The organism is Nitrospira sp. Kam-Ns4a (genome assembly GCF_965152595.1).
The window spans coordinates 1,075,716-1,298,895 of sequence record NZ_OZ224218.1; the positions used below are offsets into that span (position 1 = coordinate 1,075,716).

A 223,180-nucleotide genomic window follows, 5' to 3' on the forward strand; every position below is an offset into this window, starting at 1 on the left:
GGCACCCATCCCTTCGCGCTCAGCGCCACACTGACCTTCGAGCAGACCTATTCCGAAGTCGAGGGGGACAGCGCCGCCCTGGCCGAGCTCGTCGCGATCCTCTCCAGCCTGGCGGAGGTCCCGGTGCGCCAGGCGCTGGCCGTCACGGGCTCGGTCAACCAGCTCGGCGAGGTCCAGCCGATCGGCGGCGTGAACGAGAAGATCGAGGGGTTCTTCGCATCCTGCCGGACGCGCGGGTTCACGGGCACCCAGGGCGTCATCATCCCGGCCCGCAACGTCAAGCACCTCGCGCTGCGCCGCGACGTCGTCGCGGCGGTCGAGACGGGCAACTTCTCGGTGTACGCCGTCAACACGGTGGAGGAAGCCGTCGAGCTGCTCACCGGGGTGCCAGCCGGCGAGCGGGGGCCGGACGGGCGCTACCCAGAGGCGAGCGTGTTCGGCAAAGCGGCCAGGCGCCTCGCGGCGATGGCGGAGGCCGTGCAGGCCTGGGGTGAGAAGAAGCTGGCCGTCCTCAGCCATCAGCCAACAGCTTCCAAAGCTGACAGCTGACGCCTCCCGAGGTGCCCATGCCGATGTCCGAGTATCAGTGCCTGGACTGCGGGAAAGCGTTCCTGCTCGTCCTGACGTTGAAGGAGCACGAGCGCGGAGACGCCGTCTGCCCGGCCTGCGGGAGCAAGCGCGTGAAGCAGCTCCGCACCGACTTCATCGCCCGCACGGCAAAGAAGAGCTAGCTCGCCACCAAGGAGCCGGGCTAATCATCCAGAATCGTCGATGCGTGTGACGGAGGATGGTACCGGGCCCGAAACTCGCACCCGCATCGCTCGCAATAAAACGGAAAGAGACCGAACAGGACGCTGAGGACCCGCCCCCACAGCGTCCGGTGCCGGCGTGACAGGTGCGCGCTGGAGCACCGCGGGCATTGAATCCGCATCATGGAGACCCCGTTCGTGTCGCGTCCTCAGAGACTCGGTGACAGGCCGTAATTGAGGTAGCCGCGCAGGATGTCGCGCCGCGCGACGATCCCGACCAGCGTGCCGGTCACGTCCACCACCGGCACCCGGATCAATTTGCTGGCCCGGAGCACGTGGACCAGTGTGCTCAGGTCGGTCTCCGGCCAGATCGAATAGGGATTGACCGACATGATCTCCTCGGCGGTGATCTCGCTCCACCGGCGGCCCTGCTCGAGCGCCCCCAGGAGATCGAACTCGCTGACGATCCCCACCAGACGCTGCTGCTCGTCCACGATCGGGACGGCGCCGAATCCCTCAATCATCTGTGAGGCCAGCACGTCGGCCTTCGTCCGTCGGTGGCCGACCTGCACGTCCCGTTCCATGAACCGCTCCACGGTCAGTCGGGTGAAATCGGCCAGTTGGCGATCGGACATCGCCGCCTTCTGTTTCGCCATCTCTTCCTCCCGGAGCCCTCGGGCTCGCCCCTGACTGGACATCCAGGATACGTGAGCACGCCTTCCTGCAAGTCGTTAGTTAAGCAAAGGCCCGGCCAGATTGCCCCACGAAGAAAAGCCTTGGAGATCAGGCAGGTTGCGATAGGATACCGGGATCGGACCGGACGACCGGACCGAGCGTCGTGGAGAATCGCCACAGACTGGCGCGGATCGGGGCGTCAAGATGCGACAGCCCGCCCAACACGGGACAGCCCGCAACGCGCATCGGTCCTTGGCCAGCACGCTAGAGGGGTTGGGCCTGAGGCGGGTGCGCTCCCTGCAGACGGTGGCCCGCGCACACGGCGTGGACCTGCGGCTGTTGCGGATCCCCGCCGGGACCATCCGGGTCGGGGCGCTGGGGCCGGTGGCCTTCGCCGGGGGGCTCTTACGGCTACGTCGGCTCGGCCCGTGGTGGCTCGGCCCCCCTCGGGCATCGGCTCGCCCGGCACCTGCGGTGCCGGAAGGTCCGCCGTTGGCACCTTGACTACCTCACCGGCCATCCGCGCGTCCAGCCTGTGGCCGTCTTCGTCGGCGACAGCACCCGGCTTACTGAGCCGGCGCTCGCTCGACTGTGCGTGGCCCAGTTCCCCGTCATCCCGCGCTTCGGCAACAGCGATCTTCGCAGCCGGTCCCGGGACATCTGTACCTGTTGCAGGAAGAGCCGCCCCGCCCGCCACTCAGGGGCCGCGCGACTGACACACCCGGCGACCCGGGAGGCCAGGCTGAACCGGCTCACGCCTAAGCTGTGGCGCCGCCGTCCGCCGCCGCGCGCGGCCGGAGGCGCGTCTCAGCGGACGATCAGCACCGAACAGGCCGCGTACACCAGGACTTTCTGCGAGACGCTCCCCAGCAGCAAGCGCTTGATGGCGGTCGCGCCGCGCGAGCCGACGACGATCATCTGGGCCTCGTGGCGGACGGCGGAATCCAACACGGCCAGGGCCGGATCGCCGTGCAGCAGCTCCGTAGCGATCTCGTAGGGCCCCCGTCTCAGCTGCTCGGCAACGCGGTCCAGCAGCTCCTCGCCCTTCTTTTCCACAAACGCTCCGAAGTCGGAAGAGCCGGCCGCGCCCGCGCGCACGCCGATGGCTTCCAACGGCCGCTGGGGCCACACGGTCACGACCGTCACGTGCACACGCCCGCGGAACGGGCCCGGAGCCAGCAACGCGATCGTCCTCAGCGAGGGTCCCGATCCGTCGATCGCGACGACGAGGCGGTCCAGCGTCGCAGGCGTCTCCTTCACGACGAGCACCGAACACGGCGCGTAGGTGGCCACCTTCTGCGAGACGCCGCCGAGCAGAAACGACGGCGTGGCCGTCATCCCCCGCTGCCCCACGATGATCAGGTCCGACCGCGCCTCTTCGGCGGTCGCGATGATGCTCTCCGCCGCATCCCCGACGTCCGCGATGAGCCGGAGCTGCCGACACCGCCCTTCCAGGTCTCGCCCCATTTCATGCAGGACGCGCTCGGCCGCCTCGGACACTTCCTTGCGATAGGCCTCCAGACAAGCGGCCGGCATGTCCGGGGAAATGTAGGCATGTCTGAGCGCGTCCTCGTCCACGACGTTTAGAACGTCAAGCGTCGGGGGCTCGCTGAAGTGCCGGATCATGCCGGCGGCGTTCCGCGAGTCCGGCGACGCATCCACGGCGAGGAGAATGCGCACGGCTAACGAGTTCCCTGCGCCGCAGCCAGCAACTCACCGGCCAAGTCAATCGGCACCGCGAGGTGCAGCCCGCTGAGCCGCTGTAAGGTGGCGTGGTTGACGGCGACGACCCATCCGTCCCGGTTGAAGATCGGGGCCCCACTGCTCCCGGTGGCAGCGGCGGCCTCATAGGCGACGTGGGTTGCGGTCACGCTGGCCACAGACCCCCGTGTGACCAAGGGGCGAATGAGCCCCCGCTTCGACACTTCCTCGGCGAGCCTTCTGGGATCTCCGTGCGTCGCGTTCAGGATCTCCTCGCTCGTCGTCTTGGACGCCCTGGCCAGCAGGGTATCGAAGCTCCCGGGATAGCTGAGCATGACGATCGGCTCGCCGGCATGGACGATGGCGCCGCTGGGCGCCAGGACGAGCGGCGGCATGCCCTGGGGGGGCCGATCCGTCTGGAGCACGGCGAGATCGGTCCGCTCTGACAGGGCCGCGACTGTCGCGTGGTAGGGCGCCGGCTGATCGGGAAAGAAGAGCCGCAGCACGAATAGCTCGGGCTCGAAACCGGCCTCGATGGCCTGCCGAGCTGGCTCATACGCTTCCCACATGCGGACGAGGTGGCGATTCGTGACGACGGTCCCGTGGCGGTCCACGAGAAAGGCCGTGCCGGCGAAATAGATCACGACCGGCGGCGCGGTGCCTTCCACCGTCACCAGCGTATTGCCGTCCTTGTCCAGGAGCGGATTCCCCTGCGCATCGAACCCCTGATAGCGCAGGGGCCGTCCGGTGCCGTGCTCCCGAAACCCATAGCCCCCCTGCAGCAAGGCGACCCCGCCTTCAAACCGTCGAACGATCTCTTCCGCAAGCGTCCGTTCCTGCTGCAGCGCCGCCAGTTGCCGACGCAGGGCGCGAAGGGCCCGCTCGGATTTCCTGGCCGCTTCCTGGTGGGCGAGCGCCGCCTGGAGACTTGCAAGCAGCGCTTCCTGCCGGCGTTCGAGCTCCGCGGCCGCCTCCCGCTCGTGCTCGATGCGCCGCTCCATCTCCACCTGCGAGAGGCGCCCCCGCTCCAACTGGCCAATCAACTCCGCCATACGCCTTTCCGTGGCAACGACCGCCTGATGCTCGCGGTACGCCAGGACGCCCAAACCGACGACGACCGCCACGGGAACCATGAGCAGGACGGCGGCGCCGACCTTCACCGCCGGGGACGCGTACCGGACGATGTCGCGCAGGATGTGCGTGGCCAGATACAGGCAAGACAGGTATCGCGCATGCGGCATGCGGACGACGATGTCGCGGGAGTCCGCGACGATGGTCTTCAGCGGCTTGGTGAGCGGCGCGCCGTTGGGCGAACAGTGAAACCGGACCTGCGGACCGCCTTCCCCGAACTGGATTAGGTCACCGTCCCTCAACGCCGACTCGCTTACCCGTTGCCCGTTGACGAACAGGGCGTTCTGGCCACTCCGGTCGCGAATGATCGGCGTGTGGTCTTCAACCGACAGCTCGGCATGGACCGGGCACACGGCGGCATCAATCACCGGGTCGAAGGCGACCCCGCAGGCGTCCCCGATCCCGAACGACACGGACTCCGTGTTAAGGAACAGGGTCCGGCCGCGCAAGCTGCCGGTGAGCGGGTACAGCATCATCCGCATGGCGTCTCGAGTGGCCAGGCCCCGTAGCATACGCGGATGGCTGGGGGCCACCTTCCCTGTTGTGCAGAGACCATGCCAGGCACAGACAAGGCCGTCGCCCGCCAGGCGCGCCCCCGAGGCCAGGCTGGGCGCTGGCGTGATTTGCCACAGGCCTTGCCCAGTCCTTGTCCCAATCTGCGACAGCGATCGCGGGAACGGCTATCCGGAGCCGCAAGTTGTCCGCGGGCATAGCATGTGCAATGTCTGGTTGCGATGAAGCACGTCATTGCCATGCTGGCCCGAGCGGCCGACGGCGCCTTCCTGGTGGATGACCAGGGGACGATCCGGTTCTGGAATCGCGCCGCCGAGCGGCTGACCGGCTATCGCGCCGCCGAGGCCATCGGCCGGTCCTGTCACGAGGTGCTCCGCGGCGAGACCCCGGCCGGCCAGCCGCTCTGCAGCCCGGCCTGCGCGATCGCGGCCAATGTGCGCCGCGGCGCCGGCGTCCGGAACTTCGACCTGCGGACTCGCACCCGGGCCGGCCGGCCGATCTGGCTGAACGTCAGCTCGCTCCCGGTGCCGTCAGCCAGGCGCAACCGGTTCTGGGCCGTCCACCTGTTCCGTGATGTGTCCCGGCAGGCCCGCGTCCGTCACCTCGTGGACGAGCTCCAAGCCGCCCTCTGCTGTGCCGCCCCGATGCCGCCCGCCTCGCAGCCCGACCCCGCGCCCGTGCCGCCTGCCACCCTGCCGCTGAGCAAACGGGAGCGCGAGATCCTCGCGCAACTCGCCTTGGGCAAAACCACCAAAGGCATTGCCGACGCCCTCTGCGTGAGCCCGGCGACCGTCCGCAACCACATCCAGCACATCCTCGAAAAGCTCAGCGTCCACAGCCGGCTCGAGGCGCTTGCCGTCGCGTTCCACCCAGGCCAAGCCGCGCAGTGAATCCCCCGTTCTTCGGTGGTCGTCCCTCGTGATTCGGCCGGAGACGCAGTCCGGCGCCCCGCTGCCACGACCGACGAACGAGGAGGCACCGCCCCCGCCTGATACGTTCGGCCCGCCCGAAAAATGACGCGACCGGCTCATTGGCAATCCACGGGGCCGGGACTACCCTGTCTCCATGAGACACTCACCCCTGATCCACAAGATGGTCGTGGCGGCCGGCGCCGTGGCGTTCGCCGCCCTGCTGCTCCTGGCACCGCACCAAGTCGCCGTGGACAGGGCGGACGAAACGTGGATTGACCGGCTCGTCACGTTCGTGACCGTCCAGCAACTCAGCGCGGGCACGACGCCGGCCGCCCGCTTCGACCTCTACTTCGAGCAACTGGCTCGTGTCCGGGCCGCCGTGCGCGCGGGGGACCATCCACGGGCCTATGCCGCGATGAACCGCCTGATGGACATGCTGGAGGCCCGGGAAGGCGGCATCGCCCCCGCGGCCGCGGAAGCGATCTGGGACTACTGCTACCAGGTCACGCCTGCAGCCTACCATGACGTGAGCCGGCACCTGCGGGGCCGGCACCGGGCCGAGGCAGGGGCCTTGGCGTTCCGGGAGCCGACGCGGAGGTGAGGCCGGTCTGCGGGAAGGGAGGTGAGGTCAGTCGCCAAGGAGGCCGTCAGGGTTTCAGACTCGTCTCAGACTCGGCGGACCGATTTAAGCAAAGGAGGATGCAAGATGATCGGGTTCTCACATAAGAGGTTCTGCCTGACGGCGTTCGTCGGCGGAGTGGTGCTGATGCTGGTGCCGATGACGGCGGCGGCGTTCGGGCCGGACTACGAAGGCTATCACGGCTGGATTGACCGGCTGACCAACGAGGTGCTGATCGCCCAGGCGTCGGCCCCCGACGCCCAGGCCGCGGCGTTCGAGCCGTACCTCGGCCAGCTCATGGTCGTCCGGACTGCGCTCGGCCGCGGGGACGAGGCGGCGGTGTATCGGGGCGTCAACCGGTTCATGGACATGCTGGAGAACGGAGAGAGCGGCATTCCGGCCGCGGACGCCCGCCGGCTCTTCGATTACTGCTTCGAGGTCACCCCGGCCAAGTACCACGACATCAGCCGCCATATCGGGAAGTATGATCCGATGCGGTGGTGGGACGAAATGATCTACGTGAGCGAGTAGCGTGCCACGCGACCGCAGTGAGGCCAAGATGGCCTAGCATGAAGGGGGCTACCATGAAGTGTCTCGACCACATAGACCTGGCGGCCATCGCGGGCGCGATCGCCTCGGTGGCCAGTGCCGGCTTTCTGTTCGCCTGGCTAGGCGTCGAGCGAGGTCCAGCGACCGAACCGGCGCCCGCCGAGCCGCGGGCGATGCTCGTGGAGCACATTGACCGCACACTCGCCGAGGCGATGGTCGCGCCCGCGCGGGTCGAGGAGGAGCGGGCCCGCACCCAGGAGGCGCTCGGGCGCGCGATCGTCAGGTTGCAACAGGCCCAGGCACACCTTTCCACCTGGCTGCCTGACTTAACCGCGGCAGCCCGTGCAGCGGCTGCCCACCGTCGAGACTTTCTCGAAGGGCGGTTTAAGTTACCCGCAGACTGGGACGGGCCGGAGTTCGCGAGGATGGAGCGGGAAGCCGAGACCCTGGCCCAGCCGCGGCTTGGCCGCCGGATCGTGACCGAGAGCTTGGCGATCGCAGCGAGGCATGGGGCGGCGGAGGAGCAGTACGGCCGCGCGCTCCTGGCGGCGACGCAGGCGCTGGAGCGGTGGGAGCGCGAGCCAGCCGCCTCGCAGCAGACGATCGCCGCGGCGGCGATGACCGCCATGGCGCTGGGCGAGCGGATGGGAGGACCGATGACGGCCGGCACGCAAGCGATCTGGCCCGGCGAGGGCCCCATCCTGCCGATCGGGCTCCTCGGAGCCGGCGCGCTCCTGCTCGCGGTCGGCGGGGGGCTGTTCGCCGCCGGGTCGGGGCCGTCCAGCCGGCGGTTCGCGGCCCACTGCGAGACCGCGGGCAAGGACGTCGAGGTGACTGTCCTGCTCAGTGACGACACGCCTTACGAGGTCACCCGGTGCTCGGCCTTCGACGGCGGACCGGTGACCTGCGGGAAGCACTGCCTCACATGGCCTGTGGCCCACGCGGCTTGACCGGGCCCGCGCACGGGAGAGCGACCACGCTCGAACCCACCGATCGGCCGCTCTCCCGCGTCGCCTCTGGCGACTCGTGACAGCGGTTCCCTCGGCATAAGCCCGGTGGAAGGCCGAGCCGTTGCTGCAAAATGCGCCAGGGCCCGGGCCCCGGCTGTAGCGGAACTCCCCCGTTCCTCCGGCCAGGCTCCGCAGATTTCTCGCAGATCCGCCCAATCTCCCGAGCCTGGCGCGCCGGCCTCCAGCCCGGACCGAGCCTATGTTCTGTCCACTTACGCGCTCGTGGCGCCCAGGCAGAATCCGAGCCAGACCGAGCCGCCGCCGCGGGGTTCTTCTGTGGCCAACGTTGGCATGCCACTTGCGGGAGTGCACAGCATGGAAGGCCCTGGGCATGGTGCCGCACCACGTGTTGATTGACGAGGCCGCCATCCAGGCCAGGGTGGAGGGCCTGGCAAAGTCCATCGCCCGGGACCTCGAGGGCCGGCCGGTTCTGTTGCTGGGCTTGCTGACGGGTAGCTTCATCTTCATGGCCGACCTGGCCCGCGCGCTTACGCGCCAGGGTAACGAGTCGCGGGCGACGTTCCTCCGAGCCTCCCACTACGGACTCGGGACGGACGCGAGCGGACGATGCGGGTGGAGGAACCCCCTCCCGCCGACCTCGCCGGGCAGGCGGTCTTGATCGTGGATGACACCCTGGACTCCGGGGAAACCCTCGCGAGGGCCGTCGCCCGGCTTCGGGGGAGTGGGCCGGCCTGGCTCCGCACCTGCGTCCTGCTGGATAAGCCGAGCCAGCGGACCGCCGCCTTCAGCGTGGACTACGTCGGGTTCACGGTACCCGATCTGTAGCTCATCGGCTACGGGCTGGACCTCGACGGCGAGGGCCGCGCTCTGCCCTATGTCGGCGCCGTCGGACCGGCACCCGCGAGCGCCACGCCTTGAAGGCCGAGCCCGGAAGCGCAAGGTCTGGTTCCCATGCCGGATGAGACAGCCACCCCCGCACCAGAAATCCTGCAGGCAATCCGGGGCGCCGAGCGCAAAGTGGAGCGGATGGTGCGCGCGGCCGAGCAGGAAGCGGCGACGCTTCTAGAACGCGCGCGAGCCCAGGCCGCAACGCTCCTCGCCGAGAAGCGCCGGAGCCTCGAGGCAACCACACAGCACCGGCTGGCCCACGGCACGAAAGACGCAGACCGCGAGGCGGAGCGGCTCGTGCTGGAGGCGAAGGTGGAGGCCAATGAGCTGAAAGCCCGCGGCCTGCGCCGGCTGGACGAAGCGGTGGAGTTGGTGTTGCGGCGCCTTCTGCCGAATTGGTAGCTCATGGCGAACAGCGACTGGCTGTCGCCTGCAGGCGACCGGCTATGTGCCGGAAGCCGTGAGCTCAGACGATGATCGAACCGATGGCAAAAGTCCGGCTGGTCTTCCCACGGCACCGCCTGGACAGGGTGACCGCCCTCCTGCAGGAGGCGGGCGTGGTGCACATCGAGTCCGCACCAGCCGAGGCCGCGCAAATTCCCTTGCGCCCTCAGGTGATGGACGAGTCCACCCGTCAATGCCAGGCCGAATTGGACCGCCTGCACGAAGAGCTGCGCCGGCTCCTCCTGCTTTTGCCCGAAGCGCCACCGGCCGCGGCCAAACGGGAGGCCGCAGGCAGGCTGCAGAACCTGGAAGACTGGCGACGGATCAGCCAGATCGTCCGACAGGTGGGAACCCGGGTGGACTACCTCACGAGCCGCCTGAAGCTGTGCGAAGACGAGTTGGCCCTGCTGTCCAAATATGAGCGCGCGGTCACGGCGCTGGCGCCATTCCTCCGATTGATCAAAGACAGCGACGAGCTCGATCACCTCGGAGTCACGATCGAGGAGGAAGAAGGGCGCGAACGTGTGCTGCCGCTTCTGCATGAGTTGGTGGCCAAGGTGACCGACAACCGGTATGAGCTGTTCCACAGCCGGCTCGACGCGCGCAGCATGGCGGTGCTGCTGGTCTTTCCGAAGACCTCTACCGCCCGCATCCGCAGTCTCCTCTGGGAGGAGGGGATCAACGAACTGCGCCTGCCTGCATCGGTCTCGGATAAACCGCTGGGCCAGGCGCTCCGCATCATTCTCAAGAAAAAGGTGGACCTACCCCTTCGCGCCGCCCGCTATCGAGAGGACCTCCTCGAGGTGGCCAGGACTTGGCGGCAGGAGCTGCTGCGGCTCCGCGACGCCGTGGCCCAACGCCTGCAGCAGATCGAGGTCGCCTCGTCCTTCTACCAGACCGAGTTGGCCTCCTTCATTTACGGGTGGGTTCCACGCCGCGCGCTGGGCGCCCTGCGCGCCGGAATTGCAAAGGAATTCGGCGGGCAGGTGGTGCTGGAAACCTGTCCGATCCAACAGGCAGAATGGGAAACGGTCCCCGTAGTGCTGCACAACCCCCGGTGGCTCCGGCCCTTCGAGTCCCTCACGCGACTGATCGCCCTGCCGCGGTACGGCAGCATCGATCCTACTCCCTACCTCGCGGTCTTCTTCCCGCTCTTCTACGGAATGATCCTCGGCGACGTGGGGTACGGGCTGTTGCTGCTGATCGCCGCGACCGTGGTCCGGCATCGCTTTGGTCAGCACCCGCTCCTTCGCGACCTGTCGCTCGTCTTCCTTGTCGCTTCGGGGGCAGCCGTGCTGTTCGGGTGTCTGTTCGGAGAGCTGTTTGGGGAACTCGGCGAGTCCATCGGCCTGCGTCCCGTCCTCAACCGCATGCAGGCGTTCATTCCGCTCCTGTACCTCTCAATCGGCGTTGGAGCTGGTCACGTCTCCCTGGGGATTCTCCTGGGCGCGTTCTGGGCCTGGCGGCAAGGCCACCGGCACGAGTGTCTCGCCAAGCTGGGAGGGTTGGTGCTGGTGCTGAGCTTTGTCACGCTGATCGGCGGGCTGTCCGGCCTCTTCCCGCCCCTCTGGGCGAGGGTGGCCTCGGCGAGCCTGCTCGGAGCGCTCGCCTTGACCTTCATCTTCGGCGGGCCGCGGGGGGCCATGGAGCTGCATAACCTGGTCAACGTGCTCTCCTATCTCCGTCTGATGGGGATTGGCGTGGCCTCAGCGGCGCTGGCGTTCGCGGCCAACAAGCTCGGCGGGGCGGTCGGCAATGTGCTCCTGGCCATGGTGATCGGGGGGACCCTCCACACGATCAACTTGGTCTTCGGCCTCCTCTCCCCGACCATCCAGTCCCTGCGGCTCCATTACGTGGAGTTTTTCGAAAACTTCTTTGCGCCGGGAGGCAAGCCGTATCGGCCGTTCAAGAGAGGAGCGGACAGCTGACAGCGATCAGCCCAAGAGGGGAAACGCTGTGGCTGCGCTGGATCCTGACCGTCGGCTATCCGCGAGTTGCGTAGGAGGTATGCGATGACGGACCTCGGACTGATCGCCATCGGGGCCGGGCTGGCCATCGGGCTGGCGGCACTGGCCACAGGGCTCGCGCAGGCCAAGATCGGCTCAGCGGCCGTGGGGGCCATTCTGGAGAAACCGGAATCCTTGGGCACCGTCCTGATTCTCCTGGTCATCCCCGAGACGCTGGTGATCTTCGGCTTCACGGTGGCAATCCTGATTCTGTTCACGCTGAAGTGAGCCGGCAGCCAACGGCGAGCGACTCGCTGAGAAGCCATGGCGTACGAACACCTCATCGCGGCGCTGCTGGAAGAGGGGGACGCCAAGTGCAAGGGGATCCTGCGCAAGGCCCGAGCCGAGGCCGAACGGCTGATCGCCGAAGCCGCCGCTGCCGCCGCGACCTTGGAGCGCGAGGCCGACCAGTCCACACAAAGCGAACTGGCTCGACAGCGCGCAGAGGCGCTGAGCCGGGCGTCGCTCTCGCGACGCCACCTTCTCTTGCAGGCGAAGCATGAGGTGCTGGATGCGGTCTGGCGGCGGGTGACCGAGACCGCGGCGGCGCTCACTGGCCCGGATCGGGCTCGCGTCTTGCGTGGACTGCTCGACGAACTGTTGGCAGCGGCGCCGCCCGGACCACTCACCGTGATCATTGATCCCCGGGAACGGGCCTCTCTGGCGCCGTATCTCCGAGCGCGCAACCTGACGATGGAAGAACGGTCGCAGGACGATCTCCTCTTGGGCGCGGCGGTCGTCGCGGACGGCGAAATTCTCCGGACGAGCTTGGCCACTCGGCTCGCCAAGGCAAGGCCGCAGCTCCTCCTCGAGCTGAACCGGCTGTTGTTTAGCGAGCAGCAGGCAAGCGGCGAGGGGCAAGAAGCGCGAGGCAACCGCAGCCCCTAGCCCCCAGCCGCAGCCCCCACGGACTATGGACGACTACGCGTATTTCAACGCCCGGGTCAGGGCCATGCAGGGCCGGCTGTTGACCCGAGAACAGTACGAGGCGCTGCTCGCGCAGGACACGACCGGGGGCATCGTAGAGCGCCTGCGGGACTCAGCCTATGCGGAGGCGCTGGAGCGAGTCGTTGAGGCGCCAGGGTCGCAAGCCGGCCCGGACCCAACCGTTCGGCTCGACGAAGCGCTCAGGCGGGATTTGGCTGGGACGTTGGCGAAGCTCAGACGTCTCGCGTCGGATCGCATGCTGGAAGTGCTGGAGGCGATTCTGCTTCGCTGGGATGCGTATAATCTGAAGACCATCCTGAGAGGGAAACGGGCCGCCGCCCCGATCGAAGAGATCTTAGCTGCAACGGTTCCCGCGGGAATCCTCGACGAACTCGCGTTGGCCGAATTGTCCAGAGCCCCGACGGTCGGGGTGGTGGTGGACACGCTCGCCACCTGGCGCATGCCGCTCGCCCGTCCGCTCCGCAAAGGACTCACACGGCTCGGCGAATCCGCATCCCTGCAGCCAGTGGAGTTCGAGCTCGACGGTTTCGCCTTCGCGCACGCCCTGGACGTGGTAGCGGATGGGGACGACAACGACGCTGTCGTCAGGAGTTACCTGCGCCTGCTGGTGGATCGGACGAATCTGTTGACTGCGCTGCGCTATCTGGAGGAACGGAGCGCTCGGTCTCCCCTTGAGGCGGCCCACCACTTCCTCGAAGCGGGGGGTCGGTTCACCCGCTCTCAGTACGAGGCCGTGGTCAGCGCCCGTGATCTCCGGCACGGGCTGTCCTTGCTGGCCGGCGGCCCGTTTCACTGGCTGGCGGCCGCGGGTGCAGAGGGCCCCCCCCTGTCGCTTCCAGCCCTGGAACGACGGCTTGATCGGGCGCTCCTCCGGGAAACACTGAGGCTCTCACGAGGCGATCCGCTCGGCATGGGGGTAGGACTGGCTTATCTGGAGCGAAAGCTCAACGAGACGCGGAACCTCCGCATGATCGCGCGCGGAAAGACCCTGGGCATGAGTCGCGAGCAGATCGCGGAGTGGCTGATCATCGAGACCGGCGATCGGTGAGGCGTGCTGGGCGACGGAGTTGACCAGGCGAAACTTAGGCGATCACCGCGTCACCCATCGCCCATCGCGCGGCGCGCATCGCTAATGGTATGGCTCGGCTGAGGGTGCTCACGGATTCCGAGACCGCGCTCGGGTTTCGGCTGGCCGGAGTGGAGGTCACCGAAGTGGCCACGCCGGCCGAGGCGGGCGAGCGACTCCTTGCCCTGCTCCGGGCCAGAGAGACCGGGATCGTGATCTACAACGAAGACTTTGTGTCCGCCGTTCCGGAGCCCACCCGGACTGCTCTGGAGGAGAGCCTGACTCCAGTCTTCTTCGCGCTCCCGGTGGCGCGGACCGCCCCGCTCGGCGAGCCCCGGGAGGACTACCTGGCCCGGCTGCTCCGCCGGGCGATCGGCTATCAGTTGAAGCTCAAGCGATGAGCGAGCGGCAACCAGCTACCGGCCAGCGGCAGGTGGCTCAACGCGCCGGGCGGCGCGCGACTGGCCACCGGCTTTTTACCACGCGATGAGCGGCACAATCGTTCAAATCTCCGGACCGACCGTGGTCGCGCGAGGGATGACACAGACCCGGATGTTCAACCGCGTCGCGGTCGGCCGGATGGGCTTGCTCGGGGAAGTGATCCGCATCCGGCAGGACGAAGCCACGATCCAGGTGTACGAGGAGACGACGGGGCTGTCGCTCGGCGAAGAGGTCGTGGACGCCGGTGAGCCACTCTTGGTGGAACTGGGACCGGGGCTTCTGGGCTCCGTCTTCGATGGGGTGCAACGTCCGCTGGACGTGATCGCAGCCCAACGGGGCGACTGGATCACCCCGGGAGTCACCGTTCCGGCCCTGCCTCGGGACCGACAATGGGCCTTCACACCGGTGGTCCCCCCCGGGACTCCGGTGACCGGCGGGGTCTGCGTGGGAGTGGTCCAGGAGACTGAGAGGATCCAGCACCGCGTGCTGGTCCCGCCAGGCGTGTCCGGCACCGTCCGCGAAATTCGAGAAGGGGCCTTCACCGTCGCCGAGCCCATCGCGCTGCTGGACGGCGACCGCCCGATCACGATGTTGCAACGGTGGCCGGTGAGAACGCCCCGCCCGGTCACCGAGCGGCTCCCTCCAATCGTGCCGTTCGTAACCGGGCAACGGGTCTTGGACATGCTCTATCCCGTCGCTTTGGGTGGAACCGTGATCGTGCCCGGCGGGTTTGGAACCGGCAAGACGGTCGTCGAACAGACCTTGGCAAAATACGCGCAAGCGGACATCATCGTCTACATCGGCTGTGGAGAGCGGGGCAACGAAATGACGGAGGTGCTGGCCGACTTTCCTCGTCTGAAGGATCCGGGCACCGGCTTGCCGCTCATGCAACGGACCATCCTCGTCATCAATACCTCCAACATGCCGGTGGCGGCCCGCGAAACTTCAATCTACACGGGCATCACGCTGGCCGAGTATTACCGGGATATGGGTTACGCGGTCGCCTTGATGGCCGACAGCACCTCGCGCTGGGCCGAGGCCACGCGTGAAATTTCCGCGCGGCTCGAAGAGATGCCCGGGGAAGAAGGGTATCCCACCTACCTGTCCACCAAGCTGGCCGGCTTCTACGAACGCGGAGGCCGGGTTCGCTGCCTCGGAGACCCCACCCGGCAGGGATCCGTCACCATTGTGTCGGCCATCTCCCCGCCCGGCGGCGATTTTTCGGAGCCAGTGACCCAGAGCTCGATGCAGGTGGCTGGAGCCCTCTGGGCGTTGGACCCGGATCTGGCCCACCGTCGCCATTTTCCCGCCATCAACTGGAAGCGCAGTTTCTCCCTCTACACCGCCCCCCTCGACCCCTGGTTCCGGACGGAGGTGGCACCGGACTGGCCGCAGCTCCGAGCTGACCTCGCGGCCCTGCTCCAGAAGGAGGAGGAACTCAAGGAGATCGTTCAGCTCGTCGGGCTCGACGCGCTCCAAGATCAAGAGCGCCTGGTCCTTGAATCGAGCCGCCTCATCCGGGAGGAGTATCTCCGGCAGAACGCCTATTCGGAGATCGACGCCGCCTGTCCGCTTGAGAAGCAGTACTGGATGCTTAAAGCGCTGCTGAAGTTTTTGGCCTACGGCCAGACACTCCTCAAACAGGGGCGCCCGATCGAACAACTGCTGAGCTCGCCGTTCCGCGCAGAGCTGGCGCGTCTGAAGGACATCCCGCCCGACGCCTGCCTCCAGCGGGCTCGCGCCCTGATCGAGAAGATGGAACAGGAACTGCAGAACCCGCGGCACGCGACAGGTGACAAGTGACGGGTACGCCGCGGATTACACCGAGGCCTACAAGCAGTCTCCGACGCGTCACCCGCCACGCGTCACGGTCATACGATGGACGACCTGATCACCCGAGAATACGAGACGGTCAGCGGCCTCGCCGGCCCGCTCCTGTTCGTTGACCGCGTCAGGGCCGCCTCGCTCGGCGAGTTGGTCGAACTCCTGCTGCCGAGCGGAGAGCCCAGGCGAGGCCAGGTCATCGAGCTGTCTGCGCGCCATGCTGTGATCCAAGTGCTGGAGGAAACGACCGGTATTGGGATCGCCGGGACGCGCGTGCGCCTGACGGAATCGGTGGCGATGATGGATCTCTCGCCGGATCTCCTGGGCCGCCGCTTCAACGGCGGGGGACGCCCGATTGACGGCCTCCCGCCGGTCATCCCGGACACCCGCAAGGCGATCGTCGGGCAGCCCATCAATCCGGTCGCCCGCGACAAACCGGCGCACTTCATCCAAACGGGTATTTCGACGATCGACGGGCTCAACACGCTGGTCCGCGGACAAAAGCTCCCGATCTTCTCGGGAGCCGGCCTGCCGGCCAAGGAACTGGCCGCCCAGATCCTCAGACAAGCCACGGTGAGGGTGCTGTCCCCCTCGCCCGGGATCGAGATCGGCACCAGCCAAGAAGCCGGAGCCGGTCCCTTTGCGCTCGTGTTCGCCGCCATGGGGGTGACGTTTCGTGATGCCTCCTTCTTCCTGCAGGAGTTCGAGCGCGAAGGGGTGATGGAGCATACCGTCGTCTTCCTGAACAGGGCCGACGACCCCGCCATCGAGCGGCTGCTCACCCCTCGCTTCGCTCTGACCGCGGCCGAATATTTCGCCTTCGAGTTGGGCTGGCACGTGCTGGTCATCTTGACCGACATGGCGGCCTATTGTGAGGCGCTGCGGCAGATCGCCACCGCCCGGGAAGAGATTCCGGGCCGGCGCGGCTACCCGGGCTACATGTATTCCGATCTTGCCTCGATCTATGAACGGGCTGGGCGGATCAAGGGCAAGCCGGGCTCGATCACCCAGCTCCCGATTCTGACTATGCCAGACGACGACATGACGCATCCGATTCCGGATCTGACAGGGTACATCACTGAGGGCCAACTCGTGCTCTCGCGGGAGTTGCACCGCAGGGGGATCGTTCCCCCGATCGACGTGCTGCCCAGCCTGTCGCGGCTCATGAACCTCGGGATCGGGACGGGGAAGACCCGCGAGGACCACCGCGCGGTGGCCGATCAGCTCTACACCCTCTACGCGCAGGGACGAGAGGTGCGGCGGCTGGCTGCCATTGTGGGAGAGGATGGGCTCACCGAGCCGGACCGACGGCTCCTGAAGCTCGCCCAGGATTTCGAGCAGGAGTTCGTGAACCAGGGCGATCGCAACCGCTCACTCGAGGAGACACTGGAACTGGGCTGGAAATTCCTGCGGTACTTGCCGATGGACCAGCTCACGCGCGTCAAGCCGGAGCTGATTGACCGTTATTACGGGGCGCGGCCGACGTAAGGGGGGAATCATGGAGCCGGTCGCCCGGACGCGGATGCAGCTCCTGTCGCTCAAGCGCCAGATCGAGGCGGCGGAGCGGGGGCTCGAGCTGCTTCGGAGCAAGCGCGAGGCCCTCGTCCGCGAATTCTTCACGGTAATGGGCCAGGTGGCGGAACATCGCGGGGAACTGGAGGCTGCGACGGCGCAGGCCCGCTCGTCCCTGGCGCTGGCGCTCGGTATGGAAGGACATGCACCGCTCCGGTCCGCCGGGTTTGCCACGAAGCGGGACGTGCTGATCGAGCTCACCGAACGCAACGTCTGGGGCGTGCGATTTCCGGACCTCCGGCACGCACCAGTGGCCCGGGCCGCCGATGCCCGCGGGTACGCGCTCTCGGGCGTGTCAACCTATCTCGACCAGGCCGCGCGCCGGTTCGAAGCCGTGCTCGAGCTGATCCTGCGCAGCGTGTCGGTGGAGCTCCGCCTCAAAAAACTGGGGGCCGAGATCAAAAAGGCGACACGCCGGATCAACGCGCTCGATGAGATTCTGGTGCCGTCCCTGAAACGACAGGTGCGCGAGATTCGCCAGACGCTCGAAGAACGCGAACGGGAAGATCTTTTTCGAATGAAACGGTTCAAAGAGGACGTCGGAGGCGAGGAGTGAGGGGGTGAGAGGACCGACATGGATTTCAACCCGACCGACGAGCAGAAGATGGTGCGAGGGCTGGTCCGGCACTTCGTGGACGAGGCAATCGCGCCCGGTGCGGCCGAGCAGGACCGAGCTGGCCGGTTTCCGCGCGAGCTGATCCACAAAATGCCGAGCTGGGCCTGCTCGGCGGACCCGTCCCGAAGGACTACGGGGGCACCGGGCTCGACTCTATCGGCCACGCCCTCATCACCGAGGAGATCGGGCGCGTGGACTCCTCCCTCCGCACCCCGCTCTCCGTCCAGGTCTCGCTCGTCGCGCTGACGCTCCTCCGCTGGGGGACCGAGGCGCAGAAGCGCCGGCACCTGCCGGAGCTGTGCGAGGGCCGCCGGCTCGGCTGCTTGGGGTTGACGGAACCCAATGCGGGGAGCGACCCGGCGGCCATGGAGACGAGGGCCATCAAACGCGGGGACCAGTGGGTCCTCAACGGCACGAAGACCTGGATTTCAAACGCGACGGTCGCGGATCTGGCGCCGATCTTCGCTCAGACGGACCCGACGAAACGCCACCCCGGGATCGCCGCGTTCCTGGTCGAAGCTGAGACGCCGGGGTCCTCCCAGCGCCCGATCGTCGGCAAGCTCGGACTCCGCGCCTCCAACACCGGGGAGTTGCTGTTCGAGGACTGCGCGGTGCCGGAGACGGCGCTCCTCGGAGCGGTTGGGGACGGCTTCACGGTCGCCATGTCGGCCTTGGACAACGACCGATACAGCGTTCCCCGGCCGAGTCACTCCCTGATCCGGAGAGCCGCCTCCGTGGGCGAACTCCTTGTAGGGATTGAGCACCAAGCTGAGCTGGTCCTTCCGGATATCCTGTCCCTGTTCCGCGATCTCGAGCCCGGACTCCGTAGCCGAAACCTGCTTCACGCAAACCACGAGGTGCGCCCGGCTTCCCGTTACAAGCCCTCGTACCGCGGCCCGCCTTCGGATGGGGCACGCCAGACGATGTTCTGCACCCCGTCCCCCTCCCGCACGTCGAGGGGATCCTTGACGACGCAGGTGCGGCAGTGGAGGCAGTGTGCAACGTTCGCCTTCAACACCCCCAGCGCAGCTCCCCACCCGCGCCCACCGCGGAAACACAACGAGCGGAGGGCCGGAACGAGCAGCTCAGATACGGTGGGAGTCTCGGAGGGGCTTAAGGCTTCCCGGACCTGCCTTCCAAGGAAAGCTGCCGGGCTTGCGCACCACCCCTGCACCCGACTCCCTGTCGCTGTGGTGTTTCTCCGTGCCGACCCTCCGCTCACTTTAACAATATGCGAGCCTAGGCTTCTGCGCAATGAGTCGAGCATACCTCTCGCCGCCTGATCCGCCTGCATCAGACAGAAGGCCTCGGCGCACTGAGGCGTTTCGCAACAACGGTCGGCTCCGGCTTGGCCCGAATCTCCCCAGGGAGCCCATGGATCGCTCGTTCGCCAACGCCCCGAGCCCGCGAAGTTCCCGGGGTTTCACCGCGCCGACGCGTGACCCCTCGTCGGATGCCCGGGCACGGGGCGTGCATCCACAGGGAAGCCGGGGAGAGCCGAACAATGGCGGCGGAGCGGACCGAGAGCCGAGCCGAGGCGGCGGTGGCGTTCGTGGGGAGCGGCGGCACCGGCGTCATGACGGCCGGCGAGCTCCTGCTCTCGACTGCGGCGTCCTGTGGGCTATACGGAATCTTAACCAAGAGCTTTGGCCCGCAAATCCGCGGTGGCGAGAGCGCCTGCTTCGTTCGCCTCGGATCGGTGCCGTTTCAGAAGCAGGCGGACGACCTCGACGTCGTGATCGCCTTCGATTGGCGCAACGTGGAGCGGTTCCAAGAGGAGCTCCGCCTCCGCCCCGGAGCCTGGATCTTGTACGAGGAGACCCAAGGCGAGCCTCCGGCCGCGTTGGCTGCGCAAGCCGCGCGCTGTCTGCCGATGGCCTGGAACGCCCTGACGGCGAGCGCCGGGAGAGGAACAGGGCACCCGAATATCCTGGTCCTGGGGATGGTGGGCTTTCTCTTGGGCCTCCACCAAACGGCGGCCCTCGACGCGATCACGAAACGGTTGGGCATCAGAGGAGCCGGTCTTGAGGGCGAGGCGCCGGCGGCCGCGATGGAGCTGTTGCACACAGGCCGGCGATGGGCGGAGCAGACCTGGGCAACCCCGCCCTTTCCCCTGTCGGCGCCGCCGCAGGCCTCGCGACGCTGGGTCATCACCGGCAACCAGGCTGTGGTGATCGGCAGTCTCCGGGCGGGCTGTGAGTTCTATGCCGGATACCCGATCACGCCGGCGACCGACATCATGGAGGAGCTGAGCGAACAGCTTCCTGCCCGAGGCGGCATCGTGATCCAGGCGGAGGATGAGCTGGCCGCCATCGCCATGGCGATCGGCGCGTCATTCGCGGGCAAGAAGGCCATGACGGGCACCTCGGGGCCCGGCTTCTCCCTGATGGCCGAAGGGTTGGGCCTGGCCGTGATGGCCGAAATCCCGCTGGTCGTCGTCAATGTGCAGCGAGGCGGCCCCAGTACTGGCCTGCCAACCTGGACCGAACAGGGCGACCTTTGGGCGGCCCTGGCATCGAGCCATGGAGACAATCCGCGGATCGTGCTCGCTCCCTCCTCGATACGAAGCTGCATCGAGTTGACCGTGAGCGCCTTCAACCTGGCCGAACGTTACCAGGTGCCGGTGATCCTGCTGAGCGATCAATACCTGGGAGGACGCACCGAGATCGTGGACCCGGTCGCGCTCGAGGCCCTCCCGGTCGAGCACCGGCGATGGGCCCAAGCGGCCGAAGCCGGCGGCTTCCGGCGGTTCGGGGCTCCCCCCGCAGAGCCGGTCGCCCCGATCCCCCTGCCGGGCACGCCCGGGACCGAGTATACGGCCGACGGGCTGGAGCATGACGAGCGCGGCGCGCCCGACACCTCTCCGCTGACGCATCGGAGCCAGGCGGAACGGCGCGTGCGGAAACTCGCCCCGCTGGAGAGGGAAGAGGGCTGGATCGAACAGTGCGGGGATCCCGGCGCCCGCGTGGGCCTGATCGGATGGGGCTCGACCGGGGGCGTGGTTCGCGAGGCGGTCCAGATCGCGCAGAGACGAGGCCTGTCCCTCAAGGGATTCATCCCGCACTTGCTGTTCCCGGTCCAGCCGGCCCGCCTGAACCCGTTGCTCCGGCCGCTGCGCACCCTGTACGTGGTCGAGCTGTCCTCGCTTCGCCAGTTCTACCGCTATCTACGCACCTGGTACGACCTGCCCGGCCACGTGGTGCCGATCGCGCGCCCCGGGGGCCTTCCTTTCCGAACCTCGGAAGTCCTGGCGGCGCTCGCGCTGCCCGAGCGGCGCTCGGCAGTCGCCGCGCCCCCGGGGCAGCCGCCGCCGCTGGACGCCGGCTAGGGAGGGCCGTGCCTTGGCTCCGCGCGACGCCAAATCGTATCACTCGGAGCTGCGCCCCGTCTGGTGCCCCGGCTGTGGCGACTACGGGGTCTTGGCCGCCCTGTGCCAAGCCTTGGCCGCCCTGGCCATCCCGCAGGAACGGCTGGTCGTCGTGTCGGGCATCGGGTGCTCGAGCCGGATGCCGGGCTACATCCGCGGTTACGGGTTCCACGGGATCCACGGGCGGGCGATCCCGCTGGCTACCGGGATCGCGCTGGCCAGGCCGGACCTCACCGTGCTCGTCACAATGGGGGACGGCGATGCCTACGGGATCGGCGGTAATCATCTCCTGCACGCCGCGCGCCGCAACCTGGACCTGACCTGTATCATCATGAACAACCAAGTTTACGGGATGACCAAGGGGCAGGTGTCGCCGACGACCCCGCGCGGCGACCGGACCAGCACGACGCCTTACGGCTCCCCGGAACCGCCCTTGCACCCGTTGTTGCTGGCGCTCGCGGCGGGCGCCACCTTTGTGGCCCGCGGAGCGAGTTGGGAGGCCACGCGCTTGGCGGCGATGATCGCCGAGGGGATCCGGCACCGGGGCTGTGCGGTGATCGATGTCTTGGCCCCCTGTGTCGTTTTCCGGCCCGAAGATCGGGCGTCCTGGAAACAGCACATCCTGCCGGACGAGGCAGAGCCTCCCTCGACTGATCGTCTGGACGTGATGCGCCGCGTCCTTGCCGACGACGGGCTGCGCCTCGGAATCTTCTTCCAGATCGCCCAGCCGACCTATTGGGACGCATGGCAGGCAATAGCGGAGGCGGCGACGGCGCGGCCCAGCGGCACCATGGGCCTGAGCGCGATCGTCGCCGGGCTCCCCCGGAGCTTACTGTCACCCCGCTTCCACGAACGAGAGCAGGAGCGAGCGCAGGGCGAAGCCGGCGCAGGAGTCCGCCCTTCTACCGGATCTCCAGGTGATTGACCACCCGGTCCACGCCGAAGACGTACCAGGCGTCGAATTCCGCCATCTCCCGTTGCGTGTCGTTGGGGACGGAACCCTCGAGTGTGACAACCGACCGGGCCACGGCCACACGGATACCCTCCGACACAATCAGCCGATCCTTCTTGAGGACCAGCTGCACGGCCTTGGCCAGCTCTTCGTCTGAATCCGGCTGGTCGGACACGACCTCGAGGCCATTGATCACGCCGCAGCTTCCCGGCACCCACCAGGCCAGCACGCCCGCGAGGCGCTTCTGGAGATGGGTCAGCACGCGGTTGTCCAGCAGCACGACCTCGTCGGTCACCGAGACCACGATGGCCCCGTGGGGCTCCGACGTGACCACCTGCCGGGGCTCGCGCTGGCCCTTGCGGAGGGGCCAGATCGTGCCGTTCTGCAAGGACGGCTCCTGCAGCCGCGTGTCGCACACCGCATCGAGGATAACGCCGTCTCCCATCCGTGGGGCCGGGACGACCCGGAGCCGGTCCACGATGCCACTGACGCCGGGGACGGCGATCGCCAGATCCTTGGCCAGCTTCTTGGCGGCCACGTGCTCCGCCTCGCCTTCCAGCGTCAGGACGCCCTGGGTGAAGTCCAGGTGGACCAAATAGCGGTGGAGATTGATGCGTGGCTCTCGCTTGAACGCCGCCCGCACCACGTGGACCGGCACGATGACCTGGCCATCCGAGTCGCGAGACAGCGCCCCCGGCAGCGGCTGCGGCGGAGGCCAGAACTTCGCTTCCTGCAACAGGTTCAGGGACTCCCCCCAAGGCCCGCTGTTCCTGTCTGTCCAGCACGATCATATCGGTCGGGGCATCACTCGATCTTGACGGTGATGGCCTTCTTCTTCGCCGCCTCCGTCTTGGGCAGCCGGACTTCCAACACACCATCCTTGAAAGAGGCCTTGACCGCCTCGGGCTTGATCTCGCAGGGCAGCGCCACCGTGCGGGCGAAGGCCCCATAGGCCCGCTCGCAGCGCAGGTAGTCCTCGTCCTTCACCTCGCTCTCGCGCTTCTTTTCGCCTTTGATCGTAATCGTGTGGTCGGTCAAGCTGACCTCGATGTCCTCCTTCTTGAGGCCGGGCAGCTCTGCCTTGATGACGACGTCGTCCTTGTCCTCATATACGTCCAGGGGCGGCATCCGCAGCCCGAGCCCGCGGAACGGCAGCCACTGCTCCGGCCGCCACGCGACGGGAAAAGGCCGCCAGAACTCCTCTGTGAGCCGGTCGAACCACCGATCGAACTCCTCCCAGCGCGAGAACCCCGCTGCGGGCTTCTTCTCGACCGGGACCAGTGTCTCCTTCGTCTTTTCAGCTTCCTTCGCCATGGCCGTGCCCTCCTTTCCATGCGTGCCTGGGCCGCCGCCCCTCGCCGCGCGACCGGCCGTTTCCGATTTGTGCGGCCAGTTCGTCCCGTCGCGGCTTCATCTTTGCCGCCGCGCGGCAGAGAGGTACCGTCAGCGTTTCCCTTCTCCGCCCCCAGCTCATGCTAGCCCGATCCGCTCGCCTCGGGGTCCCCATTGCTCTCCTTCGTGCAATGGCTCGACAGCGGTGGGGCATCCGCTCACGTGTGCTGCGGCCAAGCTCGCAAGGGATGTCCTATGCAAGCAAGGTGCCATGAGGCGGACAGATCGGACCTGCAGAAACCTCAACCGTGAACCGAGCCACGACGTGGCTCAGATCCGACGGGACGCCCACGATCCTGGCGAGAATCGCCCCAGGCCCCCGTCGGCCGCTGTCCAAATTGGGGCAGCCCGACTGGCAGGCCGCAGAGGCGGAGACGGGAGGCGCGCGGGGAGGACTACCGGCGATTGCACAGCGGGCGGCAGCCGGTGCCAGAGCTTAGCCCTTCATCTTCTCGAGCTTGGCGAACTCCTCGAGCAGGGTCCGCTGATGAGGCGTGAGGTGCGTCGGCGTGCGGACGTCCACGATGACGTAGAGGTCGCCCCGGCCCGTACCATCCAGCCGGGGCATCCCGCGACCGCTGACCCGAAGGCGCGTGCCGCTCTGTGTCCCGGCCGGAACCTTGACCGTGACTTCCTTGCCGTCCAGGCATCGGACCGGCCGCACGACGCCGAGCGCGGCTTCGGGGAAAGAAATCGGCACGACCGCGTAGAGATCGTCGCCCTGCCGCTGAAACGACGGGTGCGGGAGCACATGCAGCCGGATGAGGAGATCCCCAGCGGGACGCCCATCGGCCGGCGTCTCCCCCTGGCCAGCCAGTCGCACGATCATCCCATCGTCCACGCCGGCCGGAATCCGGACCTTGAAACTGTGGGCGGCGAATTCATAGCCGGCACCGTGGCACCGCTCGCACGGTGACTCGATCAGGGTGCCCCGACCGCGGCAACGCGGACAGGTCGTGAGCGTCACGATCCGCATGCCCTCGCCGGTCTGGACTTGCTGTTTCTGGCCGGTGCCCCCGCACTCCGGGCAGGGTCTGGGTGTCGTGCCGGCCTTCGCACCCGTTCCCTGGCAGCGCCCGCATCGGACGGAGCGGGTGACCGGAATCACCCGCTCGCCACCGACTGCAGCCTCCTCCAATGTCAGGTCGAGATCGTAGCGGAGGTCCGGCCCCCGGGAAGCCGTGCGCCTTTCGGTAGCGCGCTGACCGAAGACGTCGCCGAACAGGCCGGCAAGATCGTCGAAGCGGCCGCCGAAGAAGTCCCCGAATTGGAAGTCCCGAAACAGATCCTCCGTCGTCCACCGCTCACTGACGCCCGCGTGGCCGGTCGCGTCGTACTCGCGCCGCTTGGTTTCGTCAGACAGCACCGCGTAGGCTTCGGCGATCTCCTTGAACTTCTCGGCGGCGTCGGGCGCCGGGTTCCGGTCAGGATGGTATCGGAGGGCAAGCTTGCGATAGGCCAGTTTGATCTGGTCCCGCGTCGCGCCGCGGTCCACGCCGAGGACCTCGTAGTAGTCGCGTTTCTGGTGCGTGGTCGTCACGTCCATATGCCCGGGATCGCCTGCCGGCAAGCCGGGCAGGCGCCGCTTTTCAGCCGGTTGTCGACCAGGCTGAGCCCGGTGCGGCGGAGCACGACCGTCCCACACTCCGGGCATCGTGTATCCTCACCGCCTTCCTCCTCGGGCACATTGCCCAAGTAGACGTACTGGAGGCCCGCCTCGCGCCCGATGAGGGCCGCGCGCCGCAGCGTGTCGATCGGCGTCTCCGCGCCGTCCGACAGTCGGAAGGCCGGAAAGAACCGGCTGACGTGCCAGGGCACCTCCGGTCCCAGGTCCGTGGCGATGAAGTCGGCCAGCTCCCGCAGCTCCGCATCGCTGTCGTTCAACCCGGGGATCACCAGCGTGGTCAGCTCGATCCAGACGCCGAGGGCTTTGTACAGGCGGATCGCGTCCAGCACAGGTGCCAGTCGTGCGCCACAGACCCGCTTGTAGAAGCTTTCACGGAAGCTCTTGAGGTCAATGTTCGCCGCGGCCAGGTACGGCGCGATCATCCGGATCGCGGCCGGCGCGGTGAACCCATTGGTGACGAAGACGTTCCTGAGCCCAGCCTGCCTGGCCAGGATCGCCGTGTCGAGCGCCAGCTCGAAGAAGACCGTCGGCTCGGTATAGGTATAGGCTACGGACAAGCACCCACGGGCGAGCGCCCGGTGCACCACTGCCGCCGGCGTCACGCGCACGCCCGGTACCCGATCGTCCGGCTCCGCCGCGGAACCCTTCGGTCTCTGGGACAGCTGCCAGTTCTGGCAGAACGAGCACCGCAGGTTGCACCCGACCGTTGCGATCGAATAGGCGGTGGAGCCGGGAAGAACATGGAAGAGCGGCTTCTTCTCGATCGGGTCCACCTCCTGCGAGACGACGCGGTCGGCCACCAGGGTGTAGAGCACGCCCGCCTCGTTGACGCGCACCCCGCAGGCTCCGCGGTGGCCAGGCGCGATCCGGCAATAGAGCGGACAGAGCGTGCACCGGACGCCGAGGTCCCTGTCCTCCTCGTAGAACAGCGCCTTCCGTCGCATCGCGGCCGGCACGGGCTCACCACAGGGGATAGCGGCCCGCTTCAAGGGCTCCGCAGAAGGCTTCGATATCCGCCAGCCCCTCTCGGGCAATCCGCAGGATCGCCGGGCGCACCTGCCGAAGCGACCGACTGGCGGCCACGTTCACCTGCACCATCGCGAGGGCCGGCCGGTCGATCCGCTCGCCGATCCGGCTCACCAGCCACACCGTGACGTCCCGGATCCCCGGCACCCTGGCATAGATGCGCGCCGCCAGCTCATGGGCGAGGACGTTGTAGATCTTGCCGACATGGCTGACGGGGTTCTTGCCAGCCGCTGCCTCCCCGCTCATCGGCCGGTTCAGCGCGATCACACCGCACACGCGGTTGCCCCGGCCGGTCTGCCCCGAGTCGCCCTGCTCGGCCGAGGTGCCCAGCAGCGAGAGGTACAGCCCCTCCAGCCCGTGCCCCCGGCGATCGAGGGCGTTCAGCGCCACCCGCACCCGCGGGCACGCGAGCGGGTGGCGCCGCACATAGGCCTCAATGGCCGCGAGGACCCGGGCCTTCGCCTGGAAATAGGCAGCTTCGGACCGGATCGCGCCCGCCAGCAAGGGCATTGCCACCGTGAGGGCCAGCTCCTGCTCCCGCCGGATGGCGAGCACCTTCACGTCCTCACCCGTTTCGGGAAACGTCCGTTTGAACAGCGGCCCGTTGAGATACCGCTCCAGGTCCACGACCAGACGTTCGGTCGGGGTCAGCGGCGCATAGCCCACCCCGGCCGACGTGTCGTTCGCTGGGAGCGGGCCGCCCGGCGCCCGGAAGATCGCATCGAGCTCGGTCGCCCCGGGCTTCAGTTCGACCTGATAGCGGACGTGCCGCAGGGGGTCCACACGGGGGAGATTGGCCCTGATCCACTCGCGGGCGGCACCCACGGCGATCTCCTCCACAGGGACGGTCCGCCGCCCCACGCCCCGCGCCGCCCGATCTCCGATGACTAGGCACATCGGCTCGATCACGCGGCCGCCCCCGAAGCGGCATTCCACCCGGCCGGCGACGAGCAGCCCCTTGTCCACGTTGTGGTGCAGGACGCGGCCGAAGGCCCTGCGGTAGGCAGCCCCGAGCGCGAGCGACACCTGCTCCGACACCGCGTCGCAGATCGTGTCCGGATGGCCCGTGCCCTTCCGCTCCACGATCTCCACCGGCTGCTCCTGGATCGGCCGGGTTGGCGACGGCAGGACCGAAATGTCCGAGGGCTGAGAGCGCATTGCTGATGGTCCCTGGGAGCGGCCGACCGCTCGCTATGCGCTGCCAGCTTTTCAAGAAGCAAGGGCCCGGCCAAATCCAGGGACGCAAAAACTCTTTGCGATCTGGATGGTTGCGATGATCCTGCCGCATCACACCGCCGGGCGGGGCCAGCCCTGGGGAGAATCGCTACACAGTTGCGCCGGGCGCGGCGTCAGGATGCCACAGCCCCCTGACCCCGCCACCGGCTCTCAGGGTGCCGGGCGCTGATTTCTCCAGTCCAAACGCAAGTCGCATCGCCTGGCATGCTCCTTGTACTGCCAGCCGTCGTCATGATCCGGATTCGCTTCCACGGGCGCGGTGGCCAGGGCGCCAAGACGGCAGCTCGGATCCTCGGAACGGCCGCTTTCCTGCAGGGTTTCACCGCCCAGGATTCGCCCTTGTATGGAGCGGAGCGCCGCGGCGCGCCGGTCGCGGCCTTTACCCGCATCGCGCGCGGCTCGATCCACGAACGCGGACTGATTGTAAGACCCGACGTTGTTCTGGTGGCTGACGAGACATTGCTGGATGATCCGGCCGCCCACGTCCTCGACGGCGTCACGGCCGACACCGCCGTCTTTGTGAATAGCGCCGACCGCCCGGACCAGTTGGCCAGGCGGACGCCCTGCCGCGGCCGCCTGACGACCTCCGATCTGACAGGGATGATCCTCGGCCGGTTCGGCAAGCCCGCGGCGCTGAGCGCGCCGCTGGGGGCCGCGGCCGCCCGGCTCGTCGGGCTGCGGGCGGAGAGCCTGCGGCAGGCGGTCGCGCAGGAGCTGGCCGGGCTAGGGATGGACGAGGCGTTGATCGCCTGGAATCAGGAGCTGGCCGAGGCCTGCTTCGCTGCGCTCGCCCCGGCGTCCGTGGCCGCAGCGCGCTGCACCGAAGCGGCGCGGGGCCTCCTGCGGACACCGACCTACGACCCGCCCGAGCGGGGCACGCCGCGGATTCCCGCCCGCGGCAACAGCCTGCTGCGGCACACCGGCGACTGGCGCATCTTCCGGCCGGTCCTCGTACCGGAGCGGTGCAACGGCTGCACGCTCTGCTTCGTCTATTGCCCCGAGGCCGCGATCGCGCTGACCGCCGAGGAGCGGCCGCTCATCGCCTACGACTATTGCAAGGGCTGCCTGCTCTGTGTCGAGGCATTCCCGACCAAGGCCCTGATCGCCGAACGCGAGACCGCCGCAGCGGGTGACCCGACGAGCGGCCGATCGCTGACGCCTGATCGCCGAAGGCTTGTTCCCGATGGCTGACGCGGCCGAGATGATGACCGGCAATTTGGCCGCCGCCTGGGGCGCGCGGCTGGCGGACGTGGACTACGTGCCCGCGTTTCCCATCACTCCGCAGACGGAGATCATCGAGGCGCTGGCCGGCTGGTGCGAGCGCGGCGAGCTGGCCGCCCGGTTCGTCATGCTGGACTCCGAGCACTCGATGCTCACCGCCGCCGGCGCCGCGGCCGCGACCGGCGTCCGGGTCTTCACCGCGACCTCCAGCCAGGGGCTTCTCTATGGCTTCGAGCTGCTCTACACCGTCGCCGGCTGGCGGGCGCCGCTCGTGCTCGTCAACGTCTCCCGCGCCCTGGCCGCGCCGATCACGCTCGAGGCCGACCACAACGACGTGCTCGCCGCCCGCGACTCCGGGTTCGTCCAGATCCATGCGGAGACCTGCCAGGAGGTGCTGGATTCGATCCTGATAGGCTACCGGATCGCGGAGGACCCGCGCGTCTGCCTGCCCGTCCTCGTCAACCTGGACGGCTTCACGCTCTCCTTCACCCGGGAACCGGTCGTCCGACCGGACCTCGAGTCGGCGCGGGCCTTCCTCCCGCCCTACCAGCCAGCACACCTGGGCTTCCGCGCCTCGGCGCCGCAGGCGCTGGGCATGGCCGTGCTGGGCGGAACGGGCTATTCCTACTTCCGGTACCAGATGCAGCTCGCCGCGACTAACGCGCTTGCGGTCCACGAGGAGGTGGCGGAAGACTTCGCGCGGCGGTTCGGCCGGCGCTACGGCCTCGTCGAGGCGTACCGGCTGGAGGACGCCGAGGACGTGCTCGTGATGAGCAACGCCTTTGCCACCAAGGGCAAGGCCGCCGTGGATGCCGCGCGGGCGCGCGGGCGCCGCGTCGGTCTGCTGCGCCTGCGTGTCGTGCGCCCCTGGCCAGCCGCGACGATCGCCGCGGTGCTCCGCGGGCGGCGCGCCGTGGCGGTGCTGGATCAGAACCTCGCGCCGGGGCTTGGGGGCATCCTGTTCCAGGAAGTCGCGGCCGCCCTCTACCACGAGCCGGCTCGCCCGCGGGCGCTTTGCTCGTTCATCGGCGGGCTCGGTGGGAAGGACCTCGACGAGGGCGAGTTCGCCGAGCTCCTTGCACAGACGGCCGAGGCAGGCCAGCGGGGTCTGGGGATCGGACCGGTCCTCCTCTATACCGAGGACGATCAGCGGGAGCTGGAGCGGTGGCAGGCCATCGCGCTCGACACCCTGCCCCCGTCGTCGCCATTTTCTACACCGGAGGAGAACCAATGAGGCAAAACGCACCATGGGACCTCGAGAACGTCCACGAGCCGAACAGCAAGACGGTGTGATGCAATAAGGCATGGCTCTTGCTCCGTCGGTTGCAACAGGGGCGGCGGAGTGGTGAACATGATCGCACGCGGGTCGTGGGGGGCTGTGGGGACTTCCAAAAGCAGGATGCCTCCGTTCACGGGCAGTGACCGGGAGCTGGAGGCCTTGCTCGCCTATCTTGGCTCTTTGAAGTGAACGGCCCGGTCTGGTGGCCCTAAAAGAGGGGGCACGCATGAGGCGACGAATCGCCATCACGTTCGTACTCGCAGCGGCCCTAGCCAGTCTCGTCAGTTTCCTGGACGGGCGACCAGATGCCGCGTCCAGCCGGCCGGGTTGGGGAGCCCAAGAGGGACAGATCTGCATCCAGTGCCATAGCGCGCTCAACCCCGCGCTGGTCGAGGAGTGGCGTCTCGGCGCCCACGGACAGAACGGCGTCAACTGCGCGGATTGCCACCGTGCCGAACGATCGGACCCGGACGCGATGGAGCACAACGGCTATCTGATTTCGACCTTGGTGACACCGAAGGATTGCAGCCGATGTCATCAGAAGGAAGTCAGCGAGCAGCAAGGCAGTCATCATGCCACCGCGGGCCAGATCCTCGCTTCGACCGACAACTATCTGGGTGAAGTGGTCGGAGGACCACCGGCGGTGGCGACGGGATGCTGGCAATGCCATGGCTCAACGGTCCAAGTGCTCCCCGGGGGAAAACTCGACCCGGCCACGTGGCCCAACACCGGCATCGGGCGGATTAATCCGGATGGAAGCTGGGGCAGCTGCAGCGCCTGCCACACGCGCCACGCTTTCTCCAAGGCGCAGGCGCGTGAGCCCCAAACCTGCGGGAAATGCCACCTCGGCCCTGATCATCCTCAGATCGAGGTCTACCAGGAGTCGAAACACGGGATCCTGTACGAGTCCAATAAGGCTCGACTCAATCTCCATCGAGACAACTGGATCGTTGGGGTGGACTATACCGCCGCCCCCACCTGCGCGACCTGCCACATGAGCGCAACCCCCAACCAAGCCGTCACGCACGACGTGGGCGACCGCATCAGTTGGACGCTGCGCCCGGCGATTTCCGTCAAGCTGAACATGGTGATTTTCGAGGACCTGACGAAACAGGATGTTCCCGAAGGGCACCCCCTGCCGAACGTAGGGGAGCTGGTCAAAGCCCCGGACGGAACCATGAAAAAGGTGAAGACCCTGCTCCCGTGGCAAGACCGACGGGGCAAAATGAAAGACGTGTGCCGACAGTGCCACGCCGACCCCTTCGTGACCGGGTTTTACAAACAGTTCGACGACCTGGTGGATCTGTACAACGACAAGTTCGCCAGACCGGCCACCGCAATCATGACCGCCTTGAAGCAGGCGGGCAAACTTACGCCGGCCCCCTTTGACGAGAAGCTCGACTGGATCTATTGGGAGCTGTGGCATCACCAGGGACGGCGGGCCCGTCACGGCGCCTCCATGTCGGGGCCGGACTATGCCTGGTGGCACGGGATGTACGACGTGGCCCAGACCTTCTATCAACAATTCCTCCCTGAGGTGAAAGCGGTCGCCGGCGAACCTCTCGCGACGCAGGTGATCGAGAAGCACGTGTATGCCCACCCGGGGCACAAATGGCTCAAGGAAGGGATGACGAAAGAGCAGTTGCAGAAGACCCAAGAGTTCTATCGCCAGCGCTACGGGGAGCCGGCGAAATAACCTCACGGTCGGAGATCGCGCGGGGAAAAGATGCTGGAACGGCGGCGGTTCGCGGCGGGACTCACGGCTGCCATCATGGCAGTGATCGGCGCCGTGGTGGGCATCCCGCTGGCGGGGTACACGATCTGGCCCGCCTTGAAGAAGCGATCGGAGGTCTGGCTCGATGCCGGAGCGGCGGCGGACCTGGTCCCGGGACAGCCCCGGGAACTCAAGGTGTTTCAGACGATCACCGACGGATGGTCGAAGACAACCCTGCCAAAGTCTGTATGGGCGGTCAAGCAGGCTTCCGGGGAGGTTGTGGTCTATTCGGGGCTTTGCACGCATCTTGGCTGCGGGGTTCGCTGGAACCCCCGGCAACGGCAGTTCCAGTGTCCCTGCCACACCGGCGTCTTTGCTCCGGACGGAAGCGTGCTCAGCGGTCCGCCCCCCCGACCGCTCGATCGGCTCCCAGCCAAAGTGGAGAGAGGACGGCTGCTCGTGGTCTACAAGGAATTCAAGGCCGGGTCCGCGCTGAAAATCGAATTGTGACGGATGACGCGTCGCCGCCCCGCGTCCCCCCGTCCCACGGTACGGTATCCGATGGTTTCGCGACTGTACGAGTGGCTTGACAGCCGGCTGCGGCTCAAGCCGATCGAGAAGACGCTGCTCGACGAGCCCATCCCCGGCGGGGCGAGTTGGATTTACGTCTTCGGCAGCGTCACCCTCTTTGCGTTCCTCCTCCAAATGCTCACCGGCATGTTCCTCATGCTCTCCTATGCACCGACCGCCGACCATGCGTACGAGAGCGTCCGGTACATCCAGGAGGAAGTCCCGTTCGGCGCCTTCATCAGAGGCCTCCACCATTGGGGAGCCTCATTGATGATGGTGGCCATCGGCCTGCACATGCTTCAGGTCTTTCTGTACGGAGCGTACAAGCGGCCGCGGGAGCTCCTGTGGATGGTGGGTGTGGCCCTGTTTCTGATCACCCTCATGTTCGGCTTCAGCGGGTACCTGCTTCCCTGGGACCAGCGGGCCTACTGGGCCACGCAGGTAGGCGTGAACATCGTGGGCACGATTCCGCTGATCGGCGACACCTTGGTCCGCATCATTCGGGGAGGGCCGACGTTGGGCACGATGACTCTGAGCCGGTTTTTTGCCCTCCACACCGCCTTCCTTCCGTGGCTCTTGATGGCACTCGTGGTCTTGCACCTGATCATCCTCCGCCGGGTTGGACCCGCCGGGCCCTGGGATCCCACGCGGGCAGCGGCGATTCGGGAGCCGTTCTGGCCCAGGCAGGTGGCGATGGATGCCATCGCCATGTTCGTGGCCTTCGCCTTGCTTGTGGGATTGGCCCTGGGCCTGCCGCCCACGTTGGCCGATCGGGCGAATCCGGCCGATACGAGCTTCACACCCGTGCCCGAGTGGTACTTCCTCTTCTATTACGAGCTGCTCAAGTACTTCCGAGGGCGGTGGGAGATCCTGGGCACCGTGATCCTCCCGGTCCTGTTCTACACGCTCTTATTCCTCGTGCCGTTTTGGGATCGCGGGTCGGAGCGCCGCCCCTTCTCGAGACCGGTGGTCCTCGGGGCGGGCGGACTCTTTCTGGCAGTCGTCTTGACGCTTCTCGCGATCTCGCTGGCCTCGGTGCGCTCGATTCCGGAGACCGCTCCGTCCGTGACGCACGGTAAGCAGCTCTATCAAAGTCTGGGCTGCGCTGCCTGTCACCGTATCCACGGCGAGGGAGAAGCCGTCGGGCCTGATCTCTCGACCGTCGGCGCGCAGCGGGACGCCGACTGGTTGATGCGCCACTGGAGAGATCCCCAGGCTGTGGTCCCGGGGTCCCTCATGCCCGCCTACGCCGGCTTGAGCGACGCAGACCTGAAAGACTTGACCGACTACATGCTGAGCCTGAAATGAAAAGCCGACGCCGGCGACGCCCGGAAGGATACCCGCCAGTGACGCAGTCGTCTGAAGGCTGACCGCTGCTGGGCTGAATTATGTGGCAACGCGAGACCTTCAAAAAGATCAAGCAGCTCCCGCGGGAGGAGCCCATCCTCCCCGGCACGCCCCTGTGCGCGGGCTGCGGCGGACTGGAGGCGCTGCGCCTCGCCGCCAAGGTGCTGGGCGACAAGGTCGTGTATGTGAACGCCGCCGGCTGTTTCACGCTCCTGTGCGTCTATCCGTTCACCCCCTTCCGCGGCTCCTGGCTCTACACCACGATGGGCTCGGCCCCGGCAGGCGCACAGGGCATCCGCGACGCGCTGGATGTGCTGATCGCCAAGGGCCGCCTGCCAGCCGAGGAGGACCTCAAGGTCGTCGTGCTCGCCGGGGATGGGGCTTCCTACGAGATGGCACTCGCTGCCACCTCGGCGGCGATCGCGCGCAACCTCGACTTTTACTACTTCTGTTACGACAACGAGGCCTACGCGAATACGGGCGTGCAGCGCTCGGCTGCGACGCCGTGCGGCGCGGAGACAACTACGGGCCCCTCCCCCGCCAAGAAGGACCTCTTTGAAATCTGGCGGGCCCACTGGCCGCCGTATCTGGCGACGGTCTCCCCTCGGCACCCGCTGGACCTCGTCGAGAAATTCGCGCGGGCCGCGCGGGTCGAGGGCCCGAAGCTGTTCCTGGCACTCGCCGCCTGTCCGACCGGTTGGGGCTACGACCCGGCCCAGACCAACGACGTGGCGCGGCTGGCCGTCGAGACGGGCCTCTGGCCGCTCAAAGAAGCGATCAACGGGCAGGTCGTGCACACCTATGTCCCGAAACGACGGCCGGTGGAGGAATACCTCCGGCTCCAGCAGCGCTTCCGGCACCTCTTCGAGCCGGAGCGGCAGGAGGCGACCATCCAACACATTCAGGAAGTCGTGGACGCTTACTGGCAACGTGTCACCACGGGCTTTTCCTGATCGAATCAGCCAGTCAAGAGGACACGCCTAGCACCTGCGGAGGGAGGCATGGCTGTTGCCAACACCATCGCTGGGACGATTCTGGGAGCTGCGCTGCTGTTCGGGCTGAGCTCCGCCTGGGCCCAGGCCGATCCTGTACAGATTGTCAAGGGTGAGCAGGTCTATCGGGAGAAGACGTGTGCGCTCTGCCACATGATCAGGGGGCAGGGCGGCAAGACTGGCCCCGAGCTGAGCGAGGTCGGCGCGAAGCGTGATGCCCAGTGGCTGAAGGGGTTTCTGAAGGAGCCGAAGGCCATGATGCCCAAGGCCAAAATGCTGCCGTTCAAGGGAAGCGACGAGGAGCTGGAGGCCTTGGTGGCTTACCTGGCCTCCTTGAAATGAGGGCAGACGATTCGGAGCCGTAAGGACCGGCGGCCGGTGGGAGAGAATCATGGAAAAATACCGAACACCGCGAGGCAGGCACCTGGCCATGATCGCCGCGCTCTTGCTGGTGTCCATCATCGGCGTGGTGCTGGCTACCGTGCGAGAATCTGAGGCGATTCCAGCGTGGGCGCGGAAATACAACGCCGACTGCTCGATGTGCCACTATCCCGTGATCCCCCGGCTGAACTCATTTGGACAGCAGTTCCGGCGAGCGGGCTATCGGATGCCCGAGGAGTTCAACAAGGAGCAGGACGTGACGAAGGTGGGCGATTTCTTGTCCGTCCGCCTGCGGACTCGCTTCGGTTATGAGAACAAACTCGACCGGGTCGAGCGGACCGAGTTCACGCTGAACGATGCCACCTTCTTTTACGCGGGAGCCTTCACGCGGAACTTTTCTGGGTTTGTCGAATCCGAGATCGAAAGCACCGGAGAGATCGGGCTGGTTGGCCAGCTCCTGGGAGTCTTCGGAAAGTCGGACCGCTACGTCAGTTTCCGCATGGGGCAGATGCACACGCTCCCGCGCGTGGGCTTGAGCGGGTTCGATCGCCCCACAGGGATCAGCACCAACCCGCTTCTATCAACCACGCTGACGCGAGCCGGCTCGATCCAAGGCGCGAACTTCGCGCTGAATACCGATCAGAAAGGACTGGAGATCGCGTACGTGGAAGGGCGGGGGCGACTCTTGGCCCAGGTGTTGAACGGAGTGAATCAGAATGGAAGCGGCACTGCGAACAAAACCGACGTCGACGCAGACAAGGATTTCCAAGTCGCCTACGAATACATCCTGGATGATATTGCGTCCGGACTCACGGCCTTCTATTACAAGGGGACGCAGCCCGGAGTGGCCAGCGCCTCGGCCGTCAGCCAGCGGTTTAATTTCTACCGACTTGGGCTCATAGCCAACAAAATCTTCCCGGTCGGGTTCGGCTATTTTGAACTCCAAGGCGGATACATCCGAAGCTCCGATAACGTGCCCGCGCAGGTTGGACCAAATGTGCTCGGCCACGCGGCCTACATCGAGTCCCAGCAGTACCTGACAGGGCCGGAGATCACGTTTCTAGAGCGATTCTCCATCATCGATATGGAGACGGCCAGCACAATCGTTTCGCGAAAAGACTACATGGTTGGCGTGGTCGCACCGGTGCAGACATGGCTGCGGGCGGCAGCCGAGTATACGTATACCACGGATATCCGCGTGGCCGGCGTGCCCGGGCACACCGCGCTGTTTGAATTGCAGGCGAACTGGTAGCCCGGAGAGAACCGTGATCGGAGACGGAGATCTGGTCCACGCTGCACGGGCAATGGGAGACCGGAAGCGGAGCCTCAGGCTTCAGGTGAGCCGACCGCCGATGGGATGGTGGCTCACTGGTGTAGCGACCCTGCTGGTGATCCACGGTTGTGGCGGCCCGGTCCGCTACAGCCGGGAGGTGCAGGAGGAGGCGCACCGCTACGTCCGGCTCGAGGCGCGTTATGGCTATGGCCCTCAGTACGGGTATGACAGCGCAGCCCTGCGCTTCGCCCATCCAGTCTCCTTGAGTGAGGCAGAGTGGCTCCGGCTCCTTCAAGCCATCCAGGTCCGTCCCCGCAAGGGGGTCCTGACGATCGGCATGGAGCCGGCGGGGCCGTCGGCAGCGTTTCTTGAGGATGACAGGCGCTTCCTCGCCCGCTTCCTCGCCGTGGCCTTCGCGAAAGCCAGGGCCGATGAGTGGGTCGTCTTCTATCTGAGCCATCCGCGAGACGGCGGGGGAGCCCCTGGCGTCGTGGAGGTGAGCTCAGGAGGGTTCTTCGCAGAGAGCGGGCACCTCCATCTCGTTTTGGCGAATTATCGGTACGCGGCCTCGTTGCCGTTTATTCAAGAACAGACCAGAGACGATCCTCTGCGTCCGGCCGGTGAAGCCTTCTACGAGCCGGTGCCGGGCAAGTACCAATCGGTGCGACCAGTGAAGATTTGGGATAGGACGCAACCGGTTCGGGCAGAGAGCGTCGACCTCATCACTGATTATCAGACCTTGCTCGGATCTCATCAGGAACCTGTCCTGAAGCCGGCCGGAGGCATCCCGCTGAATGAGCGATTGCGGATGCTCGACCAGCTTTACAAGGAAGGGCTGATCACCGAGGAGGAGTACCAGCTCAAGCGGCAACGGCTGCTGGACGAGCTCTAGCTCGGTCCACTGAGTCAGACTTCACTGCGGAGAGCACAGTGCCGGCGCCCGCGAAGCGAGTCGGATAGAAGCGGCCGTTACTGATACCATTCCCGCGGCAACCAAAGAGGTGGACTATGGGCGACAAGAGCATAGGGCGGATCGTGACGGAGGCATTCGCGCAGGCGATTCCCTGGGCTATCGTGTTCACGGCGGCGGCCGCCTTCACCGCCCAGGTCGTCATGAACATGGCCCGGCAGGAGGTCAAGGAGGCCATCGAGTTCACGGCCACGACCGCGGTGCGGGAAACAGTGCAGCTCGTCCTGAACGACCCGGTCATCGGCGAACACCTCTGGCCGCTCGTCAAGCAGAACGTTAAGGAAGCCATCGAGTACACGGCAACAGTGGCGGCCCAACAGATGGCCTCCGCCCAAACGGCGCAGGGTCCCAAGAAGAAATAGCGAGCGGCGCAGTACCGATCGGGCTTGCGTCACCGGGACTCGTCTTGGCCATCTCATGGATGTGCGGGAGTTCACATCCCTCTCCCCCGCCGACGCGCTGGGGAAGCTGGGGAGCGGGCCCGCCGGGCTGACTTCCGAGGAGGCGCGCCGGTGCCTCGCACGCGACGGCCCCAACAGCTTGCCGGTGCCGCAGGGGCCTTCGCTCGCCCGAAAGCTGCTCCGGCAGTTCACCCACCTCCTGGCCATCCTGCTGTGGTTCGCCGCCGGGCTTGCCTTCATCGCCGACGCGCTCCGACCGGGCGAGGGCATGGCCACGATCGGGTGGGCCATCCTGGGCGTCATCCTGGTCAACGCGCTCTTCACCTTCGTCCAGGAATACAAGGCCGAGCGGGCCGTCGAGGCCTTGCGCGCACTCCTGCCGGCGACGGCGTGGGTGCTGCGCGCCGGACAGCCTCAGGAGGTCCTGCGCGAGGAGCTGGTCGTCGGTGACGTGCTCCTCCTGGAGGAGGGCGAGCAGGTGCCCGCCGACGCGCGAGTGATTGAGGCGATCCGGCTGCGCGCGGACACCTCGTCGCTCACCGGCGAATCGCATCCCCGGACGCTCAAGGCCGAACCCGTCCCGCGGGGGGCGCTGACGGACCCCCTGCACGCGCCCAACCTCGTGTATGCTGGCACGACGATCCTGTCCGGGCGCGGCCGGGCAGTCGTGTTCGCCACCGGCAGCCGGACGGAGTTCGGACGCATCGCCCACCTCGCGGGTGCGGTCGAGCCCGGCCCCAGCCCGCTCCAGAAGGAAATCACCTGGCTCACGCACATCGTGGCCCTGGCGGCCACGAGCGTCGGCGCCGCCTGCTTCCTCATCGGGGTCCTGCTCGGCTGGGGATTCTGGGTGAGCTTCGTCTTCGGCATCGGCATCCTGGTCGCGAACGTGCCCGAGGGGCTGCTGCCCACGGTGACGCTTGCGCTGGCGATGGGCGGACAGCGGATGGCCCGGCGCAAGGCCCTGATCAAGCACCTCGCCTCGGTGGAGACACTCGGCTGCACGACCGTGATCTGCACGGACAAGACCGGGACGCTGACGGAGAACCGGATGCGGGTGGCGCGGCTGTATGCCGAGGGCACGACATACGAGGTGCGGGAGGGGCACCTGCTCCGCGAGGGCCGCCTCGTCACCGCGCTCGACGGGGCCCCGTTGGCACGTCTGATCGAGGCCCTGGCCCTGTGCAACGACGCGCGGCGCGTGCGCGGCCCGGACGGCCACGTCATCCTGGCAGGCGATCCGACGGAGGTCGCGCTGCGGGAGTTTGCGGACCGGCGGGGCGGGCCGGACCGGAACCACCACGGACGGATGGGTGAGCTGCCCTTCGATGCCGACCGGAAGCGGATGACCACGTTGCACTGGGTGCGGGGGCGGCTCCTCGCGTCGGTGAAAGGCGCCCCGGAACTGCTCCTGCCGCTCTGCACAAGCCGGAGCGACGGCAGCACGGTCCGGCCGATGACCGCAGTGGACCGGGAGGCCGTGCTCGCGCAGGGCCGCCGGTTCGCCGGGGAGGCCTACCGCGTGTTGGCCTTTGCCTCCCGGGACATCGATCCGGGCATGGCGACGCACCTGACTCCGGAGACCGTGGAGCGTGACCTCACGTTCCTGGGCCTGGTCGCGTTGCTGGACCCGCCACGCCCCGAGGTCCCTGACACCGTCGCACGCTGCAAGCAGGCGGGAATTCGGGTCATCATGATCACGGGCGACCATCCGCTCACCGCGCTGGCGATCGCGCGCCAGGTCGGACTCGCGCCGCCCGGCGCCGGCCTCGTCGTCGAAGGGGCGCAGCTCGACGTGATGGACGACGCGGCGCTCAGCCGGCTGGTGGACCCGGGCCGGGCCGGGGGCCCGCCAGTCTTCGCCCGCATGGCGCCCCGCCATAAGTTGCGCGTGGTGGCGGCGCTTAAGGCGAAAGGCGAGGTCGTCGCCGTGACGGGCGACGGGGTCAACGACGCGCCCGCGCTCAAACAGGCCGACATTGGAATCGCGATGGGGCGCGCCGGGACGGACGTGGCGAAGGAGACCGCCGACATGATCCTGCTCGACGACCACTTCGCGACCATCGTCAACGCCGTCGAGGAAGGGCGGGCCGTCTACGCCAACATCCGTAAGTTCGTGACATACGTCCTGTCCCATTTGACCCCGGAGCTTGTTCCCTACGTCGCCTACGGGCTCTTCGCGATCCCGCTGCCCCTCACCGTCCCGCAGATCCTGGCGGTGGACCTCGGCACCGACATCCTGCCGGCTCTGGGCCTGGGCGCCGAAGCCCCGCACCCGGGCATCATGCAGGTCCCGCCGCGGCCGCGCACCGAGCGGCTGTTGAGCTTCCCACGGCTGCTACGGGCCTATGCGTTCCTCGGGCTGATCGAGGCGGCCGCCGCCATGGGTGCCTTCTTCTGGTTCCTGCACACGATGGGTTGGCGCTGGGGGCAGCCACTCGACTGGGCGGACCCCCTCTACCGGCAGGCGACCACCGTCACGCTGGCCGCGATCGTCGTCGCTCAGATCGCCAACGTCTTCGCCTGCCGCTCGGAGCGGCTGTCCGTGTTCCGCCTGGGGTTCCTCAGCAACCGCTTCATTCTCTGGGGCATCCTGGCGGAGCTTGCCTTGCTGGCCGCGATCGTGTACACGGACTTCGGACAGGCGGTCTTCGGCACCGGCGCTCTCCCGCCGTGGGCGTGGGGACCGCTGCTCTTCGGCGCCGCGCTCCTGTTGTGCGCCGAGGAACTCCGGAAAGCCGTCGTGAGGCGTCTGCCATGCACGCGATGTCGCTGACACAGAGCGCGGACGTGGCCACCAACCCGCTCGCGCTCCTCGACCTGCCGGCACCAGAGCCCGGCCCGGACCAGGTGCGGGTGCGGGTGCGGGCCTGCGGGGTCTGCCGGACGGACCTCCACATCGTCGAGGGGGAGCTGCCCCCGGCCAAGCGGCCCGTCATCCCCGGCCACGAGGTCGTCGGGCTCGTGGACCGAGTGGGGCGCGACGTGCGGGACCTCAAGGAAGGCGACCGGGTCGGCATCGCTTGGCTACAGGCGACCTGCGGGCGCTGCGCCTTCTGCACGAGCGGCCGCGAGAACCTGTGCCGCGAGGCCACCTTCACGGGGTACCACACGGACGGGGGCTATGCGGAGTATGCGCTGGTGCCAGCCTCGTTCGCCTACCCGCTTCCCGCCAACCTGGGCGACGAAGAAGTCGCCCCGCTCCTCTGCGCAGGCATCATCGGCTACCGCGCCCTGCGGCTGAGCGGCGTGAAGCCGGGCGAGCGGTTGGGGCTCTACGGCTTCGGCGCCTCCGCCCACATCGTGATCCAGGTCGCGCGCCACTGGGGCTGTTCCGTCTACGTCTGCTCGCTCCGCGCAGAGCACCGGGCGCTCGCGCGCGAACTGGGCGCGGTCTGGGTCGGGGACGCGGCGGACCCGCCGCCGGAGCCGCTGCACGGCGCGATCCTCTTCGCACCCGCCGGCGAGCTGGTCCTGCCAGCCTTGCGGGCCCTGGAGCGGGGCGGGACGGTCGCCTGCGCGGGCATCCACATGACGCCGATCCCTACAATAGATTACGACCGCGAGCTGTTCGGCGAGCGCGTCCTCCGGAGCGTCACGGCCAACACCAAGCAGGACGCCCTCGACCTGCTCCGCGAGGCCGCGGCCATCCCCCTTCGTCCCCACACACAGCGGTTCCGCCTGGAAGAAGCCAACCTGGCCCTGCAGCAACTCAAGGCCGGCACGATCCGGGGCGCGGGCGTGCTCGTGCCGGGCGACGGCTCGTGAGAAAAGCGCGCCCCGGGCGACGGAAGCCCGTGTCGCTTCACCTCTGTTGCTCTGTCCCGAATTTCCCGCTGGACCCGCCCCGGGCTGAGGACAAATGCTACAGCGCCCCGGCGCGTACCTGACGGCTCCGCGCGCCCCGGTGCGAAACCTTGCGGATTTCCATGGCGTTGTCGCTTCTGAGTCGCGCGGCCCCATCCTTGCACAAGGGGTAAGTCGGGAGAGCCGCCATGGCCTGGGAGCGGATCGTCAAATCGCGACGGGATTGGGCGGTGAGTCCCCACCTCTACGACTATGAGGCGGTGCGCAACAGCTTCACCTGGGAGAAGGCACGGCGGGAGCTGGACGGACTCCCGGGCGGGCGAGGCCTCAATCTTGCGCACGAGGCCGTGGACCGCCACGCCGCCGGGCCGCTCCGGGATCGCGTCGCCCTCCGCTGGCTCGGCACGAACGGGACGGTCCGGGACCACACCTACGGCTGGCTGAGCGTCGAGACCAACCGGTTCGCCAACGTCCTGCGAGGGCTTGGGGTGCAGGCGGGTGAGCGTGTCTTCGTCCTCGCCGGGCGCATCCCCGAGCTGTACATCACGGCGCTGGGCGCCTTGAAGCATCGCTGCGTGGTGGCCCCGCTCTTCTCGGCCTTGGGGCCCGAGCCCGTCCGCGCGCGCCTGGCCATCGGCGAGGCGACGGTCCTCGTCACCACCGAATCGTTGTACCGCAAGAAGGTGGCGCCGATCCGGGACCGACTCCCGCATCTCAAGCACGTCCTACTCGTCGGCGACGGCCCGCTGTTTACCTCGGTGCCCGGCACGCTCGACTACTACCAGCTCATGGCCACGGCGGGCGATCGCTACGACATCGCGCCGACCGATCCCGAGGATGCGGCCCTCCTGCATTTCACGAGCGGGACAACCGGCACGCCCAAGGGTGCGATCCACGTCCACGCCGCGGTCGTCGCGCACCACATCACCGGCAAGCTGGCGCTGGACCTGCACCGGGACGACGTCTTCTGGTGCACGGCCGACCCCGGCTGGGTAACCGGCACCTCCTACGGGATCATCGCCCCCCTCACCAACGGCGTCACCAGCATCGTGGACGAGGCGGACTTCGATGCGGAACGCTGGTACCGAATCCTGCAGGACCACCGGGTCACGGTCTGGTACACCGCCCCGACCGCGATCCGGATGCTGATGAAGGCCGGCCCCGACCTGCCCCGCAAGTTCGATCTGCGCGCGCTCCGCTTCCTCGCAAGCGTTGGCGAGCCGCTCAATCCTGAGGCCGTCCTGTGGGGCCAGCGGGTCCTCGGACTGCCGTTCCACGACAACTGGTGGCAGACCGAGACAGGGGGCATCATGATCGCCAACTACGCCGCGATGGACATCCGCCCCGGCTCGATGGGGCGTCCGCTGCCTGGCATCGAGGCGGCCATCGTGCGGCGCACGGAGGACGACCAGGTCGAGATCGTGGACGAGCCCGACGTCCAGGGCGAGCTGGCCCTGCGGCCGGGCTGGCCCTCCATGTTCCGCGCCTATTGGAACGAGCCCGAGCAGTACAAGAAGTGCTTCGCGGGCGGGTTCTACCTGACTGGCGACCTGGCCAGGCGGGACAAGGACGGGTACTTCTGGTTTGTGGGCCGGGCGGACGACGTCATCAAGACCTCCGGCCACCTGATCGGCCCCTTCGAGGTGGAGAGCCTGCTGCTGGAGCATCCGGCCGTGGCGGAGGCGGGCGTGATCGGCAAGCCGGACCCGCTCGCGATGGAGCTGGTCAAGGCGTTCGTGTCGCTCAAGAATGGCTACGAGCCGTCCGAGCCGCTCCGGCGGGAGTTGCTCGGCTTCACGCGGGCGCGGTTGGGCGCCGTGGCGGCGCCCAAGGAGATCGAGTTTCTCCCGACCCTGCCGAAGACGCGCAGCGGGAAGATCATGCGCCGGCTGCTCAAAGCCCGCGAGCTGGGGCTGCCGGAGGGGGACACCTCGACCTTGGAGCACGGATGATGGTCAATGGGCAACGGTTGACGGCGAGAGCAGGAAGCTGAACGGCATGACGTCTGTTTCCAGGGATCATGCGCTGGCGCTGCTACGCCAGATGCTCCGCATCCGCCGCTTTGAGGAGAAGGCGGCGGAGCTCTACAGCCTCGGGAAGATCCGCAGCTTGCTCAACCTGTACATCGGCGAAGAAGCGGTGGCAGCCGGTGCCCTCCACGTGCTCACGCCGGAGGACGCCATCGTCGCGACCTACCGGGAGCACGGGCACGCGCTCGTCCGCGGCACGCCGATGACCGCGCTCATGGCCGAGCTATACGGCAAGGCGACCGGGGGCGCGCGCGGGCGGGGTGGCTCCATGCATTGCTTCGACGCGGCCCGCCGGTTCTACGGCGGGCTCGCGATCGGCGGCGGCCTGCCGGTTGCGGTCGGGCTGGCACTGGCGGACAAGCTGCAGGGCCGATCGAGGATCACCGCTTGCTTCTTCGGCGACGGCGCCGTCGCCGAGGGCGAGTTCCACGAGTCGCTTAACCTCGCAGCGCTCTGGAAGCTGCCTGTCCTGTTCTGTTCTGCTGCGAGCACAATCTCTACGCGATAGGCACGGCCCTGGCACGCCACCAGTCCCAGACCGACATCGCACGCAAGGCGGACGCCTACGCGATTCGCGCCGAGGCGTGGACGGCATGGACGTCGTGGCCTGCGAGGAAGCGACGCGCCGCGAGGCGCCAGCCCGGCCGCGACGTCTCCATCGTCACCTACGGCGGCTGTCTGTGGAAGGCGCTGGCGGCCGACGGGATCGAGGCGGAGGTCATTGACTTGCGCGTGCTTCGGCCGCTCGACCTGGAGCCGGTGCTCGCGTCGGTCGGGAAGACGCACCGCGCCTTGATCGTGGACGAGGGCTGGCGGACCGGGAGCCTCGCCGCGGAGGTCAGCGCTCGGATCATGGAAGATGGCTTCTATGACCTCGATCGTCCCATCGCGCGGCTCTGCAGCGCGGAGGTGCCGATCCCCTATCCGAAGCACCTGGAAGACGCCGCGCTGCCGCAGGTCGCGACGATTGTTCAAGCTGCTCGCACGCTGGTAGGACCGTGACGAGGACAGCCGTTTCACGCAGGTTCAGTCATGGCTGACTTCGTGATGCCTTCCCTCGGCGCTGACATGGAGGCCGGCACGCTGGCCGCCTGGAAGAAGCAGCCCGGCGACCGCGTCACCAAGGGCGAGATCATTGCGGAGGTGGAGACCGACAAGGCGGCGATCGAGGTCGAGGTGTTCACGACCGGAGTCATCGAGCGGCTCCTCGTCCAGCCCGGCGAGAAGGTGCCGGTCGGCACTGTGCTAGCGATCATCAGGGAAGAAGAGCCGGCAGGCAGCGTGCGGCCCGAGCCGCAGGGTGAAGGAGCCGGCGAAGCCGATGACAGGGCGCTTCGTATACGCCAGGCCATCGCGGCCGCGATGGCCCGGTCCAAGCGGGAGATCCCGCACTACTACCTGAGCACGACGATCGAGCTGGGTCGCCTGATGGCGTGGTTGGTGCAGGAGAACCGCACGCGCGGCCTCGGAGCGGCTGCTCCCGGCAGTCTTGTTCGTCAAAGCCGTGGCGCTCGCCCTGCGCGAGGTGCCAGAGCTGAATGGCTTCGGGCGAGATGACCGGGCGGTCCGCAGCGCGGCGATCCACGTCGGCGTGGCGATCTCGCTCTAGCAAGGCGGCCTCGTCGCGCCGGCGCTCCATGACGCCGACCGCCAGACCCTCGACGGGCTGATGCGGAACCTGCGCGATCTCGTCGCACGGGCGCGCGCCGGGTCGCTGCGCAGCTCCGAGCTGGCCGACCCGACGATCACCCTCACCAGCCTGGGGGACATGGGCGTGGAAACCGTGTCGGCGTCATCTACCCGCTCCAGGTGGCGCTCGTGGGGTTCGGCAAGGTGGTGGACGCCCCTGGGTCACGGACGCCGACATCGTGGCACAGCCGGTCGTCACGGCCCCCCTCTCCGCTGATCACCGGGTGAGCGACGGGCACCGCGGCGGCGTCTTTCTCGGCACCCTCGCCCGGCTGCTGCAGGAGCCTGAACGGCTATGACGAGGCCGCCGACCGCGGACACGATCAGGGAGACCGTGCTGCGCATCCTCGCTGGGATCGCGCCCGAGGCGCGACCTCGCCTCGCTCGATCCCGCGGCAAGCCTCCGAGACCAGCTCGACCTGGATTCTATGGATTTCTTGAATTTCGTGATCGCGTTACACAAGACGCTCGGGGTGGAGATTCCGGAAGAAGATTACCCGAAGCTGGCGAGCCTCAACGGCTGCCTGGCCTACCTAACTCGAGCCGATGCCAGCCGCGTTGACCCGCCAGGAGACTCGCAAAGGAGGGGAGAAGAGATCATGAAGACCGTGATCAGCCGCAGCGCGCAACCCATCTCGTTGAAGCCCATGTTTGACGCGAAGGGGCTCATCCTGACGATTCATGGCAGCACACCTGAGGCGAATACCGTCACGTACCTTTCGCTCCAGGAGGCGCGGTTGCTCGCCTACGAGCTGCTGGCCGAAGCGGAACGACAACAGTAGCCCGCAACGAAAAAGCCGGAACTACTCCGGCTCTCGATCCACCCGCCCTTGTGTGGGCTCCGGGCCTGCGGCGCCATCGGGATCGGTTCCGGCAACCCGACAGGTCCTTGACTGGCCGGTTGCCTCGCGCCTCCGCAACACTCGCTCCCTCAGGGGAGCCCTGCCTCTTCTGGCATCGAGGGGAGGGCGCGTTTCCTGGACCACGATCCCGCCGCCGACCAGGGCCGGTGCCCTCTGCACGCTGGCGGCACAAGGGCGGGCCCCGAATGCTAGGCTGCGAACCTCACTGAGCCTCACTCACCTCCTTTCGGTTGTTAGATAATCCCCTGTGGTCGTCGATTCAAGGTGCCGGCCTCCATGGCGAAAGACTCGTAGCCGGCCACAGGAACCTGGGGCATTTGGCGACAGCCGTCCCAGGCGACCTTGACCTGAAATTCCACACATCCGACGGCAAGCCGCCGGCGCCAACCGTCCCCCGAAGCCAACGGCGCCGCAATTCAATCGCTTCCGGACCGGAGTCCGCATGACTCGCCTGGCATCGTCCGTGCAGACGACTGAGGTGTCCCTTCCCGGAATGGAGGAGCGCCATGCAAAAGCAATCGGCCGTCGCGGACCGGATCATCGAGGCGGTGTCGCAGAACCCCGGGTGCCTGATCGAGGAGCTGGTGCTGGCCTGCCCGGAGCTCACGTGGAATCAGGTTTTCTTTCAGGTGGATCACCTGAGCCGTACCGGTCGGCTGATCTTGGCCCGCCGCGCCGCCGGCGTCTATACCCTACAGATTCCGGACGCTGGCGGACCGGTTGCAGCGGGTAAGGAGCGAACGCGATGACCGAAGAGCGCCAGACGACGTGTCGGCGGCGCCGCCCGCCGCCGCGAATCGGTTGGCCCCGACAGAACCGAGCGGGGGACCGCCCCGCGAGCGCGGGGAGCGCCCCGCGCCGGCGCTCCCTAGGTAGGGCACAGACCGTCTCGCGACGGCCGAAGCGATGGCACCCGACCACCAACCACACAAAGGAGGAGCTGCCATGAACGCATTAGTCCGATGGGATCCCTTTAAGGAGTTGGAGGAGATGGAGAAGCGGATCGCCACCCTGTTTGGCCGGGCCCCGCTCCGCAAGAACGGCGACCGGGAGGAATCGCTGACGGTGGCGGAGTGGGCCCCGCTCGTGGACATCGTCGAGGACGACAAGGAATACCTCATCAAGGCCGAGCTGCCGGAGGTGAAAAAGGAAGAGATCAAGGTGTGCGTCCAGGACGACGTCCTCAGCATCTCGGGCGAGCGGAAGTACGAAAAGGAGGAGAAGGGCAAGAAATACCACCGGGTCGAGCGCGCCTACGGGAGCTTCATGCGGAGCTTCACGCTCCCGGACGATGCGGACGGCAGCAAGGTCTCCGCGGAGTTCAAGGACGGCGTGCTCAAGGTCCACCTGCCCAAGTCCGAGAAGGCGAAGCCCAAGAGCATCGAGGTCAAGGTCGGCTGAGCAGCGGTGATCGGTGAGGGGCGACGGGTGATGCGCGAAGGGGCTGCTCGGAGATTCGGCCGCGGGCCTCCACCGATCCCCGATCGCCCGTCACGCCGTCACAGTCTAACGACTGGAGGGCCAACGATGAAGGTCAGGGACATCATGACTAGCCCGGTGCAATACTGTACGGCCGACACCAACCTGGCCGCGGCCGCGGGGCAAATGTGGGACAGTGACTGCGGGTTTCTCCCGGTTATAGATCATACGGGCAAGGTGATCGGCGCGATCACCGACCGTGACATCTGCATCGCGGTGGCGACCAAGGGGCGGGCCGCCCGCGATATCTCGGTTTGGGAAACCATCTCGGGCAAGCTGTACGCCTGCTCGCCCGAGGACGACGTGCACGAGGCGCTCAAGACCATGGCGGCGCACCGGGTGCGTCGCCTGGCGGTCGTGGACGAGGACGGGATGCTGCTCGGCGTCCTGGCCCTCAATGACCTGATTCTGGCGGCCCAGCCTGGCAAGAAGGACGGGACCTCGGAGCTGTCGTTCGACGACGTAATGAACACGCTCCGGGCGATCAGCGCCCACCGCGTGCTGATGGCAGCCTGAACGATAGGGACACGTGACGAGTGACGCGGGACGAACAAGGCCGGGCCACCGGCGACTTGGGCGTTCACGTGTCACCCATCGCGCGTCGCCTGTCGCGGTAGTTCGATGTACCGCCGCGTGATGGCCTTCGACTTCGACGGCACCCTCGCCGAGGAAGAGCAGGTGCCGCCGGAACTTGAGCGGGCCTTGGAGCAATGCCGCGCGTCCCGCCACGCGCTCTTCCTCGTCACGGGCCGCCGCTTCGAAACCGTGGCCTTGGGCCGGCTGGGGAACCTGTTCACCGGCGTGGTCTGGGAGAACGGCGCAGTCCTGGCCCATGGGGCGAGCGGAGAGCTGTACCTCCCCTTCGGCCAGCTCGACGCGGGGTTGCTGAAAGGACTGGAGGAAGCCGGCGTCCCCTTCGAGCCGGGTCTCGCCATCGCGGCGACCTGGACGCCCCACGACAAGACCGTCTGGGAGGTGCTCGGGCGGCTGGGCGGCGGTGCCACCGTCGAGTACAACAAGGGGGCGGTGATGCTCACCCCGCCGGGCGCGGCGAAGGGAGCGGGGCTCGAGCGGCTGCTAACGCTCTGCGGGTTTTCGCCCAGAAACCTCGCCGCGTTCGGCGACGCCGAGAACGATCTGTCCATGCTGCGGCTGGCCGAGGTCGCGGTTGCCGTCGGCGACGCGGTCCCCGCCGTCATCGAGCTGGCCGACGTCGTGGCGGCGCAACCGGGTCCGGCCGGCGTGCTGGAGATCCTGACCCAGTACCCCCTGGCCGGGCAATTTCTGGATCGGCCGCTCCGGCGCGAGCGCCGGATTCCCCTGGGCCGCACGGAGGCGGGGGCCGAAGTCGGCCTTCCCGCCTCGCGGTTGGCCGGCCGCAACCTCGGCGTGTTCGGCGACTCCGGCACCGGCAAGTCCTGGATGGTGGGGCTCCTGGCCGAGGGCCTGCATCATGAGCATTATCAGGTCCTGCTGATTGATCCGGAGGGCGACTTTCGCGGCCTGCGAGCCTTGCCGCGCTTCGTGGCGCTGGGCGGCGAGCCGGACACCATGCCCGCCCCGGCGGCGGTGGCGGCGCTCCTGGACACCGGCGGCGTGTCGGCCGTGGTTGATCTCAGCAGCTACCCGCTGGCACTGCGCGGTCCCTACGTGGCGGACCTGCTCCGGGCGATCCGGCCGCTGCGGGAGCGCAAGTTCCGGCCACACTGGATCGTGATCGAGGAGGCGCAACAGTTCCTGCCCCTCGCGGGCGGGAGCGTCGCGGAGACGGTGATCCCGATGCTCCCCGAGGGCGGCTGGACCGTCGTCTCCTACCGGCCGGACCGGCTCGCCGCCGACGTGCTCCGCGGTCTCCACCATTGCGTACTGACGCGCCTGACGGAGCCTGAAGCGACAGCCAGCCTCTCGGAATATTGCCCGGGCGGCGCCGCCCATGAGGTGAACCTCGCGGCGATCCCCACCGGCTGCGCCTGGCTGTCCGGAGGCCCGCTCGTCCGGCTGCGCTCCGCCATCCGGCGCGTGCCGCACATCCGGCACCTGTACAAGTATCTGGACGTGCCGCTGCCGCCGGGGAAGCGCTTCTGGTTCCGCGACGAGCGGGGCGGTGTCGGCAAGGAGGCGGCGAGCCTGTCGGAGTTCCTGCACCTGATCCCGCTCCTCCCCATCGAGTCCCTGGAGTACCACGACGCCCGCCAGGACTTCGCCGCGTGGGCGGAAGGCACCCTGGGAGATGCCGACCTGGCGGCGCGCCTGCGCAAGCTGTCGAATCGGGGGCTCAAGGGACAGGATCTGCGCGAGGCGCTCCGGCAGACCCTGGCGACCCATTGCGCCGAACTGGAGGCGCTCCGGTAGCCCCCTCGGAAGACCGGACGATGAGCATGCCCCCACGAAAGCGGCGCGATCGCCTGGCCGACGAGCCGATGCGCGATGTGCTAAGCTACATCCGGACACGCGCCCCCTTCATCCCATTGGCCTGACCGGAGGCATCGTGCCGAAGACCGCCGAGCAGTTCCTGCCCTCCACAGTCTGCACTGTCACCCCGGAGACCACCGTCGCGGAGGCCGCGGCCATGATGGCCGAGCGGAACGTGGGCGACTTAGTCGTCGTCAAGGACATGCGCCCCGTCGGCATCCTCACGGACCGGGACATCGCCGTCCGCGCGGTCGCGGCCGGCAGAAGCCCGGGGCGCACGCCCGTCCATACGATCATGTCCTGGCCGCTGATCACGATCACCTGGGACCAGGACATCGGCTCGGCGGTCGCCCTCATGACCCAGCACGGCATCCGCCGGTTGCCGATCGCGGACGAGCAGGGCCGGCTCGTCCCGATTCTGACGCTGGACGACCTGCTGCTCCTGGGGCTCGACGGGATGCCGGTCCTGACCGAGGTGCTGCGCACACAGTTGCGCTGCGGAACGGGCGCGGCGGCAAGGCCGATAGGTTGCCCCGGCGAGCGCGAGCTCGAGGGCAACTGGCTCTCATAGGCTGATGACCACGACGATCCGATTCCTCGGCGCCGCGCGGATGGTGACCGGCTCCTGCTTTCTCGTGGAGCGGGGCGCGGATCGGATTCTGGTGGACTGCGGCCTCGTCCAGGGGCCTGACGAGCTGGTCGCGCGCAACCAGGCGCCGTTCCCCTTCGACCCGGCGACGCTGGACGCCGTGGTCCTGACTCACGCGCACCTGGACCACACGGGGCTCGCGCCGCGGCTCGTCGCGGAGGGGTTCCGGGGTCGCCTCCTCACGACGACCATCACGAAGGAGCTGCTCCCGGTCCTCTGGGAGGACTTCATCCGGCTCCAGCACCCGCCGCCGGCGGGCCACCGGCGACGGACACGTGACGGGAAGGGCCCCGCCCTCTACACGCTGGACGAGGTGGACCGGACCCTCTTGCGCTGCGAGGGCCATCCCTACGGGCGGACGGTCGCGCTCTCCGGCTCTTGCCGCCTCCGCTTCGCCGACGCGGGGCACATCCTCGGTTCCGCGATCGTCGAGCTGTGGATGGGTGACCGCAAGCTGGTCTTTTCCGGCGACCTGGGGCACCGCAACAAGCCGATCGTCCGCGACCCGACGCCGATCGAGGAGGCCGACGTGCTGCTCCTGGAATCCACCTACGGCGACCGCGACCACAAGACCCTTGCGGAGACGCGGGCGGAGCTGGGCCGCGTGATCGGCGAGACCATCGCGGCCGGCGGGACGGTCCTGATGCCGGTGTACGCGATCGGCCGCAGCCAGGACGTGCTCTACATGATCAACCAGCTCACCCTGGAAGGCGTCCTCGATCGCCCGCGCGTCTTCCTCGACAGCCCCATGGCCATCCGAGCCGCTGAGGTGTACAGCCGCCACCTGGAGGCCTTCGATGAGGAGGCGCGCCAGCTCGTCCAGCAGCCGCCGAAGAACCCTCGGGCCCCGCAGGTCACGTTTACCGAGTCCGCGGCGGCCTCGCGGGCGCTGGCGCGCCAGCGCGGCGCGATCATCCTGGCTGGCAGCGGGATGTGCGAGGGCGGCCGCATCCAGGAGCACCTCGCGCGGCACCTGGCGGACCCTCGGTCCTGCGTGGTGATCACGGGCTACCAGGCCGCAGGCACGCTGGGTCGCCGCCTGGTGGACGGGGCGACCACCGTCCCGCTGCTGGGCCACTCGACCGCGGTCCGGGCGCGCATCCACACGATTAACGGGCTCTCGGCCCATGCCGACCAGAGCGGTCTCCTGGACTGGGTCGGCGGGTTCCGCGACCCGAAGCCCCGGACGTTCTTGGTCCACGGCGAGCCGGAGAAGATGGCGGTCTTCGCCCAGGTGCTGGACCGGCGGTACGGCCTCAAACCGCACCTGCCGGCGCTGGGAGAGACGGCGGCGCTATGAGCACCGGCTAGAGACCCGTGGCGAGGGATGCACGGTCCGAACCGCTCGCCTCGTGCCGCGAGCCGCGCGCCAGTGGAGGAGCCATGACCGCGACCCGTGTGCGTCCGTTGTACATTCCGCTGCTCTCGCCGGCCGAGGCGGAGCGCGGGCACCTGGTGCTGCGCGACGGGACGACCGCGCTGATCCGGCCCGCGCGCCCGGAGGATCAGCCGGCGCTCCAAGCCTTCGTGGACCGCCTCTCGCCGCAGTCGCGCTCGCAGCGGTTTTTTTCCGAGTCCCAGCCCCCCGCCGAACTGCTCGCGGCGCTCTGCCGGAACGACGACCCCCGGGCGAGCCTCACCCTGCTCGTCACGCGCGTCCTCGACGGCGAGCCGGCCGTCATCGCCGCCGGCTCGTATCTGGCTCGGAGCGAGACGACGGCCGAGGTCGCGCTGGCGGTGGACGACGCCTTCCACGGCAAGGGGCTCGGGACGTTGCTGCTGGAGCGCCTCGCGGTGCTCGCCGCCCGCCACGGGTTCCAGCGCCTCTGGGCGGTCACCCACGCGGAGAACCTGGCCATGCGCGAGGTCTTCCGCCAATCTGGGTTCGAGATTCGCGAGACGATTGAGGGCGGCGAGATGGAAGTGGAGCTGTCCGCGATCCCCAGCGCCGAGAGCGTGGGCCGCTCGGAGACGCGGGAGCGGGTGGCCACCACCGCCTCGCTCCGGCCGTTCTTCAAGCCGCGGGCTGTCGCGGTGATCGGGGCCTCGCGCGAGCCCCGGAGCCTCGGCGGCCGGTTGCTCCGCGCGCTGCTCGCGGAGCCGTTCCAGGGCCCGGTCTATCCGGTGAACCCGAAGGCAACCGAGATCGCCGGCCTGCGCGCCTATCCCTCGGCCCGCGCGCTGCCCGAGCCGGTGGACCTGGCCGTCGTCGCGGTCCCGCGGGACGCGGTGGCGGCCGCCGTCGCGGACTGTGCCGCGCGGGGCGTACGGGCGCTGGTCGTCATCACCGCCGGCTTCGCCGAGACCGGCCCGGAGGGCCGCGCGCGCCAGGACCGGCTCGTCGAGCAGGTGCGCGGCGCCGGCATGCGGCTGATCGGCCCCAACTGCATGGGGATCCTCAATACGGACCCCGCCGTGCGGCTGAACGCCACCTTCTCCCCGGTCTTTCCGCCGCCCGGCCGCGTCGCGATGCTCACGCAGAGCGGCGCGCTGGGCCTCGCGATCCTCGCCGCCGCCCGCCGCCTGCGCCTCGGCCTCTCGACCTTCGTCAGCGTCGGGAACAAGGCCGACGTGTCCGGGAACGACCTGCTCCAGTACTGGGAGGAGGACCCTGCCACCGACGTCATCCTGCTCTACCTGGAGTCCTTCGGCAACCCACGGCGCTTCGCCCGGATCGCCCGCCGGGTGAGCCGGCGCAAGCCGATCGTGGCCGTCAAAGGGGGCCGCTCCCAGGTTGGAAGCCGGGCCGCAGGCTCGCATACGGCAGCCCTGGCCGCGAGCGACGCGGCGGTGGACGCGCTGTTCCGGCAGACCGGCGTCATCCGCGCGGACACCCTGGAAGACATGTTCGGGCTCGCGGCGGCGCTGGCGAGCCAGCCGCTTCCGACCGGCCGCCGTGCGGCGATCGTCACGAACGCGGGCGGCCCCGGCATCCTCTGCGCGGACGCCTGCGAGGCGGGCGGCCTCACGCTGCCCAGGCTCTCAGACCAGACGCGGGCGGCGCTCGCAGCGTTTCTCCCGCCGACGGCGAGCGTGACGAACCCCGTGGACCTCATCGCCTCCGCGGGCCCGGCGGACTACCAGCGCGCCATCGAGATCCTGCTCGCCTCGGACGAGGCGGACGCGCTCATCGTGATCTATATCCCGCTGGACCCGGGCGACGTCCAAGCAGTGGCGCGCGCCATCCGAGATGGGGTGGCGGCCGGCCGGGCCGCCCGGCCGGCCGCCACCGCACCGGCGCCGGTGCTCCTGTGCTGGATGGGCGAGGTCCCCGATTGGGACAGCCGAGAGCGAGCACCGGATGCCCTGGCGGAGGCGCACCTCCCCTGCTATGCCTTTCCCGAGGCCCCGGCGCGGGTCCTCGGTCGGATGGCGGCCTACGCCGAGTGGCAGGCGCAGCCGCTCGGGATGATGCCGGATTTCGACGACCTGGACTGGGCGGCCGCGCGCGAGACGTGCCGCCGGGCGCTTGAGCAACGCGGCGCTGGCTGGCTCGCCGCCGAGGAGACCCGGACGGTGCTTGCCGCGGTGCGGGCCCCGTTGCCGCCGGGTGGGGTCGCGACGACCGCCGACGAGGCGGCGGCGCTGGCCCGCCGGATCGGTTTCCCCGTCGCGCTCAAGCTGGCCTCGCGCATGCTCGTCCACAAGACCGAGATCGGCGGGGTGCGGCTGCATCTCACCGACGAGGCGGCAGTCCGCCGCGCGTTCGAAGACCTCCGCGACCGGCTGGCCCGCGACGGGCGGCTGGACGTCATGGACGGCGTGCTCGTCCAGCCGATGGTCTCGGGCGGCGTCGAGGTCATGATGGGCGTCGTCCAGGATCCGCTGTTCGGACCGCTCATCGCCTTCGGCCTGGGCGGCATCCACGTCGAGATCCTCGGCGATGTGGCCTTTCGCGTCACGCCGCTCACCGACCGCGACGCGAGCGAGATGGTGCGGAGCATCAAGGGCTTCCGCCTGCTCGAGGGCTACCGCGGCCATCCTCCCGCGGACGTGGCGGCCATCGAGGAGCTGCTGCTGCGCCTTTCGCGCCTCGTCGAGGAGCTGCCCGAGATCGTCGAGCTGGACCTGAACCCAGTCTTCGCGCTTCCGCCCGGCCGGGGCTGCTGCATCGCTGACGCGCGGATCAAGGTAGCCCCGCCGGGCGGAACCCGCTAGCCCGCTGCAACGATCCGATACCGGCCGAGCCCGAAGCTCGTCCCCTTGCCGACGTGGGTGACTTCCCCCAGCCGCAGCAGAGGCAGGAAGGGGCCGAGCGGCCCGTCGTAGGTGATCGCGCCCAGCAGGCCGCCCAGCGTCATCGTCGTTTGCTGCCGGGAAGAGTAGCGCGCCCAATCATGCCACCGCAACGAGTGCTCGACGACCCGCACCGCGCCGGCTAACCCGATCCACTCGCGGAACGGCACCGGCCGCGGATCCCCGCCGCAGTGAAAGTACGAGAGGTGGGCCACCCGCCGCAGCAGGCTTCGCACGAGCAGGGAAAACGGCACGTCGTCGGCCAGACGTTCCGCGGAGATGAGCCGCAGGGGCGTGAGGAGCTCGAGCGTCACGCGGCCGTCCGGCAGGCCGTCGGCCGCGGGCACAGCGAGCACGAGTCGCACCGACTCCTCGAAAGGATCGGACGCCCGCAGGACAGGGTCCTCAGCCGAGTACAGCACCCACCGCTGCCCCTCCCGCTCGGCCTCCAGCGCGGAAACCCTGCACGGCACCCGGCGCCCGCCCAAGCCGACCCGCCCCATCCGCTCGAAGGCGAAGAGAAAGTACGGCAAGGACCGGAGGGCTCGGCCGAAGAGGGTCAACCCGATGCCAAAGGGCGCGCCGGCCGGCTGGACCGTCCCGCCCGGACCGGGCGGCTCGAGCACGAAGGGACGGGGCGCCGTGGGGTACTTCCGCATAATGCGAGTGTCCGGGGGCGGCGCGGTCTCGAAGACATAGGGATAGAGACACCGGTCCTTCAACAGACAGGGAGGGCAGTCGTAGGTACGGGTGACACAGACGACCCGCTGGAGCGCCACCCCGAAGGCGCCACGGAACATGCCGCCGGCGTACGGCGGCAGGCGCAGGGGCGCCTCCGGCACCAAGCGCACCGTGAACCGTCCAAACGACAGCGGCAGCGCCGCTTGCTCCTGGGGCACGGGCTCCTCCCGCTCGTTTTCCAGCACGCAGCCGGCGCCGTTAGCCGGCTAGCTCCAGCCAGGCTCCTTCTGGCAGACGATCCCCGCACCCCAGCGCCGTCACCGCGTCACCGCTCGGGACCGGGTAGATCCGGACATCGTCCACACGCGGGTCTATCCGTGCCGCGAGCGACTCTTTCAGCGCCGCAAGCTCAGGCCAGGTCAGCGAGCACAGGAACACCGAGTATTGGAGATGCACTCCCTCGCCCTTCATGAGCCGCAGCACGCGGGCGAGCCGCGCGGGATCGGCAATGTCATAGCACACGAGATACCGGGTTCGCACGAGTCAGACCTCGCAGAGGAGCCGGGCGTACTGGTCGAGCAGCAAGCGGATCAAGCCTTCCAGGCGTCCCCGCCTGGCTTCGAAGAACGCAGCCGCCGCCGCGTCCATCGCGGTCCCTTCGAACTCCACCCACAGACGGTCGGCATCGGGCCGGAGCGCCGCCACGCAATCCTGGACGAAGCCGAGCGGCTGGCCCCGGTGGCGGACCCCGAGATGGGGATCCCAGCCGCCGGCGGCCACCTCGGCCGCCACCGTCTCCTGCAACACGCCCCGGAAGAACCGGCGCAGGCCGTCGGTGCGCTGCCGGGCCGCGGCGGCGGCGCGGACGACCTCTTCGTAGTCGCACTCCCGGAACCCGGTCTTCCGCCAGTCCGCCGCGCGGGCAGGGTCCACGCGGGACACGAGCACCAGTTGTCGCCCCCGCTCCCAGGCCGCCAACCAGGCCAGCACGCGCTGGCGCCGCACGCGGTCCTCGAGCAGCGCCTCCTGCCGGGCACGGCGCTGGGCATCGCCCTCCTCCTGTCCCCAGACTGTCGCCACCGGCTGGCCATCCCGGCGCAACAGGGTGACGGGGCATCCCCGCGTAGCGAACAGGCCCAAGGTCCCGCTGTCCAGCGCGACGTTCCCCACGATGACCACCCGGCGGATCAGCCGCGCCGGGACCCGGCGCGATGCCTGCCCCCGCTGTTCCACCAGCAGAGACGGCCCATCACACCGGACCCGCAGGCTCCGGCTCTCCGACAGGTACAGCGTCCGTTCCATCCAGCAGTCTCCTGGCCAAGGCCTCCACCTCGGCCCGCATGAGGGCGCGGCGCGGTGCTGCCCAGGCCTCATAGGCCGCATAGTACCGGCCGCGCGCCGTCTTCTTCAGATAGCAGCCCGGCCGTTCGGTGTCCGCGGCGAAATCCCGCGCCTGGAATGTCCGCGCCCGGAACAGCTCCCATACCCAGCGGTCCACCGCCGGCCGGCCGGGCTCGGCCAGGTCGCAAGCCAGGGACTCCCGACCGTAGTCCACCTCATGATAGAACCCGAGAAACGGATCGAGCCCGATCAGCTCGCACTCGCGCACCCACTCCCAATGGACCAGCGTGTAGGTGAGCGAAAGCAGCGCGTTCACCGGATCGCGCGGGGGCCGGCGCGTGCGGCCGGTGAAGGCCATGCTGTCAGGAAAGAGCGCCGGCAGCGCCTGGAAGTACGCGGCAGCCGCCGCCCCCTCCAACCCCCGCAGGGTCTCCAGCGAGACCGCCTGCGCGACCTTGGCCAAGGCCCCCTCCACGATCTCCACGCCCCGCCACAGCCCCGCCCGCGCCTCCGGCCGCGCTCGGCGGCCTCGTGCAGGAAGCGGGCCTGCCCCTCCAGCTTGGCGGCCACCCACCCCCGCGCCAGCCCGTCGCGAGGGGACCGCGGCTGGCGTCGTACTGGCGCAGGCGCAGGCGCACGTGGGCGTGCAGCCGCCCGGCCAACCGGCCCCGGTAGCTCTGCCGCTTGCCCGACAGCAGGAGGACGGCGATCCCCTCCTCGCACAGGCGGTGCAAGACGTTCGCGTGCACGGTCGCGTTGCCGATCAGCACCAGGCGGTCCACCGGCGCCAACGGCACCGTGCCCTGCCGCTCCCCGTGCACATAGACCGCGAGCGCCCCGCCGTCCAGCCGGAGCTCCGCGTCCTTGCGATCCAGATAAACCGTCCCGCCCATCTTCATTCTTCATTCCGCATTCCGCATTCCGCATTCCGCACTGGACTCAGCCGAAATAGAAGAACGCCGGGTCGGCCGGCGGCACCGCGATCCCGAGGAGGTGGGGCCGGCTGCGTCCGTCGAGCGCGATGACGTGCACGCGGTCCTCCTCCGGCTCGATCAGCCGGCGCAACGTCTCGAGGACCTCCGTCACCTCGGCGCCCGACAGCCAGCACTCGTACACCGACTTCTGCCCGCCGGTGCTGTAGCCCTTCAGGAACTCGCGCACGCGGTTCAAGCGCCCCGGCTCGCACACGTCATAGGCGACGAGATACAACCGCCGCATGGTTGATTCCCCCTCACCGGAGTGGTAGCCTGTCGCCCGTCATGCGCCTCACGACAACTGCCGATACGCAGCCATCAACATCGGTCCGCGCGAGAATCCGGGCGTACTGCGCGCGCCGGCCCGAGATCGTCGCCGCCTACCTGTTCGGATCGGCCGCGCGCGGCCAAGCCGGCCCCCTGAGCGACCTCGACGTCGCGTTTCTGCTCGACAGACGCCGGGCGCACCTGTGCGGCTCGTTGGCCTACCAGGCCGCGCGGCTCAGCGACTTGATGGCCGTGCTGCGAACCACCAAGGTGGACCTTACGTTGTTGCCCTGCGAATCGCCGATCCTGGCGCACCGAGTCCTCCGTGATGGCACGCTCCTGTTCTCTCGGGATGCCCGCCAGCGTCGAGTCTTCGAAGAGCACGTGATCCGAACCTTCCTGGACCTGAAGCCGTTCTACGACCTCCAGACGCGACGGTTCTTCGCAAAGCTCATGGCTTCCGGCGCGCCTCGCCGAGCGCGCCATGGTTGACCGCGAGGTCATTCGCCGCCACCTGCAGTCGCTCGACGAGGCGCTCGGCGTCCTAGAGCGGCACCGCACCATCTCCGCGAACAGACTGCGCACGGACGTGGAGACTCGCTACATCGTGGAGCGCGGCCTCCAAGTCGCCATCCAAAATGTCCTCGACCTCGGGACCCACGTGCTCACCGGCATGGGGTATAACCGGCTCGAAACATATACGGCCGTCATCACCGGCTTGGCGGACGCCAAGGTTATCCCGCGAGCCTTCGCGCGGCGCATCAGCAAAATGCCCGGGTTGCGGAACATCCTCGTGCACGAATACGCCCGGGTCCAGCCCGCCAAACTGCAGGCCGTGCTCAGGACCCATCTGGACGACTTCCGGCGGTTCGTGCGCTACTTCGGCCGGTGGCTAGCCACGCACGCTCCCTGACACGTAGCACGCCTCACTCATCGAGCGTCGGGAACTGCACTCGGTCCTGCACTTCCAACGAATCCGCGACCAGTCTGGCCAGCGACTCAAAACCCGCTTGGTCGCACGGCACCATGCCGTGAGCCAGCCAAGAGTGATTGCGCGCCGCCTGAATCTTCCGGAACTCGCCGGCCCGGACCGCATACCGGCGCCCTTCAGGTTCGCCCAACGCCTCCAAGAGGCGGTACGCCGCCTGCAACGGAAGTTCCAGGCAACCCGGGCGGCGCTCGTAGCGGGGGACGAACTCTTCCCTGAGCGACTCCGGCACCATGTCCACGGGAACGGCGTCTGTCCCGCAACCGAGCCGCCGCTGGATCGCCGCCTGGGCCCCCAGCTCCAGCGCCCGGTACAGGCGGACAGTCGCGTCGTCGTAGCTGCCCTCCTGCGCCCGGCGTTCCGCGTTGGCTAGGAGATCCGGGATCAACGCCGCGTCAGGCCGGGTAAAGCCCGCCGTGCGCTGCGCGATCCGCTGGAGCCAACGGACGTTGGTTTCCAGCACGGGCAACACGGTGGCGTAGCGGATGGAGGGATTGGCCCTCACCGCGAGCGCCCAGGTCCTCGCGCAGCGCCCCAGCACCTCGAGCGCTCGCAGATAGTCGAACCGCTCCCACAGCTCATAGCCCTGCGCCAGGTCGCGAACCATCTGGAAGGCGACGCGGTCCGGCTCGCTCAATGGGCGCGCGAGCAGCCCCTCGACCACCGCGCGCGCCGCCTTGAACTGATAGGTCCGAAAGAAGCCCGCCAGGCGCTTGCGCTCCTCCACGGCGAACAGCAGGAAGGGGTCGCCACGCCGGATGATCGTCTCGGCTCCGGACTCGACCACCCCACGCCCGTTCTTGGTCCGCGCCGTCCCGCCCACGTAGGAGAAGCCGAACCCGCGCCCGATCGTCGCCAGAACCAGCGCCGCCGTCATCGCCTTGGTGCCGCCGGTAAAATCCACCAGGACCGCGCTCGGGCTCCCCCCGTCGGCGAGGGCCAGGTCCGCGCACAGCAACGCGCGCTCGTAGCAATGCACGAGATCCTGCGGGTCCTCCACCAGAACCTTGTGTTCCTGGACAGTGACGCCGTGCCGCCCGAGCTGCTCTCTGATCGGTCCGACCGTCTCGACGGTGTCCTGCGAGCAGAAAAACACGACCCTGACCGGCCGGTGCTCCCGGATACTCGCCACGACAGGTTCGGGGGAGCCGCCGACGGAGATAACAAGGGTGACCCCGGTATTCATCCTTTCCCTCCCGACCGGCGTTCGGGCTGCGCGGCCGTCACGCCGGCCCTTTGTCCGCGCCGGAGTCGGATTCCGGCCTCCGGCACCACCCCATCCCGTTCGCGAGCCGCGATTGCGTCGCACGCCGCGCAGAGGTCGCCGAGCGCGTCATGCCACCGCGTGACCGTCCACTCGCCACACTGCATGCAGAGGCTCATCCTGCCGACCCCCAGCCGATCCGCGACCGGCGTGTCTCCGTGCTGCGCACGGAGACACCGTCGCACCTGGGTTGTCATACAAGAGTGCGCGGGCGGGCTCAAGCGGAGAAACGTTGCCGGCGGATCGGCTTGACGGGCTCGAGCACACCTCGTAGGCTGGCGTCCATGGCGGAATGGACGAAAACACGTGGGGGCAGGGGCGTGGCCGCCCCGAATTCGGCTTCCAACCCCTACGAGCTTTTTCGACGCTGTACGCCAAATGTTCCGGCGACGGCATCCGGCGGCCGCACGGGGTGTTCCGATCGCACCTTTCAGGAGGCAGAGGCATGGTCGGACCTGACTCGGACCCCCTACCGACGCGTCCCCCCACGTCTGGGGACCTCCGACGAGTCTGTCAAACCCTTAACACCGAAGGCGCCCGTTACCTGATCATCGGCAGAATCGCCGTCTTGTATCACGGGCTGGCCAGAGCAACGGCGAGGGTGTCGTTGTCCCGCTTCCAACCGTTCGCTCGCTTCTGGCCACCAAACAGGCCGCCGACTCTTCATTCCACATTCCGCATTCCGCACTGGGCCCCTCCCTTCTTCTTCAGGTCTCCCCATCGTGGAGTGCGGATCGTGCACTGCGAAATGGAACAAGGGGATTGCGGGTGCGAATCGGGAAAAGCGAATTAGCGACCTCTGCCCCGCGCAGTGGTGATGGATGCCACGGTCATGGCCAGCAGCTCGTCAATCTCCTTCAAGAGAGGTTCGACCGCTTCGGGGGGGCAGATAGCCGACCTCGCCGAGCAACTCCAGCCAGTACCGGGTCTCATCGGCCTCTTCCTCCACAATCCCGAGTTTGGCAACGAAGTCGGCCCGGGATCGCGCACGGCAAGCCGCGCGGTAATTGGCGCCCACAGAGGTCCCGGCGCGTACGAGTTGTTTGGCCACGACGGCGGCAGCGCGCCCTCGCGACAGACGCTCCGTCAGCCGAATAATCGCGAGCGCAAGCTCCTTCGTGCGGCGTTGCAGCTCATCCTTCTTCGGCATCAGACCTGCCTCGTGAGGAATGCGAGATAAGGGACGAGAGGCCACGTTGTATCCACATTGCACGCCTCGTTCGCCATTCCGCAGTCCAATATCCGCCATACAGCGATTCCGCATTCGGCACTCCGCACTCCCCAATCCGCACCCGGCATTCCGCACTGGACTCAGGTTCCTTCATTCCGCATTCCGCATTCCGCATTCCGCACTCGGCAGATCTCATCCTCATAGGCCACCGGCTCACCACTCCGCAATCCGCACTCGCCACTCCGCACTGGGTACCCCCAAGTCCGCACTCCGCAATCCGCACTCCGCAATCCGCATTCGGCACTCCGCACTGGGATATTCCCTTCTTCTTCAGGTCAAGGTTCCCACAAAAAGACACAAAAGAAATTCTTGAAGCGCTGAGCGGTCTTAATCCCTTCTTCTTCAGGTCAAGGTTCCCACCAAAGCCCGTCGAGGCGAAGTTTGGCGCCGCAGACGGTCTTAATCCCTTCTTCTTCAGGTCAAGGTTCCCACACAACCTGATTGATCGAGTACGGACCCGCTATCCCCAGTCTTAATCCCTTCTTCTTCAGGTCAAGGTTCCCACACGCGGACTGGAAGATTGACCGGTAGAAAGGAGTCTTAATCCCTTCTTCTTCAGGGGTGATGCTCTATACTTCCTGTAAAAGTGAGTTGAGCAGAAACAAAAATGGCGTAAGATGCCTCCGGCGTTTACCAACCCGGGGCCGAGGCCCCAAGCTGAAAGGAGGACTTACGCCATGCGAAAGAGGGTACCACCGAGCGAGCACCTGAAGCAAGCACTCACGACCGTGTTGGAGCAAGGCAGCGAGAGCGCGGAGCATCCGTTGGATGAGCTCATCAAATTGGGCGCCCGGTACGTGTTGCAAGTGGCCTATGAACAAGAAGTGACCGAGTGGCTGGGCCGCGCCCATTATCAGCGGGGCGCCCGGCGGCGGCGCGGCTGGCGGAATGGCTACGAGCCCAAGGGGCTCAAGACCCCGCTGGGGCTGCTGCCGGTGGCGGTGCCGCAGGTGCGGGGGACCGACGAGCCGTTTCCGGCCCGGGTGGCGCAGGCGGTGGGCACACGCTCGAAGGCGTTGGAACGCTTGGCCACGCGGATGTGGGTGCGCGGGCTCTCGCAGGCCGATGTCGAAGCCCTGTTTCTGGAGACGGTGGGGGACCGGGTGATTTCCCGCACCGGCGTCAGCGAGGTCTGTCGCCAGCTGCAGGCGGACTTCGAGGCGTGGCAGCGCCGGGATCTCAGTGCCCTGAAGGTCGTCTATCTGTTCCTGGACGCGATCTATCTGGCCGTGCGGCAAGGGACGGACGAGCAGGAAGGGGTGCTCTGCGCCTACGGGATTCTGGAGTCGGGCCAGAAGGTCCTGCTGTCTCTGGCCCTGGGCAGCCGCGAGTCCTACGACGCCTGGTTGAGCTTCCTGCACGACCTGACCGCGCGCGGCCTGGAGGCGCCGTTGCTGGTGGTCTCGGATGGCCAGCCCGGCCTGCGCAAGGCGCTGCGGGAGGTGTTCCCCCGCGCCTTCCATCAGCGGTGTCAGGTGCATAAGATGCGGAACATCCTGGCCAAGTTGCCGCAGGCCGCGCGGGCGCTGCTCAAGCCGCTGATCCGCCAGGTCTTCTGTGCCGCCACCTATGAGCAGGGGCTGACGCGGGGCCGTGCGCTCATCGCCCGGTGGCGCGCCCGCTATCCGGCGGCGATGGCCTGTCTGGAACAGGATCTGGAGGCGTGCCTGGTCTATCTGAAGTTTCCCAAGGAGCATCACAAGAGTATTCGGACGACGAATCTCCTCGAACGGACGTTCGGGGAAGGGCGGCGCCGCACGAAGGTGATTCCGCGGTTCCCGACCGAGACCGCCTGTCTGACGCTGGTGTTCGCCACCTTGCTCACCGCCGCGCAACGCTGGCGTGGGTTGCGCATGACGCCGCGCATCCTGCGCGAGTTGGATGCCATCCGCCAGGAGCGGTATCCCGTGCAGAGTCAGGTGGCCTGAGGGAGACAGCCGGAGGGATCAGCGCCATGGCCACTTTTACAGGAAAAAAAGAGCTTGACCTCTTCAGGTCAAGGTTCCCACGTTGACCGTCCCTTCGGCCAAGTGCGGAAGGAGCGGGTCTTATTAATAGGAGCATGAAATACTTGACATTTGACGGGCGATGGTTATCACGTGGCCATGCGTGCTCGAACCCGGGATGCGCGGCACCTGTCGCCCGAAGCTCAAGAAGTCTTGCGCGAGAAGGCCGTGGCCGCTGTCAAGCAGCAGGGGCGCTCCAAGGCCGAAGTCTGTCGGCTCTTGGGCATCAGTCGGCAAGCCCTGTACACCTGGTTGAAGCGCCATGCGCGGGGGGGCCGGCACCCGCTGAAAGCGCGACCCCGGGGCCGACCGCGCGGCGGCCAGCTCAAGGGCTGGCAAGCGGCCCAGGTCGTCCGCACCTTGACCCACTGCTGTCCGGAGCAGATGCACTTGCCGTTCTACTTGTGGACCCGCGAAGCGGTCGGCGAGCTGATCGCGCGCCGGTACGGGCTTCGGCTGTCGGTCTGGACCGTCGGTCGCTACCTGCGGGCCTGGGGCTTCACCCCGCAGAAGCCGCTGCGACGGGCCTACGAGCGGGACCCGAAGGCGGTGCGACGCTGGCTGGAGGTCGAGTACCCCCGAATTCGGGCAGCGGCCAAGCGCGCGGGGGCCCAGATCTACTGGGGTGATGAGATGGGGCTGCGCTCGGATCATCAGGCGGGGACCAGTTGGGGCAAGCGCGGCCAGACCCCGGTGATCCGTGGCCCCGGTCGGCGCTTTCGCTGCAACATGATCTCGGCCATCACCAATCGCGGCCGGTTGTACTTTATGGTGTTCCGGCATCGCTTCACCGCACGAGTCTTCCTCCGATTCTGCCACCGCTTGCTCCGGCACGTGAGGCATCCGGTCTTTCTGATTGTGGATGGGCATCCCGTGCATACCGCGGCTGTCACCCAGCGGTGGCTCCACCGTCACCGCGATCGGCTGCGTCTGTTCTTCCTGCCACCCTACAGCCCGGAACTGAATCCCGACGAATATCTGAACCAAGACGTCAAGACCAACGCGCTGGGCCGTCGGCCGCCCCAGGACGCAGATGAGCTGGCGGTCAACGTCCGTCGCTATCTTCGCAGCACCCAGCGCATGCCGGCCGTGGTGCAATCCTTCTTCCATCACCCTGCGGTCCGCTATGCGGCTGAGTGAAAGGCGTCAAGTATTTTGCGCTCCCGGTAATAATCCCTTCTTCTTCAGGTCAAGGTTCCCACAATGACGACGAAGCCGAGACGGTCGCTCGCAGGAACGTCTTAATCCCTTCTTCTTCAGGTCAAGGTTCCCACAGCTGCCGTGGGAGATAGCTAGGCTATACGCCTACGTCTTAATCCCTTCTTCTTCAGGTCAAGGTTCCCACCACTAACAGGGAGACTATGTTAACGGCAAACCAGTCTTAATCCCTTCTTCTTCAGGTCAAGGTTCCCACCGTGCAGCGTTCCCTACTCCAGTTGAGGCCCGATAGTCTTAATCCCTTCTTCTTCAGGTCAAGGTTCCCACTTGCGTGCTAGGAGCCCTAGCATTGCACTTGAACTGTCTTAATCCCTTCTTCTTCAGGTCAAGGTTCCCACCTTTGAATGAGGCACTAAACTACGGACCGGAAGCCCAGTGTCTTAATCCCTTCTTCTTCAGGTCAAGGTTCCCACCAACCGAAGGAGGATTAACATGACAATTACTATGGAGGAGGTCTTAATCCCTTCTTCTTCAGGTCAAGGTTCCCACCATCTTGCTTGCCAATGATCGAGGCCAGTTTAAGTCTTAATCCCTTCTTCTTCAGGTCAAGGTTCCCACAAACCGTCCGGTATCAAACTGGATGGGTGGTCAACAGTCTTAATCCCTTCTTCTTCAGGTCAAGGTTCCCACTCCGACATTGTGTAAACAAGACCTTGTCATCTAGTCTTAATCCCTTCTTCTTCAGGTCAAGGTTCCCACAGTGGTATCCGCCGCAACAGTTTTTGGTACTTGGTCTTAATCCCTTCTTCTTCAGGTCAAGGTTCCCACCCTGAGCAGGTCGAGACCCTGCTGATCGTCACCGAGTCTTAATCCCTTCTTCTTCAGGTCAAGGTTCCCACCCGGCGGGGGCCTATCGGTATCATGCGCGCGCGGCCCGTCTTAATCCCTTCTTCTTCAGGTCAAGGTTCCCACGGGTGAGTCGTTTCTCGGGTCAACACTGGCCCGCAGGTCTTAATCCCTTCTTCTTCAGGTCAAGGTTCCCACAGCCCCCCTTGGAAAACCGCCGCTGTTCCGAGCAGTTCGAAGCTCGGTTGCACAGGGCATGGCGCCTCCTCCGAGGAACATTCCTTGCTCACCTCCCTTCTCGCTCTTTTCTCATCCGGATCTCCCGCCTTTCCATGCCTGAAGCCGGTCCCGCAGGTCACGCAGCTCGTGCGGCTCGATCAGCCGAAATTTCGCCTGTCGGGCTCGCGCCTCCAACACCGGCGTGGGCCTGCGCGCGGTGACGAGCCAACTCGCCCCGAACAGCCCCCGCACGTCCTTGCCCAGACTCTCGATTTTGTAGGCTAGCTCGTTGTCGTTCCTCCTCTCGTCCTCGTTCCACCGCAACGTCTTGCACTCGATGAACAACAGTCGGTTGCGGTCGCAGGCTAGGACGTCGAACTCGTTGCGTGCGTGCTCCGCGCCTTCCCACGTGCCCTGGACATTGAACCGCACATCGTACATCCCCACGTCCTTCGCGATGGCGTAGGCATATTCTTCCAGCCAGCCGCCTCCGCAAAACCTGGCGGCCTCCGCATCAGGGAACGCAATCTGCGCTTGTCCCGACCACTGGAGCACCTTGGCGTGCTGGAGCGTCCGCAGCGCTTCCACCCACCGGCCGGGCGGCACGTCATTGAAACGCTGGACTGGTCGAGCCAAGACGTCTTGCTCCAAAGCCTGGCTGGACAGCCCGTTGAGCGCCCCGATGAACCTTCCCAACTGCGCCGCATGCTCCGCGAGGTACTGCGCCGCCGGCCGCCGCACCGCCAGGCGATCCCGCAGGGCCTCATCCCGGGACCCATCGCCCTCGTACCGGAACCCCTGCACGGCCAGATAGCGCGGCACATCCAGCACGTCTCGCATCGGTTCCGGCGGGGGGCAGCGGCGTGCCGATCGTGAAGGACCTCGATGCGTCCATGCGCGGTGTCGGTATAGATGATCCGGTCGGCCCGTTCGCGGAAGACCTCGACAAAGCCGAGCGTCATCAGCTTGTTCCCGCCCGTCGCGTTGAAGACCAGCTCGTCGCCGCCTGACCCGGCCGCGAGCGCCTCGGCCAGCTCGGTGGCATACTCGCGGATGCGGGTCAGCCCCGCATCCGGGGCAGCCTCGCGAATGTCCACTGCGAGCCCCTCCCCGCGCAAGAGTGCGCGGAGGCGCTGCGCCTGTTTGGCCATCTGCCGCGAGGCGACCAGTATGACACGCGCCGGCCGGTACATGAGGCACGGAATCACCGTCGGCAGCAACTGATCCGAGACGATAGCGACGTGCATGAGCATGACGGGTTACCCTGCGGACAGACGAGCCGACAGGCTCCTGGTTACCAACGCCTCACCGTGCGATTGCTGCCTGAATCTCCAGACCTTCGCGTTCGATCACGGCCCTCAGACTCGGTGGGGCGTCCCGCCACGCCACCAGATCCACGCGAAACGGGAGGTCGCTCTCCTCGAAATCGGCCAGCAGCTCGGCCTGAATCAGATCGGGAATCCGTTCCTCGCCCATGACCGCCAGATCAAGATCGGCCCTCGGCTTCGCGCAGCCTCGCACGCGCGACCCGAAGGCCACCACCGCTCGCCCGGGCAGCCGCGCGGCGAGCAGGCGCTGAATCAGCGCCAGATGCTCGGGCGCGAGGTCAAGCATCGGATTGTCCCCGTTGCGTGAGTCTCTGGAGTAACGCGCGCGCATCCCGGGCAAAGTCGGGCAGTACGGCAAACACTTCCTTGGCCTTGGCCGCATCGTAGCTGTGGGACGTGAGGTTGCGTTTATCCCGGTACACAAACCAGGCCGGCACATTCTCGATCAGGCCCTGTTCGGCCCCGGCACGGATGATCGCGCGATAGCTCATGGTGTCCAGGTCCTGCGGGTTGGGCAGATCCAGCTCCAATCGGCGCTTGAGCATTTTCCAGGCCAGTTCGAAGCTGAGCTCGAACCGCTGGATGCAGGCATCGCGCAGTTCCTCATCGCCCGGCGCGCCCGCGGCCCGCACGAGTGCCCGATCCAAAGCCGCCAGCGCCTGTTCGAAGGAAGTGAGATCGAGTTCCACGTCATGGACTCCCGTTCTCGCCTGCTGCGTCACCCGCCTCTGCTGACACTGCTTGACGTCCTTACGCAAGGACAGTCGCTCCCCGCACCGAAGACGGACCTCGGCCTGCACGCACAGCACGGACGACCGCTGCGCAGGAGTTGTTCACCATCGCATTGCCACAGCCCGCTTTCACAGAGAGGGGTCACGTCGAACGGGTTCATGGCGTCGGCTTCAGCAGCTCCTCGTAGATCGCCTTGGCTTTCTTCGCGGCCCCGCCGGTGGTCTGGTCCCACCAGCCTTTCTCCTGCCAGCGGGCTTTGATGTCTGCGCCCGCCTGCGCGCGCAGGACCGGATCCTCGATGGCACGGACGGCTTCGGCGAACGTCTCATCGGCACACCGATCTGTGATCACGACGACCAGTTGGATCCGGCCTATGTTTTTCGCCATTGCCGTAGCGTATCCCCCAGTTTGCCCTTGCGCAGATCCTTCGTCAGCGCCTGCTCCAACTGCTGCGCGACATACTCGCGTTCTCCTGGCGTGAGGCGCTTTGCCTCCTGCCTCTGCGGATGATTTCGAGTTTCGCCTTGTCCGGCGTCCCTTCATTGCGCTGACGCCGCACGTGAGGATAGTGTGTCAGGCGCAGGCCGTTGGTGCCGTGGATCAGGGCGACAGGGAGCAGGATTCTTGTTTCCGGCAGTCGGATGACCGGCCAATTGGTGGGCTGCTCCCGTTGAATTGGCAGATCGATCACCCCCGTGCTCGACCCTACCCCGCGTAGCAGGGGGTGAGAGCGAACAAGGCGATCCAACACGCGTGCTGACGTGAGAACATGGTGGCGTTCCTTCAGGCTGAGACTTGAAATGATTGACCCATCGGCCGGAACTCGGCCGTCTCTTGTCGCTCCAACTTGGCACGAACCTCCTCGAAACGGCGGACAGTGTCTTGCGAGTACAACCGCTCCCCGCAATGGAGACAGACCTCGGCGCGGACTCGGAGACTGGCCGTGTGCGCCCCTCCTCGCACCAGCTTTTCGACCTCTTTCTCAACAAGCTCTCCTCCACAAACTGGACATTGTTCAAACGGCTTCATAGACTGGTCCTCCTCTGGCGCCACTCAATCCACCGTGCAGGATCCGGTCGATAGACCATGATCAGCACGGCCCAGCTCGTTTCGCGATTGTACGACCATACACTGTGAATCGGATCTCCCTGGAATGACCGGCCATGGTGGTGTCCCCCTTTCCGTGGAAATTTAGGCTCTTCAGGCTTTCGTGTGGGTTGGATAGAGATCCAATCCTCCACAATGGAAGTAGATCGCGGTCTTGAAGTGCTCGACGTTGCGGAAGCCGCGGGCGGTCTTCTTGACCCACTGGATCGTGGCCTTGACCGCTTCCAGCCCCGCGTTGGTGAGCCGATGCCTCAGATACGTCAACACATTCGGAAGATGGCGCCGGATCAGGTGGGCGACGGCGGCCATTGGGCGCAGCCGACTGTGCGTGGCGCGCCAGAACCAGCGGGCAAAGAAGTTCTGCGCGGCACCGGGGGAGGCATAGTCCCAGAACGGGCGGAAGCGCTCCTTGAGGGTCCAGGCCCGGGCCACCTTCAGCTCACTGCGCTGCAGCGTCCGGAAGGTGGCCTGCTGCTCGGCGGTCATGTCCTTGGGGCGCATGAGCCAGAGGTACTTGGTGCCGGTCAGGCGCGCATCCCCGTCCTGCTTGAGCGTCCGATGCTCGACCCGGCGCACGCGGTCCACGGCGTCATGGAGGTGCTTGGCGATATGGAACTTGTCGAAGACGCTCGTCGTCTCGGCCTCGGGGAGATGGGCGTGGGTGGCCTGGACGTAGGGCTCCCACCTGTCCATCGCGATGGCCTCAATCCCCGCGCGCTGCTCGGGCGTCAGCGTCGCCCAGAAGCCATCGAGGCTCTCTTGCTTCCGGTCCTCCGCCAGATCGAGCACGCGGCTGCGGTCCAGATCGGCCACCACCGTCAGGTCGCGATGCCCCTTCGCGATGGCCTTCTCCTCGACACCGAGGTGCGCGACGACGTCCCGGGTGCGACGGCTGAGCCCCCGCGCGACGGCCCGCTCCTTGATCCCCCAGGCCTCATCCCAGGTGATGCGCAGCAGCCCGGCCGCACCTGTGACCGAGCACTCGCGGAGCAGGTCGATGGCCAGGCGTTCGAACCAGGCGGTGAATTGGCTCCCCGGCTCGGCCCAGGGCACCGCGATCTGCTTGACCCCATGGGTCGGACAGCTCACGCGGGGCAGGTCCGCCTGGATCCATGTGGTGAACTGGCATGTATCCAGATGCCGCCACCGCCGGCGCTTGCGATCATAGCCTGGGACCGGCGCCTGGCACTCAGGACAGGGATACGGCCCCGGTCCGGCCTCCACGGTGACGGTCACCTGCTGTCCCTTCACGTCCAGTTCCACGTTGGCCACGGTCCACGGGGCCTGCAGCCCCAGCACAGCTTGATAGAGTTCAAAGTCGCGCATCGCTCGGGTCCTCCTTTCGAGGAACCGAGCATAGCGCAAGAGGGATCAGTTACCCACACAATTTCCTGAAGAGCCGAAATTTAAAAGGCGTATCCTCCCGGCACTACCACAACCGACCCTGGAGAGGGCCGAAACCACAGGAGGAAGACGCCGCTGAGCACGCAGGCTCCTCCAGTTCGGAGCACAGGGGAAGCCCGTTTTGGACCGGACCGGTTGACGGAGGTGTTGCGAGCACGGATCCGGGAGGTGATCGTCACGCTGGTGGAGGGCGAGCTGACAGAGCCCCTGGCGGCCCTGCCGTCTCCACGCACGGAGGGGCGGCGCGGGGATCGGCACGGGAGCGAGCCGCGGACCATCACGACGGGGGTGGGTGCGGCCACGGTCGAGCGGCCGCGGGGGCGTCGGCGGCAAGACGGCCGGTGGGGCGAAGGGCAGCGTCCCCGGCTGCCGCGGGATGAGCGCCGGGCGCGGGCCGTGGACGAGGCGGGGCTGGGGGCCTCTCGGACGGGCGCGACCCAGCGACGGATCAAAGGCGCGCTGGCCCCGTTGCTGCGCGGGGCACCGCTGTCGAAGCGCGCCCTCTCGCGGCTGGTGGGTCGGGTGAAGAGCCTGGTTGAGCCATGGCGCCAGCGACCGCTGACGGCAGCGCGGTGCGTCGCTCTGGATCTGGACGCCGTGGCGCGGCGCGTGCGCCTGGCGCAGCAGGGCGTGACCGCGTCGGTGTTGGTCGCGCTGGGCATCCGGGCCGATGGGCAGCAGGGGGGCCTTGACCTGGAGCGGCTCACGAGCGAAGCGACCCCCGCCTGGCAAGGCCTCCTGGAAGGGCTGAGTGCCCGGGGGCTGCGCCGGCCGCGGCGGTGTGTGATCGACGGGCACCCCGGCTTGCGCGCGGCGGGGGAGGCGACCTGGCCCGGCGTGGCCGGGCCGCGCGGTCCGGTCCACAAGCTGCGCAATCTGGAACGGCATGCCCCGACGCAGGCCGTCGAGGAGATCCGCACGGACGATCACGCGATCGTCTCCGCCGAGACCCTCCACGCCGCCCGGCACGCGTCCCGGGCGTTGCTCAGCCAATGGCGCGCGCGAGCGCCCAAGGTGGCCGCAAGCCTCGAGGAAGCCGGCGAGGACCTGCTGACCTGTTCCCGCTTCCCGAGGAGTCAGGGGACGTCGCGGCGGACCACCCACGCCATGGAGCGGTTCCATGGGGAGTTCCGCCGGCGGGTGAAGACGCAAGGGGCGTGGCCCACCGCGCAGGCGGCGGAACTCTTGCTGTTTGGGTTGATCCTGAGCGGGCAGATTCGGATGCGCCGGATCGATGGCTGGCGCGACCTGGTGCCAGACGCGGCCGAGGAGGCTCCGCAGGCCGCCTGAGCGCCGAGGCCAGGGGATGGACCGAGAGGAGATCGTTGATCCTGGGGCAAATGCGGAGGTCATTGCTCAAGCCAGATGCCGGGAGAAGCCAATTTCCACGGAAATTGGGACACGACCCCGGCCATAGACCAAACAACTCGGGTACGGTTTGCTTTCCGATAGTCCTCGATAATTTCCCCGTGAAGAACGGACACATAAATCGCGTCGAACGTCAGCCGATCCGCTTGCGCCTCCTCATCGGCGTGATCACTAATCCGAACACGACCGGCTTCAATGGCCTCGATCAGAGCCCTCAACTCCATGATGCCCTTATATCCACAGGAGCCCTCGCCGCTCGGCACGCTGTATGAGTCGCGCATCCGGCCGCTGCGCCGGATAGAACACCGACCTAGCCGGAGACCAGGACATGAACGGCTTGTGCGCTTTCCTCGCCAGATGCCAGCCGCGACTTTTTAATAGGCGCTCTTTACTGTCATGCCCGTCTCCTTTCGTAACGCCATCGTGACCGGAGCGTGGCGGCGAGTCAATGCCGTCGATGAGCCGATGAGACCGGTTATCCGCTCCTGCCGAGCAACTCGTCATAGATCGCCTTGGCTTTCTTGGCGGCCCCACCGAGGTGTCCCTCCCACCAGCCCTTCTCCTGCCACCGGGCCTTGATGTCCGCGACCGCCTGCGCGCGCAGGACCGGATCATCGATGGCACGGACGGCTTCGGCCAACGCTGGCCCGCGCAGCGCATCGTCGGGCTTGATGCCGGGCTTGCTACAGAGCTCGGCGAGCTTCTGATCCACCCAGGGGGAGCGGGGAAGCCGGCTGGCCGGAGAGGGAGCGAGGCGCCGGGCAGACTCCAGATGAAGCGGCACGCCCGCCTTTCGCCGCCATTCGAAGACCTTGCCGTGAAGGCGATTGGCCCACGAGCGGGCGTGCTCCGTCCGCTGTCGGCTCAGACCCTGGAGCCGCGGCCACTCATCGGGCCCCTCACTGCCCAGGGAAGCATATTCGACCAACAGCCAGCCGAACGGGAGGAGACCGGATTGCTGGTCGCGCTCTCGTGCGGCCAACCAGATTGTTGTAGCCTCATCCCGGTACTCCAGCGGCCTCCCTTGACCTTTCATGATTTTGATATGCCGCACCCCTCGCAAGGTCACCGATTCCGCGCCGCAATGTCGACCCACTCGGAGGAGAAACGCCGGACGCTCGCCCTTCTGGAGTTCCTCAACGAGCTCTCGCATGACTCCGCCCCACGGCGCGTCGAGCCACCCGCGCTGCGAGAGCAAGGCAAGTTCGTTCTGCAGGATCGGGACATAGAACCGGTTGCAGGCTTGGGCAATCTGGGTGATGTCGAACCGCAGGTGCGCTGCCGGCACCCGGCCGGGCCTGTTCACATCTCCCAGCACGTGCACAGTGAGCTGGCTGGCAAAGGCCCGGTAGCGAAACGGCGGCAGACTTTCGAGAATCTGCGGAGGGCCGCTGTCGGTTCTGGTGCTCCGCTGCTGGCTGGCCGGCCCTCCGGTGGTGGTCTTCTTCTTATGGACCGCGAAGACGATTTCCGACGCGGGCATGCCCGGGTCGCCCTGCCACGTGGCGTCGGCCAGGTGCACAAGGCGCATGGGGTCCCGTTCGGGGAACAATCGGTTCTGGTAATAGTCAAATAAATCGGCTTTCCCCTGGAACGGATGCAAGCCTTGCCGCTCCGAAGTTGATCTTCCATTATTGACTTGGTCGAGCAACGCCGTGCGGATGGCTCCTTTCACCGATGACCCGGGCATGATCGGCTCACGGGTGATGGGCGTGTAGGCCGTGCGGCTGATCTCCAATTGGTTGATGACACGCTGCCCACGCCCTTCTTGCTGCGCGACCTGCCCCACGCGGTCTCGATAGAGTTCCACCACGCCTGCTTGGGTGGGCACGCGATGGATCGCCCGTGCGGCGAGGGCGAGCCGCCGGTCGTAAAAAAACTTTTGCACCGCCCGCAACATCCTGTCGTCAGGTCGCCGGTCCACCAGTGCACCGAAGGCCTGGCGATCGGTCGGCGAGAGGGCCTCCATAACCGCCTCGGTGTCGAATTCGTGGAGGGCATCCTCCTCGATCACATAATTCGTCGGCTCATAGGTCTGCCCGGTGCCAAGATGAATCGGCGAGAGCGGCGTGAACCACAGCCGGTAAGCGTGAAACGGCGTCATGCGGCACCTCCTGGGTCAGCCAGACGAACGCCGATCACCGGCGCGTAGCCCTGATGCACGGTCTGGGGGACTGCCTTCGAGAGGCTTCCATCCCCGCCCAGTCCTTGACCGATGAACAGGCGAGGCTCGAAGGTCGTGGGGGTCAACACCGCACCAGCGGCAGCCAACAGCACGGGTGTCTTGAATGGCTGGCCGTGAAGCACGGCTACATCGCCATGTCGTCCGAACCGGGTGAACACGGTGTAAAAGCATCGGTCCGCCTGCCACGACTGGCCCTGCGGGGCACAGGGCGCGAGGGTCATCCAGGCGTTGGCTTGCGGCTGAGCCGGCAGTGAGCAGGGCTCGATCGCTTCCACGGCGAACCGCCCCAACCCGATGCTGGCATCGCGGCCAAATCCCAAGGCCCCCACATCGGCCAGCGCCGTCCGGACCTCATCGAGCCCGATCCGCTCCTCGTCCAGCACAACATAGAGGTCCAGGGCTCCGACCACGAGTGTCTCGCGCCCGTTGCGTTGCTCGCGTCGCCCAATCCAGGCTTGGGGCATGGTGTAGGGGGCGAAGGCCTCCGGACCGGTCGTGCCGGTGCGGCGGTCGATGCTGTTGTGCGGCTGCAAGTGCGCCTCGAACCAGCCGCCCGGCAGCTCCGCGGTCGTGACACAGTGGCGCAGCCAGTCCGTGAGTGGATGCCCGATCTGCTCGACCGGCATCCACTGCCGCTTTTTGACCTGTTTGCGGTCCAGTCCTTCAACCGGCGCGAACCAATGGCCAGGCACGGAGGGCTGCGGCACATAGCCGCTCGGAAACGCATCGGATACGACCAGAAACGGTCGGCCCTGCGTGTAGCCCGCAAGCAGCTCAGTGAGCCGCTGCTCGCCGAATCGATTTCTGATCGCCCAGCAGAGTTGGCCGAAGAGGGTATCGCCCAAGGGCGGGGTCCCAAAGGCGGATTGGGGCATCACTCGTGCGCGCAGAGTTTGCATGTGTGGCTCCCGCGTTTCCATCTCAGCCCACGCGCACGCTCAGCCCACGGGCACGAGATCCGCCATCCGAAGCCGCTCGATTACGTCTTGCCCATCGAGGCTGAGGTTCGTGAACCGCACCTTGCCGTAGCCGCGCGACCCCGACCCACCGAGCCCTGTGAGTTCTAAGAGCTTGAGCCCCTCGAACACCATGGGTGTGAGGTCTTCGTGATCATGCACCCGGATCGTGAGCGCAAAGTCGAACGTGGCCCCGGCCGGCACGCGCTCGGTGTTGCGTGGATGCTCCGCCACGCCCCGGATGCGGTCGATCATGTTTTCCATTTTGGTTTCCGTGAGCAGCAAGTTGCGGCGATTCATTTCCTCCACCCACTCGCGGGTGAGGGGGCAATCCCAGAACGCCAAGCGGGTTGGCCCAATCCGTTCGACCAGCTCCTGATGAGCCCCGGCGCCTTCGGGCGCCCCGCCGAAAAGTTTCAAGAGGGTTTCGGCATCGGCGCGCACAGCACCCGGAACACGGGCCAGATGGGCAAAGCCCAAGGGTTTTCCCTCCGTGAGATTGACCACGCCTAATCGCCACTCCAAGAGGCTTCGGATCTTCCCTTTGATCGACGAGCCGGGAATGTATGGCTCTTGGGTCTTAGGATGTTTGATGACCGGGTTGTCCGTCCCGCCAATGTGCATCTCGGTGTTGCCGGACCCGATGTGCAAGCCGGTGACGAGTTCGAGCACGCCGGTCAGTTTGCGAATGGCTGTCAATTGCATCGCCGTGCCTCCTGTCAGTCGTTTGGTCTCCGTTGCTTGTAAAAGCCCATGAAGGCTTCCCAAAACAGTTTGCAGGTCGTGAGCGACTCGGCGTCGGTGACCTCCTTCAGGGTGTGCTGCATCAAGGTGACGAAGCGATCGTCGACCAGTTTCCGGCCTTTGGCGTATGCCACCTTGGCATTGATCATCCGAATGAAAGGCACATAGTCCGCAAACTTGTCCGGTTGGCGCGCGACCCGCGATTCCCAGAGCATGAGCTCGTCATAAAAGCGACGAAGCTGGGTCGGCTTGTTGACACTCTTGTCCTCCGCCACGTCGTACGCGGCTTCCTTGGCAATCCCACTGAACAACTCCGGATCCAGGGGCTTTCCAAACCGAATGCGTGTCAGATCAATCGGAGGCCTTGATCGGGATGGCTCAGGCCTGTCCCGACGGCCTTGCTGTGCTTGCGGTGCAGGTTGCGGCATACGTCCCTCCGTTAGTCGCGTTGTTGATACAAGTGGAGAAACAGGGCGATCTTGTATGCCCCCCCGTGTTTTCCGATCCCGTTGCCGACGATTTCATTCGCCAAGGCTTCCTGCCACTCGCGGCGCCGGCGCTCGATGTCCGTACGGTCCTGCCCTCGCCGAATCTTGGTCTCGACCAAGCGCCGCGTGCGATAGGCAAAGTGCGAATGCCAGAGCGCCATCTCGGGCCGGTCGTGAACCTTGCCGGCCATGTCCGTAAAGCGGAGGAGATCGTAGAGGTACCCGCTCGTGAGCCCATACTGCTGAACCAGTTGGGTCAATTCGACTTCCCGCTTGAGCAGGTCTTCGAACTCGTCCCAAAAGACGGCCTGGTCGAAGCAGGTCACGGCGTTCTTGCGCCGGACTGTTCCATTGACTGTCTTCTCGACTCCTTTGGCCCGGTCCAACGCCTCTTCCGCCAGCCGGCTCAGTTCCCTGATGGGAAGGCCCGGCTTGGTCATGGAGAGCCCGGCTGAAAAGTGCAGGTCGGGGTTGCGGGCCGCATAGTCACGAAACGCCTTGCGCATGCGCTGGGCCAGCTTGATCGTGGAATGCCAAGGGCCGATCATGAAAAAGTCGTCGCCGCCGGCAAAGACCGTGTAGGTATTGGGAAACTCCTGTTGGCAGCACCACGGCAGCCAGATCGCAAAGAACGCGTTCATCTGGCGGGACAAGGCCGCCATCTTGGCGAAGGTGGGCTCCTCTACCCCCTTCTGGAAAATGAGGCCTAAGTTATCGACGTCGCCTTTCAAGGTTATCAAGGCTTCCACGCCGACCCAGCGCGTGTGGCCGTGCTCGTCGGTGATCCGCAAGCGATCATCCAAGGCCAAGTGGTTGAGGGTCTTGGGCTCTTCCGCACGCTCCGGTTTTTCGAGCCCCTGGTACCGATCGTGGTCATATTGCGTGAGATCGCCAAAGCGCGGGACATAGGCATTGATGTGGCGGCGCGCGTAGCCGTTCCACAGCGGTTGATTGCCCGACCCTGGCAACGAGAAATCCCACGCGCGCACGAGGTTGCCCGATGCTGCGTCTTGGCCGAACCGTCCAGTGACATCTTCGCTCGCGGTAAAGTTGACCCAATAGCCGAATATCGGCACCTGCAGCGTGCGGTGGTCGAGGCTTTCACGCGTGATCAGAATGCGATCGAAACCGGCGAGCCATTGGCCGGTTTCGATTTGATCTTTGGCCAGTTTGCTTACCCACACATCCCGGTCTCCCGCGAGCCGCTCCTTCGCCGGTGAGCGGCCATCAATGGCGCAGACGCCTTTGGTGTTCTCGAATTGATGGAGGAAGCCTGTGAAGGCGGCAGGAACCGCGTTTGGACGGCAGAGGTCGAATCGCTGTAACTTCACTGCTTCCAACTGCTCGAACAACCGTTTTATGAGCTCGCGGAACGAACTCTCGCCTTGCTCGCCCCGGCGAAAATCCACTGCGGCCCCCGGAAGCCATGCCAACCCGATACCCGACTGTCCGAACGTGCGTTCAAGGAACCATTGGTTGAGCTCGCGTTGGACGGCTCGAAGCCGGTCGGAGACCGATTCGGAGTTCGGCGCGACGATGAGAAACTTGCCCGCGGCATTGACCACTTGACTGGTCGAGGGGAGCTCTAGCGCTTCCAAGACCTTCAGGGCTGCACACTCCGTGAGCAGCGACACATAGAACGATCGGCCACGGAGGAGTTTGGCGGCCTGGCGTTGGGTTTCCCCGCCGGTGGCAAAGATGAACTCCTGAATGCCCCAGAAGTCGCCCTGAATCAGCAGAAATTTGGGCTCGTTCCACACCGCCTCGGCTTCTGGTGTCCCCTTCCGGTCCTTGTCCCACATCAGCCGCAACTGCTCACGGGCATGGTCGGCGGTATCGTCGCGGTCCCGGTGCCAGCGCCACAAGGCCACCGCCAAGGCTGCCACCGCCTTGGAATGGTCATACAGGGAAACATCGGGTTTCACGCCGAAGGCCGTCGCGGACGGGATCGCATGGGCGAACGTGAGCCAGCAGCTTTCGAAATGGTCGAGCCAGAGTGGGAGTGACCGGCGGTGCGAGGGCGGGATCCGTTGGAGACCCTTCAGAAAGGCGTTCCAGAGCTCTTGGTATTCCCGTTGCGCTGCCTCTGTGTCATCCTGCTCGCAGTGCGCGGCTTCGACCGGAAAGATCGCCTGTGGCGAAAGCGGCTGAAGCGGATAGCGCCAATGGAGCGGCCCGCTCGGCCTGTCGTCGAGCCGAATTTGCTCCAGCAAGGTGAGCTGTCTGGCTGTGTAGTGGTTCTTGTGTGTCGCCGTCTGCTCGCCGGCCTCGTTGTAGGCTGTGAATTGTTCTCGTTCGAAGCCAGAAGCGAGACGATCGGCCGTGGCGATGACCCATTGCAGGAAGGTCTCCGGGCGGTGGTGCTTGGCCGCGGCGTTGATCGGCGAATCGTCGGCGTTCTTGTCTTTCCACGGCGCGAAGGGCGTCATGTCCTCGCCCACGAGGTCCGGGACATGCCGCTCCAGCAGATCTATCGCGATCGCGGTGTAGGCAGCATGGAGATGCGTGTGCCGCTCGTGAAACTTGGGACAGTAGAGCGGCACATTCCGATCAAGCAGGGAAAGGCCGTCGCGGTCTCGCTGGTCCGCCTCGGGGATCCGAGCCCGTTCGGCAAATTTCCCCAGATCGTGTAACAGCGCAGCGAGCGCCACGCGGCAGCTCTGGTCCAGCACCGTGGTCATGGTCCGTGTCCGTTTATCCCCAGCCCCTCCCGTCCTGGCCGATTGCGGGTAACCATCTACGGCGTTTGTCCGTTGATGTCAACTCAAGAAATGTTGCCATGACGGTCCTCCCGGTGATGGGACGTCATGGCCGGCCTTCCACGTTCGCCGCTTGGCTTCGCCGGGCGTGTTACCCCAGCCGGAGCAGCACCCGCCGGTTGCCCTCGACCAGAACGACAACGGAGACTCCGGCGAGTTGCCCTTTCTTGTCCAACCGCGTCCGCTGTTCTTCGCTCAGCGTCTTCAGGAATGCCTGGGCTGCGGGGCCTCGCGCCTCCGCTTTTCCCTGCGCGCCCTGGGCGGTGACCACTCCCCCGCCGCCCTTCTGATACGTCAGCGTGACCTGTGACCACACGGTTTCGGAAGGCCGCGCTGTGGGGGCAGATCCTGTCCCAGACTGGTTCGAAAGCGCGCGAGCAGCCGAGGGCCCGCTTGTCGTTCCCTGCTAGAAGTCGGAGTGTGGTGGGTCTGCATCGTCATTGCTCCGTACCCCACAGCCGTCTTCGCACCGAAGCCGAGCCACTGGAAGGCGTGCCGGAAGGCTGTTTCGAGGAGTGCCTTCCAGTGGGTCTCACCCTCGGCGAGCAGATTGGGAGCGGCCGGCGCCTTTTCGGCGGTCAATCGCGCCAGGTGGGCCTCATTGCAGACGACGTGGAACGTGAAGCGGGAACCCGGCGGGACCGTAAGGAAGGCAATCGGATTGGGCTGGCCGGAGTCGTGGGGGGTGGTGCTGCCGGCCTGGACCTTTTGTTGATAATAGTGGCTCTGATGCGGCGTCATGATCTCGACCATGAGGCTCTCGCCAGCGATCTGCGGGATCACGTCCCAGAAGGAGAGTGCCCCGCGGACGTGGTCTGTGTCGCCGGATGCGGTCTCGCGGCCGAACAAGACATCCAGCATGGACAGGTTCAGCCACCTCGGGTCATTCTTCGTCCCCACGTTGATCCGATAGTGCTTCTCGTTGCTCCAGCCGTGTGTCTTCCCCCATTTCCCGCTCGCCAATTCTCGCGCCGCCTGCCGCAGCACGCCCTTGACGCCGCTCCCGGGCAGATAGGGCAGCCCGTAGGGATTGAGAAAGGCAAAGCCGTTCTCCAGCGGGTGTTCGTTGCCGAGGCCGGTGGTGAAGGGGGCGATGGCTTGGGCCTCCAAGCGCAGAAGTTGCGTCGGGAGCAGAGTGACGGCAACGCAGGATTGACGCAACGCAAGTGATGCTTTGGCTGCCTTGTCCATGTCCATCAATCGCGAGGACTGCTTCAGGGCATCGGTCTTATTCTCATAACGGACTTCTCGTTCTCGTCTATCTTGCCCGCGCACTTCGTAGCCAATATCGTGTGTGGTCCAAAGCAGGGCGTTGCTGCGACGATTGATGCCCCACAGCTTGAGGTACATGCCGAACCGCAAGGCCGGCGAAGCGTCTTGGAACTCGTTCCCCAGATAGGCAGGTACCGCGGCGATCGGCATAGCGTGCTCCCTCAATGATGTGCTACAGTAACCCACCGTGATGACAGAGGTGCATCATGGCAACAACCCTGACCATCCGACTCGACGACGAACTCAATGCCGAATTGAACCGGCTGGCGCGCCGGACCAAGCGCAGCAAGAGTGATCTGGCGCGGGAGATGGTGCGGCGCGAGATCGCACTTGCCGCCTTCCAACGCGTGCGCAAGCGGCTCGTTCCGCGGGCTAAGCGAGCCGGATACGTAACCGACGAGGATGTCTTCCAGGACATCTCTTGACCTGCCTGCTGGACAGCAATGTTTGGATCGCTGCGTTCACCACAGAGGGGTTGTGCGCCGACTTGGTTCGCCTGGCCCTGCGGCTCCACGGCCGGGGCGCCTTCGAACTCTTGCTCTGCCCGATGATCCGTAAGGAGATCGTTCGCATCCTGCGCAACAAGTTCGGCGCCACCGCCGACGACCTGACGGCCGTCCGGACGGCGCTGAGCTGGACCACGGTCGTTCCCGACGGCAACTGGACGCCGCCGCCCGGGTTTTCCGACCCCGAAGATGCGACGATCGTCGGCGCCGGGCTTGCTGTCGACGCCGAGCTGCTGGTGACAGGAGACAAAGCCCTGCTGGCCTTACGCAAGATCGAAGCTATGGAAGTCGTGACCCCTCGGGAAGCTTTCACACGCCTCCGCAGCCTGTCCAGCTAACACATGGCCATCGGTCATGGCTGTCTCGCTGCGGCCATCTGCTTGAGCCACTTGAGCCAGGCGAAAGCCTCGGCGGTGATGGCTTGATATTCTTGCGGTGACGCCTTCATCAGCGCCTGCATGAAGGCTTCGAAGTCGCTCGGCGTACCGCATTGCCGATGGAGCCAATCGCGCAGGTGCTGGACGAGCGTTTCGTGCCTTCCACCTTTGTCGTGCAGGAAGGCCATGACTTGCATCAGTCCCGAGTTCATGATGAGCGCCGGCAACCCCTTGGCGTCATTGACGTAATCCTTGTTGTGCTGCTGGATGCCCTGGTGGGCTTTCTCCCACGCATGCTGCGCGCGCAATTGTTCCAACGTCGGACGGGTCGCCTGTGTCGTTTCGGTTGCCGTCGCCATCAGTTGCCCTCCACGAGCTTGGCCACCACGAGCCCTCGGCCGGTGGTGGCGTCACCGCCGATCTGCAAGAGCTTTCCGTTGATCGCATTGCTGACTTTCGCCAGCACCTCACCCGCCGGCATCTCGCCGTTTGCGCCATTGCCCGTTCGAGTCGCACTGGCAAGGACCGGCGCGATCAAGATGGATTCCGGCGGCAGATTTTCGGTGTAGAACAACCCGCCGTCGGCTGCGGTGCCGGTCGCATACTCGATGCGCACATGCGGCTCGACGAGGGTCGCGTGTTGGACGAAATAAGCGAAGTCGGTGTCGGAGAGCACCACGAGGTCGGTCTCGAACTTCTTGCGGAAGAAGTCGTAGCCGTTGCCGTCGGGGATGGCTCGTTGCGCCAGGTCCGCTGCGATCTGTTGCAAAGGTTGGTTCTGCTTGTCCCTCGCGGTGTACTCGAAGGCCTCCAGGTGCAACACATCCGTCTGCTGGCCGTTGATCTGGCGCTGGGAGAGCAGTTCAGGATTGGCCACGAGACAGTCGCCGTCGTTAACGGGTGGGAGATCCGGCCATGAGACTGAGAGGCCCACAGCCTCCATGAGGCGTCGGGCCCGGGCTAGGGCCTGCGGGCAGGTGGCGTAGACATAGCCACATTTCAGGCTTCGTACGGGAAACGCGACCAACTGCGCATCGCCAAAGCTCACAGCGCCGGCATGCAAGTTGTCGCGGCCAGACTCCGGACCAAAGAGGACCTCGATGAGACGGCCGTCGCCCCCGATGGTCTCGAACCCGTGCCGCACGGCTCCCTTGATGCCGCTCCCCGCAAAGCACGGATGCCCGGTGTGGCGCTCGCGCTGAATGGGATTGTCGATCATGCCGATGGCTTGGCCAGCGCCCATGTGGACGGGGCTGACGGCGTAGAGGAAGAGAACAGCACGTTTTTCAAACATAATTCGCGCTCCTTGACTTGACCAAGTTGATGACCTATTCTTTGACCATGTCCAATGTCGTCAATCTCCATGAGGCAAAAGCTCATCTCTCCGAACTGCTCGATCGGGTCGAGGCCGGAGAAACTGTCGTGATCTGCCGCCGCAACAAGCCAGTGGCCGAGCTGAAGCCGATTCCCATATCGAGCGTGACGGAACCGCGTCCGATCGGATTGGCCAAGGGTATGGGCCATGTCCTGCCCTCGTTCTTCGAGCCTCTTGACGAGGAGTTGCTCGCGCTGTTCGAGGGCCGTGGAGCCTCGTGAGGCTGCTGCTCGATAGCTGCACCTTCTTGTGGCTGATCTGGGACGAGCCGGAGTTGTCGCAGGAGGCCCGCGCCCATATCGCCGATCCCCGCAACGAGGTGTACCTGAGTTCGATCTCTCTCTGGGAAATCCTGGTCAAACACCGGGCTGGTCGTCTGGCCCTGTCCAAACCAGTTGATCCCGAGCGGTATTATGTCGAACAACGAGAGGCTCATCGCATCGCGCCCTTGCCGTTGACCGAGGAGGCTGTTGCGCAGATGGTCAAGCTGCCGGCCCTGCACCGAGACCCCTTCGACCGTATGCTGGTCTGTCAAGCCATCGCCCATGGCTTGGTCGTCTGCACTCCCGATCGCGCGATCCAGCAGTATCCGGTTCGCACGGTGTGGTAGCTGCCTCATGGCCAGAGACCCCAGGTGAACCGGTTGAAGCCCTCGGCTCGCCGAGCGGTATCCTCCGGCGGATCGCTCCAGAGGCCCTGATTGACCAACTCGCGAAGCCGCTCCGGCGTCGCATTGAGCTGATCCAGCCAATAGACCGATCCGGTCGGCGCCGCCCGCTGCGCGGGCTTCGGTTGCCACTTCGCGAGGTCCCAGCCCGAGATGACCTCCGCCCGCGGGACGGCCGCGCAGACCAGACGGGCCCTGACCCCGTGCAAGTCGAAGTGGATGGTGCCGTCGTCTTCCCGCCGACAGCCGGTCGGCAACCACCCTCCGGGGAAGATCCCCGGACTCGTGAGGGTGAGACGACATCGGCGGCTCTTCACAATGTCCTCCACAAGATCGGGCTTGCCCGGAATCGATGAGACCCGATGCGCGCGGGCCGCACGCCCGTCGCCGCCAAACCGCAGCATGAGCCCGTTCGGAATGGTTGCTCCTTCGACCTCGGCGAGAAACCCGACATCGTAGTTGCACCCGTTGTCCCCGGCCTGATGTCGTTTTTTCATCGCGACAGCCTGGACGGTGAAGAGTTTACCTTCAGCCGCGCTGCGCTTGGCTGGATCGAGCCCCACGCCGACGCGGGTGTCGAATACCCAGAGGTCCGAAGTCTTCACGAGATGCCGCTTTGGACCGAGTGCCTTGCCCTGGAGATAGGTCAACCAGCCCTCGTGCGTCAGCCAGTAGCCGCTTTCCGGCTTGGAGCGCTCCCGCTCCGGGAGCACGGCGTGTCGCGGGGTTGCCACCGAGGACTTGAGACCGTTCGGCAGTTCCTGGGGCCTCATAGGTACACATTCGAGCTTGCCGCCCCCCTCGCGCCGGATGACAAGATCGGCCGGTGGGGCATAGAGTGGCTCGACTCGCCCGTCGGCAAAGCGGCGGGCGAGACGGAACTCTGTCATCCGAAATGGACCGGGAGTGGCCGGCGTGCCCAGTTCGGGGTCGGAAACCTGACCCGCCGCGAACTGCTGAAGGTCCACACCCTTGTGTGCCAGCAGCGCCGAGCGGATCGCACCCGCCGCGACCGAGGGCCAGGGCGGCACGAGCGATTCACCGAAACTGCCCGGATCGCCGAAGAGCTTGTTGCCGCGCAGGACCAACACATCGAGCGGCTCGATGAAGACGGTCTGTCTGGTTGCCGTTGCGATCATCGCCCCTCCTCGGTTCCCCTTGAGCGGCCTGCTGTTGCCGTGACTGGTGCCGCCTCGTCGGGCCAGCCCCGCGCCTCGCGTGCGAGAAACTCCGCCACACCCATGAAGCGCGTGAGCCAGTCGAGGCGATCCTTCTCGCTCTTTGCACAAGCCAGCGCCGCAATCCGCTGGCACAATTGAGGTCCTTTATGTTGTTGCCACGTTGCCTCGCGGGAGGTCTGCCGTTTGAACTGATAGGCCAGCAGGCTCCCCAGCATCTCTGGCGAGGCGTCGCGGGGGAGGTCCTTGAGCCACACGAGGCTGTTGTACACCGCGCGGCGCGACACCGCCGGATCAGCGAGGAATTTGCGCAGAGCCAGCAGCGCCTCCAGCGGTTCCCCCCACTTGGCGGTGAAGGTAAGCATCCCACCCGAGCGTTTGATGACGGTGATCGAGAAGGCATCGCGGTCACCGTCTTGCTTCGCCCGCTTCTCGGCCGCTCGCAACTCCCGCAGCACCATGGCGAGTGGCGCCTGATAATGGGCGATGACCGCCCCGCAGGAAGCGGTGGCTTGCGTGCCCATGACTTGGTACAACCGATTCTCCAATTGGACAAACCCGCGCTTGAAGTTCATCTTCGAGGTGAGGCTTGATTGCTGTCGTCCGTCCAGGAACCCTCCTGAGTACGCGAGGCGCAACAAGCCCATCGCCTTGACCAAGTCGCGTACGCAGACCATGGCCATGACGTCATCACCGCCGGCATAGAGCACCTTCCCGAGACATTCGTCTTCCACCACATGCCGCACCAGATCGAGGGCAAAGCCGTTCAGCGCGGCGGATATGGCCATGTGGCGGGCCGGTGATATAGGACGTGGAACCTCAAGGTACTTGCGGAGGCCTTCGTGGTTGTACGCCCGTAGCCCTTCAACCACCCGAGAGTGAAATACCTTCTCGTACGACAAAGCCTGCTTACCTGAAAGCCATTCACCCAGGCGGTCACCATCCATGAGGAGGAGACCGTAGTAGCGTTCGGTCGGCTGGCCGATGGCTGTCTCGATCTGGGTCACGACCTTGGCAATCGAGGCTTCTTCCTGTTCATCCTCCACCCGCTCGCGCTCCTGCTCGATCAGAGCAGGCAGACGCGTGGCGACCTCCCACCACTCGCGCTCGCGCAACGCCCTGCGCATGAGCCGCCGCGGCAGAGCCGGACGCTTGAGTGTCCTGGTTTGCTCTGCCAGCCTCTGGTAGGCCTCGCGAGCCTTCAGATCCGCTGGCCCGTATGTCATGAACCGTTCGAGCGAGGGGGCCAAGGCCATGACATGCGTCGAGACGACGTAGCGGCTCAGATCGGGTTGGTCGGCAAGGCCCTGGTACCATCGGCTGTCCTTGATCCAGTCGGTGAATCGTTCCGGCCACAGCCGCTTGATCAGGCCAAAGGCCGACAGGTGTTCCCCCTTCTTCGCCCAGGAGGGCTTTGCGTTCGACACTCGGGCCCACAGGATATCGGTCCGTCTTCGCGGAGAGCCTTGATCGAGTTGCGCTTCATCGAGGGTCAACCATTCATGTTCCCCCGTGAGAGAATCCCGGTAGCCTCGCTGGGTGAGTTGCGAGAAACAGCGGGCGCTCTTGGCTGCGGCCAAGGTCCGTTCCCCGAGCTCGTGGATGGCCGGATAGAGGATGCCGTCATTGGGCTCCCAAAACCGCCAGCCTTGCTCTGGCTGGATGGGATTCGTGAGGATTGTCCAGGCCTCGCTCGCGAAGAAGGCTGGTCTCTCACCAGCGGGACCAAACGCTTGCAGAGATGATTCGGCTTACGCTGCATCGACCCACGGCACGACCGACCAGTGGACTTCTGGGAAATCTTTGAGCTGTTCTTCGATCTGTCGGTAGCAGTATTGACCCTGCGGTTGTTCGCCGATGGCTTGGAGCACTCGGTTTAGCATGCCCCGCGCTTCATCGAGGACCCGCTGGCGGAGCCGGTCTCGAATCTTGCTCGCGAGTTGCGCGGCCTCACGCTCCGGGACGATCGCGACGAACTTGTTGGGCAGCGCCGCCACGAACAGCGGGTTGTAATCCGTCTTCGTGTCGTTCCACGCCGTGGTCTTGAAGAGATCCGCCCGGACACCCTGCTCGATCAACCAGAGGTCCACCACTGGCACGCCGCGAAGCTGTGGGAAGAGGATGGCATCCGGCCCGTAGGCTTCGGCGACCTTCTGCATGGCCTGCCAGGCCAGCGTCGAGAGGAAATGCGAGCCGGCCCACAGGTCCGAGGTCGAGCGAGCCGCCGCAATGAAATCTTGGACGGGGCCGATGGAGAGCGTGAGCAGCGCCGGCCGATTGTCGCCAGCCATCGCACCGGCCAGAGCGGATGCCAAATCGAGATGCTGCCAGATGGTGTGGTCCGGTGTTCTGGTGTCAGCGGGAAGAAGATTCCACAAAGGGCCAATGCCTTCGAGTTCTTTTCCCAGTTCCGGACCGAATCGCCAAAAGGCGAGCGCGGTGAGCCGATAATCTGGTGAGTCGTCCGGCTTGTGGTGAATCAGTTGCTTCAAGTGGTCCCTGCTGACTGCCTTGATATGCTCGGCCAGGATCTGCTGGCCGATGTTTCGGACCTCATAGCGCTCGTCCGACGAAAGCGGATGCACCAGCTCGCCCTCGTCAGCAAAGCGCACTTGCGCCCACGGGACGAACCGCTCGGTGGTATCTTTGGGGAACTGCGCTCGGTCGGCTGCTGCGGCCCAATGGTCGGCTCGTTCGACGATCGTTTCTATGTCGGCGCCGAGGTCCAATTTGTCCACGGTCGAGCCGTCCCGGCGCGTCACAGTCCGCGTAGCAAAGCCGAGCGCCTTGCCGACCTCGACAATACTGCCGCCTTTGTGGCCTGCTGGATCGCGGAGCAACACCAACGCCTTTTCGGCCGGGTCGTGGAGGCGAGCAGCCAGTTTGGTTTGCCAGAGGAGGTCGTTGCTCATGGGTTACTCCGAGATTCGTTCGAGAACCACCCTATCCAACTCTGGCTTAAGCTTCCCTCGTCTCGTCTCATCCTCAATCAGGCGATAGGTCCGACTGTTCTTCGGCTGGCACAGCTCATCGAGCAAGGCGTGCACGGTCTGCCAGGTGCGCTCGATCGCCGATCGGTTCGGCCCGAACTCTTGCGGCGGGAGGCACGGCAGATGCACGATCACCCCGACGAGCTTCTTGGGATCGTTAGGCGCGGGGCGCACCTTGAAGCGGAGGGTGTTGGGCAACCGCAGGTTGCGTTTCTGCCACTCACGAACCATATGCGTGGTGATTGGATAACTGAGCCAATGCCGTTCCAACGGGCGAGAATGAGGTGGCTTCACAGACGGTGGAAACACAAACTGCGTCCGCAGCCCGATCTTGGTAACGGCCAGTGTCTTCATCAACGACTTCCAATCTTCATGGGGTTTTGTCTGCCAGATGAGCGGGCCCTTGTCGTCTCTACCGATGGCGTGGGGCCAGTCGAGGTTCAACGCGTCTTGCCACTTGCGCGCAGTGACCGTGTCGCTTAGAGCCGGCGTGCCGTTGGTTGGGGTCAGGGTGAACGACCCCCAGCCGTTTCGGCTTCGCCCGCCCACCGTACCATAGCGGTCCATGAGCCAGAGCGCGCGTTGCAGACGAGCAGCGTGCTCATCAGGTGTCGCGAGGGAGAGGGTCGCGGACTCGCCGACATTGACGACGGTCTTGATTTTGTCGCTTAGTTTGGTACCGCCTCGCCCATCGAGCGGCCCGTAGCCCAGATAGGCATGGGGACCAACCTTGTAGTTTGTCCGTTGCACTTCGGGGTGCATGACAGGAGATTGCTCCAGACCTTCCCAGCTCTTCAGATTACCTGGCTCCCATCGGTCCAATCGTAGCCGCACGAGACTTTTCCGATAGTCATTCTCCAGCCACGCATTGCCGAACAGGAGCCCCTCTTCTCGGCGCATGTCCTCGACCTTCACGGTGAAGCCGTGCTCGGCGGCGTACACCATCCGCCACCATTCCCGCAGGAGATGTTTGAATGGCGGCGTCCGCCAGCGGCCATTTTGCTCGGCATCGCCCAGGAAGGCCGGGGTGAGGAATCGGACGGTGTAGTCGAGTGTGATCATTGTGTGCCCCTGTCGCGCGTCCGCGCTACCGAGTGGCTTGATAGATCGCCGGCCGGTAGCGGGGCTCCGGAATCGGCTTGCCTGTCGCGCGTGCTGCGTCCAACCACGCTGCCTTGGCCTGCTCGACCTGAGCCAAAGCTTCTTCGGGTGTGCGCCCGAAGGCGGAGCAGGATTCCAGATCCGGAATATCTGCGATGTATCCGCCGTCTTCCTCGCTATAGAAAATGTTGATGTGGTAATCGCTCATGGCTCGTCCTCCAGCCGAAGATTGTATCGTTCCACCAGTCGCAAGAATTGGCGAATCTGATAGGGTTTGGCTTCTCCGTCAACCTCCTGAAGATTGACCAGTTCCGTGATCGCAGGATGTTCGAAGATGTGATGGCTCCCGCTGACCCGCTTGAGTTCGAATCCGAAGCCTTCAACCAACCGTTGCATGTCGCGAAACGAGACATTGTCGAGATGACCGCTTGCGATTCGTCCGAGTAGTTTCCGAAGATTCATGTGCGCGGCGTCACCGTCGTCTGTGCGCCACGCCACCGGTCGCTCTGCTCGGCATCGCCGAGAAAGGCTGGGGTGAGGAATCGGACGGTGTACTCCATCTTCGTCATTGCGCCCATGGTTCGCTGTCCTGCTCTCTGCCTACGGGGCCGTCTCTCTACCGATTTCCATCGAGCCTGTCCAGCACGGAAACGTTGCCCACGGATGATTGGTGCGTTGGCGTCTTCGACTGAACGCAGAGCCGGTCATTGACCGCTCCCCCTTCCCTGGCTTATGGTAGTGATGTTTGCCGCTTTATCAGGGAGCCATTGCGTACGATGACTTCTCGCGTCAGCGTCGTGATCGAGCGCGACGAGCACGGGTATTTCGCCTACAGTCCGGAACTGAAAGGGTGCCATACGCAAGGGGAGACCCTCGACGAGGTGATGGCCAATATCCGTGAGGCGATCGAGTTGTATGTGGACACGCTCTCGCCTGACGAACGAGCTGCACTCCTCAGCCGTGAAATCCTGACGACCGCATCGAGGTCCGCAGTGCCTAAACCGCCACGGTTAACGGCACCGAAGGCGGAAACGATGTTGTTGCAAGCCGGATTTACCTAGCTCCGCACGAAAGGGAATCACCGGATTTATTCCAAGGGCTCGGAGCGCATCGTTCTGCCTTTTCATCCCGGCCGGACCCTGCACCCCAAGATCGTCAAACAGGTTCTTGAAGCGGTGGCCAGCCAACACGATCCGCTTGATCCTTCCCACTGCCGGCAACCGCAGCAGCGCCTTCAACGGCGGGGTGCGCCACCGGCCATGCTGCTCAGCATCCCTTAGCAAGGCCGGAGTGAGAAAGCGCACGGTATAGGTAAACCTCGACATTGGTACCATCGTTCGTGCCAGCCTATAGTTTCACTAGGTGTTAGCTTTTGCAGATTTCCGTCTCTCTTGTCCAGCGCGGAAACGTTGCCGCCTGCCCGAGGCCTCGTCGTCTGGCCGTCGCCCGGCCAGACGCCTTTTACGCACCCACTTCCATCAAGACCGTCGCATGCGCCTTGGCGTGCTCGGCGAAGAACCGCGTGACTGTCTCCCTGGCGACCGGGTTCAGGAGCCGGGGATCGGGGTCTTGCTCCGCATCCTCGAAATAGACCAGTGACTTGGCGATGTGTGCCGGGTTGGGCGTAGGATCCGTATACATAGCCCGCAGCCGTTCGACGAGCTGGCGCAGGGGCCGTTCCTGCAGGATCGCATACAAGTCGTAGAAATCCTTCTTGGCGCCGCGTTGGCTCACCGCGACGAGCTTCATGGCGCCGATGTCCTCGATCGGCGCGATGGGCCTCCCGTGCAATCGCTCGATGGGAGGCCCAAAGGCGGGCCGGAAGGCCATGAACGTGCAGCGCATGTTTGCCAGCAGACATTCCACGGTATCTGTTCGCTCCTGCAGCATGGTGATGGGGCGTCCGAGCGCACTCAATCGGCCGGCCAGTCCGGGGGGAACGCGTCGGGCCGACAGAACCAGTCGAAATCCACCGAAATCCGATGCCCGAGTTGTAGCGCCAGTCCGGTCTCGCCGGCGAGGACGAAGTCTGTCCCCGCCAAGCTCGCACAGAGGGCCGGTGCCAGGTCCCTGGCCTCTGGGGTCAGCGCCTCAAGCCTGAGCAAGGTAGAGTCTCCAGAAGTTCCGGTCACGGGCCGGCAGTCGCCGGCTGTGTTGCGCAATGTCACGAAGCGCCTCTATTGGGTACTGGGCCAGCAGCCACCGGAAGGTCTCCGGTGTGGTCTTCTCCATGAGCCGCTCGGCGATGAAGCACTCGTGCTCGACGAGATCCAACCGGTCGAAGTCGGTATCCCAGAAATACGGCCGCAGGAACTCGGGCAGGCGCGCCTCACTCACGTCGCCTCCTCCGGTGAAGGCAGTGCCCCAAGGTCGAGCGCGGGGATTTCCGGCCACTGGCCCCCGATCGCCCCGCGGATGGCGCCATACATGCCGGCGGTGTTCGTCATGAGCCGCTCGATCTGCTTGGCGCGCTCGGCCCAGAGTTTCTCCATCGCCCGGCGCTCCTTCGCGAGTTGGTCTTCCATCGCCTTGAAGGTTTCCACCAGCGCCTCGACCCGGTGGCGGAACTCGTCGCCGGCAAGGTACCGATACAGGGCCGCCATTTTCTCCTGCATCCCTTCGGCGGCCTGCCTGGCGAAGGCGGTCCGGATGAGTTGCTCGCGCAGCGCGACGGCGAGGGGGAGGTAGCAGGCGAGGCTCGTGACCCACACGCCGTCCACCAGGCCGAAGGTCGTGACCTCCTCCGGCAGGGCCACCGACACCAGCACGGCGACGCCGGCCCCTGCCGCCCGCTGATCGTCCTTGAGCTTGGCGAGCCAGGCCGGGCTCCAGCCTTTGGTGTTCTTGGTCTCCCAGATGATGGTCCCACAGGGCCGCAGGCTCCCGTCGCGCACTTCCTGGATGACATCGGCGCCGCGCATGCCCTTGGGCACCGGCTTGATGTGATCTTGCGGAAACGCTCGCGAGAGGCTTGCCTCGAGGTCCAACTCCAATACTTCGCCCTGTCGCTCCTGGGATCCCTGCTCGCTTTTGCGGCGGGCTTCTTCGAGCAGGGCCTTGAGGTCTTCGATCTGCTTGTCCTTCTCCTTGAGCTTGAGCGCCTGCTCGTCGGCGGCGAGCTTGCGGAGCTGCTCTTCGAGCTTCTGTTTTTCGGCATCCACCCGGCGCGCGACCTCCAAGTCCAGCTCGCGGGCTCGCGCTTCGAGCGCGGCCTTCTCCTTGCGCAGGGCCAGCTCGGCCTCCTGGGCTTCCCGGGTCTTGCGCTCCTGTTCGGCCAGTTGCTCGCGCAGGAGCTTGAGGTCTTGCGCACTCTGCTCCTTGGCTCGGCTCTCAGCCTGCTTGACGGCCGACTGGATCTGAGCCTCGTAGGCGCGCTTGAGATCCGTTTCGACCGCCGCGCGCACTTGGGCCACCAAGGCCTCCGTTAGGGGGATCGCGGCCCCACAGGCGGGGCAGTGAATCGTGGACATCGTCATCGGAGCCTCTCCGCCAGGTCCGCCGCCGCCGCCTGGGCTTTCCTTGCGTCATCTTCGGACAGAAACACGTAGGCCTTGGTGGTCGCATCATGGGTTGCGTAGATGGCGATCACGCGGTCGCCATGGGCTGGATCGGGCTCGATGGTCGAGCGGCCCGGCCGGCTCGGGTTGTAGTGAAAGGTCTGAATCCTCGTGACATACGGCACGGCACGAATGCGCTCCAGCCATTCGGCCAAGCGGCGGTGCTTGCCGGCGTTCCCGTCCTCGTAGTGAATTTTCTTGGCCTCCGGTACCAGACCCGAGGCTTTGGGCAGCAGCAAGTCGGCCTGCGCGCGGAACCGGTCGCGAAAGCCTTCGTGGTACAGGGTGCCCAGCGCGCTCAAGGTTGCCAAGCCCTGGCTGGTGTCCACCAAGACCTTGAGGCGGTCGGGCAGCGCCCTGAGCCGCGTATCATCGGCCCGCAGGAACTCGCCCTGTTCGCCTTCGTCAAGCGCCTCGAGGATGGGGCGATAGGCGAGCCATTCCGTCATGTCGAACGAGATGGGCAGCGGCGGCAGGGGAATGGCGGTCGGGAAGGACTCGAATTGGTAGTAGACCGGCACGCCGAACACCTGGCCGATGAGGCCAGCGAAGGAGATTTGCGCCTTGTAGCCGCCGGTGGCGTTGATGGCGACCGGCTGGCCGTTCATGCTCGCGTTGCGATAGACCGTGGCAATGTGCTTGACGAGATTCCGCAAGCCCTGGGCAAAGGCCTTGGGATCATTGCCCTGCAACTTCTCGACGACATGCGAGTTGGCACGGAATCCCCAGTGCTGGCTCATGGCCACCAGGACATCCCCGACGAAGGCTCCCTCCCGCGTGTCCGACACGAGGAACAGGAGGCGATCGCCTGGCGTCACCGCACGCTGATCCCTCAACGAGCGGATGGAGGTCAATTCGGCACCGAGCTTCCGGTCGGTCTCGGGCAGGTTCCGCAGGGCGTCTAGCAAACGGGCGCGGTGGGTCTCGTCATAGCGATCGCCGAACTCCTTCCAGGTTGTCAGGATCGACGTGCCGACGGTGTTGATGAGGATCATGGCTGTGGCCCGCTCCTGTTGCTGGTCACCGTTTTAACAAGCATCTGGCACCCAGTCCATGACGGAAACGTTGCCGGATGCGGGGGTTTGTGCTAGGTTTCCGCTGGATTTTGGAGAGTCCACTCCACGCGATGGCACAGGCAACTCCTCTTGAGGCCAGCGACCGCCGTACACGGTTGCGTCAGGAACTCGAACGTATTCGGCAGGTGTTGGCCAACGAGCCCACCGTGCTTCAACTCCGTGTGTTTGGCTCCGTGGCGACGGAGCGTGTTCATGAGTGGAGCGACCTCGATCTGTTCGTCGTCATGCGCTCGTCGGAGCCGTTTGTGTCTCGATCGGCCAGATTAGCCACCCTGACTCATCCCCGGGTCGGCGTCCAGTTCCTGGCGTATACCCCTGAAGAGGCGGCCGCCTGCCTGCACCGCCCGTTCTTCCGGGAAGAAATCCTGAAGAAGGGAGCTGTTATGCCCTTACATCCACAGGAGGATGCGACTCGTTGGTTGACGTTTGCCGCCGAGGATCTCCGCATGGCGGAACTCGCCCTCGAGGACGGGTTGTTCAATCAAGCCTGTTTCCATGCACAACAGTGCGCCGAGAAAGCCTTGAAGGCGCTGTGTGCGCGGCGAGGTGAGGCGATTCTACGGACGCATGCGCTCATGGACTTGTGTGACCGGCTTCCTGACGAGGACCATCGGCACATGGTTGCCGTGATGGATGCGCTCCCAGGTCTCCTCCCCTCCGGCATGCCGCAGCGGGTTCATGCCGACACGTCCCTCGCCACCGCTCGATCGGTCTTGGACGTCGTGACTCCTCTGTGCCGGTGAGGGCTCTTCACCCGATCCTGATCCAGTCACCCCATCGAGATCTTTGTCTTGTCGAGCGCCAGGCCGTAGGCGGTCTCACCTTTGGGGCCGGCCGAGCGCACTCGGTAGGGATTCTCGGTCCCGACAAGCCCGACGGCGCTGTCCAGCTTGTTGTTCAGCTTACTGACGAGCGAGCGGAATTGGTTGGCGATATCTTTCTCGTCGCTACTCTCCTCCAGCACCGGACAACCGGCTCGTTCGGCCAGCAGGTGCCGTGTGGCTTCCCAGGTGCTTTTCGTAAACGTCACATAACAGTCGGTACAGTCGCCGCACGTGCGGAGATCGTGGCGCGTGCAATGTTGGAGCTTGGTGCGGGCCAGCGCCCGATAGAGCGCCATCTGTGTCGGAGTGAGCGTCACGATCCGGTCACCGATGCGTATACCGGCATCCCGCGCGGTGAGCCGGACCGGTTCGGGATCCTGTAACAAGCGGAGCCGCCGGTTGGCAGTCTCGACGATCGCGCTGAACGGGCCGATCGTCCGATGCGGTTGGGCCGGCAGGAGTCCGCGCAGGCGCACATAGGGAAGTTCTGCCAGCTCGATGCGGGCCTGGTTGGTGTGGAGACGCCGCCCGTCCCGCGCGGTCACCCATCCCGGACGTGTCGGGGGAAAGAAGAAGCGATCGAGCGACTCGAATTCCGGCGGCACCAGGACATGGTAGAGCCGATCGTGCTCCCGCCCGAACAACTGCAGCGCGCTCGCCAACAGCACGCCCATCGTCTTGCGGCCGCCCGCCACCGAGCAGTGCAGCCGGGCGTCCGGTCGCTCGGTCTGCCGGCGGATGAACGCCGCGATCTGATCGGCCATCGCTGCATTGTCCTGCTCGGTCCGGACGTCCTCCAGCGGGCGTCCGCCCGCCCCGGTGAGCACGACGATGTGCGACGCCGGGCAGCGCGGCGCCGGTCTCGGCCGGTACTCGCGGACAAACTGCGTCAGCGCGCGATTCGCTCCCAGCAGTTTGTCGAGGCACGCCGTGCGGCCGGCTTGCGTGGTCAGGATCCAGACTTCGGCGGGGTGGATCGGCGGGGTACGGTGATGCAGCGCCCAGAGGGTTTCGGTCACGACTTGCGGCGTGAGCCCGCACAAGGCGACCAGCACATCCCGCATAGCGGCCCTCCGGCTCCCCGGCCGGAACGAGGATGCCGGAAGTCGCGTCTGTAGTCAAGCCGTTCCCCGACGGCTTCCGGTCCGCACGCCGGCAGGGGGCTTCCCCGTGCCGTTTCGCTTTCGCTGGCGGCCGGCGGGCGTTCTGCGTATACTACGGCGCTCTTGCGCCGGCGTCCAGATGCGGGCGCCAACTCCCACCCTATATTTAAGGCGAGGTTGTCCATGCGATTCGTTGGCGTCATGGTCGCGGTCCTCCTGCTCGCCGGCGGCTGCGCGAGCCAGATGGAGCCCGGGGTCCGGGGTCCCTACCAGACCTGGGACGACGTGATCAACCGGTGGATCGGGAAGAACAAGCAGGACCTCTACTACGAGCTGGGCCCGCCGAACCTGCACCCGAAGGAGTCCGCCGACGGCATGGTCGAGATGGTCTGGGATTTCACGATTGACCGGATGCCGGGCCAGGCCGATGAGTATCACCTGCTCCCGCTCTATGGGCAGGGCGAAAACTGCCAGCTCATCTTCTTCGCCGACGCGAACGGCGTGATCCGCTCGGGGCACCGCAAGGGCTGCGACTGACGCGAAGGCCTACGTGCGGGCCAGTGTCACCGCGAGCAGCAGCACCAGGAGCGAGACGACCAGCGCGGCCCGGCCGAGCCAGGGGGAGAAGCGTACCAACGCCGCGGCGAGCGGCGACTCGGGGGCCAGGGCGCCGCGCCGCAACGCGGCCGCCTTGGGACCGAGCCAGAAGTCGTGGGCGGCGGAGAGCGCGATCAGGAGCGCGACGAGCAGCAGCTTCGCCTTGAGCACCAGCGGCCAGCCGGCCGGATCGGCGAGCGAGTCGCCCCGCAGGACCAGCAGCACCGGCCCGGTCGTGAGGAGCACCAGCACCGCCGTCCAGACCAGAAACCGAAACCGGAGCCCGACGGCCTGGAAGAGCTGGCCGCACTGGGCGGCGAAGGCCTCCCGCTTGAGGACGGGGACGAGCGCAAGAGTCAGGAATAGCATCCCGCCGATCCAGACGAACGCCGCCAGCATGTGAATCCAGGTCAGAAAGATCAGCATGGGACGAACCCCGACGGCCTGCGCCCAGATTGTCACGCTTCGGCGCGACCGGTCCCGCCGTCATCCACGACCTCCTTGACCAAATCCCACGGCGCGATGACGCCGACGAGCCGCCGGGCTTCGTCCACCACGGGCAGCAGAAAGCTGGTCCGTGCCTTGTGCAGCAGCAAGGCGCCGCATTCCAGCAGCGGCGTCTCGGGGCCGACGGTGGGCGGCTCCGGATCGAGCAGCTTGGAGACGGGCTCGGCGCGGAGCCGGGCCAGCCGCTCGCGCACCTGGTTCAGGTCCGGCGCGAACCCCACATCCCGGAGGTCCCCCGAGACGATGTAGGGTGGCAGCGCGCGCTGGAGAATGCTCAGCACCGACAGGGTGCCGAGCAGCCGGCCCGTCGCGTCCAGGACGGGGAACGCTTGCAGCTTCGTGTCGGCGAAGCGGCGGAGCGCGTCGCCGACCGGGCAGCCGGGCGCCAGCGTCTGCACGTCGGTCGTCATCACGTCCCGAGCCTTCATAGGTACCTCCACCAGACATAGAGCGCACCGAGCCCGACCTGGAGCAGCATGAGCGGGAACGCGACCTTGGAGAACGGCAGGAATCGCACCGGGACGCCGTTCCGCTCGGCGATGCCTGCCACGACCAGGTTGGCCGAGGCCCCGACGAGCGTCCCGTTCCCGCCTAGGCAGGCCCCGAGCGCCAGGGCCCACCAGATCCCCTCGAACCGCTCGCCGGTCACCCCGGCCTGCTCGAAGACCGGCCGCATCGCCTCGATCATCGGGATCATCGTCGCGACGAACGGGATGTTGTCCACGAGGGCGGACAGCAGCGCCGAGCCCCAAAGAACGGCCATGGTCGTCGCCGCGAAGTCCCCCGCCGTGAGCGAGAGCAGCCAGTCGGCCAGCCACGCGAGCAGGCCCGCCTCCTCGACCCCGGCCACGATCACGAAGAGGCCGCAGAAGAAGAAGATCGTCACCCACTCGACCTGAGCGAAGCACTCCTGGATCTGATGCGCCGCCTGCTCCCGGTCCAGCCGCCGCGTCACCAGCAGGAGCAGCAGGGCCGCGCCGCCCAGCGCGATCGTGGCCGGCTCCAGCCGCAGCGGGTGCGCCAGCACGAACCCCAGGAGCACCAAGCCGAAGACGGCGAGGCAGGACCGGAGCAAGCGCCCGTCCCGGATCGCCTCGTACTCGTTGAAGGCCAGGAGCCGCTCGCGCGCTTCCGGCGTCCCGCCGAGGGCCCGGCCGTAGAGCAGCCAGAGGGGCACCAGGGTCGCGGCGAAGACGATCGCGGAAAGCGGCGCGAGATGCAGGAGAAACTGGTTGAAGGTCAGCCCGGTCGCCGAGCCGATCATGATGTTGGGCGGGTCGCCGATCAGCGTCGCCGTCCCGCCCGTGTTGGAGGCGTTGATCTCGGCGAAGAGCAGGGGATAGGGCCGGAGCTTCAGCTCGTCCGCGATCAGCAGCGTGACCGGCGCCACCAGCAGCACCGTGGTGACGTTGTCCAGCAGCGCCGAGAGTCCTGCCGTGACCGCCGACAGCATGACGAGAATCCCCCACGGGTGGCCCTTCGCCGCCTTGGCCGCCCGGATCGCGAGGAATTGGAACACCCCGGTCTTCTGCGTGATCCCCACGAGGACCATCATGCCAGTGAGCAGCCCGATGGTGTTGAAGTCCATGCCGCGGACGGCCTGCTCCTGATCCAGCACGCCCAGGCCCACGACGAGCGCGGCGCCGAGCAGCGCGACGACGGCCCGGTTCCAGCGGTCCAGAATGATGACGAGATAGGTGAGGAGAAAGATGGCTGTGGCGAGCACGAGCGGCGGCCAGTCGAACAGGGTCGCGTGGGAGGTCGTCGGTGCCATGAGATCCCGGAGGAGGGGCGCGCGGAGGCGCGCCGATCCGTCGCGGTCTTATACTCGCCGGCCGCCGCCCAGTCAATGACCGCGGCCCCGTGGGGGCCGATCCTGCTTGTGCATGCTGGTTGGGAAGGACAGAGGCGAGAAAGGGAACGGCGCGGGGGGAGGAGGCGACCGCCCGCGCCATCCTTAGGCGGCGCACCTGAGCGGTCGGCGAGGCGGACGGGGCGACCCGCTCAGAACAGCTTCAGCAGGAGCCACATCACGAATCCCAGGAACAGGAGAAGCAGGACTTCCATGGCCACCCCACCTGGGCCGAGTCGGTGGCAAGAGACGTTCCCGCCGGCCCCCCTCTCTTCGGTTGACTCGGGCGAGCCGCCATCCTCGTTGACTTTTCAAGAGATTCTGGGACTTCACCTGGCCGCGGTCATCCCGGCAGACCATCCGGAACCCCCGGAGTGGCTCCCGGACGGTGTAAATTCGCTCACCCGCACCTGTGCGATTCTTCACGCGATCGAGGCGGCGACAGAGGGCTGGGCCGCGTCCCTCGGAAGCGACACAGCCGGCGGCCAGGCCCTGCGGCGCGCCCTGGTGAAGGCCTCGCTTCGCTTCGAGATGGCTGTGATCCCCCGGGCGCGCCTGTTCTCCCTGCATGACGGGACGGAGACAGAGACGCTCAACGTCAATCGCTCTGAGGCGGCCGCCGGCGCGGGCGCAGATCAGCAAGCGCGCGGAGGATCTCGGCCGGGCGGGGCGGGCAGCCGGGAATGCGGAGGTCCACCGGAATGTGCCGGTCCACCGGTCCGGTGACCGCATAGCTCCCCTTGAAGACCCCGCAGGTGATGGCACAGTCGCCCAGCGCGATGACGAGCTTGGGGTCTGGGGTCTGCTTGTAGGCGTCTTTCAACGCCCGCGCCATGTTCACCGTGACCGGGCCGGTGACGACGAGCACGTCGGCGTGCCGCGGCGAGGCGGCGAGCTGGACGCCGAACCGCTCGGCGTCGTAGACCGGGTTCATCAAGGCGTTCAGCTCCATCTCGCAGGCGTTGCAGGAGCCGGTGTCCACCTCGCGGATCGTCAACGACCGCTGGAACGGCCTGGCTTTCCTGATCGTCTCGGGCGCCGGCTCCGCCGTTGCCTCGCCCGGGGGATACTGTCCGGTCACGACGCCGGTCTTCAGACTCTTCTTGAGGATACGGAACATCTTCACTCCTTCAGCGATCAGCCAGCAGCTTCGGGCCATTCGCTATGCGCTACATGCTGCTCGCTCACAAGTCGTTTCCTGCATACGATAAATTGAAGCTCTTGTTGATCAGCGGGAAGTCGGGAATGATGTTCCCGAGCACCGCCCACTGGATCGCCGGCCAGTTCACGAACGACGGGTCGCGGACCTTACACCGGTCGATCCGGCCTCCTTCGCCCGCCCGGACCATATAGAGAATTTCTCCCCGCCAGCCCTCGACGGCGGAGAGCGCCCGCGCGCCGGGCGGGGGCAGACCGGCCGGTTCGACCGCGACCGGCCCGGCCGGCATCTGCCGGTGGATGAGCCGGATCAACCGGATGGATTCACGGATCTCGTCCAGGCGCACGCGCAGGCGGGCCCGGACATCGCCGTAGTGATAGACCGCGACCGCGACCGGCAGTTCGTCGTAGGCGGCGAAGGGGCGGTCGCGGCGCAGGTCACGATCCAGCCCCGAGGCCCGCCCGACCACGCCGACCACCCCGTGGTCCCAGGCGATCCGTTCGGTCAGGACGCCAGTGGTCTCCAACCGGTCCGTGAGCGACGCATTGGCGAAGATGATAGTGGCCAGTTCGCGAAAATCCGCTTCGAGGGCATCCAGCTCCCGGACCACCTCCGCGAGTTGCCCGTCCGTGAGGTTGACCCCTACCCCACCGACGCGACAGACGCCGCGCAGGAAGCGCGAGCCCGTGAGCCGGTCGTTCCACTGCAGAAGCCGCTCCTTCATCCGGCCGCAATGAGCGTGCGGCAGGGCGTAGGCGGTGTCGTTGCAGATGGCCCCGACGTCGCCCAGGTGGTTGTGCAACCGCTCCAGCTCGAGGAACAGACTGCGCAGGTAGCGCGCCCGCCTGGGCACCTCCAGGCCCAGCAAGGCTTCGACCGCCTGGCAATAGGCGAGGCTGTGCCCCACCGTCGTGTCGCCCGAGACCCGCTCGGCCAAGGGCACCGCCTCGGTCAGGCTCTGCTGCTCGAAGAGCTTTTCCACCCCACGATGTTTCCAGAAATGCTGGACCTCCAACTGCAGGATCGGCTCGCCAGCGACGGAAAACCGGAAGTGGCCGGGCTCGATGATCCCGGCGTGGATCGGCCCGACCGGCACTTCGAAGACCCCTTCGCCTTCGATCTGCCGGTAGGCATGCTGCCCATCCCGGCGGCCCAGGACCGTATTCCATCGGAAGTCCTTCCTGAGCGGGTGGACGCCCTTCGGCCAGTGGGCGTGGCGGACCAACCGGCGCAGGTCCGGATGTCCCTGGGCGATGAGCCCGAACAGGTCCCGGATCTCCCGTTCGTACCATTTGGCCGCGTGGATGTGCGGGGTAATGGAGCGGAACAGGCGATCGGCACCTTCGAGCTCCGTGCACAGGAGCAGCCAGTCCTTCTGCCGCTCCAGCGTGAAGAGGTACCAGAGCTCGTGGCGCGCGCGAGCGGGCCGGTGGTCCTCCGCCCAGAGCAGCGAGAGGGTCCCCCGCAGCTCCGGATGGGTATGCACGTAGTGGGCCACCAACGGCAGGTCATCCTTGCCCAGCCGAAGCACGGGAATGCCCTGCACCTCCTCGACGGCGCGGACCGCCTTCCCGAAGGCGTCCTGCAGCCGGGTCACCGGGGGCACCGTCACGGGCATCGGCTCACCGTCCTTCGTCCTCGTCTCGCTCATCCCGGCACCAGCACCGCGGCCGCGCGCTCGAGGAGCATCCGGATCGGCTCCGGGAGCGCCAGGCCGAAGAGCACCAAGGCCGCCATCGTCACCAGGAGCGGCACGTGGCCGATCTCCCACGATTCCCCGCCCGTCACGTGGGCCGGCGGCTTTCCCCAGACCATCGAGGTCACGCGCGCAAGCATCCCGCCGAACAGCGCCACTGCCAGCGTCAACACCAGGGCCACGGTCAGGAGACTCCGGACTTCATGCGCGACCGTGAGCGTAACGAACCGGCCCAGGTGCAGGGTGTCCGAAGGAAAGCTCTGGGTCGCCAAGGCGGCCAGCACGAGCGCTTCGCTCGCGAACGAGGCGAACGGCGGCAGACCGACCAGGGTGAGCCCGGCAACCAGCCAAGCCACCGCCGTCAGCGGTTGCGCCCGCGCCAGCCCGTGCACATCCGCGATCTCCCGGGTCCCAAACCGCCGGCGGATGTTCCCGGCGGCGAAGAACGCCAACGACTTCGCCAGCGCATGGTTGAGCAGGTGGAACAGCCCACCCAGAGTCCCCACCGCCCCGCCGGCGCCAAAGCCGGTGAGGGCCAAGCCCATGTGTTCGATGCTGGAATAGGCGAGCAGCCGTTTGTAGTCCCGTTGGACGAGGATCACGAGCGCGGCCACCCCGAAGGAGACCAGCCCGAACAGGAGCAACAGGGTGCCCGTATAGTCGGCGGACAGGGCGGGATCCATCACAGACTTGCTCCGCAGCACCGCGTACACCGCCACTGTCTCCAGCACACCCGCCAGCATCGCGGTCACCGGCGCCGGGGCTTCGCTGTAGGCCTCCGGGAGCCAGGTGTGCATGGGGACCAGGCCGATCTTCGTCCCGTAGCCGACCAGGACGAAGAGGAAGGCCAGCTTGAGCACCTGCGGATCCAGCCGGTCCGCCACGTCCAGAAGCTGCGTGACGTTGAGCGCCAGGCTCACGTCGCCGAGCACCCGCACGGACGAGGAGTACGTCAAGACGGTCCCGAAGAGGGCCAGCGCGATGCCGACCGAACACAGGATGAGGTATTTCCAGCCCGCTTCGAGCCCTTCCCGCTTCCGGAAAAAGGCGATCAAGAAGGTCGTGGCGAGCGTCGTCCCCTCAATCGCCACCCACTGCACCCCCAGGCTGTTCGCCAGGGTGGCCGCGATCATCGCGAACAAGAACAGGTGGAACAGCGCGAAGAAGCGGCTGAGCCGCCGCGGCGCGATCGTCCCGCGCGCCACGTAGTCATCCAGGTAGGACCAGGTGTACAGCGAACAGGCCAAGCCGACCGCCGCGATGACGAGCAGGACAAAGACGCTCAGGCCGTCGGCATAGACCAGCTCCCAGAGGGCGGTGACCGGCCCCTGCCTGGGGAGCCGGCCGATCAGCGCGGCTTCGGCCACGACAAGGGCGGCCATCGTGGCGAGGTTCACCCCGTGCAGGATCCGGGGCGCGCGCACCGCCAGGCTTACTAGCGCCGCCACGAGCGGGGCACCCAACAGAATCACGACCGCGGCGTTCACGGACGGGGTCACGGGCCCTCCACGGTCACGCCGAAGATCTGGACGATGGAGCGGAGCAGGCTGCGGCACCAGGGGGGCACCTGCAGCCCAACCGCCGCTAGCAGGACGAGGTTGAGCCACACCGCGGCGGAGAGCAGTGCCCGGTTTCGCCGTCCGATCGCCAGCTCCGGCGCCGTGGCCTGCCCTAAGACCATCCGGAAGAGATGGCCCAGGAGCGTGACGAAGGCCAGCGCCAGCAGCGCGACGAAGAGGACGGCCAGGGCCGGGCGGGCCCGGTAGGCGTCCGCGCTGATCAACAGCTCGCTCGCAAAGAGGCCGAAGGGCGGCAGGCCGGCCAAGGCCAGGCCGCCGGCCAGCAGGCCGATCCCGACGAGCGGCATCTGCCTGAGCAGACCGGGCACCCGGTCGATCCGCTTGTGGTCGTGGCTCAGCAGGACGACCCCCGCGGCATAGAAGGCCAGCGACTTCGCCAGCGCATGGTTCAACAGGTGCCAGAGGCCGGCGAAGACGCCCGCCCCGCCGACGCCGAAGCCGACCAAGGTGATGCCGATATGCTCGACACTCGAGTAGGCAAACAGCCGCTTGTAATCGCGCTGCAGGAACAGGAAGACGGCGGCGACGGCCACGGAGAGCAGGCCCAGCGCAATGACCAACTGGCCGGTAAACAGGGGGCCGAGGGCGCGGTCGGCCACGGCCTTGAACCGCAGGATCGCATACACCGCGATCGCCAGCATGTTTGCGGAGAGCATGGCGCTAACGGGGGTGGGCGCCTCCGCGTGCGCGTCCGGCAGCCAGGTGTGCATGGGCGCGACGCCCGCCTTCGTGCCGTACCCGACCAGGACGAAGACGAAGGCCAGTTTGAGCGCCGTGGGGTCCAAGCGCCCCGCCACCTGGTAGAGGTCCGGCCAGCGGAGCGCCTCGCTGGCCACCCCCAGCACGTGCTCGGAGGAATAGTAGAGCAGGATGGTCCCGAACAGGGCCAGCGCGATCCCGACCGAGCTGAGGATCACATACTTCCAGCCCGCTTCAAGCGCGGCCCGGCTCCGTTCGAACCCGATCAGCAGCGCCGCCGACAGCGTCGAGGCCTCGATCGCGATCCACATGATCGCCACGTTCTCCACGTTGAGCGCGAGCAGCATCGCCGCGAGGTAGAGATCGAACAGCGCGAAGAACCGCCGGAACCGCTCCGCCGGCAGCCGCCCGCGCTCCAGTTCTTCGCCGAGGTAACCGACGGCGTAGAGCGTCCCGGTGCCGCCGACCAGCCCAAGGATCAGATCGAACCAGGCGCTCATCGCGTCGGCCTGGAGGAGCCAATCCACCGCGGCCGGCCCCTCCGTGACGACGTGCTCGACGACCAGGGCGGCGGCGGTCGCTAGCACGCCCGCCTGGCCGAACTGCAACGCCTCGACCGCCTGCCGCCCACGCACGAGCAGGCACCCCAGGCCGGCCGCGAGCGGCGCCGTGACCAACAGGGCGAGAGGCCACTCCACGTCGCTTACTCCTTGAGCGCGGTCAGCTTGCTCACGTCCACGCTGTCGAAGGCGTCCTGGAGGCGGTGCGTGTAGATCCCGACGATCAGTCCGGCCACCAGGACATCGAAGAACACGCCCAGCTCGACGATCAGTGGCATCCCGTACGCGGCTGCGGTCGCGCCGAGGAACAGCCCGTTCTCCATGACGAGGAACCCGACGACCTGGGTCACCGCCTTCTTCCGCGCGATCATCGTGAAGAAGCCGATGAGCACGATGGCGAGCGCGATCGCGAGCGAATCCCGCGTCAGCAGAAACCCGAGCGGGATGATCGGCTGGGTGATCACGAAGGCCAGAATCACCAAGGCCCCGCAGACGAGCAGCCCGGCCGGCACGTTGACGTACATCTGGAGTTCGCGCGTCACGTTCAGCCGCTCGATGATCTTCTTCAGAATCCGCGGCAGGACGACCGCCTTGATGAGGACGGTCAGGGCGGCCGCCACGTAGATGTGACGGATCCCGGTCAGAAACGCGACCAGCGCGGCGGTCACGGCCAGGAAGACCGACTGCAGCGCGAACAGGTCCACGCAGGCCGACAGCCGGCGCTGCGCGACGATGGCGAAGCACGTCAGCAACAGGAGCGCCGAGCACAGGTCCACGAGCTGCGAGCCGATCTGCGGGGGAATCGTCATGCCTCAGCTCCGCAGGATATAGAAAAAGATCAGCGCCAAGAGGGCCAGGATGAACGCCACGCCCAGGAGGTCCGGCACCCGGAACAGCCGTAGCTTGGCGAACATGCACTCCACCACGCCGATCAGCACCGCCAGGCCGGAGACCTTCACCAGATAGGTCGCCACCCCAAGGCCCAGCGCCACCGGCGTCATCGTGGTCGCGATGCCCCAGGGCGCGAACAGGTTCCCGAGCAGGCTCAGGAAAACCAGCAACTTAAGCGCCGCCGCCCATTCCACCAGGGCCAGGTACCGCCCGGAATATTCGAGCACCATGGCCTCGTGAATCATCGTGAGCTCCAGATGGGTCGCGGGATTGTCCACCGGCACCCGCCCGGTTTCGGCGAGCGTCACGAGGAAGAGCGCCGCCAGGGCCATGAGGTGCGGGGACGGGTCCGTGACGATCCCTTCCAGCAGGGCGGTCTTGTGGACGATCGTGCTCAGGTTCGTCGAGCCCGCCGTGAGCGCGACCGCGAAGATCGAGACGATCATGGCCGGTTCGGTCAACGACGCGACGAGCGCCTCGCGGCTGCTCCCCATCCCCCCGAAGGCCGAGCCGGCATCCAGCCCGGCCAGGATAAGGAAGAACGTGCCCAGCGCGAGCAGGTACACCAACGCGATGATGTTGCCCGCGAAGTTGAGCGGCATGCGCGCCGCGAAGGTCGGCACGAGCAGGCCCGCCGCCAGCGTGGACGCGAACACCACATAGGGCGTCGCCGTGAAGATCCACGAGGTCGTGGTGGAGACCACCGGCTGCTTGCGGAACAGCTTCGCGAGGTCCGCGTAGGGCTGGACCAGGCTGGCCCCGCGCCGGCACTGGAGCCGGGCCTTGACCTTGCGGATCAGCCCCACGACGAACGGCGAGACGGCCAGCAGGACGACCGCCTGCACAAGGACCCAGGCGATAGCTTGGAGCATCGGTGTCATCGGTCAAGGGACTCCCACGCCCGCGTGCTTCCCCCTAGCCGCGAGCGTCTCACACGCGCCTCACACCGCCACCAGTAAGAGCACGACCACCGTCACGAAGATATAGGCGAGGTACAGATGGAGGCTGCCGGCCTGGACCAACCGCAAGCGATCCGCCGCGGCGGAGAACCAAGTGACCACCGGATCATAGAGATACTTTTGGAAGAGCGGCTCGATAGAGGCCTCAAACCGCCGCCGCTTGGCGAAGTACCGGGACTCTTCGAGGAACTCGGTCTCCAGTTTGACCGTGGGCCGGTAGATCAGGCTGAAGACCTGCTTGATCGGCTGCGCAAAGCCGGTCGCGGTGTACTCCATCCGCGCGGTGAGATTCAGCCCGCAAGCCCAGGTGCGGTGGTACCGCTTCGTGAGCCGGCCCCCCGCGAGCACGGCGAGGGCCAGGCCGAGCGCCGCCAGCAGCCCCAGCAGCAACGCCAGCGCCGGGGTGGACAGGCTGGAGAACTCGACGTTCACCGGGGCCAGGGCCCAGCCGTCCAGCGCCAGCACCTGGTCGGCGATCGCCGCGCCGGTGTAGGGAGCCGTTACCCGGTCCAGCAGCGGGACCACGACCATCGGCGCCAGCCCCAGGACCGCGCACAGGGCGGCGAGGATTCCCATCCCGGTCCGCATCGCCACCGGCACCTCTTGCGCCCGCCGGGCCTGGGCGCTCCGCGGCAGGGCCAAGAAGGAGATCCCGAACGCCTTGGCAAAACAGGCCAGCGCCAAGACGCTCGTCAGGGCCAGCATGGCGGCGGCCAGCGGGAGCACCAGCTTGAGGATCACCGCCGGGAGGTGGAAGCTCAAGAACAGGCTCTGAAAGACCAGCCATTCGCTGACGAATCCGTTGGTCGGCGGGAGCGCCGCGATGGACACCGCGCCGACCAGAAAGAAGAAGCCCGTCCAGGGCATCCGCCGGAGGAGGCCGCCATACTCCTCCATGTTCCGGGTGTGGGTGGCCTGGAGGAGCGCCCCCGCACCCAGGAACAGCAACGCCTTGAACACGGCGTGGTTAAGCGTGTGGTACAGCCCGGCGAGCAGGCCCAGCGCGGCGAACTCCCTGAGCCCGTAGGCTTGGAAGGTCATGCCGGCGCCGATCCCCAGGAGGATGATCCCAATGTTCTCGACGCTGTGGAAGGCCAGCAGGCTCTTAAGGTCGTGCTCCATCAGCGCGTACATCACGCCCAGCAGGGCCGACACCGCGCCGGCCAGCAGCATCAGGACGCCCCACCAGGCCGGAAAGTCCCCGCCCAAAAAATCGAAGCAGACCCGGACCAGTCCGTAGATCGCGGTTTTGATCATCACCCCCGACATGAGCGCCGAGACGTGCGACGGCGCGGCCGGATGGGCGTAGGGGAGCCACACGTGCAGCGGGACGATCCCGGCCTTCGCCCCGAAGCCGACGACGGCGGCCAGGAACGCAAGCGTGCGTAGCCCCTGCGGAAGCGGCTCATCCGGATGCCGAAACGCCTCGAACGCGAACGAGCCTGTCTCCTGGAAGAAGATCAGGAACGCGAGCAGGATGAAGGCGGTCCCCACGTGCGCCATGATCAGATAGAAGAGCCCCGCGTAGCGGACCTCCGCTCGCTCGTGCTCGGTCACGACCAGAAAGTAGGAGACCAGCGACATCAGCTCCCAAGCAATCAGGAAGAAGAAGCCATTGTCGGCGAGGATCACCAGCGTCATCGAGAAAAGGAAGGCGTTGTAGAGGGCGCCCAGGACTCCAAGTGGCTGCTGGCCCTCGTCCTTCCGAAGATACCCGAAGGCGTAGATCGAGACCGCGAGCCCGACCAGCGAGATCGTCCCGACAAAGAACGCCGCGAGCGGGTCGAGCCGAATCGCGAAGACGAGCAACGGCAGCGTGGAGGGGATCGCGATCGTGAGGGGGTGCGGCGCGACGAGCCCCGCGACACCCAGGACCAGCCCGAAGGCCGCCGCGATCGTGGCCAAGCTGCACCCCAGGATCGTTTGCATCCGGGGACGTCCCGGGACGCAGAGCGGCAGAACGATCCCGGCAACAGAACAGACGGACCACGCGATCAGGACAGTCGTCATGACGATCCGTTCCACAAGTTGCACACCGGCCAGGCAAAGCTCTCGCGTCCCAGGAAGACCGGCACGTGGAGCGACGATTGGAGCCTACCCGAGGAACGTCCAGTTGGCCACAGAAGGTCCGGTGTGGCTGCTCCGTCCTTCCAACTTCAGCCGGCTGAGGGCGCAACAGCCCCTGCGCGCCGCACGAGCGGCTGGCCTCCTATGGACCCCATCTCACCATCACGACCGCCGTGGCCGTGTACAGGGGGGACCAGCGGACAGGCGGAAAGCGATGGCCGAGGCGCGGGCTCGCGCCGACGTGTTCCTTCCGAGCTTCCAACATGGTGCTACGGCCCGTGATGATAGAACTGATCGGTGATCGTCAGCGAGAAGTGCACGCTGCGATTTTGGGCCCAGCAAGCCTCGCTGTGCTCGACGCACAACGGCCGGTCCTTGCCATAGCTGATGGTCTTGATGAGCCCGACATCGAGCCCCAGAGACTCCAGATACCCCTGGACAGTTCGAGCCCGGCGCTCCCCCAGCACCAGGTTGTAGGCCGCCGTGCCGCGTTCGTCGCCGCGGCCCTCGAGCAGCAGCGTCCACCCATCCTTGCCTCTGAGTCGGCTGGCATTGATCTCAACCCGATCGCGGCTGTCCTCTCGGAGGTCAAACCGGTCAAAATCAAACCAGACATCGAACATGAAGGGCGAGGGGGGCTCCACCACCGCTGACGCCGTCGGGGCAGCCGGCCTGACGGCGGGTTCCTCCTGGACAGCGCCCGCCTCCGGAGGGCGGGCGGCCGGAGCGACCACCGGTGGTTCTTCGACCCGTTCTTCTTTCACCGTGCTGGGGTGGCCGGGGCCGGCGGATGCAGCCGGGGCCTCGGTCAGGATGCTCTGGTGGGTCGTCGTACACGCCGCCAGCAGAACCGCGACCCCGAACGTATTCAGGGCCATCCGGACTCGACTCATGACGCGATCACAACTGATGCCTGCACCCAATGACGTCCACCGCGGTTAGACGAGCCGAATCCGCCCATTCTCCACCTTGGTGTTCGCGAGGAACTTGCCGAGGCTCTCGGTCAGCACCGTGTTGAGGAGGTCCTGGACGTCCTCGGGCTCGAACCAGAACACCGTCTCCGAGCCGTCGCCGTGCAACGTCATCCGGACAAGGCTGCCGTCCGCAGCGTTCTTCGCCTCCACGACCACCTTGGATGTGACCTTGATCTCCGTGCGCAGGAACCGGCTGGTGGCCTCGACCGACAGGGCGAGGAGCTTGCCGGACAGGGCCACATCCCCCGTCGCGCCGTCCGGGGCCACCTGGGCGTGCCAGCCCTTCCCCTTCAAGTACGCGGCCACCACGCCGGCGACCGCGTCCCCCGCCTTCCCCGCCGGCACGTCAAACGCCGTCTCGCTGCCCCAGAAATGATGGCGCACCCCCAGGCGCCCCTTGTCCGGCCGCGCGTCCTCGAACGCCGTCACGACCACAGCGAGCGAGGTCCCCTTCGCCCCCGCACCACCCGCCTCGGTCGGCTTGAGCTCCAGCGTGATCACCCCCGGACTCCCGCAGCCCCCGAACGCCAGGAGGCCCACGCAGCCCATCACCAGCAGTCTGTGCGCTCTCACAGGCTCCTCCCTTCCCTGTCCGCTTCGCCGATCCTCACTTCTCCATCACAAAATGCGCCCGCCGGTTCTGCTGCCAGCAGGCGTGGCTGTGCTCCGTGCAGAAGGGTTTCTCCTTCCCAAAGCTCGTCACGGTCATGTGCGCCGCCGGCAGGCCCAGGTTCGCCAGATAGTCCCGCACCGTCTGCGCCCGGCGCTCCCCCAGCACCAGGTTGTAGGCCGCCGTGCCGCGTTCGTCGCAATGGCCCTCGATCAGCAGCTTCCACCCGTCCTGCTTCTTGAGCCGCTCGGCGTTCTGCTCCAGCGTCGGCCGCGCGTCATCGCGCAGGACGAACTGGTCGAAATCGAAAAAGACATCGGACAGGCTCAGGGGCTCGACTGTGGGCGGGGGTGCGGCTGGGGCGACCGCGGCGACCTCCGACGGCGGCGCCTTCGGTGACTCCGCGGGCAGCGGCGCGACGGCCGACTCGGTCACCCGCGCCTCTTCAGGCACCGGCGGCGGCACCGGGGCTTCCGCCTGTTTTTCGCGAGGCTGTGCGGGCGGCGGCGGGGGAGCCGGTGGGGCGACGGCAGCAACCTCGGGCGGCTTCTCCGCCGGTGGGGGAGCCGGCTCCTCGGACTTAACCGCCGGTGGCGCAGCAGGGGGCTGTTCGGCTTCCCGGGCGCTCGGCAGCGGCGCTTCCGAAACCGGCGGCGCCGGCGCCGACGCGGCTTTCGGCGGCGGGCCGGGCACCAGCGCCAGGTCCTGCGCGGAGGACGAGACGCTGCGACCCGCGCATCCGGCCACAAGCCACGCGAGAGCGAGCACAACGAACAGACCGGGCAGCCCCCGGCAGATGAACGGCGTCATGGCAGCTCCTTCGCTTCCTTCACCCGGATGGATTGGGCCCGCAGGCCTTGCTCGTGCTTGACGTAGGTCAGCTCGACCGTCTGGCCGACCTTGATGTCGCTCAGAGGGAGGCGCTCGGTGCCGCGGGTGATCTGGGCGCCGGACTCCACCGACGCACCGACGATCAGCTCCTCCTGCATCTTCCCGACCTTCACCGCGACGACGATCACCGGCGGCGTGTCCGAGAGGTTGACCGCCACGACTTCCCCGCGGACCACGCGCGCGGGGCCCGTTCCTGCAACGGAAACCCCGGCAGACAAGGCCATGGGGTGCAGCAGCCCGACGCCCAACGCCACGACAAGCGTCCATGTCCTGCATCTTCTCATCGTCTTATCCTGCATCCATACCCCGGCGATCAGGGGTCTCCCCGGCACCACGCGGCACTCGGGCTTCGCATCAGGGCCTTTGCAGCTCCAGCGTCGGGACAATTGTGGACTGGACGTCGGCGGCAACCCCATACCGGACATAGGGGTTGTCCACCATCTGGTTGGCGTAGAGCCGGCCTCTCGGAGCTGGAATCTTCACATCCAGGGTCACCCGCCCCTTCGGCTTGATCTCGACCTCATATTCCCTGGCCCCGCCGATATAGGGATGCCAGACAATCATCTGATAGGTGCCCGGGGGAATATCGGTGATCTCGAAGCGCCCCTCCTGATCGGTCACCGCGTAGTAGGGGTGCTCCACCGCCAGCCCCCAGCTCTCCATGTAAGCATGGAACCCGCACTGCATGACGAAGACGTGGCGCCCCTTCGTTATGCGGACTTCCTGCCGCATCGGTTGGCCCGCGAGGTGCCGGTGATACTGGGCGTCCACCCCCTCCCTGGGATGGTGGGGATTCATCGGCAACGGCACGTTGAACAGCACGCGGGGTCCGAGCTCCGAGGTCTCGTACGCCTGGATGTCGTGCATCGCCGGGTCCATATTGACGACTTCGACAGGATGGCGATCCCGGACCACGGTGACGAACGGCAGGAACCGACAGTCCCTGGCCTCGATGCGCGGCGTGGCACGCTCGAAGGCCTTCCCGCGCGCGATGCCCTGGAGGACGACGACCACGTTGCGGAACCCGCCGTCCGGGGCGACGCCGAACGGCTGGAGCAGGCGCCACCCGCGCCCATCGGAGATCCGTCCGCAGTACACGGGATCGGGCAGCGTCGTGAGGTTGTAGCCCTTCGGTTTCGGGACCGGACCAGCCAAGACGACCTGGCCCGTCACTGTCCCGCCGTCCGTCACCATGATTTCCTCGTAGGCCCACGCGGGAGCTGCCAGCAGCCCGAAGAGTAAGCCCATCAGTTTCCACCCCAGCATCGAAGCACCTCCGGTTTCCTGCGTTCCTCCGCACACCGCCTAGTCGCGCGGGCGCGAGAACCGCCGGACGGATCGGGTCGCCTCCCGATCCGTCCGGTTCTGACGGCGCACCGCGTCGACGAGCCGCTGAATGGTGTCGGCGGTCAGATCCCGAATCGTGATGTGCGCCTCGTCGTCCCCGCTGAACGTGCAGAGGGCGATCGTCAGGCAGCTCGTCCCGCCTCGGATGATCTTCAAGGCGATGTTCGCCTGGTGGCAATGGACGCCCACAAACAGGCAGACATCAATTTGGTTTTTCCAGATCGTCAGGTTCGGGTGGTTGGGGTTGATCTCCCGCTCGGGAATGATCTTGGGGTACTTGGGCCGATAGTCCGCCATCGGGATGATCGCCGCAGGGATGGCCGCGGCGAGCGCCTTCACCACTTTGGCCTCCTGGCGGGCCCGTTCGTTCCACGCCCACAGCACCAATGGGCCGGGGAAGATCGTCGGGTGCTTTGCCTGCACGAGCGCGCGCGCCGCCGCCTCGATGGCCTGCGGCTCCGGGACCACCTTCCCCATCACCAACCCCTCCCCCGTCGAGGGTCCGACCACTCCCTTCGAAGACACGGCCGGCGGGAGATACCCCTCCGGCCCCACGACCATCTCATAGGGCTTCATGCCGTCGCTCCTTGGTTCCTGCCGATCGTCGTTAGACGCCCAAATCCTCGCGAAGGAACAGATCCAGAGGCGTCAGTTCCTCTCCTGGCGCCGGCGCCACGCTGGAGACCGGGATCGCGGTCCACTGCCGGATCAGGCGCGTATAGCGCCCCGCCCGGTCCGGCTCGACCACGACCAGGCGGGCCACTCGTCCAGCGAACGCGGTCAGCGCCCGCTCCGGCACGGGCCAGAGCACCTTGGGGTACAGGGCCGCGACCTTGAGGCCGAAGCTTCGGCACAGGGTAACGGCTTCCCGGACCACCCCCTGGGCCGCTCCCCAGGTTACGTAGCCAACCTCCGCACCGGGCTCCCAGTCTTCGTCTCCCTCGAGCACCCGGTCCTCCACCGGGTCGCCCGACGCGTGGGGATCCGTGCGTGACGCCTCCTCCACCAGGGCGAGGAGCTGTTGGACCGGCAGGCTCTCCTGCCGGTCGGTCAAAAGCCGGTCGGCGACGACCCAGACCGCCTCGCCCCTGGCCCGACTCGCGCGACGCGCCGCCGCTGTCAGCCCGAGCACATCCTTTAGCGAGCCCGCCACCACCACGAGTGACGGCCGACCGGTCCCGCCGACAACCACGCTTGTGGGATCCGTGACTCCGAGCACCACCCCGACGTCGCGGTCCATCTCTCCCCAGCCTCGCAGGACGGACACGCCACACCACGGGGCAGCCGGGGGCGCTGCCCAGAGCTGCTTGAGGTGCCGCTCCAGCCAGACTGCCGGCGAGCGGTCCAGGGCCTCCTGGCACGTGTTCCCGCATTCGCAGCGCCCAAGCCCAAGAGCCAGTCGTTGCGCCTGACGCGCGGTGAGGAGGACCTGCCGGACCGGTTCGGCCAGAGCAGGGAGCCCCAGGATATCCCGCTTCTCTAAGTGCGCCGCCGCAAAGCGCAGCCCGGCGGCAAAGTAGCGGAGGCCGACGCGGGGCCGGACTCGATCCCAGGCCGACGCCTCGGGGATGCCCAGCAGATGAGTCAGGACTCCCGCCGCGATGAGCCCCCTGCCGTCGAAGGCGAAGCCGCATTGTCGGCGTAGCTTGCGAAACGGGACCCCATACGCCACGACGCCTGGCGGCGGCCCCGCCGTGGGTGACCAGGTGTCTGGCTCGCACACGAGCACGCCGCCGGGCTGCACGGCGCGCCCCGCCGCCTGCAGCCCATGCCGATCCACACAGACCACCACATCGCACCCGGCTCCCAGGGAACTGATCGGCTCCGTCGAGACCCGCAGCCGCACCGAGGCCGTGCGGCCCCGGTCGGGACCGCGCCCGCCCATCACCCGATATCCCTGCCCGCTGAGGATTTCCTCGAGGGTCGTCGCCCCGGCTGCCAGCCCTGCCGGCCCCGCGCCCGCCAGCGTGACGACGAGGTCCGGAATCCGCTCGGATCGGACAGGAAGCCATGCTGTCAAGGGGGCCATTGGGCGAGACGCTCACTCCGGACGCTTGGCTCGGCGAGAGGAGGCCGCGCCACCCTTCAGCCACTGGACGCGGTAGCCGTGCAAGAAGAGGTGATCGTACAGCGCAGAGAGGAAGGCCCGTCCGTCAGAGGGCCGCCGGTGCGTCCCGTCGAAATCCGTGACGCCCTGTTGAAAGGCGGTCGCGTAGAGGCCCGCATGGTTCGTGGTGACGCGGCCGGTTCGCGGGTCGAATTGGACGAGGGCGTGCCGGCCGCGCGGCAGAGGAATGAGAATCACTTCCATCACGCGCGTGCTCCCTTCGGCCATGTCGTTACCGCTTTCGCTTTTTCCCGGATGCCCGCCCTTTGCTCGCCTTCTTTGTCGCCGCCTTTTTCTTGGTCGCCATGGTCGTCCCTCCTCTGATCCTGGCTCGTGGCGGTGGTCGCGCCGACCCCGGTTAGGCCACCGGGGCGACTCGTTCCGCCCCGTGGTTGGCCCGGCGCTGCGCACCGGTCAGCCGAATCGTTTTGCCGTCCGCCGGCATGGGGACCCCAAGCTCGGTGCGGACGGCGCGGAAGATCTCGATGATCTGGTCGAGCTTGCGAACGTCGAGGTCCTGGACGCTGAGCATGGCATCCTCATGGATGTCGTGACAGAACGCGATCGTGAGACAGTTCGTGCCGGCGCGCACCATCCGCAGGGCCAGGTTCGCATAGTGACAATGGATCCCGATGAACAGCGCGACCTCGATCTTGTTGTGCCAGATCGTGAGATTCGGGTGATTCGGGTTGATGCCTTCTTCGGGGTCAATCTTCGGGTATTTCGGCCGGTAGTCCGGCATCGGGATGATCATGACCCCGGGGATTTCCGCCGCCAGCCGGAGCAGGGCCTGCCCCTTGGCGATCCAGTCCGGATGCCAGGCCCAGAGGTAGAGTGGGCCGGGGAACATCGTGGGATTGGCGCGCGTGAACATCTGGCGGGCCGCCTCTCTGATCACCCGGTCTTCCGGGGCCTCGCGCCCGTAGAGCAGGCCCGCCCCGGAATCGGGAATGGTCACGCCCAACTCCATGGCCGAGGGCGGGTGAAACCCGATGGGCCCGACGTCAATGAGGCGTTCCGTGCGGCTGGGACTGTCTGCGATCATCCGTTCTCCTTTTGACCAGCAACGCCAGCTGATCCTTCCGCAGTTCGATCAGGGCCTGGTGGCACCGGCCACACACCATCCCGTTCGTGGCCGAGTCAAACCAGAGCGCCAGCACCCGCCGGCGACAGTGAGGGCACCGGACCGGTGGCGCATGTCGAAATTCAGGACCGTCCCCCGCGAGAGCCACGAGCGTACCTCCTGAGCGGAGGCGCCTGTCGCTTGGCCCGCTCGACGGCGAGCAGGACGTTACCGGTGACGGCCTCCACGGTCGCCGTGATCGCCTGGGCTCGGCGCTCCGCGTCCAGATAGCGGCCTTGGCTGATCAGGCCCTCGATGGCATGGACGCTGGCCGTCACTCCGTCAAGGTCGGCCTTGACCTCACCCAACTGATCGGCCATGCCCACGGCGGCCGCGGCGGCCAGCCGGTCCTGGGCCGACTCCAGGAATGCATGGAGCGCCTGCACCTGCTTCCTGGCCCGGTCCCGAGCCTCCTCCTTCTTGGCACCGGCCTTGTCAATGACGTGGAGGGCGTCCCGCCTGACCTGGCTCAACAGGCGGTCGGCCTTTCTGTAGGACCGGAAGACGGGAAAGACCCGTTCTTGATCGGCCAACTCCTCCTTGGCCCGGTTGAACGACTCCTCGAGCCTGGCAAACTCCTCTTTCGCGTATTCGGGCGCGCCAGCCGCCCGGGCGATCTCGATCGCTTTCTGCGTCGCCTCAAACGCCTCCACCGGCGGTTGCGCGCAACCGGCAACGAGCATCACGAGCCCGAAGACGCTCAGTCGGAACCCGGCATGCCCATGGATGTCCACCGCCGCTGCTCCGTCAACAGCCCTCGGCCTCGTCATCCGGCTTCGCAATGGGGAGATGTCTCTAGCACAGGCGATGCCAAGGTCGGCGTCAATTCGGAACTTCGAAATGATGCGTGAAGAATGAAGAGGTTAGGCGGATGACGGAAGGGACCGCCGCGGAGCAGGCCTCGCTGGAACCTGTCCGGCACGTCGTGTTCTGCAAAGATTGCAGCACGAGGCCAGGCACCTCGTGGCAGAGCTGTCCGACTTTCGCCGAGCGTCAAAGAGGATAGCCGCCGCGATTGGAAGGAGAGAAGCCTGCAATTCTTGCGGGTGGCGGGCCAAAGGGCCGATCTGGCAGGGCGTCACAGGGAGCACCAGACGCTCAGCGGGCTCCTGGGAGGGTCAGTTGCGGATGCCATATTCCTTGATCTTGTACTGGAGGGTTCTCGGACTGATCCCCAGCAGTTTCGCCGCCTGTTCTCGGTGGGCGGTCACCTCGGCCAACGTCCGGCGGATGACTTCCCGTTCGATGTCCTCGAGCGGAGTCCCCAACCGAATCACCATCGTGCGGACGTCCTCGCGGCTGTTCTGGATTTCCTCCGGAAGATGGTGTGGCCGGATCGTGGGCTCAGGGACGGTCACCACGAGCCGCTCGATGACATTCCGGAGCTGGCGGATATTGCCTGGCCAGGCATAGAGCCGGAACAGGCGCATCGCTTCCGGGGAGACCTCTTGGCGCGGGCGCTGGTGCTGCGCGGCGAATTCCGTGAGGAAGCGCTCGACCATCAGCGGAATGTCATCCGCCCGGTCCCGGAGCGGCGGGAGCTTGATCGGAATGACGTTGAGCCGGTAGTAGAGGTCCTCCCGGAAAGTGCCCTCCTTGACGGCGGCTTCCAGATTCCGGTTGGTGGCGGCGATGATGCGCGCGTCCACCTTCACGACCTTCGTGCCGCCCAAGCGCCGGAATTCTTTGGTCTCCAACACCCGGAGGAAATCCACCTGGGACTTCAACGACAGCTCTCCGATCTCGTCGAGGAACAGTGTCCCGCCGTCGGCCAGTTCAAACCGGCCGGCTTTCGTCATGACCGCCCCCGTGAACGCCCCCTTCTCGTAGCCGAACAACTCGCTCTCGAGCAGGTTCTCCGGCAGCGCCCCGCAGTTGACGGTGATGAACGGGCCCCCGGACCGGGCGCTTTTATGGTGGATCGCGCGGGCCACCAACTCCTTGCCGGTGCCGCTCTCGCCGACGATGAGCACGGTGACGTGGCTGTCCGCCACCATCTCCACGAGGTTCAGGACCTGCTGCATCGGCTCGCTGTCGCCGACCATCTCGTCAAAGCGGGCCCGCGTCGCCAACCGGTCCCGCAGGTGCCGGTTTTCCAGCGCCAGGAAATGGCGTTCCAGCGCCTTCTCCACGATCACGGGAAAGCGCACCCGGTCAATGGGCTTGCAGAGGTAGTCGTAGGCGCCGAGCCGCATCGCCTCGACGGCCGACTCGACCGAGCCATACGCCGTCATGACGACCACTTCGGTTTCGGGATGGGCCGCCTTCACGTGGCGGATCAACTCCAGGCCACCCATGCCGGGCATCTTGAGGTCCGTGATGACCATGTCCACGCGGGTCTCTTCCATGAGCCGGACGGCTTCGTCGCCGGTGCCTACCGCCCGCGCCTCATACCCCATCTTCTCCAGCATGGTCACCAGCGCGTTGCGGATATTGACCTCGTCCTCAACGACCAGCAGGGTCGCCCGGGGCGTCATGGGTTCACCGCCTCAACGGGAGCCGCCATGCAGGCCGGCAGCCGCACCACCACCGTGGTGCCGGTTCCCGGTTGGCTCTCCACCTCGATGGTGCCGCCGTGATCGTGGACGATCCGATAGGCGATCGCGAGGCCCAGGCCGGTCCCGGTCGCCTTGGTGGTATAGAACGGTTCGAAGAGCCGGGCTAGCTCCTCCGGCTTGATGCCAACCCCCGTATCCCGTACCACGATCTCGACCCAGTCCCGGCCGCCGGCCTGCCGGCCCGTCACAGTGATCGTGCAGGTGCCGCCATTCGGCATCGCGTGCAGCGCGTTCACCACGATGTTGACCAGGACTTGGCTAATTTGCGTGTCATCCCCCAGCACCGCGGCCGGCTCGCCAGCCGGCGCAATCTGAAGCTCGACGCCGTGTTCCTTCGCCTCATACTGGAGCAGCGACGCCACGTGTGCCACCAGGGCCCGCACGTCCACCCGTTCGAGCCGAATCGTCCCGGGCCGGGCAAACTTGAGGAAATTATCCAGAATCCCGGTCAGCCGGCGGGTCTCCGCGCTGAGCACGTCCAGGTAGGTCGCGGTCCGCGGCGACAACTGGCCCTGGCTGGCGAGTTCCTCCTCAAGAAGATGGAGGTTCAGGTCCAGCGCGCTCAACGGATTCCGGAGTTCGTGCGCGACGCCGGCGGAGAGCGTGTGCAGGGCGGCGAGCTTTTCCGCCACCCGGACGCGCCGCTCCAGCGCCAGCCAATCGGTCACATCTTGCGCTTGCAGAATCACGCCGGTGGGGGCCCCTTGGTCGCCCGTCAATTCGACGCTGCTCACCCGAATCATGCGCGGCGTCCCATTCGTTCCCTCGTAGGGCAGGTCCTGGTGCTGGACATGGTGGTGCCCGCGGAGGGCGGCCTCCAGGACCGTGCGAATCGCATCCCCTTCCGGGAAGACCGCCTCGTACGTGTGGCCCAGGAGTCTGTCTGCTGGCCGCCCCACGATCCCCTCGGCCGTGGGATTGACGGCGGTGATGAGCCCGTGCTGGTTGACGGTGAGGATCCCCGTCGGAATCCGCTCCAGAATGTTACGGGCCAGTCCCTTAACCTCTTCGAGGGTGCGCCGGGTGTTGCCGTAATGCAGGAAGGTGATGACCGCGGCGATGCCGACGGCGCTCACCAGGAACAACAGGATGGCGATCGCGATGAGGTCGCGCCGAGATTGCCAGAGGGCCGGGAAGAGTCCGGTCGGGATGGCCTTGCCTTCCGTCAGCCCGTGGACCACGAAGTTCTCGTGCTCGAGGCTGAACAGCAGCAGCACGGACACGGCGACCGCGAGGATCACCAGCACCGACGCGATCAGCCGCACCGGGACTAGTTGAAACCACGTCGGTTCTGGGACTGGGCGGAACATCGGTCGAATCAGCCCTCCTTGGGCGCCGGACCCACGCCGGCTCATCATACACCGGCGTGCCCGGAAAAACACGGGGCCGCCCGGGCCGGGTCGCCGGCGGTCAGCGACGGGTCAGCCCTCCGTCGGGCTCGACCGTTCGAGTGCGCGCCGCCGGGTCTCCAGAGCCAGCCGGCACTCGCGACAGAGGTTCCGGAAGCTGAGGTCATCGAAGAACAGCTCCCGTGCGCGCCGCCCGCAGCGGTCGCAGCAGCGGGGCCCGTTCCCTTCGTCTGGTGATCCGTTCCTCATGCTCGTGGCCCTTTCCGTTCGCTCATTCCCGCTCTCATCCCGACCCGCCATCGGACAGCCACCCCAGGGCCTCGTCGAACCGCTCGGCCTTGATCAAGATCGCAGCCACTTGGCGCCGGAGCATGGCCTCGTAGCGCCGCATGTGCGCTGCGCGCACGGACAGGCGGTGCTGGATGATCCGGTGCTCCGGTCCGCCGAGAGCGGCTTCGCACAGTTGGGCCATGAGGAGCCGCAAGACGGTTCGGCACACCCGCAGGCCCGCCTGAAGCGTCTCCACCGCCTGGTCCGTCGCCTCGGCCTCCTGGTAGATCTCGGCCGCCAGGAGGTACCCCGGTAACCACAGGGGATTACGGCGCGACGCCGAGACCAGCGCCCGCACGACCTCCGGGATCCGGCCCTGTTCCATCTGGTCCAGCACGACGGCCTTCTCCACGTCCGCCCGGACCTCCCCTTGATCGAGCATCAGCCCATCCAGGATGTCCCAGAGCCGGCGGACGCGCCGGGCCAGGCTGTCCCCCCGCGTATCGGCGATCAGGAAGGCCATTGACGAGCTCGCTTGCTCCGGTAGACACCCTCCGCACCAGCCGCAAGGCTCCCACAGCAATTCTGATGCCGCTCCGTTCCCGCAAAGCCTTTCGTCGCAAAGCCGGCGAGTCCGCGCCAGAGGACTCTCACGCAGGCTGGCGGCTCCGCAAAGATTGCAGGCTCGAGCCGAACCGGCGGTGCGGCGAGCCCTCCAGCGGCTGGTATCCGGGGACTGCTGCCGGTCCGGGCTTCGCCGCGTGCAGGCGCAAACCAGGCAGGGATGAGCGTCTCGGGGAGCTTCTGGACGCCCGGCCCGAGCGTCCGGCTGACCGGCATAGCCTTTGCTTGAGGCATAGGGTGTGATGCCCGTTTGCCCCGGAGGTTCCCCCGTGATCGGCGAAGCGGACCAGCCCAGTTCCTTGCCGAGAGTTTATAAGCTGCAGGGCACCCTGGTCTCCCTTGACCTTGTTCACAAGCTGGTCGCCATTCAGCCGTCCGGCCATCGCCGCAAGCGAACCCGTCAATTCAGCCTCACCGCCGACACCGAGATTCTGGCCGGAGGGGAACGTCTCACCATCTCCGACCTCGTCATCGGGGATTGGGTCCACGTCCAGTTCATCAAGCAAGGGGGCGGCGCGATCCTGCGGACCCTGCATCTCCCTCGGCCGGGTGGTCTCGCCCCTCCTGCCGACCGCGGCTCGCACGGGCCATCCGGCCGGCGCCCCGCACCCGATCACCACGGAGGGCTCCCATGACTTGCCAGCGGTGCGGAGGATTGATGGTGCTCGAACGGGACGTCTGGTGCGAGCCCGCCTTTCATCCCGCTCGGCTTCACTGGTGGCGCTGCCTGATTTGCGGCAACCGGCTGCTCGTGGGCCCGAATCCGGACAAACCTCCCGGGTCTCCCGAACGACGAAGCGGGAGCGCCTCCCACCGCGAGACCCCTCGCTAGCCCGAGTCTGGGAGCACCTCCCGGCGGCTGAGGGTCCCGGCTCGCTACCACGGTTCCCGGCACGAACCCCGCCACCGGCGGATCGGGTTCGGCCTGCGCCTCTTCCGGCGCCGCGCGCCCGCGACCCGCTGGACCAACCGGCAGGACCAGGTGAGGGCCATGTGGTCATCCGGGCGCAGGGCAAGAATCTCCCGGCACATCCGGAGCGCCTTCGCATAGCGATGGTTCGCGATGAGCAGGAAGAGCAGGTAATAGCGAATCTCGAGGCTGGCGGTCCGGCGCTCGATCAGCCAGCGCAGCTCCCGTTCCTTCTCATCGAGCCAAGCCTGGTACTGCTCGTGGGCATCCATGGACCGGACGCTCCTGGCTGGTCTGGGAAGACCGGGGACGGCGCCGGGGGCAGCTCGTGATCGCTCCCGCCAGGCCGGCTGCACGACGGACAGACGAGCAACTGGATCGCCGCGTCGAACCAGAGCCGCGGCGAGAGCCGGCCGCACCATTCGCACGGCCGATCCGGCGGCTCCAACGAGACCTCGCCGCCCTCATCCATCATCCGACCCTCCTTCGTCCGGAGCGGCCAGGCGCCGCTGGCGCGTCCCAAGCCCATTGCCGAGCCTCACACCTCTCGCCGATGCGGCGGGATCCAAGGAAGGGGCGCAGCCGACGCAGAACAGGCGCTCGCTCCGCTTATCCCACACGGCCATGGTGACCGATTTCCCGCAGCTCGCGCAGACGATCGGCTTCACAGCTCCAGCGCCCTCCTTCCGCGCCTCCCACTCCGGCCCTTTGCGAGAATGAAGAAGCAAGAGTCGTGCTTGCCGTGACTCAGAGGGAGCGGAGCCAACGGATCAACACGTTACGCGAGGTGCCCGTAAGGGACCCGACAGGACTGCAGATGTGCCGCAGCAGACAACCGCAAGAATTGCAGCCGGGGGCGGGGGAGGAAGAAGCTGGGCCTGGAGGCCCTTGAGCTTGTTAATAGAGGCCCGCTGGCTGATCTTGAGCTGACGGGCTCCCCTCACGGCTCCGGGAGCACGGGCTCATCCGGAACAGGGAGCGGGCCCCCGGTCAGGGTGGGAGGGGCAGCTCGGCCCGAGTTACGGCTGCGCCAGCAGTCGTCTGATGGTCGCCTTCAGCTCGCCGATCCGCACGGGCTTGTCGAAGTAGGCGGCGACCCCGGCTTGGAGCGCGGCTGACTTGGTCGTCGCATCGCCGAAGGCGGTCATCAGAATGATCGGGCAGGTCGGTGCGAGCACCCTCAGCCGATGCACGTAGTCGAGGCCACCGGCCGGCATCCGCAGATCCGTGATGATCAGGTCGGGGGGAGAATCCGTAAGCCGTTGCAGCGCCGCATGCCCATCGGCCGCCTCCACGATCCGGCACCCCATGTCCCACAGCTCGTCGCAGAGCAGGCTGCGCATCGCCTGGTCGTCCTCCACGAGCAGGATCACGGCCGGCTTGGCTTGCGTTCCCGCTTGCCCTGGCACGTTCACCGAAGTGTTCACCGCGACAGTCTCCTTCTGTGAACCGAATCGCGGATTAAACTTGTGCTACTGTGCTGTGAGCAAATCACATGCCCGCTGCAGATGGGGAATGCGGAGAGTTGCCTTTCATTATCAACAGGTTCCGACCTAGTCGCAATCGCCGCCCACGGTCGGGGCTCTCGGGACTGGCGAGAAAGACCCCACTGGCCACCCGGACCTGGCGCAAGATGCTACAGTCTCCCTGCGAGCGACGCGGGGACACGGAGACAAGGTGCCGGGGCGAACTCAACGATCACCGTGTCGCCCCTCACCGCGTCGCCGCGTCGGCGCCGCCGCTCAGCGGGAGCGAAATAGTGAACGTCGTGCCGCGACCCGGCTCGCTGTCCACCGCAATGGTTCCGCCGTGCTCCTGGATGATCCCGTGCACGACAGTGAGGCCGAGGCCCGTGCCCTTCCCTGTTTCCTTGGTCGTGAAGAAGGGAATGAAGATCTTCGGCAGGTCTTCCTTCGGGATGCCGTGGCCCGTGTCGGCCACCGTGACCGTGACCGCGTCACCGGTCCGCGCCAGCGCGATCCGGAGCGTGCCCCCCTCGGGCATGGCGTGGATGGCATTGATCACCAGATTCAACAGCACCTGGCTCATCTGGTCGCTGTCAGCCGCGACGGCGGGCAGGTCCTCCTGGAAGCTGGTCTCGACCTGGATGGCGTGCCGCCGGAATCGCTCCTGGACCACCTCCAGACAGTCGGCGACCGTCTTCCGCAAGTCCAGCGGCCGCCGCTCGGCCGGCCGCCGCCGGGCGAAGGCCAGGAGTTGGTTCATGATCTTCGTGATCCGCTCCACTTGGGCAATGATCGTCTCGAGTCCCCGCTTCGTGGCTTCTTCCTGGGTGCGGTTCATCAAATACTCGGCACGGCCGAGAATCACGTTCATCGGTGTCCCGATCTCGTGGGCCATGCCGGAGGCCAGGGTGCCCAGCTCGGCGAGCCGCTCGGTTTGGCGGAGCTGGCGCTCAATCTGCTTCATGTCGGTGATGTCCAGGCCCGTCGCGATGACGTATTCGACCTCAGCCCGATCGTTCAGGAGGTGCGTGTTGGCCCAGGCGATCCGCCGCCGACGCCCGTCTTTGGTCACCCAGTCGCTCTCGAACTGATTCGTCGCAGTCTCCCCCTTGAGCGCCTCGAAGACGGCCAGGGCCGGTTCGACCCCATCCGGAGGCAGGAGAACCTCCCAGAACGGCCGGCCCTTGACCTCATCGAAGGTGTAGCCGGTGACCCGCTCGCAGGCCCGGTTGAAGCGCAGGATCCGCCCCTCCAGGTCCAGCACGACGACGAGCGCCCCAGCCGTGTCCAGCACTGCCGCGATGAAGTCCCGCTCGCGCTGCAGCGCCTGCTCGGCCTGGACCCGCCGGGTGATGTCCCGGAGGACGACGGTGTAGAATTTCTCGCCGTTCGCCACGAGCTGCGAGATCGCCGCCTCGACGGGAAACTCCTCCCCGTTCGCGCGCAGGCCGACGACCTGCCCCAGCGCCCCCATGCGGCGGTTGGTGACGTTCGTTTCGCCGAACCGCCGGATGTGCTCCCGATGCGCCTCGCGAAACCGCGCCGGGATGAAGCGGTCGAGCGGCTGGCCGAGCGCCTCGGCGGCCGGCCAGCCGAACATCTGCTCGGCGGCTGGATTGAACAGCGTCACGCGCTGCTCCTCGTCCACTGTGATGATCGCATCCATCGCCGAGTTGAGAATCCCGCCGAGCTGATCTTCCGAAAACCGACGTCCCTGCTCGGACCGGTACCGCCGGAGGCAGAGGGCGGCGGTCGTCCAGAACACGGCAAGCGTCAGGAAGCGGTTGGCCGCGAACACCGCCGCTGGCACCCCGCTCGGCTTCACGACCGCCCCAACCAGGATCAGGCCCGTGCAGAGCCCGGCCAACACCAGGAACGACCGGCGCTCGGCCCACCAGGCGCAGGCCAGCAGGAGCGGAATGACGTAGAGGCTGCCGATGGCGACGCCGGCCGGGATGAAGGCGTCGAGCGCGAAGATCGCGGCGGCGAGCGCCCAGGGAACCTGTCTCATGCGGGAGTTCGCTCTGTAGGGGACCGGCACGGACGCGCGCCTCCCGGACGACACCAATCGCGCGGCTCCGGCCAGCCGGTTCTTTAAACAAGAGGGCAGGGCCCCGCCAAGGCAGCTAGGGCCCCGGCTTCCCTTCGATCTCCGCCAGTTTGCGGTAGAGAGTCTTACGGTCAATGCCGAGAATCTGGGCTGCCTGGTGCTTGTTCCCGCCGGTCTTGTCCAGGATACGGAGAATGTATTCGCGCTCCACCTCCTGGAGGGGTAGCGTCCGCTCCGCGGCCTCGTCAATCACCTGACGCTCCCCGCGCGAGCCCTGGACCGCCGGCGGCAGGTCCTCGGCGACGACCTTCTCGCCGCGGGCGAGGGTGACCGCGCGCTCGATCACGTTCTCCAGCTCGCGGACGTTACCCGGCCAGGCGTAGTCCACGAGCAGCGCGAGGGCCGACTCGCTGATCCCCTGCACGGGCTTCTGGCTCGACTCGGCGCACTTGCGGAGGAAGGCCTCGACCAGAAGCGGGATGTCTTCCCGACGCTCCCGGAGTGGGGGAAGGCGGATCTCGATCACGTTCAGCCGATAGTAGAGATCCTCGCGGAAACGCTTCTGCTTCACCTCGTCGGCCAGCGAGAGGTTGGTCGCGGCGATGATCCGGAGGTCCACAGGGACGGACTTGGTGGCCCCCACCCGCCGGATCTCGCGCTCCTGGATCGCGCGCAACAGCTTCGCCTGGAGCATGAGCGGCAGCTCGCTGATCTCATCGAGGAACAGGGTGCCACCGTTCGCCTCCTCGAAGAGGCCCCGCTTGTCGGTCTTGGCGTCGGTGAACGCACCCTTGATGTGCCCGAACAGTTCGCTCTCGAGCAGCGCCTCCGGAATCGCCGCGCAGTTCACCGGCACGAAGGGCGCGTCCCGCCGGCCGCTGTTGTAATGGATCGCCTTGGCCACCAGCTCCTTGCCGGTCCCGCTCTCCCCGGTGATGAGCACGTTGGTCGCGCTGTCGGCCACTCGCCGGATGAGGTCGAAGACCTCCCGCATCGGCTTGCTCTTGCCCAGGATCTGGTGGAAGCTGTATTCACGGGAGACCTCCTTCCGCAGGCGCGCGACCTCCCGGCGGAGCGCCGCTTCGCGCACGGCCCGCTCTACGACCAGCAGCAGCTCCTCGGTCTTGATCGGCTTGGTCACGTAGTCATAGGCGCCCTGCTTCATGGCCTCGACCGCGCTCTCGACCGAGCCGAACGCGGTCATGATGATCACGTTGGTGTCGGGGAAGACACGTTTGATCTCGGCCAGCAGCTCGATCCCCTGCAGGTCCCGCATGCGGAGGTCCGTCAGCACCACCTCGTAGTCCTGCTCCTGAAGCTGTTTGAGCGCCTCCCGGCCGCCCTCGGCGACCGCCACCTGATGGCCGCGGTCCGCGAGGACATCCTTCAGCAGCGCGCGCATCGCCGCGTCGTCGTCCACGACGAGAACCGTGCCAAGCGCGTCCGATTGAGGCGGCACAGGGGGCCCTCCAGGTCGGGTTCCGGCGAACGCCCGCCGGGAAACGGCCCAAGCCTAGAGGGTTCGGCTCCGCCGGTCAAGGGGCAAGGCCATCCCAGTCGCGGAGAGTCGGGTGCCTTTCGAAGGAGGTCGCCAGAACGTCACCGGCGCAGTGACGGCGGAGCCGCGCGCGGATGCAGAGGCCGCCAGCCAGGTCATGGTTCCGCACCCTCTCACCTCGGAGCCGCCTCGCGCCCTACCTTTTGTCGGGGTGGGCCCTTCTAACGTGAATCTGGAGGGCGCGTCTTCAGGAAGACGCGGCGCACCAGCACGATTCCCGCCCCTTGCCACCCTCATTGAGGGAGGAGGCGTTCCGCCGGGCAATGCGGTAGAATAGCGCGGTTCCGACCAGCACGAGGTGCTGCGTGACGCTTGGGGTGAGACAGGTGCTGGCCTTGAGGCTCATAATCTGGCTCTCCGTCGGCCTGTCCGCAAGTCCGGCTTGGCCCGCCACCTACTATTGTGTGGACGCCTCCGGCCGGCCGATCTTCACCGACACCCCCTCGCAGTTGGATGAGTGCGTCCTTCTCGACGGCGAGCGGGCCACACCCCCGCCCAGTCCGCCGCGCTTGCCCGAGGACGTCCCCCGCCGCGTCCCCCCCCCCTGAGCCCGCGGCGCAGCCCCCACGCCAAGGCGACGCCTCCGAAGACCGCGCGGACGGCCGCGCCTCCGAGCCCGGCCTGGCCCGCGTGCCGATCGCCCGCTCGGGGAAGTCCCTGATCGTGCAGGTCCGGCTGAACGGGACGCGGGAGGCAACGCTCATTCTGGACACCGGCGCGGATATCACCATCCTCTCGCACGCCATCGCGCTGGATCTCGGGCTATTCCCGTCCTCCGCCAACCCGACCGTGACGCTGAACACGGTCGGGGGGCAGGTCCGAGCGGACGTGGTACGGATCGGCTCCGTGTTGGTCGGCGAGGCGGAGGCTCGGGACGTGTTGGCTGTGATCCATGATCTCCCCGACGCTCCGACCGGCATTGACGGCCTGCTCGGGCTGACCTTCCTTGACAAGTTCGTCGTCACGCTGGACGTCCAGAAGGGCGAGCTGCAGTTGCGCCGTCGCTAGTGAGCAGGCGGGCGCGCCAGCCCCGGCGGCACTGACCCCGCGCCCCCGCGGCTGCGGGGACAGCCCGCTCCCCGACGAGAAGGCTTGCCTCTGCCACCCAACCTCAGGTATTGTCAAAGACAGCCACACAATGTGGCAGCTTGCAACAACGGGGAAGCAGACGGAGCCGCCGCTGGCTGCTCACGTGGATCAGGCCGTGATGTCCAAGCGACAGAAAAATAAACCAAAACCTCTGCATAATCTTCTGGGAGGCTGTGCGGAGCCATCCAGGCACAGTTCGTGCTAACCGCTTTGTTCGTGGTTATTGCTCCCGCTGACGCTGAGCCGACAGACGCCTCAAAAGTGAGGAGGGGAGACGTGAGACAGACAAGCAGCCCGCCCATTCGGCTCCGCAGCCTCACCGCGGATGAGCTGAAGGCGGCGGAAGCGGCGTTCCAGGGTCGTCCGTTCAACGACCGGTGGTCAGAGGCCGCCCGGACGGTGTACGACGGCATTCTCCCCGCGACCCGCAAGCGTCACACGTCATTCCGGGAGGCGGGCGACCATCACGGCCGCCCGACCTTGATCGAGGCTGAAGCGGAGGGTGCGGCCCTCCTCGGGACCGCCGAGACCAGGGAGCGCTGAACGTATGCGCACGGCACGGACCAGTTCCCCTCTCGTCCAGCGGCTGCGGGCGCTTTCGTTTGTGGCAGGCCTGGCCATCCTCCTCGCCTGGGCCCCAGCCGACGCCGGTCTGCCCGTCCATCGCGAGCTCCTGATCCCGATCGTCGGCGTGACCGTTGGGACCGATGCGAAGCCGACCGGGACGGTCGCGAACCTGATCCTCTCGTTCGACCAGCGGGACGACCACACCGGCCTGGCGCTGCTCTTCCGAAGCTGGCCGGGCCGGTTCTCCCCGATGGCCCAGACAGCCGTGAAGCAGGCGATCTACCGATCGGCCCAAGCCGCCGGGCTCTCCCCAGACTCCTGGACCGTCGTCCTGTCCGTCCCCGAGCCGGGACTCACGGTGTATGGCGAAAGCCTCTCGGCGATGGTGGGCCTGAGCGTGATCGCGTTGGCCAAAGGCGACTCTGTCGCGCCAGGCCGCGTGCTCACCGGCACCGTCACCCCCGACGGGCGCATCGCCCCCGTCGGCTCCCTCTCGCTCAAGGTGGACGCGGCAAACCAGGCGCACCTGCAACGGGTGATCGTGCCGGATGCACTCGACCCTGCGGACGGCGACTGGTCTACGCCCTTCATGCTCCAGGTCTCGCCGGTCGGGTCGGTCAGCCAGGCCTACCAGGCGCTCACCGATCGGCCCCTGCGTCCCTGAGGGAAGACCCGGCCGAAGTCGCAGCCGAAGTGGAAGCCGGGCCCCACCACCCAACATATAGTCACGTGCGCGGCTTTCCCTCCAATTGTTACAGTCAGCCGGAGTGGCAGAGTCTTTGCTTCCGGCAGCTCGCACCTCCGACCTGGACACGTTCGGTTCCTGGTTGAACAGGCCTTCCCAGACGCAGTATGCTAGCGCTGTCCGCTCTCTCTGAAGATTGCCTTACCCACCCCGAGCAAACGACCAACGACATAACGAAAGGAGAGGACCATGGCACTGCGTCTCGGAGATGAAGCGCCGAACTTCACGGCGGAGACCACCGAAGGGACAATCAACTTCCACGAGTGGCTGGGAGACAGCTGGGGGATCCTGTTCTCCCATCCCAAGGACTTCACGCCGGTCTGCACAACGGAGCTGGGCACGATGGCCAAGATCATGCCCGAGTTCAAGAAGCGGAACGTCAAGTGCATCGCGATCAGCGTGGATCCGCTGGATGCCCACAAGGGCTGGATCAACGACATCAACGAGACCCAGAACTGCACGGTCAACTTCCCGTTGATCGCGGACCCGGAGCGCAAGATCGCCCAGCTCTACGACATGATCCACCCGAACGCGCTCGACAACATGACCGTGCGCTCGGTCTTCGTCATTGGGCCGGACAAGAAGATCAAGCTGATGCTCACCTACCCGGCTTCCACCGGCCGCAACTTCGACGAGCTGCTCCGCGTGGTGGACTCGCTCCAGCTCACCGCGAACTACAAGGTCGCGACGCCGGCGAACTGGAAGCAGGGCGAGGACTGCATCATCACGCCGGCCGTGTCCGACGACGAGGCCAAGAAGCTCTTCCCGAAGGGATTCCGGGCGGTCAAGCCCTATCTGCGCTACACGCCGCAGCCGAACCGGTGACGGAGGCCGGTCCTTCACCGGCGTCCCGCGCCTCGGCCGCCGACGGCCGAGGCGCGGGGACGCGGCCCCCTCGTCCCCGCCAGAGCAGCCACTGCCCCGCCGCCTGCGTCTCCGCCCTGGCGCAGGATCGCGCGAGGGCGGCCGGCGACTACGGTCCGACGACCACGTAGCTGCCGACCCAGGGCCCAGAGGGGCCGCTCACCACGCCGTTCCGGCCGGTGCCCATGGACGCGGGCTGGCCCGGCAGGATCTCGATCGTCACGGTCCCACCGGCGGCCACCGTGATCCGGCCAGCATGCACCGCTGCCGTGCAGATGGAGGAATCATCGGTATAGACGTCCGTGCCCCAGACGCTGTGTGCCGTGCCGTTCTGGGGACAGGCGAAGGAGAACTGCTGGCCGTTCTGGCCACGCAGGGCGACCGCATTGGTCTCCCAACTGATCGCGCGCGGCTGGCCAGCCGCCACCAGCAAGGCAGGGATCGGGCGGGCCGCTGACCAGCCGGACGCAGCCCCGAACAAGCAGCCAGCCAGCCCGCCGGCCAGGCAGAAGCGCGCGGACAAGGACGCCGGCATCGGCCCTCCTCGCGAGAGGTTCGGGGGCGGACAGGCTTGAACAGTTGAACAATAGTTGCTCGTTCTTGCTCGATAGTATATTTGAGCATGGCGAGAAAGATGGTCAGCATCCACGAAGCTGCCGAGTTTCTGGGCGTCTCACCACAGACCCTGCGCCGCTGGGAGCGCGAAGGTCGGCTTCTGCCGGATGAGCGCACAGCGGGTGGGCGCAGGCGTGACGATCTGGCGCGACTTCGCCCAGAGCAGTTTTATGCGCCAGAGTCTCCACGGCGCACGATTGCCTATGCTCGCGTTTCCAGCCACGATCAAAAGGATGATCTGGAACGGCAAAAGCAAGTGCTGGAGCTCTTCTGTGCGCGGCAAGACTGGACCTTCGAGGTCATTGCCGACCTTGGGTCGGGCATAAACTGCCACAAGAAGGGACTGAAACGCCTGCTGAATGCCATCATTGGCGGCGAGGTTGGGCGGCTGGTCATCACCCACAAGGATCGCCTGCTGCGCCTTGGCGCAGAGTTGGTATTTGCCATCTGCGATGCCAAGCAGGTGGAAGTCGCCATCCTCAATCAGGGCGAGGACACGACATTCGAGGAAGATTTAGCCAAAGACGTGCTGGAGATCATCACCGTGTTCAGTGCCAGGCTGTACGGCTCGCGCAGCCGCAAGAACCAGAAATTGCTCGATGGCGTGGGAAAGGCCGTGGAGGAGGCGCAGGCATGATCCTGGCCCACAAGATCGCGCTCGATCCGAACAACGTGCAGGTGACTTATCTCAAGAAAGCCTGTGGTGTGGCCCGTTTTGCCTACAACTGGGTGCTGGTCGAATGGCAGCGGCAATACGAGGCCTGGAAAGCCGACAACAGCTTGCCCAAGCCCTCTGAACCCGCTCTGCGGCGGCAACTCAACGCCATCAAGCGCAAGCAGTTCCCGTGGATGCTCGAAGTCACCAAGTGCGCCCCGCAGATGGCGATCATCCAGCTGGGCGAGGCATTCAAGAACTTCTTCGCGGGCCGTGCACGCTATCCCACCTTCCGCAAGAAAGGCAGGGACGATCGCTTCACGCTCACGAACGACCAGTTTGCTCTCGACGGCTCCCGCATCCGCATCCCCCATCTGGGCTGGGTACGGATGCGGGAGTCGTTGCGATTCCAAGGCAAAATCCTGTCCGCCACCATCTCCCGCGTCGCTGATCGGTGGTTCGTCTCCATCGCAGTAGACACCCAAGACCCGCCCAAGCGGCCTGTCGAAAACCAAGGCGAGGTCGGGGTGGATTTGGGCGTCTCGGCGCTGACAACACTTTCCACCGGCGAGAAGGTGGTCGGTCCCAAACCGCACACCGCCCTGCTCAAACGTCTGCGGCGGCTCTCCAGAAGCCTTTCGCGCAAGCAAAAAGCTCGATAAACCGCGCCAAAGTGAGAACCAAGCTGGCGCGGTTGCACGCCCGCATCGCCAACATCCGGCAGGATGCGTTGCACAAGCTCACGTCCGACCTCACCCGGCGGTTTCACACCATCGCCGTAGAGGACTTGAATGCGCGCGGGATGCTCAAGAACCGGCGCTTGGCCCGTTCGATTGCCGATATGAGCTTTTTCGAGTTTCGGCGGCAACTGGAATACAAGGCTGAGCGACGTGGAGGCGTGGTAGTGGTGGCCGATCGCTGGTTCCCATCGAGCAAGACTTGCTCGGTCTGTGGAACGGTTCAGGAAACGATGTCGCTGGCGCTCCGTCAGTGGACCTGCCCGGCGTGTGGCGCACACCACGAACGGATGTGAATGCCGCCAGGAACCTCCTGGCGTATGGTCTAGTTGTTCTAAACAGCCCTACGGCGAGTTCCGCCGGCTGTGAAGCCTGTGGAGAGGAAGGCGCTGGCCGCCATCGCAAGACGGCGGCGAAACCCGCCTCGATGAAGCAGGAAGTCAGCTTTGTTCCTGTATGAGCAGGAATGAGTAAGTCTGATGGAACGGTACGTACAGGAAAGCCAGGATAGGCCGATCCCCTGAGCCTGTCAAGGCAGCCGGGAGCCGGCCCGCTTCCCAAACCGCGCCGACGGCGGTAGACTACGAGCCGTGAACCTAGCTGTCCTCGGCACGGGACTCTTGGGCGGTCCGCTGGCTGAGCGGCTGGCCGCCGCCGGCCATGCCGTGACGGTGTGGAACCGGACGAAGGCCAAGGCCGACGCCCTGCGCCCGGCGGGCATCGCGGTCGCGGCCCAGCCAGCCGAGGCGGTGCGGGCCGCCGAAGCCGTCCTGCTGGTCCTGACGGACGCTCGCGCCATCCGCGAGGCGGTGCTCGAGGGACCCGCGCGCACGGCGCTCGCCGGGCGGACCGTTCTCCAGATGGGCACCATCGGGCCAGAGGAGAGCCGGACGCTGTTGCAGGAAGTCCGAGCGGCCGGCGGCGACTACCTCGAAGCGCCAGTCCTCGGCAGCATCGCGGAGGCGAAAGCCGGCGCGCTCCTCGTCATGGTGGGCGCCGAGCCAGACCAGTTCGCGCGTTGGGGCGGCCTGTTCCGCTGCTTGGGGCCCGCGCCGCGCCTGATCGGCCCGGTCGGTCTGGCCGCCACGCTCAAGCTCGCGCTGAACCAGCTCATCGCCTCGCACATCGCCGCGCTCTCGCTCAGCGTGGGGCTCCTCCAGCGCGCAGGTGTGCCGGTCGAGACCTTTATGGCCATTCTCCGGGAGAGCGCCCTCTACGCTCCCGCCTTCGACAAGAAGCTTCCCCGCCTCCTCGCACGCGACTACGCCGCCCCCACTTTCCCGACGACCCATCTCCTCAAGGATGTGGACCTCTTTCGGCGGGAAGCCGCCGCGGCGGGCCTGACCCTGTCAAGCCTCGATGGGATACGGGGGCTGCTGGCGGAGACGGTTCGGCGCGGCCTGGGCGCCCTGGATTATTCGGCCCTGTACGAAGCGGTGAACCCCTGTCGCGAACCCGGGGCGGCGCCCGGGCCGGACCCCAGAGCCGGAGTCGCCCGCGCCGCAACGGATTGACGCCAGCCGCCGCGCCCCCTACGATAGCGGCTGATCCACACCCACGGTGGCCCATGGAGGAGACTCAAAGACCCGGCCCCTCTGCAGGCGGCCCGGCCCCGTCGCCCCGCAGCGTGACGACCAACCGGGGCGATTTCGGCGAGCCGCCAGCGGCGCCGCACCACGTGCTCCCGCTCGTTCTCCCCCTGCTGATCCGGGCGGCCGAAACGGCGCCGCTGCCCGACCCCGGGGGCACGTTTCTCGTGGCGGATTACGGCGCCGCGCAGGGACGGCCTTCGCTCGCACCGATCCAGGCCGTGGTGGAGACCGTCCGCCGGAGGGCTGGCGACGGCGTCCCGATCGCCGTCGTGCACAGCGGTCCGCCAGGCACCGACTTCGGTTCGCTCTTCACGTCGCTTGAGAGCGCGCCGGAGAGCTACCTTCGGATCGGCGCCAACGTCTTCCCCTACGCGACGGGCCGGCCCCTGAGCGAGCGGTTGTTCCCGGCCAATCAGGTCTGTCTCGGGTGGTCGGCGGATGCGATCCATCGGGTGAGTGACGCGCCGGCGCTCCCCGATCACATCTGGCCGGCGCGGGCCGCCGGCGCCCTCGCCGAGACGTATGCCGTCCGCGCGAAACGGGATTGGGAGCGATTCCTGGATCACCGGACGCACGAGCTGCGGCCCGGCGGCCGGCTCGTGCTCCAGGGGTTGCTCCGGGACGAGCAGGACCGGGTCGGCGGCGAGCGGCTCTACGACGCGGCGAACACGGTCCTCCGCGCCATGGTCGCCGAGGGCCGGCTCCGCCCGGAGGAATACGCACGGATGGCGCTCCCGATCTATGCCCGGACGAAGAAGGAATACACGGAGCCGGTGGTGGAAGGTCCGCTCGGCGCCTGGCTCGACTTGGAGGAGTTCGGCTCCGCAGCGATGCCGGATCCCTGCTGGGCGGAGTACGAGCGCACCGGCGATGCGGCGACGCTGGCTGCCGCCTGCGCGGCTGGCTTCCGGGCCGTGATCGAACCTTGCCTCCTCTGCGCCCTCGACGGGGATCGCCCGCCGGAGGTCCGCCAGTGCCTCGCCGACGACTTCTGCGAGCGCCTGCGCCGCGCGATCGCGGCCGACCCCGCCATCGCCCCGACCCGCTGGAACGTCGCCGTGCTGCTCCTCGCCAAGGACGTCGAGGCGTGACCCCCCTGCCGCCGCGGAGCCCCGGCGGGCAGCAAGCCAATTTTCGACCGCGCGGGCAGAAATCGGCTGCGGCCCCCGGCCACCTCCCCTAGAGAAACCCTTCAGGTCCGTGATTTCGGTGGGCTTTCGGCCGACAGGTCGGCGCGGCACCCTGGCACGCTCCCTGCGTAGACGCCAGAACCTGGAAGCTCGGAGGGAACGCCATGGTGCAGTCGCTGGGGGCTTACTCACTCCCCCGCGCGAAAGCCTCCGCCTTCAGGCGGGGGGATGAAGCGCGGACTTGATTAATTCCTAGCCATGCGGTATGCGGAATCTCTCGCATGGAAGGATATAACAGCAATCGGAACGTGGTCCATCTGTGCCGATACCACGTCGTCTGGTGCCCGAAGTACAGACGCTCGGTGCTCAAGCCGCCCATCGTTGGGACGCTCAAAAAGATCCTTCAGACGGTCGCGCACGATACGCGCTCGAAGATCATCGAGATGGAGTCATGCCGGACCACGTTCATGGCCTCATCGAATGCGATCCTCAGTTTGGCATCCATCGTGTCGTCAAGCGCATGAAAGGCCGCTCCAGCCACGATCTCCGGCAGAAGTCTGCGTGGCTCAAGTCCCGTCTTCCGACGCTCTGGACCAACAGCTACTTCGTGGCGACGGTTGGAAGCGTCAGTCTCGAAACCGTGAAGCAGTACTTCGAGAACCAGAAGGGCGTCTAAGCCGTGTACCGCGTCCGAACACTCAAACTCGGCCAGTCCAAGACGCTCGACGCCCTTGCGTTGGAGTCGGGGCGAATCTACACGCTGGCGAAGGTCTGGTTCTGGCGAATCGTGCGCCGCAAGGGCATCTGGCTTTCCGACGGCGCGCTCCAGCGCCTTGTTTCCAATGGACAGCCGACCAGCCTCCATTCCCAGTCCGCGCAGAAAGCGATCCAATGCTTCATGGCGGCGCTTCGAACGTGGCAAAAGGCTCGGAAGATCAACCCGACACTCAGACCTCCACGGAAACACAAGCGGTTCTCCAAGATCATCTGGAAGGACCAGGCGATCAAGATTCGGGATGGAAGGCTCGTGCTCCCGAACGCCAAAGGTACGGCTCCGGTTGTGATCAACGGCTGGATCCACGACAAGCCCGTCCAAGTCGAGGTCGGCTGGGATGGCAAGCAGTACGAACTTCGGGCGAGCTATAAGACCGAGCCGCTCGAAACGTCTGAAGGCTTCGTTGCGTCTGTCGATCTCGGGGAAGTTCATCCCGCTGTCATGGGCACGGAGGGCGTTCATGTCCTCCTGAACGGGCGGCTTCTCAGGTCCAAGCGCAGATATCGAGAGCGTCTTCAGGCGAAGCTGTCGGCGAAGATTGATCGGAAAAAGAAAGGAGGCAAGCGCCGTGGAAGACTGATCAAGTCCAAGAAGCGCCAGCTCAGGAAGCTGGACAATCAGATCCGGGATATCGAGCACAAGCTGACGGCGGCGGGGATAAAGGCTCTGCATGCGGCAGGAGTCAGAAAGCTCGTCTTCGGCGATCTGCGCGGGTTCCGGGTTGGCTATGACAAGGGCAGGGTGCAGAACCAGCGAATGCACCAGGCTCCGCTCGGAAGGATCAGGTCGTATCTGTAGTACAAAGGCGCACGGCTGGGCTGGCAGGAGCCCGATTTCCAGAACGAAGCCTACAGTAGCAAGGATTGTCCATGCTGCGGCTGGCGCAACAATCCGACGGGGCGGAACTATTCCTGCACCTCCGGGTTCAAGGCGCATCGCGACGTGGTGGGGCAGGTGAACATCCTGCGAAAGTATTGTGGCGTCCGTTCGAGCCACGTAATCGGGGCCATGGCGTCCCCCATCGGGATACGGTGGAAGCCGCATCTCCGGTGTAGCTCGAAGCTGGTCGGCACTCATCATGCCGTCTAGTTATCGAGAATCCCCCGCCTTGAGGCGTGGGGAGTACGTCAACTTCGACAAATCTGTCAACTGGCTACGCGCCCGCGCGCGGGCGGCGCCCGCAAGGAGGCCGAGCCGGACGAGGTCATGGTCCTCTTCGCCGAGGCAGGCTGCCCCTTGCTTCGGGAGCATCCAGGCTGGAAGGGGCGGGCAGGCTCGGATCGCGAGCCGGGGCGGTGTTCCTGAAAGCCCCGGGGCCTACCGGATCTTGGCCAGGGCGTGCTGGATGATCCAGTCCTCCACCGCGACGAAGCCCTCCTTGACCAGGGCGGCCTGCCCTTTCTGGCTGTGAACGAAACGGAGGAACTCGCGCACCGACGGCGGAAGCGGCTTGTCGCCCGGCAGGAGCCTGCGGGGCGCCTGGTTCACGTACAGGAACAGGTAGCGGCGCAGCGGATACTTCCGGGTCTTGCCGTTCTCGTAGGTCGGCTCGACGAACGGCGAGACCTCATCAAACGCCAGCGGCACGATCCGGACCTCAGAGGTCACGGCCGCCCGCCCGGCAGAGCCCATACGGTCGCGGTCGTGGACGACGCTGTGGACGACGGCCGCGGAATCCTCCAGCTCCTTGACTCCCGCCTTGAAGTCTTCCTTGTTGAGCGCGTGGGTCTTGAAGAACTCGTGCGTCCCCGTGGTGGGCTTCAGGCCGTACAGGTTGAGGGGGCCGCAGCCCAGTCGCCGGGCAGGAAGAGCTGGCCCCAGGTCGTGACGTTCTGGTCACTGTAGCGCGGCGTCGTGGAGAAGATCGCGTCCACCTGGTCTAAGGTGAGCCCTTCGATCGGGTTGTCCTTGTGGACGCAGACGACGAGCGCGTCCCCGGCGATCGCATAGGGGGTCGGCCGGTAGCCGAACCGGGCCTGGAACTTCGCCACTTCGACGTCGCCCATCAGGCGAGACAGAGTGGCCAAGTGGGTCGTGCCCTGAATCAGTGCCGCCGCCACGTCCCGTCTTTCATGTCGCGCCTCCGATTCCGATGAGCGTCCCAGCCCGCTCCTCCCCGAGGCCGGCGCTCTGCGACAGAGTCGGCCCCCGGAATCAAGGCAGACGGTCCGGCTCCCTGCGGTCGAGGAAGAGGCCGGCGGGCCGTTCGAGCAGCGTCACGGCGTTCCCGCGCCGCCCCGCCGCCGAGGCGGGGACCTGCACGTAGTCGTCCTCCCCGGCGAGGTCGAAGAACGCGCCCAGGCTCCCGTCCGAGGCCGCGCCCATCCCGATCGGCACGGCGTACCGGTCCCGCCCGCCCTGCTCGATGAAGAGGCCCCAGGAGCGGTGGTCAGCCTGGCCCAGCCCGCCGGAGCGGCCGAGCTCGTAGCGGTCGTCATCCGCGCCGGCGTCCACGGCAAGCGTCGCGCTGCCGTCCCAGGCGGTGCCGCCGTTGTAGACCGGCCCGGTCGAGCGGTACGCGTCCCCGCCGGCGTAGTCCACGAACAGCGCCACACCGGAGTGGGCGCCCGCGGCGTGGCCGTACCGGGCGGCGGCGTGCTCGTCGTGCCCGCCCAGGTCCAGCAGGAGGCCGACGCCGAAGAAGTACGCCGCTCCCTGCGAGAAGTTGGAGCTGCGGTAGCGGTCGTCGCCAGCGAGATCGAGCACCACTCCCCAGCCTCCCGCGAGCGAGCGCGCTCGCGGGGCCCGCTCGTCGCGGTAGAGACGCTGCCCCGCCCCGGTCCCCAGCCCCAGACAGTCGTACTGGTAAGCGGGATCGTCCGGCCCGACGCCAGGGGTCTCCGTCGCATTGTAACTGCTCGGCTCCCGGCCGCCGCACTGGTAGACATCGTCCCCCGCCACGTCTATGACCGCGCTGACGCCCAGCGGACCGCCGAAGCCGATCGCGTAGGCGGCGCTTTCGTAACGGTCGTGGCCGGCGCCGTCCAGCAGCAATCCAACCCCGCCCACCGCGGCGCCCTGTGTGAAGCGGCTCCCCTCGTACCGGTCGTCCCCCGCCCAGTCCACGAGCAGGCCCAGCCCGGCGAACCCTGTGCCGCCCGCTCCGGGGGCAAGCCGGTACACGTCGTTGCCTGCCCGATCAATCAGCAATCCGATTCCCAGCCGGCCGGTCGCGAGGCCGAGCGGAGCCGGCTCGTACGTATCGTCTCCACCCAAGTCAATGACGACGCCGACGCCACGGTCCGCGTCGGCGGAGGCCGCGATCAGCCCCCGGTAGGTGTCCGCGCCGCCGAGGTCGAGCACCAGCGCGATCCGCCCATCCAGCTCGTACCGGTTGGGGCCGGGACCGCCGACGACGATCAGCCCCGCCGGGCTTGCCCGCACGAGCACCAGCTCGCCGGAGACGCCCCCGACCCAACTGGGTCGCGTCCGGGCCTCCCGAAAGGTGCGCGCCGCCCGCGCAAGCCACGCCGGATCAGCCAGCCGCGCCAGGGCCTGCGCCGCCGTGCTCAGCGCGCCCGCATCCAGCTCATCCGCCACGAGTCGGCAGAACCGCGCATCCGCCTCAGCCCTCGACACCGCCTCGGGGTCGGAGCCCATGAGATGGGGATAGAAGTCCCGGACCAGCGCGGCCGGATGGGCGAACAGGAACGCCCGGTCGGCCGGGCTGAGCCGCCGGACGGCTCGCGTCTGCCACAGCCTAGCCTCCCCGAGCAGATCGGCGAGCGAGGCCACGAGGTCCTCGCTGTGCGCGCCGGCCGGGGAGAGCGGTGGCACGGGCCCGGTCGGCGCGCGGCCCATCCCCGCTTCGAGCGCGCCGATCAGTCCCCAGATTGAGGCTGCCGGGGGTAGGGCAAGCTCAGCCAGCCGCAAGCCGCGCGCCTCCAGCGCCGCGAAGCCGGCCCAGGGGTCGGTCAGCGTCTGTTCAACGGGAGGGATCGTGAACTGGGCCGAAAAGGCCGAGCCGGCCGCGAGCGCGGCCAGCGCCTGCGCCTGCTGGTCCGGGACGAGCCGATCGAGATCCGGCTGGACCGCGCCACGCAGGGTGGGGACGACCGGCGCCGGGAGAGTTGGACGGGACCGAGCGGCCGGCGGCGCGGTGATCTCCCGAACCGGGGAGAGGCCGCAACCCAGTGCCGCGGCAGCCAGCACAGCGATCGCGGCGCGGCGGAGTCGGCGCGGTCTGTTGCAGTCCGCAGCCGAGCAGGCTACCATGTCGGCCGATTCGACCGCGGGAGACTCTGCGCCCCGCATGGGCCTCTGGAAGAACCCGTCGTGCAACTCGTCATCAGGAAGGCCTCGGGCCCGTGGGCCCGGACGTGCGCCCGCTGGCTCGCGGCTTCGCTCCTGCTCGTGCTGGCCGCCTGCGTGCCCTACAGGCCGACCCTCCATCTCGACGAGAGCCCCCAGACCATCCCCGCCGAGGTCTACGTGGAGACCTTGAGCGACGCCACGCCGCCGGAGGACCGGGAGGCCCCGGACAGCCACAGCCTGTCGCAGACCAGCCCCGACGAAATTGCCGGCGACCTGGCGGCACTCGTCACCAAGGCCATCCTCTCCGACTTCAGCGCCTCGGGAGTCTTCCGCTCGGTCAGCTCCAACCGGGCGCGCGCGGATCTCATCATCGGCGGCACCATCCGCCGCTTTCACGGCCAGGTTACCCTGCCCTCCTGGCTCCTGATCCCCGGCCTGTCCCCGGCCTCGCAGATGTTCTGGGGGCTCATCCAGGAATGGGCGGGCGTCGTGGAGCTGGAGCTGACAGTCTCCACGCCGGACGGCCGCCTCCTCGGCACCTACCGCGGCGCGAGCAGCTACCACGAGGTCGCCCGCCACGACCACCGCTTCTGGGCCATGCCGCTCTATCCTGCCCACGTCCGCCTCAACGAGGCCTTCACCGAAGCCGTCCGGCAGATCCGCGACCAGATGCTCGGAGACCGGGAACGGCTCGTCTCGCTCGGTGGCTTACGGTGAACAGGAGCGACCCCATGACCGATTGCCGCCCGACGACCCTCGGCCTCCCGCTTGTGCTGGGAGGCTGTCTGCTGTTGACCGCGTGCCTCCCGTCACGCCCCTACCAGCAGGGCGAGGGCTTCTACTCCCGGGATTTCACGGAGGAGCAGGTGCAGACCGCCGCCCGGGCCGGGCAAGTCACCGACCTCGGCCCTTTCTCCTTCGAGGTGTCCTCCTGCGGCAATTACACCCGCGATCTCGCGGACCAGAACCTCGTCGAGGAGCCCCTGGCGGAAAAGCTGCCGATGCGAGGCGCCAACGCGGCCGACCGGATCGCAGCCAAGGAGCGCGCCGACTTCGCCCTGCTGAGCCTCCTCGTGCTCCCCATGGGCTGCTCCGAGGCGACCCTGACGGGCCGGGCGCTGTTCGTCGAGGCGCCGCCACCCGCCCCGACGCAGCCGGGGCGCTGAGCGACCCCGCCGGCGCCCTCAGGCCGGCACGAAGGTGAGGGCCGCGGAGTTGATGCAGTACCGCAGGCCGGTCGGGGGCGGGCCATCCTCGAAGACGTGCCCGAGGTGCCCGCCGCAGCGGGCGCAGTGGACCTCGGTCCGCGGCACGATCAGCTTCCAGTCGGTCTTCGTCCCGACGGCCGAGTCCTTGATCGGCTTCCAGAAGCTCGGCCAGCCGGTCCCGCTGTCGTATTTGTGCTCGGAGGAGAACAGCGGCAGCGCGCAGCCGGCGCACTGGTAGAGGCCTGGGGCCTTGTGGTTGTAGTACTTGTTCCGGAAGGGCGGCTCGGTGTGCTCCTTGCGGAGCACGAGATACTGCTCCTCGGTCAGGATCGCCCGCCACTCCGCGTCGGTTTTGGTCACCTCGAACATGGCTGCGGACTCCTTGGTGCATCCCCGCTGAGGCGGGGCCCCAGACCTTCTCGCGTCCTGGATTCCCGCATCCGCGGGAATGACCAGGAACGTTATTGTCGCCCCTCCGCATGTTGGAGAGCAAGCCGGGCCCGCCAGCGCCTCCTGGGAGGCCAGTCGGCCGCCGCCCGCGAGCTCTACAGGGACGGGGTCTCCGCCTCGCCCTCCCGCCGGTGCAGCAGCCGGTACAGCACCGGCAGCACCATGAGGATGAGGACGGCCGAAGTGAGCATGCCGCCGACCACGACCCGTGCGAGCGGCTGCTGAGACTGGGCGCCGATGCCCGTCGCGACCGCCGCCGGCAGGAGCCCGATCGCCGCGGCGAGCGTGGTCATCAGCACCGGCCGCATCCGGCTGTCGGCGCTGGCCAGGATCGCAGCCTGCAAGGAGAGCCCCTCTTCCCGCAGGTCGCGGATGCGGACCACGAGGATGAGGCCGCCTTGAATGGCCACCCCGAAGAGCGAGATGAATCCCACGGCGGCGGACACGCTGAAGTCCGTCCCTGTCAGCAGCAGCGAGAAGATCCCCCCGACCAGCGCGAAGGGCACCGTGAGCAGCACCAGGACGGCGTCGCGGAACGAGCCGACGGCCAGGTACACTAGGAACAGAATGAACACCAGGCTGAGCGGGATGATCTTGGCGAGCCGCTGTTTCTCCTCCTGGAGCTGATCGTACTCGCCGTGCCACTCGATCCGGTAGCGCTCGGGCAGCGACACGTGCTCCTTAAGCTTGCGTTGCGCCTCCTGGACCGTGCTCTCCAGGTCCCGCCCCCGCACGCTGAACTTGATCGGGATGTACCGCTCGTTGTTCTCGCGGTAGATAATGAACGCCCCGGTTTGCATCGAGATGTCGGCGAGCTGCTTGAGCGGGATCCGCGCGCCCTCCGGCGTGCTGACCTGGATTCCCGAGATCGTCTCCACGTCCTGTCGGTACTCGGGCAGGAACCGCACCACGAGGTCGAACCAACGCTCCCCCTCGAACACGCGCGTCACGGCCTGGCCGCCGATGGCGGCCTGGACCACCGCGTTGACGTCTGCCACCTGCAGCCCGTAGCGGGCGCAGGCCTGCCGGTCCACGCGGATCAGCAGGTTCGGCTGCCCCCGGAGCCGGAAGATCCCGAGGTCCTTGACGCCCCGCACGCCCTTCATGACCTGCTCGATCTCCACCGCCTTCTCCTCCAGCACCTTGAGGTCCGGGCCGAACAGCTTGATCGAGTTTTCCCCCTTGACGCCGGACATGGCCTCCTGGACGTTGTCCTGGATGACCTGCGAAAAGTTGAAGGTGACGCCGGGAATCGTCGCCAGCCTGGCTTCGATCTGCTCGATCAGGTGCTCCTTGTCCCGGAGCTCCCGCCGCCAATCCTTGCGCGGCTTCAGGTTGACGAGGAACTCCGCGTTGAAGAAGCTGGTCGGGTCCGTCCCGTCGTCAGGCCGGCCGAGCTGGGACACCACACTCGTCACCTCCGGAAACTCCCGGAAGATGCCCCGGACCAGTGTGGCGATCTCGCCGGCCTGGGCGAAGGAAATGTCCACGGGCATGGTCGCCCGGACCCAGAGGTTGCCTTCTTCCAGCGCCGGCATGAACTCACCGCCCAGCAGGGGCACGACCCCGAGCGCCAGCCCCACCAGGGCGACCGCGACCGCGATCACAAAGGCCTCGTGCCCGAGGGCCCACCGGAGCGCGCTCAGGTAGGCCCGCCGGACGCCCTGGACGAGCGGCATCTCCTCCTCGCGCATCGGCCCCGTGAGCAGGAGCGCGCAGAGGGCCGGGGCCAGCGTGAAGGCCATCAGCAAGGCGCCGCTCAGGGCGAACCCGTAGGTCAGCGACATCGGGGCGAAGATCTTCCCCGGCACGCCGGTCATCGTGAACAGGGGGATGAACGCGACCACGATGATCGTGGTCGCGAAGAAGATCGGGCGCCCGACCTCGCGCGCGGCCCGGAGGACGTACATCGGCACCGTGAGCCCCGGCGCGGGCCGATGGGCGAGGTGGGCGAAGATCCGCTCCACCATGATCAGCGTGGAATCCACGATGATCCCGAAATCAATGGCGCCGAGCGAGATCAGGTTCGCCGACTCGCCGATCGCGACCAGCATCACGAACGTGAAGAGGAGCGCCATCGGGACCGTGAGCGCCACGATCACCGAGGTCCGGAAGTGCCCGAGGAAGACGTACAGGATCACGAAGACGAGGACGATCCCGCTGATCAGGATGTCCACCACCGTCTCGATCGTCGTGTGGATGAGCACCGTGCGGTCGTAAAAGGTCTTGATCTGGACCCCCTTCGGCAGCTTCCAGCCGTTCAGCTCCTCCACCTTCTTCTTGACCCGCTCCAGCACGGGGAGCGCCTTGGCGCCGCGCTGGAGCAGCACGACCCCCTCGACGACATCGTCCCGGTCGTCAATGCCGACCTTGCCCAGGCGGACCCGGTGCCCCACGCTGACCTTGCCGAGGTTCTTGATGAAGACCGGGGTACCGGCCTTCTCGGCCACGACCACGTTCTCGATGTCATCCAGGCTGTCAATGAGGCCCAGCCCCCGGATGTTCACGTTCTGCGACCCGATCGTCAGATAGTTGCCCCCGACGTTGGCGTTGCTGCCCGTGAGCGCGTCCATCACCTGCTGCAGCGTGATGCCGTAGCCCAAGAGCGCCCCGGGGTCGAGATCGACGTGGTATTCCTTGGTCGTGCCGCCGAAGGCGGTGACGTCAATCACGCCCGGGACCCGCTTGAACTCCCGATTGAGCTGCCAGTCCTGGATCGTCTTGAGGTCAGTGAGGGAGACCCCGTCCCCCACGAGCTCGTAGCGATAGATCTCCGCGATGGCCCACCAGGGCGACAGCGCCGGGTTTGCGTTGGCCGGCAAGGTCATCATCGCCAGCCGGTTGAGCACCTCCTGGCGGTCGAAGAAGTAGTTGGTCCGGAAATCGAAGTAAACCTTGATGTCGCTGAGCCCGAAGATGGACAGCGACCGGATGTCGGTCAGGCCCGGCATCGCAGCGAAGCCGACCTCGAGCGGGATCGTGATCTGGCGCTCCATCTCCTCGGCCGACCAGCCTGGATACTGGGTGATGACCTCGACCATCGGCGGGGAGGGGTCCGGATAGGCGACGACGTCCAGCACGTGGAAGGCGTAGAGCCCCCCGAACAGCAGCATGACCCCGAGGACGCAGACGAAGACGCGCTGCTCGAGGGCGAACTCGACGAGGCGCGCAAGCATGGCGCGGGGTACCTATCACGTTCCTCCGGAGAGGTCAACGGTTTTAGACGGCTCCCGCCCGTCGCATCGAGCCCCGCACGAGGATGAACTCGTACAAGCGGCACTCGAGGGCCCCGTTGTACAGCGGCAGGCGGCGCGCGGGTCGAAGCCCGATAAGCTTGGGTAGCCGGAGATCCGCCGTGAACAGATAGGCGCGCCAGCCGTGGAAGCGCCGCTTCAGGACATCCCCCAGCCGCGGGTAGAACGCGGCGAGGCCGGCCTCGTCGCCCATCCGGACGCCGTAGGGCGGGTTGGCGATCAGAATCCCCGTCTCGGCCGGTGGCTCCAGCTCCAGGATATTCGCGCACCGCAACGAGACCGTATCGGCGAACCCGGCCGCCTCCAGATTGGCGCCCGCCGCCGCGAGGGCCCGCTCGTCCCGGTCGCAGCCGAACAGGCGCCCACCGGCCGGCGTCACACGGCGCGCGCCGGCGGCGGCACAGAGGGCCCGCCACGCTTCCGCGTCGAAAGGTCTCAGCACCTCGAAGGCGAACCGCCGACCGAGCCCTGGCGGGACGTTTCCCGCGATCAGCGCGGCTTCCAGGAGGAACGTTCCGGCGCCGCACATGGGATCCAGGAGCGGCTGGCCGGGGACCCAACCCGTCAGCCGCAGGATACCGGCCGCCAGATTTTCGCGAAGTGGTGCCTCGCCAACCGCCCGCCGGAGCCCCCGCTTGAACAGGGCTTCCCCGGACGTATCGAGGGAGAGGACGAAGGTGGACTCCTCCAGGAAGAGATCCACGCGGATATCCGGCCGGCTCGTGTCCACGCTCGGACGAACGCCCGTATCCCGGACAAATCGGTCGCAAATGGCATCCTTGATCCGCAGGGTCACGAAGTCCAGGCTCCGCAGCGGACAGCGGATCGCCGTGACCGTAACCTTGATCGTGCGGCAGGCCGAGAACCAGTCCGGCCAGGGAAGGGCGACCGCGGCCCCGTAGAGGTCCGCCTCCCGCCGGTAGCGACCCTTCGCCACCTGCCAGAGCACCCGGCTCGCGAGCCGGCTCTCCAGGTTCACGCGGTAGCAGAGTTGGAAGGGGCCCCTGAACCCCACGCCCCCGGGGGCCGGCCGGATCGCCCGCGCGCCCAGCTCCGCGAGCTCCACGCAGAGCGCCGCCTCCAGGCCGCGCGGGCAGGGCGCGAAGAAGGTCTGGTCGCCCGTCACCGGGCGAGTTGGAGGATGGTCCGCCATTCCTCCGGCGTCACGGGTTGGACGGACAGGCGCAAGCCCCTCCGCAGGAGCACCATCCGCTCCAGCCCGGCGGTCCCCCGCAGCTCATCCAGCGAAATGGGCCGGGCGAACTTGCGGACGAACTTGATATCCACCATGTACCAGGTGGGGGTGGATGGCTGGCTCTTGGGATCGTAGTGCTTGTCCTTGGGATCGAAGGCCGTGTGGTCCGGATAGGCCTCTCGGACGACTACCGCGATCCCCACGACGGCGGGTGGGTCGGCGTTGCTGTGATAGAACAACACCTGGTCGCCGACCTTCATCTCGCGCATGAAATTCCGTGCCTGGTAGTTCCGGACCCCGTCCCAGCAGGTCCGGCGGCCCGGCGCGCGGCGCAGGTCGTCAATCGAAAAGACGCTCGGCTCGGACTTCATCAGCCAGTAGCGCGGCGTAGCCGCCATCCCCCACCTCCTGGAGCGCCAGCTCCTTGTCGCTTGTGTCCGTACACGCCCGGTGCTATGGTGGGCGCGCCAAACGGAGGCATTGTACGACAGCCCGGCGCCCCGGCACCATCCCGCGGCGCGCCCTCCTGCTCGTCTGGGCACGAGCGGTTACATCTTGACAGGAGTGGTGAGACCTATGTCGGCCTTCTGGTTCGGGGTTTACAAGCTTGCCGTATACGCGGTATGGCCCTATACCTGGCTAGTGCTCCTGTTTGGTCTCGCGCTCATCTTGACCCTGGGACCAGCCTCTCCACGACGATGGCGCTGGCTCCGCCTCGTGGCAATCGCCGGAGTCCTGACGGGATGGGGTCTAGGCAACAGACTGGTCGCCTCCACGCTGATCGCACTGCTTGAATCCCAGTATCCGCCCCTGAACCTTCCCTCGCCTCGAACCTACGACGCGATTGTGGTCCTCGGCGGTGGCCTACGGAGCGCCGGCTCCCTACGCCCTGCTACGGAGCTGTCTTGGATGAGTATGGAGCGCACACTCTGTGGCGTGGACCTGTTTACCCAAGGCCTTGCGCCACGACTTGTCTTTACAGGGGGCGACACGGCCATCTTCGGCAGTGCCCCCTGGGAAGCAGAAGAGATGAAGCGACTGGCCGTGCGGCTCGGCATCCCAGCGGAAGCTATAGTGCTGGAAGGGCGGTCGCGGACCACCTATGAAAGCGCCATTGAGGCAAAGCGGCTGTTGGACCAAGCGCCAATTCTGCTGGTCACATCCGCTAGCCATATTCCTCGCGCTTTGGGCCTGTTTCGAAAACAAGGGCTGGATGTGACTCCGGCCCCCTGCGGCTATCTAGCCCAGAACGCTGTGGGTGACTGGGATGGCACTCCCTTCTCGCTCCTCCCCGACGTCCGTGAGCTCCAGACCACGACATACGCAGTCAATGAATTCGTCGGCACACTGGTCTACCGGCTGACCGGGAAGCTGTGAGCCGGGACGCGAGGCCGAGAGCGATCCCCTCACCGGGCTACCGCTGGTGCCGCTCCAGGTAGTCGAGCAGCGCCCGGTAGGTCAGCTCGCGGATCCGGACTTTGGACAGGCCCGGCTCGCCCAGGTTCACCTCCAGCCATACCTGGGTTCGAATGTGGTCCTGAGCCGCGTGGCACACCGCCCACATGTCGTGCAGGAAGCCGTCCGGCAGCCCGACCGATACGCCTTCCGATTCGATGCGGTCATCCAAAATCGCCATCAGGTCCGAGAGCGCCTGGTCCGGCCGGTAGGGCCCCGCGGCGAACCCGAAGGTCTGGTGGGCCTGGGCCTCCTGCTTCGCCTGCTCGACCAGATCCCCCATGTACTCCTTCAGCAGCCCGATCAGGTGGCCCGTGAGCTTCATCGGCATCCCCCAGCAAATCGCAGGCGACTCCCTCCCCCACACTCTACCACCAGCCGGTCGCTACTGGCTATTTGCTGTCGGCTCTTCGCGGCTCGCGGTTCGCTATTCGCGCCCAGCGGGTGTATGATGCCTCCTATGGCGGAGTCCGGATCGGTGGAGCGCTTTGAAGTCTGCGTCAACACACCGGCGGGCCGGCTCACGAGTACCGTGGAGGTCCCGAGCGGGTTCGTGCCGGTCTCCGCCATTGTCCCGGTGCTGCGCCGGGTGGGCGAGCAGACGTTGGCGCTCGAAGAGCGGCAGGCGGTGGCAGCGGGCGCGTCTGTGTCCTGTAAGAAGGGCTGCGCCGCCTGTTGCCGGATGCTGGTCCCGGTCTCTGCGCCGGAAGCCTTCGCGCTCCACGCCATGGTCGAGCGGCTGCCGGAGGCGCGGCGGCGCGCGCTGCGCGCGAAGGTGGCCGAGGCGCGCGGGCGGCTGGACGCCGCGGGACTGCTCGGCCGGTTGACCGCGGTGGCCGAAACCGACCGCCAGCTCCAGGACGAGGACCTCGAGTCCCTCAACCGGGCGTACTACGCGCTGCGGCTACCCTGCCCCTTCCTGGAGGACGAAGTCTGTTCGATCTACGAAGACCGGCCGGCCGCCTGCCGGGAGCTGGTGGTGACGACCCCAGCCGAGTGGTGCCAGGATCTCCTCCACCACCGCGTGCGCCCGCTGCCGGTCGCCGTCCGCGTCAGCACCGCCCTGGGATTGCTCTGGGCCGAGCTGACGGGCGGACCCGCCCGCCTGATCCCGCTCCCGGTGGCCCTGGACTGGGCCGAGCGCCACGAGGCCGAGCGCAGCCGGCGGTGGCCGGGCTCGGCGCTGTTCGAGAAGGCGATGGACAAGGTCTGGTGGCTGCTCAGCAAAGTGTTTACCGAGGGGAGCCCGGTGCCATGATCGCCGGACCGAGGGCGGGCGTGGGTCCCATCCGGATCGGCATCAGCGCCTGCCTCCTGGGCCAGCGCGTCCGCTACGATGGCGGCCACCAGTCCCAACCCTGGACGGCGCGCCTCGGGAAGCAGGTCGAGTGGGTCCCGGTCTGTCCGGAGGTGGAGATGGGGCTCGGCACCCCTCGCGAGCCGATCCAGCTTGTCGGTTCGCCCGCCCGACCGCGCCTCGTCGGGGTCGCGAGCGGGCGCGAGTATACCGACCAGATGCGGGCCTATGCCGCGGCGAAGCTCCGTGCATTGGCCCGGCTGGGCCTCTGCGGCTATGTGTTCAAGGACCGCTCGCCGAGCTGCGGGCTAGCCCGTGACGAGTTCGGCGCCGGGGTCCCCCGGTTCGCCCCGGACGGCCGCGCGACGGCCAGCCCCCGCCTGGTTCCCGCGGGGACCAACGAGGCGGGGCTCTTCGCGAGGGCCTTCCGAACCCGCTTTCCCCGCCTGCCGGTCGCGGGCGACGGTTGGCTGCGCGACCCGGCGCACCGAGAGGAGTTCCTGCGGCAAGTCGTGGCCTATGCGGCCGCCGCGCGCCGACGGCGAGCGGGTCGGCGCGGCCGACGGCGAGCGGGTCGGCGCGGCCGACGGCGAGCGGGTCGGCGCGGCCGACGGCGAGCGGGAGCGGGCGGACGTGGACGTCGGAGCCGCGCGCCGCGTCGCTGAGCGCGGCTCGCCTGGCGGCTGGACCGACGCCGCCCGCCCCTCGCCGCCGGGTCTTCCACGTCACCGATTGTGCCTAAGGCGGTTTTCCGTTATGATCCGGGTCCCCGTGCGCCCAACGCGGGCCCCCGCGGGCGTCAGACGGAGAAAGGAACGCTGGTCGCGATGCTGCAGCCCGTGCTCGCCTGCCTGGATCTGGAAGGTGTCCTGGTGCCGGAAATCTGGATTGCTGTGGCGCAAAAGACCGGGATCGCCGAGCTGCGCCTCACGACCCGGGACGTCCCGGATTACGACGCCTTGATGACGCGGCGGCTCGGGCTTCTTGACCGGCACGGGCTCACGCTGGCCGACATCCAGGCCGTGATCGCGAGCCTGGCGCCGCTGGAGGGCGCGGCCGAGTTCCTCCAGTGGCTCCGCGAGCGCTGCCCGGTGATCATCCTCTCGGACACCTTCTATGAGTTCGCCCTGCCGCTCATGCGGCAGCTCGCCTATCCGACGCTCTTCTGCAACCGGCTGGAGACGGATGGCGCCGGCCGCCTCGTGGGCTACCACCTCCGCCTGCCCGATCAGAAGCGGGCATCGGTGGCCGCGCTGAAGCGGCTTCGGTTCCGGGTGATCGCCGCCGGCGATTCCTATAACGACACGAGCATGCTCGCGGAGGCCGATGCGGGGATCTTCTACCGCCCGCCGGAGGCCATCGCGGCGGAGTTCCCGCAGTTCCCGGTGACGCAGACCTATGAGGAGCTGAAGCAGGCCTTCTGCCGGGTGGGAGAGCTGCGGCCGTAGGAAGGCCAGCGTTCAACGGTCCTCTGTCAGTCCGGGCTCGACCCGGAATCTCGGGTCACGCTGGAGGCCCGCCGGCGCGGGCCTGACGGAAAGGGGGCTGGGTCCCAGCTTCCGCCAACGGCATGCGGGCTAGGTCGGCGGAGCACTCTGTGGTAGGATTGCCCCGGCTCACACGTGCAGCCCGAGCTCTTACAGAGTGGCTGGCCTGGGAGGTCACGATGACGACCGTGAACAGAGAATTGCCCGACGGTGCATTTTCAGCGTTGCGCCGCTCACCGCAAGAGTTCGCCACCGAGATGCGCATCGCCGCAGCCGTGCAATGGTATGTGGAACAGCGGATTTCCCAGGAGAAGGCGGCGGAAATCGCCGGCCTGAGCCGGGCGGAATTCCTCGATGAGTTGTTTCGACGGCGGGTGCCCGCCTGCCAGATCACGCTGGAAGAACTGATCAAAGAGCTCGAGAGCAATCGTGCCTGAAGCGTGGGTTGTCAATGCGTCGCCTGTCATCCTTTTGGGCAACGTCGGTCGCCTGGACCTTCTTGAGCGTCTGGGAATCACTCCTCTTGTTCTCGAGACCGTCCTTCGCGAGCTCAGCGCCGGCATTGAGGGAAGCCCCGGAGCCAGCGATCTGTTGAACTGGGCGACCGCTCGCCCCTGAAGCCTCGGCTCAAGAAGGATTCAAACCCAGAAGGTCGGCTGGACGGGGCACGGGGCGACCCGGGATTCCCGCCTTTCCGTCGCCCCAGCGGAGCAGGCCCGGGCTTGAACCGGGGGCCGTGGTTCAGTCGGGCTCTGGATTCCGGCTTTCGCTGGAATGACGGCTCCCAGCTCTCCTCGCGCCTTGCGCCCTGCCACCGCCTATGCTAGCCTTACCTGAAGTGGATCGCGGACAGCGAAAGCGGCTGGCTGACATCTGCGAGAAACTTGGAGCGGCGCTCAAGGGCATTCTCACCGATGGGCTTGTGTGGCAGAGCCTCGTCATCGGTGGTCTCGGGTTCATGCTCCTAGCTGTCTCCATCCAGCTCTCGCGGGAGGACTAACATGGACACCTTGCTGGTTCTCGCGATCATGGCCCTGCTCTTCGCCCTGGGCATGTGGTGGTACCTGAGCCACCAGCATCGCTAGACCTTCGCCTCCTTCCTGGCCAGTCCCTTCGGCGAGCCTATCGTCAAAACCAGTGTTGACCAAGAAAAAATCCCCGCCGGGCATCATCCCGGCGGGGATTTTTTGAACCAGCGGCGTGCAGCGAAGAGCCGCCACCCTGAGCTATTGACTGCCCGCTCCTGGCCGGCTCTTGAGCGACGAGCGACTTCGCTGGTTGCGCTCTGCTACGGCGCGACGTAGGAGCCGAACTTCGGCACCTTCTCGCAGACCTCCTTCGGCTCCATGTTGTTCTGCTTGCAGAGGTGATAGAGCGCGCCCTCCGCGGAGAGCCGCGCTTCCTTGTGCTCCCCCGCGTCGGCGTAGCCGATCCCCAGCTCCAACAGTTGGATCGCCTTCTTGTCCGCGTTGGCCGACCTCGCCTTGGCGAGCGCCTCCCGCATATCGGCCGCGGCCTTCTTGGCGTTGCGCATGTCCGCGCCCCAGGACTTCTGGAAGTCCTCCGGGGTGTTGAAGGCGGTGTAGCGCTTACCCAAGCCCGGATAGTCGGTCAGCCCCTTGTACGCCTGGTTCGTCAGCGCGATGGCGTCGGCCACCTGGGCCTGCGCCGCGAGCGGCGTCATCCAGCCCACTAGGCCGGCCACCACAGCCAGCAACATGAGTGTTCTCATGGTTGTCTCCTTCTGCTTCATCGTCGTGAGGTGCGCTCCGTGTCACGCATCACGCGTCACCCATCACGGGTCCCCTTAGAAGTTCATCCACAACGACAGGTACCACCAGTCCTGGTCGGCGGCGTTGGGGGTGATGTTGTCCCGGATGTAGGCCCCGGCGAACATGTGGCCCCAGGTCCCCTGGAGGGCCACCCGGCCGTCCGCGAACATCCGCGTCCAGGTGAAGTCGATTTCGTCGCCGATGTGCCGCTGATTGTTGTTCGCCTTCGTCCAGGCATAGGGCAACTGGTTCGCGCGGTACCAGTTGTCCTTCGTGTTGGCCAGGTTGAAGTTGGCGTACCAGATCTCGAAGTGGTCGCGCTCGGACGGGCGGAACTGCAGGTTCACCTGCGGCGAGAACATGTTCCGCCAGGCCATGATGTCCATGTACCCCATGTGGATGTGGTTTGTCGGGTAGAAGTTCTCGAAGGTGTTCGAGCTGTGGCCGCAGGCCTGCCCCGAAGTCGCGGCGGCGTTGTTCGTCCCGCAGTTCGCGTTGCCGTCGCCCGAGGCATAGTCCAAGCCGAACGCCAGGCGCGGCTTCCACTTGTGCTCATAGACCGTGTAGCCGATCCAGTTCCGGGTGGCCCAGGCGTTGATGTGCAGGTCCATCGTCGTGCCCTGGAGGCCGGAGGCCTGCCGGCCGAACTGGTAGGCGGTCTCGTTGATGATGTCCCAGTTCCCCTTCCGCATCTCGGTCCGGTTCCCGAGCGTGTGGCGGACCTGCAGGTTCGCCTTCGGCAGGGCCCCGCCCGTCCAGCTCCCGGCTCCCGCGACGTTGGGGGTCTGCTGGTTGTTCACGAAGTTCGTGAACAGGATGTAGTAGGGCTCGAACAGGAACCCCGGGACGGTCTTGATCTGGTTGTACAAGATGAACAGGTTGGCCGAGTTGTTAGCCTTGCCGCCTGCAATGTTGTTGCCGACCCCGCCCACCGCCGAGTTCGGGCTGGTGAGCAACGTGTTCACGTCCGCCTCCCGGAACCAGCCGAAGTAGGTGTCGAAGGCCTTAGTCGAGTAGGCGAACAGGATCCCGTCGTGGGAGAAGCCCGTGTTCGCCCAGTCGAAGTGGCCGAACAGGGAGTGGTTCCCCAAGATCAGGTACTGCCGGCCGGCCTTCATGCTCAGGCCCTGGATCCCCGCCAGGTTCCGGATCAACACATAGGCGGCACGGACACCCAGGTTGCAGCCCCCGGTTCCGCCGTTCGCGCTCGTGCTCGTCGAGCAGTTGTTGTTCAGCGCCGGCCCGCCACCCGCCCCCGGGGTCGCCGGGTTCGCGGTGGTGCCCCAATCCTGGGAGTAGATCATCTCCATGTAGAAGTTGACGTCCGGCGAGAGGTCGTAGCCGATCCCCAGCCGCACCCACTGCTGGACGAAGAAGGTGTTGCCGGATCCCGTCCTACTGGACGCCCCGTTGCTGTTCGCCCGCGCGTTGGCCAAGGTGTTGCAGTTGCCGGCCGCGCTCAGCGGGTTCCCCTGACCGAAGCACATGCCGTACCGCGCCTCCGGCCGGACGCGCAGGTCGGCCCGGAGCCAGAGGTTTTTGAGGTCGAAGTTCCGGCCGATGACCGGATCGTAGGCCTCGTAGGCTTCCTTCTGCGGGATGTTTCTCGGGATCGGCGGCAGGTTAGTAATGCGCTCGCCCGGGGGCAGCTCGTACCCGGCCAGGGCGGGGGTCACCAGGGAAGAGACCAACACCTGGAGGCCGGCCATCAGCACGGCCGCACCCAGGGTGGGCAGGATGGACCGGATCGCCAGCCATCCTTTTCGCTGTCCGATGCTCCTCATAGCGTTCCTCCTAATGAATTGGATTGCGATGCCTCAACCGGCGGAGCCCTGAACTCGCTGGCGGGTGTGCCGCTCCTCCGCCGCGACTCGCTCTGATCCAACCGCATCCCACTATGATGCGGAGCCCTTGCTGTGCGGGTCTCGCGTCAGGACAACAAGGACCCGTTGTGCCGACGGGCCCTTTGGACGAAGTCTGCTCTGACACCACCCCCCTTCGTTTCGTGGTTTGACAGGTTGCTCATTGTCCAAGCCACGCTCCGATCACGGCAAGCCGCCCCATCACCTGCATCCCAACGAGCCCTCTGACCTGAGTCGCCCCCCTCTGGTCCACCGCCTCAATCTGCGCGACGACCTCTTCACGGAAACGGGCGACCTTCTGATCCAGAAAGGTCAGCCGTGGCGGCAGGTTTGGCACGCCGTCCCGGATGTCGGCATACCCCCGCGAGGGCGCCTCACCCTTCCCCTCAAGATCGGCCCCTCGCGCTGCTCGTGTCGCCGGCCTACGTGTCAAGCCCCACCGGGTGCCTCAGGGCGGCTTTTCGCTCTTCGCAGCTCGCGCGCATCGTCAGCCGCTCGCCTTGGGGTCCGACGATGGCTGAGGGCTCAGACTGATCTTGTCAATCTCGTCTTCCGCTTCCTTGACGGAGGCCTGCAGATCCTGCTCGACCATCTTGACTTCCTGCTGGATCAGGTTGAGCTCCGGCTCGACGGTGCTCCGCAGGTCATCCGCCGTCTCCTTGAGCCCCTTGACCGCCTTGCCGACCTGCCGGCCGATCTCGGGAAGCTGCTTGGGGCCGAACAGCAGGAAGGCGATGATCAGGATGATGAGAATCTCGCCCGCGCCCAAGCCAAACATGATGCTGTCGTGCCGAGGGCTGAGTCACAGGACTTCCGGACTCTCAAGCCCACCCTTCGCTGGCTCAGCCTTCAACCCTCCTGGCTCAGTCCTGGTTATTCACCCCTGCCGTGGCTGCTCCTGCGGCGGCGGCCCCGGCCTGAACCTGATGTGCTCGCGAATCGCCTCTGGCAGGGCTTCCCGGGTGCGGCCCTGCTCCAGGAGCAGGGCCGCGATCCGTGCGAACCGCTCGGCCGTCTCCCGCTCCAGGACCCGATGCGCGGCAGCATGGCCCGACGGTCAGCGAGCAAGGCTGCCTGGTTCTGCAGCAATAAGGCCATCGCCTCCTCTCTCCGGCTCGCGCCGTTGCCGGATGTCCGCGCCGTCCGTTGCGGCATCCTGCATCACCGGGGATCCGTCGCATGCCCGGCGCACCGCGTGCCCGCGTCCCCCGTCCCCTGCCACGTCTCCTTAGCCCTGCCTCTCCTGCTGAGGCTGACTTTGCGGCATCTGTTGCTGAGCCGGCTGGGCCGGCTGGGCCGGCGGCGGAATCTGCTGGGTCGGCGCCGCCGGCTGTCCCGCCTGCGCCACCTGTTCCTGGGTCTGCGCGCTCGGGGTGACATCCACCGTGTCCGGCTCGTTGACAGACTTCTTGAAGCCCTTGATCGCCTTGCCCAAGCCCTCCCCGAGCTGGGGGATTTTCCCTGCCCCAAAGATAATGAGCACGATGATCAAGATCAGGAGGAGTTCCATCCAGCCGAATGACCCAAACATCCTGCCTCCTGCCTGCGACCGCGAACCGGACTCGCAGCTCGGGCCTGACCGCTCCCTTCGCGCAGGGCACCCGACCAAATCCCTCCGAACCGACGGTCCGGGCGAAAAAACTTGGGCAAACCTAGTCAAATTTCCGCCATTAGTCAAGCAAATTGTTGGGAACGCCTGAAAATTCCTGTGGTTGGGCCCCTGCTGGGCCGTCCGTCACGCCTGAAGGAACCAGTGCGCATACTCTACTGGCTGCGGGCGCGCCTCCAGGGCATACCGGATCGCCTCCCGCTCGTAGCCCAGCGCCTCGAGTCGCTCCATGGCGCCAACGAGTTCCGCTTCCGTGAGGTAGGCAATGGTGTCCGGCACGCCGTCTCCCCTGAAGGCGCCGAGGAGCCGCTCCAACTCTTCCCGCTCCGCGCCGGGCACCTCCGGCGGCAGGGGATACTCCAGGCGGCGCTGATAGGGGCTCCGGTAGGCCTCGTTCAGCGCGCCGATGGTCTTGAGGATCAGCCGGTCCTGCTCCCAGCCCTTGAGCGAGCCGGAGGACGGATGCATGGCCAGGAGATCCATGAGGCTGAGCACGCGAGTCCCCAGGCTCCGCCCGACAAACTCCCGCTGGGGTTCCTGGGTCACGGTCCCGATGCCGAGGTGGCGGGCCACCGACTCGATCAGGGCGAAGTTCACCAAAAAGCTGTACTGCCCCCCGACCTGGCTGTAGCAAGGCTTGTCGGGATCGTTCAGCAACGTGAAGTCCGCCGTGCCGGCGTCGAAGCTGCTGAATCCGACGGCCTCCGGCGCGAGCAGTCGCTTGGCCTCCTTGACCGTCGTGCAGGCGCCGAGGTTGATCGGGACGAGCACCTTCTCGTCAATCTTCTTGAGAAACTCAGTGATCGTCTTGCGGAAGGGGACGGTCTTCCACTCGATCTTGCGGTACTCCCGCTCCCAGATGATGTCCTCGAGGAAGGGGGGGACCTCCTTGAGCGCACGCACGTCCCCCTGCCCGAAGGCCCGGAGGAACCCCGGCCAGTCGGCGATCGCCGCCTGCGTGGCCGCACTCAGGTTCGGTCGCAGGTATTCCTCTTCGATCTCGCCGTCCTTTCGCAACAACAGCTTGGTGGGCAGCTCGTTCCACAGCTCGTTGCAGACGATCCGGTCCACGCTGGCGTCCTTGACGGCGCCCAGGGACAGCACATCCGCGCACAATGGCCAGACCCGCTCCCGATGCGGTGCCAGGTCCGGATGGGCGAGCGCCGCCCGCAGGAGGGCCGGCTGGTTGTCCACGAACAGATAGCGGACGCGGGGGTAGACGAGCCCGTCCTTGTCCAGGGTCTTTAGATGGCTCAAGAAACAGGCGGCGAGGTTCCCGTTCCCACAGCCCCACTCCATGACGATCAGGGACGAAGGGGAGCCGGGGGACGCGGGGACGCGGCGAGCGCCGCGGCGCCCCTCGCCGCGTCTCCGCGTCGGCGCCCCGGCGCCTGGCGGCTTGCGCCTGCTCGCGGGCGACAACCGCTTCATAGTAGTGGGCGGCGAGGGCGTGGGCTAACCGGTAGTCGGCGGCGGCGAAGGTCCGGTAGTAGTCCTCCACGCGCCCGCCGCGGAGTCCGTAGAACAGGCGGTTGATATGGACCTGCCACTCGTCCAGGGGCTGAAACTCCCCGATGAGCTGGGGCAGGGCGTCCGGATTGGCCCCGGCTGTCTTGGGTGCGGCAGTGGTCATGGGGGACTGGATTCTATCATAGGCGCCGGCGGGGGCTGCAACCGGCCGGGCGTTTGACCGCCGGGCGCGTATTGGGTAGAATGCCGGTCCGAAGCAAGCAGCAACCAGCGAGGAGAGCGTAGCCCGCTTTCGCCGGGCGCGCTTCGCGACGCTCTCTTCGCGAGTCGCTCACTGGAGTGCCCCGCCCGTCATGACCTCCTCCCGCCCGTGGGTGTCGGCGGTCATCCCGATCAAGGATGAACGGGACAACCTGACGCCGCTCACCGACCAGCTCTTGAAAGTGCTCGGCAGCCGGGAGGAGTCCCGGACAGCCGCCTTCGAGATCATTTACGTGGACGACGGGAGCACGGACGGGAGCGGGCCGCTGCTGGACGCCTTGGCGAGCCAGCATCCCGAGGTGCGCGTGCTGCATTTCGATCGGAACTACGGGCAGACCTCGGCGTTCGACGCCGGATTCCGGCACGCCCGGGGCGACCTCATCGTGACCCTGGACGGGGATCTGCAGTTCGACCCCGCCGACATCCCCAAGCTGCTCCCGCTCGCGACCCAGTACGATCTGGTCTGCGGCTGGCGGACGGACCGGCACGACAACCTCGTGCGCAGGCTCTCCTCCCGGATCGCCTATCTGGTGCGCAGCGCGGTGACGGGCGACCGCATCCATGACACGGGGTGCTCGTTGAAGGTCTTCCGGCGCGACGTGGTCGCGCGCCTCCCGCTCTTCGAGGGCCTGCACCGGTTCTTTCCCGCGCTGGCCCAGATGCACGGCTTCACGGTCACCGAGGTACCGGTGCGGCACTACCCGCGCGCGCACGGGCGCTCGAAGTACGGCATCGGCAACCGGCTGTTCCGGGGGCTCTACGACCTGATCGCGGTCCGATGGATGCAAAGCCGAGTGCTGCGGTACCGGATCAAATCCAGCCCGGACTGCAGCCCTCGGAAGCCCGACGCCTCGCACGCCTCGTCCAGTCCCGTCGCGCCATGATTCCGACGACGACGACCGAACTGCTGTGGCTGGGGATCGGCTTCCTGGGCCAGACGCTCTTCTTCATGCGTTGGGTCGTCCAGTGGTTCGTCTCGGAACGGAGCGCCGAGAGCCGCGTGCCCGTCGCCTTCTGGTACTTCAGCCTGATCGGGGGCCTGATCACGCTGGCGTACGCGATCTATCGGAAGGATCCCGTCTTCATCGCCGGGCAGGCGGTTGGCGCGCTCATCTACGTCCGCAACCTGATGCTGATCTTCCGCTCGGCCCGCGCCGCCCGGCCGGCCTCGCCCGCTCCCGGCCGATGACGGTCGCGCTGCGCCTTCCGCTCCCGCTCCTGCTGCTGTTCGCCGCCACGTTGCTGCTCACCGGCCTCGGCACCCTGGGGCTGACCGACCGGGACGAGGGCAGCAACGCGGAAGCTGCCCGCGAGATGGTCGAGACCGGCGACTGGATCACGCCGACGTTGAACTACGAGCCTCGCTTTGCCAAGCCGGTCCTCATCTACTGGCTCATCAGTGCCTGCTACCGGCTGTTCGGGGTCAGCGAGTTCACGGCCCGGCTTCCCTCCGCCCTGTTCGCCGTCGCCCTCGTCGCCCTCCAGTACCTCTTCCTCACCCGGACACGCGGACCGCTGATCGCGCTGCTGAGCGGATTGATGCTGCTCCTGAACAGCGAGGTGCTGGCGATCGGGCGGATGGTGCTCACCGATAGCGTCCTCTGCTTCTTCACCACGCTGGCGATCTACGGCTTCTGGCTGGGCTTGCATGGTTCGGCGGAGCGCACCACAGGCCCGGGCGGCCGGCGCCGGCACTGCTTCTGGCTCTTCTATGTGGGGATGGCGCTCGGCACCTTGACCAAGGGCCCCGTCGGCCTGCTCGTTCCCCTCCTGGCCACGGCGCCCTACCTGACGGTCACGCGACGCTGGCGCCAGTTCTGGGACACCGGGTTCCCGATCGCGGGGACGCTGCTCTGCCTGGCCCTGGCGGCGCCCTGGTACGCGGCCATGGTGGCGATCCACGGGGCCCGCTATACCCAGTCCGCCCAGGCCGACACGGTCGGACGCTTTCTGACCGTGATCGGCGGCCACGGGGGCACGATCTTCTTCTACCTCCCCGTGCTGCTGGTCGGGTTCTTTCCCTGGAGCGGCTTTCTCCCGGCCGCCCTCTGGCAAGCCTTCAAGAATTGGCGAGAGGCGAGAGGCCCGGCCCTCGACACGACGACGGGGCGACGCGACGACGCGGCGCTCGCCGTCTCACCCCGTCACCTCGTCTCTTTTCGCCCACCCGCTCCGCAGGAGCTGGAGCTGTTCGCCGCGCTCTGGCTGGTGAGCGTGTTCGTCTTCTTCAGCCTCTCGGCGACGCGCCTGCCCCACTACATTGCGCCGCTCTTCCCGGCGGCCGCCTTGCTCGCGGCCTCCTACTGGCAGCGCGGCCTCGCCGACCCGGCGACGCCGGGCCTCCGCGCTTCGCTGCGGACGATGATGGGGCTCGGCTACCTGCTGGGGCTGGCCCTCGCGGCGACGCCCTCGCTCTACGGGGCGTTCGTGGACCAGGTCGCCCGGGAGTTCCCGATGGCCGCGCAGGCCGATCCGGGCTGGAGCCCGGTCGCGGCCGGGCTCGTGCTGGTCATCGGCATGGCGCTGGTGGGCTATTTCAGTCTCGCGGAGGCGCGCCGCCCGGGCGTGTTCTGGATCGCCGGAGCGACCTTCACCCTGGTGGCGCTGATCACCATCCTGGTCGGGCTGCCCCGCTTCAGCCGCCTGTTCCTCGCGCCGGAGCAGGAGCTCGCCTACATCGCCGGGCTCAACCTCGGCCCGGACGACCGGCTGATCGCCTACGGCCGCCCGCGCCCCTCCCTGATCTTCTACGCCAGGCGAAAGCTCCTCCTGGTCAAGCCGGGAGAAGAAGAGACCATGCGGCCCTACCTCCGGCAACCCGGCCGGACGATGGTGCTCCTCCAGGCGCGCATGAAGGCCACGCTCCCGCCCGAGGCGGCCGGCTACGAGACCCTGCTTGCGCGGGGCGGCTACCTCCTGCTCGCCAACGAGCCGATGGTCCGCGTGCCCGCGAGCCCGCGCGGCGGGCCAGGCGGCCCGCCGCGCGGCATCCCCGGCCATTCCTAAGCGCACAGGCGGTCCGGCCAGGCACCGGCCGGGCCAGCCCTCATTGAATCGGATTGGCCGCGCGCGGCGGCTCGCCGGCCGGCGCCTTCACGGTGAAGCGCATCGTCCCGACCAAGCCGATCGGGTTGACCTGCCAGCCGACGTAGATTTCCACCTTGTACTGGCCCGGCTTCCAGCCCTGGTCGGGGGCAAAGAACTTGAGGTAGCCGCTCTCGTCCTCCAGCGCGATGTACATCGTGTCCTGGGCGATCGGCTTGGTCGGATCCAGCCCATCCACCTTCTCGGGATAGCAGACGCCGAACACCTGGAAGGACTCGTAATGCTGGAACAGCTTGAACACGATGAACACGCGCGCATCGGGAGAAAAGACCTCCGTCGGCTCGACCGGCACGATTTCGTGGGACCGCCGGAATCCCAACTCCTCCTCGAAGTTCCTCGCCGTCACGATGCTGTGGAAGATCCCCTTGGGCGGCGCGTTGAAGTCATAGGGTTCCAGGGGCCCCGGATCTTGGAACTTTTCGATCGGGACGTTGCGGGTCAGCGGGGGCTCCTCGGCGAACCCGAGGGCGGGGCCGCACAGGGCTCCCAGCAGGAGCCCAGACCACCAGCGCCGAGAAGTCATTTCAAACCCTCATGGCCGCGCTTCGACCCGCTCAGCACGAACGGAACACGCTCATGGGTACAACGGTCGCTCCGTTCGCCCCGAGCCTGCCGACGGGTACAGCCGCGTCTCGTCCCCAAATAAAAAACTCCTCACGCGGACGCTGCGTAGGAGTTATCAGCCGGTCGGGCAGCCCGATCGGCGGTTCAGGTGAACCCCATCACCTTGCCAGTGCTGTAGAAGACATACACTCGGCTGTCCGGCGCTGTCAACTTGCGTCACAGGAGCGGCAACACGCCTCGCGCGGCGCGGAGCGTCGCCACGGCGCCGGCCGCCCCGAGGGCCAGACAGCCTTCCCGCACGACGCTCATCCAGGTCGCACGGGTCCGCGTCTGCTCGCCAGGCTCCGGATCGCGGGCCACCCAGGCCGCGCCGGTGAGGGCGGCGACGAGGGCGACGAGCCCCGAGCCGCCCGTCGCGGCGAGCCCCGTGCCGATCAGCGCGGTCGCCCACCGCGGGGCGCCGCTCGGCAGGGCCAAGGCTCGGGCCGACGTTCCGGCGTCGGCCCGGCCCCCCTGGCCGCCCCCGATCTGCCTCGCCACCGCTGTCCACCGCACGGCGAACCCGCCGACCATCGCCAGCGCGCCCGCCGCCGACAACATCCCCCACGGCTCCGTGGCGAGCGCCGACTGACAGGCCACCCAGAGGATGGCGAAGGCGCCCGCGGCAACGGGCGCCAGGTCGCACAGGGCGCGGCTCACGGATGTCCGCCAGGCCCGCACCGGATTGGAGGCGAGGTAGCCCGCGACGAGCCCCAAGGCCGCGCCCGCCAGCACATCGGTGGGAAAATGCGAGCCCCGGAAGACCCGGCTGAACGCAACGAAGCCGGCTACCCCGTAGGGCCACCAGGCCAGACGCGGATAATGTTTTGCCAGCACCGCCGCCACCGCGAAGGCAGCGGCCGCATGCCCGGACGGAAACGAGTCCAGCCCGCTCGCGAGGGAGGGCCCGGCCGGGAGCCCTTCCGCGTGGGTCATGCGGGGACGGGGACGGCCGACGAGGTGCTTGAGCAGATTGACGGTCAGGGCCACGCCGCCGTGGGCGAGCAGCCCTTCGAGTCCCGCGCGCCGACACACGGGCCAGCCGCGCGCCCACCCAGCCAAGAACAGGCTTCCGCTCAGCGCCACGAGCACAGCGCCGCTGCCGAGCCAGCTCCCGAGGGCTCCCGCCCGTTCCAGCCAGGGCTGGTGGACCGCGCGCAGGAAGCGGGCCAACGGAATGTCGAGCTGGAACAGCCCCCAGAAGATCAGCGCGAGCGCGGCGCAGGACAGGGCAAGTGGCGCGAGGCGAGCGGTGACCGACGCGGAGACGGGGCGAGGGGACGCCTCGGCGCTCGCCGCGGCTCCGTGGCTCCGCGGCTCCCTGTCGTCGGTCCCCGTCACGGGATCCAATCCGCGAGGAAGATGTTGAACTCGCCCCGCTCGTTGGCGTTCCGGTCCGATACCCAGACGAGCCGCTTGCCGTCCGGCGAGAACATCGGGAAGCTGTTGAAGTGGCCGTCGAAGGTCACGCGCTCGAGCCCGCTCCCGTCGTCCGCGATCAGGTAGAGATGGAACGACGGGGGGCCCTCGCGCCCGCGATCGTGGAGATTGGAGGCAAAGATGATCCGGCGGCCGTCCGGATGAAAGAAGGGGGCAAAGTTCGAGGCCCCGTTGGCGGTCACCTGTCGTTTCCCAGACCCGTCCGCGTTCATCACGAAAATCTCGAGCTGGCTGGGTTCGACCAGCCCCTGTTGCAAGAGAGCCCGGTAGGCCTCCAGCGACGCCTGGTCGTGCGGATGCGAGGCGCGATAGACGATCCGCTGGCTGTCCGGGGAGAAGAACGGGCCGCCGTCGTAGCCGACCTCGGTCGTCAGACGCCGGACATGCGTGCCGTCCAGGTTCATCGCGTAGATGTCCAGATCCCCGTCCCGCAGCGAGGTGAACACGATGGTCTTCCCGTCAGGGGAGATCGTCGCCTCCGCGTCATAGCCCGGGGTGTTGGTGAGCCGCTGCAGTTGCTGGCCATCGAGCCGGACGGAAAAGATGTCGTAGTCGTCGAGCGCCCAGCGGTACTTGCCCTCCCGCTTGGGCTTGGGCGGACAGTGGGGCCCCTTCAGGTGTGTGGAGGAGTACAGGACCCGCCGATCCCCGGGGTAAAAGTAGCCGCAGGTCGTGGCCCCCGCCCCCGTACTGACCAAACGGATCTCGCCGGTCTCCAGGTGCATGACGTACATCTGGTAGCAGCCAAGGCCCGGGCCGCCAGGGTCCCGGTTGGTGATCGGCCGGTTGCCGCTCCAGTTGTTCGTGGACTGGAAGATCAGTTTCGTCCCGTCGAAGGAGAAATAGGCTTCAGCGTTCTGGCGCCCGAAGGTCAACTGGCGGATGTTGGCCAGGTGCCGCTCGACCGGCGCCGCCTCCGCGGCCAGTGACGGGTGATGGGGCATAGGGAATGGAGCATGGGGAACGGAGAACGAGAGCGTTACGAGCCCTGCCACTCCCGCGGCGAACGCCACCCTGACTTTGCCCTGTTGCTTGGTGCCCATGACGCCTCACCGTTCACTCATCGCCCATCACGGCGTGTGGAAGCGCACCGCCTCCTCGCCATCGGCGGCCGGAAAGTCGCCCCGCGCGATGACCGCCCCATCGCGGAAGACCAGATAACTCTGCCAACCGTAAAAAAACAGCAGCCGCGCGACCTTGGCCGCTGCCCCAGGCGTGAGCCCGTAGAACAGGGTGACAACACTCCCCGGCCGGTCGGGGTGCCGGCAGGAGACCAGCAGCGCCATGGTCGGCTCCCGGTACACCTGCTCGCCGACGGTGAACCGGTCTCGCTCGATCCGGACCCGCTCTCCACAGGCCAGCCCAGCCCAGGCCACGGCCCGGTTGATCTCGGGCCCGCCGAGCACGAGCACCGAGCCTTCGGCTGCGCGCCCCCCCCAGTCCTGGGCAGGCACGAGTCGCGGAGGTCCCCCCGCTCCTCCGTCGGGGTCCTGGGCCGCGAGTCTCGCCGCCAGCGCGTGGTACGGCGCCCGTTCCGCCTCGGGGCCGTGGTCCGGCAGCACCACGGACTGCGGCCGGTCCGTCACGAACAGATTCAGCATCGGCGGGAGCTGCGCCCGGTCCAGTCGGCGGAACACCTCGAAGTCGGCGTCGAGGACGAGGCGCAGCGGGTTGGCCTCCACCGACACCCTGAAGGGCTGCTCGTCCTCGGCGACCTCGACGACCACGTGGTCCACCGTGCCGCCCGCCAAGTGCACCGTGAGCGGCACCCGCAGGCGGTAGCCGCGCGCGGGCGACGACGCCGAGACCCCAGCCGCCGACCCGTCGGTGGGCCGGGTCTGGCTGATCCTGCCGCTCACGATGAACCCTCCGGTCGGACCGGCCGCCGGCGTGACGCGCGCCTCCACCAGCCGCAGGTGCGGGGCGCCCGGGCGCTCCACCCACTGGGCGAAGAACCAGCGCAAGTCACGCCCCGCTGCCGCCGCGAACGCCCGCTCCAGGTCCGGCCAGCCCGCGTAGGCCCCGCCATGCGCGGCGACGAGGGCCCGCACCCCCCGCCAGAAGGCGTCGTCGCCGATCTCCCGCCGCAGCATGTGGAAGATCATGGCACACTTCTGGTAGCCGATGGCGTTGTCCCGCTGGCTGGACTTGCGCCGGAACTCCCGGACCGCGTAGTCCTCGTCCGCCGGCACGTACACGGCATACCCGTACAGCATCAGCCGGCGCTGGTCCCGGGCCTGCGCGGGGGGCCCGGTCAGCTCCTCATAATAGTAGTTGGCCAGGTAGGTCGTCAGCCCTTCCACCCAGTTGCCGGCCTCGAGGTCGTTCAGGACCCAGTTGCCCAGCCAGGAGTGGACGATCTCGTGGCCCAGCGCGTAGGCCTGGACGTAATGCCGCTTGATCACGCCGCTCCCCAGCAGCGTGAACGACGGCATGCCCAGGCCGCTTGCGAAGAAATTCTCGACGACCGCGAACTTGGGGAAGGGATAGGGCCCCAGCAGCTTGGTATAGGCCTCCAGGTAGCGGGCGGAGGCGTCGAGGTATTCGTCGGCCAGCGACGCGTCTTCGGGAAACAGGTAGGTCGCCAGGACGATCGTCTGCCCCGAGGCCGCCGTCCAGACCCGCTGCGCCTTGACGAAGCGGTTGGCCGCGAGCGTCAGCGCCTCCGTCTTCGCGGCGACCTCCCACTCGGTCGTCGTCGTCCGGCCCACGGCCGACCGTGCCACCTCGCGCCCGTGCGTCACCGCTTCCCAGCCCGCCGGCACCATGATCCGGACGCTGAAGGTCGCCAGGGAGCCCGGCCGGTCCGGATACCAGTGCGTTTCGCCGCTCAAGTAGACGCCTTCGGGGCCGATGTGGCCAGCCGTCTCGCTGGGCGTCACGAACCGCAGGTGGCGGGGCTCGCGCGGCGGCTCGTTCACGGCGCCCCCGTAGGCCCATTCCAAAACCAGGCGTTCGTCCCGCGCCACCGGGCGGCCGAGCTCGACCGCGACCTGCTGGATGGCTTCCCCCGGCGGGCCTGGAGTCCGATGGCGCTCCGCGCGGAACGCGAGCGGGCGGGTCTCCGCCCCGCGCCGCTCGGCGACCTGGTGAACCTCCAGGGCGGGGTTGAGCGTGAAGACCACGCGCGGCAGGCCAGCGCGGCGGACCCGGAGGGAGAGGCGGTCGGTCGCCCGGAGTCCATGGGTCTCCGGCATCAGCTCGACCGAGAGGTCATGGGTCTCAAGCTCGATGTCGGCGGAAGCGGCGGGGTCGGGCGGGCGCGGCGGCGCCGCCCCGGCAGGCCGACCGCTCAGCAGGAGCAGGCCGGCGAGCAGGGTCACAACCGCGGGTCTCACGGCTGACCTGGGCGAGGGGCGCGGGCGACGGGCCACGTCAGGTCCGCCGGGCGCCCGCGGGCGGCCCGTCGTCGGGGCCAAGGGACAACACAAGGGCGACCTCGATCGCCACCGCCAGCCGTTCCAGGTCCACCGGCTTGCCCATCACGTCCACGGAGCCGAGGTCGAGCATCTCCTGGAGAAGCTTCTCGTCCTGGCTGGCGGTCAGGACGATCACCCCGCCGGCGTACCCTGTGGCGCGCAGCGCCCGCAACACCTCGACCCCGTTCATGCCGGGCATGTACATGTCGAGGATCGTGATGCGCGGCGCCTCCTGCCCCACGAGCGCCAGCGCCGCCTGGCCATCCGTGGCTGTCCGGACCCGATACCCGCGCAGGCTCAGGAACTGGGCCAACAGGCTGCCGATCATGGGCTCGTCGTCCACGACGAGCACGGAGGGCTGCCCGGCGTCCGGCGCCGACGGCTCGGGCGGATGCGCCGTCGGGGGCCGACCCGGCTGTTGCACCACCCGATTCAGCGCCCCTATCAGCACGTCGAGCGACAGCCCCTTCTTGAGGAAGTCGGTGACGCCCAGCTCCCGGGCCTGGTTCTCCAGCTCGGCCGTCCCCACACCCGTGAGCATCATGACGGAGGCCTGCGGATCGATCGCCCGGATCTCTCGGAGCACCTCGATTCCGTTCATCCCCGGCATGTGGATGTCCAGCAGGCTGATCCGCGGCCGGTGCTCGCGGAACAGGGCGATGCCCTGGGCGCCCGAGGTCGCCGTCAGCACCTCGTGGCCGTGGCGGCTGAAGACCGCGCGCAGCAGGTCGCAGATCATCCGCTCGTCATCCACCACCAGAATCGTGGCCATCCCGTTCTCCTGCGCCGGAAGCGATCGTCCAGCGCGCCGGCCCGCGCGGATTGGGCGGCCTCAGTGGAACACCCGAGCCAGCGCGGGATCCGCGGCTATGATAGCACAGGCCTGTCCGGTGTTGAAGGAGAGGCTCTGCGGCGGGTCAGGCAGGATCCAGCAGGGCCTCCACAAACGCCTGCGCGCGGAAGTCCTGGAGATCCTCCGCCGCCTCGCCGATCCCGATCAGGCGGACCGGAATCTTCAGCTCCTCGGCAAGGGCGACGAGGATGCCGCCACGGGCGGTGCCGTCGAGCTTGGTGAGGGCGAGGCCGGTCACCCCGACCGCTTCGTGAAACAGGCGGGCCTGGGACAGGGCGTTCTGGCCCAGCGTCGCGTCGAGCACCAGCAGCACCTCGTGCGGGGCGCCGGGCAGCGCGCGGGCGAGCACGCGCTTCATCTTGCGCAGCTCGTCCATGAGATTCGTCTTGGTCTGCAGGCGCCCGGCCGTGTCAATTAGCACGGCGTCGGCCCCGCGGGCCTTGGCTGCCGCCACCCCGTCGAAGACCACGGCCGAGGGATCGGCCCCGTGCTGATGGCGGATCACCTCGACCCCGACCCGGCCGGCCCACACGCCAAGCTGCTCGATCGCCGCCGCCCGGAACGTATCGGCGGCGACGAGCAGGGGGGTCCGGCCCACGGCCCGGAGCCGTTGGGCCAGTTTCGCGATCGTGGTCGTCTTCCCGACCCCGTTGACGCCGACCGTGAGGATCACGAACGGCCGCGGCCCTGCCGTGACGAGCCGTTCGATCGGCTCGCCCTCGCAGGGACGGAGCGTCTCCAGGAGCGTCTCCTGCACCAGCCGCACGAGCCCGCGGCTCCGTTCGTCGCCGGAGCCCGACAGGCCGCGGGCCTGCGTGCGGATCCGCTCGAGCACCCGCTCCACGGTCCGCACGCCGAGATCAGCCCCGATGAGCGCGGCTTCAAGGTCTTCCAGGGCCCCCGGGTCGGGCTCCCGCCCGACCAGGCGCGCCAGGGACCCGCGGACCCGGTCCCTCGTCTTGCTCAGGCCCTGGCGCAGTCGTTCCAAGAGGCCCATGGCTTCATCATCTAAGTGGTAAGCTTCGGAATCCGGCCGACCGCCTGCAGGACGGCCCGCTCCTTGCGCCGCATGCGCGCCGCCGCGCGGGCGCTGCGCTCATGGTCATAGCCCAGAAGGTGCAGCACGCCGTGGATCAGCAAGGCGGCGAGCTCGTGGTCCAGCCGGCGCCCGGCTTCGGCAGCCTGCCGGGCGGCCGTGGGGAGCGAAATGACGACGTCCCCCAGGAGAGAGGAGCGAGGCCCCGGCGCGTCGCGCAGCGCGAAGGCTAGGACGTCGGTCGGCGCATCGCGGCCGCGATACCGCCGGTTCAGTCGCCTCATTCGACCGTCGCCGACGAGCTCCAGGCTCAGCTCAGCCGCCGGCGCGCCCGCCGCCGCCAGGACTCGCTGCGCGAGCTGCGTGAGCGCGCGCGCGCGGGCGGCGGGCGCCGCACCCGGCACCGGACCAGCACCAGGGGTGAGCGCCGCCGACCCACCGGCCTCAGTGGGGCTGGCCTCCGCGATCGCCCCCGGCCCCGCTGCCGGGGCGGCCGCGGGCCTCCTGGCGGCGTCCCGGCCGCATCGAGGCAGCCGGCGCGGCCCGGGCGGGGCTGTGCAGATCGTAGGCCTTGATGATCTCCTGGACCAGGCGATGCCGGACGACGTCGCGCTCGTCGAAGTAGACGAACTGGATCCCCGGGATCTCCTTGAGAATCTCCCGCGCCTCGATGAGCCCCGAGATGCGGTCCGACGGCAGGTCCACTTGGGTGATGTCCCCGGTCACCACCGCCTTGGAGTTGAAGCCCAGCCGCGTCAGGAACATCTTCATCTGCTCGGGCGTCGCGTTCTGCGCCTCGTCGAGGATGACGAAGGAGTCGTTCAGCGTCCGCCCCCGCATGAAGGCCAGCGGCGCGATCTCGATCTCGCCCCGCTCGACCATCCGGTTCGCGCGGTCCATGTCCAGCATGTCGTAGAGCGCGTCGTAGAGCGGCCTGAGGTAGGGATTGACCTTCGCGTACATGTCCCCGGGCAGGAAGCCGAGCTTCTCCCCCGCCTCCACCGCCGGCCTGGCCAGGATGATCCGGCTGACCTCTCTCCGGGTCAGCGCGTCCACGGCCATCGCCATGGCCAGGTACGTGTTGTGATTGACAAATCCATTGGCGCAGAACGAGTGACTGCCGGGAACGGTCAGATCATAGACGCGCGATCGGCTGTCTTCGATCGTTTCGATCTCCGCCCAGAAGAGATGCCGTTCTCGATGGTCTTCCAGCAGGGCGAGCGCGCTCGTGGCAGACGATCGCTCGCGCAAGACATCAAGCATTTCTCCCAGCTTCACAGAACTCGGGAAGCGCCGACTGATTGTGTCATCGTGCAGATGTTGATGCACCTCCCTGGAGAAGCGATCTCCTGCCGTTCCTTCACCAAGAACCCGGTCGAGGAAAGGGAAGCCATCGGCACTTGTATTGCGCCTCCGCGCCTGGAACAGAGCCCGCTTGCGAGGCAAGGCCGTTCCGATCTCGTGCGCAAACAAGTCCGCGTCCGCTCCGGCTATCTCCAATTGATAGGAGAGCCTTTTCTCACCTCGGTAGAAGGTCCACTTGGGACGCTTGCGCGAGAGGATACCGAAGTTCAGGAGCACCACCTGGACTTCATCGACGAGCCGTTTCGAAGAGGCGTAGAAGGTCGGAGATCCATCGCGGCGACTCACCGTTCCATCTGCGTCAAACAGTCCACGCAAGTACGCCGCCACTATCTGGCGGGGTGCCCGCAGGATGGAATGGGGGACGCACTTTTCCGCCGCCGGGTGATCGGTCATCCCCAGATCGAGCAGCAACTGGTACAGTTGGGAGCTGGCGATGATGCGGTCATGCGGTCGACCGCCGCCATTGTTGAACACCTGGAGGCCTAGCCTCCCCGCTGTCCGGTAGAAGCAGTCTACGATCGGCTCGTCCGCACTGCTCAGGATGACACGATTCTTCAATGTGAGGCATCCATCGCCCGTAAGAGTCCCCATGAAATACGCAAACTCTTCGTCCAGGCTCTCCAAATGAATCGGCTTCGCATGGTGGTCACGCGTATTCCGTCGAGACGCGAACTCGATCGTGACCTCTGAGCCAAAGAGATTCTGGCCACGCTGGATGGCCACGAAATCACCAACCTGCAACTCGTCTCCCCGTGTCCACTCCATCGTCCCTTGCGAGGTCATCCGCAAGAGGGGGTGTTCTCGCGTCACTTCGATCTCATAGCCAAAACGAGTACGAATGCGCTTGGTCGGAGAGACTCCACCATCGTAGAAATGGCTGGCCCGTTCTGGTCCATGAAGACCGGCCACCCCCAGGTCAAGGGGGACATACTCTCCGGGCTTCGTGCCGGTCGCCAGCCTTTCGATCGGGCAGATCCCATAACTGGTAAAGACCAAACTCCCTTCAGCAACACACTTCCCTGTGCCTGCTGGACCTATCCCGAACACGATGTCGTATTTCCGGATGGCCTCCAGGTAGGCTTTCTGGGCGGCCGACTTGGGGGTGACGAAGCGCTTCTTCGTCGCGATCGGCGCGGTCGTGAGCAGGAGATCTTTGAGCGGGGTGTCCGGGGCGGCGCGGGACGCTTTGATGGCCAGGGTCACATCGTCGGGCCGCAGCTCGTAGCCTTCGCGCGTGAGCGCCGCCAACTCCGTCACGATCCGTTCGGCTTTCCGGACCGACTCCGGCGCGCCGTCCAGGGTCACTTCGTCCCCGCGCGCCGAGATGTGGACCCCCAGCTCCTCCTCGAGCAGCTTGAGATGGCGGTCGTGGTAGCCGAACAGAATGGCGGTGTTCGTTCCCTCTCGGAGCTTGATCTTTCGCACGCGCGTCCGGTTGGTCCCTCCTGGAGCGACGACGGCGCTATTCTAGCAGAGGGCGTGACGGGTGACAAGGCGGGCGAGTCATGAGGATGATGCGGCGAGCGGCCCTAGGTCAAATTCCTGGAAGGCGCGGCCGCCGTGCCCGTCCTCCACAGAGACCCTGACGTGCACACGGCCCGTCAAAGCCGCGCCGACAGGCCACTCGATGCGGCCGGTCGCGCTGTCCATCGTCATCCCCGGTGGCCCGCTGTCCAGACGGAAGGTCAGCGGATCGCCATCCGGATCAACGGCGGCCACGGAGTACTGGTACCGGTCCTGCGCGAGCGCGGCGGGCGGCGTGGACGTGATGGCCGGCGGACTGTTCGCGACGACCACGGGCTCGGAGAGGCGCGGCCTCCCGGGCCCGCCTTGATCGGAGGGCGTCACTAGGAGCAGCACGGTGTCGCCGCGCGCGAAGCCTTGGGTATCCAACTCGTCGGCCAGCCCTTCGGCCACCGGCTGGTCGTTCCGCCACCACGCAAACCGGTAGTGAATCGGATCGCCGTCGGCATCCTTCCCTTCGACCTGCGCGTGAATGCGCTCGCCGGGGCGGACCTGTGCGGGCAGCCTGATCGCGCTGACCTCAGGCGGGGTATTGCCCACAGGCACCGGCTCCGTCTGATAGGGCGCGCCGTCCACGCGGCCGTCCGACGGAGTCACGACCACGGCAAGCCGATCCCCCCGTTTGAGCAGAGACGGGGCCAACGAGGCCCCCCCTTGGCCTTCGATCGGCGTGCCGTTGGCTAACCAGCGATAGCGGTAGGTGACCGGATCGCCGTCCGGGTCGCCGCCGTCCACCGCAACCACGACCGGCTCGTTGAGGACGACCGGATTGGGCGAGAGGGCAGCCGACTTGACGACCGGCGGGCGGTTGCTCGCCGAAGGGCCCGGCCGACTGGTCGGGCTCCCACCGCCGGTCGGCGCGTCGTTGGAACACTGCACCAGCGCGAGCGCGGCGCACGCGCAGGCGAGCGGCGCGAGGCGGGAGGCCCGCGGCGAACCCGCGCGGCCCCGCCTCAATCGCGTTGACTGATCCATGAGAGGTAGCGGCTCCATGCCGTCGCCGCCGACTTGCCGCAGAACTGGTTTGTGACGCCGTTGCTCGCCTGGACCAATCCGTAGAGCCGCCCCGTGCACCCGCTGGGGTTCGCGCCGCTCCCTGCTTGTCCCAGGCTGCCGGTGCCCTGGTCGCCCAAATGCACCTGCACCTGCGATGGCAGCCCTTGGCCGAGCGAGATGGACCGGAGCACCTTGGTGATGCTGCCGGACGCTTGGGTCCCGACCACGGATTCCTTGTACGCAGTCCCCGTCAGGTAGAACAGGGCGTAGAGGTTACCGTTGCCTGAGGCGCTGCAGATATCGGTGTTGGGGATAAAGGTCGTAAAGAACACGATCCCCCCGATGATCGTCGGCGCGCTGAGGACACGCTCGCCCTGGGCTAACCGCGTGTCCGTCGGCAGAAGATCGGTGACCCACCCGTCCATGGATCCGACCAGCCCCTGCAGGGTTGTCGTCGAGCCGGCCCCATCGAAGGTGGTGATGGGGGTCCCGGTGGCGGGATTGGTGACCCCGGAGACGTTTTGCCCTGCGGTCGCGCAGACCGAGCAGATGGTTGCCGTGGACACGTTCAGCAGGTTGTTCCGTTGGGCGCCTTGGCAGGTCGCGCTGATATCCGTCGTGCAGGGATCCTTGACCCCGAAGAAGTACTGGATGTCCAGGTTGCTCTTGTCGGCCGTGCTGAAGTACCGGCCTGTCCCGAAGTAGACCCAGAGGTGGTTGCTGTCGTCGGCCGCCGCAGTCGGGGCGGCCGTGATCGGCCCGACGGGCGTGGTCCCGCCGGCGGGGAACGTCCCGAGCAGGACGCTCGGGACCCTGCTGTTGCCCCAATTGCTCAGGCTGATGTCCCCCTGGTTTGTGGTGAGGCGGTAGAGCTTGCCGATCCAGGCCGGGCTGTTGGGCGAGTTGTCAAAGACGCTGCCAGCGTAAATCAAGTCGGCCCGATAGTCTAGGTCTGCATCCACCGAGATGACATCTCCCATGAAGGATTTGGTCACACTCGTGGCAGTGGCGAAGGTGGTGACCGCACCGGTTTTCAGATTCATCACGTAGAAGGTGCCGGTCTGCGCACTGCCGCCGTTGTAATCGGTCGGCCCTGAGCCGAACACCACGTACCAGTTCTGGCTCGCATTGTTGTCGGTCTTGCCGATGCCGGCGGCTTTGGAGTTCACCCGGACCACGGTCGGATAGGCGGTGGTCAAGCCGAGTCCGTCGGCCGTGAAGCTCCACAGCAGCACGGGGTCCTTCTCGGGGTTGGTGATATCGAGGATGAAATAAGCGGAGTAGAAGGTCATCGTCTTGCTGTTGACCGTGAAGGTCATCGGCGTCGCCTGCCCCGCCGTGCAGTTCTTGCAGCTCCCCCCCAGCCGCATCCCGCCGATCAGGATCGTGCCCCAGCCGCCGGGATGGTCGGCGTCGTCGTTGAAGATTCGGACGTCAGTGACCTTCGGCTTGAGGTCCACGTAGTAGACGTGGGTGTAGCCGGTCTCCGCCAGCCAGCGCAGATGGGGCAGGAGCTGGAAGGGGATGAAGCCCCACAGCTCGCGGCCGAGGTCGGGATTGCCGCTCCGGAGCGGGCCCGGTCCGTACGCGGTCAGATCGCTGCCCGGCGCGGTCGTGAACTGGCCGTGGGTCGTGACGCCATCCCCACGATGGTAAAAACCGGCGTTGAAGGCGTGCAGCATCCCATCGTTGGCGCCGACGTAGACGACTTGCCGCCTGGTCTTGTACGTGCGGTAGAAGGTGTTGTAGCTGGCGTCCCCGTAGATCACGTCATAGCGTTCTTTCGGAGCGCCGACGACGGTCGGCGTCGAGTCGGCAGGATCGCCGTATTTCCAGACGCAGAGGTCGGCGTTGCTCGGGTCCACGTTGCACCCGGAGCCCGGTACGCTCAGCAGCCGGTTCCGGAGGTTGGCGACGTTGTCGCCGAGGATGAAACTGATGATGTTCGTCGCGGTGAGGGCTGGCTGGGACGAGTCCACGCCCCCGCGCAGGTAGGGACTGAGCGTCGAGAGGTTGGCCTGGTTGAACAGGATCACCTCGCTCGAGCCGACCGTACCAGACCCGAACGTCCCATCGTTGATGATGCCGTCCCCGTTATCCACCCAGGTGAAAATCCGGCGGCTGCTCGAAGGGGTCGTGGCCAGTTTCTTCCCTGCCTCCCAAATGGCCTTGACGTCCTTGAGTCCCACGCTCGGCTGGACCTGGACATCCGCCACGCCGTCCCCGTTCGTGTCCTGAAACCGGTCCACCACGACGCTGTTGGAGCTCGTATCGTAACGGGTCCGCACGATGTAGTCGGCCGTGAGCGAGAGGCTGTGGTCCTGATCGGTGTCCTCCCGGAGATTGCCGAATGCGTCCAGGAAGAGGCTCTGCGTGTAGCCCGTCCACTTGATCTCCTGGACGTTCTGGAACTCGCGGGGAAAGAAATAAGCCTGGTACACGGCACCCTCGCCGGTCCCCGAGGCGGCGAGGACGGACACCGAGGTCCCCGACGCGGCGTTCTTTAAGATATCGTCGATCGCCTTTTTGATCGCCCCTTCCAGATCGGCTCCCTGCGACGCGTCGAAATAGGTGTCGGGGATGCAGTCGGCATTCGCGTCCCACTCGGGGCTGCTCACGCTGGACCCGCTGCCCAGGTTCGAGCCGGCCGGATAGGTACAGGTCTGGGTGCCCGCATCGGGGACGCCATTGCCGTTTTGATCTGTAAACCCGCCGTACTTTGCGGCGGAGGCCAGGACCTGGGCCCCGGCGGCCCCGCCCATCGCGTTCACCGCGTAGAAGGTGACCGACTGCTTGCCCGGGACTGCCCCAGTCCCCGTGTCCGGACGCACGTCGTGCGTCCGCCCGTACCAGGCAACATCGTCGAGGCGGGTGGTGCGGAGCCCGTACTGGTCGGTGCCGCCGGTGACCAGGTTGTTCGACGTGCCGTCATAGGTGAAGGGGGAAGGACTGGGCGTATTGTTCTGATCGCTGGAGGGCTGCCCGCTGCTCACCATGAGGATGAAGCTCTTGCAACAGGAGACCATCTTCGCCGCGGGCGGCGAGCAGCTCCCCACGGTCCCATCGCTGTTGCGCGCGCAGAACCAGAAAGGGTCGTTCTGGGCCAGGATGGTCTGTTTCCAGTCCTGGCTGTTGAAACAGGGGCCTGACACCTGGCGGTAGTAACAGAGCGCCTCGTAGGTCGCTTCGGCCAGCGGCGCCAGGGACTGGACCGCTTGGTTGCGGACGTTGGTCACGGTGGAGGAATAGCCGTTCCCGTTCAGCACGGCGGACGGGTCGTCGAAGGGATTCTGGACCGTCCCGGCGATCCCGCCCGTCGAGCCGGTGGCGCTGGAATTGGTGAACATGACCGCCACCCGCATGTTGCCGTTGGCGGAGGTGGTCAGGTTCTGCATGAGTCCTAGCGTCATGCTTTGCTTGTAGGACGCGCTCTCCGCGGAGAGATCCACCTCCACGGGAAACGTGGTGGGCTGGTTATCGAAGGGATTGGCCGTCCCGTCATTGTTGATGTACAGCGTGCCTGTGTTGCTGCCTCCGCCTTCCCCAAAGTAAATGCCCGGCGCGTAATAGGCGGTTCCCGCAGCCAAATTGGTGGGGAAGGCGCTACTCACCGTCAGGCTGGTGTCACTCGCGATGCTGGAAACCGTCCGGGTCTGCCCGTTCGCCACGAGGCTGTCGCCGACCTTGAACTGTTTGGTGAAACTCGTGCCGCTGCCGGTGACGTTCGTGCCGGAGCTGCTGATCGTGCCCGGTGCCTCGGAGCCAGCCGCTTGCCAAGCCGTATCCGTCCAGGCACCCCCGCTGTAAGTCGCCGGGACCCGGCCGACCAGGAGGGTCAGGGGGACGAACTTGACGTAGCGCCAGCAGGGTTTACTCGTGCTACTGCAATCATTCGTCGAGCCGTTCTGCCCAATCTTCGGCTCGGAGATCAGATAATTGGCCGTGCCGTCCTGGTTGGAGGCCGAGATGGTCCGGCCGCCGATCAGGACCTTCTTCGCCAGGTCCACTTTCCGCATGGTCAGCCAGTTGAGAAAGTTCCCGTCCCACGACCCCTGGCAACTGTCGTTGAGGTTGGTCTTCTGGAGCGAAGCGTTCCGGGCGAACCCGTTCGTGCCGGGCGGGTCCGCATAGCAGGCGAAGGGGTCGAACATCCCGAAGTACTGCTTGGTCGCATCGAAGAGATCGCCGAGGGGAGTGGCCGTGCTCGACCCCGTTAGCGGGGTGGTGACGGTGAGGCCGCTTCCCTTATAGTTGCTGGAATAATTGCTGGAGAAGGGCGAGCCGGCCGCGCAGGGCGGGTTGTTCCCGCTGCTCGTGCAGTAGGAGATCGGATAGGTCCCATAGGCCGCCGGCAGCATCGCGTCCGAGAAATCCATGATGAACAGGATGTTCGGCGGCACGGCTTGGTTGACGAAGACCGGCGTGGCCGTGTAGGTGGCGATGTCGTCAATCGCGGCCAGGGCGGCCCAGGCCCTCTCGGCCAGCGGAACGGCGCCCAGGCTGACGGCCAGCGCCGCGACGAGCATTGTGATGAACCTCTTCCGGGTCCGCGCACTCATGAGTTTCATCGCCAGCCCTCTCTGGTAATCGACCTTGACCGCGCCCAACCGTGGGCGAGCGGGCAGCGGGGAAGGTTTTCGCTAGATCTTCCGTTGACAGGATTCCCCGTTGACCGAACAGGCATAGACGGCGGTGATTCGGCTCTTGGTGTTCGTAGCCGTGTTTGTCGCCGAGCAATCGATCCGGTAGATGATATCAATCCCGCCGCTGCCGGCCCCGCCGGCCACGCCCTCATAGCCCGCGGCAAACTGCTGCGAGGAGCCGGGTTTCGGCTGGGCGTACAGACGGTCAATGTCACCGTTCACGGTATAGTTGTTGACGGTCAAGGTCAGGTTGGGCGCCGTGTCGGCTGCATCCGCGTCATTGTCGTTTTGTCCCATGATCTCGGCGAACAGCGTGGCCTGGTTGCTGGAAGGAACAGGCCCCGCCGGATTCGCCGTGCTCAGGAATGCACTCGGCAACTGCCCCTGATCCATGGTCTGCTGGATGATCTTGACGGCCGTACCCATGCAGGACTCCGCGGCGCTGGCGCCCGCTTCTCCGGTTCGGACGTTACCGGCCATCCGATTCTCCTGGCTGGTCACCGTGATCGAGGCGATCCCGATAACAGTCAAGATAACGAGGAGGAGCAGGACAGTCAGAAGGGCGATACCCTCCTGCCCCGTTGCGCCCCGGGGGTGACGCGCGCGGCCTGCTGCGGGACCAGTCTCATGACCCATCACGCATTACCCGCCACGGTCAGTCCAGCGCAAGGTTCCGGACCTGCACCGTCCGCGTCAAGACTCTTCGCCGGAACTGCTGGTACGTCGCCGCCGAGTAGCCGGGGTCTTGAGTCGGATCATGGTCCTCCACCGTGATCGGCGCCGTCCCGCTCCAGGTTTGATCGCTTCGGGTCTGCCTCGCGACCAGGCTGAAGCGGACCAGCTTGATCGTGCTCGCCGTCATCGGCGAGGTCGTCCAGGTGCTGTTGGAGACGAAGTCAGACGCGTCGAACGTGCCGGACCCGTTCTGATCGTCCACCACCCCGTCAGGCACGCCCCCGTTCACCGCGGCATTACAGCCGTCGCAGGCGTAGGCCAGTTGCAGATCTTCGATGCCCTCCGCGATGGCAACGCCTCCTCGAAGCATGCAGGGTGCCGGTCCTGAGCAGGCCGTCGTGCTCGTCCCGATCGCGTAGGTGGTGCACCGGAGCCAATAGACCTGGGTCCCCACCGGAAAGACCGCCGTGATGGGGAGCTGGGCGCCGAGGGTCAGCACGTCGCCGGCTATGCCGGTCACAGTGCCCGTGGTCACGCCGCCGACCGAAACCAGGGCCCCCGGGCCGAACCCGTCGGGAGCCGCGTTGGCCACGGCCCCGCTCTGGAGGGTCAGGGTCGTGGCGCCGCCGGCAGCCGAGGCTGCCAGGGTCGAGAGGGCCGTCGGGACGACGAGCGAGATCGCATCCGGCCCCTTGTCGGCTCCCGTGGGCGTGTTGTCGGCCGGCACGATCGCCGTCCCGCAGGTCCCGACCGCCCCGTTCATGCCGAACCCGGCGGTTCTCAGGTCCTGCGCAAGGAGCTCCATGGACACCCGGACGTTCTGCTGCATCTCAGCCGTCTGATCATTGACCACCATGGCCTTCTGGCCGGTGTTCATGACGGTGTATCCGGCGGCGATCGCCAAGGAAGAGATGGTGAGCCCGACCAGGAGCTCAGTCAGTGTGACGCCGCGCTCCGTGTTGACCGTCGTCCCACGTCCTGCGCAGGGTCTCTGCCTCGTCGCGGCTCCGCCGCCGTTGCGTTCGCTCCGTCGCATCGCTCCCATGCCTATTCAGGCGCCACCACGGTTGCCAACGTCACTTGATGGGTGAACATGGTTCCGGTCCAAACAACCTGGACCGCCACCTGATTCTGGTTCAAGCCGGTGGAGCCCTGGGGGCCGATTGCCGTCACCGTGACCAGCCCCTTCGCACTCTTAAGCCCAGAGGCCGCGAGCCGTGCGCTCCATTGGTCATAGTCGCCCTGCGCCATCGGCTGCGTGCTCGGCGGCTTGGTTACGGCCCTCGAGGTATCAATCCCTGCATAAGCGGCGACGTTGAGCCGGTTAAAGCGGATCCGTTCCACCATGTCGGAGGCCAGGTTGGTAGCAATACTCAACTGATTGGCGTCCATGTTCCGGCTGAGGGCCACCTCCTGCATGCCAGCGACCATCAGCAACCCGAAGGCCAACACCAGGAGGGCAAGCATGCCCTCGACCAGGGAAAATCCCTGCTCTCCCGCCCCGTTGGGGATCGGCATCCCGGGGCTCACCGCGAGGCGAGCTGAGTCGGTCCCGCTCATGGACAAGGCGATTGGGCGCACCAACGGGTTTTCCCCGCCGGTGTAATTTGGACTTCGTAGGTAGTCCCGTACTGGTTCTTGAGCTGGATCGCCTGGTTGGTGCTTCCCCCCCCGACGCGCAGCCCCAGCGAATTGAACTGGACCTGGGAGACTCCGGTGGTCTGCGTCACACCGGACATGACCTGGGTGGGCATTACCGGGATCCCCCCGGCGGTGAAGGAGGCCTCGACGTGGCCTCCCACGGTCGAGAGCGTGACCGTCACCGTGGCATTGCGGTTCATCGCCACCATCCGGGCAAGATTCAGATTGCTGTTCAACTCCAGCACGGCTTCCTTGAGCTGGGTCCGCGCATTCCAGGAAATGAAATTCGGAACGGCGATCACGCTCGCGATGCCGATGATCGCGAGGACGACCATGAGCTCTGTGAACGACACCCCGGCTTCCCCCCAGCGGTCGAGGGCCCCTCGTTCGCGTGAAAGAGCCGGCATACGACTCGATCGAGTGAGCAAGCCCTGTGCCGAGCTTGTGAGCGGGCGCCCGTGGGCCAAGTCGTTGATTCTCCTGGATCAGTTTGCGCGACTAGCCTACCCCGTTCCTTCAGGAATTGCCACGTTTTGACAATTTTCGGCGCAGCGGTCGCCCACCCTTAGAAGTCGTCCCTCCAGCTTCCCGGCGCCACGTAGACCAGCGGGACCCCGCGAAACAGGCCGCTCCGCAGGTCTCCGTCGTACCAGACCTCCAGCCGGTCGCCCGGTCCAGTGGCGGGCACGATCCGCTGGCCCGCGACAACCGCACCGTACAGGCGCGGGTGCCCTTCGACGGTCAGGGTCCCGGCCACCGAGAGGACGCCTCGGAGATGGACACCCGACAACTGAACCGGCATTCGGCTCGCCGGATCTGACCGCTCCTCCGGCGGAGGGCTGAGCACGGACAGGGGATGTCCGGGTCCTTTCGGCTTCAGGCGGAGATGGCCCTGGATGAGAAACAGGCCCTCGGCATAGTCGGCTTCGAGCGTCACCGTGGCCAGGTTGTCACCATGGGGCGGCTGTGCGTCCACCGTGTCCACGAAGACCAGCCCGCGGTGGTCGCCGGGCCCGGCGGAGGCGAACACGTCGTCTGCGGTCAGGCCCATTCCAGGCTGGATCGCACCGTTGCGGTAGAGCAAGCCGTCCTGCCTCGCCACATAGTAGGAGCCGAACCGGAGCGCGTAGCGCTTCAGCGTCTCATAGCTCCACCGGTCCAGCCACAGGCCCGGCACAGGGTCTTGATACGGGTACACGTTCGCCGGCAGCGGCTCAGCCCCCCGGCCGGGCGTCGGGGTTAGAAGCGCGGCCCCGCCGACCCAAACGTCCAGCCACCGATCCTCGAGCCGGTCCATGTCGAAATACGAGCGGCCGGTGACGGGAGCCAGCGACCCCTTCACCGGCAACGCCTCCCGTGGCCCCAGTCGGGCGGTCCCGGCCACTCCCACATCGCCCCAATGCACCCACACTGGGAGGAGAGCTTCGGCAGTTCCAGGAGACTCCTGGCCTCCCACCTGGACGGCCGCACGCAATGCCGGGATCGCCAGGACGCCCAGCCCCACCGAGACGGTTCGCGTCACGCCCCCGACGGCAGCCGTCGATTCCACCGTGCAGAGGAGCCCCGGCTGCTGCGGCCCATAGACCTTCAGCTTCACGATCCGCCCCATCGGCGTCAGCGAATGGAAGAGGCCGGAGCCAGGATCGTTCAGGAGCCGGTCGTCCTCCGGGCGCGTGGCGTCGAACAGGAGGTCCGGGCGGTCGGCCGTTCCGGAGAACTGCGAGGCGCCGTTGCCGTCGAAATATGAGGGACCGGTGTCGGGATGGTCGTAGCGCTTGGCGAGCAACAGGCCGACACGGTCGGCCGACGCGCGGGCAGCCGGATCGTGAAACCACTGGATGACCGTGTCAATACCGGCCTCCGCGAGGTGCCGGGCGGCCGCGTCGGCCTCGGCCGCGCCGACGCCCTGGATCTCCTGGATGCCGAGACTCAGGGACACGCTGCCCAGGATCGAGAGGATCAACAGGAGCAGCACGGCCGCGAGCAGCGCCGCGCCCCGCTCGCCCTGAGGCCGCGCGCACGTCATGAGCCGCTCCCAGCCGCCTCCCCGGCGCGATGAGTCCGCAGGCCGACCTCCCGGATCAACGCCGGCCCGCCCTCCACGGCGATCTCCACCCGCACGCGCGCGACCCGCACAGGGTCCGCAGTCGGGTGCCCGGCCGGATCCTTGTAGGCGAGATGGAAGCGCGAGACCTCGCCGACGAGCGGATTGGCGCCGCCATCCACCTGCCGCATCACTGCCCGCCGGCCCCGCCTGTCCGCACTGAGGTAATACCGCACCCGATTGGAGACGAAGACCCGGCTGCCCGCGGGAAAGGCCTGGCCCAACGGAGCTGTCAGCTTGAGTTCGCGGCGCCTCCCCGCGCGCGCCAGCCAGCTCTCGGCGCATCGGGCTTCCCAGCAGACCACGACCCGCTTCCCCTTCGGCCAGTCGGCGCCGTCTCCCACCGGCAGGACATCCTCGGTACCGGAGACCGCGCTCAGCGTCCGCGTGACCCGCCCGTCCAGGTTGACCAGAACCGTGACCGCCTCGGGCTCCGCCTGCAGGATCGCCGACTCCTGCGCAGCGGCCCCGGTCCCAGCGAGCCGCAGTTCGCCGTCCAGCACCTGCAGGCCGATCCGCAGATCCTGGAGCCGGGCGGCGGCGACCTGCTGCGCGCTGAGCCGCACATCGAAGTGATGCAACGACTGCAAGGTCGCCGAGAGGACCACCGCCCCGGCCGCCAGCGCGATCAGGACCTCCACCAGGCAGACCCCCGATTGGTTCTGCCGGGGGCAGGCTCCTCGGTGGTTCCATTGAGGGAAGGCCCCTGGACTGTCCACCAAGGGCGCGCTCGGGAACCGGGACTCCCGCATCGTCGTCTCCTCACCGGGCCCCCTGGTACCGGGGATTAGCCCGCAAGGTGCCCACCCGGACCTCTTGGCGCCGGTCGCGGCCGACCGGATAGTCGGCGCGCGCCTGGATGACCACCGCGCCGGCCTCGCCCACCGAGCGCCCGCCCAAGGGTTGTACCGTCCAGAGCAGACGGATCGGGCCGTCCTCGACGCACGCGCTGAACCGGCCGTCGCCCGCCGCCGCGTCCCCGCCCAGGCCATCGTCCCGCATCGTCACGTCGGCTTGGCCGTCTCCGTCGAGGTCGTCGCGCAACAGCTCCTCCCAGGGCGCCGCGCGTTTCGCCTCGAGCCGGGACTCGGCCAGCGCGAGCGCCCGCGTAGCCAGCGCCCCGTAACGGAGGCCGCGATCCGCGCACTCGAACATCCCCATGACCCCGAGGAGGGCGAAGGCCAGGATGACCATGGCGACCATGACCTCGATCAGGCTGAATCCTCGCTCCCCCGGCCTGAAGCCAGTCGGCGCGACCCGCCGATTCACTCTGCTGGGACTGGGCCACTCGCCAGCGGCGTTCATTCGATCGACACCCTCCCGGTCAGGCTGACGGTCAGCTTCCAACGCTCCTGGTCGCCCCGGTGGAGCCACAGGGTAGTGGCGGTCGCGGCGCGACCGCTCGGGTAGAACAGAATCGTCAGGCGGCCCGACGCCCCCTCGATCGCCAGGCCGCCGCCGTACTCGTACTCGCGGAGGACCGTGTCCGGATGGTCGGCGGGGGCGGTGCGCAGCCGCGCACTCGCAGGGTCGAGCGTGACGAGTATCCGGTCCCGCCTCATGAGCGCGAGGAAGCGGGCGGCCCGCAGCTCGGCCGCCAGTTCCGTCGCCACCGCCTGGCCCCGGTGCTTGCCCGCCGCCGCGACCAGGCTCTCCCCAAGCGCGCCCAGCACCAATCCGAGGATCGCCATCACGACCACCAGCTCGACGAAGGTCGCTCCCCGCTCGTTCACGTCGCTCTCCATTCCTGGCTTGCCTGGTCCGGCGCGCCGGATCGGCACCTCCCGGGCGCCTTTCCTTCGCCTGATCCCCGACTCGTCAGCCCCCGGGCGACCGCTCTTCCAAATGGCGTGCCGGGCCGGATCGCGCGGGCGAACTCGGACGGGCGGCGCCGCGTCCGCGCAAGCCAAACAAGCGGAAACTTCAGGGAGTCGAATCAGGAGAGGTTGGAGAGCGCCAGCGGACCGCGGCACCGGGAGAGCAGACGCTCCGGATACAGGGCCGGCGCGATCGGATACAGGGGCCCGGGCTCCGGCACGACGGGAGCGCCCTCAGGGCGCCCCCAGCCACGTCGCGATGTACCAGGTCACCAAGTCCCCGTGGAAGAACAGCGCGATCAGCGCGCCGAGGGCGAGAAATGGACCGAAGGGAATGTACTGATCCCGTCTCAGGACGCGCAGCGCGATCAGGGTGAGGCCCACCACCGATCCCGTGAGCGCCCCGACCATGATCGTCAGCAGCACCGGCTGCCAGCCGAGGAAGGCACCGATCATGGCCAGGAGCTTGGCGTCCCCCAGGCCCATGCCCTCCTTGCCACGGAGGGCTCGGTACGCCCGCGCGAGGCCCCAGGGCAGCCCATAGCCCAGCACGATCCCGAGAAGCGAGTCGGCTGCCCCCACCGGGAGCAACGTCGCCGCGCACAGGAATCCCAGGACGATCCCCGGCAGCGTGATGACGTTCGGGATGATCTGGTGGGAAAGGTCAATCGCGGCGACGACCAGCAGCGCCGAGCACCACGCGGCGTAGATGACCGCCGGCCACCCCGGCCCGAACCACCAGAGGATCACCGCGTAGCCCAGCCCGTTCAGCCCCTCTACGATCGGATAGCGGAGCGGGATCGGCGCGCGACAGGCCCGGCACCGCCCGCGCAGGAGGACATAGCTGAGAATGGGAATGTTGTCGTAGGGGGGGATGAGGGCCATGCAGGTGGGACACCGCGATCGGGGCCACACCACCGATTCGCGGCGGGGCAGCCGGTGGATGCAGACGTTGAGGAAGCTCCCGACGACCATCCCCACCAGGCCTGCGAGCAGATAGAGCCGCATGCGCGCTATTGTATCGAATCCGCCCCGGAGGAATCAGCAGGAGCGGCCCCTCCTCCGTTTTTCCTGATAGAAACTACGCAGGGGGAGACCCCAACGGTTTCCATTTGCTTTGCCGCCCCCCTGCCCTTATAATTGCCTACATATTTTTGACCGTGGGGGGGTCCGTGCCACGATTCGGGCGGACGGTGGCTTCATCGGCAGAAGGAGAGAGGTCAATGGCTGCTGTCAAGTCGGTCGCCTATCGGGCTGCCAAGAAGCGGCGCGAGGTCGCGCTGCCTCCGCGACGCAAGCGGCCCGAGGCGCTCACGAGCCGGGAGCAAGAGATCCTGCAGCTCATCTGGTCGGGGCTCAAGAACAAGGAAATCGCGCAGCGCCTGAAGATCAGCGTCAAGACCGTCGAAGCGCACCGGGCCAACATGATGAAGAAGGTCCGGGTGTCGAACACGGCTCAGTTGCTCAAGGCAGCCATCCAGGGTGGGATGATTGACGTCCGGTAGCCGGTCCCGCCTCCCGACCTCGTTTCCTCCTTGACCAACCGGCAGCGCGGCGCGATGGGGGTCCCTGTTCCGCCACTCGCGGCACCGACGCCCTCAGGTCGAGCGTTGCCGGAGCACCTCGTAGAGGACGACGGCGGCCGCCACGGAGAGATTCAAGGACGCGACCCGCCCGCGCATGGGCACCCGGACCCGTTCGTCGCATTTCTCCAGAAGCCCCGGGCGCACGCCCTTTCCCTCCCCGCCCACGACGAGCGCCGTGGGGCCACGGTAATCGAGGGCCGTGTACGGCTTCTCCGCCGCCGGATCCAGCGCATAGACCCAGAGCCCCTGTGCCTGCAGGTCTTCCACGAGGCGCGCGAGGTTCGGCACGCGGGCGACCCGCAGGTGCTCGACCGCGCCGGCCGACGCGCGTGCCACGGCGCCCGTGAGCCCCACGGCCCGCCGCTCGGGCAGGATCACTCCGTGCGCGCCCGCCGCTTCGGCCGCGCGCAGGACCGCCCCGAGGTTCTGCGGATCCTCCACGCCGTCCAGGATGAGCACGCAGGGAGGCTCGCCGCGCTCGCGCGCGCAGGCGAGGATGTCGGCCGGCCCAGCATAGGACTTGGACGCGACCACCCCGACGACGCCCTGGTGCCGGCCGTGGGGCACCAGCCGGTCCAGGACCCTCCGGGGCTCCACATAGACCGGCACCCGCGCCGCCCGCGCGAGCCGGACCAGCTCGGCAACCGACCGGTCCTCCCGTGCCAGGACCAGCCGCAGGAGCGGCCGGGTGCCTGCGCGCAGCGCCTCCCGCACGGCGTGCAGCCCGTAGAGCAGGTCAGGCGCCTCACCGCTTCCAGCGGCTGGTCCCATCGGGCCGATCCTCGATCGTGATGCCCTGGGCGGCGAGCGCCGCCCGGATGGCGTCGGCCCGCGCAAAATCCCGCCGCCGCCGGGCCGCGTTCCGCTCTGCGAGCTGGCGCTCGATCTCCTCGTCCGTGAGCGCCGCCGCCTGCTCCCGGCCTCGGGACTCGGCCGACGCCACACGGAACTCCAGCTCCTTGAACTCCCACTCCTTGACCGGAAGCTGGAACAGCCCGAACACGCCCCCCAGGCGGCGGAAGGCCTCGCGCGCGGCCGCCCGCACGGGCCGGGAGACGCCCGCCTCCAGCGCCCGGTTGAGCTCCCCCCGCAGGCGCTGGAACTGGGCCAGGGCGGCGGGGGTGTTGAAATCGTCGTCCATCGCCTGGCGGAAGGCGGGCGCCAGGCCCTCCAGCGCCTGGCGCGCCCCGGCGTCCGCGCGCCCCGCCTGGTCGGCTGGCTCCTCCAGCCGCTGGAACAGGCCGTAGAGCCCGTCGAGCGCCGCTTTCGCCTGGCGCAGGCCCTGGTCGGAGAAGTCCAGCGGACTCCGGTACTGCGTCGCCAGCAGGAAATAGCGCAGGACCTCGGCCGTGACCGGCTCGCGGCACCCGGACTTCTCGAAGATCTCCCGGAGCGTAAAGAAGTTCCCCAGCGACTTGGACATCTTCTCCTGGTTGATCTCCACGAACCCGTTGTGCACCCAGTAGCGGGCGAACTCCCGGTGGGTGGCCGCGCAGGACTGGGCGATCTCGTTCTCGTGGTGCGGGAAGATCAGGTCCATGCCGCCGCCGTGGATGTCGAACGTCTCGCCCAGGTGCCGCATGGCCATGGCGGAGCACTCGATGTGCCAGCCGGGCCGGCCCGGTCCCCACGGGCTGTCCCAGGCCGCCTCGCCCGGCTTGGACGCCTTCCACAGGGCAAAGTCCATGGGGTCCCGCTTGCGCTCGTCCACCTCGACCCGCGCGCCGGCGAGCAAGTCCTCCGGCTGCCGCTTGGACAGCCGCCCGTAGGCCGGATAGGTCGCCACGGCGAAATAGACGTCGCCGTCCACCTGGTACGCATGTCCGGTCGCGACCAGCCGCTCGATCAGCCGGATGATGTCGGGGATGTGCTCGGTGGCCTTGGGCTCGATGTCGGCGGGCGCCACGCCGAGCCGCCCCATGTCGCGCCGATAGGCCTCGAGATAGCGCTCGGCGATCGCCTGCCACGCGACGCCCTCGCGCGCCGCGCGCTGGAGGATCTTGTCGTCAATGTCCGTGAAGTTCCGGACGTAGGTCACGCAATAGCCGCTGAAGCGCAGATAGGCACGGATCACGTCGAAGACGAGCGCGCTGCGCCCGTGCCCGAGATGACACTCGTCGTACACGGTCACGCCGCAGGCGTACATGCGGACGTGCGGGGGCTCCAGCGGCTCGAAGGGCTCCTTCCGCCCGGTCAGCGTGTTGTAGAGCTTCAGCATCTGACGTCGTCCGTGCCGCTCAGGTCCGCGAGGGCTCGGGCCGCCGGCCGAGCCCCGCCGCCTGCGGGGCGCCTGTGGGAGCCAACCCGCGGACCCGACGCGCGTCCGCCAGCAGGGCCTCCCAGCTCCGAAGCTGCTCCAGCACGCGGTAGTGGGTCAGGTCCAGTTGGAGCGGCGTGACCGAGACCAGGCCCTGGCGCAGCGCCTCGTAATCGGAATCCTTCCGCCGGCTCCAAGCGACCCGGCTCCCGGCGATCCAGTAATAGGTCCGCCCGTGCGGATCCACCTTTTCGATCACCGGCTCGTCGAACCGGCGCCGGCTCAGGCAGGTCATCCGCACGCCCGCGATGGCCCCCAACGGACGGTCCGGAACGTTCACGTTCAGGAGGGTCTCTTCCGGCAGGCCAAACCGCAGCACGGCGCGGGCGACGCGCAAGGCATAGACCGCCGCTACCTTGAACCGAAACTCCCCCTGTCCTTCCTGAGACACGGCGATCGAGGGCACCCCGTGAATCGTGCCCTCGAGCGCGGCCGCGACCGTGCCCGAATAGGTCACGTCGTCGCCCAGGTTCACTCCGCGGTTGATGCCGGCGACCACGAGCGCGGGCGTGGCCCGCAGCACCTGCTTGAGGGCCAGATTCACGCAATCGGTCGGGGTCCCATTGACGGCATAGACCTGTTTGTCCACGCGCGTGAGGCGGAGCGGCTTGTGCAGCGTGAGCGCGTGGCCGACGGCGTTCCGCTCCCGGTCGGGCGCCACCACCCAGACATCGCCGAGCTGCCGCATCGCCGCCGCCAGGGCGAGCAGGCCCCGCGAGGCGATCCCGTCGTCGTTGGTCACGAGGATCTTCATGCCAGTTTCAGGAACAAAAAAAGCTGCGCGGAGCAGCTTGCAAACAGAGAAGCCTCGAAGGCGACGGCTGCAGCGACACCGTCGCAGCCCAGTTGGTCGCTGCCTGGCTAGCGAGGTTGGTCGGGGCGAGCCGATTTGAACGGCCGACCACTCGCACCCCAAGCGAGTGCGCTACCGGGCTGCGCCACGCCCCGACCTTCGCTCATGGTCCTCAACTGTCCGCCTGTTGGCCCGTGCTCGCCCGGAGCTATCCTTCGTAGGCCTGCAGGCGCCGGAGGATGGCTTCCAGCTGGCCTCTGATCCGCGCCAGCCGGTAGCGCGCAGGCACCGCCCGTCCGCCCCGTCGGCCCCGGCGCGCCCAGTACCGCTTCACCCCGGCGATGGTGTAGCCTTCGTCGTACAGCATCCGTTTGATCTCGAGCACCGTCTCGATGTCGGCCTGCACGTAGAGCCGCTGATGCCCCCGGCTCTTCTTTGGCTTCAGAAAACTGAACTCGGATTCCCAAAACCGCAGGACGTAGGGGGGCACCTTCGTCAGTGCGCTGACTTCTCCGATTTTATAGAAGATCTTTCGGCCTAGGGTGGGCTCAGCCGCCATCACCGGCCTCATGCGCCCAGGGCTCGGTGATCCGCCCGTTTGCCCGCTGGCACGCTCAGTTCACGTACTTCTTGAAGACCTGACTCGGCCGGAAGGTCACGACTCGGCGCGGGGTGATGCCAATCTCCTCGCCGGTCCGCGGATTTCGGCCCTTCCGCGCCCCCTTGCTTCGGACCACGAAGTTGCCGAAGCCGGCGATTTTGACCGACTCTCCCTTGCGGAGCACCTCTTTCAGCAGGTTGAGGATGAACTCCACGATGTCGGCGGCTTCTTTCTTCGATACCCCGACCTTTTCGTAGATTTCGTTGGCGATGTCCGCTTTTCGCATGCCTTCCCCCTGGATTCCCTCGTAGGTCTCCTTAGGGCACGTCCCGGCTGGCCCGCACCCGCTCCACCCAGGTTTCGCCATAAATTACGTGAGGTTATCGGCTGTGTCAAGCGAATTTCGGGAATGGAGGCCAGGCCGGGCCGCCGGGGCTGTCTCTTTCGGCAGCAGTTTGTACTCGATGCTGTCCGCGAGCGCCTGCCAGCTCGCCTCCATGATGTTCTCGGAGACACCGACGGTGCCCCACTGCTCCTTGTGATCGCCGGATTCGATCAGGACGCGGACCTGCGACGCCGTGCCGCGGCTGGCCGTCAGCACCCGGACCTTGTAGTCCAGCAGCTTGACCTCCTTGAGCTGGGGATAGAACTTCTCGAGGGCCTTCCGGAGGGCGTGGTCCAGGGCGTTCACGGGACCGGCCCCCACCGCCGCCGTATGCTCGACCGCCTCGCCCACCTTGACCATGACCGTCGCCTCGGAGATCGGGGCCTCGCCGGCCCGGCGCTTCTCGACGATGACCCGGAACCCGAGCAACTCGAAGGACGGCCGGTGCAGCCCCAGCGCTTTCCGGGTCAGCAGCTCCAGCGAGCCCTCCGCGCCCTCGAACTGATAGCCCTTGTTCTCCAGATCCTTGAGCTGGTCCAGCAGCTCTTGGAGCTTCGGATGGTCCTTCGACAGCGCCAGCCCGAACGCCTGGACCTTGCCCAGCAGCCCGCTCCGGCCCGCGTAGTCCGAGACCAGCACGCGCTGGCGGTTCCCGACCAGTTCCGGCACCACGTGCTCGTAGGTGGCCGGATTCTTCTGCACCGCATGGATGTGCACGCCGCCCTTGTGGGCAAAGGCCGAATCCCCCACGTAGGGCTGGTGCTTGTTGGGCATGAGGTTGGCGATCTCGGTGACGAAGTGGGAGACTTGGCGCAGGTTGGCCAGCCGGCGCTCGCCCAAGACCGTGCGCTTCATCTTCAGCTCCAGGTTCGGGAGGATGGAGCAGAGGTTCGCGTTCCCGCACCGCTCGCCGATCCCGTTGATCGTCCCCTGCACCTGCACCACTCCGGCCTCGACGGCGACGAGCGAGTTGGCCACCGCCATCTCGGTGTCGTTGTGCGCGTGGATGCCGAGCGGCACCGGGCACTCCCGCCGGACCGCCGCGACGATCTCCCGGATCTCCCAGGGCATGGTCCCGCCGTTCGTGTCGCACAGGATGACGCGCTCGGCCCCCGCGGCGACGGCCCGCCGCAGCGTCTCGAGCGCGTAGTCGGGGTTCGCCTTGTACCCGTCGAAGAAGTGCTCCGCGTCATAGAAGACCCGCCGGCCCTTGTCGCGGAGGTAGGCGACCGAGTCGCCGATGATCTCCAGATTCGTCGCCAGCGAGATGCCCAGCGCCTCGGTCACGTGGAGCGCCCAGCTCTTGCCGAACAGCGTGATCGTCGGGGTGTCCGCCGCCAGCAGCGCCTGGAGATTCGGGTCCTTGTGGACGGGATGGCTGGCCTTGCGGGTCGAGCCGAAGGCCACCACGGTCGCGTGCGCGAGCGGCACGGTCTTGATCAATTTGAAGAACTCGATGTCTTTGGGGTTGGCCCCCGGCCAGCCGCCCTCGATGAAGTGCACGCCCAGGTCGTCCAGCCGCTGCGCGACCCGGAGCTTATCCTCGACCGAGAAGGTCACGTCCTCGGCCTGGGCCCCGTCGCGCAGGGTCGTGTCGTAGATCTCGAGCACGGACGCCGCCGCCTCACGCCCGGTCGCCTCTGTCGCCCGTCCCGATCGGGCTTCCGGTTTCCTGCGGGGGGACTTGGGGTTCCGGCTCATGCGGGCGTCCGGTCCAGGCCAAACGCCGCGTGCAGCGCGCGCATGGCCAGCTCTAAATATTTCTCCTCGATGACGCAGGAGATCTTGATCTCGGAGGTGCTGATCATCATAATGTTGATTCCTTCCCGGGACAACACCTGAAACATCTTCGCCGCCACCCCGGAGTGGGACCGCATGCCGACCCCGACGAGGGAGACCTTGGCGATCGCCTCAGTCACCGCGACCGACTTGGCGTCAATCTCCTTGGCCACGCGTTGCACCAGTGGGACCGCCTTGCTCAGATCGGCCCGCGGGACCGTGAACGAGATGTCGGTCAGCGCACCCTGCCCGACGTTCTGGATGATCATGTCCACGTTGATGGTGGCCTCGGCGACCGCCCCGAAGACACTGGCCGCAACGCCGGGCCGGTCCGGCACGCCGATGATCGTGATCTTGGCCTGGTTCCGGTCGCCGGTGACGCCGGCCACCTCCACCCGCTCCATGTCAGTGTCTTCGTTAGTCACGAGCGTTCCCTGCCCCTCCTTGAAGCTGGATTTGACCTCCACCGGCACACCGAAGCGCGCGGCGAACTCCACCGACCGGCTCTGGAGGACCTTGGCCCCCAGGCTCGCCAGCTCGAGCATCTCCTCGTAGGAGATCTTATCCAGACGCCGGGCGGACGGGACGATGTTCGGATCGGCCGTGTAGACCCCGTCCACGTCCGTATAGATGATGCAGCGGTCCGCCTTCAGCGCGGCGGCCAGCGCGACCGCCGTCAGGTCGGACCCGCCGCGCCCCAGGGTCGTCACATCCGAGCGCTCGTTGATGCCCTGGAAGCCGGCCACGACGGGGATGACCCCTTCCGCGAGCGCCTCCGTGATCCGCTCCGCCGTCACCCGCGCGATCCGCGCCTTGGTGTGGCGGCTGTCCGTGATGATTCCGACCTGGCGCCCGGTGAATGAGCGGGCGTTGAGGCCGCGGCTGCGCAAATCCATGGCGAGCAGCGCGATCGTGATGCGCTCCCCCGTGGACAGCAGCATGTCCATCTCCCGCTCGTCCGGGTTCGGGGTCACCTCGTGCGCGAGCCGGACGAGCCGGTCCGTCTCGCCGCTCATGGCCGAGACCACCACGACGACGTCGTGACCCTCCTCCTTGGTCTTCGCCACGAGGTCGGCCACGCGGTGGATACGCTCGACGCTGCCGACCGAGGTCCCGCCGTACTTCTGGACGATCAGGGCCATGCGTCCTACCCGCTGGCCAGCAGGCGTTTGATGAGCGAGGTCGCCTCGCGCACTTTGGTGCGAGCGGCCTCGGCCTCGATTTCGCTGTACCCGCGGGGGGACGCCTGCGCCGACGCCCCGGGCCCCTGGTAGAGCGCGTAGGGCACCGGCAGCCAGGCGCGAGCCGGGCCGTCGCGGAGGGTGACGCCGTCGCACACGACGAGCAGCCGATGCGGGCCGAGTCTGGGCAGGCCCTCGCGCAGCGCGCCCACCGCGAGGCGATCGAATTCCTCGACGGCGTTCACCCTCGCCTTGAGGTCCGCCGCTCGCCGCACCTCATCCGGCAGCTCCGCGTGCACGTACACGAAGTCCCGCTTCTCCAGCTCGCCGAGCGCGGCCGCAGCCAGCTCGGAGAAGTCCGTGCCGTCGCCGAAGGAGCCGGGGGCCGCCGCGTCCAGCCCCGCGCAGATCCCGATGCCCCGGTGCAGGTCGCGGGCGGACACGATGGCCCCCGTGATCGGATGGAGGTCCGTGAGCTTCGGCAGCCGCGGGGCCTTGCCTTGTCCCCAGAGCCAGAGACAGTTGGCGGGCTTCAGCCCAGCCTGCTGACGCTCCTCGTTGACGGGGTGGCTGCGCAGGATGATCAGGGACGCTTCCATGAGTTGCCGCAGGATCTCGGCCCCGTCGCCGCTGGGCAGGGCGTCGCCAATCGGGCGCCCCACCACCTCCCGGGGCGGCACACAGGTCACCCGCGCCTTGCCGCCGACCCAGACCATCACGTGACGGTGGCCGACGCCCGGGTAGAACTGAATCGCCTCGGAGCCAAGCTGCTCGTTCACCGCGTCAAGCAGCTCGCGGGCCTCCTCGGTCGTGATGCCGCCGGCGCCGTCGTCTTCCAGGACGACGTGTGGCGCGAGTTTGCGGACCTCATACCCCGCCGGCCGCCCCGGCGCCGGGCTGGCCTGCACCGTCACCATGCTGCAGCGGAACGCGACGTCGTGCTCGCCCAGGACGACCCCGAGGCTCGCCGCCTCGAAGGGACCGGGACCCGGATGGTAGTTCCGCGGGTCGTAGCCGAGCACCGCGAGCTGCGTCGTGTCGCTCCCGGCCGTCACGCCTTCCAGCGGCACCGTGGCGAGCCCCAGTTCCCCGTGGCGCGCGAGCCAATCCAGGTTCGGCGTGGCCGCGGCCTGGAGCAGCGTCTTGCCGCCCAGGTCCGGGTGCGGCGCCTCCACCAGTCCTCCGCCGTGCAGGATCACGTATTTCATAGAGTTCGATGCGCCGGAAACCCCGGATTTCAATCCGGGGAGGAAGGCGCACCCATCACCTCCTTTCTTCGTGATGTGTCGGCTTCCACAGCCGCCAGGAGCAGGGCGCGAGCACCACCAGGTCCTCCGGTCTGGCCTGTTGAGTCAGACGCCGCCCGTCCCGCATCGCGTGAAGGCTGAGGCGGCTTCCCCTGTGCCCTCCCACGTAGCAGAACCCGTAGCGCGGGTGCAGGACGTGCATCCCGCGCCGGAGTCCCAGGCTCACCGTCCCGCCGTGCCGCCGCCGCACTCCGCCCTTAGCGGGCTGCCGCAGGTGCAGGGACCGGCGCCGGAACCGAAGCGGGGCCACCCGGATGATCCGGGTGTCGTCCGGAACAGAACCTCCCACGGCAGACGCCGCCAGCACCCACGAGTCCACGCAGTGTGCCCGGAAGGTTTCTTCGGATTTCCGGGCCAACTTGGTCAGACCCCGTGCATCCCGCAGGCGCTTGGTCTCGTATCCCGGAACCAGAACCACCGGCGCAACCCGCTCCAACTCCGTGTGGAACCACTGCTTTCCCACCTCCAACGGGGAGAAGCTCCTGTTCCAGCGGCGCTTGCCCTTTCCGGTCTCGGCTGCCACGTCTTCGACCACAAAGACGGTAATGGGATAGAACGTCGCCAGCAGGCGGGCAAGCCGGAGCTTCCAGTCCCACCGCGCCTTCGTGGACGGCGGAATTCCCCCGCGGGAGCGATTCTGGCGCGGTTTGCGGCAGGGAGTCTTCCGGTACCGCCGTCCCCTCCGCATCTCCCGCCGCGCCGTCACGGCGTCCCTCACGTGGGTCACGGCGTCGGCGTGGAGGTTGACGAATGTGCGCTTCGCAGCCTTGACCGTCAGGCCCTCCCACTTCGAACCCGGGTCGATCCCGCAGGCGACGGGCTGAACCTCCCCGTCCCGGCGGTCAAGCAGCCGGATGTAGAAGCACCCTTTCCGGAACCGGCGGACCGCCCGGCCCTTTCGGACGAGCTCGCGGGCACGGGCGGGGTGGCACGGCATGAGCGGCCTCCCGGCGGCGGAGACCACGGGTACATAGCATGGGGCGTTACCGCCCCCTCTCCTCCCGCAGGAGGGAGACCAATGCCCCCCATCGCCGCTGACGGTCGCAGAGGCCGCAGACTTGGGGAGCATCCGCGGCGTGCTCGGGCCGCCACGCCCGGACCGTTCAGCTGCCTTCAGTCGCCCCCGGTTTCCCGTTGCCGGGACCGGTGGCTTGGCCAGGCTAGTCTTTCCCACCGCTTGAGCGGTGCCTTGTGGTTTCACAGTCGGCATCTGCTACTCCTCACAAGCCCCGGACTTCAGTCCGGGGTACTTGACCGCCATGCCATCACAATTCCTGCGGCGCGGAAGCCCCCAGCTTCAGCCGTGGGGAGGAAGCGCCGCCCTCCTCGTACGTGTATCCGTCGTTCCTGTGCAGCACCTGGCAGTGTCTCCACGAGATTCCCGCGACGCGACCGCTGTTCGTCTGAATGTCGAACGATCCAGTCGCTCGGCACAGCACGCGCCCAACATGGACGCCTCGCCTCTTCCCCAGCGGCACCACCCCCCGGACAACATCTCCAGTCTCGAATCCGAAGTGCTTCGATGCGCCGGACCGGTGCCGAATCGGAACGCCGTGCTGATCTGTTCCGCATCGCTGCCGATTCCCATGTCCCACGGCTTTGATCGTGAGCACTGATTCCGGGACGACCAGGTGGTTGGGCGTGCTCGCGCCGACGCACGCCGCGTCGATCCAATGCTCCTTCGGCAGTCCAAGCCGGATACGCTTCCACTTCATCCGACCGCCCGTGCCGCATTCGACGGGGAGGCCCGTCGCCTTCAGACTTCCGACCAGCGCCCAGCGGGTCGCGTTCACGGCGGCCGCAGCCTTCAGCGGTGCGTTCGCGTTCGCCTCGATCTCCGGGTGGCCGAACTCGGCGGCGGTCTTCTGCCCCTTCGCGTCGTTGCAGCGGCGGCAGGCGATCGTGAGATTGCTCACGCGGTTCGAGCCGCCCCGGCTCTTCGGGACAATGGGCTCGACTTCAAAAGGCCCGTCTGTCATCCCGCCATACGCGCACATCCGGCCCCACGTCTCAAGGAGATACTCGCGCACCTCGTACCCCTGGAGTTCGCCCTGCTGGTACTCAACGCCGGAGATGTCCGCATGCTCCATCCTCTGCGTGTCGAATTTCGCAAGCTTCACACTGACGGCCGTGATCGGGCAGCGCCTTCTGAGACGTCCGACCCAGGTCATGGTCGTGAGAACCCGATTGGCCAGAGACGGCGCGAGCCAGCCTGCCGGCCTTCTCCGGTTGTCGAATCTGGCTTGCCTGTACCACAGTCTTCCGGCTTCTCCTCGATCGTCTGACTTGACGCCGTTCCCGGAGCGAATCTCGGATGGCCTGTCCGCGGTGCTCCAGTTCAGCGGCAACCACCACCATCCTCCCGTTCAGGACCGCGATCCCGGTCGTCTGTGATCCCGGATCGAGCTTGAGCCGATGCGCCGATGTCCTGCTCAGCGCAGGGGTGCGCTCCTTGAGGAGGATCGTGAACGGGAACCTGCGGAAGACTGCTGCCTTTCCGTCTCGAAGAAGCCGCCTCGCATAGGCCGCAGGGCACGGATCGAGCGGCTTTCGGTCCGTGCTCAACACGAACACGTGTCCCGAATGGCGCACCGGGACCCCCGCGCCCGCCGATCGACGGGACCTCGCCTCGGAGCCTTGCGGTTCCGTGGCGGTGACGTTTGCCTCGCCCATGTCCCGAGGGCTTGTCCTGTCCGCCGCCTTCGCCGCATCCCCAGCGACGCCAGCATGACGGCGAACGACAGGGCTACGGACTGGCACGCATCCGTAGGTGTCCTGACCCGTGGAGCGTAGATCGGAAATATGAACCTCCTTTCTCGGGCGGGTCATGAATCGAGGCTCTGTCAAGCCCCCGCCTTGAGGCGTGGGGTTCATGACAGCTTCAGCAGCCTGCCGACCGCGTCCCGGTCGGCCTTGATCGTCACCGGCTCCCGCGACACCCCGATGGCCGTGTCGGGATCCTTGAGCCCGTGGCCCGTCAAGGTGCAGACGACCGTGTCGCCGTCCTTCAGCCCGCCAGCCTTCCCCACCTTGAGGATCCCGGCCACGCCGGCGGCCGAGGACGGCTCGCAGAACACGCCCTCGTCGGCCGCGATCAGGCCGTACGCCTGGAGGATCTCCTCGTCCGTGACGACGTCAATCTTGCCCTCCGACTCTGCCACCGCCTGGAGCGCCGGCTGCCAGCTCGCCGGGTTGCCGATCCGGATGGCGGTGGCGATCGTCTGCGGCTCCTCGACCACGCGGCCGAGGACGATCGGGGCGGCGCCCGCCGCCTGAAAGCCCAGCATCCGGGGCAGCCGCGTGATCTGCCCGGCGGCCTTGTACTCGCGGTAGCCGCGCCAGTAGGCCGTGATGTTCCCCGCGTTCCCGACTGGCAGCGCGTGGATGGTCGGCGCGAACCCCAACTGGTCGCAGACCTCCATGGCGGCGGTCTTCTGGCCCTCGATCCGGAAGGGGTTGATCGAGTTGACCAGCTCGATCGGATAGCGCGCCGCGATCTCCTTGACGATGGCCAGGGCCTGGTCGAAGTTGCCCTCGATCTGGATCACGGTGGCCTGGTGCATCATGGCCTGCGTGAGCTTCCCGAGCGCGATCTTCCCGGCTGGGACGAGCACGTAGACCGCGAGGCCGGCCCGGGTCCCGTACGCCGCCGCGGAGGCCGAGGTGTTCCCCGTAGACGCGCAGATCACGGCGCGGGCGCCCGCCTCCAACGCCTTGGAGATGGCTAGCGTCATCCCGCGGTCCTTGAAGGACCCGGTGGGATTCGCACCTTCAAACTTCAAGAACAGCTCGACCCGCGCGGGGAGCCGTTTGGCCAGCCGCTTCGCATGGATCAGCGGCGTATTGCCCTCGCCGAGCGTGACCACCGGGGTCCGCTCCCCGACGGGCAGGAACTTGCGATACTCCTCGATCACGCCGCGCCAGCGGATCATGGACGCCACACCAGACGATGACGGGAATCAAGCCGGGGAGGGCGCATGGTTACTGGTCATGCCCCTCGACACGGATCAGGGTGGTGGGCTCAGAGACGCACTCCATCCGATCAATCTCGCGCAGGGCGGCCTGCACCGCCCGCTCGCGGGCCGTATGCGTCATGATGACCACCGGGACGGTCTGGCCCTCCTTGCGGCCCTTCTGCAGGACCGAGGAGATGCTGATGCCGTGACGCCCCAGGACCCCGGAAATCTGGGACAACACGCCGGGCCGGTCCACGACCATGAACCGGAGATAGTAGAGCGAGGCGATCTCCTCCATAGGCCGGATCCGCAGCGGCCGGCGCTCGCCCGGCTGAAAGGCAGCGACGGGCACGCGCCCGGAGGCGTCCCGGAGCAGGTTGCGGGCACAGTCAATCACGTCGCTGACCACCGCGCTCCCGGTCGGCAGGGAGCCGGCCCCCTGGCCGTAGAGCACGATGTCGCTCACCGCGTCCCCGACAAGCTGGATCGCGTTGTACACGCCCTCGACCTGAGCCACCGGCGACGTGGATGGGATCATGGTCGGATGCACCCGCGCCTCGACATCACCGTCCTGGAACTTGGCGATGCCCAGCAGCTTGATCCGGTACCCGAATTCCTTGGCGTAGGCGATGTCCAGGGGCGTGACCCCGGTGATGCCCTCGGTGAACACCTCCTTGACATTCACCGGCGTCCCGTACGCCAGGCTCACCAGGATCGCGAGCTTGTGGGCGGAGTCCACGCCGGCGACGTCGAAGGTCGGATCCGCCTCGGCGTACCCCGCCCGCTGCGCCTCGGCCAGAACCTCCTGGAACCCCAAGCCCTCCTGCGTCATCCGGGTCAGGATGTAGTTGGAGGTGCCGTTGATGATGCCGTAGATCGAAAGGATCGTGTTGGCGGCCAGCCCCTCGGTGAGGGCTCGGATGATCGGGATGCCGCCGCCCACGCTGGCTTCGAAGCCCAGATCCACCCCGTACCGGGCGGCGGCCTCGAACAGCTCCTCGCCGTGGACCGCGAGCAGGGCCTTGTTCGCGGTCACCACGGACTTGCCCGCCGCCATGGCCTCGAGAATGAGCCACTTGGCGGGGTCATAGCCGCCGATCAGCTCGAGGACAATGTCCACCTGGGGGTCGTGCAGGACCGCGCGCGCATCAGCCGTGAGCACGCCGGCGGGCAGCGTGACGCCGCGATCCCGCCCGAGGTCGAGATCCGCCACCCGGACCAGCTCGACGGGCACGCCGACGCGGCGCCGGATCAGCGCAGCGTTCTGCTGCAGGATCCGCACGACCCCCGTCCCGACCGTCCCGAACCCGATGAGCCCAACCCCGATCCGGGATCTCATCGGACCGCCCCTTCCAGCTTCAGGGCTTTCTTGATCCCGCGCACCGCCTGTCGGATGCGATGTTCGTTCTCCACGAGCGCGAACCGGACGTAGTCGTCGCCGCCCTCGCCGAACCCGATGCCCGGCGAGACCGCCACCTTGGCGTCGCGCAGGAGCAGCTTGGAGAATTCCAGCGAGCCCATCCCGCGATAGGCCGCCGGGATGCGCGCCCAGACGAACATGGTGGCGCGCGGCTTCTCAATCGGCCAGCCGATCCGGTTGAGCCCGGCGACCAGCTCGTTGCGCCGGCTCTCGTAGCGCGCGACGGTCTCCTTGACGCAATCCTGCGGCCCGTTCAAGGCGATGATGCTGGCGATCTGGACGGGCTGGAAGATTCCGTAATCCAGGTAGCTCTTGATCTTGGCCAGCGCCCCGATCACCTCGCGGTTCCCGACGCAGAACCCGACCCGCCAGCCCGGCATGTTGTAGCTCTTCGAGAGGGTGAAGAACTCGACCCCGATGTCCTTCGCCTCGGGCACCTGCAACAGGCTCGGCGCGCGGTAGCCGTCGAAGACCAGGTCGGCATAGGCCAGGTCGTGGACGACGAGGACCTGGTGCTCCTTGGCGAAGGCCACGATCTTTTTGAAGAACTCCAGGTCCACGACGGCCGTCGTGGGGTTGTGCGGAAAATTGATGACCAGGATCCGCGGGCGCGGGAGCGTCTGGCGATAGACGCGCGTGAGGTCGTCGAAGAAATCGCTGTCCGGGCGCAGTTCGATCCCGCGCACCTCGCCGCCCGCGATGATCACGCTGTACATGTGGATCGGGTAGGTTGGGGTCGGCGTCAGCACGACGTCGCCCGGCCCGATCAGGGCCAGCGCGAGGTGCGCGATCCCCTCCTTGGAGCCGATCGTGACGATCGCCTCGGTCTCCGGGTCCAACTCCACGTCGTAGCGCCGCTTGTACCAGCCGGTGATGGCGTGGCGTAGCTTGGTGATCCCCTTGGAGGCCGAGTACCGGTGGTTGCGGGGGTTGCGGGCCGCCTCGACAAGCTTCTCCACAACATGGCCGGGTGTCGGCTGGTCCGGGTTGCCCATGCCGAAGTCAATGATATCCTCGCCCCGGTGGCGGGCCTCAACCTTGAGCGCCTGGACCTGCGCGAAGACGTAGGGCGGCAGGCGTTTGAGACGGTAAAACTCCACGGCTCCTCCGAGTGACACAAGCCCGTCACGCCCGACGACCAGAAGGGGACGCGGGGCTTCCGATCCCGCAGGAAGGAGGCCTCATTCTAATGCAGCCGAGCCAAATCAGTCAATTTTAATCCGGTGTTGGACGACTTTGGCCCTCGGAACCGGCTCGGCGTCGGCAGGCGGAGAAGCCCAAGCGTGCGGGGTCTGCGCTGCCCCCTGAGACCGGAGGCGGCATGCGGGTCCCCGCCGTCAGTCCCGCTTGCCACGCTTCCGAGCTTTTTGCCATAATACGCGCGATCCTTGAGCCATTCCCGCATCCACTCCCGGCCCAGCCGCTGCCGGGTACCCGTTGCCGGAGTCCCCTCGCGGTGCGACTGCACTGGGGCGAAGGGCAACGGGTGAAGGCCCGCTGAGACGACCGGGATCCCGGCCTGAAACGACCGAACCCAGCAATGGGGGGCCCATGGCCAGATTAGGCGTCAACATTGACCATGTCGCCACGCTCCGGCAGGCCAGAGGGGGGACCGAGCCGGATCCCCTCGCCGCCGCCGTGCTCGTCGAGCTGGCCGGCGCGGACGGGATCGTCGTCCACCTGCGCGAGGATCGGCGCCACATCCAGGACCGCGATCTGTCGCGGCTGCGCGAGATCATCCAGACCAAGCTCGATCTCGAGATGGCGGCGGACGAGGCGATGGTCAAGATCGCGCTGGCCGTCAAGCCCCACCTGGTGACGCTCGTGCCGGAACGGCGCCAGGAGCTGACCACCGAAGGAGGGCTGGATGTCGTCACGCTGAAGGACCGCGTCAAGATGATCGTGGACCTCTTGCACGACGGCGGCATTCCGGTGAGCCTCTTCATCGAGCCGGATCTGAACCAGATCAAAGCGGCGCACAAGGTCGGCGCCGACTACGTGGAGCTCCACACCGGGCGCTACGCCAACGCGCGCCGCCTCAAGGAGGAGCAGGCGGAGTTTGAGGCCATCGCCCAGGCGGCGAAGCTCGCGTCCAAGCTGGGCCTGGGCGTGAACGCCGGGCACGGGCTCAACTATCGGAACGTCCGCCGCCTCACGCAAATCCCGGAGATCGTGGAATACAACATCGGCCACAGCATCATCGCCCGCGCGGTCCTCGTCGGACTCGAGCGGGCAGTCCGGGAGATGAAACAGCTCGTTGCAAGCCAGCCGACCACAGCGAGCAGCACGTAGCTGGGAGCTGCTCGCTATTCGCGATTGGCTGTTCGCTCTCAGTGAGTATGACGATCGTCGGCATCGGCCTGGACTTGGTGAAGATTGCGCGTATCCGGGCGCTGGCGGAGACTTGGCAGGCGCGCTTCCTCGACCGGGTGTACACCGAGGCGGAGCGGGCATACTGCCTCCAACGCGCCGCGCCGTACGCGTCGCTCGCCGGGCGCTTCGCCGCGAAGGAGGCGCTGCTGAAGGCGCTCGGGACCGGATGGGCCGGCGGCGTGAGCTGGCGCGACATTCAGGTGCTGAACGACGCCGCTGGCCGGCCGCGGGCCGTCGTGGGCGGCCGGACCGAAGCCCTGCTCCGCGAAGCGGGCGTCACCGCCATCCACGTCAGTCTCTCGCACGACGGGGACTACGCGATGGCTCAGGTCGTCCTGGCAAGAGACAGCGAACCGCGACGAGAGAACAGCCACTAGCCAGCAGCGCAGAGCTTCTTGCTCACGATTAGCAGTTTGCCATTCGCTGCCACTCGCTATGAAGATCGTGACCGCAGCCCAGATGCAGGCGCTGGATCGCCGCGCGATCCAAGAGGCGCGGATCCCCAGCCGGACTCTGATGGCCAATGCCGGAGCCGGCGTCGTCGCGGCCATGGAGGAGGTGCTGGGGCCCGCCACCGGCCGGACCGTGACTGTCGTCTGCGGCAAGGGCAACAACGGGGGCGACGGCTTCGTCGTCGCCCGCCTGCTGCGCCAGAAGCAGGCCCGGGTCCGGACGGTCGTCGTGGCAAAGCCGGACGAACTGAGCGCGGATGCCCAACACATGTACCGGCGCTTCGCCAGGATCGCCGGGAAAGCGGCCACGCTCATCACCCCCGGGGACGAGCGGCTCCGCGAGCTGCTCAAAGACAGTGAGCTGATCGTGGACGCGCTGCTCGGCACCGGGCTCTCGGCTCCGGTCACCGGCGCGTACAAGACCGCGATCGAGGCGATCAACGAGGCCGGCCGGCCCGTGACCGCGGTGGATCTGCCTTCCGGCATCCACGCGGACACCGGCGCGGTACTGGGCGCGGCAGTGCGCGCCACGCTCACCGTCACGTTCGGGCTGCCCAAGCTCGGTCTGTACGTCGGCGCCGGCATTGACCACGCGGGCTTGGTCCGGATCGCGGACATCGGCATCCCGCCAGCCTTCGTGCAGGCGGTGGACAGCCCCCTCTCGCTCATCACCGGCCCCGAGGTCCGCACCCTGCTGCCGAGCCGGCGTCCCTCCGCCCATAAGGGCACCTTCGGGCACGCCGGGATCATCGCGGGCTCGCTCGGCAAGTCCGGCGCGGCGGCCATGGCGGCGATGGCCGCGCTCCGGGCGGGCGCGGGCTTGGTGACCGTGGCCACGCCGTCGAGCGTCAACGACGTGCTCGAGGCGAAGCTGCTCGAGGTGATGACGGCGCCGATGCCGGAGACGAAGGCCCGGACCCTGGCCCGCTCGAGCCTGGATCGCCTCGTGACCTTCGCGGAAGGCAAGACGGCGCTCGCGGTCGGGCCCGGGCTGACGACCCACCCCGAGACGGTCGAGCTGGTGCACGCCCTGCTGCCGCGCTTGGTCCGGCCCTGCGTCCTGGACGCGGACGCGCTGAACGCGCTCGCCGGCCGTACGGCGCGGCTGGCGGACTGCAAGGTGCCGCTCGTGCTGACCCCGCATCCGGGGGAGATGGCGCGGCTCGAAGAGGAAGCCACCCCGCAGAGCATCAACGCCGACCGGATCGGGGTCGCGACGCGGTTCGCGCAGCGACGTGGGGTCGTGCTCGTGCTCAAGGGGGCCCGGACCGTCGTCGCCAATCCGGACGGACGGGCGGCGATCTGTCCGACCGGCAACCCCGGGATGGCCACCGCCGGCACCGGGGACGCCTTGACCGGCCTGATTGTGGGACTGTTGGCCCAGGGGCTGACTCCCTGGGACGCCGCGCGGGCCGGCGTCTATTGCCACGGGCTTGCCGGGGACCTCGCGGCCGCGGAGCTGGGCGCAGCGGGCATGACGGCGAGCGACCTGATCAGCCGGATCCCCCGCGCCTTTTTGCAGACGGGATCGTCCCTTGGTGTCTGACGGGAAGCGGCCACGTCCCCGCCGGCGCGGGCCTGCGCGCGACGCCTCGGGGGCGGGCTGGACCGTCATTTCGCGCTCGCTGGCCGAGACGGACCGGCTGGGCCGCCGGATTGCCCGCGTCCTGCGCGGCGGGGAGCCCCTCGCGCTCTCCGGGGAACTGGGTGCCGGCAAGACCACCCTGGTCCGCAGCGTCGCCGCCGGACTGGGCGCGCCCCCGCAGGCGGTGAGCAGCCCCACGTTCGTGCTGGTCCAGGAATACCCGGGGCGCCTCCGCCTGGTCCACGCCGACCTCTACCGGATCGAGTCGCCCGCCCATCTCCGCGAGCTGGGGTTGGGCGAGGCCCTGGATCCTGGCTCTGTGCTGATGGTCGAGTGGGCCGAGAAGGCGGGCGACGAGCTGCCGCCGGACCGGCTGGAGGTGCACCTGCGGCACCTCGGGCAGCGACGCCGCGAGGTGCGGTTCTACGGGACCGGCCCGCGGTCGCGCGCGCTCCTCGCCCGCATCCGAGCCGGCGACCGGCCGCCGCGCCGCCCGGCGGCACAGGGGGACTAGCCCGTGAAGGTGATCTGGGCGCCGTGGCGCATGACGTACATCCGGCGGCACCGGAAGCCGACGGGCTGCATCTTCTGCCGGGCTGCGCGCCAGCGACGCGACGCCGCGAACTTGCTGTTGCACCGCGGTCGCCTCGGCTTCGTGCTGATGAACCTCTACCCCTACAACAGCGGGCACCTGCTCGTCGCCCCCTATTCGCACGTGGACTCGCTGGAAGCGCTCACGGCCGACGAGTCGCTGGAGCTGATCCGGCTCACCACGCTCTCGCTCCGGGTGCTGCGCGAAGAGGTCCGGCCCGAAGGCTTCAACCTAGGGATCAACCTCGGGCGCGTGAGCGGGGCCGGCATCGAAGCCCATCTCCACCTCCATATTGTGCCTCGCTGGAATGGCGACACGAACTTCATGCCCCTGTTCGCCGAGACGCGCATCATTCCCGAACACCTCCGCACGACGTACCACCGGCTCGCCGCCCGCTTCCGCCGGCTCCTCCGAGTCGAAGGGGCCGGCCCGCGGGCGACGCGGCCGCGGGGGCGACGCCATGATTAGGCTGATCCTCGTCGGCGTGCTGCTCCTGCTCTCGCTGACCTTTTTCCTGCAGAACCAGGAGCAGGAGGTCACGCTCCGCTATTTCTTCGGCCTTCGGGAGGCCTCCACCCCTATCTACAAACCGATCCTAGCCGCCTTCGGGATCGGGCTGCTCGTCGCCTCGATCCTGCTGTTTCCGGCCTGGGTCCAGGGCCGCATCGATCTCCGGCGCAAGACCAAGGCCCTGCAGGAGGCCGAAGCCGACCTGGAGCGGCTGCGGCGCGCGATGGAGAAGACGCTTCAGCAGGGTCGCGGCAGGGGGGACGCGGAGCCGAGCGATGAATGAAGCGGACCTCACCCCGCTGATGCGGCAGTATCGCGAGATCAAGCGGGCGCACCAGGATGCGATCCTCTTCTTCCGCGTCGGGGATTTCTACGAGATGTTCTACGAGGACGCGGTCGAGGCGTCACAGATCCTCTCGATCGCGCTGACCTCTCGGGACAAGGCGAGCCCGGATCCGATCCCGCTCTGCGGCGTCCCCGCCCATGCCGCCACCGGCTACATCGCGAAGCTGCTGAAAGCCGGCCGGACCGTCGCGCTCTGCGATCAGGTGGAGGACCCGAAGACGGCCAAGGGCCTGGTCCGCCGGGAAGTCGTGCGGCTGTACACGCCCGGCACCCTGATTGACGCCGAGCTGCTGCCTGCCGGGGAGTCCAATTTCCTGGCCGCAGTCGCGGCGGCCGGCCGCGGACCAGCCGGCAGACCGGGCGCTGCCGTGCTGGGGCTCGCCGCCCTCGACGTGTCCACCGGCGAGTTCTGGGTCATGGAGTTTGCTGGCGAGCGGGCGGCGCAGGAGCTGCTGGAGGAGCTGGGCCGCGTGGAGCCCAAGGAGCTCCTCCATCCGGAAGACCTGCCGGCGGCCGTCACGGCCGCGCTCGCCGGCCTGCGGGGACTCCGCCTCGCGGCGCGGCCGGCCGCGGCCTTCGATCTCTCCGAGGCCCGTCGCCTGCTCCTCGACCAGTTCGCGGTCGCCTCGCTCGACGGCTTCGGCTGCCAGGGGATGACTGCCGCGCTCCAGGCCGCCGGCGCCGTCCTCGGGTACCTGCAAGAGACCCAGCCGACGGCCAGCCTGGAGCATCTCCGCCGACTCCAGGTGCGGCTCGCGGCCCGCGAGATGCACGTCGACAGCGCGACGCTCCGCAATCTAGAATTGGTGAAACCGCTGTCGGGGGACCGCGGCGACGCGACGCTGCTCTCGGTGCTGGATCGGACGGTCACCGCGATGGGGCGCCGGCTGCTCCGGGACTGGATCACCCGCCCCCTCGTCGAGTGCGCGCCCATCCGGGCCCGCCTGGAGGCCGTGGGCGCCCTAGTGGACCGACCGGGAGTCCGCAGCGAGCTCCGGGGGCTGCTCCGCTCGGTGCAGGATGTCGCCCGGCTCAGCAGCCGCATCTCGATCGGCGCGGCGAGCCCGCGGGAGCTGGTGGCCTTGCAGCACTCCCTCGCGGCGCTCCCGGCGCTCCGGGCGCTGGTGAGCAGGCTTGACGCGGCGCTGCTTCGGGAGCTCGCGGCCGCGTGGGACGACCTGGCCGAGGTCCGCGACCGGATCGAGCGGGCGATCCGGCCCGAGGCCCCTGCCTCGACGCGCGACGGCGGGATCATCCGGGAGGGCTACGACCCGACGCTCGACGCGCTCCGGAAGACCTGCCGGGACGGCAAGAGCTGGATCGCCCAGCTCGAAGCGCGGGAGCGGCAACGGACCGGCATCGACTCGCTGAAGGTCCGCTTCAATTCGGTCTTCGGTTACTACATCGAGGTGACGAAGCCGAACCTCGCGCGCGTGCCCGCCGACTACGTCCGCAAGCAGACGCTCGCGAATGCGGAGCGCTTCATGACCGCCGAGCTGAAGGAGCTGGAGGATCAGGTCACGGGCGCGGAGGCCAAGCTCAAGGCGGCCGAGCAGGAGCTGTTCGAGCAGGTCCGCGCAAGCGTGGCCGCGGAGACCCCACGGCTCCAGGCCATGGCGCGCTCGCTGGCGGTCCTGGACGTCCTGGCCGGCCTGGCCGAGGCGGCCGCGACGCACCGTTACGTGCGGCCGGAGGTGGACGAAGGCGGGACCATCCGGATCACCGAGGGCCGGCACCCGGTAGTCGAGCACCTGGCGCCGGCCGCAGGATTCATTCCGAACGACACGGTCCTCGATCTCGACGAGCACCGACTGCTCATCATCACCGGGCCGAACATGGCCGGCAAGAGCACGTACCTGCGGCAGGTGGCCTTGATCACGCTCATGGCGCAGATGGGCAGCTTCGTGCCGGCCCGCACGGCCCACATCGGCCTCGTGGACCGCATCTTCACCCGGGTGGGGGCCTCGGACAACCTCGCGGCGGGCCAGAGCACGTTCATGGTCGAGATGCTCGAGACCGCGCAGATCCTGAACTGTGCGACGCGGCGCAGCCTCATCCTGCTGGACGAGATCGGGCGTGGGACGAGCACCTACGACGGTTTGAGCATCGCCTGGGCAGTTGCCGAATACATCCAGGATCGCAGCCGGCTCGGCGCCCGCACCCTCTTCGCCACCCATTACCACGAGATGACCGAATTGGCTCGCCTCCGGGAGGGCATCAAGAACTACACGGTGCTCGTGCGGGAGCAGCACGGCGAGGTGCTCTTCCTCCGCAAGATCGTCGAGGGGGTAGCGGACCGCAGCTACGGCATCGAGGTGGCCCGGCTGGCTGGCCTGCCGCTCCCCGTCGTAGCGAGAGCGCGCGAAGTCCTGGCCCAGCTCGAGCGGCCGGCCTCCTCCTCGGTCGAGCCGGCGCCGCGCGCGCCGCAGCCCGCCGACGCCGCCCTGCCCGCAGCGCACCCGATCATCGAGGAGGTGCGCCAGATGGATCTGTTCTCCATGACGCCCCTGGACGCCCTGAACCGGCTCGCCGACCTGCAGCGCAAGCTGGAGGCGTCCCGGACCTGATCTCCGGCCATCCGTGCCCCTCAAAAAACGAGGCGGTGCCCCTTGCGGGGCACCGCCTCGTGAACCTGCCAGGGCCGGCCTGGCGGTCAGCCTACTTGTTGTACTCCGCCGTCCAGGGAATCAGGCCTCCGGCCAGCTCCTTGCCGCCAGGGAGCATGACGTCATATTGCATGGCGACGGAATCGGCGCCCTTGGGGCTGGTGTTCAGCTTCTGCTTCACCTTGTAGCACTTCTCCTCAAAGTCGCTGGAGGCCTCGCGGCACTCCTGGAACAACATCGCCCGGATGCCCTTCGGCTTGTCCGGCGCCCCCGCGATCTCGGGCAGCTTCTTGACCGCCGAGATCACGCGGCGGTTTTGCTCAACCTCCTGGGCCGTGAACTCGACGAGCACAGTCGCGGTAGCCGGCGGAACTTCCTTCGCGGCGGCCGGGCCGGCATGCGGCCGAGCCATGGACTTGAGCTGATCCCACACTTCCTTGTTCGCCGCGTAGAACTTCAGGGTCTTGCCGGGGTGAATCTTCTGCCAGAAATAGCCGCTCTCGGCGTTCCCGCCCAGCACGGCGATGTTGATCCAGACCGCCTCGTCATACGGATCGAGGATGATCACCCGCCCCTGCAACGTCGTCGGCTTGCTCATATCCCCCCATTCGAACCGCTCCTGGAAGGCTTCAATCGCCAGGGCGGTCGAGGCCACGCCCACGACGAGGGCGACGGCGGCGACGAGCGCCCAGCCTTTCGCGTTGACTTTCATAATGACATCCCTCCTTGCGGAATCCGCGTGGTATGAAGCACAAAAAAGAACCAGCCCGTCCTTCAACTTAATCCTTGCTCAGGACCTTGAAGCTGGTGATCGTCCGCCCGTCCAGGGTCACTTCCATCGCCACGAGGTCCTGGGCGGCCTTGATAATTTGGTCCATCAGCGCCTTGTCCTTCACCTGGAGGCGCACCGTGGTCTGGGCATGGTACCACCCAGCGTAGGGATTATTCCTCTCAGTTCCACCGGTGAAGCCCCACGCGCAGCACACGAACAGCGGATCCGGAGGCCGCACATCAAGCGCGGTCGAGGCCCGCCCGCTCGGGTTGCCGGAAGCCGGCTCCCCGGTGTTCCAATACTGGATGCCGAACAGAATCTCATTGTCCGGATTGTCCGCCCACTGGGCCCAGACCCGCCCCTTTAAAGTCTTGACCGCATGACCCTTCAACACCGGCCCGCCGCCCGCAGGGGCATCCGCCGCGGCGACAAACCCGGCCGTCAGCAAGCCGGCGAAGAACAACACCGTAACAGCGGCTATGACTACGACCCTTTTCATCCCTCGCACCTCCTTCATCAGGATCAAGACGTGGATATCACCGCGCTCACAAGAGTAAAAAGAGAACAGATGAGGTAGACCGGCCCTGCTTCGCCAACGCCGCCCCGCCACCCCCTTTCATGAGCCCTTGGCTTCCAGTGGATCGCCTCCATATGTTGTGCGGTCACGATGCAAGAGGGAAAACAGGCCCCAATCCTACTCAAACACCCCAGCCTTGTCAAGGAAATATTCCCCCTCCCGGCGGCCATGGGCAAACCGATAAAACTTCCGATCTTTCCACCTGTTATGAGTGATTTCCAGACCGAGTCGGTCAGGGGAGAGCGGCCTCGACAGATCGCGTGGAAACCGGCCCCAGGACTGTCACGGCGAGAGCGGTCGGATCGAGCAATTCCGCGGCGACACGGGCAAGTTGGTCCCCGCCAAGCCGATCAATCTCCGCGAGAATCTCTTCGACAGAGGCGCGTCTGCCCAGATACAGCTCGTCCTTGGCGAGCTGGTTCATCCGGCTGTGCGTGCTCTCCAGGCTCAGCATGAGGCTGCCCTTCATCTGCGTCTTCGCGCGCGCGAGCTCCGTCCGCTCGACCGCGCCGTCGCGGAGGCGCCGGATCTCCCGGCAGACCAGCTCCAACACCCGCGCCGCCTCTCGCGGGCGTGTGGCCGCATAGACCGTGAGCATCCCGCCATCCGAATAACTCGACAGGTAGGAGTAGATCGAGTAGGCCAAGCCCCTTTTTTCGCGAACCTCCTGGAACAGCCGCGAGCTGACGCTCCCGCCAAGCACAGCGTTGAGCGCGTACGCGGCGTACCGGTCCTTGGACCCGGCGGGCACGCCTCGCAGGCCGACGCAGAGATGCGCCTGTTCGAGCGGCTTCTTCTTCACCAGCAGGCCCCCGCTCACCGCGGGCGGCCAGCGGCGCAGCGTCGGCCCCGCGGCGCGCTCGAAGGCGCCGAACGCCGCTTTCAGCCACGGCATCATCTCATTGAGCTCGAAGTTGCCGGCGACCGCGACGACGGTCTGACGGGGGTGGTAGTGCGTGCGAACGTACCGGAGCAGGTCCTGGCGCCGCACGGACTTAATCACTGGGACCCGGCCCAAGATGGGCCGGCCCAGCGGGTGATGTTGGAGCGCCTGCGCGGCGTGCAGCTCCTGGACGAAGTCCTCGGGATCGTCCTGGACCATCCGGACTTCGTCGAGCACCACCTGCTTCTCCTTCTCCACTTCCCGCGACGGGAACCGGGAATGAAAAAAGAGGTCCGTGAGCAGGGCGAGCGCCGGCTTGAGTTGCTGATCCAGCACCTTCACGTAGAAGGTGGTCGTCTCCCGGGTCGTGAACGCGTTCATCTCCCCGCCCAGCGCGTCGATCTCCTGCGAGATCTGGAGCGCCGAGCGCGTCCGCGTCCCCTTAAAGAACATGTGCTCGATGAAGTGAGAGAGGCCCTCCTCCCCGGGCGCTTCGTCGCGGGAGCCGACGTTGACCCAGATGCCGACGGTGACCGACCGGTGGGCCGGCATCCGCTCGGTGACGACTCGCAGTCCGTTGGCGAGGACGACCTTGCGGTACACGGCTAGCCCGCGGCGGGCTCTTTCTTTCCGGAGGCCGGCGGCGGGGCCATGGCCTCCTTGCGGCTCAGGCGGATTTTGCCCTGCTTATCGATCTCAAGCACCTTGACCATGACCTGGTCGCCTTCGGCCACCTCGTCCGCCACGCTCTTGACGCGGTGGTGGGCGAGCTGGGAGATGTGGACCAGGCCGTCCACGTTGGGCAGGATCTCCACGAAGGCCCCGAAGTCCATGATCTTCTTGACCGTGCCGAGATAGATCTTCCCGACCTCGACTTCCTCGGTCAGGCGGTTGATCCGCTCGATGGCCTTCTTGGCCGATGCCTCGTCCACGGCCGCGATCGAGATGACTCCGGAATCCTCCACATCAATCTTGACCCCGCACTCCGCGATGATGCTCCGGATCATCTTGCCGCCGGGCCCGATCACATCGCGGATCTTGTCCTGTTTGATCTTCATCGTGAAGATCCGTGGGGCGAACGGGGAGAGGTTCGGGCGAGGCGCCGAGAGGGCCTCGAGCATCCGGTCCAGGATGTACAGGCGGCCGACCCGGGCCTGCTCGAGCGCCTGGCGCATGAGCCCGGGCGTGATGCCGGCGATCTTGATGTCCATCTGCAAGGCCGTGACCCCGTTCCGGGTCCCCGTGACCTTGAAGTCCATGTCGCCCAGGTGGTCCTCCAGCCCCAGGATGTCCGACAGCACCACGACCCGGTCCCCTTCCTTGATGAGCCCCATCGCGATGCCAGCCACCGGCTCCTTGATCGGGACGCCCGCATCCATCAGGGCCAGCGTCCCGCCGCAGACCGTCGCCATCGAGGACGATCCGTTGGACTCCAGGATATCGGAGACCAACCGGAGCGTGTACGGAAAGACCTCTTTGCTGGGCACGACCGGCTTGAGCGCGCGCTCCGCCAGCGCACCGTGCCCGACCTCGCGGCGGCCCGGCGAGCGCAGCGGACGTGCCTCGCCCACGCTGAACGGCGGGAAGTTGTAGTGCAGCATGAACGTGCGATAGTACTCGCCCTCCAACGCGTCAATCCGCTGCTCGTCCTCCGTGGTCCCGAGGGTCACGACCGCCAGGCTCTGGGTTTCGCCGCGGGTGAACAGCGCCGAGCCGTGCGTCCGAGGCAGCACGCCGACCTCGCAGGTCACCGGCCGGATGTCGGTCGGCCCGCGGCCGTCGGCCCGCACCTTCCCCTCCAGGATCATGTTGCGGACCTCGCTGTACTCGAGCGAGTGGAACACCAGCTTGACGTGGCGCTCCCGGTTGGGGTCGTCCGTCCGCAGCTTCTCGATCGCCTCCTGGAGGACCTGATCCAGCCGCTCCTGCCGCGCCGTCTTGTTCGGGATCAGGATCGCCTCGCGGATCGGCTCGGCCACGAGCTGACGCACCGCGTCCACAAGCGCCGGATCAATCTGCTCCGCCTTGACGGCCCGCTTGGGCCGTCCGGCGAGCGTCTGCAGCTCCTGGATCTTGGCCACAATCTGGCGGATCTCTGCGTGCGCGACCTCGATCGCGTCAATCATGACGGACTCCGGCAGCTCGCTGGCGCCGCCCTCGACCATCATGACGGCGTCGGCGGTGCCCGCCACGACCAGATTGAGATCGCTCTTCTCCAGCGTGTCCAGGTCCGGGTTGATCACGAACTGCCCGTCCACCCGGCCGACCCGGACGCCGGCGACCGGCCCGCCGAACGGAATGGGCGAGATCGCGAGCGCGGCGGCGGCTGCCGTAATCCCCAGCACGTCCGAGGAGCCGGTCTCGTCCGCCGAGAGCACCGACACGATGACCTGGGTCTCAAAGTAGTAGCCGTCCGGGAAGAGCGGCCGCATCGGACGGTCGATCAGCCGGCTGGTCAGGACTTCCTTCTCCGAGGGCCGGCCCTCGCGCTTGAAGTAGCCGCCGGGAATCTTCCCGGCCGCATAGGCCTTCTCCTGGTAATCCACGGTGAGGGGGAGAAAATCCACGCCGGGCTTGACCGTCTGCGAGGCCACCGCGGTGGCCAGCACGACCGTGTCCGCATAGGACGCCAGCACCGCGCCGTCCGCCTGCTTGGCCACCCGCCCCGTTTCCAGCCGCAGCTTCCGGCCGGCGACCTCCATTTCTACGACGTGCACCATCCTTCGAATCTCCTCTTCTCCCTGCCCCCACAGATGCCCACAGAGATGCGCTCAAACAAATCGCTCGGCGCCAACAGCGAACAGCCAACAGTCCGCTGCAAGCCATTGGCGACTTGCTGGTTGCCCTGTTTCAGCGCATGTCCGTGTTCACCTGTGGGCGACAGCCCCCGCGCGTGCCTCCCGGTCAGGACGGCGCGCGGGCGGTCGGTTATTTCCGGATCCCCAATCGCTCGAGCACCGCGCGATACCGCGCCTCGTCAATGCGGCGGAGGTAGTCGAGCAACCGACGGCGGCGACTGACCAATTGCAGGAGCCCCCGCCGGGAGTGATGGTCCTTCCTGTGCAGCTTGAAATGCTCGGTCAGATAGGCGATCCGGTTCGTCAGGATCGCGATCTGCACCTCCGGCGAGCCCGAATCGGCTTCGTGCCGCCGGTACTGTTGGATCACCTCCGCCTTCGCTTCCTTCGCCAACGCCATCGTTCCGTCCTCCCTCCTTTCCTTGCTCCTTGTGCTGCCCCGCTCCCGACTCCTCGCGCCGACTCGTCTCCCCTACGCGGGCGCCAACACCTTGAGAACCGGCACCACCCGGTCCCCCCTGGCGCTCGGGCCGGGCGCCGCGCCACCCGGGATCAGCCCGCCTTCCGGGACCAGCCCGATGCCGAGCAGCCCGCCGGCCGGATCCTTGAGGCGGACCGGCTGACCGCCGCGCAAGCCTTCCGACGCCCCCGCCGCCAGCCGCGTCACCGCCTGCGCCGGGATCGGCACCCCGTGCCGCGCTCGTCGCGCCGCCGCCGCCTCGATCTCCAGGGCCGGGAGCGCCCCCAGCGCAGCATCGAGCGACAACAAGTCCTCCGCCAACCGGCCGGCCGACGCCCGCGCACCCACCTCCTCCAGGCTCAGCGCGCGCTCGATCGTCAGCGGCCCCACCCGGCTCCGCTGCAACGTCAGCAGATGCCCGCCGACCCCCAGCGCCGCGCCGATGTCGGCACACAGGGTTCTCACATAGGTCCCCTTCGAGCAGACGACCCGGAGCGAGACGTCGCGGCCGTGCACGGCCTGCACCGCGATCTCATGCACGGTCACCTCGCGGGCGCCGCGCGCCACGATGCGCCCGGCCCGGGCGGCCTTGTAGAGGGGCACTCCGCCGACCTTGACCGCCGAATACATCGGCGGTACCTGCGAGATCCGCCCCTGGAACCGGGCGACGGCCGCCCGGATCGCCGCTTCGTCGAGGCCGTCGGTGGGACGCCGGGCCAGGACCGTGCCCGTGGCGTCCTGCGTGTCCGTGGTCTCGCCGAGGCGCAGGACGGCCCAGTACTCCTTGTCCCAGTCGAGGAGAAACTCGGCGATGCGGGTCGCCCGCCCCGTCAGAATCGGCAGCACCCCGGTGGCCGCGGGATCCAAGGTGCCCGCGTGGCCGATCCGGGAGCAGCCGAGCAGGCGCCGGAGCTTGGCGACGACGTCGTGGGAGGTCCAGCCCGCCGCCTTGTTGACGTTGAGCACACCGTCGCCGAGGCCAGTGTCCACCGTGTCGTTCTCGCCCGTGGCGAGCCCCGTGCTCCTGCTCACCCGGCCGCCTCCGCCGCGTCCGTGGATGGTGCCGGCCCTTCCGACTCATCCGCGGGGCGCACGCTCTCGATCAGCGCGAGCACGCGGTCGGCGCGGGCCCCGCTCGTGTCTTGGTAGAAGGTCAGCTCCGGCGTATACCGCAGCTTGAGCCGGCGGCCCAGCTCGCTCCGGATGAACCCCTTCGCCCGCTCCAGCCGGGCGAAGGTCTGCGCGGCCTCCGGCCCCTCCTGGAGGGTCGTGATGTAGACCCGGGCGATCCGCAGGTCGTCGGTCAGCACGACGTCGGTGACGGTGAGGAATCCCAGCCGCGGATCCTTCGACTTCCGCATGAGGATGTCCGCGATCTCGATCCGGACTTGATCGGCGACGCGCGTCGCCCGCTTGTAGCCCGTCTTCGCCATCTCGAAAGCCAGCGGCAAGCGGCCAACAGCCCACAGATCGGATCCTCTGACTGTTCGCCGCTCGCTGTTCGCTATGGGCTATTCGCTCAATCAGAGCAGCTCGATCTGGACCTGCACGAGCTCGACTGCGGGCAGGGCGCGGATGACGTTGACCGCCTGGTCCAGCACCTGATTCACGTGCGCACGCTCGTTCGCGACGCAGGCGATCCCGAGCACAGCTTTCTGCCACAGGTCCTGCTCGCCCACTTCCGCCACCGACACGTTGAACTTGCCCCGCAGCCGATCCTTCAGGCTCACCAGGACCTGGCGCTTCGCCTTCAGGGAGCCGCTGCCCGGGATGAACAGCTCCACCGTACAGAGTCCGACGATCATGACCGCGGCCGCGTGGATGGGAAGGCCTGGGAAGTCGGTTCAGAGCTTGGCCGCCACCTTGTCGAGGACGAACACCTCGAGGACGTCCCCCGGCTTGAGATCGCCGAAGTTCTCGACGCCGATTCCGCATTCGTAGCCCTGCTGGACTTCCCGGACGTCGTCCTTGAAGCGACGCAGCGAGCCCAGCCTGCCTTCGTAGATGACCGCATGGTCCCGGATGACCCGCACCCCCGAGCTGGCGCGCGAGATGGTGCCGTCGGTGACGTAGCAGCCCCCGACCACGCCGACCTTAGGGATGTTGAAGACCTGGCGCACCTCGGCGCGACCCAGCACCCGCTCCTTGAACGTGGGCTCGAGGAGCCCTTCCATGGCGGCCTTGATGTCGGCGATCGCGTCGTAGATGACCGTATACAGACGGATGTCCACGCCCTCGCGCTCGGCCAGCGCCATGGTCTTCGGCTCGGGTCGGATGTTGAATCCGATGATGATGGCGCGCGAGGCGGAGGCCAGGAGCACGTCGGTCTCGGTCACGTTGCCGACCCCGCTGTGGATCACGCGGAGCTTCACGGCCGTCGCGGAGAGTTTCTCGACCGCCTCGGAGAGCGCCTCCGCCGAGCCCTGGACATCCGCCTTGATCACCAGCGGCAGCTCCTTGACCTCGCCTTCCTTGATCCGCGAGTAGAGGTCGTCCAGCGTCACGCGCGCCTTGCCGGCAGCGAGCTCCGCCAGCCGCTGCTTCCGGGCCCGCGCCTCGGCGATCTCGCGCGCGACGCGCTCGTCCTGGACGACGACGAACTGGTCTCCCGCGGCCGGCACGCCCGGCAGCCCGATGACCTCGACCGGCATCGAGGGGCCCGCCTCCGAGACCTTCTGCCCGGTGTCCGTGATCAGCGCGCGCACGCGCCCGCTGTGCGTCCCGACGACGAACACGTCGCCGATCCGGAGGGTGCCCGACTGGACCAACACGGTCGCGACCGGGCCGCGCCCGCGATCGAGCTTCGCCTCGACCACCACGCCCTTGGCCGGCCGGTGCGGATCGGCCTTCAGCTCCAGGACCTCGGCCTGGAGCAGGATCATCTCCAGCAGCGTGTCCAGCCCCAGCTTCTGCTTGGCCGAGACCTCGACGAAGATGGTCTGCCCGCCCCAGGATTCTGGGATCAGGTTGTGCTCGGCCAGCGCGTGCTTCACCCGCTCGGGGTTCGCCCCGGGCTTGTCAATCTTGTTGATCGCGACGATGATCGGCACGTTCGCCGCCGTCGCGTGATTGATCGCTTCCACGGTCTGCGGCATCACGCCGTCGTCAGCCGCGACCACCAGCACGACGATGTCGGTGATCTTTGCGCCGCGCGCCCGCATGGCCGTGAACGCCTCGTGGCCCGGCGTATCCAGGAACGTGATGTGTTTCCCGTGCACCTGGATCGTGTACGCGCCGATGTGCTGGGTGATCCCGCCCGCCTCCTGCTCGGTCACCTTCGTCTGCCGGATCGCGTCGAGCAGGGAGGTCTTGCCGTGATCCACGTGGCCCATGATGGTGACCACCGGAGGCCGTGGTTCCAACCGCTCCTCCCCCGCCCACTCGGCCGCCTCCTCCAGGAGCTCCTCGCCTTCTTTCTCGACGGCGACCTCGGCCTTGAGCCCCAACCCTTCGGCGATGAGCTGGCCCGCCTCCATGTTCATGGGCTGGTTCAGTGTGAGGAGTTGGCCCATCTCCATCAGCTTGCGGATAATGTCGGCCGGCCGCTGGCCGACCAGCTCGGCGAACTCCTTGACCGTGATGCCGGGCGTGAGCTTGATCACTTTCTTGCGCGGCTTCGTGATCTCGGCGGGAGAGGCCGGCGGGGCGTGGCGGGTGCGGTCGTCCCGACGGTGCACCGGGATTGCACGGAGATCCTGCCAGCGGGCAGCATCCTCTCTGAACTTGACTTCTTCCTCATCGCGTGTGCGGCCGGGCTTCCGGACCTTCTTCAGCTTGTCCTTCAGGGCCGCGGGCTCTTCCACGGGTACGACCGGCGGGATCGCTTTCCGCTTCTCTTTCTCTTCGCGCTCGAGGCGCCGCGCCTCCGTCTCCACCGCCGCGCCCAACGCAGGGGCTCCCGCCCCCGCCGCGCCCCTGGCGGCCGGCTGGCTCGCCGCCACAAGCCCGGGCTCGCGGGCGCCGGCGGCCAGCGGCGGCGCCTCGGGCACAAGCCCTTCGCTCGCCCGTGGCGGCCTCCGCAGCGACCGGTTCCGGCAGAAGGACCGGGCTGCGGGCCGCCGGCTCCAGGCCCGTTGGCGCGCCCGCAACAGCCAGGGTCGCCGCGCTCTCCTGCATCGCCACGTGGGGCGGCGGCGCGGTCCCTGTGGGCGACCCCGTGCGCGCGGCCACCTCGGCGGCGACCTCTCCCTCCGTCTTCTTGCGCTTGATGAGGATCCGCTTCTTGTCCGGCTTCGGCGGCTCCTCCACCACCGCGGCCGCCGCGGGCTTCGCCCCGCCGGCCTTGGCGCCGTCGCGGCCGGCCGCCTTGGCCTCGCGGGCGAGGGAACCCGCCTTGCGCGTCGGGCCCTCCTTCGGCCCCTCCACGCGCGTGCCGGCTTCGCCCACCGCGGCGGCCCCGACCTTGGGCGCAAGTTGGGCCAGCACCCGCTCCACGGTCGCGGCATCCAGCGTGCTGCTGTGCGAGGCCACCGCGATGCCCATCCGTTTCAGCTCGGGGATCAGCTCACGGTTCCCCACTCCAAGCTTCTTCGCCAACTCGTACACTCTCATACCTGTTCATCCTGCGCGACCGTCCCGGCGGTCAGGACGCCGACTGGGGCTCGGTCTCCGGCAGCGGACTGGCCGCCTGGGCCTCCGCGGCGAGCGCCGCGCTCCGTTGCGCGCGCGCCTCTTCTTCCTCCCGCTGTGCCTGCGCCTCCTCGGCGAGGGCGGCCTTGATCTCGCGGTCCCGTTCCACCTTCTCCTTCTCGTACTCGGAGGCGCTGATGATGTCAATCTTCCACCCGGTCAGCTTGGCGGCCAGGCGCACGTTCTGGCCGTTCTTCCCGATCGCCAGCGAGAGCTGCGAGTCCGCGACCACAACCAGGGCGGATTTTTTCTCCTCGTCAATGCCGACCTTCTCGATCGTCGCCGGGTTCAGGGCCTCAGCGATGAAGACCCGCGGATCCGTGGTCCAGGCGATGATATCAATCTTCTCGCCGCGCAGTTCCCGGACGACCGCCTGCACGCGCGACCCCTTGATCCCGACGCAGGCCCCGACCGGATCCACCGCCTTGTCCCGCGACGCGACCGCGATCTTCGTCCGGTCGCCCGGCTCGCGGACGATGCCCTTGATCTCGACGATCTTCTCCGCCACCTCCGGCACTTCCAGCTCGAACAGCTTGCTCACGAACTGCGGGTGCGTGCGCGAGAGGATGACCTGCACGTCCTTGGGGGTCCGCCGGACCTCGAGCAAGTAGGCCTTGATCCGGTCGCCGCGCCGGTAGGATTCGCGCGGAATCTGCTCCTGGACCGGCAGGATGGCTTCCGTCTTGCCGAGGTCCACGAGGTAGTTGCGTCGCTCCTGGCCCAGGATGATCCCGTTCACCAGCTCGCCCTGGCGCGTCGCGTACTCCTTCTGGACCGCCTCCCATTCGGCCTCCCGCACCTTCTGGCAGATGACCTGCTTGGCCGTCTGGGCGGCGATCCGCCCGAGCTCCTCCATCTCGATCACGGATCCGATCTCGTCGCCGATCTCCGCCTCGGCATCCACCCGGCGCGCCTCCTGCAGCGAGATCTCGCACTTGGGGTTCGTCACCGTGTCCACGATCGTCTTCAGCGACACCACGGAGATCTCCCCGGTCTTTGGATCGATCTGGACCTGGATGTTCTCGCCCTGGCCGAAGCGCTTTTTCGCCGCCGTTTGCAGCGCCGCCTCCACGGCCCCGATGACCTTGGCCTTGTCGATCCCTTTCTCGCGCCCGATTTGGTCAATGACCGCAATCAGTTCCCGGTTCATAGCGCTTAGAACTCCACCTCGAGCCTGGCCTCTGCGATCGCCTCCCACTCTAGGAGCACCGGCCGCCCCTCGTCCGGCCGGCCAACCACGAGAATCACACCCCGCTCGCCGACGTCCTGGAGCATCCCGACGAGCCGCCACTGCCCCTCGCAGGGCTGGCGGAGCTTGAGGTTGACCCGTTTCCCCAGCGCTCGCCGGTAATCCGCTGGCCGCTTAAGAGGCCGGTCCAAGCCTGGCGAGGACACCTCAAGCGTATAGGCGTGGGGGACGGGATCCTCCACGTCCAGCGCGTGCCCGAGGGACAAATGCACCTGCTCGCAGTCGCTCAGGCTGACGCCGCCCGGCTTGTCAATGAACACCCGCAACAGCGTCCGGGCACCCTGCCCGGTGCACTCCACCGCGACCAGCTCCAAGTTCAGGGCACGGACGATCGGCGCGGCGATGGCCTGGACACGTTCCGCCAGTTGCTGGGAATCCCGCTGCATGCTCCGCGGAGACCGGGCTCCCCGGCGCGGGAGGCCCCCTCCAATTCCGCGCACAAACAAAAAAGTGGGCCGGCGCCCACTTCAATCAGCCTAGCCTACCATTCCTGCCCGGGCGAACGCAAGAAGAATGCTACCCCACCAGGCTCCGAAAGCGCGCGCTCAGCAGCCGGACGACGTCGCCCGGCACGCCCTTGCCGACGGCACGCCCATCCACCCGCACGACCGGCATGATCTCGATGGTCGTTCCAGTCAGGAGGATCTCGTCCGCGTCGTAGAGCTCCGCGAGCGGCACACTGCGTTCCTCGACCGGGACGCCCGCCGATCGGGCCAGATCCAGTACGAGCGCGCGGGTGACCCCGGACAGGATGCCTGGACCTTCTGGCGCCGTCACGAGCACGCCCCCACGGACCGCCATGACGTTGCTCACGGCGCCTTCGGTCACCCGCCCGTCCCGCACCAGGATGGCCTCGAAGACGCCCCGGTCCCTGGCGAGTTGGCGGGCCAGCACGTTCGGCAGGAGGTTAATGGTCTTGATGTCGCATCGTCCCCAGCGCAGGTCCTCCGTGGTCACGGCCGCGACGCCCTCGGCCTGCAGCGTAGGGTCCAGCGGCCGCAGCGGACGGACGGTCATGACAACGGTCGGATGCCCCGGCTCCGGAAAGTGATGCTCGCGCGGCGCAACGCCTCTGGTGAGCTGAATATAGACCTTGCATTCCGGCGCCCCACACCGGCGAATCCCCTCGCTCACATAGTCGCGCCAGGCCTGGAGCGCGTAAGGCATCGCCAGCCGAATGGCCTGGGCGCTCCGCTCCAGCCTGGCGAGGTGCTCATCCAGCCGGAAGGGGACGCCCCGATAGGTCCGGATGACCTCGTAGACGCCGTCGCCGAACTGGAAGCCGCGGTCCTCGACTGGGACCAGGGTGGTCTCGAGCGGCCCAAACCACCCGTTGACGAACCCGACGTCCGGCATTAGCGGTGTCCCTCCGGCCCCGCCCCGTCGGCCACCTCCACCAGGAACACCCGCCGATCCTCAGCCGTGAACTTCCAGCCCATGCGCTTCTCGAACAGAAGCCGGTGGGTGCCGGGCACGATCGCCCGGAATTCGAAGGTCCGGCGCCCCGTGTCCACCGCGTTGTTGCTGGCGATCCGCAGAAACTCGTCGTTGACCAGGGCCAGCGCGGCCGGATCGTAAGTCGGCACCCACAGCTCCCCGCGCGTGCGGTCCTCCCAGAGGTGCACGAGGAAGCTGGCTCCCGCCACCGTCGAGATCGGCTTGGCCGCCCGATTCAGGTCGCCATGGGCCCCCTCCGGTGTCGCCGACGCGTTCACGGGCCCGGCCTCTCAACGCCGCTGGCGGCAAGGCCCCAAAGCGCGTTCGCCCTTGCGCCGCGATCCGACATACACCTGCTCATCCTTCACCAGTACCTCGTAGCTCCCGACGCAGGACCCGCCGCCGTCGGTGGCCTGACCCGTGCGAACGTCGAAGGCCAGATCGTGCCAGGGGCAGGACACGATGTAGCCCTTCAGCCGCCCCTCGCCGAGCGGCCCCCCCTCGTGCGGGCAAAGATTAGAGATGGCGTAGAAGACCCCGTTCACGTTGAACAGGGCGAGCGCCTTCCCGTTCACCTGGTAGATGCGTGACTGGCCCGGTGGCACCTCGTCCACCTTCGCCACCGGCGTAAACCCCTCCATGCGTTCGTCTCCGGTAGGCAGCCCTCGGCATTCGACTCTCAGCTTGGTCCGATCTGAGGCTGAGAGCTGACGGCTGGCCGATCGTTGTCTCTATAGACGCAGCGTGAACTTCAGCTCGCGGCCCGGCGCCAACCCTTCCCGCTTGATGAACCCCGCAGCCGTCTGGATCACGTATCGGGCATTCTCGGGCGGAGGGCCGTACTGGGGGCAGGGGTCCTGCGGGCAGGGATCGGCGTGCTCGACGAGATGCACGATGTGCCGGCTCTCGTCCACCCAGATCATGTCAACCGAAATCCTGAACCCCTTCGTCCTGAGCCGATGCCGATCGGAGGTCTCGAAGATATACAGCATCCCGCCATTCGGTGGCAATCCGTCCCGGAACGCCAGCCCAAACAGCAGCTTTTCCGGCGTGTCGGCGACCTCAGCCTCGATCTCGGTCCCACTCGGGAAGGTCACGATGATCGTATCCGTATCCTTCCGGTTGGTGAGGAAGAAGCTGCCCGTCAGGAGCACCAGGGCTAGGATAATGAGCACGAACACACGGCTCCGCTTCGGCGGCCCGCCTGCCGGTTCGAGGATTCCAGGCATGGCGCTCTCCTTTCGCTCCCAGGCTCCTAGGCCCATCGGCCCAAACAGATCAACAGGATAGGTCTTCTGCTCGCCCTTTTCGTCATTGACTTGACGAGAACGGCCGGCCTACAATGACCGGAGGTTCTTCGAGAATATGGTCAGGATCGCGACGGTTGTCAATACGGACGCACTGGTGGATCCCCGAAGGAGGCGTGGGTTATGGCGCTGTTAATCACGGCTGAATGCATCTCTTGCGGAGCCTGCTTGCCGGAGTGTCCCAACGAGGCCATCTTCGAAACGCGGAGCGACGCGGAGTCCAAAGGCTATCACGTAAGCGAGGGCCAAGGCGAAGGGGACAGCATCTATGTCATCACGCACGATCGTTGCACGGAATGCGTGGGGCACTTCGACGAGCCGCAGTGCGCCGCGGTCTGTCCGGTGGACAATTGCTGCGTCCCTGACCCGGCTTACCCGGAGAGCACGGACGTCCTGCTCGAAAAGGCCCGGAAGCTGAATCCAGACAAGCAGATTGACGACACCAAGGTCTGGAGCGGGGTGAGAAACTAACCTGGCTTCTCCCTAATCGCTTCCGATCGCCTTCCGACTCATCGGAGTTGCGCGCCGAGGAAGCCCCACCCGTCGCCGGGTGGGGCTTCGTTGTGTGCCCTGGCCTGCGCCGCCGCTCACTGATAGAATGGTGACAGGCCGCCCTTCCGGGGCTGGCTGGGCGCTGCAAGGTTCCAACGTTTTCGACCGGAGGTCCGGGCGATGCGCACACGATGGGCGGTTCCCCTGTTGTTCTCCATCAGTCTGACCCTCGCGGCGCCGGCCGGCGCGACCGACGACATTTCGAGCGCCATCGAGGGGTTCATAGCCAAGCAGTTTCCCGGAGCCCGGAGCTATTTTTGGATCGTGAACGGCACCGAGTGGGAGACCGAAGACGAGCTGGTCGTGGATCTGCAGACCGTCGTCACTCCCACGGGAGATCGCGCGCCGTCGGAAAGCCGGTTCCTCCTGCTCATCGTCGCCGGAAAGCTGGCGGCAGCGCAGAACATCCCGCTGGACGCCGCTCCGGAGTGCAAGCCTGAGAAGGCCTGACCGGCGAAAAACAACGCCCCGCCCGCCGACTGACGGCGGGCGGGGCGTCGCCTGGGAGTCCCGCCTGAATACTCGCCGACTCGTCCCCCTACTTGATCATCAGGAACTTCCCGCCGACGTGCGCCGGATGCAGGTGGCACTTGTACACCAGCGTCACGCCCTGGGTCGCATAGAAGAGGTCGCTCGTCGGAATGCCGATGTACTTCGTCTCCCCGGGCTTCAACACCAGTTGCGCTCTCAGCACGCTGGGCGCGCCGAAGGACTCATCCGCAGTCATCAGGAACCCGTGCTCCTGCGACGAGTTGTTCGTCACCTTAAACACGACTGGCCGGCCAGGCCGCGCCTTGAAGTCAATGATCACGGCCGGCGGATACCACACCTTGGTGTTCCCGATCTCGATGGCATAGAGTTCCTGGTCCACCACCAGTTCCTTGAACGGCTGTCCCACCACAGAGCCGGTCTCAAGGTCGCCGACCTCGACTCCTCCGGCGTGGTGAGCGAGCGAAACCGATGCTCCGCCCCCGACCAAGACAAGGCCGAAGAACATCGCCAGCAGCATCTTACCCATGGCCTACCTCCCTTGGAAGAATAAAGAGTGGATTAGGTTGAAAGAGGAATCCTGAGCCAGTGCGCCCCACAACCCTCCAGGTTCGCCTTAGACTGCCGCCCCTTATAGCATAGGCCTCCCCCGGAAGCAAGGACGTTCTTCGCCTCCACGGCGGCACCCCGCCTTGTCTTGTAGCCCACGGATTTCCTGACAAAAACTCAGTCCGGCAGGCCTGACGCGCCGCGCCCGATCAGCAGATCAAACGGGGCATAGTCGTCCGTCAGGACGACCCCCGGCGGCCAGTCCGTCGCCCGTCGCGTCGCGAGCAGGGCGAGGGTCTCGACCGGCATGCGCCGTTGCTCGACCAGCGCCCGGATCTTCTCTGGGAAGTCGGGGCGGCGGATCAGGGCAACTCGCTCGCCAGCCAGGAAGATGATGTTTTCCGCCTCCGGCTGCTTGCTTTGCCAGGGTCCCTTCACGCCGAAGGACTCAAACTCGGGGAACACGGAGCGGAGCGTTGCCACCACCGCCTGCGCCCGTTGCCGATCGGGGCCGTCGCCGGAGGAGGAGAGGTTCACCGCCAAGACGCCGGCCGGCTTGAGGTGCGCCCGCAGCTCCTGAAAGAACTCCTGCGTGGTCACGTGGAAGGGAATCAGATGGCGGGCGAACACATCCACCCAGATCACGTCATACTGGCGCGGCGTGCCGCGGAGGAACAGGCGCGCGTCCTTGACGTGCACGTGATGGTTCGAGGGCGGGGTGTACCCGAAGTACACCTGGGCCGCCTTCACCACCGACGGGTCCACTTCCACAGCGTCCAGTTCCAGCTCGGGCCAGTAGCGGGCGAGCCATTTCGCGAGCGAGCCGCCGCCGTGGCCCAGGATCAGGCCGCGTTCCGGATGCGGCGGCAGGGCCAAGGCCACCATCATCATCTGGCTGTACGGCAGGAACAGCTCCACCGGCTCCACCCGCCACATGACGGCATGGAAGGTCCGGTCCAGGATGAGGTACCGGAGCAGATCGTCCTCGCGAACGCGGATCTGCTGGTACGGGCTGTCTTCCTGGTAGAGCGGGGCGGGGAGCACGAGCACGGGGTGAAGCGCGAGCCAGCCCAGCAACCCGAGGCCCCCCACGACCGGGGCGGCTGCCCGTACCCGAAAGGCCGCCAAGGCCCACCAACCGAGGCCGAGGAGCACCTGGACCGTCCCCAGCGCCGCGATCAGCGCCATGCTGCCGAGCCAGGTGAGCAGGAAGAAGGCCGTGCCCCAAGTGCCGACCAGGCTACCCAGCGTCGAGACCGCGATCATCCAGCCGGTGTGTCGCCCCAGATGCCCCATGTCCGCAATGGACAGGCGCAGCAAGGCGGGCAGGGCGCCGCTCAGGCCGAAGGCCGGCGGAGCGAGCAGCACGGTGGCGGCCAGGCAAGGCCCCCAGCGAGGATCCTGCACCCAGGCGGACACCTTAAACATGACCGGCTGGCCCACGCCCGCGAGCAGAAACGTCCAGGCGCCCGAGCCGAGGAGCAGGCCGACGAGCACGGCTCCGCCGGGATGCCGGTCCGCGAGCCAGCCGCCCACCGCGTACCCACTGCTCATGGCGGCGAGGATGACGCCGATCAGCGCGCCCCACACGAACAGGGAGTTGCCGAAGACCGGCGCGAGGATCCGGCTGCCGAGAATCTCCAAGGCCATCACCACGGCCCCGGTGATGAAGGCCGTGGCGAACAGCCAGAGGCGGTACCCGTTCACGATGCAGGAGGGAGCGGTCATGCGCAGGCAGACCCAGGGGCAGGACCAACGGTCGGCGGAACTCGCATCGAACTCCGTGAGGGGCTCAGAGGGTGCCCCAGTTCTTGAAGTAGCGCAGGAGGTCGCGGACGGAGATGACGCCGACGAGCTGGCCGTCCTGCGTGACGGCGAGATGCCGGATCCCCTTTTCCGCCATCAGGTCGCTCGCTTCGTGAGCCGACCGGTCAATCTCGATCGTGATGAGCGGGGCGCTCATGACGGCCCGGACCCGCTCCACGGCGGGGTCGAGCCCCGCCGCCATGCCCTTGCGGACCAGATCGGTCTCGCTCACAATCCCCACGTAGGCCCCCTGGTCGTTGACGAGCAACGCGCCCACGCGGACCTCCTGCATCAGGCGCGCGGCCTCCCGGAGGGTGGCGTCGGGTCCGACGCTCTTGATGTCCCGGCTCATCATCACGGCCAGGGGCCGCAACAGGACGCCGCTCTGCTGGACCATGGGCCCCTCCTGTCCGGGCACAGGAACGGCGGAATTGTACTGGACGAGGTCCGAGGTGTCAATCGAGCGGCGCCCGGACCGGTCGCGCGGGACGCTCCACCGCACGGGATTCAGCACAGAGCGCGTGCGAAGCGGGGCCCGCCGGTTGCCAGGCCCGGGAGGGCCTGCTATACTGGCGTCCCCTTAGTCTCCCCAAGCGTGTGCGGGTGGCTCCGGCCCTCGCTCTAGACGAACCGAGCGCACGAGGAACCGCGATGCACATCAGCGTGATCGGAACCGGGTACGTGGGGCTCGTCACCGGAGCCTGCTTTGCCGAGTTCGGCCTCAACGTCACCTGCATGGACACGGACGAGGCCCGGATTACCAATCTCACACAGGGCGACGTGCCGTTCTACGAGCCCGGCCTCACGGAACTGGTCGCCAAGGGCCTCCGGGACCGGCGCCTGAGCTTCACGACCGACATCGCCAGGGCCGTGGACCAGGCGCTGGTGATCTTTATCGCGGTGGGCACGCCCGCGCGGAGCGACGGCACGGCCGACCTCTCCTACGTTGAGGAGGTCGGGCGCGGCATTGGCCGGCACATGACCGGGTACAAGGTGATCGCGACCAAGTCCACCGTTCCGGTTGGGACCGGGGAGCGGCTGCGCGCCGTGATCGAGGCCAGCCAGCTTGAGCCCTGCCGATTCGACATCGTGTCCAACCCGGAGTTTCTCCGCGAAGGGTCCGCGATCGAGGATTTCCTGCGCCCCAACCGGGTCGTCATCGGCGCCGACAGTCCCCAGGCGATTGCGATCATGCGGGACCTCTACCGCCCGCTGTACTTGATCGAGACGCCTTTCGTCATCACCGACATCCCGACGGCGGAGATGATCAAGTACGCCTCCAACGCGTTCCTGGCCACCAAGGTCTC

At 67.1% G+C, this 223,180-nt stretch carries 220 protein-coding genes, 1 tRNA gene, 13 pseudogenes, 1 CRISPR repeat array and 1 riboswitch (2 of these 236 only partly in view); of the genes and pseudogenes, 94 read left to right on the top strand and 140 right to left on the bottom strand.

Annotated elements, in window-relative coordinates; translation table 11 throughout:
* Positions 1–549, top strand: partial view of a Lon protease family protein gene (locus tag ACWHYQ_RS05300; protein ID WP_447974692.1) — the end only. The gene continues 1,887 nt to the left of window position 1, outside the view; only the last 549 of its 2,436 coding nucleotides appear in the window; the start codon falls outside the window, past its left edge; it ends in the stop codon at positions 547–549.
* A gap of 17 nt (positions 550–566) precedes the next feature.
* The gene (locus ACWHYQ_RS05305) at positions 567–731 is read left to right on the top strand and encodes an FmdB family zinc ribbon protein (protein ID WP_447974693.1); all 165 of its coding nucleotides are present in this window, start codon (positions 567–569) and stop codon (positions 729–731) included.
* A 227-nt stretch (positions 732–958) separates the two neighbouring features.
* Here ACWHYQ_RS05305 and ACWHYQ_RS05310 read toward each other — a convergent pair whose 3' ends face one another.
* Positions 959–1,405, bottom strand: coding sequence for a CBS domain-containing protein (locus ACWHYQ_RS05310; RefSeq protein ID WP_447974694.1), 447 nt, complete (start codon positions 1,403–1,405; stop codon positions 959–961).
* Positions 1,406–1,833: 428 nt separating this feature from the next.
* On the opposite strand from ACWHYQ_RS05310, the pseudogene ACWHYQ_RS05315 reads away from it, so the two are divergent.
* Positions 1,834–2,064, top strand: a pseudogene (locus ACWHYQ_RS05315) (DUF123 domain-containing protein); the annotation flags it as partial.
* Between the two features lie 167 nt (positions 2,065–2,231).
* On the opposite strand, the gene ACWHYQ_RS05320 reads toward ACWHYQ_RS05315, so the two are convergent.
* Together ACWHYQ_RS05320 and ACWHYQ_RS05325 are read right to left on the bottom strand one after the other, a co-directional pair.
* Positions 2,232–3,104 (bottom strand): universal stress protein, encoded by an 873-nt coding sequence (locus tag ACWHYQ_RS05320; protein ID WP_447974695.1) that lies wholly within the window; start codon positions 3,102–3,104, stop codon positions 2,232–2,234.
* Between the two features lie 2 nt (positions 3,105–3,106).
* Positions 3,107–4,738 (bottom strand): trypsin-like peptidase domain-containing protein, encoded by a 1,632-nt coding sequence (locus ACWHYQ_RS05325; protein WP_447974696.1) that lies wholly within the window; start codon positions 4,736–4,738, stop codon positions 3,107–3,109.
* A 252-nt stretch (positions 4,739–4,990) separates the two neighbouring features.
* On the opposite strand from ACWHYQ_RS05325, the gene ACWHYQ_RS05330 reads away from it, so the two are divergent.
* The 16 genes and pseudogenes from ACWHYQ_RS05330 to ACWHYQ_RS05405 all read left to right on the top strand — a co-directional run.
* On the top strand, positions 4,991–5,659 hold the full coding sequence (locus ACWHYQ_RS05330; RefSeq protein WP_447974697.1) for a LuxR C-terminal-related transcriptional regulator: 669 nt from the start codon (positions 4,991–4,993) through the stop codon (positions 5,657–5,659).
* Positions 5,660–5,834: 175 nt separating this feature from the next.
* Entirely contained in the window at positions 5,835–6,281 is a 447-nt protein-coding gene (locus tag ACWHYQ_RS05335) for a hypothetical protein (RefSeq protein ID WP_447974698.1), read from the top strand.
* Positions 6,282–6,386: 105 nt separating this feature from the next.
* The gene (locus ACWHYQ_RS05340; protein WP_447974699.1) at positions 6,387–6,830 is read left to right on the top strand and encodes a hypothetical protein; all 444 of its coding nucleotides are present in this window, start codon (positions 6,387–6,389) and stop codon (positions 6,828–6,830) included.
* Between the two features lie 53 nt (positions 6,831–6,883).
* Positions 6,884–7,798, top strand: a complete 915-nt coding sequence (locus tag ACWHYQ_RS05345) for a hypothetical protein (RefSeq protein ID WP_447974700.1) — start codon at positions 6,884–6,886, stop codon at positions 7,796–7,798.
* Positions 7,799–8,189: 391 nt separating this feature from the next.
* A complete protein-coding gene (locus tag ACWHYQ_RS05350; protein ID WP_447974701.1) occupies positions 8,190–8,477 on the top strand; it encodes a hypothetical protein in 288 nt (95 codons plus the stop codon).
* A gap of 2 nt (positions 8,478–8,479) precedes the next feature.
* Positions 8,480–8,644: a phosphoribosyltransferase family protein gene (locus tag ACWHYQ_RS05355; protein ID WP_447974702.1), complete on the top strand. Its 165-nt coding sequence runs from the start codon at positions 8,480–8,482 to the stop codon at positions 8,642–8,644.
* A gap of 126 nt (positions 8,645–8,770) precedes the next feature.
* A complete protein-coding gene (locus tag ACWHYQ_RS05360; protein WP_447974703.1) occupies positions 8,771–9,109 on the top strand; it encodes a hypothetical protein in 339 nt (112 codons plus the stop codon).
* 71 nt (positions 9,110–9,180) lie between these two features.
* Complete coding sequence (locus ACWHYQ_RS05365; RefSeq protein ID WP_447974704.1) at positions 9,181–11,079, top strand: V-type ATP synthase subunit I; 1,899 nt, start codon at positions 9,181–9,183, stop codon at positions 11,077–11,079.
* Between the two features lie 84 nt (positions 11,080–11,163).
* Complete coding sequence (locus ACWHYQ_RS05370) at positions 11,164–11,385, top strand: ATPase (RefSeq protein ID WP_447974705.1); 222 nt, start codon at positions 11,164–11,166, stop codon at positions 11,383–11,385.
* 36 nt (positions 11,386–11,421) lie between these two features.
* On the top strand, positions 11,422–12,045 hold the full coding sequence (locus ACWHYQ_RS05375) for a V-type ATP synthase subunit E family protein (protein ID WP_447974706.1): 624 nt from the start codon (positions 11,422–11,424) through the stop codon (positions 12,043–12,045).
* Positions 12,046–12,070: 25 nt separating this feature from the next.
* On the top strand, positions 12,071–13,153 hold the full coding sequence (locus ACWHYQ_RS05380) for a V-type ATPase subunit (RefSeq protein WP_447974707.1): 1,083 nt from the start codon (positions 12,071–12,073) through the stop codon (positions 13,151–13,153).
* Between the two features lie 89 nt (positions 13,154–13,242).
* Positions 13,243–13,572 (top strand): V-type ATP synthase subunit F, encoded by a 330-nt coding sequence (locus ACWHYQ_RS05385; RefSeq protein ID WP_447974708.1) that lies wholly within the window; start codon positions 13,243–13,245, stop codon positions 13,570–13,572.
* Positions 13,573–13,657: 85 nt separating this feature from the next.
* Positions 13,658–15,415 (top strand): V-type ATP synthase subunit A, encoded by a 1,758-nt coding sequence (locus ACWHYQ_RS05390; RefSeq protein WP_447974709.1) that lies wholly within the window; start codon positions 13,658–13,660, stop codon positions 15,413–15,415.
* A gap of 75 nt (positions 15,416–15,490) precedes the next feature.
* Positions 15,491–16,924: a V-type ATP synthase subunit B gene (locus ACWHYQ_RS05395; RefSeq protein ID WP_447974710.1), complete on the top strand. Its 1,434-nt coding sequence runs from the start codon at positions 15,491–15,493 to the stop codon at positions 16,922–16,924.
* A gap of 10 nt (positions 16,925–16,934) precedes the next feature.
* Positions 16,935–17,564 carry a V-type ATP synthase subunit D gene (locus tag ACWHYQ_RS05400; protein ID WP_447974711.1) on the top strand — a complete coding sequence of 210 codons (630 nt, stop codon included), beginning with the start codon at positions 16,935–16,937 and terminating at the stop codon, positions 17,562–17,564.
* An 18-nt stretch (positions 17,565–17,582) separates the two neighbouring features.
* A pseudogene (locus ACWHYQ_RS05405) lies at positions 17,583–18,220 on the top strand (acyl-CoA dehydrogenase family protein); the annotation flags it as partial.
* Between the two features lie 278 nt (positions 18,221–18,498).
* Here ACWHYQ_RS05405 and ACWHYQ_RS05410 read toward each other — a convergent pair.
* Positions 18,499–18,918 (bottom strand): 4Fe-4S dicluster domain-containing protein, encoded by a 420-nt coding sequence (locus ACWHYQ_RS05410; protein WP_447975527.1) that lies wholly within the window; start codon positions 18,916–18,918, stop codon positions 18,499–18,501.
* Positions 18,919–19,128: 210 nt separating this feature from the next.
* Between ACWHYQ_RS05410 and ACWHYQ_RS05415 the strand changes: the two genes are divergently transcribed.
* Positions 19,129–20,952, top strand: coding sequence for a 2-oxoacid:acceptor oxidoreductase subunit alpha (locus ACWHYQ_RS05415; RefSeq protein WP_447974712.1), 1,824 nt, complete (start codon positions 19,129–19,131; stop codon positions 20,950–20,952).
* Between the two features lie 13 nt (positions 20,953–20,965).
* The gene (locus tag ACWHYQ_RS05420; protein WP_447974713.1) at positions 20,966–21,916 is read left to right on the top strand and encodes a thiamine pyrophosphate-dependent enzyme; all 951 of its coding nucleotides are present in this window, start codon (positions 20,966–20,968) and stop codon (positions 21,914–21,916) included.
* Here ACWHYQ_RS05420 and ACWHYQ_RS05425 read toward each other — a convergent pair.
* From ACWHYQ_RS05425 to ACWHYQ_RS05445, 5 genes are all read right to left on the bottom strand, one after another.
* Positions 21,894–22,679, bottom strand: a complete 786-nt coding sequence (locus tag ACWHYQ_RS05425; protein WP_447974714.1) for a BON domain-containing protein — start codon at positions 22,677–22,679, stop codon at positions 21,894–21,896. The genes ACWHYQ_RS05420 and ACWHYQ_RS05425 overlap by 23 nt on opposite strands.
* Positions 22,680–22,747: 68 nt before the next feature.
* Positions 22,748–23,257 carry an Hsp20/alpha crystallin family protein gene (locus ACWHYQ_RS05430; RefSeq protein WP_447974715.1) on the bottom strand — a complete coding sequence of 170 codons (510 nt, stop codon included), beginning with the start codon at positions 23,255–23,257 and terminating at the stop codon, positions 22,748–22,750.
* 514 nt (positions 23,258–23,771) lie between these two features.
* On the bottom strand, positions 23,772–24,881 hold the full coding sequence (dnaJ, locus tag ACWHYQ_RS05435) for a molecular chaperone DnaJ (RefSeq protein ID WP_447974716.1): 1,110 nt from the start codon (positions 24,879–24,881) through the stop codon (positions 23,772–23,774).
* Positions 24,872–25,906 carry an AmmeMemoRadiSam system radical SAM enzyme gene (gene amrS, locus ACWHYQ_RS05440; protein WP_447974717.1) on the bottom strand — a complete coding sequence of 345 codons (1,035 nt, stop codon included), beginning with the start codon at positions 25,904–25,906 and terminating at the stop codon, positions 24,872–24,874. The genes dnaJ and amrS overlap by 10 nt, the downstream gene beginning before the upstream one ends.
* Positions 25,907–25,922: 16 nt before the next feature.
* Positions 25,923–27,146, bottom strand: a complete 1,224-nt coding sequence (locus tag ACWHYQ_RS05445; protein ID WP_447974718.1) for a methionine adenosyltransferase — start codon at positions 27,144–27,146, stop codon at positions 25,923–25,925.
* Between the two features lie 282 nt (positions 27,147–27,428).
* On the opposite strand from ACWHYQ_RS05445, the gene ACWHYQ_RS05450 reads away from it, so the two are divergent.
* The 24 genes and pseudogenes from ACWHYQ_RS05450 (at position 27,429) to ACWHYQ_RS05565 (ending at position 54,459) form a co-directional block, all read left to right on the top strand.
* Positions 27,429–28,415: a 2-oxoacid:acceptor oxidoreductase family protein gene (locus ACWHYQ_RS05450; protein WP_447974719.1), complete on the top strand. Its 987-nt coding sequence runs from the start codon at positions 27,429–27,431 to the stop codon at positions 28,413–28,415.
* Entirely contained in the window at positions 28,408–29,679 is a 1,272-nt protein-coding gene (locus tag ACWHYQ_RS05455) for a pyruvate synthase (RefSeq protein ID WP_447974720.1), read from the top strand. Before ACWHYQ_RS05450 ends, ACWHYQ_RS05455 begins: the two co-directional genes overlap by 8 nt.
* Positions 29,680–29,950: 271 nt before the next feature.
* Positions 29,951–31,420, top strand: coding sequence for a multiheme c-type cytochrome (locus ACWHYQ_RS05460; RefSeq protein ID WP_447974721.1), 1,470 nt, complete (start codon positions 29,951–29,953; stop codon positions 31,418–31,420).
* A gap of 30 nt (positions 31,421–31,450) precedes the next feature.
* Positions 31,451–31,948, top strand: coding sequence for a QcrA and Rieske domain-containing protein (locus tag ACWHYQ_RS05465; protein WP_447974722.1), 498 nt, complete (start codon positions 31,451–31,453; stop codon positions 31,946–31,948).
* Between the two features lie 51 nt (positions 31,949–31,999).
* Positions 32,000–33,316, top strand: coding sequence for a cytochrome b N-terminal domain-containing protein (locus tag ACWHYQ_RS05470; RefSeq protein WP_447974723.1), 1,317 nt, complete (start codon positions 32,000–32,002; stop codon positions 33,314–33,316).
* Positions 33,317–33,396: 80 nt separating this feature from the next.
* Positions 33,397–34,308 (top strand): thiamine pyrophosphate-dependent enzyme, encoded by a 912-nt coding sequence (locus ACWHYQ_RS05475; protein WP_447974724.1) that lies wholly within the window; start codon positions 33,397–33,399, stop codon positions 34,306–34,308.
* Between the two features lie 48 nt (positions 34,309–34,356).
* Positions 34,357–34,689: a c-type cytochrome gene (locus ACWHYQ_RS05480; RefSeq protein ID WP_447974725.1), complete on the top strand. Its 333-nt coding sequence runs from the start codon at positions 34,357–34,359 to the stop codon at positions 34,687–34,689.
* An 88-nt stretch (positions 34,690–34,777) separates the two neighbouring features.
* Positions 34,778–35,980: a hypothetical protein gene (locus ACWHYQ_RS05485; protein WP_447974726.1), complete on the top strand. Its 1,203-nt coding sequence runs from the start codon at positions 34,778–34,780 to the stop codon at positions 35,978–35,980.
* Between the two features lie 13 nt (positions 35,981–35,993).
* Positions 35,994–36,893, top strand: coding sequence for an SHOCT domain-containing protein (locus ACWHYQ_RS05490; protein ID WP_447974727.1), 900 nt, complete (start codon positions 35,994–35,996; stop codon positions 36,891–36,893).
* A gap of 116 nt (positions 36,894–37,009) precedes the next feature.
* Positions 37,010–37,333, top strand: a complete 324-nt coding sequence (locus tag ACWHYQ_RS05495; protein ID WP_447974728.1) for a hypothetical protein — start codon at positions 37,010–37,012, stop codon at positions 37,331–37,333.
* A gap of 55 nt (positions 37,334–37,388) precedes the next feature.
* Positions 37,389–40,148, top strand: a complete 2,760-nt coding sequence (locus tag ACWHYQ_RS05500) for a cation-translocating P-type ATPase (protein WP_447974729.1) — start codon at positions 37,389–37,391, stop codon at positions 40,146–40,148.
* Positions 40,130–41,140, top strand: coding sequence for a zinc-dependent alcohol dehydrogenase family protein (locus ACWHYQ_RS05505; protein WP_447974730.1), 1,011 nt, complete (start codon positions 40,130–40,132; stop codon positions 41,138–41,140). Before ACWHYQ_RS05500 ends, ACWHYQ_RS05505 begins: the two co-directional genes overlap by 19 nt.
* 227 nt (positions 41,141–41,367) lie before the next feature.
* Entirely contained in the window at positions 41,368–43,131 is a 1,764-nt protein-coding gene (gene acsA / locus ACWHYQ_RS05510) for an acetate--CoA ligase (protein WP_447974731.1), read from the top strand.
* A 46-nt stretch (positions 43,132–43,177) separates the two neighbouring features.
* Positions 43,178–43,844 (top strand): annotated as a pseudogene (locus ACWHYQ_RS05515) (thiamine pyrophosphate-dependent enzyme); the annotation flags it as partial.
* Positions 43,831–44,211 (top strand): annotated as a pseudogene (locus ACWHYQ_RS05520) (transketolase C-terminal domain-containing protein); the annotation flags it as partial. The pseudogenes ACWHYQ_RS05515 and ACWHYQ_RS05520, both read left to right, overlap by 14 nt.
* Before the next feature lie 30 nt (positions 44,212–44,241).
* A pseudogene (locus ACWHYQ_RS05525) lies at positions 44,242–45,197 on the top strand (dihydrolipoamide acetyltransferase family protein).
* Positions 45,198–45,326: 129 nt separating this feature from the next.
* Positions 45,327–45,680 carry a hypothetical protein gene (locus ACWHYQ_RS05530; protein WP_447974732.1) on the top strand — a complete coding sequence of 118 codons (354 nt, stop codon included), beginning with the start codon at positions 45,327–45,329 and terminating at the stop codon, positions 45,678–45,680.
* Positions 45,681–46,267: 587 nt separating this feature from the next.
* Positions 46,268–46,510, top strand: coding sequence for a hypothetical protein (locus ACWHYQ_RS05535; protein WP_447974733.1), 243 nt, complete (start codon positions 46,268–46,270; stop codon positions 46,508–46,510).
* 196 nt (positions 46,511–46,706) lie between these two features.
* A complete protein-coding gene (locus ACWHYQ_RS05540) occupies positions 46,707–47,162 on the top strand; it encodes an Hsp20/alpha crystallin family protein (protein WP_447974734.1) in 456 nt (151 codons plus the stop codon).
* 126 nt (positions 47,163–47,288) lie between these two features.
* The gene (locus ACWHYQ_RS05545) at positions 47,289–47,756 is read left to right on the top strand and encodes a CBS domain-containing protein (RefSeq protein ID WP_447974735.1); all 468 of its coding nucleotides are present in this window, start codon (positions 47,289–47,291) and stop codon (positions 47,754–47,756) included.
* A 105-nt stretch (positions 47,757–47,861) separates the two neighbouring features.
* Positions 47,862–49,592: an HAD hydrolase family protein gene (locus ACWHYQ_RS05550; protein WP_447974736.1), complete on the top strand. Its 1,731-nt coding sequence runs from the start codon at positions 47,862–47,864 to the stop codon at positions 49,590–49,592.
* A 136-nt stretch (positions 49,593–49,728) separates the two neighbouring features.
* Positions 49,729–50,223, top strand: a complete 495-nt coding sequence (locus ACWHYQ_RS05555; RefSeq protein WP_447974737.1) for a CBS domain-containing protein — start codon at positions 49,729–49,731, stop codon at positions 50,221–50,223.
* A 4-nt stretch (positions 50,224–50,227) separates the two neighbouring features.
* Positions 50,228–51,601, top strand: coding sequence for an MBL fold metallo-hydrolase RNA specificity domain-containing protein (locus ACWHYQ_RS05560; RefSeq protein WP_447974738.1), 1,374 nt, complete (start codon positions 50,228–50,230; stop codon positions 51,599–51,601).
* Positions 51,602–51,684: 83 nt separating this feature from the next.
* Positions 51,685–54,459, top strand: a complete 2,775-nt coding sequence (locus tag ACWHYQ_RS05565) for a bifunctional acetate--CoA ligase family protein/GNAT family N-acetyltransferase (RefSeq protein ID WP_447974739.1) — start codon at positions 51,685–51,687, stop codon at positions 54,457–54,459.
* Here the strand turns inward: ACWHYQ_RS05565 and cas6 are convergent.
* From cas6 to cas2 (ACWHYQ_RS05595), 6 genes are read right to left on the bottom strand one after another with little or no spacing between them, the layout of a single operon-like run.
* Positions 54,456–55,436, bottom strand: a complete 981-nt coding sequence (gene cas6 / locus ACWHYQ_RS05570) for a CRISPR system precrRNA processing endoribonuclease RAMP protein Cas6 (protein ID WP_447974740.1) — start codon at positions 55,434–55,436, stop codon at positions 54,456–54,458. The two genes, ACWHYQ_RS05565 and cas6, sit on opposite strands and share 4 nt — an antisense overlap.
* Positions 55,437–55,476: 40 nt before the next feature.
* Positions 55,477–55,758, bottom strand: a complete 282-nt coding sequence (cas2, locus tag ACWHYQ_RS05575; RefSeq protein ID WP_447974741.1) for a CRISPR-associated endonuclease Cas2 — start codon at positions 55,756–55,758, stop codon at positions 55,477–55,479.
* 3 nt (positions 55,759–55,761) lie between these two features.
* Positions 55,762–56,520, bottom strand: a complete 759-nt coding sequence (locus ACWHYQ_RS05580) for a CRISPR-associated endonuclease Cas1 (protein ID WP_447974742.1) — start codon at positions 56,518–56,520, stop codon at positions 55,762–55,764.
* Positions 56,468–57,022, bottom strand: coding sequence for a CRISPR-associated endonuclease Cas1 (gene cas1, locus ACWHYQ_RS05585; RefSeq protein WP_447974743.1), 555 nt, complete (start codon positions 57,020–57,022; stop codon positions 56,468–56,470). Before cas1 ends, ACWHYQ_RS05580 begins: the two co-directional genes overlap by 53 nt.
* Entirely contained in the window at positions 56,922–57,452 is a 531-nt protein-coding gene (locus ACWHYQ_RS05590; RefSeq protein ID WP_447974744.1) for a CRISPR-associated endonuclease Cas1, read from the bottom strand. The genes cas1 and ACWHYQ_RS05590 overlap by 101 nt, the downstream gene beginning before the upstream one ends.
* Positions 57,453–57,498: 46 nt before the next feature.
* Entirely contained in the window at positions 57,499–57,777 is a 279-nt protein-coding gene (cas2, locus tag ACWHYQ_RS05595; RefSeq protein ID WP_447974745.1) for a CRISPR-associated endonuclease Cas2, read from the bottom strand.
* 41 nt (positions 57,778–57,818) lie between these two features.
* On the opposite strand from cas2 (ACWHYQ_RS05595), the gene mntA reads away from it, so the two are divergent.
* Positions 57,819–58,292, top strand: a complete 474-nt coding sequence (mntA, locus tag ACWHYQ_RS05600; RefSeq protein ID WP_447974746.1) for a type VII toxin-antitoxin system MntA family adenylyltransferase antitoxin — start codon at positions 57,819–57,821, stop codon at positions 58,290–58,292.
* The gene (hepT, locus tag ACWHYQ_RS05605) at positions 58,285–58,713 is read left to right on the top strand and encodes a type VII toxin-antitoxin system HepT family RNase toxin (RefSeq protein ID WP_447974747.1); all 429 of its coding nucleotides are present in this window, start codon (positions 58,285–58,287) and stop codon (positions 58,711–58,713) included. The genes mntA and hepT overlap by 8 nt, the downstream gene beginning before the upstream one ends.
* Before the next feature lie 13 nt (positions 58,714–58,726).
* Here hepT and ACWHYQ_RS05610 read toward each other — a convergent pair whose 3' ends face one another.
* A complete protein-coding gene (locus tag ACWHYQ_RS05610; RefSeq protein WP_447974748.1) occupies positions 58,727–59,974 on the bottom strand; it encodes a TIGR02710 family CRISPR-associated CARF protein in 1,248 nt (415 codons plus the stop codon).
* A gap of 925 nt (positions 59,975–60,899) precedes the next feature.
* Positions 60,900–61,202, bottom strand: a complete 303-nt coding sequence (locus ACWHYQ_RS05615; protein ID WP_447974749.1) for a four helix bundle protein — start codon at positions 61,200–61,202, stop codon at positions 60,900–60,902.
* 758 nt (positions 61,203–61,960) lie between these two features.
* Here ACWHYQ_RS05615 and ACWHYQ_RS05620 point away from each other — a divergent pair.
* Together ACWHYQ_RS05620 and ACWHYQ_RS05625 are read left to right on the top strand one after the other, a co-directional pair.
* Complete coding sequence (locus tag ACWHYQ_RS05620; protein ID WP_447972828.1) at positions 61,961–63,211, top strand: IS256 family transposase; 1,251 nt, start codon at positions 61,961–61,963, stop codon at positions 63,209–63,211.
* A 177-nt stretch (positions 63,212–63,388) separates the two neighbouring features.
* Positions 63,389–64,429 (top strand): IS630 family transposase, encoded by a 1,041-nt coding sequence (locus ACWHYQ_RS05625; protein ID WP_447972380.1) that lies wholly within the window; start codon positions 63,389–63,391, stop codon positions 64,427–64,429.
* 26 nt (positions 64,430–64,455) lie between these two features.
* A CRISPR array of direct repeats spans positions 64,456–65,491; the repeat unit is 36 nt; unit sequence GTCTTAATCCCTTCTTCTTCAGGTCAAGGTTCCCAC.
* Between the two features lie 111 nt (positions 65,492–65,602).
* On the opposite strand, the gene ACWHYQ_RS05630 is transcribed toward ACWHYQ_RS05625, so the two are convergent.
* Positions 65,603–66,352, bottom strand: coding sequence for a Card1-like endonuclease domain-containing protein (locus tag ACWHYQ_RS05630; RefSeq protein WP_447974750.1), 750 nt, complete (start codon positions 66,350–66,352; stop codon positions 65,603–65,605).
* Positions 66,353–66,375: 23 nt separating this feature from the next.
* Between ACWHYQ_RS05630 and ACWHYQ_RS05635 the strand changes: the two genes are divergently transcribed.
* Positions 66,376–66,522: a hypothetical protein gene (locus ACWHYQ_RS05635; RefSeq protein WP_447974751.1), complete on the top strand. Its 147-nt coding sequence runs from the start codon at positions 66,376–66,378 to the stop codon at positions 66,520–66,522.
* On the opposite strand, the pseudogene ACWHYQ_RS05640 reads toward ACWHYQ_RS05635, so the two are convergent.
* The 6 genes and pseudogenes from ACWHYQ_RS05640 to ACWHYQ_RS05665 all read right to left on the bottom strand — a co-directional run.
* Positions 66,466–66,765, bottom strand: a pseudogene (locus tag ACWHYQ_RS05640) (Card1-like endonuclease domain-containing protein); the annotation flags it as partial. The gene ACWHYQ_RS05635 and the pseudogene ACWHYQ_RS05640 overlap by 57 nt on opposite strands.
* 52 nt (positions 66,766–66,817) lie before the next feature.
* Positions 66,818–67,126 (bottom strand): nucleotidyltransferase family protein, encoded by a 309-nt coding sequence (locus tag ACWHYQ_RS05645; RefSeq protein WP_447974752.1) that lies wholly within the window; start codon positions 67,124–67,126, stop codon positions 66,818–66,820.
* The gene (locus ACWHYQ_RS05650; RefSeq protein ID WP_447974753.1) at positions 67,119–67,529 is read right to left on the bottom strand and encodes a nucleotidyltransferase substrate binding protein; all 411 of its coding nucleotides are present in this window, start codon (positions 67,527–67,529) and stop codon (positions 67,119–67,121) included. The genes ACWHYQ_RS05645 and ACWHYQ_RS05650 overlap by 8 nt, the downstream gene beginning before the upstream one ends.
* A gap of 199 nt (positions 67,530–67,728) precedes the next feature.
* Complete coding sequence (locus tag ACWHYQ_RS05655; RefSeq protein WP_447974754.1) at positions 67,729–67,959, bottom strand: hypothetical protein; 231 nt, start codon at positions 67,957–67,959, stop codon at positions 67,729–67,731.
* A 396-nt stretch (positions 67,960–68,355) separates the two neighbouring features.
* Positions 68,356–68,601: a YgiT-type zinc finger protein gene (locus tag ACWHYQ_RS05660; RefSeq protein WP_447974755.1), complete on the bottom strand. Its 246-nt coding sequence runs from the start codon at positions 68,599–68,601 to the stop codon at positions 68,356–68,358.
* A 171-nt stretch (positions 68,602–68,772) separates the two neighbouring features.
* Positions 68,773–70,005: an ISL3 family transposase gene (locus ACWHYQ_RS05665; protein ID WP_447974756.1), complete on the bottom strand. Its 1,233-nt coding sequence runs from the start codon at positions 70,003–70,005 to the stop codon at positions 68,773–68,775.
* Between the two features lie 225 nt (positions 70,006–70,230).
* Between ACWHYQ_RS05665 and ACWHYQ_RS05670 the strand changes: the two genes are divergently transcribed.
* Positions 70,231–71,373: an IS256 family transposase gene (locus ACWHYQ_RS05670; protein WP_447974757.1), complete on the top strand. Its 1,143-nt coding sequence runs from the start codon at positions 70,231–70,233 to the stop codon at positions 71,371–71,373.
* Between the two features lie 59 nt (positions 71,374–71,432).
* Here the strand turns inward: ACWHYQ_RS05670 and ACWHYQ_RS05675 are convergent, their stop codons facing one another.
* The 8 genes from ACWHYQ_RS05675 to cmr6 form a co-directional block, all read right to left on the bottom strand.
* Complete coding sequence (locus tag ACWHYQ_RS05675) at positions 71,433–71,675, bottom strand: DUF4258 domain-containing protein (protein WP_447974758.1); 243 nt, start codon at positions 71,673–71,675, stop codon at positions 71,433–71,435.
* 251 nt (positions 71,676–71,926) lie between these two features.
* Complete coding sequence (locus ACWHYQ_RS05680; protein ID WP_447974759.1) at positions 71,927–73,555, bottom strand: RAMP superfamily CRISPR-associated protein; 1,629 nt, start codon at positions 73,553–73,555, stop codon at positions 71,927–71,929.
* Positions 73,552–74,535 (bottom strand): type III-A CRISPR-associated RAMP protein Csm4, encoded by a 984-nt coding sequence (gene csm4 / locus ACWHYQ_RS05685; protein ID WP_447974760.1) that lies wholly within the window; start codon positions 74,533–74,535, stop codon positions 73,552–73,554. The genes ACWHYQ_RS05680 and csm4 overlap by 4 nt, the downstream gene beginning before the upstream one ends.
* Before the next feature lie 39 nt (positions 74,536–74,574).
* Positions 74,575–75,297, bottom strand: a complete 723-nt coding sequence (gene csm3 / locus ACWHYQ_RS05690) for a type III-A CRISPR-associated RAMP protein Csm3 (RefSeq protein WP_447974761.1) — start codon at positions 75,295–75,297, stop codon at positions 74,575–74,577.
* A gap of 14 nt (positions 75,298–75,311) precedes the next feature.
* Positions 75,312–75,647: a type III-A CRISPR-associated protein Csm2 gene (csm2, locus tag ACWHYQ_RS05695; RefSeq protein WP_447974762.1), complete on the bottom strand. Its 336-nt coding sequence runs from the start codon at positions 75,645–75,647 to the stop codon at positions 75,312–75,314.
* Between the two features lie 128 nt (positions 75,648–75,775).
* On the bottom strand, positions 75,776–78,505 hold the full coding sequence (gene cas10 / locus ACWHYQ_RS05700) for a type III-A CRISPR-associated protein Cas10/Csm1 (RefSeq protein WP_447974763.1): 2,730 nt from the start codon (positions 78,503–78,505) through the stop codon (positions 75,776–75,778).
* A 169-nt stretch (positions 78,506–78,674) separates the two neighbouring features.
* Complete coding sequence (locus ACWHYQ_RS05705; protein ID WP_447974764.1) at positions 78,675–78,899, bottom strand: hypothetical protein; 225 nt, start codon at positions 78,897–78,899, stop codon at positions 78,675–78,677.
* On the bottom strand, positions 78,878–80,005 hold the full coding sequence (cmr6, locus tag ACWHYQ_RS05710) for a type III-B CRISPR module RAMP protein Cmr6 (RefSeq protein WP_447974765.1): 1,128 nt from the start codon (positions 80,003–80,005) through the stop codon (positions 78,878–78,880). The genes ACWHYQ_RS05705 and cmr6 overlap by 22 nt, the downstream gene beginning before the upstream one ends.
* A gap of 56 nt (positions 80,006–80,061) precedes the next feature.
* Between cmr6 and ACWHYQ_RS05715 the strand changes: the two genes are divergently transcribed.
* Both ACWHYQ_RS05715 and ACWHYQ_RS05720 read left to right on the top strand, forming a co-directional pair.
* Complete coding sequence (locus ACWHYQ_RS05715) at positions 80,062–80,280, top strand: CopG family ribbon-helix-helix protein (RefSeq protein WP_447974766.1); 219 nt, start codon at positions 80,062–80,064, stop codon at positions 80,278–80,280.
* Entirely contained in the window at positions 80,277–80,699 is a 423-nt protein-coding gene (locus ACWHYQ_RS05720) for a PIN domain-containing protein (RefSeq protein WP_447974767.1), read from the top strand. Before ACWHYQ_RS05715 ends, ACWHYQ_RS05720 begins: the two co-directional genes overlap by 4 nt.
* Before the next feature lie 14 nt (positions 80,700–80,713).
* On the opposite strand, the gene cmr5 is transcribed toward ACWHYQ_RS05720, so the two are convergent.
* On the bottom strand, positions 80,714–81,097 hold the full coding sequence (gene cmr5, locus ACWHYQ_RS05725; RefSeq protein ID WP_447974768.1) for a type III-B CRISPR module-associated protein Cmr5: 384 nt from the start codon (positions 81,095–81,097) through the stop codon (positions 80,714–80,716).
* Complete coding sequence (gene cmr4, locus ACWHYQ_RS05730; protein ID WP_447974769.1) at positions 81,097–82,032, bottom strand: type III-B CRISPR module RAMP protein Cmr4; 936 nt, start codon at positions 82,030–82,032, stop codon at positions 81,097–81,099. Before cmr4 ends, cmr5 begins: the two co-directional genes overlap by 1 nt.
* A 29-nt stretch (positions 82,033–82,061) precedes the next feature.
* Between cmr4 and ACWHYQ_RS05735 the strand changes: the two genes are divergently transcribed.
* Both ACWHYQ_RS05735 and ACWHYQ_RS05740 read left to right on the top strand, forming a co-directional pair.
* Positions 82,062–82,334 carry a type II toxin-antitoxin system Phd/YefM family antitoxin gene (locus ACWHYQ_RS05735; RefSeq protein ID WP_447974770.1) on the top strand — a complete coding sequence of 91 codons (273 nt, stop codon included), beginning with the start codon at positions 82,062–82,064 and terminating at the stop codon, positions 82,332–82,334.
* The gene (locus tag ACWHYQ_RS05740; RefSeq protein ID WP_447974771.1) at positions 82,331–82,723 is read left to right on the top strand and encodes a type II toxin-antitoxin system VapC family toxin; all 393 of its coding nucleotides are present in this window, start codon (positions 82,331–82,333) and stop codon (positions 82,721–82,723) included. Before ACWHYQ_RS05735 ends, ACWHYQ_RS05740 begins: the two co-directional genes overlap by 4 nt.
* Positions 82,724–82,728: 5 nt before the next feature.
* On the opposite strand, the gene ACWHYQ_RS05745 is transcribed toward ACWHYQ_RS05740, so the two are convergent.
* The 6 genes from ACWHYQ_RS05745 to ACWHYQ_RS05770 are packed head-to-tail and all read right to left on the bottom strand — an operon-like array spanning position 82,729 to position 88,511.
* Complete coding sequence (locus ACWHYQ_RS05745; protein ID WP_447974772.1) at positions 82,729–83,919, bottom strand: type III-B CRISPR module-associated Cmr3 family protein; 1,191 nt, start codon at positions 83,917–83,919, stop codon at positions 82,729–82,731.
* Complete coding sequence (gene cas10 / locus ACWHYQ_RS05750) at positions 83,916–85,697, bottom strand: type III-B CRISPR-associated protein Cas10/Cmr2 (RefSeq protein WP_447975528.1); 1,782 nt, start codon at positions 85,695–85,697, stop codon at positions 83,916–83,918. The genes ACWHYQ_RS05745 and cas10 (ACWHYQ_RS05750) overlap by 4 nt, the downstream gene beginning before the upstream one ends.
* A 12-nt stretch (positions 85,698–85,709) precedes the next feature.
* Complete coding sequence (gene cas10 / locus ACWHYQ_RS05755; RefSeq protein ID WP_447974773.1) at positions 85,710–86,870, bottom strand: type III-B CRISPR-associated protein Cas10/Cmr2; 1,161 nt, start codon at positions 86,868–86,870, stop codon at positions 85,710–85,712.
* Between the two features lie 3 nt (positions 86,871–86,873).
* A complete protein-coding gene (locus tag ACWHYQ_RS05760) occupies positions 86,874–88,010 on the bottom strand; it encodes an RAMP superfamily CRISPR-associated protein (protein ID WP_447974774.1) in 1,137 nt (378 codons plus the stop codon).
* A gap of 25 nt (positions 88,011–88,035) precedes the next feature.
* Entirely contained in the window at positions 88,036–88,257 is a 222-nt protein-coding gene (locus ACWHYQ_RS05765) for a type II toxin-antitoxin system HicB family antitoxin (RefSeq protein ID WP_447974775.1), read from the bottom strand.
* Positions 88,254–88,511, bottom strand: a complete 258-nt coding sequence (locus ACWHYQ_RS05770; RefSeq protein ID WP_447974776.1) for a type II toxin-antitoxin system HicA family toxin — start codon at positions 88,509–88,511, stop codon at positions 88,254–88,256. Before ACWHYQ_RS05770 ends, ACWHYQ_RS05765 begins: the two co-directional genes overlap by 4 nt.
* A 314-nt stretch (positions 88,512–88,825) precedes the next feature.
* On the opposite strand from ACWHYQ_RS05770, the gene ACWHYQ_RS05775 reads away from it, so the two are divergent.
* Together ACWHYQ_RS05775 and ACWHYQ_RS05780 are read left to right on the top strand one after the other, a co-directional pair.
* Positions 88,826–89,110, top strand: coding sequence for a type II toxin-antitoxin system HicB family antitoxin (locus ACWHYQ_RS05775; RefSeq protein ID WP_447974777.1), 285 nt, complete (start codon positions 88,826–88,828; stop codon positions 89,108–89,110).
* A 15-nt stretch (positions 89,111–89,125) separates the two neighbouring features.
* A pseudogene (locus ACWHYQ_RS05780) lies at positions 89,126–89,329 on the top strand (hypothetical protein); the annotation flags it as partial.
* A 181-nt stretch (positions 89,330–89,510) separates the two neighbouring features.
* Here the strand turns inward: ACWHYQ_RS05780 and ACWHYQ_RS05785 are convergent.
* The 5 genes from ACWHYQ_RS05785 to ACWHYQ_RS05805 are packed head-to-tail and all read right to left on the bottom strand — an operon-like array spanning position 89,511 to position 92,601.
* Positions 89,511–89,915 (bottom strand): nucleotidyl transferase AbiEii/AbiGii toxin family protein, encoded by a 405-nt coding sequence (locus ACWHYQ_RS05785; RefSeq protein WP_447974778.1) that lies wholly within the window; start codon positions 89,913–89,915, stop codon positions 89,511–89,513.
* A 47-nt stretch (positions 89,916–89,962) separates the two neighbouring features.
* The gene (locus ACWHYQ_RS05790; RefSeq protein ID WP_447974779.1) at positions 89,963–90,154 is read right to left on the bottom strand and encodes a hypothetical protein; all 192 of its coding nucleotides are present in this window, start codon (positions 90,152–90,154) and stop codon (positions 89,963–89,965) included.
* On the bottom strand, positions 90,141–90,386 hold the full coding sequence (locus ACWHYQ_RS05795) for a DUF6922 domain-containing protein (RefSeq protein WP_447974780.1): 246 nt from the start codon (positions 90,384–90,386) through the stop codon (positions 90,141–90,143). Before ACWHYQ_RS05795 ends, ACWHYQ_RS05790 begins: the two co-directional genes overlap by 14 nt.
* Positions 90,383–91,525 carry a DUF2130 domain-containing protein gene (locus tag ACWHYQ_RS05800; RefSeq protein WP_447974781.1) on the bottom strand — a complete coding sequence of 381 codons (1,143 nt, stop codon included), beginning with the start codon at positions 91,523–91,525 and terminating at the stop codon, positions 90,383–90,385. Before ACWHYQ_RS05800 ends, ACWHYQ_RS05795 begins: the two co-directional genes overlap by 4 nt.
* Positions 91,522–92,601 (bottom strand): putative CRISPR-associated protein, encoded by a 1,080-nt coding sequence (locus tag ACWHYQ_RS05805; RefSeq protein WP_447974782.1) that lies wholly within the window; start codon positions 92,599–92,601, stop codon positions 91,522–91,524. The genes ACWHYQ_RS05800 and ACWHYQ_RS05805 overlap by 4 nt, the downstream gene beginning before the upstream one ends.
* Positions 92,602–92,732: 131 nt before the next feature.
* On the opposite strand from ACWHYQ_RS05805, the gene ACWHYQ_RS05810 reads away from it, so the two are divergent.
* On the top strand, positions 92,733–93,425 hold the full coding sequence (locus ACWHYQ_RS05810) for a HEPN domain-containing protein (RefSeq protein ID WP_447974783.1): 693 nt from the start codon (positions 92,733–92,735) through the stop codon (positions 93,423–93,425).
* Between the two features lie 26 nt (positions 93,426–93,451).
* On the opposite strand, the gene csm6 is transcribed toward ACWHYQ_RS05810, so the two are convergent.
* On the bottom strand, positions 93,452–94,570 hold the full coding sequence (gene csm6, locus ACWHYQ_RS05815; protein ID WP_447974784.1) for a CRISPR-associated ring nuclease Csm6: 1,119 nt from the start codon (positions 94,568–94,570) through the stop codon (positions 93,452–93,454).
* A gap of 222 nt (positions 94,571–94,792) precedes the next feature.
* Between csm6 and ACWHYQ_RS05820 the strand changes: the two genes are divergently transcribed.
* Positions 94,793–95,146: a hypothetical protein gene (locus ACWHYQ_RS05820; protein ID WP_447974785.1), complete on the top strand. Its 354-nt coding sequence runs from the start codon at positions 94,793–94,795 to the stop codon at positions 95,144–95,146.
* A gap of 9 nt (positions 95,147–95,155) precedes the next feature.
* Here ACWHYQ_RS05820 and ACWHYQ_RS05825 read toward each other — a convergent pair whose 3' ends face one another.
* The 23 genes from ACWHYQ_RS05825 to ACWHYQ_RS05935 form a co-directional block, all read right to left on the bottom strand.
* Positions 95,156–95,632 carry a DUF4149 domain-containing protein gene (locus ACWHYQ_RS05825; protein WP_447974786.1) on the bottom strand — a complete coding sequence of 159 codons (477 nt, stop codon included), beginning with the start codon at positions 95,630–95,632 and terminating at the stop codon, positions 95,156–95,158.
* A 32-nt stretch (positions 95,633–95,664) separates the two neighbouring features.
* Positions 95,665–96,141 (bottom strand): CBS domain-containing protein, encoded by a 477-nt coding sequence (locus tag ACWHYQ_RS05830; protein WP_447974787.1) that lies wholly within the window; start codon positions 96,139–96,141, stop codon positions 95,665–95,667.
* Positions 96,138–97,487 (bottom strand): sodium:proton antiporter, encoded by a 1,350-nt coding sequence (locus ACWHYQ_RS05835; RefSeq protein ID WP_447974788.1) that lies wholly within the window; start codon positions 97,485–97,487, stop codon positions 96,138–96,140. The genes ACWHYQ_RS05830 and ACWHYQ_RS05835 overlap by 4 nt, the downstream gene beginning before the upstream one ends.
* Before the next feature lie 676 nt (positions 97,488–98,163).
* On the bottom strand, positions 98,164–98,685 hold the full coding sequence (locus ACWHYQ_RS05840) for an NADH-quinone oxidoreductase subunit B family protein (protein WP_447974789.1): 522 nt from the start codon (positions 98,683–98,685) through the stop codon (positions 98,164–98,166).
* 64 nt (positions 98,686–98,749) lie between these two features.
* Positions 98,750–100,375, bottom strand: a complete 1,626-nt coding sequence (locus ACWHYQ_RS05845; RefSeq protein WP_447974790.1) for a hydrogenase large subunit — start codon at positions 100,373–100,375, stop codon at positions 98,750–98,752.
* Positions 100,372–101,919: a proton-conducting transporter transmembrane domain-containing protein gene (locus tag ACWHYQ_RS05850; RefSeq protein WP_447974791.1), complete on the bottom strand. Its 1,548-nt coding sequence runs from the start codon at positions 101,917–101,919 to the stop codon at positions 100,372–100,374. Before ACWHYQ_RS05850 ends, ACWHYQ_RS05845 begins: the two co-directional genes overlap by 4 nt.
* Positions 101,916–103,397, bottom strand: coding sequence for a proton-conducting transporter transmembrane domain-containing protein (locus tag ACWHYQ_RS05855; RefSeq protein ID WP_447974792.1), 1,482 nt, complete (start codon positions 103,395–103,397; stop codon positions 101,916–101,918). Before ACWHYQ_RS05855 ends, ACWHYQ_RS05850 begins: the two co-directional genes overlap by 4 nt.
* Positions 103,398–103,402: 5 nt before the next feature.
* Positions 103,403–104,068: a hydrogenase gene (locus ACWHYQ_RS05860; protein WP_447974793.1), complete on the bottom strand. Its 666-nt coding sequence runs from the start codon at positions 104,066–104,068 to the stop codon at positions 103,403–103,405.
* A 3-nt stretch (positions 104,069–104,071) separates the two neighbouring features.
* Positions 104,072–105,022 (bottom strand): respiratory chain complex I subunit 1 family protein, encoded by a 951-nt coding sequence (locus ACWHYQ_RS05865; RefSeq protein WP_447974794.1) that lies wholly within the window; start codon positions 105,020–105,022, stop codon positions 104,072–104,074.
* 69 nt (positions 105,023–105,091) lie between these two features.
* Complete coding sequence (hyfB, locus tag ACWHYQ_RS05870) at positions 105,092–107,119, bottom strand: hydrogenase 4 subunit B (protein WP_447974795.1); 2,028 nt, start codon at positions 107,117–107,119, stop codon at positions 105,092–105,094.
* A gap of 326 nt (positions 107,120–107,445) precedes the next feature.
* Positions 107,446–108,069, bottom strand: coding sequence for an OmpA family protein (locus ACWHYQ_RS05875; protein WP_447974796.1), 624 nt, complete (start codon positions 108,067–108,069; stop codon positions 107,446–107,448).
* Between the two features lie 45 nt (positions 108,070–108,114).
* The gene (locus tag ACWHYQ_RS05880) at positions 108,115–108,723 is read right to left on the bottom strand and encodes a hypothetical protein (RefSeq protein ID WP_447974797.1); all 609 of its coding nucleotides are present in this window, start codon (positions 108,721–108,723) and stop codon (positions 108,115–108,117) included.
* Positions 108,724–108,757: 34 nt separating this feature from the next.
* Entirely contained in the window at positions 108,758–109,570 is an 813-nt protein-coding gene (locus tag ACWHYQ_RS05885; protein ID WP_447973097.1) for an OmpA family protein, read from the bottom strand.
* Entirely contained in the window at positions 109,567–109,935 is a 369-nt protein-coding gene (locus ACWHYQ_RS05890; RefSeq protein WP_447974798.1) for a hypothetical protein, read from the bottom strand. Before ACWHYQ_RS05890 ends, ACWHYQ_RS05885 begins: the two co-directional genes overlap by 4 nt.
* A 70-nt stretch (positions 109,936–110,005) precedes the next feature.
* Positions 110,006–110,917 carry a carboxypeptidase-like regulatory domain-containing protein gene (locus tag ACWHYQ_RS05895; RefSeq protein ID WP_447974799.1) on the bottom strand — a complete coding sequence of 304 codons (912 nt, stop codon included), beginning with the start codon at positions 110,915–110,917 and terminating at the stop codon, positions 110,006–110,008.
* Positions 110,918–110,956: 39 nt separating this feature from the next.
* A complete protein-coding gene (locus tag ACWHYQ_RS05900) occupies positions 110,957–111,574 on the bottom strand; it encodes a carbon monoxide dehydrogenase beta subunit family protein (RefSeq protein WP_447974800.1) in 618 nt (205 codons plus the stop codon).
* 31 nt (positions 111,575–111,605) lie between these two features.
* Positions 111,606–113,027 carry a 2-oxoacid:acceptor oxidoreductase family protein gene (locus ACWHYQ_RS05905; RefSeq protein ID WP_447974801.1) on the bottom strand — a complete coding sequence of 474 codons (1,422 nt, stop codon included), beginning with the start codon at positions 113,025–113,027 and terminating at the stop codon, positions 111,606–111,608.
* Positions 113,028–113,039: 12 nt separating this feature from the next.
* Positions 113,040–113,312, bottom strand: coding sequence for a hypothetical protein (locus ACWHYQ_RS05910; protein ID WP_447974802.1), 273 nt, complete (start codon positions 113,310–113,312; stop codon positions 113,040–113,042).
* Between the two features lie 151 nt (positions 113,313–113,463).
* Positions 113,464–114,150, bottom strand: coding sequence for a carbon monoxide dehydrogenase beta subunit family protein (locus ACWHYQ_RS05915; protein WP_447974803.1), 687 nt, complete (start codon positions 114,148–114,150; stop codon positions 113,464–113,466).
* Positions 114,151–114,311: 161 nt separating this feature from the next.
* A complete protein-coding gene (locus ACWHYQ_RS05920) occupies positions 114,312–114,998 on the bottom strand; it encodes a hypothetical protein (protein WP_447974804.1) in 687 nt (228 codons plus the stop codon).
* Positions 114,999–115,346: 348 nt separating this feature from the next.
* Positions 115,347–116,705 carry a sigma-54-dependent transcriptional regulator gene (locus tag ACWHYQ_RS05925; protein WP_447974805.1) on the bottom strand — a complete coding sequence of 453 codons (1,359 nt, stop codon included), beginning with the start codon at positions 116,703–116,705 and terminating at the stop codon, positions 115,347–115,349.
* On the bottom strand, positions 116,702–118,096 hold the full coding sequence (locus ACWHYQ_RS05930) for a two-component system sensor histidine kinase NtrB (RefSeq protein ID WP_447974806.1): 1,395 nt from the start codon (positions 118,094–118,096) through the stop codon (positions 116,702–116,704). The genes ACWHYQ_RS05925 and ACWHYQ_RS05930 overlap by 4 nt, the downstream gene beginning before the upstream one ends.
* A 322-nt stretch (positions 118,097–118,418) precedes the next feature.
* Positions 118,419–118,928, bottom strand: coding sequence for a hypothetical protein (locus tag ACWHYQ_RS05935; protein WP_447974807.1), 510 nt, complete (start codon positions 118,926–118,928; stop codon positions 118,419–118,421).
* A 370-nt stretch (positions 118,929–119,298) separates the two neighbouring features.
* On the opposite strand from ACWHYQ_RS05935, the gene ACWHYQ_RS05940 reads away from it, so the two are divergent.
* Positions 119,299–119,664, top strand: coding sequence for a hypothetical protein (locus ACWHYQ_RS05940; protein WP_447974808.1), 366 nt, complete (start codon positions 119,299–119,301; stop codon positions 119,662–119,664).
* 241 nt (positions 119,665–119,905) lie between these two features.
* Here the strand turns inward: ACWHYQ_RS05940 and ACWHYQ_RS05945 are convergent, their stop codons facing one another.
* The 4 genes from ACWHYQ_RS05945 to ACWHYQ_RS05960 form a co-directional block, all read right to left on the bottom strand.
* Positions 119,906–120,211: a hypothetical protein gene (locus ACWHYQ_RS05945; protein ID WP_447974809.1), complete on the bottom strand. Its 306-nt coding sequence runs from the start codon at positions 120,209–120,211 to the stop codon at positions 119,906–119,908.
* A 747-nt stretch (positions 120,212–120,958) separates the two neighbouring features.
* On the bottom strand, positions 120,959–121,366 hold the full coding sequence (locus ACWHYQ_RS05950; protein ID WP_447974810.1) for a response regulator: 408 nt from the start codon (positions 121,364–121,366) through the stop codon (positions 120,959–120,961).
* 286 nt (positions 121,367–121,652) lie between these two features.
* Complete coding sequence (locus tag ACWHYQ_RS05955; RefSeq protein WP_447974811.1) at positions 121,653–123,416, bottom strand: PAS domain-containing sensor histidine kinase; 1,764 nt, start codon at positions 123,414–123,416, stop codon at positions 121,653–121,655.
* Positions 123,417–123,531: 115 nt separating this feature from the next.
* Positions 123,532–124,914 carry a sigma-54-dependent transcriptional regulator gene (locus ACWHYQ_RS05960; protein WP_447974812.1) on the bottom strand — a complete coding sequence of 461 codons (1,383 nt, stop codon included), beginning with the start codon at positions 124,912–124,914 and terminating at the stop codon, positions 123,532–123,534.
* 425 nt (positions 124,915–125,339) lie between these two features.
* On the opposite strand from ACWHYQ_RS05960, the gene ACWHYQ_RS05965 reads away from it, so the two are divergent.
* From ACWHYQ_RS05965 to ACWHYQ_RS05985, 5 genes are all read left to right on the top strand, one after another.
* Positions 125,340–125,561 carry a DUF4124 domain-containing protein gene (locus ACWHYQ_RS05965; protein WP_447975529.1) on the top strand — a complete coding sequence of 74 codons (222 nt, stop codon included), beginning with the start codon at positions 125,340–125,342 and terminating at the stop codon, positions 125,559–125,561.
* An 82-nt stretch (positions 125,562–125,643) separates the two neighbouring features.
* Positions 125,644–126,021 carry a retropepsin-like aspartic protease family protein gene (locus ACWHYQ_RS05970; RefSeq protein ID WP_447974813.1) on the top strand — a complete coding sequence of 126 codons (378 nt, stop codon included), beginning with the start codon at positions 125,644–125,646 and terminating at the stop codon, positions 126,019–126,021.
* 357 nt (positions 126,022–126,378) lie between these two features.
* Entirely contained in the window at positions 126,379–126,645 is a 267-nt protein-coding gene (locus tag ACWHYQ_RS05975) for a hypothetical protein (protein ID WP_447974814.1), read from the top strand.
* 4 nt (positions 126,646–126,649) lie between these two features.
* On the top strand, positions 126,650–127,333 hold the full coding sequence (locus ACWHYQ_RS05980) for a S16 family serine protease (protein ID WP_447974815.1): 684 nt from the start codon (positions 126,650–126,652) through the stop codon (positions 127,331–127,333).
* A gap of 270 nt (positions 127,334–127,603) precedes the next feature.
* Positions 127,604–128,239 carry a peroxiredoxin gene (locus ACWHYQ_RS05985; protein WP_447974816.1) on the top strand — a complete coding sequence of 212 codons (636 nt, stop codon included), beginning with the start codon at positions 127,604–127,606 and terminating at the stop codon, positions 128,237–128,239.
* Between the two features lie 148 nt (positions 128,240–128,387).
* Here ACWHYQ_RS05985 and ACWHYQ_RS05990 read toward each other — a convergent pair whose 3' ends face one another.
* Positions 128,388–128,813 carry an LCCL domain-containing protein gene (locus ACWHYQ_RS05990; RefSeq protein ID WP_447974817.1) on the bottom strand — a complete coding sequence of 142 codons (426 nt, stop codon included), beginning with the start codon at positions 128,811–128,813 and terminating at the stop codon, positions 128,388–128,390.
* A gap of 87 nt (positions 128,814–128,900) precedes the next feature.
* On the opposite strand from ACWHYQ_RS05990, the gene ACWHYQ_RS05995 reads away from it, so the two are divergent.
* The 7 genes and pseudogenes from ACWHYQ_RS05995 (at position 128,901) to ACWHYQ_RS06025 (ending at position 134,871) form a co-directional block, all read left to right on the top strand.
* Entirely contained in the window at positions 128,901–129,530 is a 630-nt protein-coding gene (locus ACWHYQ_RS05995; RefSeq protein ID WP_447974818.1) for an IS607 family transposase, read from the top strand.
* Positions 129,527–130,745, top strand: a pseudogene (locus tag ACWHYQ_RS06000) (RNA-guided endonuclease InsQ/TnpB family protein). The gene ACWHYQ_RS05995 and the pseudogene ACWHYQ_RS06000 overlap by 4 nt, the downstream one beginning before the upstream one ends.
* Before the next feature lie 130 nt (positions 130,746–130,875).
* Positions 130,876–131,799 (top strand): NAD(P)-dependent oxidoreductase, encoded by a 924-nt coding sequence (locus tag ACWHYQ_RS06005; protein ID WP_447974819.1) that lies wholly within the window; start codon positions 130,876–130,878, stop codon positions 131,797–131,799.
* A gap of 53 nt (positions 131,800–131,852) precedes the next feature.
* The gene (locus ACWHYQ_RS06010; protein WP_447974820.1) at positions 131,853–132,968 is read left to right on the top strand and encodes a hypothetical protein; all 1,116 of its coding nucleotides are present in this window, start codon (positions 131,853–131,855) and stop codon (positions 132,966–132,968) included.
* A gap of 320 nt (positions 132,969–133,288) precedes the next feature.
* Positions 133,289–133,683 (top strand): annotated as a pseudogene (tnpA, locus tag ACWHYQ_RS06015) (IS200/IS605 family transposase).
* A 222-nt stretch (positions 133,684–133,905) separates the two neighbouring features.
* Positions 133,906–134,580 carry a transposase gene (locus ACWHYQ_RS06020; protein ID WP_447975530.1) on the top strand — a complete coding sequence of 225 codons (675 nt, stop codon included), beginning with the start codon at positions 133,906–133,908 and terminating at the stop codon, positions 134,578–134,580.
* Positions 134,581–134,595: 15 nt separating this feature from the next.
* Entirely contained in the window at positions 134,596–134,871 is a 276-nt protein-coding gene (locus ACWHYQ_RS06025) for a zinc ribbon domain-containing protein (RefSeq protein ID WP_447975531.1), read from the top strand.
* Between the two features lie 228 nt (positions 134,872–135,099).
* On the opposite strand, the gene ACWHYQ_RS06030 is transcribed toward ACWHYQ_RS06025, so the two are convergent.
* The 3 genes from ACWHYQ_RS06030 to ACWHYQ_RS06040 all read right to left on the bottom strand — a co-directional run bounded on the left by ACWHYQ_RS06030 (position 135,100) and on the right by ACWHYQ_RS06040 (position 138,036).
* A complete protein-coding gene (locus tag ACWHYQ_RS06030) occupies positions 135,100–135,390 on the bottom strand; it encodes a hypothetical protein (protein WP_447974821.1) in 291 nt (96 codons plus the stop codon).
* 152 nt (positions 135,391–135,542) lie between these two features.
* The gene (locus tag ACWHYQ_RS06035) at positions 135,543–135,842 is read right to left on the bottom strand and encodes a hypothetical protein (protein WP_447974822.1); all 300 of its coding nucleotides are present in this window, start codon (positions 135,840–135,842) and stop codon (positions 135,543–135,545) included.
* Between the two features lie 94 nt (positions 135,843–135,936).
* A complete protein-coding gene (locus ACWHYQ_RS06040) occupies positions 135,937–138,036 on the bottom strand; it encodes a hypothetical protein (RefSeq protein ID WP_447974823.1) in 2,100 nt (699 codons plus the stop codon).
* Positions 138,037–138,057: 21 nt separating this feature from the next.
* Here ACWHYQ_RS06040 and ACWHYQ_RS06045 point away from each other — a divergent pair, with 21 nt between their 5' ends.
* The gene (locus ACWHYQ_RS06045; RefSeq protein WP_447974824.1) at positions 138,058–138,753 is read left to right on the top strand and encodes a hypothetical protein; all 696 of its coding nucleotides are present in this window, start codon (positions 138,058–138,060) and stop codon (positions 138,751–138,753) included.
* A 14-nt stretch (positions 138,754–138,767) separates the two neighbouring features.
* Positions 138,768–139,202 carry a hypothetical protein gene (locus ACWHYQ_RS06050; RefSeq protein ID WP_447974825.1) on the top strand — a complete coding sequence of 145 codons (435 nt, stop codon included), beginning with the start codon at positions 138,768–138,770 and terminating at the stop codon, positions 139,200–139,202.
* 18 nt (positions 139,203–139,220) lie between these two features.
* Here the strand turns inward: ACWHYQ_RS06050 and msrB are convergent, their stop codons facing one another.
* The 4 genes from msrB to ACWHYQ_RS06070 form a co-directional block, all read right to left on the bottom strand.
* Positions 139,221–139,613, bottom strand: coding sequence for a peptide-methionine (R)-S-oxide reductase MsrB (gene msrB / locus ACWHYQ_RS06055; protein ID WP_447974826.1), 393 nt, complete (start codon positions 139,611–139,613; stop codon positions 139,221–139,223).
* 176 nt (positions 139,614–139,789) lie between these two features.
* The gene (locus ACWHYQ_RS06060; RefSeq protein WP_447974827.1) at positions 139,790–142,870 is read right to left on the bottom strand and encodes an efflux RND transporter permease subunit; all 3,081 of its coding nucleotides are present in this window, start codon (positions 142,868–142,870) and stop codon (positions 139,790–139,792) included.
* 43 nt (positions 142,871–142,913) lie between these two features.
* Positions 142,914–144,101 (bottom strand): THUMP domain-containing class I SAM-dependent RNA methyltransferase, encoded by a 1,188-nt coding sequence (locus tag ACWHYQ_RS06065; RefSeq protein ID WP_447974828.1) that lies wholly within the window; start codon positions 144,099–144,101, stop codon positions 142,914–142,916.
* Complete coding sequence (locus ACWHYQ_RS06070) at positions 144,071–144,541, bottom strand: EVE domain-containing protein (RefSeq protein ID WP_447974829.1); 471 nt, start codon at positions 144,539–144,541, stop codon at positions 144,071–144,073. The genes ACWHYQ_RS06065 and ACWHYQ_RS06070 overlap by 31 nt, the downstream gene beginning before the upstream one ends.
* Before the next feature lie 178 nt (positions 144,542–144,719).
* On the opposite strand from ACWHYQ_RS06070, the gene ACWHYQ_RS06075 reads away from it, so the two are divergent.
* Positions 144,720–145,520: a YdcF family protein gene (locus ACWHYQ_RS06075; RefSeq protein ID WP_447974830.1), complete on the top strand. Its 801-nt coding sequence runs from the start codon at positions 144,720–144,722 to the stop codon at positions 145,518–145,520.
* 37 nt (positions 145,521–145,557) lie between these two features.
* Here ACWHYQ_RS06075 and ACWHYQ_RS06080 read toward each other — a convergent pair whose 3' ends face one another.
* The gene (locus tag ACWHYQ_RS06080; protein WP_447974831.1) at positions 145,558–145,923 is read right to left on the bottom strand and encodes a hypothetical protein; all 366 of its coding nucleotides are present in this window, start codon (positions 145,921–145,923) and stop codon (positions 145,558–145,560) included.
* A 135-nt stretch (positions 145,924–146,058) separates the two neighbouring features.
* Between ACWHYQ_RS06080 and ACWHYQ_RS06085 the strand changes: the two genes are divergently transcribed.
* From ACWHYQ_RS06085 to ACWHYQ_RS06105, 5 genes are all read left to right on the top strand, one after another.
* Complete coding sequence (locus ACWHYQ_RS06085; protein WP_447974832.1) at positions 146,059–146,856, top strand: YkgJ family cysteine cluster protein; 798 nt, start codon at positions 146,059–146,061, stop codon at positions 146,854–146,856.
* Positions 146,853–147,560 (top strand): DUF523 domain-containing protein, encoded by a 708-nt coding sequence (locus tag ACWHYQ_RS06090; RefSeq protein ID WP_447974833.1) that lies wholly within the window; start codon positions 146,853–146,855, stop codon positions 147,558–147,560. Before ACWHYQ_RS06085 ends, ACWHYQ_RS06090 begins: the two co-directional genes overlap by 4 nt.
* A gap of 162 nt (positions 147,561–147,722) precedes the next feature.
* A complete protein-coding gene (gene thrH, locus ACWHYQ_RS06095; RefSeq protein WP_447974834.1) occupies positions 147,723–148,343 on the top strand; it encodes a bifunctional phosphoserine phosphatase/homoserine phosphotransferase ThrH in 621 nt (206 codons plus the stop codon).
* A gap of 218 nt (positions 148,344–148,561) precedes the next feature.
* A complete protein-coding gene (locus ACWHYQ_RS06100; protein WP_447974835.1) occupies positions 148,562–148,819 on the top strand; it encodes a UPF0175 family protein in 258 nt (85 codons plus the stop codon).
* Between the two features lie 383 nt (positions 148,820–149,202).
* Complete coding sequence (locus tag ACWHYQ_RS06105) at positions 149,203–149,382, top strand: hypothetical protein (RefSeq protein WP_447974836.1); 180 nt, start codon at positions 149,203–149,205, stop codon at positions 149,380–149,382.
* Positions 149,383–149,670: 288 nt separating this feature from the next.
* On the opposite strand, the gene ACWHYQ_RS06110 is transcribed toward ACWHYQ_RS06105, so the two are convergent.
* From ACWHYQ_RS06110 to ACWHYQ_RS06130, 5 genes are all read right to left on the bottom strand, one after another.
* Positions 149,671–150,114 (bottom strand): hypothetical protein, encoded by a 444-nt coding sequence (locus ACWHYQ_RS06110; protein WP_447974837.1) that lies wholly within the window; start codon positions 150,112–150,114, stop codon positions 149,671–149,673.
* Between the two features lie 75 nt (positions 150,115–150,189).
* The gene (locus tag ACWHYQ_RS06115; RefSeq protein WP_447974838.1) at positions 150,190–151,938 is read right to left on the bottom strand and encodes an alginate export family protein; all 1,749 of its coding nucleotides are present in this window, start codon (positions 151,936–151,938) and stop codon (positions 150,190–150,192) included.
* A 565-nt stretch (positions 151,939–152,503) separates the two neighbouring features.
* Positions 152,504–152,794 (bottom strand): twin-arginine translocase TatA/TatE family subunit, encoded by a 291-nt coding sequence (gene tatA, locus ACWHYQ_RS06120; protein WP_447974839.1) that lies wholly within the window; start codon positions 152,792–152,794, stop codon positions 152,504–152,506.
* 450 nt (positions 152,795–153,244) lie between these two features.
* Positions 153,245–153,547, bottom strand: coding sequence for a twin-arginine translocase TatA/TatE family subunit (tatA, locus tag ACWHYQ_RS06125; RefSeq protein WP_447974840.1), 303 nt, complete (start codon positions 153,545–153,547; stop codon positions 153,245–153,247).
* Positions 153,548–153,751: 204 nt separating this feature from the next.
* Positions 153,752–154,924 (bottom strand): class I SAM-dependent methyltransferase, encoded by a 1,173-nt coding sequence (locus ACWHYQ_RS06130; RefSeq protein WP_447974841.1) that lies wholly within the window; start codon positions 154,922–154,924, stop codon positions 153,752–153,754.
* 524 nt (positions 154,925–155,448) lie between these two features.
* Between ACWHYQ_RS06130 and ACWHYQ_RS06135 the strand changes: the two genes are divergently transcribed.
* Genes ACWHYQ_RS06135 through ACWHYQ_RS06145 form a run of 3 tightly spaced genes read left to right on the top strand, consistent with a single transcriptional unit; the run spans position 155,449 to position 158,362 of the window.
* A complete protein-coding gene (locus tag ACWHYQ_RS06135; protein WP_447974842.1) occupies positions 155,449–156,240 on the top strand; it encodes a glycosyltransferase family 2 protein in 792 nt (263 codons plus the stop codon).
* Positions 156,237–156,545, top strand: coding sequence for a lipid-A-disaccharide synthase N-terminal domain-containing protein (locus ACWHYQ_RS06140; RefSeq protein ID WP_447974843.1), 309 nt, complete (start codon positions 156,237–156,239; stop codon positions 156,543–156,545). The genes ACWHYQ_RS06135 and ACWHYQ_RS06140 overlap by 4 nt, the downstream gene beginning before the upstream one ends.
* Positions 156,542–158,362, top strand: coding sequence for an ArnT family glycosyltransferase (locus tag ACWHYQ_RS06145; RefSeq protein ID WP_447974844.1), 1,821 nt, complete (start codon positions 156,542–156,544; stop codon positions 158,360–158,362). The genes ACWHYQ_RS06140 and ACWHYQ_RS06145 overlap by 4 nt, the downstream gene beginning before the upstream one ends.
* A 40-nt stretch (positions 158,363–158,402) precedes the next feature.
* Here ACWHYQ_RS06145 and ACWHYQ_RS06150 read toward each other — a convergent pair whose 3' ends face one another.
* The 20 genes and pseudogenes from ACWHYQ_RS06150 to ACWHYQ_RS06245 all read right to left on the bottom strand — a co-directional run bounded on the left by ACWHYQ_RS06150 (position 158,403) and on the right by ACWHYQ_RS06245 (position 181,585).
* On the bottom strand, positions 158,403–158,984 hold the full coding sequence (locus ACWHYQ_RS06150) for a hypothetical protein (RefSeq protein WP_447974845.1): 582 nt from the start codon (positions 158,982–158,984) through the stop codon (positions 158,403–158,405).
* Positions 158,985–159,124: 140 nt separating this feature from the next.
* Positions 159,125–159,197: riboswitch (Fluoride riboswitch) on the bottom strand.
* Positions 159,198–159,241: 44 nt separating this feature from the next.
* Positions 159,242–160,405 (bottom strand): phosphatase PAP2 family protein, encoded by a 1,164-nt coding sequence (locus ACWHYQ_RS06155; RefSeq protein WP_447974846.1) that lies wholly within the window; start codon positions 160,403–160,405, stop codon positions 159,242–159,244.
* Positions 160,402–161,547: a TolB family protein gene (locus tag ACWHYQ_RS06160; protein WP_447974847.1), complete on the bottom strand. Its 1,146-nt coding sequence runs from the start codon at positions 161,545–161,547 to the stop codon at positions 160,402–160,404. The genes ACWHYQ_RS06155 and ACWHYQ_RS06160 overlap by 4 nt, the downstream gene beginning before the upstream one ends.
* A 27-nt stretch (positions 161,548–161,574) precedes the next feature.
* The gene (locus tag ACWHYQ_RS06165; protein ID WP_447974848.1) at positions 161,575–163,842 is read right to left on the bottom strand and encodes a M1 family metallopeptidase; all 2,268 of its coding nucleotides are present in this window, start codon (positions 163,840–163,842) and stop codon (positions 161,575–161,577) included.
* 37 nt (positions 163,843–163,879) lie between these two features.
* The gene (locus ACWHYQ_RS06170) at positions 163,880–164,695 is read right to left on the bottom strand and encodes a response regulator (RefSeq protein WP_447974849.1); all 816 of its coding nucleotides are present in this window, start codon (positions 164,693–164,695) and stop codon (positions 163,880–163,882) included.
* Positions 164,696–164,840: 145 nt separating this feature from the next.
* Positions 164,841–165,773, bottom strand: coding sequence for a signal recognition particle-docking protein FtsY (gene ftsY, locus ACWHYQ_RS06175; RefSeq protein WP_447974850.1), 933 nt, complete (start codon positions 165,771–165,773; stop codon positions 164,841–164,843).
* 11 nt (positions 165,774–165,784) lie between these two features.
* Positions 165,785–166,216 carry an rRNA maturation RNase YbeY gene (ybeY, locus tag ACWHYQ_RS06180; RefSeq protein ID WP_447974851.1) on the bottom strand — a complete coding sequence of 144 codons (432 nt, stop codon included), beginning with the start codon at positions 166,214–166,216 and terminating at the stop codon, positions 165,785–165,787.
* A gap of 40 nt (positions 166,217–166,256) precedes the next feature.
* Complete coding sequence (locus ACWHYQ_RS06185) at positions 166,257–168,224, bottom strand: PhoH family protein (RefSeq protein ID WP_447975532.1); 1,968 nt, start codon at positions 168,222–168,224, stop codon at positions 166,257–166,259.
* A pseudogene (locus ACWHYQ_RS06190) lies at positions 168,201–168,602 on the bottom strand (PhoH family protein); the annotation flags it as partial. The gene ACWHYQ_RS06185 and the pseudogene ACWHYQ_RS06190, both read right to left, overlap by 24 nt.
* A gap of 78 nt (positions 168,603–168,680) precedes the next feature.
* A complete protein-coding gene (locus tag ACWHYQ_RS06195) occupies positions 168,681–169,676 on the bottom strand; it encodes an Ig-like domain-containing protein (RefSeq protein ID WP_447974852.1) in 996 nt (331 codons plus the stop codon).
* Positions 169,655–174,265, bottom strand: coding sequence for a pilus assembly protein (locus ACWHYQ_RS06200; protein WP_447974853.1), 4,611 nt, complete (start codon positions 174,263–174,265; stop codon positions 169,655–169,657). The genes ACWHYQ_RS06195 and ACWHYQ_RS06200 overlap by 22 nt, the downstream gene beginning before the upstream one ends.
* A 72-nt stretch (positions 174,266–174,337) precedes the next feature.
* Positions 174,338–174,976: a PilX N-terminal domain-containing pilus assembly protein gene (locus tag ACWHYQ_RS06205; protein ID WP_447975533.1), complete on the bottom strand. Its 639-nt coding sequence runs from the start codon at positions 174,974–174,976 to the stop codon at positions 174,338–174,340.
* A gap of 19 nt (positions 174,977–174,995) precedes the next feature.
* The gene (locus tag ACWHYQ_RS06210; RefSeq protein WP_447974854.1) at positions 174,996–176,051 is read right to left on the bottom strand and encodes a PilW family protein; all 1,056 of its coding nucleotides are present in this window, start codon (positions 176,049–176,051) and stop codon (positions 174,996–174,998) included.
* An 11-nt stretch (positions 176,052–176,062) separates the two neighbouring features.
* A complete protein-coding gene (locus tag ACWHYQ_RS06215) occupies positions 176,063–176,533 on the bottom strand; it encodes a type IV pilus modification PilV family protein (RefSeq protein ID WP_447974855.1) in 471 nt (156 codons plus the stop codon).
* A gap of 38 nt (positions 176,534–176,571) precedes the next feature.
* Positions 176,572–177,009, bottom strand: a complete 438-nt coding sequence (locus tag ACWHYQ_RS06220) for a GspH/FimT family pseudopilin (protein ID WP_447974856.1) — start codon at positions 177,007–177,009, stop codon at positions 176,572–176,574.
* Positions 177,010–177,221: 212 nt separating this feature from the next.
* Positions 177,222–178,682, bottom strand: a complete 1,461-nt coding sequence (locus ACWHYQ_RS06225; protein ID WP_447974857.1) for a hypothetical protein — start codon at positions 178,680–178,682, stop codon at positions 177,222–177,224.
* A complete protein-coding gene (locus tag ACWHYQ_RS06230; protein WP_447974858.1) occupies positions 178,679–179,512 on the bottom strand; it encodes a PilW family protein in 834 nt (277 codons plus the stop codon). The genes ACWHYQ_RS06225 and ACWHYQ_RS06230 overlap by 4 nt, the downstream gene beginning before the upstream one ends.
* 10 nt (positions 179,513–179,522) lie before the next feature.
* On the bottom strand, positions 179,523–180,065 hold the full coding sequence (locus ACWHYQ_RS06235) for a type IV pilus modification PilV family protein (protein WP_447974859.1): 543 nt from the start codon (positions 180,063–180,065) through the stop codon (positions 179,523–179,525).
* Positions 180,062–180,493: a GspH/FimT family pseudopilin gene (locus tag ACWHYQ_RS06240; protein WP_447974860.1), complete on the bottom strand. Its 432-nt coding sequence runs from the start codon at positions 180,491–180,493 to the stop codon at positions 180,062–180,064. The genes ACWHYQ_RS06235 and ACWHYQ_RS06240 overlap by 4 nt, the downstream gene beginning before the upstream one ends.
* Positions 180,494–180,811: 318 nt before the next feature.
* Positions 180,812–181,585: a prepilin peptidase gene (locus ACWHYQ_RS06245; RefSeq protein ID WP_447974861.1), complete on the bottom strand. Its 774-nt coding sequence runs from the start codon at positions 181,583–181,585 to the stop codon at positions 180,812–180,814.
* Between the two features lie 215 nt (positions 181,586–181,800).
* On the opposite strand from ACWHYQ_RS06245, the gene ACWHYQ_RS06250 reads away from it, so the two are divergent.
* Positions 181,801–182,082, top strand: a complete 282-nt coding sequence (locus ACWHYQ_RS06250; RefSeq protein WP_447974862.1) for a response regulator transcription factor — start codon at positions 181,801–181,803, stop codon at positions 182,080–182,082.
* A gap of 93 nt (positions 182,083–182,175) precedes the next feature.
* On the opposite strand, the gene rlmB is transcribed toward ACWHYQ_RS06250, so the two are convergent.
* The 14 genes and pseudogenes from rlmB to alaC all read right to left on the bottom strand — a co-directional run bounded on the left by rlmB (position 182,176) and on the right by alaC (position 197,002).
* Complete coding sequence (gene rlmB / locus ACWHYQ_RS06255; protein ID WP_447974863.1) at positions 182,176–182,934, bottom strand: 23S rRNA (guanosine(2251)-2'-O)-methyltransferase RlmB; 759 nt, start codon at positions 182,932–182,934, stop codon at positions 182,176–182,178.
* On the bottom strand, positions 182,909–184,381 hold the full coding sequence (gene cysS, locus ACWHYQ_RS06260; protein ID WP_447974864.1) for a cysteine--tRNA ligase: 1,473 nt from the start codon (positions 184,379–184,381) through the stop codon (positions 182,909–182,911). The genes rlmB and cysS overlap by 26 nt, the downstream gene beginning before the upstream one ends.
* Before the next feature lie 19 nt (positions 184,382–184,400).
* A complete protein-coding gene (gene surE, locus ACWHYQ_RS06265; protein WP_447974865.1) occupies positions 184,401–185,234 on the bottom strand; it encodes a 5'/3'-nucleotidase SurE in 834 nt (277 codons plus the stop codon).
* A gap of 117 nt (positions 185,235–185,351) precedes the next feature.
* Positions 185,352–185,428: transfer RNA gene (locus ACWHYQ_RS06270), tRNA-Pro, on the bottom strand.
* Positions 185,429–185,481: 53 nt separating this feature from the next.
* Positions 185,482–185,832 carry a MerR family transcriptional regulator gene (locus tag ACWHYQ_RS06275; RefSeq protein WP_447974866.1) on the bottom strand — a complete coding sequence of 117 codons (351 nt, stop codon included), beginning with the start codon at positions 185,830–185,832 and terminating at the stop codon, positions 185,482–185,484.
* A gap of 58 nt (positions 185,833–185,890) precedes the next feature.
* Positions 185,891–186,160, bottom strand: a pseudogene (locus ACWHYQ_RS06280) (integration host factor subunit alpha); the annotation flags it as partial.
* An 84-nt stretch (positions 186,161–186,244) separates the two neighbouring features.
* Positions 186,245–187,960, bottom strand: a complete 1,716-nt coding sequence (cimA, locus tag ACWHYQ_RS06285; protein ID WP_447974867.1) for a citramalate synthase — start codon at positions 187,958–187,960, stop codon at positions 186,245–186,247.
* Positions 187,957–189,180, bottom strand: coding sequence for an aspartate kinase (locus tag ACWHYQ_RS06290; RefSeq protein ID WP_447974868.1), 1,224 nt, complete (start codon positions 189,178–189,180; stop codon positions 187,957–187,959). The genes cimA and ACWHYQ_RS06290 overlap by 4 nt, the downstream gene beginning before the upstream one ends.
* A 5-nt stretch (positions 189,181–189,185) precedes the next feature.
* Entirely contained in the window at positions 189,186–190,427 is a 1,242-nt protein-coding gene (gene apgM, locus ACWHYQ_RS06295; protein WP_447974869.1) for a 2,3-bisphosphoglycerate-independent phosphoglycerate mutase, read from the bottom strand.
* A 55-nt stretch (positions 190,428–190,482) separates the two neighbouring features.
* Positions 190,483–191,490: an RRXRR domain-containing protein gene (locus tag ACWHYQ_RS06300; protein ID WP_447974870.1), complete on the bottom strand. Its 1,008-nt coding sequence runs from the start codon at positions 191,488–191,490 to the stop codon at positions 190,483–190,485.
* A 301-nt stretch (positions 191,491–191,791) separates the two neighbouring features.
* Positions 191,792–193,118 (bottom strand): annotated as a pseudogene (iscB, locus tag ACWHYQ_RS06305) (RNA-guided endonuclease IscB).
* 278 nt (positions 193,119–193,396) lie between these two features.
* On the bottom strand, positions 193,397–194,458 hold the full coding sequence (gene thrC / locus ACWHYQ_RS06310; RefSeq protein WP_447974871.1) for a threonine synthase: 1,062 nt from the start codon (positions 194,456–194,458) through the stop codon (positions 193,397–193,399).
* A gap of 49 nt (positions 194,459–194,507) precedes the next feature.
* The gene (locus ACWHYQ_RS06315) at positions 194,508–195,821 is read right to left on the bottom strand and encodes a homoserine dehydrogenase (protein WP_447974872.1); all 1,314 of its coding nucleotides are present in this window, start codon (positions 195,819–195,821) and stop codon (positions 194,508–194,510) included.
* Positions 195,818–197,002 (bottom strand): alanine transaminase, encoded by a 1,185-nt coding sequence (gene alaC, locus ACWHYQ_RS06320; protein WP_447974873.1) that lies wholly within the window; start codon positions 197,000–197,002, stop codon positions 195,818–195,820. The genes ACWHYQ_RS06315 and alaC overlap by 4 nt, the downstream gene beginning before the upstream one ends.
* A 451-nt stretch (positions 197,003–197,453) precedes the next feature.
* Here alaC and ACWHYQ_RS06325 point away from each other — a divergent pair, with 451 nt between their 5' ends.
* The 7 genes from ACWHYQ_RS06325 to mutS are packed head-to-tail and all read left to right on the top strand — an operon-like array spanning position 197,454 to position 204,326.
* The gene (locus tag ACWHYQ_RS06325; RefSeq protein ID WP_447974874.1) at positions 197,454–198,194 is read left to right on the top strand and encodes a pyridoxine 5'-phosphate synthase; all 741 of its coding nucleotides are present in this window, start codon (positions 197,454–197,456) and stop codon (positions 198,192–198,194) included.
* 47 nt (positions 198,195–198,241) lie between these two features.
* The gene (gene acpS, locus ACWHYQ_RS06330) at positions 198,242–198,652 is read left to right on the top strand and encodes a holo-ACP synthase (RefSeq protein WP_447974875.1); all 411 of its coding nucleotides are present in this window, start codon (positions 198,242–198,244) and stop codon (positions 198,650–198,652) included.
* A 58-nt stretch (positions 198,653–198,710) separates the two neighbouring features.
* Positions 198,711–200,273, top strand: coding sequence for an NAD(P)H-hydrate dehydratase (locus ACWHYQ_RS06335; RefSeq protein WP_447974876.1), 1,563 nt, complete (start codon positions 198,711–198,713; stop codon positions 200,271–200,273).
* Positions 200,266–200,826 carry a tRNA (adenosine(37)-N6)-threonylcarbamoyltransferase complex ATPase subunit type 1 TsaE gene (gene tsaE, locus ACWHYQ_RS06340; protein WP_447974877.1) on the top strand — a complete coding sequence of 187 codons (561 nt, stop codon included), beginning with the start codon at positions 200,266–200,268 and terminating at the stop codon, positions 200,824–200,826. The genes ACWHYQ_RS06335 and tsaE overlap by 8 nt, the downstream gene beginning before the upstream one ends.
* 3 nt (positions 200,827–200,829) lie before the next feature.
* Positions 200,830–201,372: an HIT family protein gene (locus ACWHYQ_RS06345; RefSeq protein WP_447974878.1), complete on the top strand. Its 543-nt coding sequence runs from the start codon at positions 200,830–200,832 to the stop codon at positions 201,370–201,372.
* The gene (locus tag ACWHYQ_RS06350) at positions 201,365–201,697 is read left to right on the top strand and encodes a LapA family protein (RefSeq protein WP_447974879.1); all 333 of its coding nucleotides are present in this window, start codon (positions 201,365–201,367) and stop codon (positions 201,695–201,697) included. Before ACWHYQ_RS06345 ends, ACWHYQ_RS06350 begins: the two co-directional genes overlap by 8 nt.
* Entirely contained in the window at positions 201,690–204,326 is a 2,637-nt protein-coding gene (mutS, locus tag ACWHYQ_RS06355) for a DNA mismatch repair protein MutS (protein WP_447974880.1), read from the top strand. Before ACWHYQ_RS06350 ends, mutS begins: the two co-directional genes overlap by 8 nt.
* Before the next feature lie 91 nt (positions 204,327–204,417).
* On the opposite strand, the gene ACWHYQ_RS06360 is transcribed toward mutS, so the two are convergent.
* The 16 genes and pseudogenes from ACWHYQ_RS06360 to ACWHYQ_RS06435 all read right to left on the bottom strand — a co-directional run bounded on the left by ACWHYQ_RS06360 (position 204,418) and on the right by ACWHYQ_RS06435 (position 218,399).
* Positions 204,418–205,077 carry a hypothetical protein gene (locus tag ACWHYQ_RS06360; protein ID WP_447974881.1) on the bottom strand — a complete coding sequence of 220 codons (660 nt, stop codon included), beginning with the start codon at positions 205,075–205,077 and terminating at the stop codon, positions 204,418–204,420.
* Between the two features lie 67 nt (positions 205,078–205,144).
* A complete protein-coding gene (locus ACWHYQ_RS06365) occupies positions 205,145–205,636 on the bottom strand; it encodes a hypothetical protein (protein WP_447974882.1) in 492 nt (163 codons plus the stop codon).
* Between the two features lie 310 nt (positions 205,637–205,946).
* Positions 205,947–207,200: a M16 family metallopeptidase gene (locus ACWHYQ_RS06370; RefSeq protein ID WP_447974883.1), complete on the bottom strand. Its 1,254-nt coding sequence runs from the start codon at positions 207,198–207,200 to the stop codon at positions 205,947–205,949.
* A 2-nt stretch (positions 207,201–207,202) separates the two neighbouring features.
* A complete protein-coding gene (gene pnp, locus ACWHYQ_RS06375) occupies positions 207,203–209,317 on the bottom strand; it encodes a polyribonucleotide nucleotidyltransferase (RefSeq protein ID WP_447974884.1) in 2,115 nt (704 codons plus the stop codon).
* A gap of 208 nt (positions 209,318–209,525) precedes the next feature.
* On the bottom strand, positions 209,526–209,795 hold the full coding sequence (gene rpsO / locus ACWHYQ_RS06380) for a 30S ribosomal protein S15 (RefSeq protein WP_447974885.1): 270 nt from the start codon (positions 209,793–209,795) through the stop codon (positions 209,526–209,528).
* 72 nt (positions 209,796–209,867) lie between these two features.
* Entirely contained in the window at positions 209,868–210,887 is a 1,020-nt protein-coding gene (gene truB, locus ACWHYQ_RS06385) for a tRNA pseudouridine(55) synthase TruB (protein WP_447974886.1), read from the bottom strand.
* On the bottom strand, positions 210,884–211,288 hold the full coding sequence (gene rbfA / locus ACWHYQ_RS06390; protein WP_447974887.1) for a 30S ribosome-binding factor RbfA: 405 nt from the start codon (positions 211,286–211,288) through the stop codon (positions 210,884–210,886). Before rbfA ends, truB begins: the two co-directional genes overlap by 4 nt.
* 90 nt (positions 211,289–211,378) lie before the next feature.
* Positions 211,379–211,660, bottom strand: a complete 282-nt coding sequence (locus ACWHYQ_RS06395; protein WP_447974888.1) for a DUF503 domain-containing protein — start codon at positions 211,658–211,660, stop codon at positions 211,379–211,381.
* A 39-nt stretch (positions 211,661–211,699) separates the two neighbouring features.
* A complete protein-coding gene (gene infB, locus ACWHYQ_RS06400) occupies positions 211,700–213,742 on the bottom strand; it encodes a translation initiation factor IF-2 (RefSeq protein WP_447974889.1) in 2,043 nt (680 codons plus the stop codon).
* Positions 213,743–214,325: 583 nt separating this feature from the next.
* A pseudogene (locus ACWHYQ_RS06405) lies at positions 214,326–214,406 on the bottom strand (translation initiation factor IF-2 N-terminal domain-containing protein); the annotation flags it as partial.
* A gap of 31 nt (positions 214,407–214,437) precedes the next feature.
* Positions 214,438–215,634, bottom strand: coding sequence for a transcription termination factor NusA (nusA, locus tag ACWHYQ_RS06410; protein WP_447974890.1), 1,197 nt, complete (start codon positions 215,632–215,634; stop codon positions 214,438–214,440).
* 5 nt (positions 215,635–215,639) lie between these two features.
* Positions 215,640–216,119, bottom strand: a complete 480-nt coding sequence (locus tag ACWHYQ_RS06415) for a ribosome maturation factor RimP (RefSeq protein ID WP_447974891.1) — start codon at positions 216,117–216,119, stop codon at positions 215,640–215,642.
* A 130-nt stretch (positions 216,120–216,249) separates the two neighbouring features.
* Positions 216,250–217,089, bottom strand: a complete 840-nt coding sequence (gene dat, locus ACWHYQ_RS06420) for a D-amino-acid transaminase (RefSeq protein ID WP_447974892.1) — start codon at positions 217,087–217,089, stop codon at positions 216,250–216,252.
* Positions 217,089–217,448: a protease inhibitor I42 family protein gene (locus tag ACWHYQ_RS06425; RefSeq protein WP_447974893.1), complete on the bottom strand. Its 360-nt coding sequence runs from the start codon at positions 217,446–217,448 to the stop codon at positions 217,089–217,091. Before ACWHYQ_RS06425 ends, dat begins: the two co-directional genes overlap by 1 nt.
* Positions 217,449–217,460: 12 nt before the next feature.
* Positions 217,461–217,811: a Rieske (2Fe-2S) protein gene (locus ACWHYQ_RS06430; RefSeq protein ID WP_447974894.1), complete on the bottom strand. Its 351-nt coding sequence runs from the start codon at positions 217,809–217,811 to the stop codon at positions 217,461–217,463.
* Between the two features lie 90 nt (positions 217,812–217,901).
* Positions 217,902–218,399: a DUF192 domain-containing protein gene (locus ACWHYQ_RS06435; protein ID WP_447974895.1), complete on the bottom strand. Its 498-nt coding sequence runs from the start codon at positions 218,397–218,399 to the stop codon at positions 217,902–217,904.
* A 201-nt stretch (positions 218,400–218,600) separates the two neighbouring features.
* On the opposite strand from ACWHYQ_RS06435, the gene ACWHYQ_RS06440 reads away from it, so the two are divergent.
* Entirely contained in the window at positions 218,601–218,948 is a 348-nt protein-coding gene (locus ACWHYQ_RS06440; protein ID WP_447974896.1) for a 4Fe-4S dicluster domain-containing protein, read from the top strand.
* 201 nt (positions 218,949–219,149) lie between these two features.
* Complete coding sequence (locus ACWHYQ_RS06445; RefSeq protein ID WP_447974897.1) at positions 219,150–219,479, top strand: hypothetical protein; 330 nt, start codon at positions 219,150–219,152, stop codon at positions 219,477–219,479.
* Between the two features lie 88 nt (positions 219,480–219,567).
* Here the strand turns inward: ACWHYQ_RS06445 and ACWHYQ_RS06450 are convergent, their stop codons facing one another.
* The 3 genes from ACWHYQ_RS06450 to ACWHYQ_RS06460 form a co-directional block, all read right to left on the bottom strand.
* On the bottom strand, positions 219,568–220,047 hold the full coding sequence (locus ACWHYQ_RS06450; protein WP_447974898.1) for a hypothetical protein: 480 nt from the start codon (positions 220,045–220,047) through the stop codon (positions 219,568–219,570).
* 197 nt (positions 220,048–220,244) lie between these two features.
* A complete protein-coding gene (locus ACWHYQ_RS06455; RefSeq protein ID WP_447974899.1) occupies positions 220,245–221,795 on the bottom strand; it encodes a fused MFS/spermidine synthase in 1,551 nt (516 codons plus the stop codon).
* Positions 221,796–221,859: 64 nt separating this feature from the next.
* Entirely contained in the window at positions 221,860–222,270 is a 411-nt protein-coding gene (locus ACWHYQ_RS06460; RefSeq protein WP_447974900.1) for a CBS domain-containing protein, read from the bottom strand.
* 254 nt (positions 222,271–222,524) lie between these two features.
* On the opposite strand from ACWHYQ_RS06460, the gene ACWHYQ_RS06465 reads away from it, so the two are divergent.
* On the top strand, positions 222,525–223,180 hold the start of the coding sequence (locus ACWHYQ_RS06465; RefSeq protein ID WP_447974901.1) for a UDP-glucose dehydrogenase family protein. 658 nt of this gene lie beyond the right edge of the window; the window shows 656 of its 1,314 coding nt (coding positions 1–656); its start codon is at positions 222,525–222,527; its stop codon lies off the right edge, out of view.

Excerpts from the sequence above, each read along its gene's own strand:
- ACWHYQ_RS05840 (WP_447974789.1), bottom strand. The coding sequence starts at position 98,685 with ATGTTCCGTATCCTCAAGAAGAGTCTGAAGACCGGCGTCGTGACCGGA.
- ACWHYQ_RS05945 (WP_447974809.1), bottom strand. The coding sequence starts at position 120,211 with ATGGATGCCCACGAGCAGTACCAGGCTTGGCTCGATGAGAAGGAACGG.
- ACWHYQ_RS06150 (WP_447974845.1), bottom strand. The coding sequence starts at position 158,984 with ATGACTTCTCGGCGCTGGTGGTCTGGGCTCCTGCTGGGAGCCCTGTGC.
- ACWHYQ_RS05545 (WP_447974735.1), top strand. The coding sequence starts at position 47,289 with ATGAAGGTCAGGGACATCATGACTAGCCCGGTGCAATACTGTACGGCC.
- ACWHYQ_RS06200 (WP_447974853.1), bottom strand. The coding sequence starts at position 174,265 with ATGAAACTCATGAGTGCGCGGACCCGGAAGAGGTTCATCACAATGCTC.
- ACWHYQ_RS05535 (WP_447974733.1), top strand. The coding sequence starts at position 46,268 with ATGCAAAAGCAATCGGCCGTCGCGGACCGGATCATCGAGGCGGTGTCG.
- amrS (WP_447974717.1), bottom strand. The coding sequence starts at position 25,906 with ATGCGACGGAAGGCGCTGTTCTACGAGGAGGACAGGGACCTCGGCGTC.
- ACWHYQ_RS05565 (WP_447974739.1), top strand. The coding sequence starts at position 51,685 with ATGACCGCGACCCGTGTGCGTCCGTTGTACATTCCGCTGCTCTCGCCG.
- ACWHYQ_RS06350 (WP_447974879.1), top strand. The coding sequence starts at position 201,365 with ATGATTAGGCTGATCCTCGTCGGCGTGCTGCTCCTGCTCTCGCTGACC.
- ACWHYQ_RS05865 (WP_447974794.1), bottom strand. The coding sequence starts at position 105,022 with ATGCTCCAAGCTATCGCCTGGGTCCTTGTGCAGGCGGTCGTCCTGCTG.
- ACWHYQ_RS06135 (WP_447974842.1), top strand. The coding sequence starts at position 155,449 with ATGACCTCCTCCCGCCCGTGGGTGTCGGCGGTCATCCCGATCAAGGAT.
- ACWHYQ_RS06215 (WP_447974855.1), bottom strand. The coding sequence starts at position 176,533 with ATGCCGATCCCCAACGGGGCGGGAGAGCAGGGATTTTCCCTGGTCGAG.
- ACWHYQ_RS06105 (WP_447974836.1), top strand. The coding sequence starts at position 149,203 with ATGCTAGCCTTACCTGAAGTGGATCGCGGACAGCGAAAGCGGCTGGCT.
- cimA (WP_447974867.1), bottom strand. The coding sequence starts at position 187,960 with ATGAGCCGGAACCCCAAGTCCCCCCGCAGGAAACCGGAAGCCCGATCG.
- ACWHYQ_RS05465 (WP_447974722.1), top strand. The coding sequence starts at position 31,451 with ATGCTGGAACGGCGGCGGTTCGCGGCGGGACTCACGGCTGCCATCATG.
- surE (WP_447974865.1), bottom strand. The coding sequence starts at position 185,234 with ATGAAGATCCTCGTGACCAACGACGACGGGATCGCCTCGCGGGGCCTG.
- ACWHYQ_RS05370 (WP_447974705.1), top strand. The coding sequence starts at position 11,164 with ATGACGGACCTCGGACTGATCGCCATCGGGGCCGGGCTGGCCATCGGG.
- ACWHYQ_RS06460 (WP_447974900.1), bottom strand. The coding sequence starts at position 222,270 with ATGGTCCAGCAGAGCGGCGTCCTGTTGCGGCCCCTGGCCGTGATGATG.
- ACWHYQ_RS06050 (WP_447974825.1), top strand. The coding sequence starts at position 138,768 with ATGACCGATTGCCGCCCGACGACCCTCGGCCTCCCGCTTGTGCTGGGA.
- ACWHYQ_RS06250 (WP_447974862.1), top strand. The coding sequence starts at position 181,801 with ATGGCTGCTGTCAAGTCGGTCGCCTATCGGGCTGCCAAGAAGCGGCGC.
- ACWHYQ_RS05875 (WP_447974796.1), bottom strand. The coding sequence starts at position 108,069 with ATGAGTCGAGTCCGGATGGCCCTGAATACGTTCGGGGTCGCGGTTCTG.
- ACWHYQ_RS06335 (WP_447974876.1), top strand. The coding sequence starts at position 198,711 with ATGAAGATCGTGACCGCAGCCCAGATGCAGGCGCTGGATCGCCGCGCG.
- ACWHYQ_RS06440 (WP_447974896.1), top strand. The coding sequence starts at position 218,601 with ATGGCGCTGTTAATCACGGCTGAATGCATCTCTTGCGGAGCCTGCTTG.
- ACWHYQ_RS06085 (WP_447974832.1), top strand. The coding sequence starts at position 146,059 with ATGGCGGAGTCCGGATCGGTGGAGCGCTTTGAAGTCTGCGTCAACACA.
- ACWHYQ_RS05530 (WP_447974732.1), top strand. The coding sequence starts at position 45,327 with ATGGATTTCTTGAATTTCGTGATCGCGTTACACAAGACGCTCGGGGTG.
- ACWHYQ_RS05890 (WP_447974798.1), bottom strand. The coding sequence starts at position 109,935 with ATGAGAAGATGCAGGACATGGACGCTTGTCGTGGCGTTGGGCGTCGGG.
- nusA (WP_447974890.1), bottom strand. The coding sequence starts at position 215,634 with ATGAACCGGGAACTGATTGCGGTCATTGACCAAATCGGGCGCGAGAAA.
- ACWHYQ_RS05330 (WP_447974697.1), top strand. The coding sequence starts at position 4,991 with ATGAAGCACGTCATTGCCATGCTGGCCCGAGCGGCCGACGGCGCCTTC.
- ACWHYQ_RS05310 (WP_447974694.1), bottom strand. The coding sequence starts at position 1,405 with ATGGCGAAACAGAAGGCGGCGATGTCCGATCGCCAACTGGCCGATTTC.
- ACWHYQ_RS06115 (WP_447974838.1), bottom strand. The coding sequence starts at position 151,938 with ATGAGGAGCATCGGACAGCGAAAAGGATGGCTGGCGATCCGGTCCATC.
- acpS (WP_447974875.1), top strand. The coding sequence starts at position 198,242 with ATGACGATCGTCGGCATCGGCCTGGACTTGGTGAAGATTGCGCGTATC.
- hyfB (WP_447974795.1), bottom strand. The coding sequence starts at position 107,119 with ATGACGACTGTCCTGATCGCGTGGTCCGTCTGTTCTGTTGCCGGGATC.
- ACWHYQ_RS05680 (WP_447974759.1), bottom strand. The coding sequence starts at position 73,555 with ATGACGCCGTTTCACGCTTACCGGCTGTGGTTCACGCCGCTCTCGCCG.
- ACWHYQ_RS06100 (WP_447974835.1), top strand. The coding sequence starts at position 148,562 with ATGACGACCGTGAACAGAGAATTGCCCGACGGTGCATTTTCAGCGTTG.
- ACWHYQ_RS05480 (WP_447974725.1), top strand. The coding sequence starts at position 34,357 with ATGGCTGTTGCCAACACCATCGCTGGGACGATTCTGGGAGCTGCGCTG.
- ACWHYQ_RS05655 (WP_447974754.1), bottom strand. The coding sequence starts at position 67,959 with ATGGCGAAAAACATAGGCCGGATCCAACTGGTCGTCGTGATCACAGAT.
- ACWHYQ_RS06435 (WP_447974895.1), bottom strand. The coding sequence starts at position 218,399 with ATGCCTGGAATCCTCGAACCGGCAGGCGGGCCGCCGAAGCGGAGCCGT.
- ACWHYQ_RS06455 (WP_447974899.1), bottom strand. The coding sequence starts at position 221,795 with ATGACCGCTCCCTCCTGCATCGTGAACGGGTACCGCCTCTGGCTGTTC.
- ACWHYQ_RS06170 (WP_447974849.1), bottom strand. The coding sequence starts at position 164,695 with ATGGCCACGATTCTGGTGGTGGATGACGAGCGGATGATCTGCGACCTG.
- ACWHYQ_RS05810 (WP_447974783.1), top strand. The coding sequence starts at position 92,733 with ATGGCACAGGCAACTCCTCTTGAGGCCAGCGACCGCCGTACACGGTTG.
- ACWHYQ_RS05885 (WP_447973097.1), bottom strand. The coding sequence starts at position 109,570 with ATGACGCCGTTCATCTGCCGGGGGCTGCCCGGTCTGTTCGTTGTGCTC.
- csm6 (WP_447974784.1), bottom strand. The coding sequence starts at position 94,570 with ATGCGGGATGTGCTGGTCGCCTTGTGCGGGCTCACGCCGCAAGTCGTG.
- ACWHYQ_RS05930 (WP_447974806.1), bottom strand. The coding sequence starts at position 118,096 with ATGTTCCGCCCAGTCCCAGAACCGACGTGGTTTCAACTAGTCCCGGTG.
- ACWHYQ_RS05415 (WP_447974712.1), top strand. The coding sequence starts at position 19,129 with ATGGCGGCGGAGCGGACCGAGAGCCGAGCCGAGGCGGCGGTGGCGTTC.
- ACWHYQ_RS05350 (WP_447974701.1), top strand. The coding sequence starts at position 8,190 with ATGGTGCCGCACCACGTGTTGATTGACGAGGCCGCCATCCAGGCCAGG.
- ACWHYQ_RS05820 (WP_447974785.1), top strand. The coding sequence starts at position 94,793 with ATGCGATTCGTTGGCGTCATGGTCGCGGTCCTCCTGCTCGCCGGCGGC.
- mntA (WP_447974746.1), top strand. The coding sequence starts at position 57,819 with ATGCGCCTCACGACAACTGCCGATACGCAGCCATCAACATCGGTCCGC.
- ACWHYQ_RS05460 (WP_447974721.1), top strand. The coding sequence starts at position 29,951 with ATGAGGCGACGAATCGCCATCACGTTCGTACTCGCAGCGGCCCTAGCC.
- rpsO (WP_447974885.1), bottom strand. The coding sequence starts at position 209,795 with ATGGCGTTGGCGAAGGAAGCGAAGGCGGAGGTGATCCAACAGTACCGG.
- cas10 (WP_447974773.1), bottom strand. The coding sequence starts at position 86,870 with ATGAGCAACGACCTCCTCTGGCAAACCAAACTGGCTGCTCGCCTCCAC.
- ACWHYQ_RS06160 (WP_447974847.1), bottom strand. The coding sequence starts at position 161,547 with ATGGGCACCAAGCAACAGGGCAAAGTCAGGGTGGCGTTCGCCGCGGGA.
- ACWHYQ_RS05770 (WP_447974776.1), bottom strand. The coding sequence starts at position 88,511 with ATGAATCTTCGGAAACTACTCGGACGAATCGCAAGCGGTCATCTCGAC.
- ACWHYQ_RS05835 (WP_447974788.1), bottom strand. The coding sequence starts at position 97,487 with ATGGCACCGACGACCTCCCACGCGACCCTGTTCGACTGGCCGCCGCTC.
- cmr4 (WP_447974769.1), bottom strand. The coding sequence starts at position 82,032 with ATGTTTGAAAAACGTGCTGTTCTCTTCCTCTACGCCGTCAGCCCCGTC.
- ACWHYQ_RS05430 (WP_447974715.1), bottom strand. The coding sequence starts at position 23,257 with ATGGCGAAGGAAGCTGAAAAGACGAAGGAGACACTGGTCCCGGTCGAG.
- tatA (WP_447974840.1), bottom strand. The coding sequence starts at position 153,547 with ATGTTTGGGTCATTCGGCTGGATGGAACTCCTCCTGATCTTGATCATC.
- cas10 (WP_447974763.1), bottom strand. The coding sequence starts at position 78,505 with ATGACCACGGTGCTGGACCAGAGCTGCCGCGTGGCGCTCGCTGCGCTG.
- hepT (WP_447974747.1), top strand. The coding sequence starts at position 58,285 with ATGGTTGACCGCGAGGTCATTCGCCGCCACCTGCAGTCGCTCGACGAG.
- ACWHYQ_RS05620 (WP_447972828.1), top strand. The coding sequence starts at position 61,961 with ATGCGAAAGAGGGTACCACCGAGCGAGCACCTGAAGCAAGCACTCACG.
- acsA (WP_447974731.1), top strand. The coding sequence starts at position 41,368 with ATGGCCTGGGAGCGGATCGTCAAATCGCGACGGGATTGGGCGGTGAGT.
- pnp (WP_447974884.1), bottom strand. The coding sequence starts at position 209,317 with ATGGTGCACGTCGTAGAAATGGAGGTCGCCGGCCGGAAGCTGCGGCTG.
- ACWHYQ_RS05360 (WP_447974703.1), top strand. The coding sequence starts at position 8,771 with ATGCCGGATGAGACAGCCACCCCCGCACCAGAAATCCTGCAGGCAATC.
- ACWHYQ_RS05345 (WP_447974700.1), top strand. The coding sequence starts at position 6,884 with ATGAAGTGTCTCGACCACATAGACCTGGCGGCCATCGCGGGCGCGATC.
- ACWHYQ_RS05410 (WP_447975527.1), bottom strand. The coding sequence starts at position 18,918 with ATGCAGGCGGATCAGGCGGCGAGAGGTATGCTCGACTCATTGCGCAGA.
- ACWHYQ_RS05735 (WP_447974770.1), top strand. The coding sequence starts at position 82,062 with ATGACCTATTCTTTGACCATGTCCAATGTCGTCAATCTCCATGAGGCA.
- ACWHYQ_RS05365 (WP_447974704.1), top strand. The coding sequence starts at position 9,181 with ATGATCGAACCGATGGCAAAAGTCCGGCTGGTCTTCCCACGGCACCGC.
- ACWHYQ_RS05340 (WP_447974699.1), top strand. The coding sequence starts at position 6,387 with ATGATCGGGTTCTCACATAAGAGGTTCTGCCTGACGGCGTTCGTCGGC.
- ACWHYQ_RS05505 (WP_447974730.1), top strand. The coding sequence starts at position 40,130 with ATGCACGCGATGTCGCTGACACAGAGCGCGGACGTGGCCACCAACCCG.
- ACWHYQ_RS06325 (WP_447974874.1), top strand. The coding sequence starts at position 197,454 with ATGGCCAGATTAGGCGTCAACATTGACCATGTCGCCACGCTCCGGCAG.
- ACWHYQ_RS05980 (WP_447974815.1), top strand. The coding sequence starts at position 126,650 with ATGCGCACGGCACGGACCAGTTCCCCTCTCGTCCAGCGGCTGCGGGCG.
- ACWHYQ_RS05455 (WP_447974720.1), top strand. The coding sequence starts at position 28,408 with ATGGCTGACGCGGCCGAGATGATGACCGGCAATTTGGCCGCCGCCTGG.
- tatA (WP_447974839.1), bottom strand. The coding sequence starts at position 152,794 with ATGTTTGGCTTGGGCGCGGGCGAGATTCTCATCATCCTGATCATCGCC.
- ACWHYQ_RS05625 (WP_447972380.1), top strand. The coding sequence starts at position 63,389 with ATGCGTGCTCGAACCCGGGATGCGCGGCACCTGTCGCCCGAAGCTCAA.
- ACWHYQ_RS05445 (WP_447974718.1), bottom strand. The coding sequence starts at position 27,146 with ATGCGCTCTCAGCCCTCGGACATTTCGGTCCTGCCGTCGCCAACCCGG.
- ACWHYQ_RS05900 (WP_447974800.1), bottom strand. The coding sequence starts at position 111,574 with ATGAAGCCCTATGAGATGGTCGTGGGGCCGGAGGGGTATCTCCCGCCG.
- thrH (WP_447974834.1), top strand. The coding sequence starts at position 147,723 with ATGCTGCAGCCCGTGCTCGCCTGCCTGGATCTGGAAGGTGTCCTGGTG.
- ACWHYQ_RS06090 (WP_447974833.1), top strand. The coding sequence starts at position 146,853 with ATGATCGCCGGACCGAGGGCGGGCGTGGGTCCCATCCGGATCGGCATC.
- ACWHYQ_RS05775 (WP_447974777.1), top strand. The coding sequence starts at position 88,826 with ATGACTTCTCGCGTCAGCGTCGTGATCGAGCGCGACGAGCACGGGTAT.
- ACWHYQ_RS06145 (WP_447974844.1), top strand. The coding sequence starts at position 156,542 with ATGACGGTCGCGCTGCGCCTTCCGCTCCCGCTCCTGCTGCTGTTCGCC.
- rbfA (WP_447974887.1), bottom strand. The coding sequence starts at position 211,288 with ATGGCGAAGACGGGCTACAAGCGGGCGACGCGCGTCGCCGATCAAGTC.
- ACWHYQ_RS06430 (WP_447974894.1), bottom strand. The coding sequence starts at position 217,811 with ATGGAGGGGTTTACGCCGGTGGCGAAGGTGGACGAGGTGCCACCGGGC.
- ACWHYQ_RS06450 (WP_447974898.1), bottom strand. The coding sequence starts at position 220,047 with ATGGGTAAGATGCTGCTGGCGATGTTCTTCGGCCTTGTCTTGGTCGGG.
- ACWHYQ_RS05325 (WP_447974696.1), bottom strand. The coding sequence starts at position 4,738 with ATGCGGATGATGCTGTACCCGCTCACCGGCAGCTTGCGCGGCCGGACC.
- ACWHYQ_RS05395 (WP_447974710.1), top strand. The coding sequence starts at position 15,491 with ATGGACGACCTGATCACCCGAGAATACGAGACGGTCAGCGGCCTCGCC.
- ACWHYQ_RS05995 (WP_447974818.1), top strand. The coding sequence starts at position 128,901 with ATGGCGAGAAAGATGGTCAGCATCCACGAAGCTGCCGAGTTTCTGGGC.
- ACWHYQ_RS06235 (WP_447974859.1), bottom strand. The coding sequence starts at position 180,065 with ATGAACGCCGCTGGCGAGTGGCCCAGTCCCAGCAGAGTGAATCGGCGG.
- msrB (WP_447974826.1), bottom strand. The coding sequence starts at position 139,613 with ATGTTCGAGGTGACCAAAACCGACGCGGAGTGGCGGGCGATCCTGACC.
- ACWHYQ_RS06415 (WP_447974891.1), bottom strand. The coding sequence starts at position 216,119 with ATGCAGCGGGATTCCCAGCAACTGGCGGAACGTGTCCAGGCCATCGCC.
- ACWHYQ_RS06020 (WP_447975530.1), top strand. The coding sequence starts at position 133,906 with ATGGCGGCGCTTCGAACGTGGCAAAAGGCTCGGAAGATCAACCCGACA.
- ACWHYQ_RS05905 (WP_447974801.1), bottom strand. The coding sequence starts at position 113,027 with ATGGCCCCCTTGACAGCATGGCTTCCTGTCCGATCCGAGCGGATTCCG.
- ACWHYQ_RS05660 (WP_447974755.1), bottom strand. The coding sequence starts at position 68,601 with ATGAAGCCGTTTGAACAATGTCCAGTTTGTGGAGGAGAGCTTGTTGAG.
- ACWHYQ_RS05925 (WP_447974805.1), bottom strand. The coding sequence starts at position 116,705 with ATGACGCCCCGGGCGACCCTGCTGGTCGTTGAGGACGAGGTCAATATC.
- ACWHYQ_RS06245 (WP_447974861.1), bottom strand. The coding sequence starts at position 181,585 with ATGCGGCTCTATCTGCTCGCAGGCCTGGTGGGGATGGTCGTCGGGAGC.
- rlmB (WP_447974863.1), bottom strand. The coding sequence starts at position 182,934 with ATGGGACCAGCCGCTGGAAGCGGTGAGGCGCCTGACCTGCTCTACGGG.
- ACWHYQ_RS05385 (WP_447974708.1), top strand. The coding sequence starts at position 13,243 with ATGGCTCGGCTGAGGGTGCTCACGGATTCCGAGACCGCGCTCGGGTTT.
- ACWHYQ_RS06360 (WP_447974881.1), bottom strand. The coding sequence starts at position 205,077 with ATGAAAGTCAACGCGAAAGGCTGGGCGCTCGTCGCCGCCGTCGCCCTC.
- ACWHYQ_RS05985 (WP_447974816.1), top strand. The coding sequence starts at position 127,604 with ATGGCACTGCGTCTCGGAGATGAAGCGCCGAACTTCACGGCGGAGACC.
- csm4 (WP_447974760.1), bottom strand. The coding sequence starts at position 74,535 with ATGCAAACTCTGCGCGCACGAGTGATGCCCCAATCCGCCTTTGGGACC.
- cysS (WP_447974864.1), bottom strand. The coding sequence starts at position 184,381 with ATGCTGAAGCTCTACAACACGCTGACCGGGCGGAAGGAGCCCTTCGAG.
- cas2 (WP_447974745.1), bottom strand. The coding sequence starts at position 57,777 with ATGCGGCGGTTGTATCTCGTCGCCTATGACGTGTGCGAGCCGGGGCGC.
- ACWHYQ_RS06010 (WP_447974820.1), top strand. The coding sequence starts at position 131,853 with ATGGAGGAGACTCAAAGACCCGGCCCCTCTGCAGGCGGCCCGGCCCCG.
- cmr6 (WP_447974765.1), bottom strand. The coding sequence starts at position 80,005 with ATGCCGATCGCCGCGGTACCTGCCTATCTGGGGAACGAGTTCCAAGAC.
- ACWHYQ_RS05675 (WP_447974758.1), bottom strand. The coding sequence starts at position 71,675 with ATGGAGTTGAGGGCTCTGATCGAGGCCATTGAAGCCGGTCGTGTTCGG.
- ACWHYQ_RS05800 (WP_447974781.1), bottom strand. The coding sequence starts at position 91,525 with ATGACGATGTCCACGATTCACTGCCCCGCCTGTGGGGCCGCGATCCCC.
- ACWHYQ_RS05915 (WP_447974803.1), bottom strand. The coding sequence starts at position 114,150 with ATGATCGCAGACAGTCCCAGCCGCACGGAACGCCTCATTGACGTCGGG.
- ACWHYQ_RS05630 (WP_447974750.1), bottom strand. The coding sequence starts at position 66,352 with ATGCGAGACGTGCTGGATGTGCCGCGCTATCTGGCCGTGCAGGGGTTC.
- ACWHYQ_RS06275 (WP_447974866.1), bottom strand. The coding sequence starts at position 185,832 with ATGGCGGCTGAGCCCACCCTAGGCCGAAAGATCTTCTATAAAATCGGA.
- ACWHYQ_RS05375 (WP_447974706.1), top strand. The coding sequence starts at position 11,422 with ATGGCGTACGAACACCTCATCGCGGCGCTGCTGGAAGAGGGGGACGCC.
- ACWHYQ_RS05475 (WP_447974724.1), top strand. The coding sequence starts at position 33,397 with ATGTGGCAACGCGAGACCTTCAAAAAGATCAAGCAGCTCCCGCGGGAG.
- ACWHYQ_RS05550 (WP_447974736.1), top strand. The coding sequence starts at position 47,862 with ATGTACCGCCGCGTGATGGCCTTCGACTTCGACGGCACCCTCGCCGAG.
- ACWHYQ_RS05540 (WP_447974734.1), top strand. The coding sequence starts at position 46,707 with ATGAACGCATTAGTCCGATGGGATCCCTTTAAGGAGTTGGAGGAGATG.
- ACWHYQ_RS05825 (WP_447974786.1), bottom strand. The coding sequence starts at position 95,632 with ATGCTGATCTTTCTGACCTGGATTCACATGCTGGCGGCGTTCGTCTGG.
- ACWHYQ_RS05305 (WP_447974693.1), top strand. The coding sequence starts at position 567 with ATGCCGATGTCCGAGTATCAGTGCCTGGACTGCGGGAAAGCGTTCCTG.
- ACWHYQ_RS06070 (WP_447974829.1), bottom strand. The coding sequence starts at position 144,541 with ATGGCGGCTACGCCGCGCTACTGGCTGATGAAGTCCGAGCCGAGCGTC.
- ACWHYQ_RS06210 (WP_447974854.1), bottom strand. The coding sequence starts at position 176,051 with ATGCGACGGAGCGAACGCAACGGCGGCGGAGCCGCGACGAGGCAGAGA.
- ACWHYQ_RS06365 (WP_447974882.1), bottom strand. The coding sequence starts at position 205,636 with ATGAAAAGGGTCGTAGTCATAGCCGCTGTTACGGTGTTGTTCTTCGCC.
- ACWHYQ_RS05335 (WP_447974698.1), top strand. The coding sequence starts at position 5,835 with ATGAGACACTCACCCCTGATCCACAAGATGGTCGTGGCGGCCGGCGCC.
- cmr5 (WP_447974768.1), bottom strand. The coding sequence starts at position 81,097 with ATGGCGACGGCAACCGAAACGACACAGGCGACCCGTCCGACGTTGGAA.
- ACWHYQ_RS05500 (WP_447974729.1), top strand. The coding sequence starts at position 37,389 with ATGGATGTGCGGGAGTTCACATCCCTCTCCCCCGCCGACGCGCTGGGG.
- ACWHYQ_RS05760 (WP_447974774.1), bottom strand. The coding sequence starts at position 88,010 with ATGATCACACTCGACTACACCGTCCGATTCCTCACCCCGGCCTTCCTG.
- ACWHYQ_RS05400 (WP_447974711.1), top strand. The coding sequence starts at position 16,935 with ATGGAGCCGGTCGCCCGGACGCGGATGCAGCTCCTGTCGCTCAAGCGC.
- ACWHYQ_RS06040 (WP_447974823.1), bottom strand. The coding sequence starts at position 138,036 with ATGCGGGGCGCAGAGTCTCCCGCGGTCGAATCGGCCGACATGGTAGCC.
- ACWHYQ_RS05470 (WP_447974723.1), top strand. The coding sequence starts at position 32,000 with ATGGTTTCGCGACTGTACGAGTGGCTTGACAGCCGGCTGCGGCTCAAG.
- ACWHYQ_RS05665 (WP_447974756.1), bottom strand. The coding sequence starts at position 70,005 with ATGCGCGACTTTGAACTCTATCAAGCTGTGCTGGGGCTGCAGGCCCCG.
- ACWHYQ_RS06060 (WP_447974827.1), bottom strand. The coding sequence starts at position 142,870 with ATGCTTGCGCGCCTCGTCGAGTTCGCCCTCGAGCAGCGCGTCTTCGTC.
- ACWHYQ_RS05765 (WP_447974775.1), bottom strand. The coding sequence starts at position 88,257 with ATGAGCGATTACCACATCAACATTTTCTATAGCGAGGAAGACGGCGGA.
- ACWHYQ_RS05560 (WP_447974738.1), top strand. The coding sequence starts at position 50,228 with ATGACCACGACGATCCGATTCCTCGGCGCCGCGCGGATGGTGACCGGC.
- ACWHYQ_RS06140 (WP_447974843.1), top strand. The coding sequence starts at position 156,237 with ATGATTCCGACGACGACGACCGAACTGCTGTGGCTGGGGATCGGCTTC.
- ACWHYQ_RS05645 (WP_447974752.1), bottom strand. The coding sequence starts at position 67,126 with ATGCTTGACCTCGCGCCCGAGCATCTGGCGCTGATTCAGCGCCTGCTC.
- ACWHYQ_RS06195 (WP_447974852.1), bottom strand. The coding sequence starts at position 169,676 with ATGGATCAGTCAACGCGATTGAGGCGGGGCCGCGCGGGTTCGCCGCGG.
- ACWHYQ_RS06205 (WP_447975533.1), bottom strand. The coding sequence starts at position 174,976 with ATGGGTCATGAGACTGGTCCCGCAGCAGGCCGCGCGCGTCACCCCCGG.
- ACWHYQ_RS05895 (WP_447974799.1), bottom strand. The coding sequence starts at position 110,917 with ATGCTGGGGTGGAAACTGATGGGCTTACTCTTCGGGCTGCTGGCAGCT.
- ACWHYQ_RS05485 (WP_447974726.1), top strand. The coding sequence starts at position 34,778 with ATGATCGCCGCGCTCTTGCTGGTGTCCATCATCGGCGTGGTGCTGGCT.
- ACWHYQ_RS05610 (WP_447974748.1), bottom strand. The coding sequence starts at position 59,974 with ATGAATACCGGGGTCACCCTTGTTATCTCCGTCGGCGGCTCCCCCGAA.
- ACWHYQ_RS06315 (WP_447974872.1), bottom strand. The coding sequence starts at position 195,821 with ATGAGATCCCGGATCGGGGTTGGGCTCATCGGGTTCGGGACGGTCGGG.
- ACWHYQ_RS06080 (WP_447974831.1), bottom strand. The coding sequence starts at position 145,923 with ATGAAGCTCACGGGCCACCTGATCGGGCTGCTGAAGGAGTACATGGGG.
- ACWHYQ_RS05845 (WP_447974790.1), bottom strand. The coding sequence starts at position 100,375 with ATGAGCGAGACGAGGACGAAGGACGGTGAGCCGATGCCCGTGACGGTG.
- ACWHYQ_RS06130 (WP_447974841.1), bottom strand. The coding sequence starts at position 154,924 with ATGGAGTGGGGCTGTGGGAACGGGAACCTCGCCGCCTGTTTCTTGAGC.
- ACWHYQ_RS05935 (WP_447974807.1), bottom strand. The coding sequence starts at position 118,928 with ATGGCCTTCCTGATCGCCGATACGCGGGGGGACAGCCTGGCCCGGCGC.
- ACWHYQ_RS06290 (WP_447974868.1), bottom strand. The coding sequence starts at position 189,180 with ATGGCCCTGATCGTCCAGAAGTACGGCGGGACCTCGGTCGGCAGCGTC.
- ACWHYQ_RS06110 (WP_447974837.1), bottom strand. The coding sequence starts at position 150,114 with ATGAGAACACTCATGTTGCTGGCTGTGGTGGCCGGCCTAGTGGGCTGG.
- ACWHYQ_RS05920 (WP_447974804.1), bottom strand. The coding sequence starts at position 114,998 with ATGACGAGGCCGAGGGCTGTTGACGGAGCAGCGGCGGTGGACATCCAT.
- thrC (WP_447974871.1), bottom strand. The coding sequence starts at position 194,458 with ATGATCCGCTGGCGCGGCGTGATCGAGGAGTATCGCAAGTTCCTGCCC.
- ACWHYQ_RS06065 (WP_447974828.1), bottom strand. The coding sequence starts at position 144,101 with ATGGCGGACCATCCTCCAACTCGCCCGGTGACGGGCGACCAGACCTTC.
- ACWHYQ_RS05495 (WP_447974728.1), top strand. The coding sequence starts at position 37,010 with ATGGGCGACAAGAGCATAGGGCGGATCGTGACGGAGGCATTCGCGCAG.
- ACWHYQ_RS05390 (WP_447974709.1), top strand. The coding sequence starts at position 13,658 with ATGAGCGGCACAATCGTTCAAATCTCCGGACCGACCGTGGTCGCGCGA.
- ACWHYQ_RS05830 (WP_447974787.1), bottom strand. The coding sequence starts at position 96,141 with ATGAAGGCTCGGGACGTGATGACGACCGACGTGCAGACGCTGGCGCCC.
- csm3 (WP_447974761.1), bottom strand. The coding sequence starts at position 75,297 with ATGCAATTGACAGCCATTCGCAAACTGACCGGCGTGCTCGAACTCGTC.
- ACWHYQ_RS06230 (WP_447974858.1), bottom strand. The coding sequence starts at position 179,512 with ATGCGGGAGTCCCGGTTCCCGAGCGCGCCCTTGGTGGACAGTCCAGGG.
- ACWHYQ_RS05860 (WP_447974793.1), bottom strand. The coding sequence starts at position 104,068 with ATGACGATTCCCCCGCAGATCGGCTCGCAGCTCGTGGACCTGTGCTCG.
- ACWHYQ_RS05715 (WP_447974766.1), top strand. The coding sequence starts at position 80,062 with ATGGCAACAACCCTGACCATCCGACTCGACGACGAACTCAATGCCGAA.
- ACWHYQ_RS05955 (WP_447974811.1), bottom strand. The coding sequence starts at position 123,416 with ATGAGACAGGTTCCCTGGGCGCTCGCCGCCGCGATCTTCGCGCTCGAC.
- ACWHYQ_RS06395 (WP_447974888.1), bottom strand. The coding sequence starts at position 211,660 with ATGATCGTCGGACTCTGTACGGTGGAGCTGTTCATCCCGGGCAGCGGC.
- mutS (WP_447974880.1), top strand. The coding sequence starts at position 201,690 with ATGAATGAAGCGGACCTCACCCCGCTGATGCGGCAGTATCGCGAGATC.
- ftsY (WP_447974850.1), bottom strand. The coding sequence starts at position 165,773 with ATGGGCCTCTTGGAACGACTGCGCCAGGGCCTGAGCAAGACGAGGGAC.
- ACWHYQ_RS05450 (WP_447974719.1), top strand. The coding sequence starts at position 27,429 with ATGCTCCTTGTACTGCCAGCCGTCGTCATGATCCGGATTCGCTTCCAC.
- ACWHYQ_RS06445 (WP_447974897.1), top strand. The coding sequence starts at position 219,150 with ATGCGCACACGATGGGCGGTTCCCCTGTTGTTCTCCATCAGTCTGACC.
- dnaJ (WP_447974716.1), bottom strand. The coding sequence starts at position 24,881 with ATGGACGTGACGACCACGCACCAGAAACGCGACTACTACGAGGTCCTC.
- ACWHYQ_RS06075 (WP_447974830.1), top strand. The coding sequence starts at position 144,720 with ATGTCGGCCTTCTGGTTCGGGGTTTACAAGCTTGCCGTATACGCGGTA.
- apgM (WP_447974869.1), bottom strand. The coding sequence starts at position 190,427 with ATGAAATACGTGATCCTGCACGGCGGAGGACTGGTGGAGGCGCCGCAC.
- ACWHYQ_RS05990 (WP_447974817.1), bottom strand. The coding sequence starts at position 128,813 with ATGCCGGCGTCCTTGTCCGCGCGCTTCTGCCTGGCCGGCGGGCTGGCT.
- ACWHYQ_RS05380 (WP_447974707.1), top strand. The coding sequence starts at position 12,071 with ATGGACGACTACGCGTATTTCAACGCCCGGGTCAGGGCCATGCAGGGC.
- ACWHYQ_RS05615 (WP_447974749.1), bottom strand. The coding sequence starts at position 61,202 with ATGCCGAAGAAGGATGAGCTGCAACGCCGCACGAAGGAGCTTGCGCTC.
- ACWHYQ_RS05580 (WP_447974742.1), bottom strand. The coding sequence starts at position 56,520 with ATGGAACGGACGCTGTACCTGTCGGAGAGCCGGAGCCTGCGGGTCCGG.
- ACWHYQ_RS05590 (WP_447974744.1), bottom strand. The coding sequence starts at position 57,452 with ATGGGCGGGACGGTTTATCTGGATCGCAAGGACGCGGAGCTCCGGCTG.
- ACWHYQ_RS05805 (WP_447974782.1), bottom strand. The coding sequence starts at position 92,601 with ATGATCCTCATCAACACCGTCGGCACGTCGATCCTGACAACCTGGAAG.
- ACWHYQ_RS05745 (WP_447974772.1), bottom strand. The coding sequence starts at position 83,919 with ATGATCGCAACGGCAACCAGACAGACCGTCTTCATCGAGCCGCTCGAT.
- dat (WP_447974892.1), bottom strand. The coding sequence starts at position 217,089 with ATGCCGGACGTCGGGTTCGTCAACGGGTGGTTTGGGCCGCTCGAGACC.
- ACWHYQ_RS06225 (WP_447974857.1), bottom strand. The coding sequence starts at position 178,682 with ATGACGTGCGCGCGGCCTCAGGGCGAGCGGGGCGCGGCGCTGCTCGCG.